This window comes from Paenibacillus sp. FSL R7-269, assembly GCF_000517865.1.
In the GTDB taxonomy this organism is placed as follows: domain Bacteria; phylum Bacillota; class Bacilli; order Paenibacillales; family Paenibacillaceae; genus Paenibacillus_AQ.
Genome location: NZ_ASPS01000021.1, coordinates 57672 through 253115, shown reverse-complemented (window position 1 = coordinate 253115; position 195444 = coordinate 57672). Strand labels below are relative to the sequence as shown.

The 195444-nt window shown below is 53.4% G+C and carries 178 protein-coding genes and 1 riboswitch (1 of these 179 cut by a window edge); of the genes, 124 read left to right on the top strand and 54 right to left on the bottom strand.

Features of this window, described 5'->3' with window-relative positions:
• Positions 1 to 352: 352 nt before the first annotated feature.
• Positions 353 to 2239, bottom strand: coding sequence for an Rqc2 family fibronectin-binding protein (locus C162_RS11740; protein ID WP_036694533.1), 1887 nt, complete (start codon positions 2237 to 2239; stop codon positions 353 to 355).
• A gap of 191 nt (positions 2240 to 2430) precedes the next feature.
• Between C162_RS11740 and C162_RS11735 the strand changes: the two genes are divergently transcribed.
• The 5 genes from C162_RS11735 to C162_RS11715 all read left to right on the top strand — a co-directional run bounded on the left by C162_RS11735 (position 2431) and on the right by C162_RS11715 (position 10354).
• Positions 2431 to 5241, top strand: a complete 2811-nt coding sequence (locus C162_RS11735; RefSeq protein WP_036694531.1) for a calcium-translocating P-type ATPase, SERCA-type — start codon at positions 2431 to 2433, stop codon at positions 5239 to 5241.
• Positions 5242 to 5356: 115 nt separating this feature from the next.
• The gene (gene dapF / locus C162_RS11730) at positions 5357 to 6193 is read left to right on the top strand and encodes a diaminopimelate epimerase (RefSeq protein ID WP_036694530.1); all 837 of its coding nucleotides are present in this window, start codon (positions 5357 to 5359) and stop codon (positions 6191 to 6193) included.
• Positions 6194 to 6350: 157 nt separating this feature from the next.
• Positions 6351 to 8018, top strand: a complete 1668-nt coding sequence (locus C162_RS11725) for a spore germination protein (RefSeq protein WP_051493406.1) — start codon at positions 6351 to 6353, stop codon at positions 8016 to 8018.
• Complete coding sequence (locus C162_RS11720) at positions 8008 to 9213, top strand: Ger(x)C family spore germination protein (RefSeq protein ID WP_036694528.1); 1206 nt, start codon at positions 8008 to 8010, stop codon at positions 9211 to 9213. Before C162_RS11725 ends, C162_RS11720 begins: the two co-directional genes overlap by 11 nt.
• A gap of 40 nt (positions 9214 to 9253) precedes the next feature.
• Positions 9254 to 10354 carry a GerAB/ArcD/ProY family transporter gene (locus C162_RS11715; protein WP_036694526.1) on the top strand — a complete coding sequence of 367 codons (1101 nt, stop codon included), beginning with the start codon at positions 9254 to 9256 and terminating at the stop codon, positions 10352 to 10354.
• Here the strand turns inward: C162_RS11715 and C162_RS11710 are convergent.
• Positions 10327 to 10584 (bottom strand): hypothetical protein, encoded by a 258-nt coding sequence (locus C162_RS11710; RefSeq protein WP_036694524.1) that lies wholly within the window; start codon positions 10582 to 10584, stop codon positions 10327 to 10329. The two genes, C162_RS11715 and C162_RS11710, sit on opposite strands and share 28 nt — an antisense overlap.
• Before the next feature lie 166 nt (positions 10585 to 10750).
• Between C162_RS11710 and C162_RS11705 the strand changes: the two genes are divergently transcribed.
• The 16 genes from C162_RS11705 to spoVM all read left to right on the top strand — a co-directional run bounded on the left by C162_RS11705 (position 10751) and on the right by spoVM (position 27949).
• Positions 10751 to 12625, top strand: coding sequence for a bifunctional homocysteine S-methyltransferase/methylenetetrahydrofolate reductase (locus tag C162_RS11705; RefSeq protein WP_036694522.1), 1875 nt, complete (start codon positions 10751 to 10753; stop codon positions 12623 to 12625).
• A 38-nt stretch (positions 12626 to 12663) separates the two neighbouring features.
• The gene (locus C162_RS11700) at positions 12664 to 13554 is read left to right on the top strand and encodes a YicC/YloC family endoribonuclease (RefSeq protein ID WP_036694521.1); all 891 of its coding nucleotides are present in this window, start codon (positions 12664 to 12666) and stop codon (positions 13552 to 13554) included.
• A 52-nt stretch (positions 13555 to 13606) separates the two neighbouring features.
• Positions 13607 to 13867 carry an extracellular matrix/biofilm regulator RemA gene (remA, locus tag C162_RS11695; RefSeq protein WP_006209218.1) on the top strand — a complete coding sequence of 87 codons (261 nt, stop codon included), beginning with the start codon at positions 13607 to 13609 and terminating at the stop codon, positions 13865 to 13867.
• Between the two features lie 18 nt (positions 13868 to 13885).
• A complete protein-coding gene (gmk, locus tag C162_RS11690) occupies positions 13886 to 14455 on the top strand; it encodes a guanylate kinase (RefSeq protein WP_036694520.1) in 570 nt (189 codons plus the stop codon).
• 55 nt (positions 14456 to 14510) lie between these two features.
• Positions 14511 to 14711, top strand: a complete 201-nt coding sequence (rpoZ, locus tag C162_RS11685) for a DNA-directed RNA polymerase subunit omega (RefSeq protein WP_036694519.1) — start codon at positions 14511 to 14513, stop codon at positions 14709 to 14711.
• A gap of 239 nt (positions 14712 to 14950) precedes the next feature.
• A complete protein-coding gene (gene coaBC, locus C162_RS11675; protein ID WP_036694511.1) occupies positions 14951 to 16183 on the top strand; it encodes a bifunctional phosphopantothenoylcysteine decarboxylase/phosphopantothenate--cysteine ligase CoaBC in 1233 nt (410 codons plus the stop codon).
• Positions 16183 to 18714 (top strand): primosomal protein N', encoded by a 2532-nt coding sequence (gene priA / locus C162_RS11670; RefSeq protein ID WP_036694510.1) that lies wholly within the window; start codon positions 16183 to 16185, stop codon positions 18712 to 18714. Before coaBC ends, priA begins: the two co-directional genes overlap by 1 nt.
• Positions 18715 to 18806: 92 nt before the next feature.
• Positions 18807 to 19292, top strand: a complete 486-nt coding sequence (gene def, locus C162_RS11665; RefSeq protein WP_036694508.1) for a peptide deformylase — start codon at positions 18807 to 18809, stop codon at positions 19290 to 19292.
• A 5-nt stretch (positions 19293 to 19297) separates the two neighbouring features.
• A complete protein-coding gene (fmt, locus tag C162_RS11660) occupies positions 19298 to 20239 on the top strand; it encodes a methionyl-tRNA formyltransferase (protein ID WP_036694505.1) in 942 nt (313 codons plus the stop codon).
• Between the two features lie 122 nt (positions 20240 to 20361).
• Entirely contained in the window at positions 20362 to 21714 is a 1353-nt protein-coding gene (gene rsmB, locus C162_RS11655) for a 16S rRNA (cytosine(967)-C(5))-methyltransferase RsmB (protein WP_268748798.1), read from the top strand.
• 152 nt (positions 21715 to 21866) lie between these two features.
• Positions 21867 to 22907 (top strand): 23S rRNA (adenine(2503)-C(2))-methyltransferase RlmN, encoded by a 1041-nt coding sequence (rlmN, locus tag C162_RS11650; protein ID WP_036694503.1) that lies wholly within the window; start codon positions 21867 to 21869, stop codon positions 22905 to 22907.
• Positions 22908 to 22913: 6 nt separating this feature from the next.
• The gene (locus C162_RS11645) at positions 22914 to 23690 is read left to right on the top strand and encodes a Stp1/IreP family PP2C-type Ser/Thr phosphatase (RefSeq protein WP_036694502.1); all 777 of its coding nucleotides are present in this window, start codon (positions 22914 to 22916) and stop codon (positions 23688 to 23690) included.
• A complete protein-coding gene (gene pknB / locus C162_RS11640) occupies positions 23687 to 25948 on the top strand; it encodes a Stk1 family PASTA domain-containing Ser/Thr kinase (protein WP_036694501.1) in 2262 nt (753 codons plus the stop codon). The genes C162_RS11645 and pknB overlap by 4 nt, the downstream gene beginning before the upstream one ends.
• Before the next feature lie 125 nt (positions 25949 to 26073).
• Positions 26074 to 26979, top strand: a complete 906-nt coding sequence (gene rsgA / locus C162_RS11635; protein ID WP_036694500.1) for a ribosome small subunit-dependent GTPase A — start codon at positions 26074 to 26076, stop codon at positions 26977 to 26979.
• 4 nt (positions 26980 to 26983) lie between these two features.
• Positions 26984 to 27655, top strand: coding sequence for a ribulose-phosphate 3-epimerase (rpe, locus tag C162_RS11630; RefSeq protein ID WP_036694495.1), 672 nt, complete (start codon positions 26984 to 26986; stop codon positions 27653 to 27655).
• Between the two features lie 213 nt (positions 27656 to 27868).
• Complete coding sequence (gene spoVM, locus C162_RS11625; RefSeq protein WP_020431362.1) at positions 27869 to 27949, top strand: stage V sporulation protein SpoVM; 81 nt, start codon at positions 27869 to 27871, stop codon at positions 27947 to 27949.
• Between the two features lie 173 nt (positions 27950 to 28122).
• On the opposite strand, the gene rpmB is transcribed toward spoVM, so the two are convergent.
• The gene (gene rpmB / locus C162_RS35350) at positions 28123 to 28311 is read right to left on the bottom strand and encodes a 50S ribosomal protein L28 (RefSeq protein ID WP_076074411.1); all 189 of its coding nucleotides are present in this window, start codon (positions 28309 to 28311) and stop codon (positions 28123 to 28125) included.
• Positions 28312 to 28502: 191 nt separating this feature from the next.
• Between rpmB and C162_RS11620 the strand changes: the two genes are divergently transcribed.
• The 4 genes from C162_RS11620 (at position 28503) to C162_RS11605 (ending at position 33633) form a co-directional block, all read left to right on the top strand.
• On the top strand, positions 28503 to 30287 hold the full coding sequence (locus C162_RS11620) for a DAK2 domain-containing protein (protein ID WP_036694490.1): 1785 nt from the start codon (positions 28503 to 28505) through the stop codon (positions 30285 to 30287).
• Positions 30288 to 30351: 64 nt separating this feature from the next.
• Positions 30352 to 31212 (top strand): DegV family protein, encoded by an 861-nt coding sequence (locus tag C162_RS11615; protein WP_036694488.1) that lies wholly within the window; start codon positions 30352 to 30354, stop codon positions 31210 to 31212.
• Positions 31213 to 31227: 15 nt separating this feature from the next.
• On the top strand, positions 31228 to 33279 hold the full coding sequence (gene recG, locus C162_RS11610) for an ATP-dependent DNA helicase RecG (protein WP_036694487.1): 2052 nt from the start codon (positions 31228 to 31230) through the stop codon (positions 33277 to 33279).
• 66 nt (positions 33280 to 33345) lie between these two features.
• Complete coding sequence (locus C162_RS11605) at positions 33346 to 33633, top strand: stage VI sporulation protein F (RefSeq protein WP_036694485.1); 288 nt, start codon at positions 33346 to 33348, stop codon at positions 33631 to 33633.
• A 114-nt stretch (positions 33634 to 33747) separates the two neighbouring features.
• On the opposite strand, the gene C162_RS11600 is transcribed toward C162_RS11605, so the two are convergent.
• On the bottom strand, positions 33748 to 34620 hold the full coding sequence (locus tag C162_RS11600; protein WP_051493405.1) for a YitT family protein: 873 nt from the start codon (positions 34618 to 34620) through the stop codon (positions 33748 to 33750).
• A gap of 65 nt (positions 34621 to 34685) precedes the next feature.
• Positions 34686 to 35060, bottom strand: coding sequence for a hypothetical protein (locus C162_RS11595; protein ID WP_036694483.1), 375 nt, complete (start codon positions 35058 to 35060; stop codon positions 34686 to 34688).
• A gap of 194 nt (positions 35061 to 35254) precedes the next feature.
• Here C162_RS11595 and C162_RS11590 point away from each other — a divergent pair, with 194 nt between their 5' ends.
• The gene (locus C162_RS11590; RefSeq protein ID WP_162174457.1) at positions 35255 to 35680 is read left to right on the top strand and encodes a DUF2500 domain-containing protein; all 426 of its coding nucleotides are present in this window, start codon (positions 35255 to 35257) and stop codon (positions 35678 to 35680) included.
• 142 nt (positions 35681 to 35822) lie between these two features.
• Here the strand turns inward: C162_RS11590 and C162_RS11585 are convergent, their stop codons facing one another.
• Complete coding sequence (locus tag C162_RS11585) at positions 35823 to 36758, bottom strand: C40 family peptidase (RefSeq protein ID WP_235218405.1); 936 nt, start codon at positions 36756 to 36758, stop codon at positions 35823 to 35825.
• A gap of 325 nt (positions 36759 to 37083) precedes the next feature.
• Here C162_RS11585 and C162_RS11580 point away from each other — a divergent pair, with 325 nt between their 5' ends.
• The 7 genes from C162_RS11580 to C162_RS11545 all read left to right on the top strand — a co-directional run bounded on the left by C162_RS11580 (position 37084) and on the right by C162_RS11545 (position 45540).
• The gene (locus C162_RS11580; protein WP_036694482.1) at positions 37084 to 38160 is read left to right on the top strand and encodes an ABC transporter substrate-binding protein; all 1077 of its coding nucleotides are present in this window, start codon (positions 37084 to 37086) and stop codon (positions 38158 to 38160) included.
• Positions 38161 to 38230: 70 nt separating this feature from the next.
• Entirely contained in the window at positions 38231 to 39160 is a 930-nt protein-coding gene (locus C162_RS11575) for an ABC transporter permease (protein WP_036694477.1), read from the top strand.
• Entirely contained in the window at positions 39147 to 39941 is a 795-nt protein-coding gene (locus C162_RS11570; protein ID WP_036694476.1) for an ABC transporter ATP-binding protein, read from the top strand. The genes C162_RS11575 and C162_RS11570 overlap by 14 nt, the downstream gene beginning before the upstream one ends.
• A 275-nt stretch (positions 39942 to 40216) precedes the next feature.
• Positions 40217 to 41008 carry an SDR family oxidoreductase gene (locus C162_RS11565; protein WP_036694475.1) on the top strand — a complete coding sequence of 264 codons (792 nt, stop codon included), beginning with the start codon at positions 40217 to 40219 and terminating at the stop codon, positions 41006 to 41008.
• A gap of 240 nt (positions 41009 to 41248) precedes the next feature.
• A complete protein-coding gene (locus C162_RS11560; RefSeq protein WP_036694574.1) occupies positions 41249 to 41971 on the top strand; it encodes an MgtC/SapB family protein in 723 nt (240 codons plus the stop codon).
• An 82-nt stretch (positions 41972 to 42053) separates the two neighbouring features.
• Positions 42054 to 43046 (top strand): aldose 1-epimerase, encoded by a 993-nt coding sequence (locus C162_RS11555; RefSeq protein WP_036694474.1) that lies wholly within the window; start codon positions 42054 to 42056, stop codon positions 43044 to 43046.
• Positions 43047 to 43728: 682 nt separating this feature from the next.
• On the top strand, positions 43729 to 45540 hold the full coding sequence (locus C162_RS11545) for an LTA synthase family protein (RefSeq protein ID WP_162174456.1): 1812 nt from the start codon (positions 43729 to 43731) through the stop codon (positions 45538 to 45540).
• A gap of 15 nt (positions 45541 to 45555) precedes the next feature.
• Here C162_RS11545 and C162_RS11540 read toward each other — a convergent pair whose 3' ends face one another.
• The 4 genes from C162_RS11540 to C162_RS35345 all read right to left on the bottom strand — a co-directional run bounded on the left by C162_RS11540 (position 45556) and on the right by C162_RS35345 (position 48806).
• Positions 45556 to 46557 carry a hypothetical protein gene (locus C162_RS11540; RefSeq protein WP_036694471.1) on the bottom strand — a complete coding sequence of 334 codons (1002 nt, stop codon included), beginning with the start codon at positions 46555 to 46557 and terminating at the stop codon, positions 45556 to 45558.
• Positions 46554 to 47561, bottom strand: a complete 1008-nt coding sequence (locus C162_RS11535) for a hypothetical protein (protein ID WP_235218404.1) — start codon at positions 47559 to 47561, stop codon at positions 46554 to 46556. Before C162_RS11535 ends, C162_RS11540 begins: the two co-directional genes overlap by 4 nt.
• A gap of 11 nt (positions 47562 to 47572) precedes the next feature.
• Positions 47573 to 48472 carry a helix-turn-helix transcriptional regulator gene (locus C162_RS11530; protein WP_036694470.1) on the bottom strand — a complete coding sequence of 300 codons (900 nt, stop codon included), beginning with the start codon at positions 48470 to 48472 and terminating at the stop codon, positions 47573 to 47575.
• 145 nt (positions 48473 to 48617) lie between these two features.
• Complete coding sequence (locus C162_RS35345; RefSeq protein ID WP_076154758.1) at positions 48618 to 48806, bottom strand: hypothetical protein; 189 nt, start codon at positions 48804 to 48806, stop codon at positions 48618 to 48620.
• Between the two features lie 217 nt (positions 48807 to 49023).
• Between C162_RS35345 and C162_RS11525 the strand changes: the two genes are divergently transcribed.
• From C162_RS11525 to C162_RS11465, 14 genes are all read left to right on the top strand, one after another.
• Positions 49024 to 50037, top strand: coding sequence for a substrate-binding domain-containing protein (locus C162_RS11525; RefSeq protein ID WP_036694467.1), 1014 nt, complete (start codon positions 49024 to 49026; stop codon positions 50035 to 50037).
• A gap of 21 nt (positions 50038 to 50058) precedes the next feature.
• Positions 50059 to 51924 (top strand): cache domain-containing sensor histidine kinase, encoded by a 1866-nt coding sequence (locus tag C162_RS11520; protein WP_036694466.1) that lies wholly within the window; start codon positions 50059 to 50061, stop codon positions 51922 to 51924.
• A 22-nt stretch (positions 51925 to 51946) separates the two neighbouring features.
• The gene (locus C162_RS11515; RefSeq protein ID WP_036694465.1) at positions 51947 to 53176 is read left to right on the top strand and encodes a response regulator transcription factor; all 1230 of its coding nucleotides are present in this window, start codon (positions 51947 to 51949) and stop codon (positions 53174 to 53176) included.
• A gap of 306 nt (positions 53177 to 53482) precedes the next feature.
• Positions 53483 to 54592 carry a multiple monosaccharide ABC transporter substrate-binding protein gene (gene chvE / locus C162_RS11510; protein WP_036694464.1) on the top strand — a complete coding sequence of 370 codons (1110 nt, stop codon included), beginning with the start codon at positions 53483 to 53485 and terminating at the stop codon, positions 54590 to 54592.
• Between the two features lie 104 nt (positions 54593 to 54696).
• A complete protein-coding gene (mmsA, locus tag C162_RS11505) occupies positions 54697 to 56226 on the top strand; it encodes a multiple monosaccharide ABC transporter ATP-binding protein (RefSeq protein WP_036694463.1) in 1530 nt (509 codons plus the stop codon).
• Positions 56227 to 56232: 6 nt separating this feature from the next.
• On the top strand, positions 56233 to 57396 hold the full coding sequence (gene mmsB, locus C162_RS11500) for a multiple monosaccharide ABC transporter permease (RefSeq protein ID WP_036694461.1): 1164 nt from the start codon (positions 56233 to 56235) through the stop codon (positions 57394 to 57396).
• A 155-nt stretch (positions 57397 to 57551) separates the two neighbouring features.
• A complete protein-coding gene (locus C162_RS11495; RefSeq protein WP_036694460.1) occupies positions 57552 to 58220 on the top strand; it encodes a TraX family protein in 669 nt (222 codons plus the stop codon).
• 92 nt (positions 58221 to 58312) lie between these two features.
• Complete coding sequence (locus tag C162_RS11490; RefSeq protein ID WP_051493404.1) at positions 58313 to 59821, top strand: copper amine oxidase N-terminal domain-containing protein; 1509 nt, start codon at positions 58313 to 58315, stop codon at positions 59819 to 59821.
• 247 nt (positions 59822 to 60068) lie between these two features.
• Positions 60069 to 60428 carry a BlaI/MecI/CopY family transcriptional regulator gene (locus tag C162_RS11485; RefSeq protein ID WP_036694457.1) on the top strand — a complete coding sequence of 120 codons (360 nt, stop codon included), beginning with the start codon at positions 60069 to 60071 and terminating at the stop codon, positions 60426 to 60428.
• The gene (locus tag C162_RS11480; protein WP_036694456.1) at positions 60425 to 61852 is read left to right on the top strand and encodes a M56 family metallopeptidase; all 1428 of its coding nucleotides are present in this window, start codon (positions 60425 to 60427) and stop codon (positions 61850 to 61852) included. Before C162_RS11485 ends, C162_RS11480 begins: the two co-directional genes overlap by 4 nt.
• Before the next feature lie 150 nt (positions 61853 to 62002).
• Positions 62003 to 63217, top strand: coding sequence for a chromate transporter (locus C162_RS11475; RefSeq protein WP_036694454.1), 1215 nt, complete (start codon positions 62003 to 62005; stop codon positions 63215 to 63217).
• A gap of 272 nt (positions 63218 to 63489) precedes the next feature.
• Complete coding sequence (locus C162_RS37330; protein WP_256706306.1) at positions 63490 to 63666, top strand: ribbon-helix-helix protein, CopG family; 177 nt, start codon at positions 63490 to 63492, stop codon at positions 63664 to 63666.
• 27 nt (positions 63667 to 63693) lie between these two features.
• Positions 63694 to 64842 (top strand): DNA polymerase III subunit beta, encoded by a 1149-nt coding sequence (gene dnaN, locus C162_RS11470; protein ID WP_036694452.1) that lies wholly within the window; start codon positions 63694 to 63696, stop codon positions 64840 to 64842.
• Between the two features lie 137 nt (positions 64843 to 64979).
• Positions 64980 to 65909 (top strand): phosphotransferase, encoded by a 930-nt coding sequence (locus C162_RS11465; RefSeq protein WP_036694570.1) that lies wholly within the window; start codon positions 64980 to 64982, stop codon positions 65907 to 65909.
• A gap of 50 nt (positions 65910 to 65959) precedes the next feature.
• Here the strand turns inward: C162_RS11465 and C162_RS34320 are convergent, their stop codons facing one another.
• Entirely contained in the window at positions 65960 to 67375 is a 1416-nt protein-coding gene (locus tag C162_RS34320; protein ID WP_051493403.1) for a metallophosphoesterase, read from the bottom strand.
• Positions 67376 to 67652: 277 nt separating this feature from the next.
• Here C162_RS34320 and C162_RS11455 point away from each other — a divergent pair, with 277 nt between their 5' ends.
• Complete coding sequence (locus C162_RS11455) at positions 67653 to 68252, top strand: nitroreductase family protein (protein WP_036694450.1); 600 nt, start codon at positions 67653 to 67655, stop codon at positions 68250 to 68252.
• 206 nt (positions 68253 to 68458) lie between these two features.
• Here C162_RS11455 and C162_RS11450 read toward each other — a convergent pair whose 3' ends face one another.
• Together C162_RS11450 and C162_RS11445 are read right to left on the bottom strand one after the other, a co-directional pair.
• On the bottom strand, positions 68459 to 69637 hold the full coding sequence (locus C162_RS11450; protein ID WP_036694447.1) for a peptidylprolyl isomerase: 1179 nt from the start codon (positions 69635 to 69637) through the stop codon (positions 68459 to 68461).
• 255 nt (positions 69638 to 69892) lie between these two features.
• Complete coding sequence (locus C162_RS11445; RefSeq protein WP_036694446.1) at positions 69893 to 70228, bottom strand: LytTR family transcriptional regulator DNA-binding domain-containing protein; 336 nt, start codon at positions 70226 to 70228, stop codon at positions 69893 to 69895.
• A 182-nt stretch (positions 70229 to 70410) separates the two neighbouring features.
• On the opposite strand from C162_RS11445, the gene C162_RS11440 reads away from it, so the two are divergent.
• On the top strand, positions 70411 to 71517 hold the full coding sequence (locus C162_RS11440; RefSeq protein WP_036694445.1) for a lactonase family protein: 1107 nt from the start codon (positions 70411 to 70413) through the stop codon (positions 71515 to 71517).
• A 127-nt stretch (positions 71518 to 71644) separates the two neighbouring features.
• Here C162_RS11440 and hfq read toward each other — a convergent pair whose 3' ends face one another.
• Entirely contained in the window at positions 71645 to 71866 is a 222-nt protein-coding gene (gene hfq, locus C162_RS11435) for an RNA chaperone Hfq (RefSeq protein ID WP_051478328.1), read from the bottom strand.
• A 112-nt stretch (positions 71867 to 71978) separates the two neighbouring features.
• Here hfq and C162_RS11430 point away from each other — a divergent pair, with 112 nt between their 5' ends.
• Entirely contained in the window at positions 71979 to 72647 is a 669-nt protein-coding gene (locus tag C162_RS11430; RefSeq protein WP_051493402.1) for a phosphatase PAP2 family protein, read from the top strand.
• Between the two features lie 99 nt (positions 72648 to 72746).
• Here the strand turns inward: C162_RS11430 and C162_RS11425 are convergent, their stop codons facing one another.
• Positions 72747 to 73247, bottom strand: a complete 501-nt coding sequence (locus C162_RS11425) for a hypothetical protein (protein WP_036694443.1) — start codon at positions 73245 to 73247, stop codon at positions 72747 to 72749.
• A gap of 193 nt (positions 73248 to 73440) precedes the next feature.
• On the opposite strand from C162_RS11425, the gene C162_RS11420 reads away from it, so the two are divergent.
• Both C162_RS11420 and helD read left to right on the top strand, forming a co-directional pair.
• The gene (locus C162_RS11420; protein WP_036694442.1) at positions 73441 to 74496 is read left to right on the top strand and encodes an FUSC family protein; all 1056 of its coding nucleotides are present in this window, start codon (positions 73441 to 73443) and stop codon (positions 74494 to 74496) included.
• Positions 74497 to 74583: 87 nt separating this feature from the next.
• On the top strand, positions 74584 to 76941 hold the full coding sequence (gene helD / locus C162_RS11415) for an RNA polymerase recycling motor HelD (RefSeq protein ID WP_036694441.1): 2358 nt from the start codon (positions 74584 to 74586) through the stop codon (positions 76939 to 76941).
• 70 nt (positions 76942 to 77011) lie between these two features.
• Here the strand turns inward: helD and C162_RS11410 are convergent, their stop codons facing one another.
• The 3 genes from C162_RS11410 to fsa form a co-directional block, all read right to left on the bottom strand.
• Positions 77012 to 78208: an MFS transporter gene (locus tag C162_RS11410; protein ID WP_036694440.1), complete on the bottom strand. Its 1197-nt coding sequence runs from the start codon at positions 78206 to 78208 to the stop codon at positions 77012 to 77014.
• Between the two features lie 12 nt (positions 78209 to 78220).
• Entirely contained in the window at positions 78221 to 78664 is a 444-nt protein-coding gene (locus C162_RS11405; protein ID WP_036694439.1) for a MarR family winged helix-turn-helix transcriptional regulator, read from the bottom strand.
• A 421-nt stretch (positions 78665 to 79085) separates the two neighbouring features.
• Complete coding sequence (fsa, locus tag C162_RS11400; RefSeq protein ID WP_036694437.1) at positions 79086 to 79733, bottom strand: fructose-6-phosphate aldolase; 648 nt, start codon at positions 79731 to 79733, stop codon at positions 79086 to 79088.
• Between the two features lie 230 nt (positions 79734 to 79963).
• Here fsa and C162_RS11395 point away from each other — a divergent pair, with 230 nt between their 5' ends.
• Together C162_RS11395 and C162_RS36885 are read left to right on the top strand one after the other, a co-directional pair.
• Entirely contained in the window at positions 79964 to 80431 is a 468-nt protein-coding gene (locus C162_RS11395) for a hypothetical protein (RefSeq protein ID WP_156949609.1), read from the top strand.
• Between the two features lie 134 nt (positions 80432 to 80565).
• Complete coding sequence (locus tag C162_RS36885) at positions 80566 to 80754, top strand: hypothetical protein (RefSeq protein ID WP_036694434.1); 189 nt, start codon at positions 80566 to 80568, stop codon at positions 80752 to 80754.
• A gap of 34 nt (positions 80755 to 80788) precedes the next feature.
• Here the strand turns inward: C162_RS36885 and C162_RS11385 are convergent, their stop codons facing one another.
• A complete protein-coding gene (locus tag C162_RS11385; protein ID WP_036694433.1) occupies positions 80789 to 80986 on the bottom strand; it encodes a hypothetical protein in 198 nt (65 codons plus the stop codon).
• Between the two features lie 124 nt (positions 80987 to 81110).
• On the opposite strand from C162_RS11385, the gene rpiA reads away from it, so the two are divergent.
• The 7 genes from rpiA (at position 81111) to C162_RS11350 (ending at position 88454) form a co-directional block, all read left to right on the top strand.
• The gene (gene rpiA, locus C162_RS11380) at positions 81111 to 81791 is read left to right on the top strand and encodes a ribose-5-phosphate isomerase RpiA (RefSeq protein ID WP_179090396.1); all 681 of its coding nucleotides are present in this window, start codon (positions 81111 to 81113) and stop codon (positions 81789 to 81791) included.
• Complete coding sequence (locus C162_RS11375) at positions 81760 to 82263, top strand: VanZ family protein (protein ID WP_162174455.1); 504 nt, start codon at positions 81760 to 81762, stop codon at positions 82261 to 82263. Before rpiA ends, C162_RS11375 begins: the two co-directional genes overlap by 32 nt.
• 42 nt (positions 82264 to 82305) lie before the next feature.
• Positions 82306 to 82746: a GNAT family N-acetyltransferase gene (locus C162_RS11370; protein WP_036694431.1), complete on the top strand. Its 441-nt coding sequence runs from the start codon at positions 82306 to 82308 to the stop codon at positions 82744 to 82746.
• A 226-nt stretch (positions 82747 to 82972) separates the two neighbouring features.
• On the top strand, positions 82973 to 83425 hold the full coding sequence (locus C162_RS11365) for a MarR family winged helix-turn-helix transcriptional regulator (protein ID WP_036694430.1): 453 nt from the start codon (positions 82973 to 82975) through the stop codon (positions 83423 to 83425).
• A complete protein-coding gene (locus C162_RS11360; RefSeq protein ID WP_036694429.1) occupies positions 83422 to 86580 on the top strand; it encodes an MMPL family transporter in 3159 nt (1052 codons plus the stop codon). Before C162_RS11365 ends, C162_RS11360 begins: the two co-directional genes overlap by 4 nt.
• Positions 86581 to 86781: 201 nt before the next feature.
• Positions 86782 to 87315 (top strand): sigma-70 family RNA polymerase sigma factor, encoded by a 534-nt coding sequence (locus C162_RS11355; RefSeq protein ID WP_036694427.1) that lies wholly within the window; start codon positions 86782 to 86784, stop codon positions 87313 to 87315.
• Positions 87312 to 88454, top strand: coding sequence for a DUF4179 domain-containing protein (locus C162_RS11350; RefSeq protein ID WP_036694426.1), 1143 nt, complete (start codon positions 87312 to 87314; stop codon positions 88452 to 88454). Before C162_RS11355 ends, C162_RS11350 begins: the two co-directional genes overlap by 4 nt.
• A gap of 72 nt (positions 88455 to 88526) precedes the next feature.
• On the opposite strand, the gene C162_RS11345 is transcribed toward C162_RS11350, so the two are convergent.
• A complete protein-coding gene (locus C162_RS11345; RefSeq protein ID WP_036694425.1) occupies positions 88527 to 89198 on the bottom strand; it encodes a tetratricopeptide repeat protein in 672 nt (223 codons plus the stop codon).
• 272 nt (positions 89199 to 89470) lie between these two features.
• Between C162_RS11345 and C162_RS11340 the strand changes: the two genes are divergently transcribed.
• The 3 genes from C162_RS11340 to C162_RS36610 all read left to right on the top strand — a co-directional run bounded on the left by C162_RS11340 (position 89471) and on the right by C162_RS36610 (position 91229).
• Entirely contained in the window at positions 89471 to 90472 is a 1002-nt protein-coding gene (locus tag C162_RS11340) for an aldo/keto reductase (RefSeq protein WP_036694424.1), read from the top strand.
• Between the two features lie 36 nt (positions 90473 to 90508).
• On the top strand, positions 90509 to 90871 hold the full coding sequence (locus tag C162_RS11335) for a hypothetical protein (RefSeq protein WP_036694423.1): 363 nt from the start codon (positions 90509 to 90511) through the stop codon (positions 90869 to 90871).
• A gap of 199 nt (positions 90872 to 91070) precedes the next feature.
• On the top strand, positions 91071 to 91229 hold the full coding sequence (locus C162_RS36610) for a hypothetical protein (protein WP_200869198.1): 159 nt from the start codon (positions 91071 to 91073) through the stop codon (positions 91227 to 91229).
• Between the two features lie 281 nt (positions 91230 to 91510).
• On the opposite strand, the gene C162_RS11330 is transcribed toward C162_RS36610, so the two are convergent.
• Both C162_RS11330 and C162_RS11325 read right to left on the bottom strand, forming a co-directional pair.
• Positions 91511 to 91816 carry an HNH endonuclease signature motif containing protein gene (locus C162_RS11330; RefSeq protein ID WP_036694422.1) on the bottom strand — a complete coding sequence of 102 codons (306 nt, stop codon included), beginning with the start codon at positions 91814 to 91816 and terminating at the stop codon, positions 91511 to 91513.
• A gap of 3 nt (positions 91817 to 91819) precedes the next feature.
• Positions 91820 to 92032: a hypothetical protein gene (locus C162_RS11325; protein ID WP_036694421.1), complete on the bottom strand. Its 213-nt coding sequence runs from the start codon at positions 92030 to 92032 to the stop codon at positions 91820 to 91822.
• A gap of 217 nt (positions 92033 to 92249) precedes the next feature.
• On the opposite strand from C162_RS11325, the gene C162_RS11320 reads away from it, so the two are divergent.
• Positions 92250 to 92462, top strand: a complete 213-nt coding sequence (locus C162_RS11320) for a hypothetical protein (RefSeq protein ID WP_036694420.1) — start codon at positions 92250 to 92252, stop codon at positions 92460 to 92462.
• Positions 92463 to 92504: 42 nt separating this feature from the next.
• Here the strand turns inward: C162_RS11320 and C162_RS34315 are convergent, their stop codons facing one another.
• Both C162_RS34315 and C162_RS35940 read right to left on the bottom strand, forming a co-directional pair.
• The gene (locus C162_RS34315) at positions 92505 to 93089 is read right to left on the bottom strand and encodes a thermonuclease family protein (RefSeq protein ID WP_051493400.1); all 585 of its coding nucleotides are present in this window, start codon (positions 93087 to 93089) and stop codon (positions 92505 to 92507) included.
• 17 nt (positions 93090 to 93106) lie between these two features.
• The gene (locus tag C162_RS35940) at positions 93107 to 93544 is read right to left on the bottom strand and encodes a hypothetical protein (RefSeq protein WP_051493399.1); all 438 of its coding nucleotides are present in this window, start codon (positions 93542 to 93544) and stop codon (positions 93107 to 93109) included.
• Positions 93545 to 93743: 199 nt separating this feature from the next.
• On the opposite strand from C162_RS35940, the gene C162_RS11310 reads away from it, so the two are divergent.
• From C162_RS11310 to C162_RS11215, 20 genes are all read left to right on the top strand, one after another.
• Positions 93744 to 95105 carry an ABC transporter substrate-binding protein gene (locus C162_RS11310; RefSeq protein ID WP_036694419.1) on the top strand — a complete coding sequence of 454 codons (1362 nt, stop codon included), beginning with the start codon at positions 93744 to 93746 and terminating at the stop codon, positions 95103 to 95105.
• A gap of 99 nt (positions 95106 to 95204) precedes the next feature.
• Positions 95205 to 96155, top strand: coding sequence for a carbohydrate ABC transporter permease (locus C162_RS11305; RefSeq protein ID WP_036694418.1), 951 nt, complete (start codon positions 95205 to 95207; stop codon positions 96153 to 96155).
• Positions 96152 to 97015 carry a carbohydrate ABC transporter permease gene (locus tag C162_RS11300; RefSeq protein WP_036694417.1) on the top strand — a complete coding sequence of 288 codons (864 nt, stop codon included), beginning with the start codon at positions 96152 to 96154 and terminating at the stop codon, positions 97013 to 97015. The genes C162_RS11305 and C162_RS11300 overlap by 4 nt, the downstream gene beginning before the upstream one ends.
• Before the next feature lie 185 nt (positions 97016 to 97200).
• Positions 97201 to 98928 carry a cache domain-containing sensor histidine kinase gene (locus C162_RS11295; protein WP_036694416.1) on the top strand — a complete coding sequence of 576 codons (1728 nt, stop codon included), beginning with the start codon at positions 97201 to 97203 and terminating at the stop codon, positions 98926 to 98928.
• A 14-nt stretch (positions 98929 to 98942) separates the two neighbouring features.
• Positions 98943 to 100310, top strand: a complete 1368-nt coding sequence (locus C162_RS11290) for an ABC transporter substrate-binding protein (protein WP_036694415.1) — start codon at positions 98943 to 98945, stop codon at positions 100308 to 100310.
• A gap of 18 nt (positions 100311 to 100328) precedes the next feature.
• Positions 100329 to 101924 carry a response regulator gene (locus C162_RS11285; RefSeq protein WP_036694414.1) on the top strand — a complete coding sequence of 532 codons (1596 nt, stop codon included), beginning with the start codon at positions 100329 to 100331 and terminating at the stop codon, positions 101922 to 101924.
• 457 nt (positions 101925 to 102381) lie between these two features.
• Positions 102382 to 103593, top strand: a complete 1212-nt coding sequence (locus tag C162_RS11280) for an MFS transporter (protein ID WP_156949608.1) — start codon at positions 102382 to 102384, stop codon at positions 103591 to 103593.
• Positions 103594 to 103709: 116 nt separating this feature from the next.
• Positions 103710 to 104777, top strand: coding sequence for a fatty acid desaturase (locus C162_RS11275; RefSeq protein ID WP_036694566.1), 1068 nt, complete (start codon positions 103710 to 103712; stop codon positions 104775 to 104777).
• 166 nt (positions 104778 to 104943) lie between these two features.
• Positions 104944 to 106083, top strand: a complete 1140-nt coding sequence (locus C162_RS11270) for a sensor histidine kinase (protein ID WP_036694412.1) — start codon at positions 104944 to 104946, stop codon at positions 106081 to 106083.
• Positions 106080 to 106682 carry a response regulator transcription factor gene (locus C162_RS11265; RefSeq protein WP_036694411.1) on the top strand — a complete coding sequence of 201 codons (603 nt, stop codon included), beginning with the start codon at positions 106080 to 106082 and terminating at the stop codon, positions 106680 to 106682. Before C162_RS11270 ends, C162_RS11265 begins: the two co-directional genes overlap by 4 nt.
• 430 nt (positions 106683 to 107112) lie before the next feature.
• Entirely contained in the window at positions 107113 to 108558 is a 1446-nt protein-coding gene (locus tag C162_RS11260; RefSeq protein ID WP_036694410.1) for an SWIM zinc finger family protein, read from the top strand.
• 14 nt (positions 108559 to 108572) lie between these two features.
• The gene (locus C162_RS11255) at positions 108573 to 110408 is read left to right on the top strand and encodes a hypothetical protein (RefSeq protein WP_036694409.1); all 1836 of its coding nucleotides are present in this window, start codon (positions 108573 to 108575) and stop codon (positions 110406 to 110408) included.
• Complete coding sequence (locus C162_RS11250; RefSeq protein ID WP_036694408.1) at positions 110405 to 112240, top strand: HEAT repeat domain-containing protein; 1836 nt, start codon at positions 110405 to 110407, stop codon at positions 112238 to 112240. Before C162_RS11255 ends, C162_RS11250 begins: the two co-directional genes overlap by 4 nt.
• A gap of 78 nt (positions 112241 to 112318) precedes the next feature.
• Complete coding sequence (locus tag C162_RS11245) at positions 112319 to 113422, top strand: AAA family ATPase (protein WP_036694406.1); 1104 nt, start codon at positions 112319 to 112321, stop codon at positions 113420 to 113422.
• Entirely contained in the window at positions 113419 to 115764 is a 2346-nt protein-coding gene (locus C162_RS11240; protein WP_036694405.1) for a DUF5682 family protein, read from the top strand. The genes C162_RS11245 and C162_RS11240 overlap by 4 nt, the downstream gene beginning before the upstream one ends.
• Positions 115765 to 116994, top strand: coding sequence for a VWA domain-containing protein (locus tag C162_RS11235; RefSeq protein WP_036694404.1), 1230 nt, complete (start codon positions 115765 to 115767; stop codon positions 116992 to 116994). It begins immediately after the preceding gene.
• Positions 116995 to 117117: 123 nt separating this feature from the next.
• Entirely contained in the window at positions 117118 to 118203 is a 1086-nt protein-coding gene (asd, locus tag C162_RS11230; RefSeq protein ID WP_036694403.1) for an aspartate-semialdehyde dehydrogenase, read from the top strand.
• Positions 118204 to 118351: 148 nt separating this feature from the next.
• On the top strand, positions 118352 to 118546 hold the full coding sequence (locus tag C162_RS11225; RefSeq protein ID WP_036694402.1) for a DUF3934 family protein: 195 nt from the start codon (positions 118352 to 118354) through the stop codon (positions 118544 to 118546).
• A 115-nt stretch (positions 118547 to 118661) separates the two neighbouring features.
• Positions 118662 to 119357 (top strand): pseudouridine synthase, encoded by a 696-nt coding sequence (locus C162_RS11220; RefSeq protein ID WP_036694400.1) that lies wholly within the window; start codon positions 118662 to 118664, stop codon positions 119355 to 119357.
• A 98-nt stretch (positions 119358 to 119455) separates the two neighbouring features.
• Positions 119456 to 120394, top strand: a complete 939-nt coding sequence (locus C162_RS11215) for a hypothetical protein (protein ID WP_036694398.1) — start codon at positions 119456 to 119458, stop codon at positions 120392 to 120394.
• A 98-nt stretch (positions 120395 to 120492) separates the two neighbouring features.
• On the opposite strand, the gene C162_RS11210 is transcribed toward C162_RS11215, so the two are convergent.
• Positions 120493 to 122394: an ABC transporter ATP-binding protein gene (locus tag C162_RS11210; RefSeq protein WP_084648892.1), complete on the bottom strand. Its 1902-nt coding sequence runs from the start codon at positions 122392 to 122394 to the stop codon at positions 120493 to 120495.
• Between the two features lie 105 nt (positions 122395 to 122499).
• On the opposite strand from C162_RS11210, the gene C162_RS11205 reads away from it, so the two are divergent.
• Entirely contained in the window at positions 122500 to 123060 is a 561-nt protein-coding gene (locus tag C162_RS11205) for a GNAT family N-acetyltransferase (protein ID WP_036694396.1), read from the top strand.
• A gap of 155 nt (positions 123061 to 123215) precedes the next feature.
• Here the strand turns inward: C162_RS11205 and thiE are convergent, their stop codons facing one another.
• The 7 genes from thiE to C162_RS34305 all read right to left on the bottom strand — a co-directional run bounded on the left by thiE (position 123216) and on the right by C162_RS34305 (position 129122).
• Positions 123216 to 123875 carry a thiamine phosphate synthase gene (gene thiE / locus C162_RS11200; protein WP_036694395.1) on the bottom strand — a complete coding sequence of 220 codons (660 nt, stop codon included), beginning with the start codon at positions 123873 to 123875 and terminating at the stop codon, positions 123216 to 123218.
• Entirely contained in the window at positions 123872 to 124699 is an 828-nt protein-coding gene (gene thiD, locus C162_RS11195) for a bifunctional hydroxymethylpyrimidine kinase/phosphomethylpyrimidine kinase (protein ID WP_036694393.1), read from the bottom strand. Before thiD ends, thiE begins: the two co-directional genes overlap by 4 nt.
• Positions 124700 to 124726: 27 nt before the next feature.
• Positions 124727 to 125524, bottom strand: a complete 798-nt coding sequence (gene thiM / locus C162_RS11190; RefSeq protein ID WP_036694392.1) for a hydroxyethylthiazole kinase — start codon at positions 125522 to 125524, stop codon at positions 124727 to 124729.
• A gap of 24 nt (positions 125525 to 125548) precedes the next feature.
• Positions 125549 to 126640 (bottom strand): ABC transporter substrate-binding protein, encoded by a 1092-nt coding sequence (locus tag C162_RS11185; protein WP_051493398.1) that lies wholly within the window; start codon positions 126638 to 126640, stop codon positions 125549 to 125551.
• Positions 126637 to 127413, bottom strand: coding sequence for an ABC transporter permease (locus C162_RS11180; protein ID WP_036694391.1), 777 nt, complete (start codon positions 127411 to 127413; stop codon positions 126637 to 126639). The genes C162_RS11185 and C162_RS11180 overlap by 4 nt, the downstream gene beginning before the upstream one ends.
• Complete coding sequence (locus tag C162_RS11175; protein WP_036694390.1) at positions 127394 to 128164, bottom strand: ABC transporter ATP-binding protein; 771 nt, start codon at positions 128162 to 128164, stop codon at positions 127394 to 127396. Before C162_RS11175 ends, C162_RS11180 begins: the two co-directional genes overlap by 20 nt.
• 132 nt (positions 128165 to 128296) lie before the next feature.
• Positions 128297 to 128399: riboswitch (TPP riboswitch) on the bottom strand.
• Between the two features lie 66 nt (positions 128400 to 128465).
• A complete protein-coding gene (locus tag C162_RS34305) occupies positions 128466 to 129122 on the bottom strand; it encodes a TetR/AcrR family transcriptional regulator (RefSeq protein WP_051493397.1) in 657 nt (218 codons plus the stop codon).
• A gap of 182 nt (positions 129123 to 129304) precedes the next feature.
• Between C162_RS34305 and C162_RS11165 the strand changes: the two genes are divergently transcribed.
• From C162_RS11165 to C162_RS11150, 4 genes are all read left to right on the top strand, one after another.
• Positions 129305 to 130825 (top strand): DHA2 family efflux MFS transporter permease subunit, encoded by a 1521-nt coding sequence (locus C162_RS11165; protein ID WP_051493396.1) that lies wholly within the window; start codon positions 129305 to 129307, stop codon positions 130823 to 130825.
• A 269-nt stretch (positions 130826 to 131094) separates the two neighbouring features.
• Positions 131095 to 131949, top strand: coding sequence for an amino acid ABC transporter substrate-binding protein (locus C162_RS11160; RefSeq protein ID WP_036694389.1), 855 nt, complete (start codon positions 131095 to 131097; stop codon positions 131947 to 131949).
• Positions 131949 to 132617 carry an amino acid ABC transporter permease gene (locus C162_RS11155; protein ID WP_036694388.1) on the top strand — a complete coding sequence of 223 codons (669 nt, stop codon included), beginning with the start codon at positions 131949 to 131951 and terminating at the stop codon, positions 132615 to 132617. The genes C162_RS11160 and C162_RS11155 overlap by 1 nt, the downstream gene beginning before the upstream one ends.
• 18 nt (positions 132618 to 132635) lie before the next feature.
• Positions 132636 to 133394 carry an amino acid ABC transporter ATP-binding protein gene (locus C162_RS11150; RefSeq protein ID WP_036694386.1) on the top strand — a complete coding sequence of 253 codons (759 nt, stop codon included), beginning with the start codon at positions 132636 to 132638 and terminating at the stop codon, positions 133392 to 133394.
• On the opposite strand, the gene C162_RS11145 is transcribed toward C162_RS11150, so the two are convergent.
• The 4 genes from C162_RS11145 to C162_RS11130 form a co-directional block, all read right to left on the bottom strand.
• Complete coding sequence (locus C162_RS11145) at positions 133387 to 134031, bottom strand: hypothetical protein (RefSeq protein WP_036694385.1); 645 nt, start codon at positions 134029 to 134031, stop codon at positions 133387 to 133389. The two genes, C162_RS11150 and C162_RS11145, sit on opposite strands and share 8 nt — an antisense overlap.
• A gap of 27 nt (positions 134032 to 134058) precedes the next feature.
• Positions 134059 to 134523: an RNA polymerase sigma factor gene (locus C162_RS11140; protein WP_051493395.1), complete on the bottom strand. Its 465-nt coding sequence runs from the start codon at positions 134521 to 134523 to the stop codon at positions 134059 to 134061.
• A gap of 173 nt (positions 134524 to 134696) precedes the next feature.
• Complete coding sequence (locus C162_RS11135) at positions 134697 to 135371, bottom strand: S-layer homology domain-containing protein (protein WP_036694383.1); 675 nt, start codon at positions 135369 to 135371, stop codon at positions 134697 to 134699.
• 85 nt (positions 135372 to 135456) lie between these two features.
• Positions 135457 to 136032 (bottom strand): hypothetical protein, encoded by a 576-nt coding sequence (locus tag C162_RS11130; RefSeq protein WP_036694381.1) that lies wholly within the window; start codon positions 136030 to 136032, stop codon positions 135457 to 135459.
• Positions 136033 to 136332: 300 nt separating this feature from the next.
• Here C162_RS11130 and fur point away from each other — a divergent pair, with 300 nt between their 5' ends.
• On the top strand, positions 136333 to 136806 hold the full coding sequence (gene fur / locus C162_RS11125; RefSeq protein ID WP_036694380.1) for a ferric iron uptake transcriptional regulator: 474 nt from the start codon (positions 136333 to 136335) through the stop codon (positions 136804 to 136806).
• Between the two features lie 180 nt (positions 136807 to 136986).
• On the opposite strand, the gene C162_RS11120 is transcribed toward fur, so the two are convergent.
• Positions 136987 to 137667: a TIGR00266 family protein gene (locus C162_RS11120; RefSeq protein ID WP_036694379.1), complete on the bottom strand. Its 681-nt coding sequence runs from the start codon at positions 137665 to 137667 to the stop codon at positions 136987 to 136989.
• 238 nt (positions 137668 to 137905) lie between these two features.
• Between C162_RS11120 and C162_RS11115 the strand changes: the two genes are divergently transcribed.
• Positions 137906 to 138121, top strand: coding sequence for a hypothetical protein (locus tag C162_RS11115; RefSeq protein WP_036694378.1), 216 nt, complete (start codon positions 137906 to 137908; stop codon positions 138119 to 138121).
• A 3-nt stretch (positions 138122 to 138124) separates the two neighbouring features.
• Here the strand turns inward: C162_RS11115 and C162_RS11110 are convergent, their stop codons facing one another.
• Positions 138125 to 138943: a helix-turn-helix domain-containing protein gene (locus tag C162_RS11110; protein ID WP_036694376.1), complete on the bottom strand. Its 819-nt coding sequence runs from the start codon at positions 138941 to 138943 to the stop codon at positions 138125 to 138127.
• Between the two features lie 313 nt (positions 138944 to 139256).
• On the opposite strand from C162_RS11110, the gene C162_RS11105 reads away from it, so the two are divergent.
• The 5 genes from C162_RS11105 to C162_RS11085 are packed head-to-tail and all read left to right on the top strand — an operon-like array spanning position 139257 to position 144217.
• Positions 139257 to 140024, top strand: a complete 768-nt coding sequence (locus C162_RS11105; RefSeq protein WP_036694374.1) for a sugar phosphate isomerase/epimerase family protein — start codon at positions 139257 to 139259, stop codon at positions 140022 to 140024.
• A complete protein-coding gene (locus tag C162_RS11100; RefSeq protein WP_036694372.1) occupies positions 140017 to 141114 on the top strand; it encodes a Gfo/Idh/MocA family protein in 1098 nt (365 codons plus the stop codon). The genes C162_RS11105 and C162_RS11100 overlap by 8 nt, the downstream gene beginning before the upstream one ends.
• Positions 141115 to 141162: 48 nt before the next feature.
• Entirely contained in the window at positions 141163 to 142233 is a 1071-nt protein-coding gene (locus tag C162_RS11095) for a Gfo/Idh/MocA family protein (RefSeq protein WP_036694370.1), read from the top strand.
• A gap of 40 nt (positions 142234 to 142273) precedes the next feature.
• The gene (locus C162_RS11090; protein ID WP_036694368.1) at positions 142274 to 143242 is read left to right on the top strand and encodes a sugar phosphate isomerase/epimerase family protein; all 969 of its coding nucleotides are present in this window, start codon (positions 142274 to 142276) and stop codon (positions 143240 to 143242) included.
• Positions 143243 to 143245: 3 nt separating this feature from the next.
• Positions 143246 to 144217 carry a phosphotransferase family protein gene (locus C162_RS11085; RefSeq protein ID WP_051493394.1) on the top strand — a complete coding sequence of 324 codons (972 nt, stop codon included), beginning with the start codon at positions 143246 to 143248 and terminating at the stop codon, positions 144215 to 144217.
• Positions 144218 to 144272: 55 nt separating this feature from the next.
• On the opposite strand, the gene fabV is transcribed toward C162_RS11085, so the two are convergent.
• The gene (gene fabV / locus C162_RS11080; RefSeq protein WP_036694367.1) at positions 144273 to 145463 is read right to left on the bottom strand and encodes an enoyl-ACP reductase FabV; all 1191 of its coding nucleotides are present in this window, start codon (positions 145461 to 145463) and stop codon (positions 144273 to 144275) included.
• A 102-nt stretch (positions 145464 to 145565) separates the two neighbouring features.
• Here fabV and C162_RS11075 point away from each other — a divergent pair, with 102 nt between their 5' ends.
• From C162_RS11075 to C162_RS11065, 3 genes are all read left to right on the top strand, one after another.
• A complete protein-coding gene (locus C162_RS11075) occupies positions 145566 to 146111 on the top strand; it encodes an HXXEE domain-containing protein (protein WP_036694366.1) in 546 nt (181 codons plus the stop codon).
• Between the two features lie 126 nt (positions 146112 to 146237).
• Positions 146238 to 147308: an ABC transporter ATP-binding protein gene (locus C162_RS11070; protein ID WP_036694365.1), complete on the top strand. Its 1071-nt coding sequence runs from the start codon at positions 146238 to 146240 to the stop codon at positions 147306 to 147308.
• Positions 147309 to 147482: 174 nt separating this feature from the next.
• Positions 147483 to 148916, top strand: coding sequence for a glycoside hydrolase family 43 protein (locus C162_RS11065; protein ID WP_036694364.1), 1434 nt, complete (start codon positions 147483 to 147485; stop codon positions 148914 to 148916).
• A 116-nt stretch (positions 148917 to 149032) separates the two neighbouring features.
• On the opposite strand, the gene fabF is transcribed toward C162_RS11065, so the two are convergent.
• Positions 149033 to 150271 (bottom strand): beta-ketoacyl-ACP synthase II, encoded by a 1239-nt coding sequence (gene fabF / locus C162_RS11060; protein ID WP_036694363.1) that lies wholly within the window; start codon positions 150269 to 150271, stop codon positions 149033 to 149035.
• 132 nt (positions 150272 to 150403) lie between these two features.
• Between fabF and C162_RS11055 the strand changes: the two genes are divergently transcribed.
• Together C162_RS11055 and C162_RS11050 are read left to right on the top strand one after the other, a co-directional pair.
• A complete protein-coding gene (locus C162_RS11055) occupies positions 150404 to 151246 on the top strand; it encodes a helix-turn-helix transcriptional regulator (RefSeq protein WP_036694362.1) in 843 nt (280 codons plus the stop codon).
• A 125-nt stretch (positions 151247 to 151371) separates the two neighbouring features.
• Positions 151372 to 152478 (top strand): citrate synthase/methylcitrate synthase, encoded by a 1107-nt coding sequence (locus C162_RS11050; protein ID WP_036694361.1) that lies wholly within the window; start codon positions 151372 to 151374, stop codon positions 152476 to 152478.
• A 114-nt stretch (positions 152479 to 152592) separates the two neighbouring features.
• Here C162_RS11050 and C162_RS11045 read toward each other — a convergent pair whose 3' ends face one another.
• A complete protein-coding gene (locus C162_RS11045) occupies positions 152593 to 152880 on the bottom strand; it encodes a hypothetical protein (RefSeq protein WP_036694360.1) in 288 nt (95 codons plus the stop codon).
• A gap of 175 nt (positions 152881 to 153055) precedes the next feature.
• Between C162_RS11045 and C162_RS11040 the strand changes: the two genes are divergently transcribed.
• The gene (locus C162_RS11040; RefSeq protein ID WP_036694359.1) at positions 153056 to 153823 is read left to right on the top strand and encodes an exodeoxyribonuclease III; all 768 of its coding nucleotides are present in this window, start codon (positions 153056 to 153058) and stop codon (positions 153821 to 153823) included.
• A gap of 197 nt (positions 153824 to 154020) precedes the next feature.
• Here C162_RS11040 and C162_RS11035 read toward each other — a convergent pair whose 3' ends face one another.
• Together C162_RS11035 and C162_RS11030 are read right to left on the bottom strand one after the other, a co-directional pair.
• Positions 154021 to 155526 (bottom strand): amidase family protein, encoded by a 1506-nt coding sequence (locus tag C162_RS11035; protein WP_036694357.1) that lies wholly within the window; start codon positions 155524 to 155526, stop codon positions 154021 to 154023.
• Positions 155527 to 155541: 15 nt separating this feature from the next.
• Positions 155542 to 156687 carry a VanZ family protein gene (locus tag C162_RS11030; RefSeq protein ID WP_036694355.1) on the bottom strand — a complete coding sequence of 382 codons (1146 nt, stop codon included), beginning with the start codon at positions 156685 to 156687 and terminating at the stop codon, positions 155542 to 155544.
• Positions 156688 to 156842: 155 nt separating this feature from the next.
• Here C162_RS11030 and C162_RS11025 point away from each other — a divergent pair, with 155 nt between their 5' ends.
• The 4 genes from C162_RS11025 (at position 156843) to C162_RS11010 (ending at position 160582) form a co-directional block, all read left to right on the top strand.
• Complete coding sequence (locus tag C162_RS11025; RefSeq protein ID WP_036694354.1) at positions 156843 to 157190, top strand: hypothetical protein; 348 nt, start codon at positions 156843 to 156845, stop codon at positions 157188 to 157190.
• Between the two features lie 137 nt (positions 157191 to 157327).
• Entirely contained in the window at positions 157328 to 158560 is a 1233-nt protein-coding gene (locus C162_RS11020; protein ID WP_036694352.1) for an aminopeptidase, read from the top strand.
• Between the two features lie 362 nt (positions 158561 to 158922).
• Entirely contained in the window at positions 158923 to 159459 is a 537-nt protein-coding gene (locus tag C162_RS11015) for a sigma-70 family RNA polymerase sigma factor (RefSeq protein ID WP_051493393.1), read from the top strand.
• Complete coding sequence (locus C162_RS11010; RefSeq protein ID WP_036694351.1) at positions 159449 to 160582, top strand: DUF4179 domain-containing protein; 1134 nt, start codon at positions 159449 to 159451, stop codon at positions 160580 to 160582. Before C162_RS11015 ends, C162_RS11010 begins: the two co-directional genes overlap by 11 nt.
• Before the next feature lie 76 nt (positions 160583 to 160658).
• Here C162_RS11010 and C162_RS11005 read toward each other — a convergent pair whose 3' ends face one another.
• The 3 genes from C162_RS11005 to C162_RS10995 form a co-directional block, all read right to left on the bottom strand.
• On the bottom strand, positions 160659 to 161207 hold the full coding sequence (locus tag C162_RS11005; protein ID WP_036694559.1) for a hypothetical protein: 549 nt from the start codon (positions 161205 to 161207) through the stop codon (positions 160659 to 160661).
• A gap of 166 nt (positions 161208 to 161373) precedes the next feature.
• Entirely contained in the window at positions 161374 to 162675 is a 1302-nt protein-coding gene (locus C162_RS11000) for a DUF5050 domain-containing protein (protein WP_036694350.1), read from the bottom strand.
• A gap of 160 nt (positions 162676 to 162835) precedes the next feature.
• Positions 162836 to 163684, bottom strand: coding sequence for an ornithine carbamoyltransferase (locus C162_RS10995; RefSeq protein ID WP_051493392.1), 849 nt, complete (start codon positions 163682 to 163684; stop codon positions 162836 to 162838).
• Between the two features lie 229 nt (positions 163685 to 163913).
• Here C162_RS10995 and C162_RS34300 point away from each other — a divergent pair, with 229 nt between their 5' ends.
• On the top strand, positions 163914 to 164837 hold the full coding sequence (locus tag C162_RS34300; protein ID WP_051493391.1) for a helix-turn-helix domain-containing protein: 924 nt from the start codon (positions 163914 to 163916) through the stop codon (positions 164835 to 164837).
• An 88-nt stretch (positions 164838 to 164925) separates the two neighbouring features.
• Here C162_RS34300 and C162_RS10985 read toward each other — a convergent pair whose 3' ends face one another.
• From C162_RS10985 to C162_RS10975, 3 genes are read right to left on the bottom strand one after another with little or no spacing between them, the layout of a single operon-like run.
• Positions 164926 to 166065, bottom strand: coding sequence for a toxic anion resistance protein (locus C162_RS10985; protein ID WP_036694349.1), 1140 nt, complete (start codon positions 166063 to 166065; stop codon positions 164926 to 164928).
• Positions 166066 to 166091: 26 nt separating this feature from the next.
• Complete coding sequence (locus C162_RS10980) at positions 166092 to 167777, bottom strand: vWA domain-containing protein (RefSeq protein ID WP_036694348.1); 1686 nt, start codon at positions 167775 to 167777, stop codon at positions 166092 to 166094.
• An 18-nt stretch (positions 167778 to 167795) separates the two neighbouring features.
• Positions 167796 to 168503: a hypothetical protein gene (locus C162_RS10975; RefSeq protein ID WP_156949607.1), complete on the bottom strand. Its 708-nt coding sequence runs from the start codon at positions 168501 to 168503 to the stop codon at positions 167796 to 167798.
• 351 nt (positions 168504 to 168854) lie between these two features.
• Here C162_RS10975 and C162_RS10970 point away from each other — a divergent pair, with 351 nt between their 5' ends.
• The 6 genes from C162_RS10970 (at position 168855) to C162_RS10945 (ending at position 176675) form a co-directional block, all read left to right on the top strand.
• Positions 168855 to 170321: a hypothetical protein gene (locus C162_RS10970; protein ID WP_051493390.1), complete on the top strand. Its 1467-nt coding sequence runs from the start codon at positions 168855 to 168857 to the stop codon at positions 170319 to 170321.
• Positions 170322 to 170645: 324 nt separating this feature from the next.
• The gene (locus C162_RS10965; protein ID WP_036694553.1) at positions 170646 to 171608 is read left to right on the top strand and encodes an EamA family transporter; all 963 of its coding nucleotides are present in this window, start codon (positions 170646 to 170648) and stop codon (positions 171606 to 171608) included.
• A gap of 291 nt (positions 171609 to 171899) precedes the next feature.
• Positions 171900 to 172736, top strand: coding sequence for a BglG family transcription antiterminator LicT (licT, locus tag C162_RS10960; RefSeq protein ID WP_036694343.1), 837 nt, complete (start codon positions 171900 to 171902; stop codon positions 172734 to 172736).
• A 109-nt stretch (positions 172737 to 172845) separates the two neighbouring features.
• Positions 172846 to 174744, top strand: a complete 1899-nt coding sequence (locus C162_RS10955; RefSeq protein WP_036694341.1) for a beta-glucoside-specific PTS transporter subunit IIABC — start codon at positions 172846 to 172848, stop codon at positions 174742 to 174744.
• A gap of 34 nt (positions 174745 to 174778) precedes the next feature.
• Entirely contained in the window at positions 174779 to 176248 is a 1470-nt protein-coding gene (locus C162_RS10950; protein WP_036694340.1) for a 6-phospho-beta-glucosidase, read from the top strand.
• A 103-nt stretch (positions 176249 to 176351) separates the two neighbouring features.
• Positions 176352 to 176675: a hypothetical protein gene (locus C162_RS10945; RefSeq protein WP_036694339.1), complete on the top strand. Its 324-nt coding sequence runs from the start codon at positions 176352 to 176354 to the stop codon at positions 176673 to 176675.
• A 68-nt stretch (positions 176676 to 176743) separates the two neighbouring features.
• On the opposite strand, the gene C162_RS10940 is transcribed toward C162_RS10945, so the two are convergent.
• The 3 genes from C162_RS10940 to C162_RS10930 are packed head-to-tail and all read right to left on the bottom strand — an operon-like array spanning position 176744 to position 178223.
• A complete protein-coding gene (locus C162_RS10940) occupies positions 176744 to 177502 on the bottom strand; it encodes a class I SAM-dependent methyltransferase (protein ID WP_200869199.1) in 759 nt (252 codons plus the stop codon).
• Positions 177480 to 177869, bottom strand: coding sequence for a cupin domain-containing protein (locus C162_RS10935; protein ID WP_051493388.1), 390 nt, complete (start codon positions 177867 to 177869; stop codon positions 177480 to 177482). Before C162_RS10935 ends, C162_RS10940 begins: the two co-directional genes overlap by 23 nt.
• 15 nt (positions 177870 to 177884) lie before the next feature.
• Complete coding sequence (locus tag C162_RS10930) at positions 177885 to 178223, bottom strand: cupin domain-containing protein (RefSeq protein ID WP_036694337.1); 339 nt, start codon at positions 178221 to 178223, stop codon at positions 177885 to 177887.
• 135 nt (positions 178224 to 178358) lie between these two features.
• On the opposite strand from C162_RS10930, the gene C162_RS10925 reads away from it, so the two are divergent.
• The 4 genes from C162_RS10925 (at position 178359) to C162_RS10910 (ending at position 183601) form a co-directional block, all read left to right on the top strand.
• Entirely contained in the window at positions 178359 to 179042 is a 684-nt protein-coding gene (locus C162_RS10925; RefSeq protein ID WP_036694335.1) for a Crp/Fnr family transcriptional regulator, read from the top strand.
• 109 nt (positions 179043 to 179151) lie between these two features.
• Entirely contained in the window at positions 179152 to 179451 is a 300-nt protein-coding gene (locus tag C162_RS10920; RefSeq protein WP_036694333.1) for a heme biosynthesis protein HemY, read from the top strand.
• A 234-nt stretch (positions 179452 to 179685) separates the two neighbouring features.
• Positions 179686 to 181275: an ABC transporter substrate-binding protein gene (locus tag C162_RS10915; protein ID WP_327196379.1), complete on the top strand. Its 1590-nt coding sequence runs from the start codon at positions 179686 to 179688 to the stop codon at positions 181273 to 181275.
• 205 nt (positions 181276 to 181480) lie between these two features.
• Positions 181481 to 183601 (top strand): serine hydrolase domain-containing protein, encoded by a 2121-nt coding sequence (locus C162_RS10910; protein WP_036694332.1) that lies wholly within the window; start codon positions 181481 to 181483, stop codon positions 183599 to 183601.
• A gap of 82 nt (positions 183602 to 183683) precedes the next feature.
• Here C162_RS10910 and C162_RS10905 read toward each other — a convergent pair whose 3' ends face one another.
• Entirely contained in the window at positions 183684 to 185036 is a 1353-nt protein-coding gene (locus tag C162_RS10905; RefSeq protein WP_036694331.1) for an FAD-binding oxidoreductase, read from the bottom strand.
• Between the two features lie 184 nt (positions 185037 to 185220).
• On the opposite strand from C162_RS10905, the gene C162_RS10900 reads away from it, so the two are divergent.
• Both C162_RS10900 and C162_RS10895 read left to right on the top strand, forming a co-directional pair.
• Positions 185221 to 187227 carry an AraC family transcriptional regulator gene (locus tag C162_RS10900; protein ID WP_036694330.1) on the top strand — a complete coding sequence of 669 codons (2007 nt, stop codon included), beginning with the start codon at positions 185221 to 185223 and terminating at the stop codon, positions 187225 to 187227.
• A gap of 113 nt (positions 187228 to 187340) precedes the next feature.
• Entirely contained in the window at positions 187341 to 188324 is a 984-nt protein-coding gene (locus C162_RS10895) for a diaminopimelate dehydrogenase (protein ID WP_036694329.1), read from the top strand.
• Between the two features lie 773 nt (positions 188325 to 189097).
• Here C162_RS10895 and gdhA read toward each other — a convergent pair.
• Positions 189098 to 190474, bottom strand: a complete 1377-nt coding sequence (gene gdhA, locus C162_RS10890) for an NADP-specific glutamate dehydrogenase (protein ID WP_036694548.1) — start codon at positions 190472 to 190474, stop codon at positions 189098 to 189100.
• 274 nt (positions 190475 to 190748) lie between these two features.
• On the opposite strand from gdhA, the gene C162_RS10885 reads away from it, so the two are divergent.
• The 4 genes from C162_RS10885 to C162_RS10870 form a co-directional block, all read left to right on the top strand.
• Positions 190749 to 191411, top strand: coding sequence for a DUF2625 family protein (locus C162_RS10885; protein ID WP_036694328.1), 663 nt, complete (start codon positions 190749 to 190751; stop codon positions 191409 to 191411).
• On the top strand, positions 191408 to 192256 hold the full coding sequence (locus tag C162_RS10880) for a metallophosphoesterase family protein (RefSeq protein WP_036694326.1): 849 nt from the start codon (positions 191408 to 191410) through the stop codon (positions 192254 to 192256). Before C162_RS10885 ends, C162_RS10880 begins: the two co-directional genes overlap by 4 nt.
• Before the next feature lie 162 nt (positions 192257 to 192418).
• The gene (locus C162_RS10875; RefSeq protein ID WP_235218403.1) at positions 192419 to 193027 is read left to right on the top strand and encodes a universal stress protein; all 609 of its coding nucleotides are present in this window, start codon (positions 192419 to 192421) and stop codon (positions 193025 to 193027) included.
• A gap of 67 nt (positions 193028 to 193094) precedes the next feature.
• Positions 193095 to 195444, top strand: the 5' portion of a protein-coding gene (locus C162_RS10870; RefSeq protein ID WP_036694324.1) for a Na+/H+ antiporter subunit A. 515 nt of this gene lie beyond the right edge of the window; only the first 2350 of its 2865 coding nucleotides appear in the window; the start codon lies at positions 193095 to 193097; its stop codon lies beyond the right edge, outside the window.

Genomic DNA, 195444 nt, shown 5'->3' with positions numbered 1-195444 from the left:
CGAAACTGAAACAGCGCGCGCCGATTGAGTATCGACACGCGCTGGCTGCTTAGTTTTTTCTTCTGTCTACTTGACAGGGGTATGACCAATGCGCTACAGGACGGAGGTTTTTTGGTAAGAGCAATCCTTACTGTTAGTAAAGCGCATGATCAGTAAGAGGAAACCGCCTGTTATTGTGTTCAGGTTTCCGCATACATTAGGCCCATGCGCCTTGAGAGAGCCGGTTGTATGCTGTTTTCCTCACACAATGGGCTCATGCGTCTTCACTCGAGCTCATTGTATGCTGTTTTCCGCATACATGGTGAAAGATTACCTTCGCGCGAGCTCAATTTGTTTGCACACTACTGGAGCCTTAACTCCGCAGCACATTCGGCAGCTGCTTGATCCGCTCTTCATCGGGCGTGACGAATAGTGTCCGCTGATGATCGTAGATAACGAATCCCGGCTTGGCTCCGCTCGGCTTGCGCACGTAACGGATGAGCGTGCAGTCCACTGGCACGCTGCTGGATTGCTTGGCCTGGCTGTAATAGGCGGCGAGCTGGGCCGCTTCCTCTAGGGTAGCATCACCGAATTCCTCGCTGCGGATCACCACATGTGAGCCGGGGATATCCTTGGTATGCAGCCAGGTATCGTTCGGTGAAGCGAGCCGGTTGGTGACATATTCGTTTTGCAGATTGTTTTTGCCGACATAGATGTCCACCCCTTCAGAGGAAGTGAAGACTTGCAGCGTGGGTCTGGCTGCCTTCTTTTTCTTCTTGCCTTTCTTGCTGCGGTCGCGTAAGTAGCCTTGGCTGACCAGCTCCTCACGGATCTCCTCAATGTCATTCAGTGAGGCATGGGCCAATTGCTGGAGCAGCAGCTCCATATAGGCGATCTCTTCGTGCGTCTTCTGGACCTGCTCGCCGATCACCCGCAGGCTGTTCTTGTATTTGTTATATTTCTTGAAATACCGCTGTGCATTGTCCGTAGGGCTTAGCAGCGGGTCAAGCGGAACGGTAATCTCCGCCTGATTCTCATCATAGTAGTTTACTAGTTTTGCTTGCTTGTCGCCTTTGTTCACGGTGTGCAGGGAAGCGAACAGCAGCTCGCCCCAGATGCGGAACTGGTCTGCATCCTCGGCTTCGTTCAGGTCCTTTTGCAGGTTGGCCAGCTTCTTGATGTTCTTGCTGCGCTCGTTGCTGAGGAAGCGGATCAGGTCGCTAACCCGCTGCTTGACGGTGTCCTTCTCAGCCTTGTCTCCGTAATAATCCTCCAGGCAGAGGCTAATGGAGCTGTAATGCTTCACATTTCCGCTCATGAGCTTCAGTGGAATGGCTGAGAAGACAGGCTTACCCTTGGGATTCCAGCCGGTGACCGGGGCGAAATCCTGCTTGCTTACTGGTTCCATGACAGAATGGAAGGCTTCCCATAGCTGTTCGGGTTTATCCATCCCGCTGCTGAAATCCTCAGCTTCTCCGCCTATCTCCTTGTACCGGTAGAGGATCTCTCCGGCGATCAGCGGACTCAGGCCGCTGAAGGCGTGAACCAGCCAGCCGGCCGGATCGGCTGAAGGGGCCGGGCCGCCGGAGCCGTCAGCCTGCGGAGCCTCAAGCGAGGCCAGTAATTCTGCGATCTCGCCCTCGATCATATCCTCCTCCGGCTCTTGCGGATGCTCGGCGGCGTAGCGGGCCGCTTCCTCAGCCGAGGCCAGCAGGGCAAGGAAGTCGGGCTGGCTGATCTGCAGGGGATTCAGCTTATGCTGCTGCGGCGGCTGGGTATAAGCTGCTCCCGGCATAACGACCCGATAGCTGCTGATCGACGGTGTGACATGATGAATGCCGTCGATAATCGTCCCTGTGGCCAGCTCCGTCAGAATGATGTTGCTGTGGCGTCCCATTAGCTCGATAATGATTTTTTTGGCGGAGACATCCCCCAGCTCATCCCGGGTTCTGATGGTGATATGAATAATCCGTTCAAGCCCCACCTGGGTAATGCTCTCGATGGTGCCGCCTTCACAATGCTTGCGCATCAGCATGCAGAACATCGGCGCTTCCGCCGGGTTGATGCTGCTTCTCTCGGTCAGGTGCAGCCGGGGGTAGGTCGGGTTCGCCGACAGCAGCAGCTTGCCGCCGCCGCCCGCACCGCGCAGGGTGAAGATGAGGTCATGTGTGCTGGGTTGATATATTTTGCCGACGCGTGCACCGATGAAGGGCTGAAGCTCATGCACGATCGCTTGGGTAACAATGCCGTCTAATGCCATAATAAGGTTCTCCTGTCGCCTGATAATAAAGTACTCCCTCTATGATGCCATACTTTTACCGGTTCGCGCAAAAGGAGAAACCTAGATGCGGTGATATTTTGGGACGACCATGAATACACTTGGACATGAACAGGTGGAAAAGCTGTGCGCCGCCGGAAGTCAAGAAACGACCGGGAGGGGAAAGATTAGTTATGGAACAAAAAAGCTGGCACCGGCTCGGTGCAGAGGAGCTGCAGGAGATGTTCGGCGTTCAGCCGGGAACGGGGTTAAGCGCCGAGGACGCCGCCGCAAGACGCAAAGAGAGCGGGTACAATGAGCTGTCTGAGGGTAAAAGGGTATCGCCTTTTACGCTGCTGCTCAATCAGTTCAAGGATTTCATGGTACTGGTGCTGATGGGGGCGACACTGGTATCCGGCCTGCTCGGCGAATACTTAGACGCCATTACGATTATCGCGATTATTCTGCTTAACGGGGCACTCGGCTTCGTGCAGGAGTTCCGCGCCGAGCGTTCGTTAAGAGCGCTGAAGCAGCTCTCCGCGCCTACGGCCAAAGTGATGCGCGGCGGGAAGCAGGAGGTGCTTCCGGCCAGAATGCTGGTTCCCGGAGATATCGTCCTGCTGGAGAGCGGGGACCGTATACCGGCAGATGTCCGCTGGCTGCAGTGCAGCAGCATCTATGCCGAAGAGTCGGCGCTGACAGGGGAGTCGCTGCCGGTCTCCAAGCATGCCTCGGCGATCTACGCTGAAGACATCCCGCTGGGCGATCAGAAGAATATCGGCTTTATGGGTACGATGGTGACCCGGGGAACCGGCCGGGCGGTGGTCATCCGCACCGGTATGGCTACCGAGATGGGCAAGATTGCCGATCTGATCCAGAACACCGAATCCCAGGAGACCCCGCTGCAGCACCGTCTGGAGCAGCTCGGCAAGATTCTGATCTATGTCTCATTGGGACTGACCATTGTTGTGGTCCTGGCAGGAATTATGCATGGTCAGCCGGCAACGGCGATGTTCCTGGCCGGGGTGAGTCTGGCAGTGGCAGCTATTCCCGAAGGACTTCCGGCCATTGTGACGATTGCGCTTGCGCTGGGTGTACAGCGGATGATCAAGCGCAAGGCGATTGTCCGCAAGCTGCCTTCGGTAGAGACCCTCGGCTGTGCCTCCGTCATCTGCTCGGATAAGACAGGAACCCTGACGCAGAACAAAATGACAGTCACCCAGCTCTGGAACGCCGGACGGACCCTTGAGGTATCAGGGGAAGGTTATGCTCCGGTAGGCAGTGTGCTGCGTAACGGCCGGCCCGTTGATTTGAAAAATGACCAGAGTCTCCGGCGCATGCTTCAGGTGGGAGCATTATGCAGCAATGCAGAGATTTATGAGAGCTTCCCCGATACGCGCAGCAAAAAGAAAGGCAAAGGTGCAGAGGCCGATAAAGGGGCTAACGCCCAGCCGGTCTGGGAACTGAAGGGCGATCCTACGGAAGGTGCGCTGGTCGCTTTGTCTGCCAAAATGGGACTAACTGCCCAGGCGCTTGCCGTAACCTATACCCGGGAGACGGAGTTTCCGTTCGATTCCGAACGTAAGCTGATGTCGGTGGTTGTGAATCACCCCGGCGGCCGGATGATCTGCACCAAAGGAGCACCTGACGTGCTCCTGAATTGCTGCACGTATATGCTGTGGGAGGGCGGAGTCGTGCCCTGCACGCCGACCTTGCGCCAGAAGGTGCTGGATGCCAATGAACAGATGGCTTCCGGCGCGCTGCGTGTGCTAGGGATGGCTTACCGGGAGTTGCGGAGCGGAGAAACGGCTGGCAGCGAGAAGGAAGCGGAAAGCCAGCTTGTCTTCGTGGGTCTGGCCGGGATGATCGATCCGCCGCGCAAGGAAGTGCGCGATGCGATCAGCGTGACCCGCCGGGCAGGTATCAAGACAGTGATGATTACCGGCGACCATGGGACGACGGCAGAGGCTATTGCCCATCAACTCGGCATTCTGCAGCGCGGCGGCACGGTCCTGACCGGCAGCCAGCTTACCCGGATGGACGATGACGCGCTGGATAAGGTCTCCGACAGCGTGTTCGTCTACGCCCGGGTATCGCCGGAGCATAAGCTGCGGATTGTCAAGTCGCTGCAGCGCCACGGCCATGTCGTCGCGATGACCGGCGATGGGGTGAACGATGCGCCTGCGATCAAGGCTGCCGATATCGGGATCTCGATGGGGATCACCGGCACGGATGTGACGAAGGAGGCTTCGGCCCTGGTCCTGGGGGACGATAACTTCTCGACCATCGTGGCCGCCATTGAAGAGGGACGGAATATCTATGAGAATATCCGCAAGTTCATCCGGTATCTGCTGGCTTCGAATGTCGGCGAGATTCTGACCATGTTCTTCGCCATGATGCTCGGGCTGCCGCTGCCGCTGGTTCCGATTCAGATTCTGTGGGTCAATCTGGTTACAGACGGCTTGCCCGCAATGGCACTGGGCGTAGACCAGCCGGAGAAGGATCTGATGGAGCACAAGCCGCGCGGGGCGAAGGAGAATATCTTTGCCCGCCGTCTGGGCTGGAAGATTGTCAGCCGCGGGCTGCTGATCGGACTCTGTACCCTGGCCGCCTTCTGGCTGACGCTGCGGATTGATCCAGGCAGCGCGCAGCAATTGATCCGCGCGCAGTCGGTTGCTTTTGCCACCCTTGTTATGGCACAGCTCATTCATGTGTTCGACTGCCGCAGCTCGCGCTCGGTCTTCTACCGGAATCCGTTCCAGAACAGATATCTGGTCCTGGCTGTCCTGTCCTCTGTCCTCTTAATGCTGGCTGTAATGTACCTCCCTGTGCTTCAGCCGGTGTTCAAGACCGTTCCGCTCAGTTTCCGTGAATGGTGCCTGGTGCTGGTGATGGCCGGAATCCCGACCTTCCTGATGGGAGCGGGCAGCGTCTGGGGCGGCAAGAAGAACCGCAGCCGCAGCGGCGGACGCCAGATGATAAAAAGTACAAAGTTTTCAGCATAAAATCAATAGCTTCACTCCACTCCTATAAGGTATGCTGGTTTCACTGAGAAGCTTGGTTTATGATGAACCAGGAATGTGGAAACAGCTGATCTTACTTATAGGAGTGGACCTGACAATGGAATTTACTAAAATGCACGGTTTGGGCAATGATTTTATTATCGTATTCGGCGAGGATGAGCTGCCGGGCAATGCCCCGGAGCTGGCAGTTACGCTGTGCAACCGGTTCTTCGGCATCGGCGCAGACGGACTGGTGTACATTCTTCCTTCGCAGCGCGGCGATTACATGATGCGTATCATGAATTCTGACGGCTCCGAGGCTGAGCAATGCGGCAATGCGATCCGCTGTGTATCCAAATATGTATATGAGCATGGCCTGGTGGAATCGGAGCAGATAGTCATTGAGACGATTGGCGCCGGAGAACAGAAGGTCTCCCTGAAGGTGAAGGACGGGATCGTGGAGAGCGTAACCGTGGATATGGGTGAGCCGGTCCTGTCCGGACCGCAGATTCCTGTAGCGATCGACGCGGAGCCTGTGCTGGACCAGCCGATTGATGCGGACGGCACAGCGTTCCGGTTCACCGCAGTCTCTATGGGGAACCCCCATGCGGTCATTTATGTGGACGATGCAGTGTCGTTTGATCTCACTACGTGGGGGCCGAAGCTTGAGGTTCACCCGCTCTTCCCTCGTAAGGTCAACGTGGAGTTCGCCACAGTAGTGAACCGCGGCCGCGTGGACATGCGCGTCTGGGAGCGTGGTGCCGGGCCTACCCTAGCCTGCGGAACAGGCGCCTGCGCGACGCTGGTCTCCTCCGTGCTGAATGGAGTGACGGACCGCTCGGCGGTCATCAGCCTGAAGGGCGGCGACTTGTTCATCGAATGGAACGAGGAGGATAATCATGTGTATATGACCGGCCCTGCGCAGGTGGTATACACCGGCTCAGTCGATATCTGATTCCCATATAACTATTCGCAATCCCCTGCATACCAGATGCAGGGGATTTGTTGTGTTGTTTAAGAGGAATGGGACGAGTGTGGAAGGGCAGCCGAATAATGGCAGGCATATCCGCGAATAATAGAACTCTGCATAGAATCAGGGAGGAGGAGCGGTGATGAAGTCAGGATCCAACCGAAAAGCACAGAATGCAGGAGCAGATAGTGCACCGGGACCGGGACAGCCTGAGGGTGGTGTTGCCCTGGGCCTCGCGGATACGGTCGCCCAGAGTCTGCTCCATATTCAGACGGAGCTTGGCGGCAGTCCGGATCTCCTTATCCGCAGAATCCAGATCGGGGGAGAACGCCGGCTGGAAGCGGCTGCTGTTCATCTGAGCGGGCTGGCGGACTCAGCCTCCGTGAATGAATTCGTGCTGGGCTCGCTGCTGAATCATACGGAGGAGCTGTTCCTCGATAGCGCGGCCGGCGGCGCTGACAGTCCTCGGGAACAAGCTTCGCTCCCGCAGCAGATCCTTAGCCGTGCTATGGAGATAGGTGATGCGGAGCTCCAGGAGAATTGGAAGGAAATCATGCTCGCTATTCTCTCCGGGGACACAGCGATTCTGCTGGAGGGCTGCCGGTCAGCGATTCTGTGCGGAACCAGGGGCGGGGAGCAGCGGGCAGTCAGTGAGCCTTCCTCCCAGCTCGTGGTCAGGGGGCCGAAGGACGGGTTCGTCGAGTCGGTGGCCACGAACATCTCGCTGATCCGCCGCAGAATCAAATCCGCCAAGCTGCGCCTGGAGGTCTTGAAGATCGGCTCGGAGACCCATACCCATGTGGCGCTGATGTACATGAAAGGGATTGCGGGGGAGGATCTGATCCGCGAAGCCAGAGACCGGCTGAACAAGATTGTTATTAATGAGATTCTGGAATCCGGGTATATTGAGGAATTAATTCAGGACAAGACCTTTACGCCGTTTCCAACGATCTACAACACGGAACGGCCGGATGTGGCTGCAGGTAATCTGCTGGAAGGCCGGGTGGTTATTATTGTGGACGGCACGCCGTTTGTGTTGATTCTTCCGGCGGTGTTTACGCAGTTTTTTCAATCTGCAGAGGACTATTCCCAGCGGTTCGACATTGCCATATTGATGCGGCTGGTACGTTATTTGAGCTTCATCGTTCTGATTCTGGGACCTTCGGTCTACCTCGCGCTGACCACCTATCATTATGAGATGATTCCGACGACGCTGCTGATTAATCTGCTCTCCCAGCGGGAGAATGTACCCTTCCCGGCCTTTGTGGAGCTGCTCTTGATGGAGATGGCCTTTGAAATTCTGCGTGAAGCCGGGGTGCGCATGCCGCGCGCCATCGGGCAGACGGTCTCAGTGGTCGGTGCGCTTATTCTGGGCACAGCGGTGGTAGAGGCCGGAATTATTACGCCCATCATGGTTATCGTAGTGGCGTTAACCGGGATCGCCAGCTTTGCCCTTCCTGCGTATAACATGGCGATTGCCGGGAGAATTATACGGTTTGCTTTTCTGGTCCTGGCCAGTATTTTCGGCTTCTATGGAATTACGCTGGGCATGATTCTGCTTGTAGCACATATGAACAGCTTGAGATCCTTCGGTGTTCCATATCTCTCCCCCTTCGTGCCGCTCTCGGTTAAAGGGCAGAAGGACACGTTGCTCAGACTTCCGCTCTGGCTGAACGGCGCGGACAAGCCGCCGGCGCAGATGCGCGGGGAAATGCCGGACTACATGCTGCTAACGACCGGTCATGAAGAGCAGCGCCCCCCGTTAATCCGCAAGAATAGCAGGGCTGAGGAGGAGAAACGTGAGGAATAGAATCTTGGGCGGCATAGGTGTACTGTTTGTCCTTCCACTGCTGCTGCTTACCGGCTGCTGGGACAGTGTTGAACTCAACCGGCGGGCGATTGTCTCGGGGGTAGCGATCGACAAGGGCGACTCTGAGGCTGAGCGGTACAAGCTGTCCTTTCAAGTGATTGTGGCGGAGGAAATCTCCGGAGAGAAGAGCAGAGGCATATCGCCGGTTGCGCTGTACACAGGAACAGGCCGCACGATGTTCGAGGCACTGGCAGACGCTTCCCGCCAGACGGCACGCTTCCTCTCCCTGGGCCATGTGCGGGTACTGGTGATCTCGGAGGCGTTCGCCCGCGAAGGCATCAAGGATCTTCTGGATGTGCTGGAGCGGGAGAGTGATACCCGGCTGAACAGTCTGATCTTCATCTCCAAGGGACAGCCTGCGCGTGAGATCATGTCCACAATGACCGTGTTCAGCAAAATCCCGGCCAATGATCTGGTAGAGAAGCTGGAGACGACCTCCAAGCAGTTCGGCTATAACTTCCGGATGGCCGTGGATGATGTGATCCGGGGGATTCAGATCAGAGGAGGCGGTCCTGTGATCAACGGGGTATACACCAGAGGAGAGTGGACTCCGTCATCGGGCAGCAATGACAGCCTGAAGAATATCGAACCCCGGTCGATCCTGAGAGTCTCCTCTCTTGCGGCGTTCAAGGATGACAAGCTGAAGGGCTGGCTTACGGGTGACGCTGCTCTCGGTACCGTTCTTTTGCATAATCGGATCAAAGAGTTCCCGGTTCTGCTCAAGCAGCAGGAGGGCGGCTATCTCTCCTTCAACATCTATCAGTCCCAGGTATCGCTTGCGGTCAATTCGTCTGACCCGGAGCATACTGTCTTTACGGTCAAGATCACGCAGCAGGCTGCGCTCAAGGAAGCTCCGAATCCGCTCGATCTTACCTCGCCTAAAGTGCTGGAAGAGCTGTCAGACCGGCTTATAAAAGAAAGCGTGAAGCATATACAAGCAGCTATAAGTACCGCCAAAGAATTGGGCAGCGATTATCTCGGCTTTGGACGGGCATTACAGCGGAAGGACCCGCGCGGCTGGAAGAAGGTCAGGGACCACTGGGAGGACGTATTCGCAGACTGTGAAATCCGGTTCGATGCGGATGTGGTCATCCGGCATACGGATATGCGCAGCAACTCTTTTCAAATTCATTAAGTCTGCCGGTAGGGTATCCGGGTGAGGAGGTTCACAGAATATGGGTAAGGTCAAAATCGGACTCGTCGAATTCTTCAGCCTGACGGTGCTGTTCGAGCTGGGCACGGCGCTGGTGGTTAATCTGGGAATGGGGGCAGGCCGGGATGCCTGGCTCTCGATCCTGCTCGGCTGCGCGGCGGGGCTGATGATGTTCACGGGATACGCCTATCTGTACCGCAAGCATCCGGACCAGCCTTTTACAGCCTATACACGGCAAATTCTCGGAAAATATATCGGGGCACCGGTAGGGCTGCTCTATATTATTCTCTACATAAACCTGGCCGCCCGGGATCTGCGCGATGGCAGCACCATGCTCGCAATGTCGACCATGCACAATACTCCGCTGTTCATCTTAAGTGCCCTGATGCTGCTGTCGGGAGCTTATGTGCTGCATAAGGGGGTGGAGGTGCTGAGCAGAACGTCCATGGTATTTGCGTTTGTCGTTCTGGGGATCGGCCTGTTCGGGACAGTGATGCTGATACTCTCCGGTACGATCAATCTGCACAGACTGTTGCCTGTACTGGAGAATGGCCTCCAGCCCGTGCTTAGCTCGGTGATTCATCAGAATTATATGTTTCCGTTCGGAGAGATGGTGTGCTTCACTATGCTGATGCCGTACCTGTCCAGTGTCAAAAAAGGACCGTGGATCATCGCCGCCGCCATGGTGTTCTCCGCGCTGCTGCTCAGCTTCACGATGGCGCTGAATGTTTCGGTTCTGGGTGCTGACATTGTTGAGCGTTCGCCGCTCCCGCTGATGCCGACAATCAGCAAGATCTCCATTTCGGATATCATCCAGCGGGTGGATATTTTCGTGGTTATGGTGCTGATCATCGGGGTGTTTTTCAAAATGGCCGTTTTCTTTGCTGCCGCGCTGATCGGAATCTCGGACCTGTTCAAGCTGCCGTACCGGAGAATGCTCTATCCCTGCGGACTGATCATCCTCTTCACCTCCATGCTGGATGCACGCAGCTTCATTGAACATCTCGATGAGGGCGGGACCCTGCTGTACAGGGTATACCCTTATTTAATGATAGTCATTCCGGTGCTGCTGGTCATCGTGACGGCGGTTCGTGATCATTTCTCCGCTCCCCGGCCAGGCTGACGGCCGCTCACCCAATAGATGGCATCCGGCACGATCAGCAGCAGCACCAGTACAGCCGCAGTCAGCTTCTCCGAGGTAGTATAGAGCAGATAATTCAGAATATAGCGGATATTCTCCGCGCCGTAGCCTAACATCAAGTCCAGCAGGTACAGGTAGAGCAGCGAGAGCGCCGACAGCAGGAGAATTATGGCATATTTGCGCAGCAGCAGTTTTCTTATTTTTTTCTTCATTCCTACAGTCTCCTTCCGGCAAGATTAAGCGTAGTATGAATCATTTGCCGGACTGGCATACAAGAATAACGGACGGGCGCCTCTTTTGCCCGCTAAAGCTTATCATCCATCCCGATTTATGTTACATTAGTATGAAACTAATGTCAGTAAAGGGGAGGTTCTTGCGGTGAAGCCGGATTTGCGCTCTGCATGGGAGAAGGGTGTGTTGGTCGGAGACGGAGCGATGGGAACTTTTTTGTATCAAAAGGGTTTCCCTGTCGGCATCTCCTACGAGGAATTGAATCTGACCTCACCGGAGGTCATTGAGGATGTGCACCGGAGCTATATCAATGCAGGTGCTGTACTGCTGGAGAGTAATACTTACTCCGCGAACTACGACAAGCTGTCGAAGTTCGGACTGGAGGCCAAGGTGGCGGACATCAACCGTGCGGGGGTCCGCATTGCCCGCCGGGCTGCCGGCGAGAACGGTTATGTAGTCGGAGCCATCGGCTCGATCCGCGCCGGCAAACGGGCGAATCTGTCCTCCTCCGAGCTGAAGAAATTCTTCTCTCAGCAGATTGCTGCGCTCCTGGAGGAAGCGCCGGACGGGATCATGCTGGAGACCTTCTATGATGTCGAGGAGCTTCATCTGGCGCTGAAGGCTGTGCGTAAGCTCAGTACGCTGCCGGTAATCTGCCAGCTGGCTGTGGACGATTCGGCGCGGACGCTAGACGGATTAACCCTGCCGGAAGCGTTCCATATTCTGCAGCAGGACGGAGCGGATGTGATCGGCTTCAACTGCAACACCGGACCGAACGGGATCAAGCGTGCGCTGGGTACGCTACAGGGCAAGCTGGCGTTGCCGGTGTCGATCTATCCGAATGCGGGCGTAGCCGATTATGTAGACGGCCAGTACCGCTATGGCGCCTCGCCGGAATATTTCGGACAGATGGCTCCGGTGTTCGCGGATATGGGCAGCCGGATTATCGGGGGCTGCTGCGGCACCACTCCTAAGCATATCGCTGAAATCTCCGCTGCCCTGAAGGACTATGCGGTGGAGCCGCTGCCTGAGCCTGCTGCCTTCAGTGCGCCTGAGAGCATTGCGGTGCAGGAGCATCTGGCGGATGACGGGGGACAGAGAGGCGGCGAACCGACGCTTGTCGATCTGGTCAAGGAACGCCACACCGTTATCGTAGAGCTTGACCCTCCGCGCGATCTGGACATCGCGAAGTTCATGAAGGGGGCAGAGGCGCTGCGCCGGGCCGGAGCCGATGCGCTGACGCTGGCCGATAATTCGCTTGCTGTCACCCGGATGAGCAATATGGCGCTGGGCCATCTGGTGCAGGCCCGCACAGGCCTGCGGCCACTGGTGCATATTGCCTGCCGTGACCGCAATCTGATTGGCACCCAGTCGCATCTGATGGGCTTCGACGCGCTGGGGATTGACCATGTGCTGGCCGTGACCGGAGATCCTGCCCGGTTCGGGGATCTGCCCGGCTCAAGCTCGATTTATGACCTGACTTCATTTGAAATTATACGTATGATTAAGCAGCTCAATGACGGCGTGGCCTTCTCCGGCAAGCCGCTCAAGCAGAACGCGAAGTTCGTCATCGGCGCAGCGTTCAATCCCAATGTCAAGCATCTGGACAAAGCGGTCGAGCGCCTGGAGAAGAAGATTGCCTCGGGTGCGGATTATATTATGACCCAGCCCGTGTATGATCCTGAATTGATTGCCCGGATTGCCAAGGCTACCGAGCACCTGGATATTCCGATCTTCATCGGCATTATGCCGCTGGCCAGCGGACGCAATGCAGAGTATCTGCATAATGAGGTTCCCGGCATTCAGCTCTCCGCCGAGGTCCGCAGCCGGATGGCCGGACTCGAAGGCGAGGCGGGCCGGGCCGAAGGGGTGCTGATCGCCAAGGAGCTGCTGGATGCGGCTATTGCACATTTTAACGGAATCTATCTGATTACGCCGTTTATGTTCTATGATATGAGCGTGCAGCTCCTGGAGTATATTTGGGAGAAGCAAGGACGGAAGTTATCCCCCTTGTTTCGCTAGTAATAATCAATTACAATAGTGTAATGGATGTGATTCCGTTGTCATATAGTATGACCGGATACGGTCAGTCAGCCCTGCAATACGGCGAACACAAGATAACGTTCGAGGTCAAATCGGTGAATAACCGGTACTGCGAAGTTGTGCTGCGGTTGCCCAGGGAATGGACGGGGTATGAGGATAGGCTGCGCAGAATGGTTCAGGCTCATATCAGACGGGGACGGGTAGATGTTATTATTAATAGAGAACTCACCGACGGGGCGGCTGACACGCATGTGCTGGACCGCCGCAGGGTGAGCTCCTATCTTGATGCAGCGGAGGTACTGGTCCGGGAGTATGGCTTCAAGGGAGAGTTGTCCCTGCGGGATATCCTTGCTATGCCCGGTGTAATGGAACCGAAGGAAGAGACGGCTGCTGCTGACTCCTCCGGAGAACTTGCAGATCTTCTGGAGCAGGGTCTCCAGCTTAGTCTGGAGGCCCTGCTGGAGATGCGCGGACGGGAAGGCTCCTATTTGGCGGCCGATCTGACGCGCAGACTTGACCGTCTGGAAGAGCTGCATGCCGGAATCAGCAGATATGCGCCTCTGGTTGTGGCGGAGCAGCGCGAGAAGCTGCGGCAACGGCTTAACCTGCTGAATGACGGGAGCTTGCCCTGGGATGAGCATAAATTCGGCATGGAGATGGCTATTTTCGCCGACCGCTGCAATATAGATGAGGAGCTGACCCGGCTTCACAGCCATTTCGGCCAGTGCCGGGCCTTGCTGCTGGGCAGCGAGCCTGCCGGACGCAAGCTTGATTTTCTCATCCAGGAGATGAACAGGGAGACCAACACAATAGGGTCGAAGTGCAGTCATCTGGCGGTTGTGAATCTGACGCTTGATATGAAGGCGGAGCTCGAGAAGATTCGGGAGCAGGCGGCGAACCTGGAATGACAGGAACCAGGGAGCAAGCTATGATGTTACTTATGGGGGGAACAACCGGAACATGGCAATCAAATTAATCAACATCGGCTTTGGGAATATCGTGTCAGCGAACCGCATTATTTCCATTGTCAGCCCGGAATCGGCACCGATTAAGAGAATTATCCAGGAGGCCAGAGACAGGCATATGCTGATCGATGCCACCTACGGGAGGCGGACGCGGGCTGTCATTATTACCGACAGCGACCATGTGATTCTCTCGGCTGTACAGCCTGAGACGGTAGCTCACCGCCTATCCAGCAAAGACGACGATAACGATGAATAACAACAAATGGAGTGTACTATGTCAAAAGGATTGCTGATTATACTATCCGGCCCTTCCGGTGTCGGCAAAGGCACGGTATGCACAGCGCTGCGGCCGAAGATGCCCGAACTCGTCTATTCCGTTTCTGCCACCACACGCTCTCCGCGTGCAGGTGAAGAGAACGGAGTCAATTATTTTTTCAAATCCAGAGAGCAGTTCGCCGATATGATTGAAGGCGACAAGCTGCTGGAATATGCGGAGTACGTAGGCAATTATTACGGTACTCCGCGTGACTTTGTAGAGAGAACCCTCGAGAGCGGAAGAGATATTATTCTGGAGATCGAGGTTCAGGGAGCACTCAAGGTCAAAGAGAAATTCCCCGAAGGGATCTTTGTATTCCTTCTTCCCCCGTCCATGGACGAGTTGAAGGACCGTATTCGCGGACGTGGAACAGAGCATCCTGATGTGATCAGCCACCGCATGTCTGTGGCTGAAGACGAGATCGGTTTGATCCGGCATTATGATTATGCCGTGGTGAATGATGAGATTGATCTGGCCTGCAAGCGAATAGAAAGCATTATTATCGCCGAACATTGTAAGGTGCGATGAACAAGTTCTACAGGATTGGTCCATATTTACAGTAAAAGATGAAGAGGTGCCTTACATGCTATATCCATCCATTGACGAACTGGTGACTAAGGTCGACAGCAAGTATTCCCTGGTAGTCGCTTCAGCCCGCCGGGCCAGAGCACTCCGTGAAGGCGGCAAGACCGATATCGTTGCGCCTAAATCGCATAAGTATGTCGGTGTTGCACTTGAAGAAATCTATGAAGACCGCATTATAGTAACGCGCGGCGAGGAATAGGACCAGTTCCGTAGCCTAAGCCTGAAGAGGCTTGGGTGCATGATCTATCCGCACTTGTCCCGCTTGAAATGGTGCCGCCACAGTAAGGGCGGCAGAACCATTTCTGCCGGGCAGGCTGCTCATAAACAAAATAGCCCGTACCGGGCTGTTCCTGACAACCGGAAGGTTGTTATTTTTTTCTCTATCTATATGGAAATATTGAAGCTTAATATAGATTCTGTAGCGGGGGGAGAACACAAATGAAGAGCCTACAAGGGAAGTCGATTATACTCGGAATCACCGGCGGTATTGCTGCGTATAAGGCGGCGGCGCTGACCAGCAAGCTTACCCAGAAGGGGGCCGAGGTACATGTTATTATGACGTCATCGGCCAAGCAGTTCATTACGGAGCTGACGCTCCAGTCGTTGTCGAAGCAGCGGGTGTACAGTGATACGTTCCAGGAGCGCGACCCGTCTTCGATTTCGCATATTGATCTGGCAGATGCTGCCGACCTGGTCCTGATTGCTCCGGCTACGGCCAATATTATCGCCAAAATGGCCCACGGGCTGGCAGACGATATGCTGTCCACCACGCTTCTTGCTACAACAGCGCCTATTATGGTAGCTCCGGCGATGAATGTCCATATGTATCAGCATCCGGCGGTCCTCAGCAATATGGATACCCTCTATAACAGAGGTATTCAGTTTATTGAGCCTGGAGAAGGGCTGCTGGCCTGCGGGTATGTGGGCAAGGGACGGCTGGAGGAGCCGGAGGAGATCGTGAAGGTGGTTGAGAACTTTTTTGTACTGCAGAAGGAGAAGACCTCCGGACCGCTTGCCGGCAAAAAAGTGGTGATTACCGCAGGAGGTACGGTGGAACGCATAGATCCCGTCCGTTATATCTCCAATGATTCCTCGGGTAAAATGGGCTTCGCCCTAGCGCGCGCCGCGCGCGCCATGGGTGCTGCGGTGACGCTGATTGCCGCGCGTACCGATGAGGCGCCGCCCCGTGATGCCGGTATCGATCTGGTCCGTGTCCAGTCAGCACAGGAGATGCACGATGCGGTCATGGACCGCTGGAGGGATTGCGATATTCTTGTAAAAGCAGCGGCGGTTGCGGATTACCGTCCACGCGAGAGCAGTGACTCGAAGATTAAGAAGAGCGGTAGCACCATGACGCTGGAGCTGGTGAAGACAACTGATATTCTGGAGAGCCTGGGCAGAATCAAGGATAAGCAGTTCCTGATCGGCTTTGCCGCTGAGACCGGAAATGCCGAAGCCTATGCCAAGGATAAGCTGGTCCGCAAGAACCTTGATCTGATCGTAGCCAATGATGTGGCCGTAGAAGGCGCGGGCTTTGGCACGGATACCAACATCGTCAAGGTGTATGATGCCGAAGGTCTGGTGCTTGATCTTCCGCTGGCCTCCAAGGATGAGGTGGCGCGCCGGATTCTGCGGCTGGCTGCAGATCGTGTAGCCGGAGCTTTACTATAATGGATATTGCCAAGGTCATTGTCGATGTTCCTGTACGCAGCACCGACCGGCCGTTTGACTATATTATCCCGGATGCTCTGAAGCTGTGGATTGAAGTGGGCAGCCGGGTGGCTGTTCCGTTCGGCCCCCGAACGGTCCAAGGTTTCGTAGTGTCCCTGGAATCAGGGGAGACCGGCAGTGTCTCCCGGATGAAGCCGATTGTAGAAGTACTGGATCTGTTGCCGCCCCTGTCGCCGGAGCTGGTGGAGCTGGCTGATTGGATGAGTCAAAGATACGCCTGCAGACGGATCTCCGCACTGCAGGCGATGCTTCCGACTGCCTTGAAGGGCAAAGCCGAGCGTCTGATCTCGCTTGGGAGTATAGAAGAGGCGTCCAGCGCCCCCGCAGATGAGCTGTTTCCGCTCTTCCTGGAGGCGGATAACGAAGAACAGCAGATCATTGATTTCGTTAAGCGACACAGTGAGGTATCCATGAAGCTGCTGACCCGCACCTTCCCTGAGGCTGCAGAGACGATTAAGTTCATGGTGCGGCGCGGCGTACTGGCAGAGAGCCAGTCGATTAAGGATAAAATGGGCAAAAAGAAGCTCAAGGCCGTTGATTTGGCTATTGGCCTGTCAGCAGCCCGGGAGTCGCTCTCCAGCTTCCCGGCGCGTTCGGCGCGCCAGAAGGAGGTGCTCTCCTACCTCATTGATATGGAAGCCCTGCTGCCGATGCCGCTCAAGGATATTCTGGCGATCCTTCAGGTTACTGCGGGCACGGTCAAAGCACTTGCAGACAAGGGTTATATTGAAATCAGTGAAATTGAAGTCTACCGTGACCCCTACCAGGGACGGGACTTTAAGCCAAGTACCCCGCTTCCGCTGACAGCGGAGCAGGAGATTGTATACAAGCGGATTGTGGGCACTGTAGAGCAGCAGACGCATGAAGTCTTCCTGCTGCACGGGGTGACCGGCAGCGGGAAGACGGAAATCTATCTCCAGACGATCCAGCGCTGTATCGAGCAGGGACGGCAGGCAGTGGTGCTGGTGCCTGAGATTGCACTGACTCCGCAGATGGTGGAACGGTTCAAGGGCCGGTTCGGCAGCGGGGTGGCGGTGATGCACAGCCGGCTGTCTGTAGGCGAACGTTATGACGAGTGGCGCAAGATCCGCGAAGGCAAGGCAATGGTTGCGGTCGGAGCACGCTCAGCCGTGTTCGCTCCGTTTGCCAATCTGGGCCTCATTATTATGGATGAAGAGCATGAAGGCTCCTATAAGCAGGAGGAGAATCCGAAATATCATGCCCGTGATGTGGCTGTCCGCAGGGCAGAGCAGGGCGGTGCCGTGGTGATTCTGGGCTCTGCAACACCTTCACTGGAGAGCTATCATGCCGCTAGATCGCAGAGTGATATCCACTTCTCGCCGATTCTGCTGGAAATGCCGAGCCGTGCACTCGGCAACGAGCTGCCGCAGGTGGCAGTGGTTGATATGCGTGAAGAGCTGAAGGAAGGCAACCGCTCCATGTTCAGCCGCAGCCTGCATGCCGCTCTGGTAAGCAGATTGGAGCGCGGTGAACAGACGGTGCTGCTGCTCAACCGCAGAGGCTTCTCGACCTTCGTCATGTGCCGGAGCTGCGGCTATGTTGCCGGCTGTCCGGAATGCGATATCTCGCTCACCTATCACAGCCGTAGCGACAATCTGCGCTGTCACTACTGTGGGCATGCTGAGCCCGCGCCCAAGCTGTGCCCGGAGTGCGGCAGTGAGCATATCCGCTTCTTCGGGACAGGGACACAACGGGTAGAGGAAGAGCTGGGCAAGCTGTTCCCCGGCATCCGGGTTATTCGTATGGATGTGGACACGACCACGGAGAAGGGCTCACATGAGAAGCTGCTGAACCAGTTCAGAGACAAGAAGGCCGATGTGCTGCTGGGCACACAGATGGTCGCCAAAGGACTCGACTTCCCCGATGTAACGCTGGTTGGGGTCATTACTGCGGATTCTGCGCTCAATCTTCCTGATTTCCGGGCGGCTGAGAAGACCTTTCAGCTCTTGACGCAGGTTGCCGGCCGTGCGGGGCGGCATCAGCTCCCCGGCGAGGTGGTGGTGCAGTCGTATACACCGGAGCATTACTCGATTATCCATGCCAGCGGGCATGATTACCGTTCATTCGTCCGGGACGAGCTGAAGCACCGCAAAGAGCTGCATTACCCGCCCTATTGCCGTCTGATTCTGGTTACTCTGTCGCATGAGCAGCTTCCGCTGCTGCTGAAGCTTGCGGAGAACTATGCGCTCAGCATTCAGGGCAAAGCCAGACAGCTGCGCTGGTACGGCAGTCTGGACAAGCTCTCTTCGGATGCGCTGGATCTGCTGGGACCGGTGGCCTCGCCGCTGCCCCGGCTGAAGGGCCGCTACCGGTTCCAGTGCATCATCAAATGGCGCGGTGCGATTGACGCCATTGCGCTGGCCCGCCAGGTGGCGGAGGAGCTGGAGGATTCCGTCCGCGATAAGGGGCTGCAGATCAGCATTGATGTTGATCCGCAGATGTTGATGTAATTCTCCGGCGTGTTACAATAGTAAGGCGGTTTTGCCCTAAGGAATCGATAAGTATTAATGATATGTATAGAACAAGGATGGTGTTAGTGTAAATGGCAATCAGGCTGATTGTGAAAGAACCGGATGAAGTATTGCACAAGAAAGCGAAGACGGTAACCACCGTCACCCCCAATGTACAAAAATTGCTCGATGATATGGCAGATACGATGTATGACGCAGAAGGTGTTGGTCTCGCAGCCCCGCAGGTAGGCATTCTGAAACGGCTGATTGTAATAGATGCCGATGAGGAACATGGATTGATCAAGCTGATCAATCCCGAGATTCTCAGCATGGACGGGGAGCAGTTCGGACCTGAAGGCTGCCTGAGTATTCCCGGCCTGAACGGGGATGTCCGCCGTGCGGAGACAGTGACTGTACGCGGCCTGAACCGCGAGGGCGAGGAAGTGACCATTACCGGAAGCGGCCTGCTGGCCCGGGCTTTTCAGCATGAGATTGACCACCTGAATGGCGTGCTGTTCACGGATATCGCTGAGAAGGTCTATGAATACACAGCAGAACGCAGTGAAACTGAGGAGTGAATGAAATGAGAATAGTGTTCATGGGAACACCGGCCTTTGCGGTCCCCTCCCTGCGGATGCTGCTGGAAGAGGGCTATGAGGTAGTGGCTGTGGTCACTCAGCCGGACCGGCCGCAAGGCCGCAAGAAGACGCTGGCGCCAACCCCGGTGAAGGTGGCTGCGCTAGAGCTGGGACTGCCTGTTCTTCAGCCTGAACGGCTGCGCCGCCCCGAATCAGTGGCAGAGCTGGCTGCCTATGAGCCGGATCTGATTGTTACCGCCGCATATGGGCAGATTCTTCCTAAGAGCGTTCTTGAGCTGCCGGCGAACGGATGTGTAAATGTTCATGGCTCACTTCTGCCCAAGTACCGGGGCGGTGCTCCGATACAGCGCTGTATCATGAACGGCGAGAAGGTGACCGGTGTGACGCTGATGTATATGGCGGAAGGATTGGACACCGGAGATATGATCTCACGGGTTGAGGTAGCGATAGAGGATGATGATACTTCAGGCACATTGTTTGAGAAGCTAAGTGTTGCCGGACGGGATCTCCTCAAGGCAGAGATGCCGCGACTAGCAGCCGGCCGTGTAGAAGCTGCCGTGCAGGATGACAGTGAAGCAACCTATGCGCCGAATCTAAGCCGGGAAGATGAACGGATCGACTGGAGCCGGGGCTCGCTGGATCTCTACAATCAGATTCGCGGTCTGGTACCGTTCTCGGGTGCGTTCACCCTGTGGAATGGCGAGACCTTCAAGACATGGGCTGCGGTGAAGCCGCAGGCGGAGGAACAGCCGGGGGGCAGCGCGGCTCCTGGCACCGTGCTGTCCGTGAGCGAACGCGGAGTTGAGGTGAAGACTGGCGACGGGACGCTCCTTCTTACAACCGTCCAGCCTGCCGGCAAAAAAGCCATGAGCGCAGCCGACTTCAGCCGTGGTGCAACCCTTGCACCCGGCACGGTGCTCGGTTGAGCGCGGGCGGCAAGGGAGGCGGCGGACAACGTCCGCGTACTTCTGGCAATCAGTCTTCGGCTTCGGGCACAAAGCCTACCGCAGGCGGAGCGGGCCGGAATAGGCAGGGCGGCAAGCCCACTGTGCAGGCTTCTGCGCGTGAGGTTGCTCTTGATATTCTGATGCGCGTAGAGCAGCAGGGCGCTTACAGCAATCTGCTGCTGGGAAGCAGCCTCCAGAAGGCGGGCCTCAGCCGGGAGGATACGGGACTTGTTACAGAGCTGGTGTACGGAACCCTCTCACGGATGATTACCCTTGATTATGTCCTCAGCAGCTTCGTCAGCAAAGGGATGGCCAAGCTGGAGCCTTGGGTACGGAGTCTGCTGCGGCTAAGCCTGTACCAGATCATGTATCTGGACCGGGTCCCTTCGCATGCAGCCGTTAACGAGGCTGTGAATATTTCCAAGAGACGCGGCCATCAGGGCATCTCAGGTATGGTCAACGGCGTGCTGCGCAGTGTGTTGCGGGCCGGAGACCTGCCGGTATTGCCTGAGGGGCTGAGCCGGGAAGAGCGGATATCCATCCTGCATTCCCACCCCTTGTGGATGGTGAAGCGCTGGTCGGCGGAATACGGCCCGGATACGGCAGAAGCCATGTGTACGGCGAATAATGAGCCGCCCGCAGTCAGTGTCCGTGTCAATACAACGATGATTAGCCGGGAGGCCATGTTGGCTGAGCTGCTGGAAGCCGGTCTGGATGCCGCCGAATCGAAGGTGAGCCCTGCCGGGCTGGTCATCAGAGGCGGCGGCAATCTGGCGCTGACCTCCTGGTACCGGGACGGCTATCTGTCCGTTCAGGATGAGAGCTCCATGCTGGTAGCCGAGGTTGTCGCTCCCGAAGCCGGGATGAAGGTGCTGGATTGCTGCGCTGCCCCCGGCGGCAAAAGTGCACATATGGGCGAGCTGATGAATGACGAGGGCTCCATACTGGCCAATGACCTGCATGAGCATAAGTCTAAGCTGATTGCCGAGCAGGCAGCACGCCTAGGCCTGGAATGTATCACTACTGCAAGTGGAGATGCCCTGGAGCTGGGCACAGCCCTTCAGCCGGAATCCTATGACCGGATTCTGCTGGACGCTCCTTGCTCGGGGCTTGGGGTCATCCGCCGCAAGCCTGATTTGAAATGGCGAAAGCAGCCGGAGGATATTGTAAGTGTGGCTGCGCTACAGCTTGAGCTGCTACAGTCGGTCTCCGGGCTGCTGAAGCCGGGAGGCGTGCTGGTCTACAGTACGTGTACTACCGAGCAGTCGGAGAACAGTCAGGTTGTTGCCGCTTTTCTGGAGCGCAATCCCGGCTTCGCACCGGTCAGCTTCAAGTCAGCCGTCTGGGAGCGGCTGGAAGGAACCGCGCTTGCTGCCGGTGACGGAATACAACTGCTTCCGCATCATTATGGCAGCGACGGCTTCTATATCGCCCGGCTGGAGCGACTCTTGTAATATAGCGATTGTGCTTCTTGACTTCAGCTTCCCGCCCGCAGATTCCTTCGCGCGGCGGGCTTTTCTTTTACCGGTTCTGAGTTTTGTGTTAAAATAGGAAGAATGAGAAACAATACGCATATAATTTATGAAAGCACAGGTGCAAAAATACAATGAAACCTTTAATATATGATTTTTCTTTAGAAGAGTTGCAGCAATGGGCCAAGGACAACGGAGAGCCGGCTTTTCGCGGCGGGCAGATCTTTGACTGGCTGTATGTGAAGCGGGTCAATGACTTCGAATCCATGAGCAACCTCTCTAAGGCCCTCAGAGCCAAGCTGGTAGATCAGTTCAGTATTTCGGCACTCACAGAGATTACGAAGCTGGAGTCCAAGGACGGTACAGTGAAATTCCTGTTCGGTCTGCATGATGATCATGCGATTGAGACAGTTATTATGAAGCATAATTACGGCAACAGCGTGTGTGTGACCACCCAGGTAGGCTGCCGGATTGGATGTACCTTCTGTGCATCTACCCTTGGGGGTCTCAAGCGGGATCTGACGGCAGGGGAGATCGTTGCCCAGGTCGTCCGTTCCCAGCAGATTCTCGATGCGCGCGGCGAACGTGTCAGCAGCATTGTCATTATGGGGACAGGCGAGCCCTTCGAGAACTATGATGCAACTATGAGATTCCTCCGTCTGATGATCCATGAGAAGGGCCTGAATATTGGCCAGCGCCATATTACTGTATCCACCAGCGGAATTGTGCCGAACATCTACAAATTCGCTGATGAAGATACACAGATTAATCTGGCGATTTCGATTCACGCTCCTAACGATACCCTCCGTTCCAAGCTGATGCCGGTGAACCGCCGCTATCCGTTCGATGATGTAATCGAGTCCTTGCGGTACTATCAGGCTAAGACAGGCCGCCGGATCAGCTTCGAGTATGCCTTGATCGGCGGCGTCAATGATCAGAAGGAGCATGCAGAGGAGTTGGCCGGGGTGCTCAAGACCATGCTATGCCATGTGAATCTGATCCCGGTCAATCATGTGCCTGAGCGCAAGTATGTTCGGACTTCCCGCAATGATATCTTTGAATTTCAGCGTATACTGGCCGATCAGGGCGTGAATGTTACCATCCGCCGTGAGCAGGGCCATGATATTGCGGCCGCATGCGGACAGCTGCGCGCCAAACATATGGAGTTGGGGTGAGGATATTTGATCAGAACAGTTCAAGCCAGCGACATTGGACGGGTACGTACCGTCAATGAGGATTCAGTCTGGATCGGCGCCACGCGCCACGGTTATACCCTCGGCATTATTGCCGACGGAATGGGGGGACATCTAGCTGGCGATACCGCGAGCAGGCTTGCACTTGAGACGGTCAGGGGAATTCTGGACCAGCTGGAGCCTGATCTCCCTGAGGCAGAGCTGAAGGAAGCGCTGACTGCCTCCATCATGGAAGCCAATAACACAGTTCACAGAGAAGCGCAGAGCGATGAGAAGCTCCATAATATGGGGACCACTATCGTTGCTGCACTGCTGAAAGGGTCGGCAGGCTATATCGGCCATATCGGAGACAGCAGGGCTTATCTGATCCGGGACGGTGAAGCCAGGCAGCTAACCGAGGACCATACGCTGGTGAATGAGCTGTTCAGGAACGGCCAGATCAGTCTGGAGGAGCTGGATAATCATCCGCGCCGCAATGTGCTTACCAGGGCGCTGGGGACGGATACAGTGGTGTCCGCAGATCTGGCATATATTACGCTTGCAATTGGTGAGCTCCTGCTGCTGTGCAGCGATGGACTTAGCAATTATGTCAGCCTGGAGCATCTGGGCAAGGTAGCCGGAATTAATGAAATATCTCTGGAAGAAAGAGCAGAGCGATTACTTCAACTGGCATTGCTTGCGGGCGGCAGCGATAATATAAGCGTTGCTATGCTGGAACACCAAGGAGAGGCCGCAGTGCCCGAGACAAAGGAGTGGGAAAGATGATCGGTCACGAATTGGGCGGCCGTTACCAAGTCATCGAACGGATCGGCGGAGGAGGCATGGCGCTTGTCTATAGAGCCCATGATATTCTGCTTAACCGGAATGTTGCTATCAAAGTACTGCGCAATCAATTTGTGCATGATGAGGAATTCATCCGCCGGTTCCGGCGGGAGGCGCAATCGGCTGCATCGTTATCTCATCCCAACGTAGTCAGCATATACGATGTAGGCCAGGAAGATGAAGTCCATTATATCGTTATGGAGTATATTGAAGGCAAGAACCTGAATGAAATTATCAAAGAGCGGGCACCGATGCAGGTGGATGAATCTGTGCGGATTGCCTCACAGATATGTGATGCGCTGGATCATGCGCATATGAATCAAATCATTCACCGCGATATTAAACCTCATAATATTCTGATTGGACGTAACGGGCGGGTTAAGGTTACCGACTTCGGGATTGCCCGGGCGGTTACGTCTACTACGATTACCCAGACGGGGTCTGTGGTCGGTTCCGTGCATTATTTCTCGCCAGAGCATGCCAAGGGCGTAACTACGGGCGAGAAGTCGGACCTGTACTCCCTGGGTATTGTACTGTATCAGATGCTTACGGGTGTATTGCCTTTCTTAGGGGAGAGCCCGATCAGCGTGGCGCTGAAGCATCTGCAGGAGGAATTCGAGGAGCCGCGTCTGCTGAATCCGTTGATTCCGCAGAGCGTGGAGAATGTAATTCTGAAGTCGATGCGCAAGAACCCGGAGGAGCGCTACCAGTCTGCCAAGCAAATGCTGCAGGATCTGGAGACCTGTCTGCTGCCTGAACGGCGCAGCGAAGCCAAGATGCTGTTCCAGGAGGATGATGATGAGGACAGAACACGCATCATTCCGGCAATCAAGCCGCTACAGCGCGGTCTAAGCAGCCGTGGCGGCGGAGAGGAGCGAGTCCGCAGTATGGAGGAAGCTCCGCCGCCTGCTGCTGTGAAGCGTAAGGGCCGCGCAGCGCTGTGGATCAGCCTTACGCTGGTCGTGCTGATCGCCATGACCGGAATTGTGTGGTATGTCAATTCCAAGCTGTCGGTCGATGAAGTCTCGGTGCCTGCGGTGACAGGGAAGACCTTCCAGGAGGCCAAGGCTGAGCTTGAGGCTGTGGGGCTGTTTGCCGAGGAGCCCGCGCTGGTTGAGTATAATCCTAATTTCGAAGAGAATATTGTCTGGAAGCAGAACAAGACCAATACGATGGTCAAAGAAGGAACTCATATTATACTGACGGTAAGTGCCGCCAAGGTTCTTCCTAAGCTTAAGGATGTCTCTAGCCTGAGTTATGACGATGCGGTCAAAGAGCTCATTGCTCTCGGTATTGCCCAGGATAGAATTGCAAAGCCGGATGAGCGCTATAGTGAGGAATTTGACAAGGGCAAGGTTATCAGCTCCGAACCTGCCGCAGGAACCGATTACGATCCTGATACGGTAACTATCAAGCTAATCGTGAGCAAAGGCAAAGAGAGCACCCAGATGCCGGATCTCCTCGGGAAGACGGAGAAGGAAGCCAAGGCTGCGCTGGAGAGTGTAGGTCTGGTGCTGGATGCTGTCAAGGAAGAGCCGAGCTTCACTTACGAGAAGGGTAAGGTTACGAAGCAGTGGGCCTACGAGGCAGGGGATCTGGTCCCTCCAGGCGAGAAGATTACGATCTACATCAGCACAGGGTATCCTCCGGAAGCTCTGGAATTTACGTTCAATGTTCCGGTAGCACCGGCTGCAGACGGCAAGAAGAGCAAGATCCGTATTGTGTTTGCCGATGCACGCAACGGAGGCGAGAACCAGGAGTGGGGTACCCGCACCATTGGCAAAAGCCAGACCTTGTCCGTAAATATGCTGCTTGCCCCTAACAAAGACGGCATGGTATCCGTATACCGGGACGGGGAGTTCCTGGAGACTTATCCGATCACTTATGTGGATGTCAAGAATAACACTGTGCAGCAGCCTGAACCGCCTCCGGTGGAGACGCAGACTCCTGCACCGACAGTTGCTCCTACCGTGCCTGCCCAGCCTACTGAGACTCCAACTCCTGACCCGACAGCAGAGCCTGAGATACTTCCTCCAGACACCGGGGAAGTTGACGGGACGGGCGGGACCAATCAGACGGGTTATGTTCCTGGTAACGGACAGACTAACAACGAGCTGGCTTCCGCCCTCAGCAATGGCAACAGTAATGGTAAGGGTAACGGCCCTAACAACAGGCCCGGCAAAGATAAAGGACATAAATAATAGAACAGAGATAAGCTTCAGTCAGGCTGCCGGGAATACGGGCAGGGCTGAAGCAGCGAAATGACCCGGGGTACTACACACTTGGGTCATTTGCGCAATATACAGGAGAGGAAGGCTCACCATGTATGCCTGAAGGAATCATAATTAAAGCGTTAAGCGGATATTACTATGTTAAGCCGCTCAGAAATCAACAGATCGTAACTGAGGAAGAGGCGGTACAGTGCAGGGGGCGCGGCATTCTGAAGAAGAAAGGAATTGCCCCGCTGGTCGGTGACCGGGTGATCTATGTGCTGACCGAGAACGGAGAGGGCATGGTAGATGAGCTGCTTCCCCGTGAATCGGAGCTGATCCGCCCGCAGGTGGCTAACGTTAAGCTGGCGGTGCTGTTGTTCTCCGTTCGGGAGCCGGATATGAATCTTAATCTGCTGGACAAGTTCCTGGTTCATATCGAGCATTCAGGCCTGGAGACGCTGATTGTGCTCACGAAGCAGGATCTGGCTGATGATGAAGGACAGGCTACGGAGGCCGTCAAAGCTCTATATGAGCAGATTGGTTACGAGGTCATGGTCACAAGCTCACTGAACGGATCAGGTGCGGATGAGCTGCGGCAGCGTCTGGGAGGTATCATCAGCGTCTTCTCAGGACAGTCGGGCGTAGGGAAGTCCACCCTGCTTAACCGGCTTGTGCCGGGACTGGCACTGGAGACAGGGGAGATCAGTCTCCGTCTCGGACGCGGGCGTCACACTACACGCCATGTAGAGCTGATGGATATAGGTAATAGCGGATTTGTGGCCGACACTCCGGGCTTCAGCCAGCTGGATTTTCTGGAGCTGGGTGTGGATGAGCTGTCTGTGTGCTTCCGGGAGTTCGCCTCTTATGCGGAGAACTGCAAATTCCGCGGCTGCAGCCATCTGCACGAACCGGGCTGTAAGGTGATAGGAGCCTGGAAGTCCGGGGATATTGCAGATAGCCGTTACGAGCATTACAAGCTGTTCTTTAATGAAATGAAAGATAAAAAGCGGAGGTACTAAACTCATGGTAAAAATTGCTCCTTCCATATTGTCAGCAGATTTCGCAGCGCTTGGCGCAGAGGTGGCCGAAGCGGAAGCCAGCGGTGCGGACTGGATTCATGTAGATGTGATGGACGGACATTTTGTGCCGAATATTACGCTGGGTCCCGCGATTGTGTCCGCGGTGAGAGCCCATACTTCTTTACCTCTGGATGTACATTTAATGATTGAGAACCCGGAACGCTATATCGCTGATTTTGCCGCTGCAGGCGCTTCTGTGATTACGGTTCACTTCGAAGCCTGCGTGCATCTGCACCGTGTAATCCATCAAATCAAGGAGCTCGGCCTGATGGCAGGGGTGGCCATTAATCCGGCTACACCGGCTGCGGCGGTGCGTGAGGTCCTGGAGGATGTGGATATGGTGCTTGTAATGACCGTCAATCCGGGCTTCGGCGGGCAGGCCTTCATTCCGCGCACACTGCATAAGATTACGCAGCTCCGGAAGTGGGCGGAAGAGATCCATCACAAGGGTCTGTATATCGAGGTAGACGGCGGAGTAGCCGAAGCTACGGCACCGCTTGTAGCTGAAGCGGGGGCGGATGTGCTTGTGGCAGGTAATGCAGTGTTCGGCCGCAGCGACCGCGCAGGAGCGATCAAGGCCATACGTGAGGCGGCGGACAGGGCAGTCCGGCAATAGGCAATGATGCCCATTAACTAATGAACGAATTAACCCTCAATCTGCTTGATTCACATACGGAAGGTATAGGCCAAGTTGTGGTCGCATAAATATGGTTACATGAGCAGAAATCTCATGTAGCCTTTTTTGCGGAGGTCTGCAATCGATGGTACATTTTTCATCTAGACAGGATCGTCTCCTACTGCATGGCATGAATTGATGGGAGGGTTAATTATGAAATTTTATACGTTCAAGCTGCCAAGATTTTTGGGAGGTTTTGTTAAAGCGATTTTGAACACGTTTCAGAAGAGTTAAGTTAAAGAAGACAAGTAAATATGAAAAAAAGCACCTTACGAATGTAAAGGGTGCTTTTTGCTACAAATATAATATCTCTTCTATTCTCGCTGAAACGGATACCGTCTATGAAAGAACGGCATGTCCGTTTCTACTTGGTATGAGATATCGCTAGGCCCGGGAATGATCGGAAACTAGACGCGTTCAACTTTACCGGATTTCAAAGCACGGGTGCTGACGTACACGCGTTTCGGTTTGCCGTTCACCAAGATACGAACCTTCTGAACGTTAACTCCCCAAGAGCGACGGTTGCGGTTGTTAGCGTGAGACACGTGGTTACCGCTGCCCGGTTTCTTGCCTGTTACTGTACATGTGCGGGACATAGATTACACCTCCTTGTTACTTACACCTGCGTAAAACAATACTTGAATATCATATCACAGCAAAAATTGCTTCGTCAACCGATTCAAAAACATTTATTTCTGTAGACTCTTATAGTACAATATAAATTAGTGCATTATGTCCAGTTGATCATCGAATTGATTAGGCATGAAGTTAGGAAGGGGAATTCTCATTGAGTAAGCGTTCTATAAACGGGACAGATTTTACCGCAATGGTACTAGCCGGTGCGGAAATGCTGCAGCAGCATGCCGAGCATGTCAATTCATTGAATGTGTTTCCGGTGCCGGATGGCGATACGGGCACGAACATGAATCTGACCATGACCGCAGGCGCGAACGAATTGAAGAGAAACAACACGGCCTCTGTCGGTCAATGTGCGGGAGTGCTGTCGAAGGGACTATTGATGGGCGCGCGGGGGAACTCCGGCGTTATTTTGTCACAGCTGTTCAGAGGTCTTGGACGTTATGCGGCCCAATATGATGAGCTTAACACACAGCAGTTCGCTGCAGCGCTGCAGACCGGGGTAGATACCGCCTATAAGGCAGTGGTGAAGCCGGTTGAAGGCACCATTCTGACGGTTGCCAAGGAAGCTGCAAGGCATGCAGTGTATTATGCACGCCGCACAACGGATATTACCGAGCTGATGACCGAAGTCCTGGCCAAAGCCAAGGAAGCCTTGGCGCATACGCCTGAGCTGTTGCCTGTGCTGAAGCAGGTGGGCGTGGTGGATTCGGGGGGCCAGGGCCTGGTCTACATCTATGAAGGCTTCCACCAGCATCTGACCAGCGGAGCAGTCTCAGCATCTGTACAGACTCCTGTGCAAGGACAAGCTGCGGCCCCTGTATCCGTGCCGGCACCGGTGTTGACCAAACCTGAGCATTTGTTGTCCTCCGTACAGTCTTCCGCGCAATCACAGCTCCATACGGAAGACATTGAATTTTTATATGATATGGAATTTTTCATTAACCGCCAGCTTGGCGCATCCGTGAAAGCGGATTTTGATGAGGAAGCTTTTCGGAAAGCGTTATCAGTTAACGGGGATTCGATCATCGTTATTTCGGATGATGAGACGATCAAGGTTCATGTGCATTCCAAGACTCCCGGAGAGGTGCTTAACCTGGCGCTCGTCCACGGGGAGATTACCCAGATTCACATCCTTAACATGCGTGAGCAGCACCGCGATCTGTTGACTGCCGGTATGGACATCGCACCGATGCCCGATGTCTTCGCTGATATCCCGGAAGAGAAGGCCAGCGTGCAGGCGCCGGCGGTTCCTCCTGCGGATGATCTGGCGCCGTACGGCTTCATTGCGGTCTCCTCAGGAGATGGAATCTCGGATATTTTCCGCAGCCTGGGTGTCGATGCGATCCTGGCCGGCGGCCAGACGATGAATCCGAGTACAGAGGATTTCGTGAATGCGATCTCTTCGATTTCTGCGAAGCATATCTACATTCTGCCGAATAACTCCAATATCGTCCTGGCTGCGCAGCAGGCCAAGGAGCTGCTGGAGGGCGAACGTGAGATTACGGTGATTCCGAGCAAGAGTATTCCCCAGGGAATCTCGGCAGCCTTTGCCTTCCAGGAAGAGGATGCGGTAGATACTAACACCAGCAATATGCTGGAGGCGATTGCCCAGGTCAAATCCGGACAGATCACCAATGCTGTACGTGATACTGTGATGGAGAATCTGGAGATCAAATCCGGTCAGTATATCGGCATCGAGAGCTCTAAGATTGTTGCTGCTGCCGATGATTTGCTCACGGTCAGCAAGGAGCTGCTGTCCAGCATGCTGGTCAATGGTGACGAGATCGTTACTGTACTCACTGGTGCAGACACTGAGGCAGACATTACGGATGCCCTCGGCAGCTGGCTGGAAGAGACGTATCCGCAGGTTGAGGTTGAGATTCATGAAGGCGGCCAGCCGCTGTATTATTATCTTTTCTCAGTCGAGTCATAGAATCGCTTAAGTTCTCAAGGCAAGCAGAGTGGAGCAGCCAAATTATAGTATGGGGAGGAACATTATGAGTCGGACCGTAATCGTTACCGACAGTACATCCGATATCCCGCCTGCTCTGGCGGAGCAATACGGCATTGAAGTGGTTCCGCTGACGCTGATGTTCGGCGAAGAGGCATTTCGGGATAATGTGGATATGACTCCGGAACAGTTCTACGAGCGTCTTCCCCGCTCGACACAGCTGCCGACCACTTCGCAGCCTTCTCCTGTAGAATATATGAATGTATACCGTAGTATACAGGAGAAGAATCCGGGCAGTTCAATCCTGTCCTTCCACATATCCTCCGGCTTAAGTGGAACCTACCAGTCTGCTGTCATGGCCAAATCCATGCTTGAAGAGGAAGGCGAAGCTATCACTGTGGTGGATAGCCTCTCCGCCTCCTACGGCTTCGGATTCATGGTTGTGGAAGCTGCCCGGCTGGCGGAGCAGGGACATGCTCCTGCGGAGATTCTGGCGAAGGTGGAGAGACTGCGCCAATCCCGGAAGCTGTATTTTCTCGTGGATACCCTTGAATATCTGCAAAAGGGCGGCAGAATCGGCAAAGCGTCCGCTATCCTGGGTACACTGCTCAACATCAAGCCGATCCTCTCCATTGATGCGGAAGGCATTATCTATGCGGTAGAGAAGGTCAGAGGGCGCAAGAAGGCAGTCGCCCGCATGATCGAACTGTTCAAGGCAGATCTGCCGGGTGTGAATACAATACATGTGGCCGTGGGTCATACGGCTGAACCGGCTTCCGGCGAAGAGTTCCTGCGGGAATTAGCCGGACATTTCACCTTGAAAGAGAAGGTTCTGACCAATGTGGGCCCGGTTGTGGGCAGCCATGTCGGGAACGGGACCTTAGCCGTATTCATCTGGCCCGCCTAAGTATAGGGGATGAACATGGTGCTTACTTTGGATTCAATTGAAGTGAAACAAATAACTGGCGTGAGCGCTCAAAAGCAAAGCGAGCTTCACGCCTTTGGCGTCTTTACAGTGAAGGATCTGCTGGAGTATTACCCTTTCCGGTATGAGGATTTCCGTCCGAAATCACTCAGTGAGGTCAAGCACGGAGATAAGGCGACCGTGGTGGCCAAGGTTATCGGCATTCCGGTGTTGCAGCGCTTCGGGGGCAAATCCCGTATGAGCTGCAAGATGGTGGCAGAGCCGTGGATGTTCACCGCGACATGGTTCAACCAGCATTATGCGCGTGAACAATTGACGGTCGGCCGTGAAGTGGTGCTGACGGGGAAGTGGGACCAGAAGCGCAATCAGATTACGGTGACCAACTATGAATTCCCGGACCGCGGAGAAGGCAAGACAGGTACTCTACAGCCGGTATACTCAATCGGAGGCAAGATTACGCAGTCCTGGATTCGCAGAATTATCGGCCAGGCTCTGCAGCAGTACGGAGACCTGATCCCGGAGATTCTGCCGCACAGCATTATGCGCAAATATGACTTCATGTCACGCAAGCGGGCCATTGCCACAATTCATCAGCCGGAAGATACGCGCGAGGGCCAGCAGGGAAGGCGCCGGATGGTGTATGAGGAGTTGTTCCTCTTCCAGCTTAAGGTACAAGCCTTCCGCGTGCTGAACCGTGGCCGGATGGATGGTGTGGTTCATACGGTGGACAACGCAACGGTAAGGCAATTCGTGCGCAGCCTGCCGTTTGAGCTGACCGATGCCCAGAAGCATGTGGAGCTGGAGATTCTGCAGGATATGCGTTCAGGGTATTGTATGAACCGGCTGCTTCAAGGCGATGTGGGCTCCGGCAAAACCGTACTCGCGGCCATAGCGCTCTACGCGACTGTAAGATCCGGATTTCAAGGTGCGCTAATGGTGCCGACTGAAATCCTGGCAGAGCAGCATATGCGCTCGCTCACGAGGATGTTCGAGCCGTTCGGCATTACTGTGGGCCTGCTGACCGGCAGCGTAACCGGCCGCAAACGGAAGGATCTGCTGGCCTCTCTACAGATGGGAGTGCTAGATGTGGTTGTCGGAACCCATGCGCTGATCCAGGAGGATGTCTTCTTCCGCAGCCTGGGGCTTGTGGTTACGGATGAGCAGCACCGCTTCGGGGTGAACCAGCGCAGTGTCCTGCGGCGCAAGGGCTACAACCCGGATGTGCTGACGATGACCGCCACTCCGATCCCGCGGACGCTGGCGATCACCGTCTTTGGCGATATGGATGTGTCTACGTTATCTGAACGGCCGAAGGGCCGTGTGCCGATTACCACCTACTGGGTGAAGCCGGATCTGCTGGAGCGGGTGATGAACCTGATCAGCCGCGAGATTGAGCAGGGGCGGCAAGCCTACCTGATCTGTCCGCTGATTGAGGAGTCAGAGAAGCTGGATGTGCAGAATGCGATTGATCTGCATGTGCAGATGTCGCAGGCTTTTCCGGATTATAAGGTGGGTTTGCTTCACGGGAGAATGACACCGTCCGAGAAAGACGAGGTAATGCGGAACTTTTACAGCAACGAATTGCAGCTTCTGGTGTCTACAACGGTCGTAGAGGTTGGTGTCGATGTCCCGAATGCCACGCTGATGATCATCATGGATGCTGACCGCTTCGGGCTGTCTCAGCTGCATCAGCTGCGCGGCCGGGTCGGCAGAGGGGAGCATGCTTCCTACTGTGTGCTGATGGCTGATCCGAAGTCGGAGATCGGGCGCGAGCGGATGACTGCAATGACAGATACGGATGACGGGTTCGAGGTATCACGGCGGGATCTGGAGCTGCGCGGACCGGGGGATTTCTTCGGGACGAAGCAGAGCGGCCTGCCTGAATTCCGGCTGGCGGATATGACCGCTGACTTCGAGACGCTGGAGCTGGCACGCGATGATGCTGCTGAGCTGCTGCGGGAGACTTCCTTCTGGACCTCGGCGGATGTTGCGCCGCTGCGCGGGTATTTGCAGCAGGAACAAATTTTCCAGGGGGATTTAATTGACTGAACAGGCACATCCGGGCACCTGCCTTCATATACTGTGAATGATTGGATATGACAGGAGGTGCTGTAATTGGGTTATCAGCAATATGGAATCAGTCCCCAGCTGGTGGAGCGCATCAAGTTGAAGATGAAGAATCCGGCGGTCAAGGAACGCGTCAAGAATATGATTACCGGCATCTCCAAACAGGAGCTGCAGGATACAGCAGTCGTGCGCAAGCTGGTACGCAATGCCTCGTCGGTGATGCATGAGAAGCTGACGTCTGCACAGGAAGAGCAAATTGTGAAATTCGTCATTGCCCAAAAGATCGACCCCGGCAATACGTTTCACTTAATCCGCTTATGGGGGATGTTCCGCTGACGAAGGCGGGATTCAGTAATCCTCTGATAGGCTTGCAATCCAAAAAGCGTTCCCGTAAGTAACACACGGGAACGCTTTTTACTTATTCTGTGCTGTCCTGGAAGGCCATACTGCTCAGCCCGGCGGCTTATTGCGGAAAAGCGCTGAGATCCGGTTGTTCCGCGCGGCATTGATTACAATCTTGCTGTCCTGATCACAGTCATGCACGATAGAGGCTAGCTGCTCTTCCTCCAGCCTGCTGGCCAGACAGAATACCGTACCTGGCTCACCTTCAGGCCCTGTGGATTTTACGAGCTTCACCTCGCGGTCCAGCGACTGCTGGAGCTTGCGCCGGATCTCCTCGCATTTGCTGCTGGTGATGAACACCGCCTGGGTGAGCGAGAGGTCTCTTAGGGAGAATCGCAGCGCTTCAAAGGCGAGCAGATACGCAATGATACTATACATCGCCTGATCCCAGCCGAATAATGATCCGCCGTAGAGCAGGATGAGCATGTTGAACAGCATAATCGGCATCTCAGCCGATTTGGGCGGTCCTCCGTTCAGCAGCCGTACGCTTTGCTTCTCGCTTCCTTCGGTCAGGCCACCGAAGCGCACAGAGATGCCCAGGCCGAACCCGAGGCATAGACCTCCGGCAATAGCCGCGGGCAGCGGCTCGCTGATTGCCGCCGGGAAATGGTGCAAGGCCAATGACCCTGCCGTCAGACAGATCAGGCCAAGCATCGTATACAAGGCAAAGCGGAGATTAATCTGCCTGCGCGACATTAGAATAAACGGAAGGTTGAACAGGAACAGGAATAATCCAAGCCGCATTTCTGTCATATGGGACAGCAGGGCGGATAATCCGGCAATGCCGCCCGGAAGCAGCTTATGCGGCATCAGGAACAGCTCAAGACCAACAGCTGCAAGTAATCCTCCGCCTACAACGGAGAGCAGACGCAGGGTTTTGGAATAAGGTAAGGGTGCAGCTTTTCTATATCTGACTTTCATAAGATTTCCTCCTTTCAGCAGGAAACCGGTATTTGTGTTGCGGATTAAGGCGATGGCAGCTTCGTTCAGCGTATAGCTAGCTGCTCTCCTACGAAATGTGAATTATATTTGAGGGGAATCATCAGCAGCCGTTTCAGCAGAATGTAAATGAAGGGCAGCAGAGATACACAGAGCAGCAGCCCGGGAGGTCCGGACTCCAGCGTCAGAGGGTTCTCATGGGGAGCAAGCCGGACGGCCTGGGCGTCATAAATCTGCATATGATGAACGCGCACCGGCTGGGCCAGCTTATGCTCATAGCGGTCCAGACGGACAGAATGCATCTCAGGCTCTTGTTCATGCAGCATCTGGAGGGCCATGATCAGAAAAGTCAGCAGCAGTACCGGAAGGAACACAGCCTTCAGCAAATCCAGCAGCGACAGACGCATCCAATCTTTCCTCATGAGAACCCCCCCTTTTTTTGAAATAGAAGAATGTATTTATTTAAAGCATATCATAGGATCTTAGCAGGACCAAATATAATACGCTATTATTTCAAGGCCTACGACTGCGAAATAACGAAACCGGAGCTGCTACACTGCGTATTCTCTAGTAAATTGAACTTTTTGTGAAAAAAATATCGGAAGGAGCAGATAATTTGCATAATGCAGGCGTATTTAACGGTTTGTACCCGGCAGCGGCCAGCAGTCAGAGCGGATTTTTCACGGAGGGGCCGTTCTTGTTAAAGCTCATTCTGCTGCTGATCGCAGGCTTTGTTGCATATACCATTTGGAGAGGGCTCAAGACCTGGATGACGAACCAGACCAGTCCTCTGCAATCAAGGGTCGTTACGGCAGTAGCCAAACGGACAGAGGTCTGGGGTGGAAGAGGTCATATGGGGACACATACGAGTTATTATGTGACCTTTGAATTCCATAATGGCAGCCGCAGAGAGCTTGAAGTGAAGCCAAAGGCGTACGCCATGATTGTGGAGGGGGACCGGGGAGAGCTGTCGTATCAGGGCAGCCGGTTCAAAGGGTTCGTGCGGGCGGGGATGCAGAGGGACAGTGGAGTCAGCAGGTGACTATTGACAGAGCATGCCTCCAAGAAGAGTAGGGAGTAACATTTGGAATAATAATGATTTGCAGCAAAAAAATGCAAGGAAGTGAACCGGCCGCTATGTGAGCGAGCCCGGGCAAGCTTCCTTGCATTTATTGTGTCCGGGTCTAGAGCACGCGCTGCATGTGCAGAATTACGTTGCTCCAATATCCGCTGTCCAGCTCACTGATCTGTACGCCAGGGTCACCCCAGGTGTGAATGAAATTCCCACCGCCGATGTAGATACCGACGTGACCAGGAACCGCGTCGCTCTCGAAACGTCCGGGTACGGTGAAGAAGATCAGATCGCCGGGCTCCAGCGCGCTGCGTGACACCCGTCTGCCGATGTTGTCCTGATCTTTGGCCAGCCGGGGCAGATCCACCCCGAACTTCTGAAAGACATGGCGTGTAAAGGACGAGCAGTCGAAGCGCTTGGTCTCTTCATAGGGTCCGGCGCCGAAATCGTAAGGTACCCCAAGAAACTTTTTGGCATAGGAGACCAACTCGCCTGTGTCCACATTCGATACACTCTGAATCCGCAGCGGCTTCGGAGCTTCTGCCTTGGCGGAATCCTCTGTGCTCTCCCTGTCGGAAGGAGTCGCGATATTAATCTCGCCAGTAACGGGATTCCAGCCGACCTCAGTCTGTAGCAGCTTGGACAAGGCGGTAGGGGTGATATAGATTTGACCTTCACGGCGGAGGGGGACATCGGGAAGGGTGATTTTCTGGCCCAATGAGAACACCTGGCTGGAATCCGGCCGCAGCATATACATTACATCACTATAGCCGAGCTTGGTATAGCCGCCGCTTGCCGTGTCATCCTTCATCCGGAAGCCGATGGAGGCGACAGCCGGTTTGAGCGGAATCCAGTACTTGCCTTCCTTGTCGGTAAAAGAATTCTTCTCATAGTAGCTGCCCGCAAAAGTTCCGGTTGGGGTCAGCGAGTTAACCTTGGGAGTGCTGTCCTTGCTGGTGTAGCTGCAGGCGGTTGTTCCCGTAATGGCGGTAACCAGGATAGCGGAGGACAATAACATTTTGCTTGTACGCAGATTGATTATTGGCATTGGGCACGCTCCATTTTCAACTTTAAGGTAAGTTTGTGCAGGACCGCTTTTTTTATGTGCTGCAGGCTTTAGCAAACAATGTCAAGATAAACTGCAGATTGTTGAAGCGGGTGGACATTCATTGTGCGTATTTTGTAAAATATGGCCCCCACTTAAATGATTGACGGGAAATCAACCTACATATAATATATGTTTAATAGATTCGGGGAGCGGATGGGGACAGGGTGCAGGCCTTCGCTTTAATGCTTTTAAAGATGAAAGCGATAATGCTGGACCGCTAGCCCAGGTTCTCGCGCTGAACCCGTACAAGAAGAGGGGTTATCTCATGAAGACAAAGAAGATTTGGATGGGGCTTAGTATGGCGTTGATGCTCGTTGCTGCCGGTTGCGGGAACAATAATGCTCCAGTGAAAAATAACGCGGGCACCGGAAATGCTCCGGCCGCAGCAACGGAAGCTCCAGCCTCGGGTGCAGGCTCAGGCGATGCCAAGTCCTACAAGATTGCTATCTCGCAATATGTTGAGCATCCGTCTCTGGACGCCACCCGCGAGGGATTCCTGGCTGCGCTGAAGGATGCAGGGATTGTCGAAGGGGAGAACCTGAAGGTGGATCTTCAGAACGCCCAGGCTGATCAGGCCAACAACCTGTCCATTGCCCAGAAGATTGCCGGCGACAAGAACGATCTGGTGCTGGGGATTGCGACACCTTCAGCTCAGGCAGTTGTTCAGAAAGTGAAGGACACTCCGATTCTATTCGCTGCGGTAACCGACCCTCTCGATGCCAAGATTGTCAGTGATCTGGAGCATCCCGGAGGCAATGTGTCCGGCGCATCGGATACCAATCCGGAGTCGATTACCCGCCTGATGAACTTCATTGCCACGCAATTTCCCAAGGTGAAGAAGCTGGGCCTGGTCATTAATGAAGGAGAGCCGAATGCTGTAGTTATGGCGGATATCGCCAAAGGTGAGCTGGACAAGCACGGGATTGAGCTGGTGAAGGCGGCGATTACCAATACTTCGGAAGTGAAGCAGGCTGCAGAATCGCTTGTAGGGCGTGTAGATGCGCTGTACATTACGCTTGATAACTCCGTTGTCAGCGGTGTAGACTCGATTATCCAGACGGCTAATGACAACAAGCTTCCGTTCTTCTCGGCAGACCGTGATACGGTGGAGAAGGGTGCTTTTGCTACAGTAGGTTTCAAATACTATGATCATGGCTATCAGGTCGGCCAAATGGCGGTAGAAGTGCTTAAGAACGGAAAGAGTCCCGGTGATATGAAGGTGACGATGCAGGAGAAGCTGGACTTGGTCCTTAACCTCAAGGCAGCGGCAGCACAGGGAATTGAAGTGACCGATGCCATGAAGGCTGAAGTGGCTGACCCGGGCAATAATATTATTCAATAACCTATAGAGTTCATAAACAGGGCGCGTCCGAGGGTGGGCGCCCTTTGCCGCTTGAGGGAGGAAGTCAGCAATGTATAATTCATTAATCGGGGCTCTGGAAATGGGCCTGCTCTACGCATTCATGGCACTTGGGGTGTATATTACCTTCCGTATTCTGGATTTTCCCGATCTGACGGTGGATGGAAGCTTTACAACCGGCGGCGCGATTGCTGCAGTGATGATCAGTAGCGGTTACTCTCCATTACTGGCGACTCTGTGTGCACTGCTCGGCGGAATGGCGGCAGGAATGTGTACTGGTCTGCTCCATACCAAAGGTAAAATCAACGGCCTGTTATCAGGGATTCTGATGATGATAGCCCTGTATTCGATCAATCTGCGGATTCTGGTGAAGCCGAATGTCTCCGTGATGGGGGAGGATACGTTATTCAGCTCCATTAATCCTCTGCTGGTTATGCCTTTTATCGTCGTGCTGGTCAAAATCCTGATGGATCTGTTCTTGCGCACTGATCTGGGGCTGGCCCTGCGGGCCACCGGCGATAACTCGCGGATGATCCGCAGCTTCGGAGTGAACACTGATACAACAACCATTATGGGAATCAGCCTGTCGAACGGGCTGGTGGCGCTCTCGGGCGCATTGATCGCCCAGTATTCTTCCTTCGCCGATGCTTCAATGGGGATAGGGATGATTGTCATCGGGCTTGCATCGGTGATTATCGGGGAAGCGCTCTTCGGTGCGAAGAACGTCTTCCGGGCGACACTGGCTGTATTGCTTGGCTCAATCGTGTACCGGATCGTCGTCGCTCTGGCACTCCGGGTATCTTGGCTTAAGGCTTCCGACCTCAAGCTGATCACCGCAATTATCGTTATTATTGCGCTCGTCTTCCCGTCGGTTCAGCGGTATGTGAAGCAGAAGAGCACGGCCCGCAGACGGACCGCAGAGCTTGCTGAGCTGGCTCAGCGCAGTAAGCAGAGAGGAGGGGCCGCTAATGTTGAAGCTTGATAATGTATGTAAGCTGTTCAACCCCGGCTCACCGGATGAGAAGGTCGCGCTGCTGGGAATTGATCTTGAACTGAACGCCGGGGATTTCGTAACGATTATCGGCAGTAACGGTGCCGGCAAATCTACGCTGATGAATATTATCTCAGGCGTGATGAAGCCCGATCTGGGGGAAGCGCGTATTGAGGGCAGCTCGATCAGCCATCTGGCGGAATACCAGCGCGCACGCTGGATCGGCCGGGTCTTCCAGGACCCGATGGCCGGGACTGCTCCGCATATGACGATTGAGGAGAACCTGGCTATGGCCTACAAGCGGGGCAAGCCCCGCGGGCTGTCCTTGGGTGTCAACGCGCAGAGACGTACGCTGTTCCGCGAACAGCTCAGCCGCCTGGGCATCGGCCTCGAGGACCGGCTCCGGGCCAAGGTGGGGCTGCTCTCGGGAGGCGAGCGTCAGGCGCTGAGCCTGCTGATGGCAACCTTCACCCAGCCGCAGATTCTGCTGCTGGATGAGCATACAGCCGCGCTTGACCCATCGCGCGCGGAGCTAATCACCACCCTTACGGAAACCATTGTCCGTGAGATGAAGCTGACTACGCTGATGGTTACCCATAACATGGATCAGGCGATCCGGCTGGGCAACCGGCTTATCATGATGGATAAAGGGTCGATCATCCTCGATTTCGATGAGACACGCAAGAAGGATCTGACGGTAGAGCGTCTGCTTGGCGAATTCGAAGCGATCAGCGGCCATAAGCTGGCTGACGACCGGATGATGCTGGGCTGATTTTGGATCATTATTCTTTAGCGTTAAGGCTTGATCTGACGCCGGTTCAACCGGCACGGGTCAAGCTTTTTTGAAATATAAAAATTTATATGTTTCACGCTATAACTTATCCTTCTATTTCTCACTGAAACGGTACCGTCCTTTAAAAGGAAGGCGCAGCCGTTTCCGTTTTCCATTTCAGGCGCTATGTTCCGATTCACTTCCGGGTATGAGAGGTAAAGTTAAGGGAAAGAACATAACTTGAACATCAAACACCAATGGAGGCGACTGCACATATGACTGCGAAGAAACTGGAAGGCAAGGTAGCGATTGTTACAGGAGGCGGCTCGGGTATCGGCCGGGCATCTGTGCTGGAGTTCGCCAGAAGCGGAGCCAAGGTGGCACTTCTGGACCGGACGGTGGAGAATGCGGAGAAGGTGGCCGCTCAGATCAAGCAGGAGGGCGGAGAAGCCGCAGTGTTTGAATGCGACATTGCTGATCCGCAGCAGGTGGAGCATGCCGTGAACCAGGTAGTGGAGAAGTGGGGACAGCTGGATGTGGTCTTCGCCAATGCCGGGATCAACGGCGCCATGACACCGATTGAGACAATGGACATCGAGTCCTGGGACCAGACGATTCAGATTAATCTGCGGGGCACCTTCGCCACCGTCAAATATGCGATTCCCCATCTCAAGGAGAAGGGCGGCAGCATTCTGATCAACAGCTCGATTAACGGCAACCGGGTATTCTCCAATGTCGGGTTCTCTGCATATAGTACAACCAAGGCGGGGCAGGTGGCTTTTATGAAGATGGCTGCGCTTGAGCTGGCCAAGTACAAGATTCGTGTAAACGCTATCTGTCCGGGAGCCATTACCACGAATATAGATGATAATACCTATCCTTCGGATGATCTTAAGGAAGTGCAGATTGAAGTGGAGTTCCCGGATGGCGGGCAGCCGCTGGAGAAAGGGCCGGGGCGACCAGATCAGGTGGCCAAGCTTGCGTTGTTCCTGGCTTCTGAGGATTCTGATCATATCACCGGTACGGAAATCTACTGTGACGGAGCAGAATCGCTTCTGCACGGCTAATCCTTCTATAAGTCACTCATCGCTCATATGATGGGATAAGTGAGGTCTTCTCTGAAGCGGACGATGTTCCTTGCCGGGGCCTCAGGCAGTACTGCCTGAAGCTCCCGGTTAGCAGGGATACGCGTCTGTTTCTTTTTTTGAACAGGGGGCAGAAAATTTCAGTAAAGATTGCAGCGTATTTCAGGTATACTGATTCTATGTGCCATGACGGGCGAGAAAGGAGGAAAATAAATTATGAATATGGACCTGCTGCATACAGAATCAATCATTAAGCTGCTTGTGGCCATGCTGTTCGGGCTGTTCATCGGCATTGACCGCCAATTGAAACAGAAACCGCTGGGAATCCGGACCAGTATGGTCATCAGTATCGCCAGCTGTCTGGTTACCCTGGTATCTATTCACGCGTATGACAAATTCGGTGGACCTGAGCATCCGAGCATGGACCCGATGCGTCTGGCGGCGCAGATCGTCAGCGGCATCGGTTTTTTGGGGGCGGGTGTCATTCTGCGCAGAGGCGGAGATGCCATCTCCGGGCTGACCTCGGCGGCGCTGATCTGGACGGCTTCCGGCATCGGGATTGCGGTCGGCGCGGGCTTTTTTGTAGAGGCGGGTTATGCGGTTATACTGCTTATGTTCGCGGTTAACGCTGTACCTCATCTGATCAAGGCCATCGGACCTGAGGTGCTGAACAAGCACGAGATCTCCATCAAAATCATTATGGAACCCAACTATATCCTGACGGATGTCATCCAGAAGATTGAGCAGCGGAATGTCATGACCGACCAGCGCAAAACGCGCAAAACCGGCCGGACCATCCGGCGGATGAAGATCAAGGATCTCGATGATGGCAGGCAAATGATCGATATGGTCGTCTCTGCGCCAGACAAGGATTATGCTACGGAAATCTATTATGATGTCAAAAAAATCGAGCATGTCATGAGTGTCGAAGTGGAGCAGCTATAAAAATGGCATGTTTCCATTCCGGCAGATGTGGTACTCTATCTATGAGAGAGTCATTTTGAACATATGGAAGGGGATTAATGTAATGACATCGATTACAGCATTTGAAGGACACTATGAGGGCGAAGCTGCTGTCTGGCTGAAGGCTGGCCGTTATGAAGCGGCTATTCTGCCGGGCATCGGCGGGAATCTGATCTGCTTCCGTGATACTGAGAGCGGTTACCGTTTCCTGCATGAGCCGGGCGCGGAGGAGATGGAAGCATTCAAGGCGAACCCGGGCATTCACGGCATTCCTGTGCTATTTCCGCCTAACCGCTATGAGGATGGAGAGTTCCCTTGGAACGGACAGACCTACCACCTGCCAGTCAATGAAGCTAAGACCGGCAATCATCTGCACGGCTTCCTACATACAGCTGCATGGGAGGTAGAGGAATTCGGCACCGGCAAAAGTGAAAGCTTTGTCACTGTAGCTATTAAGGTGGATGAGAATCATCCGTCCTATCAGTACCTGCCGTTCAAATACACGGTCAAGCTGCGCTACTCGCTCGGTGAAAGCGGCCTGTCCCAGCAGCTGCTGGTCCACAATGACGGCGATGTGCTGATGCCTTGCCTGCTGGCGTTCCATACGGCTATTAATGCTCCATTCGCACCAGGCAGCAGCGCGCAGGATTACCGTGTTAAGCTGACGATTGGCGAACGTTGGGAGCTTAATGAGCGGATGCTGCCAACCGGTAAATTCCAGGAGCTGACGGCCGATGAGGTGGCTCTGCGCGGCGAAGGATTGTATCCGTTCTACGCGTCGATGGACAACCACTATACTGCAGCCGCCCAGAATGGACGGAACCGGATGGAGCTTACCGACAGTAAGGCTGGAGTTACGCTGGTGTATGATGTGGGCACCTCGTATAAGCAATGGATGATCTGGAACAACGGCGCGACCGAAGGCTTCTTCTGCCCTGAACCGCAGATCAACCTGGTGAATGCGCCGAAGGTGGATCTGCCTGCTGATGACATCGGTTTGTTCGGGCTGGAGCCTGGGGAATATTGGGAGGAGAGCAGCCGGATATACGTGAAGTAGGCTTAGGCTCGGGCGTCATTCCGGTGAATATTTGGACTTCCGGCCGCTGTTGTCCCCAGATTTCTTGATTTGTACCGCTTACTGCGGTGGAAACCCGGGGACAAAGGCGGTCGCTGCCGCTCCTACAGTTCCAAAATTCCCCTCCAATCCTTTGGCCTAATTATTAATTATCCTTTCAGTCTATCCTGCTGGGATGAGAATAGAAAAGATAAGAGAGCAGCGTCTGAAATTTGGATGCTGCTCTCTTTTTGCTGGGAGTAACTGGCTGTAGGCTCATTGCCTTATTGAGTGCTTTCAGAAGCGGAGACAGTTGGAAAAAATCCACTTGCTGATGGGCGGAAGAAGGCTGGTCGAGAAGCAGTTGGAAAAATAGCATTTGTTGAACCAGATTTCCTTCAAAAGAGCCCTAATCCGCTTGTATAGATGTAGTTATTCCAATTGCTTCAGCAAAATCGGTAGAATCCGGAGTATTAAACTACGTTTTTCAACTTGTTATCCTTCGGCTACTTCGCCGATAGCTTTTTTTTGAAGAGGGGGGGTATCCAGCAAGCGCACGTTTCCTCCCCAAATCCTAGTGGAACAGGAGAAAAATAGAGGGTGTGCCCAATTGGATGCTGAATTTTAAGGCGGTTTTAAGCTAAAAGGCGTATACTACTCCTTTAACAGTTAGGAGTGAATGAACTTGTCAAGGTTATTGCCATCGAAGCGTTTGTCGTATTTATTGATTATTTTGCTGGCTATAGGGTTTGGGCTGAATTTGTTTTTGCAGGCTGCTTCTTTTCGGATGGATGTGCTTCATACGCTAAAGTGGGTTGGCGCTTATCCTTGGCTGTATTGTACTGGAAGTCTGTTTATTTTCTTCATCCTGCTCTTAAGCTCAGTGATTGTGCCGAACGCGTATGCGGGACCGGCAGTGGTCTCGGCGCTGTTCGTTCTGCTCGGGATTGCCAGTGATCAGAAGCTGGCTACGAGAGGCGAACCGCTGTTTCCGTGGGATCTGATGCTGCTGAAGAATGCCGGTGAGATGAGTAAAATCACCAGCGGGATGATCTCTCCGCTTGCTATAGGGGCCGCTGTTCTGCTGGTTGCCGGTCTGGTCCTTGTGATTATTAAGCTGCCGAAGAACCGGATCAGACTGTCCTTGCGCGTGACGCTGGCGGGGATCTCTGTAGGGCTCAGCGCATGGTTTCTTGTGCTGGTTACCGGTCAATCTCCTGTTGTTGCAGCGATGAGCTATCAGAACATCTTCTGGAATCAGAAGGTGAATTATACCCAGAACGGGTTCGTATATGCCTTCGCCGGGAATCTGCGGCAGAGCCTGATGGACAAGCCGGAGGGCTACAGCCGTGAAGCAGTTGAAGCGGTGGCTGCTAAGTATTCGGCATTGCCCGATGTGCAGGTGCAGGCCGCGCCGGAGGAGCAGCCGAACATTATGTTTATGATGAATGAGGCGTTCTTTGACCCTACGCGTCTGCCTGGGTATACATTAAGCGAAGATCCGCTGAAGTTCATCCATGGGGTGGCGGGCCAGACGCCGTCCGGTTATTTGCTGTCCCCGGAATTCGGCGGCAATACGGCCAATGTGGAGTTCGAGGCCCTGACCGGGCTGTCGATGTATTTTCTGGGGGATGGAACGATTCCTTATCAACAGCGCATCGTCAAAATGTCCTCCCTGCCGTCGATCGTCAGTATTCTGAAGGACAGAGGGTATGAGGCACTGGCGCTGCATCCGTTCGATGAGACCTTCTATAACCGGAACCGTGTGTATCCGGTGCTGGGCTTCAACCGCTTCACGAGTGAGAAGGATCTGCCGGAGGCTGACCGCCTGACTCCAGGGGGGTATGTCTCGGATAAAGCGGCTGTACAGGAGGCAGTCCGGCAGCTTCAAGCGGCTTCGGGCCCGGCATTCCTGCATCTGGTGACGATGCAGAATCATTTTCCCTTCACCAAAGGCCTGAACGGACCGAACACAATCACCGTCCAAGGAGGCCTGCCGGAGCAGAAGGATGAGCTGGAGACTTATATACAGGACACCAAGCTGACAGACGAGGCCATGGCTTATCTCCAGCAGGAGCTGCTGAAGATAAAGCGTCCGACCCTTGCGGTGTTCTGGGGAGATCATCTGCCTGCGCTCAGCGCCGGGATCTATACCGCAGCAGGCTGGGATCAGCAGCCAAGGCTGAAGCATGAGACGAAGCTGTTGGTGCTCGCTAACTTTGAGATCGGGAAGGAGCCGCTCGGGACGCTTAGCCCGGCCTTCCTCGGCCCTGCAGTCTTCCGGTTATCCGGGCAGACGTTGCCAGCCTTCTACAAGCTACTGGAGCAGGTGCGGGCGGAAATTCCCGGACTCAGCAAAAAGGTGCTGATCGGGCCGGGCGATAACGGAATCCTGAAGGAATTAACCCCGGAGCAGCAGGCGCTGCTGAATGACTACCGTCTAGTAGAATATGACCTGCTGGAAGGGGAGAAGTACGCGGAGTCTCTGATGTTCTGAGCACTCCGTCAGGGCTTAGCGCAGCCCCACATCATGGAAGCGGTTCTCGATCGGCTCCCGCAGCAGCAGACGGATGGACTGGATCGCTGCGGTCTCTATACGCTTGGCTTCCCGGAGGAGCGGCAGCAGGCTCTCAGCATCAATGGAACATGGTGCCTCTGGAGCTTGCACGGGCCTCTCGTTAAGAGCGTCTGTAATTTCATTATAGACAGCGGCTAGAGCCGTATAATGTTCGGCAATCCCTTCGAGTTCGGGCCAGTACAGGCTGGCTTCCCTGGCGTAGGCAGCCGTATCCTGTTTCATACCAGCATAGAAGACCAGCGTCTCATAGGCTCCGGCAGCATCATAGCTCTTATCCGCTAAGGCTACCAGCACAGCGTCATAGGCCTTGAGGCCGCAGGCATATTGCGATTCCGGCAGCATCAGATCATGGACCTCTGCCTTGTACACCGCTTGAATGAAGGACTCTCTGATTACCTGAAGAGTATCTTTTTGGACCTGACCTTCATAGATCTGGCCGTACCAATATGGTGACTCATTTCTTCCGAGTTGATCATAAGGCAGCTCCAGCTCAGCGGCAGCATCACTCTCCTTGTAATAGAAGAGCTGCCGCTCGTCATCATAGCGGGTAATCACTACGAAACGGTCTTTCCAGCAGACCACCCCGGTGCCCTGCTCAAGGGATTGGCGGATTGCCGCAATAGCCTGCTTCTGATAGAGAGGGAAGGTGGGGCTGAAGTTAAAGCCTGCACCCTGACTGGCGATAATGCCGATCAGATCAGCCGCTACGAAATGTTCAGCTGCCCAGTTATAAGCCGTAGCAGAATCCGGGTGAAGCTGCCTGTGCACCGACAGGCGGAAGCATAAGGCCGTCATTCCGGCCAGCATGGGCTTCGACAGCGTGAACCAGCCTTTAGCCGACAGGACCTGATGCATGGCATCCGCAAAAGAAGATGCGAGCGGCACACGCGGTTGATCCGCAGTGGCTGAAACGTGCTTGTTATAATGGTCATTCATCGTGCGGTATGCGCCCCCCATCTTGGCAGTGTGGACCGCTTACGGTCCGGGTACTGTCCGGAGATTATTTTGACCCGCCCCATGGCCTGCTCCTCAAGCTCCAATGCCCTCTCCAAAGCAGCACAGAGGGACCGAAGCTGTTCCTCATTCAGCACCTTGCCGCTGTTGTTCTCAGAGATTGCAGCCGTGAGCGGCCCCCTCAGTCCTTCCACCAGCTCAGCATACAAGTGCTGAACCTCCTCCAGCCCCGGCAATACAGACTGAACCTCCCGCAGATAAGCGGAGATTTCGATCCTTGATGTCAGGTAGGATTCCAGGATGTAGACAGCGCCGTAGCTGTCGAATCCGCCCTGCTGAAGCGCCCGGATCAGGAAGCTGTAGGCCAGGCGGCCTGAGCCGAGGCTTACGTCAGGAAGTGTTTTGTGAGGAGTCTCCCAATCCTCCAGCGCAAGGCGAAGCGATTCGAGCACAGTATCCTGCAGCGGAATCTTCACCCGCTCTCCAACATACGTACAGTCCCAGAAGGGTGTGAAGTTAAGGCCGAAGTTATCATATAACACATATTGTGTCTCGCCGGACCAGCCATCCTGTACATAGAACACGCGGTCATCCTCATCATAACCATGAATCACTCCGAATTCCGGTATCCAGTAGATGCAGGCCAGGCCGCGGTCGAGACTCAGCTTGACACCGTCAATAGCGATGCGCTGATACTCCCCGAACGAATCATGTCTGGTTCGCCCGCCGTCATCCAGCAAGAAGATCCCGAGGTTATCGACAGCCCGGCGATGCTCTGTGCCCCACTGTCCGTAAGCTGTAACAGACATGGGGAGGAGCTTCTCGTGCACGGTGAATTTGAAGGCCATGCCGCTTAGCCCGGAGAGCATGAATTTTGGACCCTCGAATAAACCGGCGGCAGTGGTTACGGCATAGAGCGCATCGGTAAAAGATTTCGATTCACGCTTCATCTGAACGTCAAGAATTACGCCTGATCGTTTGCTCACTGTTCATTCTCCTATTCATCCAGCCGTTTCAGCGTTGCCTTACATATACTGCGAAGCTTGTCCTTAAGCCATTTGGGGGACAGGAGGGCATTCCACTCCGCCTGGAGCAACTGAGTAATAAACGCGCTGGTATCATAAAAATCAACCTCATAGACCTCATCAGCGGCGGCACGGAGCTGATAACCATCCCATGAGCTATCCTGAGGTATTCCGTTCATACGGATTCTCGCCGTGAAAGGCTTCAAGGGTCTGGTCTGCTCTGCCGTTGCTGCCGGGCCGTCCTCCACGGGGATGAAGACCCTGCCGGTCAGCGTTAGCTGGCGGATGTCAGACAGGCTGAAGTACTCGTTTCGCCCGTCTCCCTCCACAGCGGCCACCAGATAATCTTCCTCTACCCGCCGGCTTAGCTGCTGGGGGCAGAGATATAGCTCCTGCGGAGTGTCCTGTCTGTTCCTGTAAAGAACATGGACCACCCTGCGGGCCAGGATCGCCTGCTCCAGCATCTCCATCATCTGTATGCGCTGGGCATTCACTTCAAAGACTGGCAGCTTAAGCTCTCTATCCGTAAGCGGCTGCTCGGTGAACCGCTCCAGCAGACTCCCGACCTTGCGGATACTCTGGGCATTCTCATAATCATAGTGACTATACCGGTAAGCCAGATATTTAAGCACCCGCTGCTCCTCGTCCGTAATGTACAGATGAGGCAGCACGAAGCTGTTGTTCTGATATATATATCCGCGCTGCTTCGCCACATACTGGAGCGGAGCCCGCAGGGATTCTGTCAGGTATTCAATATCCCGCTGCGCCTGGCGCCTCGAGATCTCGAACTGTTCCGCCAGCTTACTGCTGTTCGGATATGCAAGCTGGCGGATCTGCTGGTCAAACCACTGAATCCGGTGAATATGGCTCATACTAGGGCTCCGCTCCTTTCTGTAAGCCTCCAGTATAGCTGGTGATGACGCATTAGACCAGAGGTGAGCATTCCCCGTCAAGAAACAAGGATGCTGCCCGGCATCCATGCGCGAAGCATGAAGCAGGGGGCATCCTTGCGTCAGTTTACCGGTTTGCTGCGTCCACTCTAACCTGCGCGGCTTTGTCACAGCGCTTGCAGACCTTCAGGGCGGTGCCGTCGGATTTTATTTTGGTGTAGAGCAGCTTGATTCGGGTGGTTCCGCAGACCGGACAGGTGCCGCGTCCACGGGAAGGAAGGGTCCAGAGTACCCGTCCGCGTTTGGTTTTTGACATTCTTGTAATCCTCGTTTCATTGAATTGATGGTACCTGTACAGTATAAAATAGCTGGTACGACATAAAATGTCGCAGCAGATATTGAGTTTTTAACTATAGGCCCTGTAACGTAATTGACGGAACGGCTGCCAAGCCAGTAGACTAGATTGGACATAGATGGAAGAACCTGGGGCCCTTGTGCCTTCGGCATTCATTTTTATGAAAGGGGTTACATATGTGAAAAAGCTTTGGCTCGTCTACGTGCTGCTAATCGGCATCTTCGTGCTCTACGTGCTGAATTACAAGCAGCAGGGGAATACGGCAGATCCGTGGGAGACTACCGGACTGCGCGGCAATATTGAGGACAAATACGTAATGGTTACGTTCCAGATCGGTATTGATTACTGGAAAAGCGTGCTGAAGGGCTTCGAGGACGCCGCAGAGGAGCTTAATGTATCCGTCGAGTATCACGGCTCCACCCAGCACAACGCGAATGAACAGATGACGGTGCTGGAGCAGACCATCGCCAAGAAGCCGGCGGGAATTGCCATCTCGGCCGTGAATTCCAAGCTGCTTACTGCGACGATTAACAAGGCTGTGGAGAGCGGCATTCCAGTGGTGCTGTTTGATTCGGGCGCTGAGGGCAGCAAGGCGTATTCCTTCCTGGGAACGGACAATTATAATGCCGGAACGAAGGCGGCGGATAAGATGGCCGAACTGACCGGAGGCAAGGGCGAGGTCGCCATTATCACCACACCGGATCAGCATAATCATCAGGAGCGGACGGACGGCTTCACGGATACAATCCGCAGCAAGTACCCGCAGATGAAGCTGGTGGCGGTCAAGGATGGGCGGGGAGATCAGGTGGCGTCCAGGGAGGCTGCCGAGCAGCTGCTGGCGCGGTATCCGCAGCTGGCCGGGATTTTTGCCACGGAAAGTAATGGCGGTATCGGGGTTGCGGAAGCCGTGGAAGCTGCTCCAGGCAGCGGACCGGTCCCGCAGATTATCAGCTTCGATACGGATAAAGGCACACTTGATCTGGTGAAAGAAGGCAAGATTGCCGCAACCATGGCCCAGGGCACCTGGAATATGGGGTATTGGTCGCTGACCGAGCTGTTCCATCTGCACCGCGATTTGGAAGCCGATCCTGAAGCTTATGCCAATAACAAGCCCCTGCCTGTCCCCGATTCTGTAGATACCGGAATCGATGTGGTCACACGGCAGAATGTGGACAATTATTATGCCAAATAGGCGGCAGAGGGGGAGCCTGTGATGCGCAAGACCGGCGTGACGATGGAGAAGCTGAAGCTGAATAATATGCCGATCCGCTATAAGCTGATTATTCACTTCCTGCTGATTAGCATCCTGCCTTCCATTGGACTTGGGCTGTTGATTGGCTGGACGGTGGACCGGATCGTAGAGGAGCAGAGCACTGAGAACACGATGCAGCTCATCCGCAAGGTGAATACGGCCATTGAGAGTGACGTAGAGAATTTGCAGAAAATTACATACCTGATCTCATTCGATCCGGGCGTCCAGAAGTTCCTGAAGGGAGAGCCGCCGGTTCCGGCACAGCCAGACCCCGCAGCAGGTAACGGGGAATCGGCGGAATACAATATCCGCAAATTTCTGCAGGGCTTCACCACGCTCAGCTCCGAGATAGCCGGCATTATGCTGGTCAACCGTGAAGGCGGTTTCATCAGCAATGAGATGTATACCCGTTCCGGTACCCGGCTGACGGAGGAGAGCTGGTACAAGCAGGCGGTAGAGAATAAGGGGATCTTCCTGATTGTTGGGCATCCGTATGGCCGTGCGGTCAGGTCCCATGTGGACTATAAGGAGAGCGAGGTAGTCTCTGCTGTTCGGGCCATTGTGAATCCAGAGACGCAGGTGGTGCAGGGCGTGGTGCTGGTGGATCTGAAGCTGCGGGTGATCGCGGAGACGGCCAGAGATGTCACGCTCGGCAAAACCGGATATCTGACGGTGGTGGATAATCGCGGAGAGATGATTTATGCGCCGCAGCACCCTTTAATGCGTACCATCCCGGCAGGTTTGTTCACCGAGTCCTCGGGCATTACCTCGGAGACCGTAGACGGCCGCAAGCTTCAGCTGATCTACCGGACCTCGCCGTTTACCGGCTGGACCACGATGGGCGTGTTCCCGATGGATGAGTCGGCTTATGGAATCCGCGAGATTACGTTCAATGTTGTCACCTTTGTATTTGTGGTCTGTATGCTGGGCATGACCGCCTCATTCTATTTGGCTTATTCGATCTCCCGTCCTATCGGCCAACTGGCCTCCTTCATGAGCAAGGCACAGTCCGGCGATCTGACGATCCGCTACTGGGGCAGCCGTTCCGATGAGATCGGGCTGCTCGGCCGCAGCTTCAATACGATGCTGGCCCAGATTGGCCGGCTGTTATCTCTGACCGAGCTTCAGGCGCGGCAAAAGCGTGAGGCGGAGTTGCGCAGTCTTCAGGCGCATATCAAGCCGCATTTTCTGTACAATACGCTGGATACGATTCACTGGATGGCCCGCAGCAAGGGGGCGGAGGATATCGCCGAGGTGGTCCAGTCCCTCTCCAGGCTGTTCCGGCTGGGCTTAAGCAAAGGGAGCGATATCATACCGCTCTCCGATGAACTGGAGCATATCGTCAGCTATCTGAAAATTCAGCATGTCCGTTACAGCACCAAGCTGACCTATTCCATTGAAGTGGAGCCGCACTTACAGGAGCTGTATGTGCTTAAGCTGCTGCTGCAGCCGATGGTGGAGAACGCGATCTATCACGGCATTAAGGAGCGGCGCGGCCCCGGACTCCTCTCCATTGCAGTCGTGGAACGGGACAACGACCTGTATCTTACCGTACGCGATGACGGTGCAGGGATGTCTGCGGATAAGCTGAGGGAGCTCAGGCGGCGGCTCGAAGCGGTAGGTACAGAAGAATTGGAGCGCACGGAGACGGACATGGCTGGAACAGGCAGCGCAGGAAGCGGCTATGGCATATTGAATGTGCAGGCGCGGATCCGGCTGACCTACGGAGAGCCGTACGGTATCCAGATTGAGAGCGGACCGGGACAGGGGACGCTTGTAACCGTACGTCACCCGGTTGTTCGTGAGAGTTACCCTGAGAAGTACTAGGACAGAGGAGGAGAATACGCAGATGATAGAAAAATGGAAAGTAATCATTGCCGATGATGAACGCATTATCCGGGAGGGCATCCGGCAATGCGTGGACTGGGATAGCCTCGGTCTGGAGGTGGCCGCAGAGGCAGAAGACGGGGAGGAGGCGTTGGAGCTGGCCGTGGAGCATACAATACATATCGCCCTGGTCGATCTGAACATGCCGATTATGCACGGCATGGAGCTGATGAAGCGGCTGCGGGAAGCGCTGCCCGGCTGCAAGATTATTGTGATCACCGGCCACGATGAATTCGCGTATGCACAGGAGTCGATCCGGCTGCAGGTGAATGATTATATTCTCAAGCCTGCGGAGCCGAAGCAATTGATGCAGGTGCTGCGGGGCGTACGAGATGAGCTGGAGTCCGAGCGGCAGCAGAGCCAGCATCTGGAGCAGGCCTCCCGGCAGCTGATGAAGAACTTCCCGCTGCTGCGCGAGCGCTTCTGCCAGGAATGGCTGGACGGCAATCTGAGCCAGGCGGAGATCAGGGAGCAGCTGCAGTTCCTCAAGCTTCCTCCGCAGCGGCCGGAGCTGATCGGCATCATCCGCTGGAGGTGGGAGGGCCAGCATCCGGCGATGAAGGAGAAGGAGCGGCAGCTCTTCTTGTTCGCCATCGAGAATATCGCCGCCGAGCTGTTGGACCCGTATCCCAAGGTGATGTTCCGGGATGCCGCCGGACTGATCGTTATCCTGCTCTGGGATGCCGCCGGTGAGCGCATCCTGGCAGGAGTGGAGGCAGCTGTGCGCCGCCATCTCAAAATCGCCGTTGAAGTCGGCACCCGGCTGATCCAGGGAGAGATTACAGAGCTGGCCGCCGCCTACCGGAGCTGCCGGGTGGCGCTGGTCAAGGAGCAGCCGCTGTCCCCGCTCGTCCGCCGGGCCAAGCAGCATATCCAGGAGCACTACAGCGAATACGGGCTTACCCTGGAGGCAACAGCAGGCTTGCTTCAAGCATCCCCGGTCTATCTGAGCCGCTTGTTCAAGCAGGAGCTGGGCGAATCCTTCGGCACGTATTTGACCCAGACCCGTATCCGCCGGGCCGCCCAGCTTCTGCATTCAACCGAGCTCAGTATTAGCGAGGTGGCGGAGCAGTCGGGCTATGAGACCCAGCATTATTTCAGCACCGCCTTTAAGAAGCAGACCGGAGTGGCACCGCTGCAGTTCCGTAAAGGGGTGCAGGCTGAAGTACGCGGTGAGAGTAAGGGAGATTAGCAATCGGAATTATATTATAGCTACTATAACTACCTCCAAAGCTATAATAATTGTTTGTGAAGCGCCTGTGGTCAATCGGCTACAGGCGTTTTTTCGTCGTATGTGAAACTATGATCGCTTCGCTTCCTTAATTCGACTTTCCAGAGGCTAGTCAAAGGTTAATGGGGTTAGATACACATAAGTTATATTTTCACAAAAATAGTAGCCTCAGTGTAAATACGGCACCTGCTCCCGGTTGCTATACTCGATTTGTCACACGGGAACACCTGTGGAAGACATCAGAATAGTTCAGGGGGTAGTGCAGGAATGAAAAGATATTCAATGATCACGCTTCTGCTAACACTGGTACTCATCTTATCTGCATGCGGTAACAGCGGTAATTCATCCAGCAGTGCCGGCAGCTCTTCCGGCGGCGGGGATACATCCAAGGGCAAGGTGGGCATTGCGATGCCAACCAAATCTTCGGAGCGCTGGGTGAATGACGGCAACAACATGGTCAAGGAGTTCGAGAAGCTGGGCTACGGCACGGATCTGCAATATGCGGAGGATGTTGTCGAGAATCAGGTGTCGCAGATTGAGAACATGATCACCAAAGGCGTGAACGCAATTGTAATCGCTTCAATTGACGGCGAGGCGCTGACGGATGTGCTGCAGAAGGCGCATGACGCCAACGTTAAGGTCATCGCTTATGACCGTCTGATCAAAAAAAGTGAATTTGTAGACTACTATGCGACTTTCGATAATTTCAAGGTGGGCGTGCTGCAAGGCTCCTACATTGAGGAGAAGCTTGGCCTGAAGGACGGTAAGGGCCCTTTCAACATCGAGCTGTTCGGCGGATCGCCGGATGACAACAATGCCTACTTCTTCTTCGATGGCGCCATGTCGATTCTGAAGCCGTACATCGATTCCGGCAAGCTGGTGGTCCGCAGCAAGCAGCTTACGATGGATAAGGTAGCTACGCTGCGCTGGGACGGCGCTGCCGCCCAGTCACGGATGGATAACCTGCTGAGCGCGAACTATGCAAGCGATAATCTGGACGCCGTCTTGTCTCCATACGATGGTATCAGCATCGGTATCCTGTCTTCGCTCAAGGGTGTAGGCTACGGTTCCGGCGACAAGAAGCTTCCGGTAGTTACCGGACAGGACGCCGAGCTGGCCTCCGTGAAGTCCATTCTGGCTGGAGAGCAGACTCAGACGGTATTCAAGGATACCCGCGAGCTGGCTAAGAAGGCGGTGGAGATGACCGAGAGTGTGCTGAAGGGGACCGAAGCCGAAGTCAACGATACCACTACCTACGACAACGGAGTCAAAATTGTCCCGTCCTACCTGCTGGAGCCGGTCTCTGTGGATGCGGGCAACGTGGATAAAGTGCTGGTAGACGGCGGGTACTATACCAAGGAACAGCTGGGACAATAGCCGTCATATTACAGGTCTAGCGGGTACCGGCGGCAGCCGTGAAGTGCAAGGAGCGCCGCCGGAGAACCGCTGCACAGTCACAAGGAAAGCTGGGTGAGAGGCACTTGAGTGAAATTATTTTGGAGATGAAAGGCATTACCAAGACATTCCCCGGCGTCAAAGCGCTCTCGTCAGTCAATCTGCAGGTGAAGGCAGGCGAGATCCACGCCCTCTGCGGAGAGAACGGGGCAGGCAAGTCCACGCTGATGAAGGTGCTTAGCGGAGTGTATCCGCACGGGACGTATGAAGGGGATATTTTGTACCAGGGACAGGTATGCCAGTTCAAGGATATTAAGGACAGTGAGGGCCTGGGAATCGTCATTATCCATCAGGAGCTGGCGCTGATTCCGTATTTGTCGATTTCGGAGAACATCTTCCTCGGCAATGAACAGGCCAGACGCGGGGTGATCAACTGGAACGAAACGACGGTCAAGACCAAGGCGCTGCTAACCACCGTCGGCCTCAAGGAATCGCCGTTTACAGGAGTCTCTACGATAGGTGTCGGCAAGCAGCAGCTTGTAGAGATCGCGAAGGCGCTCTCCAAGGAAGTGAAGCTGCTCATTCTCGACGAACCGACAGCGGCGCTGAATGAGGATGATAGCGAGAACCTGCTGCTGCTCATTCTGGAGCTGAAGAAGCAGGGGATATCTTCGATTATCATTTCCCACAAATTGAACGAAATCGAGAAGATAGCGGATTCGGTCACGATTCTGCGGGATGGACAGACCATCAAGACTCTGGATATGAAGCAGGATGCCGTTACTGAGGATGTCATTATCAAAGGCATGGTCGGGCGCGATCTGACGAACCGTTATCCTGAGCGCACACCGAACCTGGGGGAGACGATCTTCGAGATCCGCGACTGGAACGTCTATCACGAGACGCAGGCGGACCGCAAAATGCTGGATCAGATCCATCTCCACATCCGGCGCGGCGAGGTAGTCGGTATTGCCGGGCTAATGGGCGCGGGGCGCACGGAGCTGGCGATGAGTGTGTTCGGCAAGTCTTATGGCAAGCGGATCAGCGGCCAGACTTTTATGCACGGCAAGGAAGTGCACCTGAATAACATCAGCCAGGCGATAGAGCATGGGTTAGCCTACGTGACCGAGGACCGCAAGCATTACGGCCTGATCCTGATCGACGATATCAAACGGAACATCTCGCTCAGCAGTCTGAAGAAGCTCTCCCGCCATGGCGTCATTAATGAGAACGAGGAAGTGCTGGTCGCAGAGGAGTACCGTAAGAAGCTGAACATCAAGACCCCCAGCATCCTGCAAAAAACCGTGAATCTCAGCGGCGGCAACCAGCAAAAGGTGGTGCTCAGTAAATGGATCTACGCCGGACCAGATGTTCTGATCCTCGATGAGCCTACCCGGGGCATCGATGTCGGGGCCAAATATGAAATTTACTCCATTATCAACAGCCTTGCCGCAGAGGGGAAGGGCGTGCTGGTCATCTCTTCCGAGCTGCCGGAAATTATCGGGATGTGCGACCGGATCTACACCATGTGCGAAGGGCGGATCAGCGGGGAAGTGGAGCGGAAGGACGCCACGCAGGAGCTTTTGATGAAATTTATGACACGAAGCAGGGGGTAACACCGCATGGGAGCTATTAGTGAACTGTTCAAAAAAAATATCCGCCAATACGGCATGATCATTGCCTTGATCTTTATTTCGGTGTTCTTTCAAATTATGACGGACGGCATTCTGCTGAAGCCGCTGAACGTGACCAATCTGATTCTGCAGAATAGCTACATACTGGTGCTGGCGATCGGGATGGTGCTAGTGATCATCACCGGTCATATCGACCTCTCCGTCGGCTCGGTAGCTGCCTTCATCGGCGCCCTGTCGGCCATTATGATGGTGGATATGGAGCTGAATCCCGTACTGGCTGTAGTGATTTCGCTGTTGATGGGTGCTCTGGTCGGGGCCTGGCAGGGCTTCTGGGTCGCTTATGTCAAAATCCCGGCGTTCATCGTTACCCTGGCAGGCATGCTGTTGTTCCGCGGCCTGACGATGATCGTGCTGAACGGGCAGTCAATTGCGCCGTTTCCGAAGACGTTTCAGAAGATCAGCTCCGGGTTCATTCCCGATGTCGCAAGCGTGGGTTCGCTGAATGTGCTGACTCTGATCATCGGCGTTCTGCTGTCGCTGCTGGTGATCTATCAGGAAATCCGCAGCCGCCGGATCACGGTGAAGTACGGCTTCGAGCAATCGCCAGCTTGGATGTCTGTTGCTAAGGCCGCTGCACTGGTGATCGTCATCAACCTGTTCACTTATGTTCTGGCGCAATATAACGGGATTCCTAACATTCTAGTGATTCTGATGGTGCTGATCGTGATTTACTCCTTCGTCATGAACCACATGACCATGGGGCGGCATATCTATGCCCTGGGCGGCAATGAGAAGGCGGCAAGCCTCTCCGGCGTCAAAACCAAACGGGTGACCTTCTGGGTATTCGTCAACATGGGCGTACTCGCTGCCCTGTCCGGTCTGGTCTTCGCGGCACGCCTGAACTCAGCCACCCCTAAGGCAGGTACGAACTTCGAGCTGGATGCTATCGCTGCCTGCTTCATCGGCGGAGCCTCTGCGTCCGGGGGAATCGGAACCGTGGTCGGCGCCATTATCGGCGGTCTGGTCATGGGCGTGATGAACAACGGCATGTCGCTTGTCGGCCTCGGCGTTGACTGGCAACAGGGAATCAAGGGATTGGTGTTGCTGCTTGCCGTAGGCTTCGATATCTATAACAAGTCGAAGACAGCCTGATCTAAGGATAAAAACGGGCCGGAACTGCTCCTGAGGGAGTGGGTCCGGCTTACCTGTCGTTCAAGTCTTCCCGCGCAGCTTGCAGCATCTGCCTCTGGCATGGATAATAGCACCTAAGGTGCTTTATATTTCATGCTAGTAACAGGAGGCTACAAATGCAGATTATTGCCATGCTTACCATGCTGATTGACCATGTTGGGCTGATCTTTTTCCCGGGTGAGCTTGCCTGGAGATATGTGGGGAGAATTGCCTTCCCGATCTACTGCTACGCGCTGGCGCAAGGCTATATCCATACCTCCTCCAGACCCCGCTATCTGCGGCGGCTGCTTGTCATCGCTGTGCTGGCGCAGATTCCGTACAATCTGGCGATTCATCCGGGAGGCTGGAACGTCGTATTCACCCTGCTGATCTCAGCGCTGGTCCTTGCCCTGCTTGATAAGCTGCCCAATCTGTGGGCGGGTATTCCGGTAGTGGTAGTCGCTGTGCTGCTGATGGATGCGCTGCCGCTCGACTACAACGCTTACGGCCTGCTGCTGGTGCTGATCTTCCGATACACCCGTTCTTATGTGCTCGTGCTGGCGCATTTGGCGCTGAATGTATTCTATCTGTTCTATTATAATTGGCTGGTGCAGATGGCCAGCATTATTCCGACCTTTCTGATTGCGCTGACCCCGGGTTTTTGGGTGCTGCTGGAGAAGAGACGTCTGCCGCGCTGGGTTTGGTGGAGCTTTTATCCGGCCCATTTAGTAATACTTGCCTTGGTAAAGTTTCTCTTTTTCAAAGAATGGGTATTTATAGAATGGCGGAGTTTATTTAGCGTATGAGGGTTCATCATTTCCAGGTGCTGTATTTACAAATTGATGCTCCTCTGAGATGATGGGTACGTTGCCAAATTATGAGCTAGAGGAGACATGCTATGAAGAAAATGAAAGCAAGAACCAAATGGCTGGTGCCGATTCTCGCCCTGCTGCTGATTCTGTCAGGCTGCCAAGCGGTTGGCGGCTTCGATGTCAATAAGGCACTGCTGGGGGATCTGGATGTTAAATCCTCTGAATCAAGCACTACGATGACCCTGAGCGCTGTTCCTGCCGCAGGCATCACCGCAGAGGACCGGGAAGTTGTTGATCTTATTAATTCCTTATCACTTACGCTCGGCCATGTGAAGGTTCAGGATAACGGCAATGTCTCGGCCACGGGAGTTGTGGGTTACAAGGAGTTCAAGATTCCTTTCTCCCTCTTCACCGACCAGAAGAACCTGGTCTTCACCGCAGAAGGCGCGAAGCAGCCGTTCTACATGCCGCTTCAGAGCAATGAAATGTTGCTTGGTCTGGAAGCAACCGATCCTGCCAAGACCTTGGAATTCACTAAGCTGGCCTCCCAGTTTGTGATCAAGAATCTTCCGAATCCGGGTGCGATCACAGTGACATCAGTAAATGAATCCGTATACGGCCAGCCAACCAGCTTGACGAAGCTACATACGGAAATTACAGGAGAAGAGCTTCCGGTATTGCTTAAGAGCTTCCTGAGATCTGTGTCTAAGGATACCGAAGGCTTCACTGCCCTGATCAGCGGTCTATATGATTATATGTATCCGCTGATCAAAGACAGAGCTGAAGATCTGAACAGCATTGGTCTGGGCGATATTCCGTTGGAGGATAAAGAAGGGGTAGTCACTGTAGTGCATGATGCAGCTAAGCTGGCTGTGGATGCTCTCCTGCTGGTCTATGACAAGCAATTGGAGAACCTCTATGAGACCACTCCTGAACTTAAGACTGTTCTAGGCAAGGATACCAAGCTGAGCGCGGATATCTTCGTGGACAGCGGCTTCCATGTCCGCAAACAGAACATCGACTTCAATGTTGCTCTTCCGGCCAGTGAAGATCTGCCGCTGCAGAGCATCAACATGAAGCTGGTATCCGAGACCTGGAATGTGAACGGTCCGGTAACGGCTGATGCGATCAGCACAACAGGTGCAATTGATTACTCCATGGGAGATCTTACTCCAGGGGAGACCCTGAGAAGCTTCGAACCTAATTCACAGGTATATAAGCTGCTCAAAGAAGAGATGGGAATCACCGCTAAGAGCGTGATGATCGCACCGGACGACGATTATTATTATCCGGTTGTGAAGAATGGCACTACCTATGTTCCGCTGCGCTATGTCGCAGAGGATCTGGATGCTAAGGTAGAGTGGGATGGACCTAACAAGTCGATCAAGGTTACCGACGATGTATACGGTGATCAGCTCGTCTTCAAAATCGGTTCCGCGCAGGCACAAATTGCCGGCAAGACCGTGAAGCTTCCGTTAGCGGTATTCGTAGATGAGTACGGAGATGCTAATGTGCCGCTGCGTGTATTGGCCGAAGGCCTGCATGCTACGGTTGAAGTAGATGATGACGGCTATATCTGGATCGAACGTCCGTAAGAAGTAAGGCAACAGTCAAGAAGCCGGGACCCCTGAGCAATCAGGCGGTTCCGGCTTCTTTTGATAGATAAGAATTTATGTGTTTTGGGGTCCCGCAAAGTACCTGAGTTATCATCGAAGCTAAATCCCCACTTTGTGGGGTTATTTTGTGCTGGAGGTAACGGGTGCATCCTTGACAATATAGGTTTACTGCAATAGACTTAACATCAGTAGGTCTACTGCAATAAACTTATAAGGAGTGAACAGGATGGAACCCTACAAATTATATGATGCCGAATATAAATTTGCTTGCCTGATCTGGGACCATGAACCGATTAATTCCACTGAACTGGTGAAGCTGAGTCTAGCGGTACTGGGCTGGAAGAAGTCCACGACCTATACCGTGTTAAGAAAGCTATGTGAGCGGGGAATTCTCAGGAACGAGGGGGCTATGGTCACCGCCATCATCCCGAAGTCGGAAGCACAGCGGCATGAGAGCCAGACGGTCGTGGACAAAGCCTTTGGCGGCTCGTTACCGCAGTTTTTGACTGCTTTTCTCGGGGATAAGAAATTATCGGCCAAGGAAGCGGCGGAGCTGAAGAGGATTATTGAGGAGGCCTCCCAATGACGGACCTGTGGATCAGTATTCTGAACATGAGCATTACCGCCAGTTATGTGGCCGTCGCCGTGATGCTGGCGAGAGTCCTGCTGCGGCGCGCTCCCAAAATCTTCTCCTATATGCTGTGGTCAGCAGTAATGATCAGGCTGATCCTTCCGGTTAGCTTCACTTCAAGCTTCAGTATCCTGAAGCTGGTAGGGCCTGCGGGCTCGTCCGGCACAGGGCAGCTGCAATTCGTTCCGAAGAACATCGGGATGCAAGCACAGCCTGCGGTGGATACCGGAACAGCTTCTCATGGAAGTCTGTTGAACAGCCTGCTTCCGCCGGCTGCACCTGCAGCAAGCGTGAATCCGGTGCAGATCATCCTGTGGGCCGGCAGTATGATCTGGCTGACAGGCGCTATAACACTGCTGCTGTACAGCGTGTTATCTTATGTAAGAATCATGCGCAGAGTCCGTACGGCAACCCTGGTGAATGGGCATGTTTTTGAGACCGACCAGATTATGACTCCTTTCGTCTTCGGCTTCTTGAAGCCAAGGATCTACATTCCGGCCGGAATGAGTGAACAGGAGCTGTCCCATATTCTGCTGCATGAGCAGACTCATATTGACCGACGGGATTATCTGGTCAAGCCGCTTATGTTCCTGCTGGTCATTCTCCATTGGTTCAATCCGCTGATGTGGCTGTCTTTTGTGCTCATGAGCAAGGATATGGAGATGTCCTGCGATGAAGTGGTGATCCGGAAGCTGGGTCCGCAGGTTAAAAGCAGCTACTCAGGCTCCCTGCTTGGCTTCTCAGCCCGCCGGAGCGGTCTTATGACCGGCAGCCCGCTGGCTTTTGGCGAGAGCAGTGTGAAGGCCCGGATCAAGCATATTCTGGCGTACCGAAAACCGACTTCAAGGAGCATGGCCGCTTGTACCCTGCTTATTGTGATCTTGCTTATTGGATGTACAGCCAATCCGAAGACGGTGGAGCCCCCGGCGCAGGTGTTAGATACCGGTTATGCGGTGGATCAGCTGCTGGAGAGCAAAACAAAGTATATTGGGGACGCCAGCAAAGTCACAGCGCTGCTTGGTGCAATGCCGCTGCCGGAAGGACTGGAGAGGGCAGGCATTGAGCTGACAACCGGCTCCCGCCCATATGCATTAACCGTCAATTATAAAGTAAACGATATTACCGGAATGTGGAACGATGAGCTTCAGGCAGTAAGCCGTGACCCTCTCCTGAAGAATTCGGTCCTGCTGTTCACCCTGATCGATAATGCAGATATCATTCATTATTCGCTTGCGGATGAAGGGATAAGTTACAGCTTCACATTTACCAGAGAAGAGGTGGATCAGCTGCTGGGCGAGGATGTCCGTCCGTCTGGAGCGGATGAAGCTGGCCTCCGTAAGCTGATCGACCGGCTGGATAGTGTCAAGCTTACACCATAGAATCATTCAGCCCTGCAACTAGCGTACAGTGAGGTAATACGCACATTTACAGAACATTTACAGAACACTGCTGTACCTTTTATCTAATGCTTGAACTCGGATGATAGTCTGGAATGAGGTATACATTCTAGAGTCAAGGGAGCAATAGGTATGCAAGCAGAGAAGCAGGCGGTGCCGGAAAAACAGCGGAAGGGCAGGGCCGGGGCGTTACTTGAGGTTCTGCTTGTATCCGCCAAACTGGGTCTTACCTCCTTCGGCGGACCGGTCGCCCATCTGGGTTATTTCCACAATGAATATATCCGCCGCCGGAAATGGATGGATGAACGAAGCTATGCGGATCTGGTAGCGCTCTGCCAGTTCCTTCCCGGTCCGGCGAGCAGTCAGGTGGGGATTGGCATCGGAATGGTGCGGGCAGGCTGGCTGGGCGGGTTGGCCGCTTGGCTGGGCTTCACTTTGCCCTCTGTCCTGGTGCTGGTCGCTTTTGCCTTCCTGCTTCAGGGCTATGATATTGCTGGTGTTGGCTGGATTCACGGACTGAAAATCGTAGCTGTTGCGATTGTTGCCCAGGCCATCCTTGGCATGGGGCAGAAGCTGACCCCGGACCGGGAAAGAGTGACCATCGCGGCTATAGCGGCAGCTGTTACATTATCATGGCAGACCGGCTACAGTCAGATTCTAACGATTGCTGCTGCGGGCATAGCCGGGTTATGGCTGTATCGCCACAGTCCTGCGGAGAGCTTGACGAATGTTCCGGTCCCTATTCGCCGGTCGTCCGGTGTCGTTTGTTTAGCATTGTTCGGCTTACTCCTGATAGTACTCCCACTCCTAAGAGGGACGGCTGAGACGGGAGGAATAGCGATATTTGACAGCTTTTATCGTTCCGGTGCTTTGGTATTCGGCGGCGGACATGTCGTGCTTCCGCTGCTGGAACAAGAAGTCGTTCCTGCCGGCTGGGTGAGCCAAGCCGATTTCTTGGCGGGATACGGGGCCACGCAGGCTGTACCGGGTCCGTTGTTCACTTTTGCAGCCTATCTTGGAGCAATGACCGCCGGTGTTCCCGGGGCCATAATGGCCACGCTCGCGATTTTCCTGCCAGCCTTTCTGCTGGTTGCAGGCGCACTGCCTTTTTGGAACAGCTTAAGAAGGAGCCCCCGGATTCAAGGAGCCTTAACCGGAATCAATGCCGCTGTGGTCGGCATCCTGCTTGCCGCCTGGTACGATCCCCTGTGGACGACAGCCATCCTCGCGCCGCTGGACTTTGCCTTGGCTATCATTCTGTTTGTAATGCTGGTCTTCTGGAAGCTGCCGCCTTGGTTGGTTGTGGTGGCTGGTGCGGCGGGTGGAATGGTGGTCGGGGGAATGTGATCGTAAGGCTGCCTAAATCTAAAGGATACTAAAATAGTTTGCTCTATATAGAACTGGCCGTTGCAACTTTGCAGGGTCAGTTTTTTGTTGTGGTTTTCTTTTTGCCACCAGAATCATCCATTCCTAACATTGTAAGCCCATTGATCGTATGATAAAATAATAATAAGAATATTGAAAAAGGTAACCAAAATCAAAAAAAGAGAGGACAAATCAATTTGACTCAAAATGATCTAAAAATAGGTCTTTCCAATAAAGAAGGTCAATTAGGGTTCATGTCTGCAAGAGGAGGTCCGCGGGAGGGAGCAGGCCGCAAGAACATAGGTGTAACGAAAAAAGTCTCGCTAACCTTAACTAGTGAGCTTTGGGAGAAGGTAGAACAGCATTGCGCAGAGCATAAATTGTCCCGGTCGGAGCTTATCCGATCTCTGATTGAGTCTACCGATTTGTAATGTAGCTTATGGAAGCGGGTGAAGTCAGTGCGGATCAACGTAAGCAAGGATATTCTTCTCAAAGCTCTTCAGCAAGTGCTTAAGGCTGTACCGGCAAACCAACGGATTCCCATACTGGCAGGGGTTCATATACAAGCTCTATCCAATGAACTAATAGTTACGGCAAGCAATAGCAGTATGACTATCCAGTATCGGATTCCCGGGGAAGATACCTCTTTGACGGTTCAGAGAATTGGAGAAGTGGTTGTACCGGCAAGGTATTTCTGCGAAATATTACGGAAGTCTGATTCTGGGATGATTACTTTGGAAGTCGACAGATCCTTACGGCTCACTATCTCCTCAGAACATACACAAATTCGGTTATGCGGAATGGATGCTGTAGATTATCCGGCTATACATCCTGCTGAGAATCATGCTGCACTTAAATTAGCAGTTAATAATCAACTATTGAAGGCTTCCATCCTACAGGTAGCAGGGGCGGCTTCTTCATCAGAACATCGGCCTGTGTTGACCGGGGTATCTTTTCAGTATCGAAATCATCGGCTACAGTTAACGGCTACTAACGGTATCCGTCTGGCTTCCCGGACTATTGATGTTGAACATAAAGCTGAGATGGATAAGCATATTATTATTCCTGGCAGAAATTTAGTTGAAGCGGTAAAAATCATGGACGGCGAGGACAGAACAACAGAAGTTGAAGTAACCAACCGGCATGTTAGATTCACTGCTAACCATATTATGGTTCAATCTGCTTTAATTGAGGGAGAGTACCCGTCCTTGCACCATGTGATTCCGCATACTTTTATATCAGAGATTACAATTGGAACAGCTCCTCTGTTAAAAGCGGTAGAACGGACGACGGTATTGGCGAGTGAAAGTATTATAAGGTTAGAAACCGCTGCCGACAGACTACGTTTGTTATCCCAAACCGCAGAAATCGGAGATATTGAGGACGAGGTAGCTATATTCGAGAAGAAGGGGGAGGATTTCACGATCTCGCTAAATGGAAAGTATGTTGCAGACATCCTTCATGGTACGAGTAGTGAGTTCATACGCTTGAGATTCACCGGTAAAATGAGCCCGATAGTCATACACCCGTTGAATGATCTTTCTTCAACTTTTTTTCTAATTACTCCAGTGCGAACCGCAAACTTAGCAAGACCTAATTCAACATAATAACAGAACGCAAAGAAACAGTCTATATTTTTTTCCGGGAATGGAATAGAGTGGAGTAGCCGGCAATACAAGAAGAAGTGGAGTGTGGTTCCTTGAAATTTCATTGTCATCTGGAGGCTGCTGCGTTGCAGGAGTATGTGGAGAAGGTCTTAGGCACGGGTTATACCGTCGTTAAGGTCAGCAAGATGGAGGGCGGTGCCCAGAAGGTGGTCTATAAGCTCGACTGCAGCAATGGGTTCTCCTGTATTCTGTACGTGTGGGACCTTACCATGAATTATTTTCAGGAAGAAATTGTTAATCATAACCTGCATGCTGAGTCCTACGGGAGTGAATTATTTGCGAGCAATAACAAGTTCCTGATGGAGCATGCGATCCGCACACCAATACTCTATGATCTGAACAGAGACAGAGACCGGTACGATTTCGATTATGCGCTGGTTGAATATGTAGCCGGACAAGATGCCGGGGGGTATTACAAGCATCCCGACCGCAAGGTTCAGGATAAGGTCTTCCAGCAGGTGGGAGAGATGATTGGCACCATGCATAGGATTCAGAGCAGAACCTACGGTAAACCGGATCAGACTGCGCCTAACAACAAACAATGTCATCTGTATCAATTATACAATGGGATAGAACAGCTAACTTACGCCGCAGCGCATGTGGAAGCAATCCGCAAGAACCAAGGGAAGCTACTCGACAGGCTATACAACCTGGAGTCTAAGATAGTACCCCGAAACAGCTACGGATTCATTCACGGGGAGCTTGGCCCCAACCATGTGATCGTAACGGATCAGCTGGAGCCTTGCCTGATTGATATTGAAGGAGCCGAATTTTATGATATTGAACACGAGCACAGCTTCCTCGAAATGCGTTTTGGGGAGTACTACCGCTATCTGAACGATGTTCCGCTCGATGAGAACCGGAAGCTATTCTATAAGTTCCATCATCATCTCTCATTAATCTCAGGCGGGTTGAAGTTAGTTCACAGAGGCTTCCCTGACCAGCAGCTCGCACAAGGAATTGCCGATCATCATACGGATTGTGCACTTCAGTTTATAGAAGCATAAGCTTGGAACAAGCCTCTCTTTCGTATACCGGAAGGGAGGCTTTACCTTTGCTATTGTGTAGTCAGAACCATCTCCAGCGAGGTATTGCTCTCTTCTGCGTGCTCCGCCATACTGCGGATATATCCGGACATGAAGCCGCCCTCCATACTCTCCCACAGCTTGAATCCCGGCATCGCCCGGATCTCCTCCAGCGAATCAGCAGCGTTCCCGGCAAAATACTTCACGTTCAACTTCGACATCACCTCAGCCATCGACTGTTTCTGCGCTTCTGTGAAGCTGCTCTCCTTCAGCCGGCTCATCGCTTTGTCATACGAATTCTCTGCGAAAATCTGCTCCGCATACGCTTTGAAGTTCAGCAGGTGCGGATCGGTCTTGTGGTTGGCTTTGGCCCAGCCTTCAACATCTACTTGAGCGGTGCGGTAGGTCACGGCCCGTGAAGCGGGATCGAAGGTCATTCTGCCAAACTGGTGCGGATTCACCGCCATGGCGCTTGTTGCAATATCATAGACAGGCAAGGCCGGATCGATCGAGGCTTCTGGAGGATCGCGGCGGATATCCTGCATATGAATATGCCCGGATAATACCAGATTTAGACCGTTCCGGCGAAAATCCTTCATCGTTTCCTGGCCGTTATTAAGTTTGAACCCGGATACGGCCATGGAGGTATGGCTCAGCAGATTATGATGCATCACGGTAATCACAGACGCATGCTCCTGAGCGGCCAGCTTCACATTGTCGTCAATCCAGGCAAGGGTGGAGGGCAGAAGGCGCCCGTCGGTCTGTGGAAAATTATATTCTTCATTATGCGTATACTGCGCACTGTCAAGCATCAGCAGCCAAAGGCCGGGTGCGGCCTTCACCGCATAGCTTAAGCTGTCTGCATCCCGCGAGACCGCCTCGTTATATCCGAAATCGTCATAGATGCGCAGGAAATCCTCTACATTAATATGCTTGGCAACGACCTGCTTGTCACCGTCGAACGATCTGGCCCAGGGGTTGTTGATATCATGATTGCCCGGAGTCACGTAGACGCGGGTTCCGGCAGCCTCCATCCGGTGCAGCTTCGCAGCCAGCTCCTTATGACTGCCTGCTTCCCCGTTATTGGTGAGGTCACCGCTCAGAATGAGGAAGGCGGGCTTGTTCTGTTCCACGTCCCGGACCAGAGCTTCGGTCAGCTCATCGCTGTAAGGAAGCATTTTGCCATCGCCGCCTGTGACATAGGTCTGGAAGGCCTGACCGCCGTCCTCCAGGGCTTTGTCCAGATAATGCGTATCGGTGGCGACCCAGAAGGATACAGGTTCTCCGGGTTCTGTAGCAGGGGTCACGGACCCGGCGGCCGCTGGAACAGCGTTCAAGGCAGAAGAAGCGGAGTCTTCACACCCGCTGAGGAAGAGAAGGGAAGAGAGGAGCATTATTAAGATGAGCTTCACCATATGAGTTGTGCGGTTATGAAGCGGGACGCGCATAGCTTAACCTTCTTTCTGTATTTTAGCTGAATTATTGTAGCTTATTTATGACCGGGTTGTATATATGATATGTTAGCCGTTGTTTCTAAACCTCCAGAATAGCTTATAGAAAATAGTGGAAGGTGCATAAATGAGAGCAATTCAGCGACACTAAGAGCGGATATACAAACAAAGAGCTAGTACAGGAAAAAGTTGTGAATGATGTGTTGTATTCAGACAGGAAAAGTGTTATGATTAAAAAAAGTAAGTTACTTAATTAAATGGAGGTAGTTATTTTATGTCTAAGACTTTTTTTGAAGCGGTAAAAGGCAGACGTTCCATATACGCCATCAGTAAAGAATCCCCAATCTCTGATGAACAAATTCAGAAGATTGTAGAAGAGGCTGTTCTACATAGCCCAACTTCCTTCAACTCGCAAAGCTCCAGAGCTGTAGTATTGCTGGGCGAACAACATGATAAGCTGTGGGATATTACAGCAGAAACCCTGCGTAAGATCGTTCCTACTGAACAATTCGAAGGCACAGCTCAGAAGCTGTCCTCCTTCAAAGCCGGCTACGGCACTGTGCTCTTCTATGAAGATCAGGCAGTGGTGAAGCACCTGCAGGAGAACTTTGCACTGTATGCTGAGAACTTCCCGATCTGGTCCAACCAGTCCTCCGGAATTCTGCAATTTGTAGTATGGACCGCCTTCGCAGAAGCAGGTCTGGGTGCATCCCTACAGCACTATAACCCGCTGATCGACGATGAAGTGAAGGAGACCTTCGGTATTGCTGCAGACTGGAAGCTGATTGCCCAGATGCCATTCGGTAACATCCTGACTCCTCCAGGCGAGAAGGAATTCCAGCCGATTGAAGAACGTGTGAAGGTCATTAAGTAAGAAAACCCTGCGATAAGCAGTTTAGAACCTCCCTGATCCGGCTAAGTATGAATATAGCCAGATCAAGGAGGTTTTTGTCATGCTCAATCTGCATGAACAATAATTGAGGCAGACATCTGAACACAAATAAAGAGGACTGGCGTTCCCGCTTGTCCTCTTTATTGTATCCTTCTATATTGTTATAGCTTGTACCATTATCGCAATCTTTATTTCGTAGCAGGAGCTTCCGTTGCAGCAGCCGGTGCTTCACTGGCTGCCGGAGGAACGGATGCATCCGGTTTATCGGTCAAAGTATTCGTGATTTTGGCACTCTTGTTCAGATCCGCCAACCAGGTAGCCGACATCTCAGACACTTTTTGTGCCGTTAGGGTCTTTTTGATCTCGTCTTTCTTCTCAGCTAGCGTATATTCCTTGGCTTCCTTGCGGTCGGTAACCTTGATAATGTGGTAACCGTATTCGGACTTCACTGCACCGCTGGTTTCGCCAACCTTCAACTTGAAGGCAGCATCGGAGAATTCTGCAACCATGTCTCCGCGTTTGAAGAAGTCAAGATCGCCGCCCTTGTCCTTGGAGCCGGTATCAGCGGATTTTTCCTTAGCCAGTGCGGCAAAGTCTCCGCCGTCTTTGAGCTGCTTAACAATGGCTTCGGCTTCTTCTTTGGTCTTCACGAGAATGTGGGAAGCGCGAACTTCCTCTTCTTGATTGTATTTAGCCTTATTCTCGTCAAAATATTTAGAAATATCAGTGTCGGTAATTGTGATCTTAGGTTCGATCAGCTTGCGGATCTCAACCTGGAGAGGCATTTGCTTCTTCAGATCCTCAATCGTCATCGAGCTCTGCTGCAAGGCGTTATTGAGCGCTTCCTCGCCGCCGAACTGGGTTTTGAGATCTTCGATTTCCTGATTAATGTCAGCATCGGTTACCTTAATGTTAGCCTTTTTGGCTTCCTGGCCTACCAGAGTGGTAGTAATGAGGTTTTGCAGGGTGGATTCCCCGCCGGCTTCAACCAATTTATCATACAGCTGCGCTTTGGTGATGTCTGTTCCGTTCACGGAAGCAACTGCAATTTTGCTGTCATCTTTCTTGAAAGGCTGTACAATCAGCACTACGATCAGCGCTGCGGCGAGTACGAGCGACGCAATCATCCAGCCTTTGCCGCCGCCGGATGGAGCAGGTGAGGAAGGAGGAGTACCTCCGCCGCCGACTTTGTTCATTACGGGAACGCTTTCTTCAACTCTTGGAGCTGTTCGTACAGGTTCCTGCGGCACTGGGGCTGTTCCAGCAGGCTCGATGCCTTCTTCCGGAGTAATCACAGAAGCGTCGTTCTCTTCCGGCGTAATGCCGTTTTCTAGCTTTTCATTTTCATTGAAATCTTTTTTGTCCATTATAATTAATGACTCCCTTCAATATAGGTGGTGCCTGTCTTTCTACAACTTTACCAGAAAACAGAATTCCAAACCTTAAGAAAGTATAAAAAAGCACAATTACTTTTTAAGATTCCATTAAGAAACAGGTGAAACACAGGAAAAACCGGAGCAGCACGGGTGTCCCCGTATGCGCTCCGGCCTGATGAGAGAGACTGTAATGATTCGAATAGAAGAGTACCAAGCTGCAAGATGTGTGCGGATAACGCCTCCGGCTTAGGAACTCAGTCCCTTAAGCAGATGGCGGATGTTCTCCTGCTTACGTCTTGGAACCCGTACAGACTTCGCATAGAGGCCCATCTCACCGAAGTAGATGCAGTCATCCTCGATGGAACTGATCTTGTTCAGGTTCACGTAGCAGCTCCCGTACACATGGTAATAGCTGTTGCTCGACAATAAGCGGTTCAATTGCTCGGCAGTCATTCTCTTTTTAATATTGTAGTTTCTGCCGTGAAAAATGACCAGGTCATGGTCCCCGACCTTAAAGAACAGAATGTCTGTCTCCACCTCGAAGTCCTCATATACATTTCTGGCTTCCAGCAGGCTGCTCATTCGTGTTCCCCCTTTATTCTTGATTGACAATAATGTTAGCGCTTTCATTATATCATACTCTTTTGTTCTTGAGAAGTCTTATTTTTGAAATGTTTTTTGTCATTTTTTCCGTTGCATTTGTCAACCCTCACGAAAAAATGTAAATTATATAGATGGCTGTTTAACTTGAGGAGGAATTCTAGATGAACGAGAAGACTAAGCTGCTGTTATTTACCGGTTCATATGCCACCGCAGAAGAGAGCGGTATCCAGGTGTTTGCCTTTGACGGTGAAACCGGGGGCACGCTGGAGCGGCTGGATACCGCAGAAGGCCTGACGAATCCTACGTTCGTCAATGTGGACCCTTCCGGGCGGAAGCTGTATGCCATTGGGGAGAAGCCGAACGGTACGGGCGGCAAGGAAGGGGAAATTATAACCTTCGCAATCGATCCTGAGACAGGCAAGCTGACCGAATTGCAGCGGATTCAGACTATGCCTTCTGAAGGCAAAGGCCAGAGCACGACCTGTAATATTAACCGGGACGCCAATAATGAACATCTTATAGTGTGCAGCTATCACGGGGGATCGGTTGGACTGCTCACGCTGGACAAGGGCGGACTGCCAGTAGCATTGACGGATACCGCCCAGCATACCGGACATGGGGCAACACCGGGCCAGGACCGTCCGCACCCGCATTCGGCAATTTTCAGCCCTGATGGACGCTACCTGTTCGTCTCGGATCTGGGACTGGACCTGATCCGCAGCTACCGGATAAATACAGAGGCGGGAACCTTTGATGCGATTGGAGATACTCCGCTGCATGCCGGAGCTGGACCGCGGCATTTCGTGTTCCATCCAGACGGGAAGTCTGCTTATGTGATTAATGAGCTGGACAGCACGGTGACATCATTCCTGTATGATGCAGAGGCAGGAACCCTGAAGACGGCTGCTACTGTATCCACACTGCCTGAAGGCTATGAAGCCGGCCAGAACAGCTGTGCAGAGATCACCTTCTCCAAGGATGGCCAATATCTGTACGGCTCGAACCGCGGACATGACAGCATCGTACAGTATGCTGTAAATCCGCAGACAGCCGGGCTGACCCTGGTAGAGCATGTATCCACCAGAGGCGGACATCCCCGTCACTTCACAGTTACACCGGACGGTGCCTATCTGATTGTTGCCAACCGGGACGGCAATAATCTGGTTGTCTTCTCCCTGGACGAAGGCAGCGGCCGCCTGAGCTTCACCGGCAACACAGCTGAACTGTCGAAGCCGGTGTGCGTAATGCCGGCGGTATTCCCCGCTTAGGACGAGCTGACTGACCTAGGGAGACAACGGCAAAAGGAACACCGGGATGCTGCTCCGGTGTTCCTTTTGAGTTCCTGGACAGTTCATTTGTAATAGCTTAGGTTAAAATGTGCGCCGTGCTGACAGCTTACTTGAGTGAGACGGGCTTCAGCGGCACCACGGTGGAGACTGCCGATTTGAAGAGTACGTTCTGTCTCCCGTCACCCTGACCCTGCAAGGTAATCGTATAAGCGTCATAAGAGGTTACCAGTCCCTGCATTTTGACTCCGTTAGTTGTAAAGATCGTCACAGGCATCTTTGTTGAGATGCACTGGTTCAACAAACGTTCCTGCAATTTTAGACTTTCCACTTGGCAGCACTCCATCTTTAATTAAAATAATTTCTCCAGGCCATTATAACACGGGACAGACCTTCCCAGGAAATGTGTTCATTGAGCCTGACAAATAGACAAGGGGGTAGTTATGCTATATTATCATTACTGGTCCCGCGGGTTCCGGCGGTTTATATGGTTTTTGCTGGCTTTTATCCTGATCGCATTGCTGGTTAAGCTGGGCGGAGCCCGGGGTTTCGACGATGCGGTGATCCGGTTCGTACAATCGATGGAATCTCCGCCGCTGACGGCGCTGGCCAAAGGCTTATCCCTGGTCGGCTCCTCGAAGCTGGCAATAGGTACCTCCGTGCTGACCATGCTCATTTTGTTCTTCGTGCTGAAGCACCGGATGGAACTTGCCCTGTTCCTGTGGGTGGGCCTCGGCTCCCAATTGCTGAACACGCTCCTCAAGCTGTGGTTCCACCGGGAGCGTCCCACCATTCACAGGCTGATTGAGCAGGCAGGCTACAGCTTCCCCAGCGGACATTCAATGGCGGCTTTCTCGTTATACGGAGTCATTGCCTACCTGCTCTGGAGGCATATGCGCAACCGGAGCGAGCGGTTTCTGCTGATTCTGTTCACTGTGCTGATGACCGGGGGAATCGGCTGGAGCCGGATTTATCTGGGGGTGCATTATCCGAGTGATGTGATCGGCGGCTATGCCGCGAGCGGAGCCTGGCTGATGCTGTCGGCGGCCTGCTTCGAGGCTTACAGGAACTACATGGCGAACCCGCGTAACACAAAGAATGCCCGGAAGTAGTAACTCCGGGCATTCGGTGCCTGTTCTTTTGCATACGGTATCCATCCGTAAGGAGGACGGTCTGGCTAGCTTGTCTCTCCCGGGACGGTGCCGTACAGTTCAGGGGGCCTTCGTTGCAGCAGGCGGCGGTGACGGCTTGCCCTGGTGAAGCTGGGCTACGCGGCTGAGGCTGCGCTTGATCAGCGTCGGTAAGCCCGGTTTCAGCTTCGCCGCGTCTTCCTGCGTCAGCTTCCCTTCCTTGACGAATCCATCCAGCTTTAGGCTGGCGGCATCGCTCAGCTTCTGGACATACTGGTCTTCGTTCCAGCCCTTCTTCTCCTGGGCCAGACCCGACAGGGTCTTACCTGATTTCAGGCTGGCGATCAGCTCCTCACGGCCCATTCCCAGGAGCTCAGCCGTTTCGCTGATAATGAAATGGCCTCCGGCCCTGAAGTTCCGGTCCCCGCTGCGGGGAGGGGTATGCTCTCTGCCGGTATGCGGTGAGGCCGGAGGAGGGGTGGCTGTGCCCTTGGGAAGCTGCTCGCCGAAGGCGGCTGCTGGAGACAGGGCAAGCATCATGGCTGCTGCCCATGCGGTTAGGGTTCGGGTCGTTTTTTTCATGAATACACCTCTTCTGATGGTTATAGTGACTACCCGGTATAACAGTATTCCCTGAAAGCTGAAAGAATCCTGAAGCCCGGCTTAAGACATACTAAAATTCGCCAGCGCAGTTCATGGGTAATAACAGGATATACATAAAGGATGAACATACGTAGTAATTATGATAAGCTTCAAGCTCTTGGGAGGGATGGATTTGGCTTTCGGTGCCCGCATACTCAAAACAGGAATGGCCGTAACGCTTGCCCTTTATCTGTCCGTTCTATTCAACTTCGCCTCTCCTGTCGGTGCGGCTATTGCGGCAATCTTTGCCATGCAGCCGTCCATATACAGATCATGGCGGTATTTCCTCGATCAGATCCAGACCAGTACGATGGGGGCCGTGATAGCGCTGCTTGGCGGAATGCTGCTCTCCAATGAACCGATTGCGGTTGGACTGGTATGCATCCTGGTGATTATGATCAGCATGAAAATGAACCGGGCCGATACGATCGGCCTGACGCTGGTCACGGTCATCTCTGTCATGGAGGCTTCCGGCCAGTGGCAGTTCGCATTAACCCGGTTCCTGCTGACCCTGACCGGGATCCTGTCGGCTTTTATTATCAATATCACTGTATTTCCGCCCCAGCCGCGCAAGCAGTACATCCAGCAGATCGAGAATGTGTTCACCAGCTTATCGCTGCTGCTGCGGACGGCGGTGTCGCATGAGATGAAGGAAAGTGTCTTCCGGGATGAGAAGAACGGCCTGGAGGGCGCGATTAAAGCGCTGGCTGACAAATACGCGTTGTTCGAGGAGGAGCAGAAGCAGCTCCGCAGGGCTAAATACAGTCAGACGAGACAGATGGTAGTCTATAAAAACCTGCTGGGTTCCCTGCAAAAGGGCTATCAGGTGCTTGAGGCGATTGACCGGCACTATTTCCAGGCCGACCGGACGGAGCAAACGGATGAGCTGTTCGACCGCCATCTGGAGCAGCTGATCAAGTATCATGAATACATTCTGCTGAAATTCGAGGAAAAACTGAAGCCGGGAGCCAATGATTCCGAGCCGCTGGCAGAGGACAATGACCGCTTCCTGAAATCAGCCATTAACGGGTATGATCCGCAGAAGTCCGGGCAACTCCGGCTGTCGGTGGTGGCTGCGGCCATTTATGACTACGGCTATCAGCTGGAGCGTCTGGATAAGGTGGCTGACCAGATCCACCGCATGAACGCAGAAGACAAGGAAAGTGCAGTGCTAAGTGAGAAAATATAGAGCGTAGGCTGAATATGGCAAAAACTTGTAAAACAACTACAGAGTTGGTAACATTGTTAGTCAACCTTCCGAAGGGGATGAAATGAATTGGATAAACATGATCACGAGTGGCAAAAGGAGCAGGAGCGGGTAAACGGCATCACCAAGCTGCTGTCTACCCATATCCGGCTGCTGTCAGAGGAGCTGGGACTCCACCGCACGGATGTCGTGGATATGCGCAAAGACTTCTGGGAAGAGGTCACAGTGAACTTCAGCAGCCCCGACGACCTGGGGGAGACTTCGACCAGTCTGCGGCAGCAGGCACAGATTCTGAACGAACGCGAACGCCATCATCTGCAATCCAGCAAGGCGCTCAAAAAATATAAAAAGCTGGTGGTATCGCCCTATTTTGGCCGGATTGATTTCTCGGAGGCGGGGGATGCTGCGGCTGATACCATCTATCTGGGCATCGGTTCGCTGATGGAGGATAACGGGACCTTCCTGATCTACGATTGGCGCGCGCCTATCTCCAGCCTGTATTATGACGGGGCACCGGGGCCTGCGTCCTATGAGACGCCGGGCGGGCAGATTACAGGCACCATGGAACTGAAGCGCCAATTCGTGATTGATAACGGTGAGATTGAAGTCATGTTCGACACGGGCGTCACCATCGGCGATGAACTGCTTCAGCAGGTGCTCAGCCACAGCGCCGATGACCGGATGAAATCGATCGTGGCCACCATCCAGAAGGAGCAGAACGCGGTCATCCGCAATGACCGAAGCCGGATGCTGGTTGTGCAGGGAGCTGCCGGGAGCGGCAAGACGTCAGCGGCGCTCCAGCGGGTAGCCTATCTGCTCTACAAGTACCGTGAGGTGCTTCAGGCGGATCAGATGCTGCTCTTCTCGCCGAACCCCTTGTTCAACAGCTATGTATCCACTGTACTGCCTGAGCTGGGGGAAGAGAATATGCAGCAGACCACCTTCCAGATGTACCTGGAGCATCGGCTGGGCCAGGAATTTCAGCTGGAGGATGTGTTCAGCCAGACGGAGAGTCTGCTGAATGCCCCGGACGGGGAGGAGGCATTCATACGCCGTGAAGGCATTGCTTATAAATCATCAGTAGCCTTCCTTAGCGCCATCCGGCAATATGTGAATCTGCTGGAGCATGAAGGCATGCTATTCAAGCCATTGATGTTCCAGGGGAAGGCGGTTGCTTCTAAGGAAGAGATGGAGCGCCAGTTCTACAGCTACGACCCGGGCATCAAGCTGGCGAACCGGATTGAGCTGATGACAGGCTGGCTGCTCAAAAAAATTGCGGCCTTCGGCGCAGAAGAGCGGAGTGCGGCGTGGGTAGACGAACAGATTGAGCTGATGGATAACAGCGATTATCAGCGGGCCTACAACCAGATGCGCCGCAAGGGCGGAGGGCATAATGACAGCTTCGATGATTATGATGCGGAGCGGATCCTGCTTGCCCGCTACGTAGTCAGCCAGCGCCTCAAGCCGCTGCGCGGCTGGACCAAGCGCGGACGCTTCGTGGATGTGAAGGCGCTGTACAGCCGCTTATTCGAGGGTCGTGGGCTGATAGAGCGCCTGGATACCCGCCAGCCGCTGCCTGAAGCGTGGGATGAGATCTGCGCGCAGACGCTTACTGCGATCAGGGGCAATGAGCTGGCCTATGAGGATGCTACGCCGTTCCTGTATTTGAAGGAGCTAAGCCAGGGCTTCCGGACGAACACGCTGATCCGTCATGTCATTGTCGATGAGGTGCAGGATTACTCGCCGTTCCAGCTGGAATTCATGCGCCGCCTGTTTCCGCGGGCCAAAATGACCGTGCTGGGCGACCTGAACCAGGCGATCTATGCCCAAGGCGAGGTGCTGGGAGATCTGGCGGGGCTGGTGAGCATCTACGGCGAAGAGAACACCGAGGTGATCTCCTTGACCCGCAGCTACCGGTCTACGTATGAGATTGTTGAATTCACGCGGGCGATGATTCCCGGTGGCGAGAAGATCGTACCCTTTCACCGCCGGGGGGAGGAGCCGCTCCTGACGCTGGTGGACAGTGAAGATGATCTGCTCTCCTCTGTGGAGCAGGATGTGCTGAAGCTTCATGCCCAGGGCTATCATTATGTGGCGGTAATCTGCAAGACAGCAGAAGAGAGCGCACAGGTGCATCGTGAACTGGAGAAGCGGCTGCCGGTGCGGCTGGTTACGAAGGAAACGCCTAATTTTCAAAAAGGGACGCTGGTGCTTCCGGCTTACCTCGCCAAGGGCGTCGAGTTCGATGCTGTAATCATCTATGACGGTTCCGCTGAGAAATACGGGCGTGAACATGAACGTAAGCTGTTCTATACCGCTTGTACCCGGGCGATGCATCTGCTTCACATCTACAGCCTGGGACAGCCTAGCCCGTTCATGCCTGCTGCAGTGCGTGAAACGGTTTCGGCTGGTGAGCTGGAGAAGTGAGTAAATATAAAACCGCCTGCGCGTGTGACGCGAGGCGGTTTTGTGTATTCCACGGAAGTGTGGCTTCCAGCTAACCCTGTAGGGCAGCTTTGTGCTTCCGGGATCGCTGAGTCACGAGTACCAGAAGATAGACAGCGAGCAGCAGGAGAGGTGCCAATATCGAATACCGGTACATTACGGCGTAGCTGGTGAACATGGCGACAGCGCCAAGCAGCATGGAGCCGATGGCGACACCGAGATCCAGGGAGTTCAGGAACATTCCGTTGGCTAACCCGCGCTGGCGTGGCTCGACAGACTGGATCATCCAGGTCTGAAGCGCAGGCTGCATGGAGCCGAAGCCGAAGCCGTAGCATAGGGCGGCCGGGAACAAGCCCGCCGTTGTAGAGGCAAAGGATAGCAGGAGCAGCCCCGCAACGATGAATAGGCTTCCCGGGATGAGCAGGGCGGGCGCACCATAGCGGTCGTAGATTCTGCCGGAGAGCGGCCGGATCACGACAATGGCTACGGCATTGAACAGGAAGAAGTAAGCGATATGCTGGAGGTGCTTCTCTTGCCCGTAGAGCGCCAGGAAGCCGAGCAGACCGCCGTAAGAGATGGATAAAAGAAAGTTAAGCAGGCAGGGAAGCAGCAGCCTGCGGTAAGGATTGCTTCCGGCAGCAGTAGCCGGAACTGCGGGCGGCTCCAGATGTCCGCCAGGCAGTGACTTCGCCAGGCGGAAGCCCATCGGCAGGATGAGAGCAATCGCGACAGCCGTCCCCAGCAGCAGGGACCCAAAGCCTGGTCCTTGCAGCAGGCTGAGTCCGATCAGCGGGCCAGCCGACATAGCGAGGCTGGTGGATAATCCAAAGTAGCCCATGCCCTCCCCCATCCGGCGGATGGGGATGACATCGGAGGCCATGGTCGGGAACGCTGTGCTGGCCATGCCGAAGCCTATGCCGAACAGGATGCGGAACAGCAGCAGGGTGAAGATGCTGCCTGCGAAATAATAGCCCGCCACCGCAGAGAGGGCAATGGCAAGGCCGAGGAAGATCAGCAGGTTGCGCCCGCCCTTCTCCATCGCCTTGGCCGAGAAGAGGCGGGAGGCAATGGCACTGAAGGCGAACAGGCTGGTAACAAGGCTAACCTGCACGGGGGTAGCATGCAAAGCACTTTCCGCATAAGCAGGAAGGGTAGATAAGGTCATCTGCAGTCCTATGAACAGCAGAAGATTGCAAAGGGTCAGTGTAATGAAGGATGTGGTCCATAGACGTTCAGAGGATTGATTCAAGTGGGTTGACTCCTATTCCTGATGTATATTTCCGGTGTTGTGATAGATCTGCTCCAGCATACTGCGGAGATCTTCAAGCTGCTGCGGCTCGAGCCCGGCTACAGCCATATCTATAGTCTGCTGCTCCAGAGCTATAGTGTTCTCAATTAACGCCCTTCCCTCTCCTGTGGCATAGAGCTGGAACGCCCTGCGGTCCTCCGGGTTGGCTGTTTTGGTAATGAAGCCTTTCTTAATCAGGAGCTCCACGATCCGGGCGGTGGTGGGCTGGTCTTTGGCGGAGGCAACGGCCACCTCCTTCTGGTTGACTCCGCTGCGGTCACAGATCATCAGCAGGGTGGACCATTGCTCAGGTGTGATGTCATACGGCTTCAACGCCCGGGCGAAGCTCACTGAGATTCTCCGGTGGGTTGAGCCCAGCAGGAAGCCGAGGAATTGCTGGGGAGAGGACAGGGTCATAAATGAATTGCTCCTTTATTAATTACTTGTTGTAACAAGTATAAGCATAACAAGTAAATGAGTCAAGGATGAATGGGGCACGCTCTGCCAAATTCAGCCCTTGAATGCTGTCCGTCATACCTACTGCAGCACCCGCCCTACCTAATGCATCATTAGTTGGAAAAACGCATCCTAATTTCGGTGTCTTGCAGCGGCTGGGGAGATTAATTGGAAAAACGTCATTTATTTTTAAGGAGTTCCTCAACTCTGGAGGATTTGCAAATATTAAGAGCGTTTTTTTCAACTATTACCTGAAAAGACTGTGCTCCTTCTTAAACTAGTGGAGGAAATCCACCTATATTGATCGGGGAGTTCAAGCTCCTTTGCAACACAAAAAAGCCCCGCTCCGCATGATGCAGAAGGGGGCTTGAACTATTTGTTTTTAAACCTGTGGAACCTTCTCCCAGTCCTTCAGGAAGCGTTCGATACCATTGTCGGTCAGCGGGTGCTTCCAGAGCGATGGCAGGAGTGATCCCGGGATGGTAGCGATGTGAGCTCCGGCAATGGCAGCCTGCTCCACATGGGCAATGTTGCGGATACTGGCGGCAATGATCTCGGATTTCAGGTCGTAGTTGGTCAGAATCGTCTTCAGATCCTTGATCAGCTTCATGCCGTCTACACCGATATCATCCAGACGTCCGACGAACGGACTGATATAAGTAGCTCCTGCCTTAGCGGCCATGAGGCCTTGAGCAGCGGAGAATACGAGAGTTACGTTCGTTTTGATGCCTTTTTTGGTCAGTTCATAACAAGCTTCCAGACCATCTTCGGTCATAGGCAGCTTGATGACCACGTTCGGAGCCCATTCAGCAATCTCGTAAGCTTCCTTAAGCATCTCTTCAGCCGTAAGACCGATAACCTCAGCGCTTACAGGACCAGGGACAATCGCTACGATCTCTTTGATTACATCCTTAAACAATCTGCCTTCCTTGGCGATCAGCGACGGGTTCGTCGTTACGCCATCCACTAATCCGAGGCGGGTAATACGTTTGATTTCCTCAATATTTCCGGTATCCAAGAAAAATTTCATTTCCGGGTATCCTCCCTTGATTTCGTATGGATTTGACAAAACAGCAGGCTCCACTTCATTATGAGACATGCTGCGTAAAGTTTCAACTGTTAATTTGAATCTTTCAAAATAACTTTATGGAATCCGCGCAAAAAATTGTTTTTACACGGGGAGGACCATTCACGGCTACTTCTGTCCATGATACTATAGAAGCGGTATTGTTCATTACAGGTGATGGGCTGGTGACAGGAATGTATACTTTAATTGCGGGAGTGGTGCTGTTTCTGCTGGTCACGGCCGGAATTATTGCTTACCAGAACAGCAGAATCCTTGCGGAGCAAGAGTCGGATGCTTCCAGAGCGCATACCGGCAATCTGATGTACTCGGTATATAATCAGAGATTCTTAGCGGGTGAGGAGCTGCCGGAGGCGGTGCCGCTGTTCCAATTCACGGTGATTGAGCCCGGGGAAGAAGACCTGCCGGAGTCAGAAGCGGGAACGACCCGTGCCCTGTGCAGAGTTGCCGCCGGAACGGGTGAGCTCGTGTTATCGGATGCGCAGAATTATATGCTGGGTATTCTCCGCCAGGCTGCAGTGAAAGGCGGCAGGCTTACGCATGTTTCTTTTTCAGGGAAGGCTGCCCGCAGGGGCGAGAAGGAATTGATTCAGGCGCTGGAGACTGCGGCTAAGGAGGAGACCCGCTATGCAGATCAACGTTAATGATGTCGTCCTGCCGGTTCATGAAGGCGACATCACCTCCTGGCAGGGCGGTACTGCCGGTGAAGCGGCTGTTTAGCGAGATGCTATAAGAGCAGTCTTGATCTGTCTTGCGCTCATGGGGTGAAGAGCCTGGCTTGTCCGAATATCAGCACGGGCATTTACAATTTCCCGAAGGAGCTGGCCTGCAAGACGCGCTGGAAGCTGTAGTTCATTATGTCCGCGCGAAGAGCCCGGCAGAGCTCCCGCTGCGGCAGATCGATTTCGTCTGCTTCGAGCATGAGAATGCCGGGTTATACGAGGCCATGCTCGGGAATTATAGCTGAACGGCATAAGCCTGTCCGGGCAGAAGCCCGGAAGTCAGGCGTGATATTTGCCCGCGGGTGCGTTCAGCACCCATTCCAGCATTAGAATCAGATCTTCCAGCCTGGTCAGCTGGGCGTCAAGTGCTGCCCGCTGAGGGTCGCCGGGAGGCAGGGGGGCCAGCCGTGATTCCAGGGATCTGCGCTGGAGCGTCATTTCGTTGATTTTGGATTGGATTTGGTTCTCGGTTCTCATGCGGATGCCTCCTGATGGATTATTAGTGTCAGGTTGATGGTAAGGATAGGAATTCCTTGTGGACAGGCACAGCCGATTCCACTTCGTTCATTATAACGGATAACATGGAGGGAATAAAATGAGTATCAATGTGAAGCAGCTGGCAGCGGAGAAGGCAGTCGAATATGTGCAGGATGGCATGAAGGTGGGACTGGGTACAGGCTCCACTGCTTACTGGGCCATCCGCAAGCTGGGGGAGCGGGTGAGCGAAGGCCTGCAGATTACGGCCGTAGCTACCTCACAGGCGTCTGAGGATCAGGCCCGCGAGCTGGGCATCCCGTTGGTAGCGTTCAGTGATGTGGACAGCCTCGACCTGACGATTGACGGGGCGGATGAACTCGACGGGGCGCTGCAGCTGATTAAGGGCGGGGGCGGTGCGCTTTTGCGGGAAAAGATTGTCGCCATGGGCAGCGCACGCATGATCGTTGTGGCCGATGAGAGCAAGGCCGTGACCACGCTCGGGAAGTTCCCGTTGCCGGTGGAGATTGTGCCATTCGCCTGGGAGTGGACGGTTGCCGCTCTGGCTAAGCTGGGCTGCAAGACGGAGCTGCGGCGCAGCGGAGAGGACCTGTACAAGACGGATAACGGCAATTATATCGCCGACTGCCGTTTTGAAGCCATTGAATCGGCCACAGTGCTGGCGCTTGCCCTTCAGCGAATTCCGGGAGTCGTCGAGCATGGACTCTTCATCGGGATCGCCGATCTGGCGATTATCGGCAAGAGTGACGGCACCATTGAGATTATTGAAGGTGGCCAGGATCACTAAGCCGCATGCAAGCCGCCGGAAAGGGAAGACTTCAGCCAAACAGGCGTTGCCGCCCGGACGCCGCTTCCTGGCCTGGCTGCTTCTGCTCGCGTATAGCGGAATGCTGCTGTACTGGATGTTCCTCGGGTTCGGACGGACGGTTCAGCTGGACGGGCCGCTCCGTTACAATCTTGAACCGCTGCGGACAGTGCGTTTATATTTTGATATGACCAATGGACTATCGTATGCCAGCAGGCTGGTGAATCTCCTGGGGAATGTGGCAGTATTCGCGCCATTTGGCATCCTGCTTCCGCTGGTGGTCACCGGTTACCGCTCGTTTATCCGGCTGACGCTTCTGTCTGCTCTGGGTATCATTGTATTGGAGCTGCTGCAGATGCTGCTGCATGTCGGGAGCCTGGATATTGACGATCTGCTGCTTAACCTGCTCGGGGTCTGGACGGGGTATGCGCTGCTGCGGCTGGTGCGGGGATAGCGGGAGGTCTGGGGTCAGTATACTTTTAGGAGGATGAGACATATGTTGATTGATTTGAAGCCGCTTGTCGGCACACCGCAGGTGAATGAGCTGCTGGCTTATGCGGTTATAGATGACCCGGATGCGCTGATACGCACTTCGGAGGAATATAGTAAGCTTGCGGCTATGCAGCTGTGCGGCTGGGAGGAGGACGGGCTGCTGGTCGGACTGGCCGGGTATGAAGAGACGGAAGACGGCTCGCTCGACATCCGCCATATTGCAGTGCTCCCGGAGAACCGGGGCAAAGGGTATGCGCGCGGCATGATTCTTGAGCTGGTCACCTCCCGTCAGCCGCGTTATCTGGTAGCGGAGACAGAGGACGAGATTGCCGCTGACTTTTACCGCAGTCTGGGCTTCATGGTGTACAGCCTGGGCGAGAACGCTGCCGGAATCGAAATGTTCCGCTGTGTCTATGAGGTGGAAGAGACGGAAGACGAGGAGTAAGCAGAACAAGCAGTATCAGGATATTCAATAAGTGAAATTCACAATATTAGCCACTCTGCACTTTACGTGCGGGGTGGTTTTTTGCGTCCATGAAGCTTGTCCAATCGCTCTGCTGAAGAACAATGTAAAATTCATGAAAACCAGTTGACTTTTTATGAAAAGGACAATATAGTTTTACTGTGAAACAGTTCTACACGTGAACTAATATGAAAGGGCGGAGGCATCATTGAAGAAAGACGCAGAAGAATGGATTAACCGCTACGTAGATGCTTATATGGTCGTTACCAGGCAGATCAACTCGCGGCTCCGGGATATTTTTGAGGAAGGACTGACAACGGATCAATTCCTCATTCTCAGGCTGATCAGCGGGCAGGAGAGGTGTACCTCCACTTATCTGGCTGAGGCCGTAGCGGTCGGTAAAAGCTCAATCACGGCCATCATCAACCGGCTGGATGAAGCCGGAATGATTCAGCGGACCCGGGATGAGAATGACCGCAGGCAGGTGTATCTGACCATGACGGAGTACGGACAGAGCGTCTACACGAGCTCTGAGAAGCAGATGCAGCAGGTGATCTCCCCATACTTTTCCCACTTCGAGGAAGACAACATAGAGCAGTTTATTACCATGTTTGAGAAGCTGGCATTTCTGATGCAGGATACAGGGGGTAGAAGCAATTGAGAACGATTTTGAAGGCAAGATGGGCGGTTATCGCAGTGTGGGTGGCTGTGGCAGTAGTCTTATTCCTCACGGCTCCCGGCATGTCAGATCTGGTTCGGGAGAAGGGTCAGATCGCTGTTCCGGCTGGCTACACCTCTTCGCGGGCTGCGGAGATTATGAAGGAGGTCGCTGCGGCCAAGGACGGGGAGACGGTGCATCAGGTAGCCCTGGTGTTCCATAAGCCGGAGGGGCTGACGGCCGCAGACACCGAGAGTATTAAGCAGGGTGTGGAGAAGCTGGCCGGGAACAAGGATTCCCTGAAGCTCGGCACGATTACAGATCCTTTCTCTCAACCGGAGCTGAAGGATACGCTTATTGCCAAGGATGGCAAGACGATTATGGTCGCATTGTCGGTGCAAGGCGGAGAAGCGGCGGTCAAGGAGCTGCCGGCCAAGTCTGCTGAGCTGCTAAGTAACGTCACTGCGGAGCATTATATGACCAGCGAAGGGCTGATTACGGAGGATACGATTGCCAGCTCGGAAGCCGGTCTGAAAAAGTCGGAATACATCACAGTCGTGTTTATTCTGCTGATACTGTTCGTGGTGTTCCGTTCGTTCGTGGCTCCGTTCGTGCCGCTGCTGACGGTGGGGCTGAGTTATATCGTGTCCCAGTCGATTGTCGCGTTCCTGGTGGACCGCTTCGACTTCCCGCTGTCGACCTTCACCCAGATCTTCATGGTGGCTGTCATGTTCGGGATCGGGACCGATTACTGTATCCTGCTGATCAGCCGGTTCAAGGAGGAGCTTGCCCAGTCGGAGGATACACAAAGCGCCATTATCGCCACTTACCGGAAGGCTGGTGGAACGGTGTTCTATTCAGGGCTGGCGGTCTTTGTCGGCTTCGTGGCCATAGGCTTGTCCAAGTTCATGCTCTACCGTTCGGCAGTGGCGGTGGCGGTCGGCATAGCAGTGATGCTGCTTGCACTGGTAACGGTCGTGCCGTTCTTCATGGCGGTCCTAGGTCCTAAGCTGTTCTGGCCATCCCGCGGCAAGCTGGAGCACAGTGAGAGCCGGATCTGGGGAGCAGCCGGTTCGTTCTCGCTGAAGAGACCCTGGGCTGCGCTGCTGATCGTTGCTGCGGTTGTGGCACCGTTCCTGCTTACCTACAGCGGGAAGCTGAGCTTCAATAGCATGGATGAGATTGGGCCTAACTATGCCTCGGTCAAAGGGTTCAATATTATATCCGAGAGTTTCGGTCCGGGTGAATCCATGCCGGGCAAGATTGTCATCAAGAATGACGACCGGATGGACACTGCTGAATATATGGGACTTGCCGAGAAAATCAGCCGCGAGCTGGAAAAGGTGGATGGCGTTAAGGCTGTGCGCAGCATGTCCCGGCCTACCGGGGAACAGATTAATGACTTCCTGATTCCTACTCAGGTTGCTACGCTGTCGGACGGTCTGGATCAGAGCAGTGAAGGGTTAACCAAGATCCAGAGCGGGCTGAGCGAAGCAAGCAAGCAGCTGAAGGACAATGAGCCTAAGCTTGCTGAAGCCGCCTCGGGCAGTGCGAAGCTTACAGCAGGAACGGCTGAGCTGAAAAAAGGCATTGATGCGCTGGGCGCAGGCTTAACACGAATCGAAGAAGGAATCCGCAGCGGCGGGGCCGGAGCGGGAGAGATTAAAGCGGGCCTTGCGCAGGCGGCAGGCAGTGCAAAGCAGCTGGCACAGGCCAATGCCGCGCTGCTCGAAGGCTACAAGAAGATCGGCAGCGGCCTGACCGCGCTGAACGGGGGCCTCACCGGTCTGCAGACACAGCTTCAAGGCGTGGCAGATGCGCTTAACGGTCTGGGAGCTTCATTCACCGGACTGGAAGCCGCCTATCCGGAGCTGCTACAGGATGTGAATTATCAGACGATCAAAGGTACAGTCACGCAGAGCGGTAAGGGAGCTGCGGGCCTTGCCGGAGGACTGGGCCAGATCTCGGCCCAGCTGAGCGGGGCGGCGGCCGGATTGACGGAGGCCAACGCCGGGTATTCCAAAGCGGCAGCAGGGCAGGCAGCGCTGGCGAAGGGGCTGGATCAGCTGGTAGCCGGTATCGGCAAGCTGCAATCCGGGCTGAAGCAGGCGGCTGACGGCCAGGGGCAGATTGTCGGCAAGCTTCCGGCGATTACCACCGGGCTTACACAGCTCCAGGGCGGGCAGAAGCAGCTTGCCGACGGGTTCGGCGAGCTTACAGGCCAGCTTAGCCAGCTGACGGACGGGCTGACGCAAAGTGCGGACGGTCTGGGACAAATCACCGGCGGCCTAAGCTCGGCGCAGGATTACCTCAAGCAGATTCAGAATGCTAAGGATGATGAGCTGAGTGGTTTCCTGGTTCCGGCAGAGGCGCTCAAGGCCAAGGAGATGCAGCAGGTATTCGATACCTATCTGTCCGGGGACCGCAAAGTCATGACCCTGGATGTGGTCTTCGCCGGAAATCCATACAGCGCGAAGGCTATTGACAGTGTCGGACAGATTCAGGCAGCGGTGGACCGTGCCGTAGCCGGCACCAAGCTGGAGAATGCGGAAACGGCCATGAGCGGCGTGACCAGCACCTACAATGATTTGCAGACCATCTCCAATGAAGATTACACGCGTACGGTCATTCTGATGCTAAGCGGTATTTTCATCATCCTGGTGGTGCTGTTCCGTTCGATGATTATGCCGCTGTACATCATTGCCTCATTGTTAATCACTTACTTTACGGCGCTGGGCATCACGGAAGCGATCTTCGTGCACCTGCTGAACTATTCGGGAATCACCTGGACGACGCCGTTCTTCAGCTTCGTTATGCTGATTGCCCTCGGGGTAGACTACAGCATCTTCCTGATGGACCGCTTCAATGAGAACAAAACCTGGGATGTGCGTGAAGCCATCCTGCACGCCATGCGCAATATGGGGACAGTGATTCTCTCGGCTGTAGTGATTCTGGGCGGTACCTTCGCCTCGATGTACCCGTCCGGGGTCCTGTCGATGATGCAGATTGCGACGGTTGTATTGTCAGGTCTGGCGCTGTATGCGCTGGTCTTCCTGCCGTTCTTCGTACCTGTTATGGTGCGGATGTTCGGGCGGGCTAACTGGTGGCCGTTCCGTCCGGCGGCCGGGGACGATCACTCGAAATCACTGGATATGTAACGTTCTTCACTACAAGAGATGAAACAATAAAGAGCAGGCTTCCCGGTTATTTGGGGCCTGCTCTTTGGCTGTTTACAAAGAAAAATAAAAAATCACCGTGCCGATGTAACCTTATCGGCTTGTACATCATCTAAAGAGTATATGAAAGAAAGCACTGAATGGGGATGCGGCAGCTTCCCGGAAGAAGGGGGGCAATCATATTTGAACACCGGACAAGAGGATCTGGTCAGGCGTGCCCAGGCAGGTGACAGCGAGGTCTTCATCCAATTGGTGAAGAGTCAGGAGCGGCGGATGTACAGTATGGCCAAGTCCATGGTCAGGAGTGACGAGGATTGTGCAGATGCGATGCAAGAGACTGTACTGAAGGCTTTTAAAGCCATCTCAGGACTGAAAGAAGCGGCTTATTTCAACACATGGCTATTTCGTATTCTGATCAACGAATGCAACTTGATTCTGCGCAGACGGGAAAGGGTAGTCATCATGCCCAATCCGCCGGAGAGCGTACAAGCCATATCTTCGTCCGCAGAAGAGATAGATCTGCGCCAGGCCATTGGCAGGCTCGAAGAGATATCAGGGACCATTGTTAAGCTGCATTATTATCAGGGGTTAACCGTGCCAGAGATTGCCGGGCTGCTTGAGCTGTCAGAGAGTGCGGTCAAGACCAGGCTGCACCGCGCCCGCAAGACGTTACAGCAATCCCTGGAGCAACCTGTAGAAAGGAAGGTGAACGGATGAGCCAGCAGCGGTTGGAGATTAGGCTGGCAGACCTTCAGGAAGAGACTCTTCCTGAACTGCCGGAGCTTGTGCATCTGCGTATGGAGGAGACGTACCGGATCATCAGTGAAAAGGATGAGGCTGGCTTGGAGGCGGCTTCAGAGCATCAGGAGACGCTCAGACGTAAAAGAATGCCCCGGTGGCTGTCCCGGGTGATGATCAGTGCAGCATCTGTGGCCGGAGGGCTGGTGCTCCTGATTAGCCTGGGATTCATCTCCCCGGCCATGGCAGAGACCTTGAAGCAGTTACCGTTCATGTCAAGCGTATTCCAGCTTGCAGGAGATTCCGGGCTGCGTAAAGCAAACGAAGCAGGGTTAACCACAAATGTCCAGCAGACCGTTACACAGGACGGGATGACGCTAACCGTATCAGAACAAATGTATGACGGAAGCCGTCTGTCGCTGGTGATGACCCGGTCGAAGGGCGTGTATGCGCACAAGTCTTTTTCAGATACATGGGCTATCCCTGATCCAGAGACAGGCCGCCTTAACCGCCCCATGGATTTTTATGTAAACGGAGAGCTTGTTAATACGGGAGTGAAGATTGCACCCGGCGGGCAGGAGGCCTCCGATTCTGTCATTATTACAACTCTAAATTCAGGGAATTTGAAGTTTCCGGGCACCTTTGATTTCAAAATGTCTGTCTATCTTCCCGGGTTTGCCGACCCGTTCATTTTTGAGTTCCCCGTAACCCGCCAAGTATTGGAGGGCGTCGTTCTTACACCGGATATCCTGAAAACTCATGATCACATTAATCTGATGATTAAACGGCTGGAGGTAAGTACTACTTCAACTCTGCTGGTGGCAGAATTACAAGGAGAAGCCGGGGCGGGCATTCAGGCTATAGAAGCAAACATTCCGGACAAATATAAGGTGAATGGCCACTTCCCGGTCTATTTTGAGCTTTCAGACGAGCAAGGGCGGGAAGTTAGGGGACTCGGCGGCGAAGGCGGGACGGGCGAAGGCAATATCTTATCCTACACTTTTAATTATGAACCGTTTGAGACGATCCCGGCCCGCATTATCATTAAGCCTACCATTTGGAAAGATGGACAGAAGCGGTACATTCCTGAGCTGGAGATCACTGTTCCGGTAAAATAGCATATAAAAGCCTCCGGTCAGCAAAGGTTAATTTGCACCGGAGGCTATTTGCTTAGGAAGACCGGGATGAATTTACTTCAGCTTCGCAAAATAACTGCGCAGCGCCCAGCCGCGTTCCTGACGTTTCTTATACTTGGGCAGAGAGCGGTAGACAGCCAGCGATTCGTTAAAAGCAAGCTTGGCGTCCTCAGTCCGTCCCAGCGTCTTGAACATCGAGCCAGCCAGATAATAGGCTTCGCTGGAGGAGGATTGAATCTCCTGGAATTGGCTTACATAATGCAGCGCTTTGTCCTGGTCCACATGCCGGAAAATCTCGGCCAGACGCAGGTAAGGCTGCCCGTATTGCGCCCGGCGGTTGATGTCCAGCCCCTTAAGCATCTGCGCTTCGCCTTCGGGAAGCTGTCCCAGCTTGAGGTTGGCGTATCCCAGCTCCACCCAGTATTCAGCGGACGTCTCATAACGGTCAGCGATGGCGGTCAGCAGCTCCTTGGCCTCGCTGAAGCGTTTGCGTTCAATCAGCAGCCGGGCCAGATCGAATCTGGCGGTTACATCGTTCGGGTTCTGGGCAATGGTCGTCCGCAGCTTCGACATCTGACGGCTGCGGCGGAATGGCTTGGAGAAGCTGGGCAGAATGCCGACATAACGGCGGTCCAGGAAATAGAGAACGACAAGCAGGATGATCAGGGCCAGAATCGGATTACCGAGCAGCCGGTAGAGCAGCAGGAAACCTAGAATTTTAATCATGGATATGAATTCCCTCCGTTACGTGTGTGGTTCGATTGCGCTTCCTGCAAGTTGGATATGAATAGACAGGGTAATTATACCATATCATCCTTTTTTGAAGCCACGCAAAAAAGAGTCACGGTGCGCTCGTTCGTTAGACCGGGACGATCGGTGGGACTCTTGCTTCTGCCCTGCACAGCTGTAATTGACAGCCTGCCTTAGAAGTCATAAGCTTTGTGTACAGTTAAATTGTTTCATGGCTATATTAGCTCTTACAGAAAGAAGGATGAAACATGGACACATTGGCAAGCAAGGTCCAGCTGCGTCCCCTGGGACGCTCTGAGCTGTCTGTATCACCGCTAGGTCTGGGCTGCTGGCAGTTCAGCCGGGGCAGCGGAATCGTAGGCCGCTACTGGAGCAACATTACAGATGAGGATATTCTGGATATTGTGCGGGTCAGCCTGGAAGGCGGCATGAACTGGGTGGATACGGCAGAAATCTATGGCGGCGGCAAATCTGAGCAGGCGCTGGCTCATGTGCTGGATCAGCTGCAGAAGGAGGGCAGTCCCCATGCGGCTCCGCTGATTGCGACCAAATGGTGGCCGATGCTGCGGACGGCAGGCTCAATTACCTCTACTATCGGCCAGCGCATCGCCTGTCTGGGCGGTAGAGGGATTGATCTCTATCAGATCCATCAGCCGTTCTCGTTATCCTCCATTGCCAGTGAGATGAAGGCGATGGCAGGACTGGTGAAGGCCGGCAAAATCCGTTATGTCGGAGTGAGCAATTATTCCGCCAAGCAGATGACAGAAGCGCACCGGCTGCTGAAGACCTACGGTCTGTCGCTCGTATCGAATCAGGTCAAATATAATCTGCTTCACCGGAATATCGACCAGAATGGTCTCATGGCGGCTGCTAAGGAGCTGGGAATCTCGATCATCGCGTATTCTCCGCTTGAGCAGGGCATCCTGACCGGCCGCTTCCATAATGATCCTTCACAGGTGGCTGCCGTCTCGCGTTCCCGGCGGATGATGTCCGGCCTGGACGACAAGAGCCTGGCCCGCAGTAAGCCGCTAATCACTTCGCTGACTGCGCTGGCTGACAAATACGGGGTTACTCCAGGGCAGATCGCGCTGAACTGGCTGATTCATTATCATGGCGACACTGTAGTTGCGATTCCCGGCGCGTCCAAGGCCCGCCATGCGCGGGAGAATGTCGGTGCCATGAGCTTCCGGTTGGAGCCGGGGGAGCTGGAGCTGCTGAACGAGGCTTCCTGGGCAGCCTTGAAGAAGTAACCTGTAAGGAACCCATAAGTCTGGTGGTGAACACAAATGAATGAGAAGCATTGGCTCGTGGTACAGTATCCCTTGAAGAGCGTCAAGGGAAGCAAGCGTGATGAATGGCTTAGAGACAAAGTAACCGATTACTTGAATCTGTTCCTGGCGGATGCCGAACTTGGTTATGTGGATGGCTTTGATATGGGCAAGAGTATGGCTGACCCGGCCAAATATGTGCTTAATCTATTCTGCGTAGTGACAGATGAAGCCCGCGGAATTGCTCTGGTTAAGAGAGTCTTAAAAGATCACAGGCTCGACTATACTCGCATCACCATCGCCACGATGCCTTTTGAGGGCGGAGGAACGTATATGCTGAAATATGCCTCTAAGAAAGGCGTGACTGATTTTTCGTTGTAGCCATTATTTAGTAGAGCTGATGAATGAATAGAATGATACTCAGCGGCGGACCCGGACTTTGATTTTCAAGTCCGGGTCCGCTATTTCCATTTTTCTGAGATGAAACTGTTTAGGACTGGAAAGAGCAGGTTATATAAGGGATAAGATACTTCGCACTCACGCAAATAAGGTGAAGATTATGGAAGGAGGTTGAACTTCAATGAGTATGAGCGTACATAACCTTATGGCTTTTAATCATCAGTTTTTTAGACCTCAGCCTGTTGTCCATCCCAAAGCGCAGAGACAGGAAGACAAAGTCCAGAGCTTTCAGGAAGTCCTTAACGAGAAGCTAAGCAACTATGGCGACATGAAGAAATAAGCAATGGTGCAGCAGAACTATTTTCCACAGAAGATCTTGCAGCAAATCATAGAGCCTTCAGCAAAAGCAGCAAAAAGGTGCCTCCCGGAACTCGGAAGGCACCTTTTTTGTTGTTTAGGAAAGTATAGTTTTCTCCTTTTGTGGACAAGGTGCGTGTGGATTAGTGGATAAGAGGTGCGGCATATGTCCCAAATGTATGCGGAAAACAGTATACATTCGGTGCTGGGCGAAGGTAATCCTATTCACCTCGAAGCACTTGCTTCATCCTGCTTCCCAGCAGATTAGCGTTTGCTTCGTACGCGCTTTGATTTGCGCAGCTTCGGTTCGGAGCCCGGTGCCTGCCGCATGATCCATCTCAGATAAGCGGCAATCTGCGGGTCGCTCCGCAGGCTGTCCAGTGTCGTAAGGCCAAGAACAACGAGATCGCTGTTGGTATACAGGGCATGAATCTGCCGGTGGCAAGCGTTGCACAGAAGGGCAGTCGGGAGCAGGCTGCCGCCTTTCTTGCGGGGGATCAGATGGTGAACGGTAGTTGCAAGAGGAGAACGGCCGCACAGCTCACACGTGTCCAAGGCCCGGGCAGTCATCTCTTAAGGCCGCACTTCAAAGAATTCACAGCGGCTGCGCGAATAATAGGTTAGATCACTGACCCGCGACTGGATCACAACATCCGAATCGGTGAACCGCACTATAGTAGCGCCGGAATTCACCAGATGGTCATCCTGGAAGACGCGGACGGGCAGCTTGTGGTCAATCGCTTCCTGCAGATCCTGATCAGTGAGTAGTGGTCGGTTGATGGGCATGGGATATAAATCTCCTTTAGATTGGGATAACTGCTGCTTCAGCAATTATATCATTTGATAAATTTTAGTTCGACCTATGAAGGAACTGAATGCTAGTAATATTGTGGTTTTATTCCAGATTAGTGTTGTTAAGTAAGGGAATTGAAAATATAATATTCGTAAGTTTGTTCGTTTCAATACATTAGTTTTGAAGAGTGAAAACGGGAGGGGGACATTCGTGAGTAAGGTCGTATTACTAATTTCAAGTGTCGTTGTAGGTGTGCTTATAATGATATCACCAGGATTTATCACTGGGCATACTTTCGGCTCAACACAATACCAAGGTAGCCTCTATATTGCTGAGTTTGTTGTAAGAAGTTTGGCTTTAATTATTGGATTGATGGTCATATACGATGGAATCAAATCCTTTTTTAAAAAGACAGGAAAATAGATCACAATAACAAAACCCCGGATCGTAATTCCGGGGTTAAATCTATTCACACGCCACTCCGTCACCCTCTCGATCAAGCTTTCTAGAGTATCCAGGCTCTCCAGCATAGATCGGCGCAGCACCGGCTGCTCTCACGGCTGAACAGTTCTTGTAGTAAACCTCTTGAACTGGTTGCGGGGTTGCTTTTGGTTTCGGTTTTTTAGTAGCGGTAGGCTTAGGTGTGGCTGTAGGCTTAGGTGAAGGTTTAACTCTGGCAGTGGGCTGGATAGTAGCTTTAGCCACAACGGTATCATCATATCCTTTATCAGTTGCGTAATCTTTTAAGCTCCATATCCCTAATTTTGCTGCTTGAGCTTTTTTCTGGATTGACCTGAAATGATCAACATTTTTCACATTCGGCTGAAAGACAGCGACTCGTGCAAGACCTTTCTCCAGCAGCAATTCATTTACCATTTTATCATCAACATAGGCGTAAGCAAGGATACGTCCGTACTGGTCACGTTCGGATACATCGAATTCAAGTCTGACTGTATGATCCTTAAGCAACTTTGTTGTAAACGCACTCGCCTCTGGCCCGAAGGGCTGTACAGGTTTTATTTCAGGAGTGTCGATTAGGATGAGCCGCACCTTTTCAGACTTTCCATCTAATTTGACTGTGAAGGTATCACCATCAGTAACTGCGGGACCTTTGCTTCAATGGTTTTTGCATTCATAGACAAGCTGGTAAGTTCAGCATTCTTCTTAGTGGTTTCAGATTTAAGTACATAAGTGTCAAGAACTTCCGTGTGGTCATCAGTCTTATTAGCAGCTTGTTCCAAGGGAGAGGCTTTTGGAATTGCAATCACGAACAAAATAAAAAATATAATAAACATAACAGCAGAATACTTGGTAATTGTTTTTCGATTTCCCCAGCGAACAATGGTCGGCTTAAACATGCCAACGAACCAAAAAATAATTACAGCAAGTGAGGTAAGAAGAAAGTTCATCCCTAAGGCTTCTCTCAAGGACATGCCTGTAAAAATAGCAATTTCTAATAAAGCGATGATTCCGATGGAAATTAGAAGCTTTTTTGATCTAAACATTAAAATCCCCCTTTGTACGTCTACCTTTTAAACTATCGGTAATTTACAAATATTTGTAAATAATGTAATGATAAAAACTCTCCAGTTTTAGAATCGTAAGTATTTCCACCATAAATCAGCAATATGCCTCCTCAAAAAAAACAGTGGCCTACGGTACACTAAATCTTGTAAAAGAAACCTTTGAGAGGGGTACAGAGGAATGAAAAAAACAAAGAGCCTGGCGCTGGCGCTGGTCTCCATCATGCTCATGAGCTCACTTGCAGCATGCGGAGGAAGTAACAACGGCGGGAACAAGGCTGCAGAAGGAAATTCGGGTAACAAGGGATCAAGCACAGCAGCACCGGCAGCTGAAGGAGACAAGGCAGAGTCCGCAGAGAAGGTGGAGCTGTCGTTCTGGACGCTGGGCAATGTGAACTACGAAGAGCTGGCTGCTGCCTACACCAAGGAACACCCTAACGTAACCATTAAAATTCAGAATACCGGTGACCAGACGGCCCACCACAACAATCTGACCACGGCACTCTCGGCGGGTTCAGGCGCACCTGACATTTTCCAGCTTGAGATCGGTTTCATGGAACGCTTTCTAGGAGCCCAGGACAAATTCTATAACCTGAATGACCTCGGAGCCAAAGACATCCAGGCCAACTATCTCGACTGGAAATGGAAGCAGGCTTCCTCCATCGACGGCAGCTTCCAGCTCGGACTTCCGACAGATATCGGCCCGACAGTAGTCTACTACCGCACTGACCTGGCTGAAGCAGCCGGACTGCCAAGCGATCCTGAAGGATTCGGTGCGGCCATTGATACATGGGACAAATTCGCCACTGTAGCAAAAGCATTCAAAGACAAGACGGGCAAGTATTTCTCCGACCTGACCGATCTGACGTACAATGCGCTTCGTGACCAGTCGGCGGACGAGATCTATTTCAGCAAAGCAGACGGCAGCTTCATCGGCGATACCAATCCGCAGGTGAAGAAGGCGTATGACTTTACCGTTAAAGGCATTCAAGAAGGCTGGATCAGCAATGTAATGCTCTGGTCGCCTGAATGGGGCCAAGGCATGAACGATGGATCGTTCGCCGTCGTGATGGGCCCGGCCTGGATGGCCGGCAATATCAAGAGCAACGCGCCGGACTCTTCCGGCAAATGGAGAATTGCCCAGCTTCCTGAGGGCGCAGGTAACTGGGGCGGTTCGTTCATCACGCTGCCGAAGGAAGGCAAGCACTCCAAGGAAGCATATGATTTCATCCAGTGGCTCGTGAACAAGGATAACCAGCTGGAATCCTTCAAGACCAAAGGCCTGATGCCTTCTATTCCTGCCCTGTACGAAGATCCTGCGTTCGTAGATTTCAAGGATGACTTCTTCGGCGGACAGCAGACGGCGGTGGAATTCGGCAAAGCGGCTAACCGCGTGAAGCCGGTATACTACGGACCGCTGCATGACCAGACCGATACCTTCTTCAAGAATGCGCTGAAAAACGTGCTGGAGAAGAAAGCCGATCCGGCCAAAGAGTGGGACGATGCTGTGAAGCAGGCGAAAACGCTTGCAGAACGCGGCTAAGCTGTAATTCGCGGGGAACAGGCTTCCCCAAATGTCCGGATTCACGGAGTATTCCCTCTGTGAATCCGGATTTAGATATGAATTCCCTGGAGGTGTGACATGGCAGAGCCCGTAATTACGAGTCCGCATGCCGAGAGCAAACGACCTTTCCTCACTGAACAAAGACGGAGCCGCTTCACTGCGTATACTTTCATTTCACCGTTCTTTATTCTGTTCTCGATATTCGGACTATATCCAATCTTCTTCACATTCTATTTATCGTTCTACAAGTGGGATGCCTTAGGTCCAATGAAATACGTCGGCTTCAAGAACTTCGAGCTGATCACCACGGACCCGACCTTCTGGATCTCCTTCAGTAACACGCTCATTATGGGGCTCATGGGTACTGTGCCGCAGGTTATGCTGGCGCTGCTTCTGGCGGTGCTGCTGCATTCGGGGATGACCCGGTTCAAGAAGACCTTCCGCATCCTTTATTTCATGCCGAATATCACTTCGATCGTGGCGGTTACACTGGTATTCAGTACGCTGTTCGGCAATAACGGAATGATCAACTGGCTGCTTAACGGAATCGGGGTAGAGAGCATGGCCTTCAACTCCGGCTGGTGGGGGGTCAAAATTGCCATCTCCACCATGGTCATGTGGCGCTGGACGGGCTACAATGCGATCCTGTTCCTCTCAGGCCTGCAGAGCATTCCGATGGACCTGTACGAATCCGCCAAAATTGACGGGGCCAACCGCAGACAGCAGCTGTTCTTCATTACACTGCCGCTGCTTAAGCCGTTCATTATCTTCGTTTCCCTGCAATCTACTATCGGTGCCCTGCAGCTCTTCACAGAGCCTTATGTCTTCCTCGGCCAATCCGGTACCGGATCTACCCGGCAGGAAGGGATTACGATGGTTACTTACTTGTACAGTGAGGCCTTCCGTAACGGCTTCTTCGGCACGGCGGCGGCTACAGCAGTTCTGCTGTTCCTCGTTACGATACTGTTCTCTGTACTCAATATGCTGATCTCAAGAGGCGGCAGAGAGACTGGAGGGAAAAAAGCGTGAGTACACTGCGTATGTTCAGAAAAAAACCGGATGATCCCGGCTTCTTCGGCAAGCTGGGCTTCTATCTTCTCCTGATTCTCGGAGCACTGGTCTCCATCTTCCCGTTCTATTGGATGTTTGTGGTCGGGACGAATGACAAGGGAGCCGTGTTCCACGTACCGCCGCTGCTCACCATCGGAGACCAGTTCTTCGAGAACTTCAAGCGGGTACTGGATAAATCGGACTTCTTTCAGGCGCTCGGCAACTCGCTGTTCGTCTCGTCCATGGTGACGGTCTCGGTCGTGTTCTTCTGTACACTGGCCGGGTATGCTTTTGCCAAATATGAATTCCCTGGTAAAAACGTGCTGTTCGTCTTCGTTATCGCCACCCTGATCGTTCCACAGCAGCTTGGCGTATTGCCAACCTATGTCATTATGGCCAAGCTTCACTGGATTGACAGCTTCAAGGCGCTGATTGTTCCGGCTATGGTCAATGCCTTCGGCATCTTCTGGATGCGGCAGTACATCTCCTCGGCCGTGCCTACTGAACTGATCGAAGCCGGGCGTATTGACGGGGGAGGACACTTCCGGATTTTCTGGAGAATTGCCGTTCCGGTCATTACACCGGCGATGGCTACCCTGGGCATTCTGAATTTCATGACGGTATGGAATGACTTCTTCTGGCCGCTGGTGGTCTTGAAGAACAAGGAGCATTTCACGATTCAGATTGCATTGCAGCAGTTGTTCACTACACGTGACGGTCTCGATTACGGGATGATTATGTCCGCTACCTTCACGGCCACACTGCCGCTGCTGGTTGTCTTCCTGCTGTTCAGCCGCTGGGTGATTGCCGGACTGACTTCAGGCGCCATCAAGAGTTAACCGTCTATCTATTCTATAAGTAAGAGGATTTACAGAATGCTGTGAAGAATAATAATCAAGTGGAAACGGCTTTGCCGTCCTTATAGAGGACGGTACCGTTTCAGCGAGAAATAGAAGGATAAGTTAAGGTGTGAAACCTATTATTCTTCTATTTGGACAGAGACCGCAGGAGGAAGGGAACCGTCATGAAGCTCCGCCGCAAAATCTTGTTCGCTATTATTCTTCTCGTATTCATTCCCGTGATTGTCATGGGGATTGTTACGTATGTGAATTATTCGAATGCCATGGAGAAAAAATCAAGCAATTTCTACTGGATCTCCCTGCTGGAGACGGACCGCAAGCTGAAGTTCGCCCTCAGTGAGATTTCATCGATCACCAATTCTGCCATCACACAGCCTGCGATTCAGCAGTCGCTGAAGCAGCAGAATTTCGTCCTCACCTATGACCGCAAGCAGGAAATCAACAACCTGCTGATTAACCATCCGATGATCACCTCATTCAGCCTGTACGGCAAAGACCGGCTGCTGTATCAATACAATGCGCCGATGTCTTTTGCAGATATGCATAAGCAGGTCTGGTTCGGAGCCATGGAGTCTGCCGAAGGGCGTCCTGTTTGGTCCGGTCCCGGAGAGAACGGCTCGGCAAGCGGCGATAAGCCGGTGCTGGTCCATGCCAGAGTGATTAAGGACTATTATTCGCTGGAGGATATCGGCTATCTGGTTGTATATGTGAAGCCGGATCTGCTCGATCAGATTTTCTGGGAGGCTGCCACCCTGAAGAAAGGGGATATTCTGCTGGTCAACAAGCAGGGTAATATCGTCTTTAACAAGTCCGGGGAGCATATCGGAGAACGGACGGATTTTCCTTTTTTGCAGGAGAATTATAACCAGGAGCAGGACTATTACATTGACAATTATCAAGGGGAGCGTTCTCTGATCACTTTCCTGCCTTCACATAACGCGGACTGGTATCTGGCGGCCATTACGCCGATGAACCTGATCTCCTCCGAATCGGTCTCCATCCGCAATATTGCGATTATTCTCGGCATGGTGTCGCTGCTGTCGGCCTTCCTGTTCGACCGTTATTTCATCCGCAGGCTCGTCCGCAGCATTAACAGTGCCGTGAACGGCATGAAGCGGGTCAAGCAGGGGATCTTCACCCCGATTCCGGTACCGCTGCGGGCCAATGATGAGAGCGATTCCCTGATTGACGGCTTCAACCGGATGAGCTCGCAGATCAATGAGCTGATCGATCAGGTCCAGACCGAACAGGGACGCAAAAAGGAAGCGGAGATGCAGGCGCTGATGGCCCAGATCAACCCGCATTTCATCTATAATTCGCTGGAATCGATCAACTCCATGGCGGTGCTGGCAGGCAACCGGGATATCAGCAAAATGGTCATCTCGCTCGGCCGGCTGCTGCGGATCAGCATCAGTCAGAATCAGGAGCTGATCCCGCTGCAGATGGAGTTCGAGCATGTCCGCCATTACCTGGATATCCAGAAGTTCCGGTTCGAGGACAAATTCTCCTATGAGCTGGAGCTGCCCGAGCCGCTGAAATATGTGATGACCCAGAAGCTCATTGTTCAGCCGATTGTGGAGAACGCCTTGTACCATGCCATTGAGCAGATGGAGGAGCACGGAAGGATTACGGTTACCGCTCAGGAGAACGGCAAGGATATTATCATTATTGTGAAGGATAACGGGCCCGGCTTCGATCTTGAGGTGCTGATGAGCCAGTGGGACAAGGAGCGGAGCAATCCCAAGAAATACAGCGACAGCGGGGTTGGACTGAAAAATGTGCATGAGCGCCTGAACATCCGGTTCGGTAATCCCTATGGTATTCTGGTCTGCTCCTCACCGGGCTTCGGATCAGCCATCTGCATCCGGATTCCGAGGATACAGCCGACATGAGGGGGAGAAGCCAAATGAAGGACCAGCGGCATGTGCTTAGATGGTTGACCAACTGGGGATGGATTCTCCTCTATATTGTGCTGATGTCCGGCGCCGTATGGTTCATTATGCAGGAGGACCGGGAGCAAATTGAAGATACCTCGCCCGAGAAGATCACACTAACCTTCCGGCACTTCTGGATCAAGGAGCATGACCGGCCGCTGCTGGCGATCTTCGAGGAGGTTGTGCGCAGCTACCAGGAGAGCCATCCGAATGTGAAGGTGAACTTCGAGGGACTGGATCAGAATATACACCGCGAGCAGAAGCTGAAGAGTGAGATGGTAACCGGTACACCGCCCGATATGTTCGTTCTGTTCGGCGGGGCGGAGATTGAGCCTTATGTGCGTTCAGACCGGCTGATGGATCTGACTGATTTCACTGTAGAGAACGGTCTCAGCAACCAGTTCAAGGATCTACATCTCTGGACGTTCAATAAGCATATCTACGGACTGCCGATTGAGGGTAATGCGGAACCGCTCTATTACAATAAAAAAATCTTCACCAAGCTAGGCATTAACACTCCGGCTACGTTGGCCGAGCTGGATACGGTGATGGCGAAGCTGAAGGCAGCGGGGTATATCCCGTTTGCGTTGGGGAACGAAGACCGCTGGCCTGCGGGGATATTCGCACATTATCTGATGGACCGCTACGCCGGACCGGACCTGATTCAGAAGCTGGTAACGGGCGAGGATAGGTCGAGCTTCCGCAGCAGCGGCTACCTGGAAGCGTTCCGGCACCTGAACAGATGGGTGGAGGCAGGCTATTTCAGTGAAGACTCTAACGATACCTCTACTGAGGGGGCGGTCCGTCTGTTCACTGAAGGCAGGGCAGCCATGTACCTGAACGGCAACTGGGATATCAATTTATTCTCGGGAGACAATGCACCGGACGATTTCCAGAGCCGGGTTGGAGTCATGCCCTTCCCTGCGCGGGAGGCCGGGTCAGAGCCGTCCATCGCCGGAGGGTATACAATCGGCATCGGGCTGTCTTCAAGCCTCACCGGAGCGAAGCGTACAGCGGCTCTGGAATTGATGAAGGGCTTCTATACGAAAGAGATTCAGACGCGAATTGTCTATGAGGGGCTCCGGATTCCGTCGATGCGGATTGCATTTGACCCGGAGAAGACCGGACCGGTCTTCGCCCAGGTGATGGATTTGATGGAGGAGAATCAGCAGAGCTTCGTCCCGTATGACAATCTGTTATCGCCTGAAGTGAAGAAGACCTTCCTCAGTGTCATTGAAGAGATGATTGACGGAGGGCTGAAGGCGGAGCAGGCCCTGCAGCAGCTGCAGGATGCATCCAAACAGTATTGGAATCTGATCCGGAGTTCTTCGGGTCAATAAGCCTGGGGGGTGTAGTAGATGAAGGAACAGCAGGAGAAATATAAGGTACTGCTCGTAGATGATGAGCCAATTATACTGCGTAGCCTGAAGGTTGCGATTCCATGGGATGAGCTGGGCCTGACCATTGTGGGAGAAGCGAAGAACGGCGAGGCCGCCTTGCAGCAGATTCAGCAGACCGCACCGCACATCATTATCAGTGACATCCGCATGCCGGTGATTGACGGGATCACGCTAATGAAGGAGGTGCTGCCGCGCAGCGCCAAGCTGATCTTCATCTTCATTAGCGGCTACGGGGAGTTCGAATATGCCAGGGAAGCTCTGCGGCTGGGGGCCTTTGATTATTTGCTGAAGCCAATCGACCATGACGAGCTGGTGGAGATGCTTAAGCGGGCCAGGGAGCGCCTGGACCGCCAGAAGGAGAACGAGCAGCTGATGCTCTCGGTGCAGACCCTGTCGCTGCTGGCCCGCGAGCGTATGCTGGCCGAATTCACGCTGGGCAACCCGCGCCCGCTTCAGCATCTCAAATGGCTGGAGAACAGCGAGCTGGAAGGCGAATACTTCATGGCCGTGGTCCGTCTGGACGACTACGCCGCGCTGACGGCGAAATGGAGCGCTGAAGAGAAGCATCTGTGGCTGTTTGCCGTGCGCAATATCCTGGAGGAGTGGTCGCTCGAGAACGGGGCATTGTCCATCTTCCCGTTCTATAACGGGGAATGGATTCTGCTCTTCCCGGCTAGCCTAAATAACAGCAAGCGGGCACTCGGGGAGCAGCTCATTGCCGGGATCAAGCGCTACTCCAAGCTGAACTGCTCTGTCGGCATCAGCAGAAGCACCAGCGGGATTGATCAGCTTAGCACGGTCTACCCGTTAGCCTCCCAGGCGCTGTACCAGCGCTTCTATTCCGGCCAGGCCGGAGTCTTCCTGGAAGAGGAGGCAGTGGCGGCTGGCAACCGTGAGGTGCAGTATCCGAAGGAGCTGGAGCTGTCCTTAATTGAGTGCATCCGCACGTTGAACCTGGAGCGGATGCTTACTCTTTTTGACGAGATGTCCCTCTTCATTGAAGCCCAAAGTCTGCCCCAGCCGCTGGCCGAGCGCCTGATGATTGAGATGAGTGTGGTGCTGTACCGGCAGTTCGCACATCTGAATACCCATAATGACTGGTCCATTGAAGGGCTGCTCAGCAAGCTGAACGGACTCGGCACACTGCCGGACATGATGAATGTCCTGAAGTCCACCTTCCGCGACTGGCTGGAGCAGAGTCATAAGACCGCTGCCCGGGAAGACGGCCGGAGCATCATTGATAAGGTTCAGCGGTACATTGAATCCAATTACCATAAGGATCTCAGCATCGAGGAGGTATCCGAGGTGGCCGATCTCAGCATCAGCCATTTCTGCACTCTGTTCAAGCAAATCTCCGGCTACACATTCCTCGAATTCGTTACCCACTGCCGGATGGAGAACGCCAAGTACATCCTGCGCAGCAGCAATGTGAAGGTCTATCAGGTCGCGCCGCTGGTCGGCTATCAGGACCCGAGATACTTCACTCAGGTATTCAAAAAAGCGACCGGCAAGACCCCCACAGAGTACCGCGAGGAGCATGTGAAGCAGGCTTAGCCAGGGGGGACCAACATCTACATAGACACAAGATACGCGTAAGCGCCTAAGGAGACTTAGGTGCTTCTTGTCGTTTGCTGAAAGGGATAAATCCTGTTGAATGCGCCGGAAGCGGGCGATACGGGGAAATGAAATGGTTTGTCCCAAACGCTCTTGTCCCCAGATTTTATTTGTTCTCTTTAGCGGTGAAAAGCCGGGCACAAAGGCAGCCTCTTTCGCTTTTACGCGGGTCGTTCCGTCCGCTCCGCTGTTTAAGCAGGATACGAAACAACACCCAAGCACAAGTAGAATGCCCTATAAATTCTATTTCGAAAATAGAAAGCAGTAATTCGGTAAAAAATAGACAGATAGAATAACATCTATAAATAACTAGACAAATACAATTAAAGTCTATATATTAGTAAGAATATTAGATACATATCTATTTAGTCTATTTTGAATAATGGAGGATGTTAACGTGTTAAGTAACAAGTATGTACGGACTATTATGCTGTCGAATGTACTATTGCAGCTCGGGGTGTGGGTGCGGAATTTTGCGATTCTGCTGTATGTGACGGAGATTACGCAGAATGATCCTTATTATGTCTCGCTCATTTCGGTGGCTGAATACGGCCCGCTCTTTCTGTTCGCGATCATCGGAGGAACCTTCGCAGACCGCTGGCGGCCCAAAAGGACCATGATTGTTAGCGATCTGTTGTCCGCTTGCTCAATCTTTGTTGTGCTGCTGGTGGTCATGTCAGGCTCATGGCGGGCCTTGTTGTTCGCAACGCTGGTGTCGGCTATCCTGTCCCAGTTCTCACAGCCCTCGGCGATGAAGCTGCTCAAGCAGCATGTGCCTGAAGAGAAGTTGCAGAGTGTAATGGCTATGTTTCAGTCGCTTACGGCGTTCTTCATGGTTATTGGTCCGGTTATCGGCACCTTCATCTATAGTCATTACGGCATTGAGGCCTCACTTGCTGTGATGGGCGGGATGTTCATCGGCTCGGCGCTCATTCTGGTCAAGCTGCCCGCTGACCGGATGGAGGAGACCGGACAGGCCCGCAGCGGGTTCCTGGCGGAGATGCTATCCGGACTGAATTATGTGCGTGCAAGCCGGGTGCTGAAGAACCTTGGAGTAACCTTTGCCTTCGCCGGGCTTGCCGCCGGACTGGTTCAGCCGCTGGGCGTCTTCATCATTATGGAGAATCTGGGCAGAGACAAAGGCTTCCTGCAGTGGGTAATGATGGCGAATGGAGCGGCGATGCTGCTGGGCGGAATGTTTATTATGAGTAAAGGCAAAACTATGAAGCCGCAGACAATGTTATCCCTAGGCCTGCTGATCAGTGCGGCCGCAACGGTAGGAGTAGGCTGGTCGCATCATACAGCGCTGACGCTGGCGCTCCAGACGGTTAGCGGCTTCTTTTACCCTTGTATTCATATCGGTATCAATACTCTGTTGCTCCGTCATACGGACACTGCTTATATGGGCAGGGTGGGCGGCATTATGGGGCCGATGTTCATGGGCTTCATGGTGATCGGAATGTCTGTAGCCGGCTATGCAAAAGGTATGCTCTCCTTATCCACAGTCTTCACCGGGAGCGGTGTACTGTTCTTGATTGCGGTGATGATTATGCTGCCGCTGCTCAGAACGAAGGAGGCGGGCAGAGAAGTACTTCAGAGCCGAGTATGACATTTGTCATATGTCAGAGTTGATATTTATGACTTACGGGGATGACACTTCTTTCTTTATACTGTAAATATAAGAAGTATCCTTGAATGGATGCATCCGAGGAGGAACCGATCCCGATGACCAACAACCAGATACCCCAGCTCTCTACATTGAAGAAAAGCGTAGCCCCTTACGAGAAAACAGACCGCAACACGAGCATAAAACAGCTCATTAATACGCTTGGGCCGCTGGTGCTGCTATGGACTGCAGCCTATTTCAGCTTATCCGTGTCCTACTGGCTGACGCTGCTGTTCGCTATTCCGGCTGCAGGCTTTGTCATCCGTACCTTTATTATTTTTCATGACTGCTGCCACGGGTCGTTCTTCAAGAACCGTAAGGCCAATGATATTCTCGGCACCATCACAGGCGTGCTTACCTTGGTCCCTTACCGTCAGTGGAAGCACAGTCATTCGATTCATCATGCCGGAAGCAGCAATCTCGACAAAAGAGGCATCGGGGATATCTGGATCATGACAGTGGATGAATATGTGGCTGCCAAGCCGCTCACGCGGCTCTATTATCGTATCTACCGTAACCCGCTGGTAATGTTCGTCATCGGACCGATTGCTGTTTTCCTTATCCAGTACCGGTTCAATGCCAAAGGCGCAAGACGCAAGGAACGGATGAATACGTATCTGACCAATGTGTCCATAGTCGGTTTGTACGCCGGGATTATTATGCTCATAGGCTGGCAGGCGTTCCTGCTGGTGCAGCTGCCAATCGTATTCGTATCCGGCTTCCTCGGCATCTGGCTCTTCTATGTACAGCACCAGTTTGAACATACCTATTTCGAGCATGATGAAGAGTGGAGCTATGTGAACGCCGCTGTAGAAGGAAGCTCTTACTATAAGCTGCCGAAGGTACTGCAATGGATTACCGGCAATATCGGATTTCACCATGTGCATCACTTGAGCCCGAAGGTGCCGAATTACAATCTGGAATTGGCCCACAATGCCAGCCCGCCCTTGCAAAAGGCAACCACCATTACACTCAGCACCAGTCTTGAAGCGCTGAAATACCGCCTTTGGGATGAGGAGCATAAGGTATTCCTCAGCTTCAAGCAGTTGAAGCAGCGGCTGCGCCAGAACGAGCCTGCCGTCACAGATGTCCTTAAGGTAATCAAGCCGGGATTCCAGAGCGAATAGAAGCGATAACATGATAACATGCAGAAAGACAGATCCGGGGAGCAGGATGCCGGGTCTGGTCTTTCTTTTTAGAATATACACAGGTTACTGTGAAGGAAGTTGCCGGTCGTAGGCTGGTTTATGTTAAAATGGGGGTATAAACTTGCTGGCAAAAAGGATGGCTAACATGCAGAAGTGGCATCATATTTTTCATAAAAGCACGGGACTGAGCCCTTATGTATGGGTTGTTTTTTACATTCTCCCATTTTATTTCATCTTCCGTTCCTCCACGGCGGACCGCTGGGTGTATGGCATCCTGATGATTATGGTCTTCTTCGGCTGCTACGTGCTGTCGTTTAAGTCGAGGGGTTGGGTGGTCTATTTCTGGACCAGTGTGCAGATGGTGGTCTCGATTACGATGACGCTGCTGTTCGGGTATATGTACTTTGCGTTATTTCTGGCTTTTTTTATCGGGAATATTCAGAAAAGAGCAGCCTTCTTCACCCTATATCCGATCCATCTGCTGACGACTATTGTAGCGATTAACTATGAGCTGATTATGCGCAATCCTGTATTCCTCTCGCAGCTTCCCTTCGTGCTGGTCAGTATCATTGCGGTGGTACTGCTTCCGGTCACAACGTATAACCGCAACAGGCAGGATAAGCTGCAGGGGCAGCTGGAGGATGCCAACAAACGGATCTCTGAGCTGGGCATTATGGAGGAGCGTCAGCGGATCTCCCGTGATTTACATGATACGCTGGGGCAGCGACTGTCGCTGATTGGACTGAAGAGTGACCTCGCGGGCAAGCTGATTACCAAGAATCCGGCGCAGGCTATCATCGAAATTAACGATGTCCGTATGACGGCCCGCAGTGCGCTGAAGGAAGTCCGCGAGATGATTACGCAGATGCGGGGCATCCGGCTGGAGGATGAACTGGTGCGGGTCCGCCAGCTCCTTCAGGCTGCCGGGATTGATTATGAGCTGGAAGGTAACACCGATTTAACCCAGACCTCGCTGATTACCGAGAACGTGCTGAGCATGTGTATGAAGGAGGCGGTAACGAATGTGGTCAAGCATAGCGGGGCCTCACTCTGCCGGATTCAGATTGAATCCTCGCGGACCGATCTGCTCATCAAGGTGAAGGACAATGGCGGAGGAATTGAGGGGACCAAGCTATATCATAAAGGGCATGGCCTGCAGGGTATGAGGGAGAGGCTGGAGTTCGTCAACGGTTCGATGGAAGTGATCCAGGATGAAGGAACTACACTGGTGATTAAGGTGCCGAATGCGTCGCAGCAGCCGGACATGGAGGTGAATGCGCAATGATATCAATCGTGATAGCCGAAGACCAGCGGATGCTGCTGGGAGCACTATCGGCTCTGCTGGACCTGGAGGAAGATATGCGGGTGGTCGGTAAGGCGGGCAACGGGGAAGAAGCCGTGAAGCTGGTGAAGCAACTGCATCCGGATATCTGTATTATGGACATTGAAATGCCCGCCATGACGGGTCTGGAAGCGGCAGAAGCGCTGAAGGGGGAAAGCTGCAAAATCATGATTTTGACCACCTTTGCCCGGGCAGGGTATTTCGAGCGTGCGGTCAAGGCCGGAGTCGACGCCTATCTGCTTAAGGACAGTCCGAGCGAAGAGCTGGCGCTGTCGATCCGCAGTGTCATGGACGGCAAGCGCATGTACGCGCCAGAGCTGATGGATGAGGCTTACAGCAAGGAAGCAAATCCGCTGACCGAGCGGGAGAAGGAAGTGCTGGGGCTGATCGCAGACGGCAAGAATACGAAAGAGATCGCCAGCCAGCTCTATATCACCACCGGAACGGTCCGCAACTATATCTCGGTCATTCTGGACAAGCTGGATGTAGGCAACCGGATCGAGGCGATTACACGCTTTAAGGAGAAAGGGTGGTTCAAATAAAATATCCCTGCGGGGAAGCAGGAACGGCGGCTGTCTTATGAGGGCTGGCCGTTTTTTTGTTCAAATATAAGAATTTATATGTTGCACACAATAAATTATCCTTCTATTTCTCGCTGAAACGGTACCGTCCTTTAAAAGGACGGCAATGCTGTTTCCACTTGGAATATAGAGTGTACATATATCGCTTAGAACAGAGCTTGACTAGAAGTGAATCTAGGACCTATCACCCATTTTCTATCTGAAAGCGGTTACTCTATTGGATCGGACGCCAAGATTTGTTAATATAAATGCAAACATGTGATCTTATTTGTAGTCGTTTTGTGATGTTATTTGTAGTCGTTTTATGTGAAGTTGGGTAATAAATACTTGTGCCCCGTATGCACGTTTATTCATTCTGCTTACATCCTAATTCAGCCGGGAGGAATCTAATTTGCCAGAGCTAACATCCACGTACGTCGATTCACTTGCACCTAATGCTGCTGCGATCAAGAACGGCCAGGGGCTGGTCCGCAAGAAGAGCTTTGTGGAGCTCCATCAGTCGGAGAACGGAGAACTATTGTTCGGAAAATGTGCCGGAAGCGGCAAAACGCCCTATGAGTGCTCAGTGGACTTCATCGCACCAGACAGCCCGGTCTTCCGCTGCAGCTGCCCCAGCCGCCAATTCCCCTGCAAGCACGCATTAGGTCTGCTCTATGCCTACACCGAAGGCCAGACGTTCACGCCTGCCCCGGTTCCTGAAGACATTGCATCGAAGCGCGAGAAGGCGGAGAAGCGGGAAGAGAACAAGGTGAAGCAGGCGGCAGAAGGGGCAGACCCCAAGCCGAAGAAGGTTAACAAATCCGCCCTGAAGAAAAAAATCAACGCACAGCTCGAAGGGCTTGATCTGCTGGAGAAGCTGGTGCTCTCCTTCGTACGCAGTGGCCTGTCCACGATTGACAAGTCTGCGGCCAAGACGCTTCAGGGGCATGTGAAGGAGCTCGGGAACTATTATCTGTCCGGGGCCCAGATCGAGCTGCGCCGCTTCGCGAATCTGATGTCCAGCGGCAAGGATCAGGAGCAGAACTATACATATGCGGTGGAGCAGCTGACACGGCTACACGCATTTATCAAGAAGGGCCGGGCGTATCTCCAGGCCCGGAGCGAGGACCCGGAGCTTGCGCTCGATCACGAATCCACTATTGATGAATGGCTGGGCCATGCTTGGCAGCTTAGCGAGCTGAAGGAATATGGTCTGGTGAAGGAGGGGGCGGAGCTGCTGCAGTTATCCTTCTACAGCTACAACGATGCTGCCCGCCAGGAGTTCGTAGACCTTGGCTTTTGGCTGGATCTCTCTGCGGAAGGCGGTGAGATCCGCCGGACCTTTAACTACCGCCCATACAAGGCGGCGAAGCTGATGCGCGAGGAAGACAGCTTCTTCGATATTGCCGTGGTTCCTCAGCTGTACACCTATCCAGGGGACATGAATGCCCGTATCCGGTACGAGTCCATGTCTTCAAGACCGGTGCAGGGTACTGATCTTGAGCAGGCGGCCGCCATGGCTCACCGTTCTTATTCAGAAGTCTTCAAGAAGGTGAAGAACCAGATCAAGAACCCGCTGAGCGACAAGCAGCCGGTCATGCTGCTGCATGCATCATCTCTGGGCGTTACCGAGAACGGCCAGTATGTCCTGACCGACGGGGAAGGAACACGGCTGCTCCTGGAGGATATCCCATCGGTCCCGCAGGGCACAGTAGGGCTGCTGCCATTCCTTCCGGCGGGAGCCCGCGAGGACTGCACGGTTCTGGTCATGTTCGAGCATGACCTGGACCAGGGACGTCTGCGTGCCCAGCCGCTGAGTGTTCTTAAGGACGAAGAGATCATTCGACTGCTGTACTGACAGGAGGCATGTCTATGAGCACAGCGTTACTACAGGAGCTTCATCAGGAGTATAGAAGATTGTACATTGCCGGAAGCGAGCTGGCAGCGGGAGATTTCCGCCTGAACCGGCTGCTTCCGCAGGTTCAGCAGTTCGGTGAGCGGTCACCGGTCTTCAAGAGACTCGGTGAAGGCATTGCAGCGTTGCTTGAACCCGGCAGTCCTGACGGGCCTGCCCCCAGCGTTCTATTGCAGGAGCAGACTCTGCTGCTGGAGTCCGTGCTGTACACCCAAGGGACAACAGCTGTGGAAGGAACCCCAGGCCCTCTGCCCGTGTGGGGCTTCGCGCTTCAGACTGCTCAGCCTTACCGGAAGCTGGCGCCTGTGCTGGAGGCACTCAGCACGACGGGCAGCGGCAGATATGAGATCGTGGTCGATGCCTTCCAGAAAGGCGTCTTCGGGGATCTGCGTCTGCTGCTGCTGGCGGTCTCAGCGCTGAATGATCCGTATTCGGAACTGGCGGACTATGTGAAGGAGCATATTCTTCCTTCGTATGGGCCGGAGATTAGCGGCTACCTGCTGGAGAGCTTCAATCCGGCAGGCGGGCGGAGCGAGGCGCGCAAGCTGGAGGTCATCGCCAAGGCAGGTGCCGCCAGGCATCTGGATACGGTCTTCCAGGCTGCAGAGAGCGGCAGCGATGAGGTCAGGGTTGCTGCTATCGCTTGCTTGGCAGGGGATGAGCAATATACAGCCGCTTTGCTGGAATGGTCGGCTGACAAGAAGAAGGCGATTCGTGAAGCAGCGTACACGGCGCTGGCGGCCGGCGCGAGTGAACTGGGAGCGGAGCGGCTCTACGAAGCCTTCTGTGCGGGGAAGGACCGTGAGATGGTTGCCGAGGTGCTTGCGAACCTGCCTGCTGCGCTGGCCGCGGAGAAGCTGGCCGACCTGTTCATGGTGAAGCTCCGCCAGGCCCCGCAGAATAATGGAGACCCGCAGCAGACGGAAGCTGTCTGGGCGGAGATCCAGCAGTACATGAGGGCGCTGTTTAGTGCCCGGAGCAGCAAGCTTGATGAAATCTACAGTTATGTAATCAGCGAATATGACCGCTTCCAGTCGCTGGGATGGAAGCAGCTTATCATTCAGGCAGTGCGGTACAAAGAGTGGACAGTAACAGATTCCAGCCTCAGGGAGCTGCAGTTATTGGCGGAGCGTGACTACAACTATCTGCTGTATTATTTCCGGGCGGCCCGTAAAATGATGATTCCGCAGGAGCTGTATAACCAGTTCGCCGGGGGATTGAAGCAAAGGCTGCTCTCCTTCATGAAGAAGGATACCGCGCAGCGGGAACAGTTTCTGATCGACATCCTGGACCGGGTGATTATTAACCCTAAGCCACGGTACTACTACAAGGCTGAGGATACCTTCGATCGAATGAGCGCTGAGGAGATTGAAGCCGCCTGGGACCCGCGCTGGCTCGACTGGTTTATCCAGCGGGATGCACTTAATCTGGTCTGCACTTTCGCCCGGCCGGGACATAAGGGAGTGCGGGAATATCTGCTGAAGAAGCTGAAGGTGCCTCCGCAGCCCAGAGATGACGAGGTTCTTCCTAACATCTTCATTGGACTTGAACGTGCAGGAGTTCCTGAGCCGGGACGCCTGGAGCTGCTTATGTCTGCACTGGAGAGCGGCAGATTCGATCAGACGAACCAGTTCAGCAATTCGCTGACCCGCCTGATGGAGCGGTTGCCGGCTGGATACCGTTCCCGGCTGGAAGCTGCGGCGCCAAGGTACACGTTCGTGGCCAAGCGGCAACTGGAGCACCTGATCAGTATCATGAACGAATTAAATTCACTTAGGGAGGACAATCCATGAGCACAGCGTTATTGCAGGAGCTGCATCAGGAATACAGAAGACTGTATATTGCCGGAAGTGAGCTGGCGGCCGGAGATTTCCGTCTGAAGCGGCTGCTTCCGCAATTTCAGCAGCTAGGCGAGCGGTCACCGGTCTTTAAGAAGCTAGGCGAGGGAATCACTGCACTGCTTGAACCGGGTAGTCCGGACGGTCCTGCCCCGGGTATTCAGTTGCAGGAGAATACCCTGCTGCTGGAGTCCGTGCTGTACACCCAGGGAACGACAACCGTGGATGGGACGCCCGGACTCTTGCCGGTCCGGAAGTTCACTCTTCAGACGAATCAGACTTACCGGAAGCTTGCGCCTGTGCTTGAAGCGCTCACCACTACCGGAAGCGGCAGATATGAGATTGTATTGGATGCCTATAAGGAAGGAGTCTTTCAGGATCTGCGTCTGCTGCCGCTGGCTGTCTCAGCGCTGAACGACCCGTATTCGGAGCTGGCAGAATATGCGAAGAATCATATTCTGCCTTCTTATGGGCCGGAGATCGCCGGATACCTTCTGGAGAGCTTCAACCCGGCAGGGGGGCGGAGCGAGGTCCGCAAGCTGGAGGTCATTGCCCAAGCAGGCGCTTCCAGTCACCTGGACGTTATTGTTCAAGCAGCCGAGAACGGTAGTGATGAGATCCGGGCAGCGGCCATGAAGTGTCTGGGAGAGTATGGGGAATATACAGCACTCCTGCTGGAGTGGTCTGCCGACAAAAAGAAAATCATCCGTGAAGCCGCCTACACAGCGCTGGCGGCGGGTGGAACGGCACAGGGAGCAGAGCGGCTCATTGAGGTGTTCCTCCAGAAGAAGGACCGTGAGATGTTAGCCGCAGTGCTGGCGTATGGGGCTCCTGCAGAGGTCTATGCGAGGCTTACGGCATTATTCATGGATGAGCTTACGGCCGCACCGGAGACGAGTGCCGATAAGAAAATCACCGAGAAGGCCTGGGATGAGCTGGCTCCCTTCATGGCGGCTCTCCGCCAGGCAAAGAGTGCGGAACTGGATGCCATTTATAGCTATGTTCTTAAGGAGTATAACCGTTATACTTCCCTCGGCTGGATTCATCTGATTGACCAGGCGGCCTGGTACAAGCAGGAATCAGCGGATAACGCCGCGCTGGAAGAGCTCGCAGAGCTGGCGCAGCGCAGCGTGCGGTATCTGCCGAATTATTTCCATGCGGCCAAGCGGAGAGTCAGCCCGCAGGAGATGTTCGACCGGTTCGCTGGAACCCTCACGGAGACCAAGCTGATCGGGCAGGCGGCCAAGCAGGCGGCTCAGCGCTCGCAATTGCTGATCCATACGATCGAGGAGCAGGCAGTGGACCTGTACTGGGACTATGAGGTGCGTTGGGATGCCTCGGGCGTCAGACAATATAACAGGCGGATCATGTCGGCTGAAGAGGTTGCTGCGGAATGGGACCCGCGCTGGCTGGAATGGTCCATCAAGCAGGATGCCATGAATCTGGCCTGTGTCTTCGCCCGGCCCGGACATCAGGGAGTGCAGAATTACCTGCGGGGCAAGCTGGAAGGTACGCTCAAACGGTACACGTATGACCGTCTCGCGAATATTTTTAAAGGACTGGAGAGGGCAGAACTGCCTGAGACGGAGCGGCTGGAGCTGCTGATCTCTGCGCTCGAAGAGAACAACGTACGCAATTTGTATACCTTTGACCACTACTTGTTCGAGATGATGGAGCGCTTCCCTGCCAGCTATGTGGACCGGGTGAAGGAGATCGCCCCCCGGTTCAAATATGAATCCAAGCGCCAGCTGGAATATATACTGGACCAGCTAGTAAGTAAGCAGTAAAGTCTGCAATATACTTAGTGTCACCGGCACGGAAGAGATTGTCCCGGATGGACGGGGATATATAAAGGAGAGGTGTACATGTCAACAGAACAAGGTCAGCTTCAGGATTACATGCGTCTGCCGGCTGAAATCCTGTATCGTGAGGAGCTGGAAGCTCTACGCAAGGAGGATAGCGGACGTATTCCTGCCGGCTGGCAGATGTCCCCGCGCTCAGTCCTCACCTTCATTACTGGCGGCAAGGCGGGCAAGACCGTGATTACCCCGAAATATATCGGCAACACCCGGCTGATCGAGATGGCCGTTGCCACACTGGTCACTGACCGGGCGCTGCTGCTGATCGGGGAGCCGGGCACCGCGAAATCCTGGCTGTCCGAGAATCTGGCAGCGGCGATCTACGGCAACTCAGGCATGGTAGTGCAGGGGACTGCGGGAACAAGCGAAGAGCATGTGCGCTATTCCTGGAACTACGCCATGCTCCTGGCGAATGGTCCGACGCCGGAGGCGCTGGTCAAGAGCCCGATTATGCGGGCGATGGAGGACGGTGGTATTGCCCGGTTTGAAGAAATCTCCCGCTGTGCCTCCGAGGTACAGGACGCGCTGATCTCGATTCTGTCGGAGAAGACGATCTCCGTGCCGGAGCTGGGCAAGGAGACCAGTGCCCGCAAGGGCTTTTCGATTATAGCCACTGCTAATACGCGGGACCGCGGAGTCAATGAGATGTCCGCTGCCCTGAAGCGGCGCTTCAATATCATTGTGCTGCCTGCGCCATCGGACCTTGAGACGGAGCTGTCGATTGTGAAGAAGCGTGTGGGTGAGATCGCCTCCTCCTATGAGCTGCAGGCTGCTGTTCCGGCAGATGAAGCGCTGCTGAAGGTGGTCACCATCTTCCGCGAGCTGCGCAGCGGCATGACCCTCGACAAGAAGGAGAAGGTGAAGACTCCAGCCGGTGTAATCTCCACGGCAGAAGCGATCTCCCTGCTGACGAACAGCATGGCACTGGCGGCAAGCTTCGGGAGCGGAGAACTGACCGACGAGGATCTGGCAGCGGGACTCCAAGGGGCGATCGTCAAGGATGACGACAAGGATAAGCTGGTGTGGAAGGAATATCTGGATAATGTAATGAAGAAAAAAGGAGCGGACTGGCGCGGACTCTATCAAGCCTGCAAGGAGATGAACGAGTGAGCAGGGCAGCGGTTGCCGGTGTTCATGTCTTCGGAGTCCGGCATCTGTCTCCGGGCGGTGCCAGACATGTCCTGGAATATTTGAACGAGCTGCAGCCGACCGCCGTGCTGATTGAGGGGCCGAGAGATGCAAGCGGAGAGATCCGTCATTTAACCCATGCGGTAACAAAGCCGCCGGTAGCTATTCTGGCCTTCACCGAGGATCTCCCCGTGCGGACGGTGCTCTGGCCGTTCGCTGTGTATTCCCCGGAATATCAGGGGATGAAATGGGCGCAGGAGCATGGAGCACAGGCAGAGTTCATCGACCTGCCTTCTTCTGTAACATTGGGGCTGCAGGATGCGTTACGGCAGGATGCCGGCGGACGCCCGGAGCTGAAGCCTGTGGCTGAGGAACAGGGGGAACCGGCGGAAGAGGAAGTCCGTGAGCCGGAGTCCGTATACAGCCGGATTGCCCGGCTCGCCGGTGAGCATGACTATGATATGTACTGGGAGCGTAATTACGAGCATAACGCCAGCAGCGGTGCCTACCGCGCCGCGATACTGGCCTTCTCAGGACAGATGCGGGAGCTGTCGGAGTCCACGGAGCGCGCAGAGCAGCCGCGGGAATATGCATATAACGCATTGCGAGAATCTTATATGCGGCGGCAGATTCAGCTCAAGATTGACGAAGGGCATCTGCCGGAGAAGATTGTTGTGATCTGCGGTGCATACCACGCCGCCGCACTGGCCGATCTCTCGGAGGGGATGAGCGATGCGGAGCTGGCGTCATTGCCTGCACGCTCTACCAAGCTGACGCTGATGCCTTATTCCTACTATAAGCTCTCTACCATGTCTGGCTACGGTGCGGGTAATGCGGCTCCGCACTACTTCCAGATGATGTGGGAGCTGATGGCCTCCGGCCGCTCTGAGGAGCTGCCCCATCTCTATCTCTCCTCTGTGGCCCGGATGGTGCGCAGAGCAGGGACGCACCGCTCCACGGCTGAAGTCATTGAAGCGGTGCGGCTGGCGGAGTCGCTGGCTGCGCTGCACGGCGGAAGCGCGCCTACGCTGCGTGATCTGCGGGATGCCGCGCAGACCTTGCTCGGGCATGGGGATCTGGCTGTTATCGCTGATTCGCTGGCCCGGGTCGATGTTGGCACGAACATCGGAAGGCTGGCCGACGGCGTCAGCCAGACGCCGATTCAGGATGACCTGAACCGGCTGCTGAAGCGCTACAAGCTGGAGAAGTACAGATCGACCGTAGCCAGCGACCTGACGCTGGATCTGCGTGAGAACCGCCGGGTGTCAAGCAGTGAAGCGGCTTATCTCGATCTGCACCGCTCCGTGCTGTTCCACCGGCTGGAGCTGCTCGGTATCCACTTCGCCCGGAATGTGCCGAGCGGCCAGTCCGGGGCGACCTGGGCGGAGCACTGGATACTCCAGTGGGCGCCGGAGGTAGAGATTGAGATTGTGGAGTCTACCCTGCTGGGGGAGACCATTGAAGTGGCGGCAGCCTATGTGCTGCGAGAGAAGCTGCTGGAATGCAGCTCCATCTCTGAGGCATCTGCGCTGATTGTCACCGCCTGCGAATGTGCCATGACCACGCAGATGGAGGAGAGCAGCCGCGTACTGCAGCGCCTAGCGGTAGACAGCCGGGATGTTGTCTCGATTGCCACGGCAGCCAGGGAGCTGGCCAAGATCATCGGCTATGGCGACATCCGCAAGGTGGATACGGCCCCGTTCATACCGCTGCTGGAGGAGCTGTTCCGCCGGGGCTGCCTGTTCCTGCTGGATGCCAGCGGCTGCAATGATGAAGCAGCGGCGCTGATGATCGGCGCAATGAATGATCTGAACAACATCTCGCAGGAGCATAGCGAGATTGCAGATACGGCCCTGTGGCTGCAGGAGCTGCTGCAGCTGGCGCAGCGGGATGACCGCAACCCGCGGCTGTCGGGCTTCGCCTGCGCGATCCTGATGGAGCGTGGAGCCATTCCTGCCGGGGAGGTTGCGGCGGAGGTGTCGCGCCGCTTGTCTCCAGGAATACCGGCGGACCTCGGGGCAGGCTGGTTCGAAGGGCTGTCCATGCGTAACCGCTATGGGCTGCTGTCGCGGATGAGCCTGTGGGAACAGCTGAATGACTATATCAACGCCTTGGAAAATGAGGAATTCAAGCGTGCGCTGGTCTTCCTGCGCCGGGCGTTCAGCACCTTCTCCCCGCGTGAGAAGACGATGATCGCCGAGCTGCTGGGTGAGCTGTGGGGCGTGAACACAGAGCAGGCCGCCGAGATTCTGACAGGAGAACTGAAGGAGGAGGAAGCCAAAATGCTGGATGATCTGAATGATTTTGACTTCGGGGATCTGTAGATGGGTGATGAAGAGCTGAAGGAGGAGAACCAGAACAGCGCCCTTACACGCTGGCGGCTGATTCTGGGGCAGGACGCGGAAGAGGCCTTGCCCGGCTTCGGCCCGGGCAGCGGCCGGATCTTGAGCGAGGAAGAGTTGATTATGGATGCCGCGCTGGCGGCTATCTACAATGAGACAGGTGCAGGCAAGGCAGAAGGGAGTGCCGCTGCCGCATCGAAGGGCAGAGGCGCAGGCTCGGGACATGCCGCAATTAACCTGTCCAAGTGGCTCGGGGATGTGCGGAATTTCTTCCCGGAGGATGTGGTCTCGGTTATTCAGACCGATGCGATGGAGCGTAAGGGCTGGAAGCAGCTGCTCTTCGAACCGGAGCTGCTGGCGGCAGTGAAGCCGGATATCCAGCTGGTCGGTACGCTGCTGGCACTCAAGGGCAAAATCCCGGAGAAAACCAAAGATACCGCCAGAATGCTCGTTCAGGCGCTCGTGGATGAGCTGGTCAAGCTGCTGGAGACCGATATCCGCCGTGCGGTTACCGGAGCCCTCAACAAGCGGCAGCATTCCCCGCTGCCTTCGCTCAGCGGGCTGGACTGGAAACGGACGATTGAACGCAATCTGAAGCACTACGATGCGGAGCGGCGGATGATTATCCCCGAACGCTTCTTCTATTTCGACCGGGCCCGCCGCAGCAAGGAATGGACGGTCATTGTGGATATTGACCAGAGCGGCTCGATGGCCAGCTCGGTGATCTGGGCGTCGGTGATCGGCTCGATCTTCGCCAGTATCCCTGCGCTGAACACGCGTGTCGTTGCTTTTGACACCGAGGTGGTAGACTTGACAGAGCAGTGTGCGAATGATCCTGTTGACATGCTCTTCGGCATCCAGCTCGGGGGCGGCACGGATATTCATAAGTCGGTGAAGTATTGCGAGCAGTTCATCGAGGAGCCGAAGAAGACATTGTTCATTATCGTATCGGACCTGTATGAGAACGGCAATCAGGCCGGACTGGTCCGGCGGATGCGTGAGCTGCGGGAATCCGGGGTGCGGACGATGACGCTCTTGGCTCTCTCCGATGAAGGCAAGCCTTCCTATGATGAACGGCTGGCCGCCCAGCTCACCCGTGATGGAACGCCTTGCTTCGCCTGTACTCCGGCACTGCTGCCTGTCCTGGTGGAGGGGGCGCTGAAGGGTCAGGAGCTGGGTGAGCTGGCGAAGCGGCTCGGGATGACGCGATAATTTCATTAGAAGAGGAAACACTTACTTTATAATCACATATTGTGTAACATGCCGCTATCCTTTATAATCGGTTATTAAAAAGCGCTTTTCGCTAGGCGCTGCTTGAAAGGAAATGAATTTCTTATGTCGAGTAAGCTCAGAGCGGGTATTGTTGGCGGTACCGGTATGGTCGGCCAGCGTTTCATTGCACTTTTGGAGAATCATCCATGGTTTCAGGTAACAGCGATTGCGGCGAGCGCGAATTCAGCCGGCAAGTCCTATGAGGAGTCTGTTCAAGGCAGATGGAAGCTATCCACTCCTATGCCCGAAGCCGTCAAAGGCATTATGGTTCAAGACGCCTCCAAGGTGGAGGAAGTGGCTGCGGATGTGGATCTGATCTTCTGCGCCGTAGATATGAAGAAGGAAGAGATCAAGGCGCTGGAAGAAGCTTATGCGCGTACCGGAACTCCGGTGATCTCCAACAACTCGGCACACCGCTGGACACCGGATGTTCCGATGGTGATTCCCGAGATCAACCCGGAGCATCTGGAGGTCATCGCCCAGCAGCGCAAGCGTCTGGGGACGGAGACCGGCTTCATCGCCGTGAAACCGAACTGTTCCATTCAGAGCTATATGCCTACCCTGAATGCACTTCATGAGTTCAAGCCTTCTAAGGTAGTTGTAACTACTTATCAGGCAATTTCAGGTGCCGGCAAGACCTTCGCGGATTGGCCAGATATGCTGGATAACGTGATTCCATACATCGGCGGAGAAGAAGAGAAGAGCGAGCAGGAGCCGCTGCGGATCTGGGGTAAGGTAACTAGTGAGGGGATTGTCCCAAGCACGCAGCCGGTAATCACCACACAGTGTATTCGTGTGCCTGTTGCTGACGGCCATATGGCGGCAGTCTTCGCCTCCTTTGAGCAGAAGCCTTCCCGCGAAGAGATTCTGGAACGCTGGAACAGCTTCCAGGGGCGTCCGCAGCAGCTCGGTCTGCCGAGCGCGCCTAAGCAGTTCATCACGTATTTTGAGGAAGAGAACCGCCCGCAGACTCGTCTGGACCGTGACATTGAGAATGGCATGGGTATCTCCGCAGGTCGTCTGCGCGAGGATTCACTGTACGATTACAAATTCGTCAGCTTGTCCCACAATACGGTAAGAGGCGCTGCCGGAGGTGCGGTACTGATCGCTGAATTACTGAAGGCCGAAGGATATATTCAGCCTAAATAAGCCAATCTATGCTCTTGGATGGATACCCGTTACGCAGCCTGCCGGAGGCTCCTTCGCGCAGGCTGTTTGCAGTTGGACCTGACAATCCGCCCGAAATAATGGTAAGATAGAGTAATGTACGGCGAAAACTGAATTTTGACGGAGTGATATTGTGGCAAAAAGTAAAGGCGGCGGTACAGGCAGAGGAACAGGCAGCAAGGGCTGGACCCGCTGGAATAAGACAGCAAAACCCGTGAAGCCGGCCAAAAGCGGCCCTCCCGGAAGCCCAGGCGCTAAAGGGGCCAAACCAGTCAAGCCAGCTAAGAGTGGCAGCGGCAGCAGCAAAACCGGAGGCGCTAAATAAGCGGACATCTGCCCATTGATAATTAACAAATATAAGGGTTATAGGTTGGAGCAACATCTGATTTGTATGTAAATCAGGTGTTCTTTCATATGTAGGACCTGAAAGCGGGCACTTCATGAGAATTAATAAATATATCAGTGAGACTGGCGTCTATCCGCGCAGAGAGACGAACCGGCTGATTGCCGCCGGAAGGATCACGATTAACGGGAAGATATGTGCGCCTGGAGCAATGGTGGAGCCTGGAGATACGGTGGCTGTAGACGGAATTACTGTGACTCCAGACCGGGAGGAGCGGGTCTATCTGGCGCTGAACAAGCCGATAGGCATTACATGTACAGCCGCCCGGCACGTGGAAGGGAATATAGTAGATTATATCAACTATCCATCCCGGATTTTTGCCGTCGGCAGACTGGATAAGCACTCGGAAGGGCTGATTCTCCTGACCAATGACGGGTCGATTGTCAACCGGATGATGCGGTCTGAGCATAGTCATGAGAAGGAGTACCGGGTGAGCGTGGACAAGCCGGTCACGGAAGAGTTTTTGGCGGAGATGTCAGCGGGTGTAGATATTCTGGAGACCCGGACCAAGCCATGCCTCACCCGGCGGATCGCGGATAAGGAGTTCATGATTATTCTGACCCAAGGGCTGAACCTGCAGATCCGCCGGATGTGCAAGGCGCTGGGCTACCGTGTGCTCCGCCTGGAGCGGATACGGATTATGCATATCACGCTCAGCGGTCTGCCGCAAGGGCAGTGGAGACGGCTGACGGAGGAAGAACTGGTGGAGCTCCATGCACAACTGGATGGTTAACCGCAACTCACATACTAAGGTACAGGCTTCCGAAGCTTGCTCTGCGATGGGCATATTAGGAAGCCATGCTACCACGACACGACATTTAGGAGGATCACATGCGGATTATAAGCTTATTGATAGCCTTAGCAATTATAGCGGGTTGCTCAAGAACAGGGGGTGGCGGATCAGTAGAACCGTCCGCAGCGCCAGCCGCTTCCCCGGCAGCGGATCTCTCGGCAGTACCTGGAGGGCATCAGGAGGAAGACACGGCTGACGCAGCGCTGGCGGAAGTGTCACCTGAGATAGCGGATGAGTATTCGGGCTTCGTACATATGGATGCGGTTCAGTTGAACGGGCAAATTTTTCAGGTATATTACTGGAACAAGGGAGAGTTCAACTATACACAGTTCGCCATCGTCAAGGAGGGCAAAATGGTCTTTGACAGCAAGAAGGCCGGGCTTACCCTGGAAGGCGGCGACATTTGGAATGAGGAGGAGCAGCTCTGGGCCGAAGCGGTTGTGCAGAACAACCGGAATACCTTCTTGTTCAGTCTGATGGATAACCGTCCTGCTTACGCGTCTATTGTGGTCGAAGAGATCGACGGAACAATGCAGGTAACGGTTAACGATCTGTTCAGCGTGAATTATGAGGATGTGGATCAGGATGGAAGTGAGGATCTGCTGGCCAGCCCTTATCCGGGGCAATCTCCTCTGGGTCCGGCGCTGATGGGCATCTATCAGCTGGAAGGGACGAATTATGTGCCAGATAAGCTGCTTACCAAGCAATACGCGGTCGATCAGCTTCAGCTCAGTGAGCAGGAGTATAAAAACAATCCGTCCGAGCAGACATTAGAGCAGCTGCTGAACGCCTACCTGATTCTCGGGCGGCGCAGTGTCGCGCTGACGCGGTTCGAAGAGTTCCATGAGTGGGCCGGACAGCTTCCCGGTTACGGCGGCTATGTGGATGAATACCAACGGCTGCTGCAGAGCACGGAGACCGCTGAACAAATCAGCGGCTGGATGGACAAGCTGAAGCCGCTGCGTACTACGCGATAGGCCACACTGATCGCGGGCAAGAAGAGAAGGGATTCCGGGGGGCAGGTGATGCTGCTCCAGGAATCCCTTTTTCATGAGCTACGACCGCGCCTGCTGGCTTATGAATCTTCCCGCTGAAACTGCTTGTTGTACAAATCCCGGTATACCCCATTCTCTGCCAGCAGGGAAGCGTGCTGCCCCGACTCCATAATCCTGCCGTCCTGAACAACCAGAATATTGTCGGCTGCCATGATGGTGGAGAGACGGTGGGCGATGACCATGCTGGTCTTGCCGCGCAGCAGTTCATGCATCGCTTGCTGGATGTAATATTCCGATACCGTGTCCAGCGACGAGGTGGCTTCGTCCATGATGATAATGGGCGGATTCTTGAGCAGTACGCGCGCGATGGACATCCGCTGTTTCTCACCGCCCGACAGCTTAATACCCCGATTGCCGACGACCGTGTTGTAGCCCTCAGGCAGCTTCAGAATGAAATCATGAATATAAGCGGCTTCGCAGGCGGCCGTCAGCTCGGCTTCCGTGGCTTCAGCGTTAGCATAGAGCAGATTCTCACGGATCGTTCCATTGAACAGATATGTGTCCTGGGTGACGAGGCCTATCTGCGAGCGAAGCGAATGCAGCGTGAACTCGCGGATGTCCTTGCCGCCGATACGGATCATACCCGAATCCAGCTCATAGAGCCGGGGAATCAGGTTGGTAATGGTAGTTTTGCCTGCTCCGCTGGGTCCGACCAGGGCAGTCAGTGATCCGGCGGCTGCCGTGAAGGAGATCCCGCTCAGTGCGGGCTTATCCGGGGCGTAAGCGAAATTCACCTGCTCGAAGACGATGTCTTGTCCCTCTACGCGGCTTGGAAGAGCCAGCTTAGCATCCACAATCAGCGGGTCCATATCGAAATAGTCAAAAATCCGTTCAAACAGCGCCACCGAACGGTTCACATCCACATAGAGATTGGTCATCTGCATAACCGGAATATACAATCTGCTCAGCAGTGCCACAAAGGTGATAATTGCTCCGACACTCAGCTCTCCCTGGATGAATAAATATCCACCGTACAGATAAATCATCATTGGCCCGATACTGGTGAAGGTGGTAAGGACCAGCATGAACCAGCGGCCGGCCATGGATTCGCGGATTTGCAGCCGTGTTGCCTGGGCATTTACTGTCCGGAAGCTTGCCAGTGCGGTGTCCTCTCTGGTGAACAGCTTCATAAGCATGTACCCGCTGAGGCTGAGTGTCTCCTCAATGATCTGATTCTGCTCCGAGATCTTCTCCTGCGTCTCTTTGGCCAGCTTCCAGCGCACATTGCCCATTTTGCGGGTGGGTATGATGAATAAGGGAATGACCAGGATACCTAGCAGCGCAAGCTTCCAGTTCATGATGAACAAGGTTGCCGCCGTGGAGATCAGAATGAACAGATTGCTGGCACAATTGACGATGGTGCTGTTGAACACGCCTTGAATCCCAGCAATGTCACTGGTCATCCGGGTGATGACCTCGCCTTGCTTAACACCTGAGTAGAACTGCAGCGGCATGCTCTGCAGATGGCGGTACATCTGGTTTTTCATATCATGGACAATATTCTGGGAGATAAAAGAGTTCAAATAATTCTGCAGCACACCCAGCAATCCTGACACTACCGTTGTAGCCAGCGAGGCGGCAACGAGCAGAAAGAGCAGCTGCAGATTCTTGTCCGGTAGCGCCCGGTCAATGATCTGCTGAATCAGGATAGGAGGGAGCAGCCCCAGCACTGCGGATATGCACAATACAGTCATCACCAGCAGAGTCTGCTTCCAGTACGGGGCGAAATACTTGACGATGCGTAATAGCAGCGCTTTGGATATATCCGGCTTTGCCTCCTCCTCATCGAACTTTAATTTGCCATGCCCGAAGCCTCCTCCGGGTCCTATGGCTCTGAAGCCTCTCGACAATAGGGTCACCAGCTTTGCTTGAATTTTAGGGATACTATATATGTAAAAATAATCCTGTAATATGTCTGTCATGGGCATTATACGCCTGGATTTTCCGGATGTAAATGCTAAACTGGATAGGTTGGAATGAACTGGAGAACTAAAAGGCAGCCCTAAGATTGAGAGGAGAGGGACAGAATGATTATAGATGCACAGGAATATGAAAACAAAGGACTCCGCTACACGGTGAGATCAGCCGTGCTGCAGGATGCCCCGCAGTTGTCCGCGCTGAGACTGACGGTCGACGGGGAGACGGAGAATTTAGACCGGGTTCAGGGGGAAGCATTCATCGACCCGGAGGGCTTCCGGTCGCTTATAGCGGCGGATACGGCCAGCGGCACGAACCTGTTTCTGGTTGCCGGGGTTCAGGACAGGCTGGCGGGCTTCGCCAGATGTGAAGGAAGTCCGCTGCGCAGGCTGGCCCATCAGGCCGAGTTCGGAGTCGGAGTGCTCCAGGAGTTCTGGGGATACGGCATCGGCCGGAGCCTGCTGGAGCAGTCTATCAACTGGGCGGATTCTATGAGACTGGAGAAGCTGAGCTTGAAGGTTCTGGAGAGGAATGACAAGGCGATCCGGCTCTATGAGAGCCTGGGCTTCGAGGTCGAAGGTGTCCTGCGCAGAGACAAGCGGCTGGCCGATGGACAATTCTATTCTACAATTGTTATGGGCAGATTACGCGGGGATAGAGGGGGAGCGTAAGCCAAATGTAATCGGAAAACCGATCATAATTGGACTGGGCGCGCCACATAAGCCAGATGTAATCGGAAAACCGATCATAATTGGACTGGGCGTGCCACGTAAGCCAGATGTAATCGGAAAACCGATCATAATTGGACTGGGCGCCTGGTTTAAAATTAAGGAGCAGCGACGAGCTGCGCGAATCTCCGCGTGGTCTCGTGTATATCCTCAGCTCCGGCAATGGCCGAGATGATGGAGATTCCATCCGCACCAGCCCGGATGACCGGCGGAGCATTCTCCAGGGTGATGCCGCTGATGCCCACCACGGGAATGGTCAGGCCGCTTCGTCTTAGCTCTTCAATGACAGTAGTTCCCCGGACGGCCTGGGCATCATCCTTGGAAGTAGTAGGATAGACAGGTCCGACTCCGAGATAATCGGCTCCGTCCGCGATGGCCTGCCGGGCTTCCGTTAGATTATGCGCGGAGACTCCGATGATCTTATGCTCACCGAGCTGCTCACGGATCAGCCGGGCAGGCAGGTCATCCTGGCCGACATGAATACCATCGGCATTAAGCGCTGCGGCAAGCTCCAGATCATCATTCACGATGAACGGGATGTTATAGGCCCGGCATATCTGCCGGAGTTGTTGGCCTAGACGGAGCAGAGCGGCACCTTTAAGCGCAGAGGGACCCTTTTCCCGAAACTGGAACAGAGTAATGCCCCCATCGGCAGCAGCTGTTAAAGTGTCCTCCGGCGAGCGGCGGCAGTTCACACTGCCCATAATGAAGTACAGCTTCAGCAGTCTGCGCATATCCTCGCTGTCAATCCGTGTCATAACGTTATCCCCCTTGATCTCATCCTGTTCCCGTAAGCAAAATGATTCGTCGGCCCCTGCCCGGCCCCGATGTTCAGGCTATCCTCAATCGCCGCTTGAATAAAGGCCTTGGCGGTCTGGACAGCTTCTGGCATGGAGTGGCCCAGCGCAAGACCTGCCGTCACCGCAGCTGAGAAGGTGCAGCCGGTTCCATGAGTATGCCTCGTCGCAATCCGCGGGCTGGACATATACTGGAATTCCCGTCCGTCATAGAGCAGATCCACCGCCTCATCTCCTGACGGGTCATGTCCGCCTTTCAAGATAATATACTCAGGTCCCATCTGATGCAGCAGTCTTGCTGCTTTCTCCCGGTCTTCCCGGCCGTGAATCTTCATTCCCGTCAGCATCTCTGCTTCAGGAAGATTGGGGGTGATGGCAAGCGAGAGAGGAAGCAGGCTTGTAATTAGCGCCTTCACTGCCTCCTGGAGCAGCAGCTGTGAGCCGCCCTTGGCAATCATGACCGGATCGATCACCAGCTTCTGCTGCCAGCCGTACTGCTGCACTTTACTGGCAACGACGCGGATAATGTCACTGCTGAACAGCATCCCTGTCTTAATCGCATCCGGCGGCAGATCACTGCCGATCGAATCCAGCTGGGCTGCAACGGTCTCCGGCTCCATCGGATAGACTCCCTGGACACCTAGTGTATTCTGGGCGGTGAGTGCAGTAAGTGCAGACATGCCGTACACTCCCAGCTCCTGAAAAGTCTTCAAATCCGCCTGAATCCCGGCCCCGCCGCCGCTGTCGGAGCCGGCAATGGTCAACGCTTTGCGTATGCTAGTCATCTTGTTCTCTCCTTTGCGGTGTGCGTTTTAGGCTTCGAGCAGCTTCAGCCGTGAGCGGCTGCTGTATTGCTCCGGGGTCACCAGTGACAATTGATTCAGGAACAAGGTCTGGAAGCTGCCGGGACCTTGGGCTTCAGCCTCCTCAGCAGCAAGCTCTGCTGCCACGCCGTAGAAGGAGAGGGCCTCGGCAGCCGCCTTAAGTACCTCCCCGCCGCTTACGGCAAGGAATGCACCCACCACAGCACTTAGCAGACAGCCGGTTCCGGTTACCCGGGTCAGGATGGAGTGCCCGTTGCTGGCAATGTAAGTGCGCTTTCCGTCCGTAATGATGTCTTCCTTGCCGGTGATAATCACGACGCAGTTCAGCTTCTGCGCCGCTTTAACGGCTAGAGCGACTACATCGCCTTCGCCTGCTCCGGCATCCACGCCTTTGCTTGCCCAGCTCTCCCCGGCCACATTGGCAACCTCGGCCACATTGCCGCGCAGCGCAGTAAGCTGAAGCTCACTCAGCAGCTTAGCCGTAACGTCCGTGCGGTAGGCGGTAGCCCCGGCTCCAACGGGATCAAGCACTAGCGGCACATGGTGACTGTTCGCAGCCTTTCCAGCCTCGATCATGGAAGCAATGGCGGCTTCATTCAGTGTGCCGATGTTCAGTACAACCGCCCCGGACATGGCGGCTACATCCGCTACTTCTTCAATGGCATCGGCCATGAACGGCGAGGCTCCCAGAGCCAGCAGCCCGTTCGCTGTGAAGTTAGCGACTACGATATTCGTGATATTATGCACCAGCGGGTTCGACTGGCGTACTTTGGACAGATAAGACATATGAATTCCTCCTGAAGGTATAATTTAGAAATTAATAAAAGCATTCTTAACATCCACTTCCTGCGCCAGCAGTCCGTTCTCGCTCAGCCATTGGTTAACTTTCTCCCATGTAGCCTCATCCTGATAGCCGAAGGGCTGGGAGTCAGCATCCATCAGTGGCAGCAGGATCTCCAGACTGCGCTGTTCAATCGCTTCATCCAGCGTCGCGGTGTCCTCCTGATGGGCAAGCAGCAGCTTCAGTGCTTCATCCGGGTGATCGGCTACATACTGCTGGCCTTTTCTGATGGCATCCACGAATTTCTGATAAAAGCCCTGCGAATCCTGCAGTCCCTGCTCACTGGCGGCCAGTACCAGCTCATAATAATCCGGGACCCCGTAATCTACGGGATTGAAGGAGCGGACCGGATGGCCTTGCTGCTCCAGAATCAGCTGCTCATGATTGATGAACCCGCCCATAATTCCATCCACCCGTCCGGTGGAGAGAGCAGGAATCAGATCAAAGCCGACATCCACCAGCTTGAGGGATGAAGGGTCCCCGCCGTCGCTTTTCACCATCGTCTTCAGCATCGCTTCATATAACGGAACGGAGGAATATCCGGCTTGCTTGCCTGACAGCTCTCCCGGGCGGGTAATGCCGCTGTCTGCGGATACCATGAGATGATTCAGCGGGTGGCGCACCAGCGCAGCGATCGACTTGACTGGAATCTGCTCGCCCCGTGCCATCAGCACCTGCGGCTGATAACTGAGTGCCAGATCTACCTTCCCCGCAGCAACAAGCTTCAGCGCATCATTGGTATCGGCCGGCATCTGAATCTCAACCTCAAGGCCCTCCTCCGCGAAATAACCTTCAGCCTCTGCCGCATACAAAAAGGAGTGGACAGCATTGGGATACCAGTCGAGCATAATCGTCAGCTTATGGGCTGCGCCTTCAGCTCCAGTCCCGGCCCCAGCCTCAGAAGTGGCAGTAGTACCAGTTGAAGAGCCGGAGGCCGCGGGACTATTCGTATTGGCGCAGCCTGCCAGTACAGGCAGCATACAGAGGAGCAATGCGGACAGCAGCATGGCTGGCCTTGAAATTGCATTGTGCAGATAACGGGTATAGCGGATAGTAGTCATGAATAACGTCCTCTTTTCTTCAAAATAATCTTCTCCAGCGCGGCGACTGCCAGAAACAGCAGGATACCGAGTACGGATAATAAGACAACAGCAGCGAACATCTTGGCGCTCTGCAGATTCCCTGCCATTCTGCGGCTGAAATAGCCCAGCCCTTGGCTGCCCCCAAGCCATTCCCCAATCGTTGCACCGATCACACAGTACACAGCCGACAGCTTCAGTCCGGAGAAAAAAGAAGGCAAGGCCAGCGGAACGCCCACCTTCCCGAGAATCTGCCAACGGTTCGCGCCGTACGTAAGCAGCAGCTCCCGGTAGGCGTCCGTGTTCTTAGACAAGCCGTCATAGGTGCCGATGACCACCGGGAAGAAAGCGGTCAGGAAGACAACGGCGACCTTGCTCCACAAGGTGTAGCCGAACCACATGATGAACAGAGGCGAGAGGGCGATCAGCGGAACCGTCTGGCTGATAATCAGCAGCGGGTACAGCGCCTTGGCCAGCGGACTGAACAGGTGCATGGCGATGCCCAGCAGGCTGCCGCAGACCACAGAAATTGCGAAGCCTGTGAGCACCTCAAGCAGTGTAGCAGGCAGATGTACCGCGAATAACAAGCGGCGTTCCTCCAGCACAGCCATGCAGATCGCAGACGGAGCCGGAAGGATGAAGGGAGGAACCAGGCCCAGCCGGGCTACTGACTCCCAGACCGCAAACGCCAGCAGGGCGAGCAGGGCCGCCGGACCGTAATGCTGGAGCAATCTTCTAAGAGCGGCGGTTCTCATATAACTTCAGCTCCAATTCCTGGCGCAGGGCGGCGAACTGCGGTTCATAGTGCAGACTGTGATGACGCGGACGAGGGAGACCGGCTGAGAATTCCTGTATCCCGCCGTCCTCTCGGCCAGTCATTAGATAGATTCTGTCACTGAGCAAGAGCGCCTCCTCCAAGTCATGGGTGATGAATAGCACCGTCTTGTCTAGCTCCGCCCATAACTCCAGCAGCCAACGCTGCAGCGAACGCTTCGTAATGGCATCGAGCGCCCCGAACGGCTCATCGAGCAGCAGCAGGTCATTCCCGGCCGCCACAGTGCGGAGGACCGCCACACGTTGGCGCATCCCGCCGGACAGCTCCTGCGGATAAGCCCCTTCGGTCTCGTCAAGGCCGAAACGGTGTAGCAGGGTACGGATCTCGGCAATAGCGGCTGCTTTGGGACGGCTGCGCTTAAGCTCCCAGGGCAACAGACAATTGTCCAATACGGTGCGCCAAGGCAGGAGGAGATCCTGCTGCGGCATGTAGGCCACGCTACCCAGTCTTTTCGCTGCTGTTGCTGAATCAGCTCCGTTAAGCGTGATCCTGCCGCTGCCCGGCTCCAGCAGACCGGCGATGATTTTGAACAAAGTGCTTTTGCCGCATCCGCTTCCGCCTACGATAGAAATGAATTCGCCGCGCTTCACATCCATGGATAGCCCTGAGAATACGGGTGTCCGGGACGAACCGGTCCCGAAGACATAGGACAGATTGCTAATATTGATCATAAGACTATGTACGAAGCCTCCTTGGAATTGGTATAGATACTGTACGGAGCACAAAAAAGCCCCATTCATTCCCGGAGGCAATGAATGGGGCGGAAGGTACAGTCAGCTGAGGCCCTGTGACGGGAACCACTGATACATTCTGCTCCACTTCCCTCCGCTGGTATGATCCAGATCAGGTTCAAAGGGTCCGGAGCTTAAGCTCCGTCTCAGTCGGCCGACTCCCCTAGTGAATAATGTTGCTATTGAATTCGTAATTGCTACTTAATATACCACAAATTCCCCTCTTGTAAAGGGCAGGCGGTCAGCGCTTCGCCAGACCGGTCACGAACAAAGTGACGATGCCTCGGGAGATGTCCAGCTTGGAGGCGTGGTGCCGCTTCTGCTCATACAGGTACAGATCGGGACTGAGGACAGAGATTAGGGCTGTGGCTGCAAAGGCCGGATCAATGTCAATAATCTCACCACCTGCCGCAGCGCGCTCTAGCAGCTCTGTCATCATCACCCCCAGCCGCTGAAAAAAAGGATGCTCAAACTGGGTCAGCTGCTTCTTGCCGGTGAACTCGGCTTTGATCATATTCAACAGCTCGGCATATTGTTCAATGAAATCGGCAATCTGCTCAATGCTGCTCTGCAGCTGAGCGAGCGCCGGGGCTTCACCGGCACTGGCAGCGACCTGCTGCTCCAGCCCGGACAGGAATTGATCTGCGCTGCCCTTCAGCAGGGCAGAACAGATCTCACCCTTGTCCGTAAAACGGCGGTACAGGGAGCCTTGCCCTATGCCTGCCCGCTTGGCAATGCTGTACATGCTGACCGCCTCGAGTCCGCTCTCGGTGAACAACTGGCGGGCAGCTTCAAGAATCCGCTGGACATAAGGATCGGCGGACACGGGCGGAGCGGATTCTATGGCTTGCGGAGCTGACGGATGGAGCTGCGCAGCATCGGTGTCTGGCTTGTTCATGAGAACCCCTTTCAGAAATAAATCAGTGATTTACAGAAAAATAAATAAAAGAATTGACACCACGGACAATTGTCCGTAGACTATGAATTGCACTAACGGACAGTTGTCCGTTCACTCATTATATAGAACAATCTGCCCGCAGGTCAATGTAGAACGCGGACAGCTTTAGGAGGAGAAGAGACATGGATCAGACCTTGAAGCAGGAAGCCGATTTCCGGCTGTCCAGTATTCTGGTTCCGCTGCTGGCTATTATTGCAGGAGTATTTATGGTTGTGCTGGACAGTACGGCGATGAATGTAACTTTGTCCAGGCTGGTGGTGGATTTCAAGACGGATCTGCATACGCTGCAGTGGGTAGTTACCGGATATATGCTGGCTCAAGCTTCAGTTATTCCGCTGTCAGGCTGGCTGTCTGACCGGTTCGGAGCCAAGACAGTCTTCCTGACGGCGGTTATTGTGTTCACGATAGGCTCGATTCTGTGCGCTACACCAAGCAGCGCCGAATGGCTGATTGTTTTCCGGGTCATTCAGGGACTGGGCGGCGGCTGTGTGCTCCCTGTCGGGATGGCCTATGTGTACAGACTGGCTCCCAAAAGCAAGGTTGGCGTAGTCATGGGCATTATGGGCATTCCCGTCCTGTTCGCACCGGCTATTGGTCCGGTATTGTCGGGCTGGCTGGTTGAATATCATTCCTGGCGCTGGATCTTCCTCATTAATATTCCGATTGGCATCATTGCTGTGCTGATTGGCCTGCGCAAGCTGCCGAATGCTGCGAAGAACAGCGTGCCCGGCATGGATAAGCTAGGTATGGTTCTTGGCCCGCTGGCCTTTGCTTCGTTAACCTACGGGGTTAGCCAGGGCGCGCAGAGCTGGACCTCTGAGAAAACGCTGATCGGATTGCTGCTGGGCGCTGTGGCGCTAATCGCTTTTATCATCGCAGAGCTGCGCTCCAAGACACCGCTGCTGGAGCTGCGGATTCTGAAATCCGTAGATTTCACGACAGGAATCATCGTGCAGTGGATTGCCCAATTCGGCTTATATGGCGCGTTATTCCTGCTCCCGCAATTTCTGCAGCAGGCCCGCGGCTTCGGCGCATTTGATACCGGTCTGACGCTGCTGCCGCAAGCGATCGCTTCCGGGCTGATGATGCCGATTGCCGGGATACTGTTCGACCGGATCGGTGTGCGCTGGCTTGTGGTCTGCGGTCTCAGTCTGGTCTCCGGCGCGTTATTCCAGTATTCGCATGTAGATCTTACCACACAGAGCCGGGACCTGATCCTTCCGCTGATCATGTGCGGGGCAGGAATGGGCATGATGATGATGCCAATGAACACGCATCTGCTCAATAAGGCACCCAGCCATCTGGTGAACCGGGTAACCTCGCTGACGAACTCGATGCAGCAGGTAATTACTTCGCTGGCCGTCTCGACGCTGGTTACGATTCTGACCGCAAGAACAACTGCGCGCGGCATAGAGATGCAGGAAGCGGCGGCAGCTGCCGGGAAAAGTACCGCAGGCGCTTCACAGCAAGCGTTGCTGCTGGCTAAGCAAACCGTATTATCGCAGGGCTTCGCAGATACGTTCCACATTATGATGTTTGTCGCGCTTGGCGGTGCGGTCCTTGGACTGCTGCTGCGCCGGGGCCGCCATTCCGGAACTGAACGTTCTAAGGAACAGGCAGCACCAGAAATCATGCACGTATAGTAATGCCCATATAGAAGCAGAGCTTATGTAGTCCATAGAGCAGCGATTCTCCTTTTCTCGGAGAGTCGCTTTTTGTATTGATTTCTCTTCTGGATATCCTGATGCAGGAACAGAAATTGGGGCAAGCTAAGCTATTGAAAATCAATACAATACAAATCCGATGAATATAATCGGAAAAAGTTGTTGACGCAGGTAACACCCCGGTGTTACGATTCTTTTTGCCGGTAAACACGGTGCTTGCAGAGAAGATACGAGAGGGGATTCATCGAATGAAAAAACTAAGTCTAACTATTATGCTGCTCCTGACCATGGTCACGGCTGCGGCTTGCGGAAGCAACAATACGGACAAGACAGCAACGGGCGGCAATACCGGGGCTGAACCCACATCTGCTGCTACAGAGGGTGCAGCTTCCGGGGAGCAGAACAGCCTTGAGGCCGTCAAAGCCAGCGGCAAGCTGCGCATCGGAACCGAAGGAACCTATGCACCGTTCACCTTCCATGATGCAGACGGCAAGCTGACGGGCTTCGATGTCGAGATCGCCGAAGAAGTGACCAAGCGCCTGGGTGTGAAGCCGGAGTTCATCGAGACACAGTGGGACGGGATTTTTGCCGGGATGGATGCGAAGCGCTTCGATGTGATCTTCAATGAAGTCTCCATTACCGATGAGCGTAAAGTGAAATATGATTTCTCCGATCCGTATATTGTCTCCAAGGCTGTGCTGATCGTCCCCGAGGATAATCAGGATATTAAGACCTTCGCTGATCTCAAGGGTAAAAAAGCCGGCCAGTCGCTCACCAGCAACCTCGGCAAAATCGCCACAGACAACGGTGCTGAGATCGTATCCACCGAGGGCTTCAATCAGGCGATTGATCTGCTGACCTCCGGCCGGATCGATGCTACCGTCAATGACGGCTTGTCCTACCTCGACCTGAAGAAGCAGAAGCCGGATATCAAGATCAAGAAGGTGGATGAGATTGCCGAAGGCTCGCATAGTGCCGCAGTCTTCCTGAAAGGGAATGACGAGCTGGTGCAGGCGGTGAACGAAGCGCTGACCGCTATGAAGAGCGACGGAACCTACCTTAAGATCTCCGAGAAGTATTTTGGCGCTGACGTATCGAAATGATGGATGACCGCCAAATACAAATATTTCTCGATTCACTGCTGCCTCTGTTCAAAGCGGGGGTGGCTTTTACCCTTCCGCTTGCGGTAGTATCCTTTATTCTTGGGCTGCTGCTGGCGGTGGTTACTGCACTTGCCCGGCTGTCCTCCTTGAGGCTTCCGAGACTGATTGCCCGTTTCTATGTCTGGGTGATCCGGGGAACGCCGCTGCTGGTGCAGCTGTTCATTATTTTCTATGGACTGCCCGCCGCCGGGATTGTGCTTGATCCGTTCATCGCCGCTGTCATCGGGTTCACGCTAAGTGTCGGGGCCTATTCCTCGGAGATTGTACGGGCTGCTATTCTGTCTATCCACAAGGGCCAGTGGGAGGCCGCGTTCTCTGTGGGAATGAGCCGGAAGCAGGCTCTGCGACGGGTGATCTTGCCTCAAGCTGCCCGTGTATCGGTTCCTCCGTTATCGAATTCTTTTATTAGCCTGGTTAAGGATACCTCGCTTGCGGCCAGTATTACTTATGTCGAGATTTTTAGAAAAGCCCAGCAGATTGTGGCGACATCCTATGAACCCCTGCTGCTATATTGCGAAGCGGCATTGTTCTATCTGCTGTTCTGCTCCGTATTGTCGGCGCTGCAGAATTATTTGGAGAAGCGGCTGGACCGGTATTCGGCCAGTTAAGGTTAAGGAGGCACAGGCATGATTGAAATACGCGATTTACATAAGTCTTTCGGGCCGCTGGAAGTGCTAAAAGGTGTGGATATCACCGTTGAACACGGCCAGGTAATGGTCATCATCGGACCTTCCGGCTCCGGTAAAACCACACTGCTGCGCTGCTTCAACCTGCTGGAGACCCCCGACAAGGGCAGTCTTATGCTGAACACGATTAAGCTGGATTTCACCCCGGGCGCCAAAATTCCACAGCGTACCGTACTGTCCCTGCGCCAGCAGACAGGAATGGTATTCCAGTCTTATAATCTGTTCCCGCATATGACGGCGATCGGCAATGTGATGGAGGGACAGGTCACGGTGCAAAAGCGTTCTAAGGAAGAAGCGCGCAGCAAAGCGCTGGCCCTGCTGGACAAGGTGGGTCTGGCAGACAAGGCAGATGCGTATCCGCATCAGCTGTCCGGCGGCCAACAGCAGCGTGTAGCGATAGCCCGCGCCATGGCGGCCTCGCCGGAGGTGCTGCTATTCGATGAGCCGACCTCGGCGCTTGACCCTGAGCTGGTCGGCGAGGTGCTGAAGGTTATCAAGCAGCTGGCCCGGGAAGGAATGACAATGGTCATCGTCACCCATGAGATGAAATTCGCGGCCGATGTGGCCGACCGGATCATCCTGATGGACAACGGAGTTATTCTGGAGCAGGGAACCCCCCAGGAAGTATTGGAGCAGACGAAGAACCCGCGCGCCCTGCAATTCCTTAACCGGTTGAGCGGGTCAAATTCCCTCATTTAGAAACTAATTTGCCTGTGTATGTGATGTGATCTTGTGAATGGACCTGGATCGAGCTGCTGCCCAGCTTGGTGCTACCCTTGAAGGCTGTAATCTCCAGACTGCTGTCAGAGACAGTGTATTGAATGGATTTATCAGTTGGAGGAGACCAGTAGACCGTATCCCCGGGCTTAACAATGGCTTTGGTGTTCGAAAGGATCACCTTTCCGTCGGCCGGATTCCACAACAGCAGCTGGCCCTCAGTGGCCCGTACCTCAATGGTATCTGCACCTTCAGCAGCAAGCTTGATCGGGAAGCCGGGCACACTGCTCATATATAACGAGTACTGGCCGAGCGGAAGTTCGACACCCGGCTGAACCACTACCGGGACGCCGTCTGCTGCATAAGCTGTCACCATGAACCCGCTGTAAGGGGGAGAAGGGGTGGCAGGATCACCGCTGTTCACAAGGAGCGGTCCTAGGGTGGCGATTAAAAGGATGATCACACAGGAGAGCACAGTGGTCGTTATTTTTCTGCGAAATGTCCAAGCTGAGGTCTTTGACGTACCGGAATGAATTGTAGCGCTGCGGATAATGGATTGTTTAAAAGCTTCGTCAGCCTTGATACCGTCCATCCCGTTCACATACTTATCCTTCATCATGGTCGAAATCCTCCATTATCTTAGTCTTCAGCAGCTCCTTAGCCCGCTTAAGCTGAGTGCGGACCGTATTCTCATTATGCCCAGGAGCTGCGCAATTTCTGCTGTTTTGTAGCCCTCATAATAATAGAGATGTATGACGATCCGATATTTTCGGGGAAGCATCAGCACATAGGATAGGATTTCCAGATCTTCTGCCGGTTCAATAGGAAGAGGCACTTCTTCATAGGAGCGGAACCATTTCCGCCACGGGCTGCGGATGACATCCCTGCACGTATTAATTGTTACTCTTATGAACCATGCCTTCTCATGCTCCAGGCTGTTAAAGATACGCTGGTGCTTGAAAAACTTGATGTATACCTCCTGGCACACATCCTGAGCATCCGCCAGATTACCGAAATGAGCAAGGGCTAAGCGCAGGATCATATCGGTATATTGGTTGACTGTAGTTGTTAAGCTGTCAGGTTCATTCATAAGGTTGTCGTTATTCCCCATCATCCGCCTCCATTCACTACTAACACGTATGGTAAAGGGAGAATGTTTCATCTCACAATAAGCCTACGTATTTCCTGGCAAAAAAACAAGGCTGCCCCTAGCCGTAACGGCTTCCGGGACGGCCTTTTATCTATCATACGCGGGGGAACGGTATGAACAACTCCAACTTTCCTTTAATTCTGTGTGCCGCCATCGCTAACGGACTTCAGATAGTCCAGCGTGTTGTACAGCATAACTGCTGCTTCAGCGCGGGTAATCGTGCTCTTCGGATTGAACTTGCCGCTGGCATCGAGGGCAGTGATCTTGTATTTCAGCGCCCGCTGAATGCTGCCCTGGTAGGAAGGGTCCAGCGCGTCTGCGTCTGCAAGCGTAGCAGGGACGAGATTGATCATCGGCAGGTTACCGGCCTTCTCCACAGCTTGAACCAGCATACTGGTATACAACTCTTTAGAAATCGGCTTTGCCGGATCGATATTGGCCGGGATATTCACACCATTATAGTGCGCATTGATGAAGGCTTCCGCGTACCAGGCATTGTCCTTTACTTTGGAGAAAATAGCACTGGCCTGGGGAGCCTTATTGAAATCAATTGCGGCCAGGCTAAGCTGCAGACCACCGGAGATGAACTGTACACCTTGTGCAGTCGATACTATGGCTCCGGGAAGAAACTGTGTGTCTGATATTCCTTTGATTCGCCCTTGCTCCTTTAGTGTATCTATTTTATTCTTGCCGCTTATACTGCCGATATCCTTGAAGCTGCTGCCTGCTGCAAACATCTGCCCGGCCAGCGATAAGGAGAGAAGGGTGGCTGCGGTTATAGCTGCGATAGTGTATTTTCTCATAAACATCTGAATTCCACCTCTATTATAGGTTGGGCCGCTTGGCCTGTATCAACTCCCTTGACGGCATAAGGTTAGAAAAGGTTGCAGCGCTCTACATCATTTCCTGAAACAGCAGATTGCGGTAGGGGTACCGGCTGAATCTGGTCTTGAACAGCAGCGCGATTCCGCTTTCTTCAATCGTTACAGATTTCAGTGACGTTGTTCTCACCAGACTGCGGACCATCGCCCTTACCGCCCGGTTATCCTTACGCCGGATGGCGGCAGCCATAGCTTCAGCGAAGCTCCGGTTAACCGCAAGCTCGCGGTACAGCGGGAGGATGGAACGCGCTATGCAGCGGTGAGCGTCTGTATTGAAGGTGAACTGAACGGTTCCAGGCGGAATCGTCGTTCCATTGGTATAGAAGGCAACCGGCAGCGGAAAAGGGAAAGAGATAAAATATCCGATCCCGTTCGTTCCGTAATTCTCCGCGTCAGCAAGTGTGGGGATACTGTGGAGCAAGCTGCCCATCAAGTCCAGGTCGGCAGTGACAACCGCGGTTGTCCATTGCCTGGCATAACTGCGGTTTCCGGCAATTTTCCGGTAGAACGGCAGCATGGCCGCAGCTACGCTGCGCAGTACACGGGCTGTTACAAGCCGCTGCGTCTGCTTAGGTTGTACTTTCGCCATCCGGATCATCCTCACTTTTAAAATATAATAATTTATATGTTGCACACGATTAATTATCCTATAAGTTTCATGTGATCTTGATATAGAGTATGGGGATAGCGCGCACTTCGGAATGGGCGGACCCGGTTTCGGCAGAAATATTATCTATGCGTGGAGCGGCAGAAGGGGACTATTGCGGTCAAGTGATGTTATACTGGTGTCAGGACTTTTCTTTGACGGGCAAGTTTGTTATGCTTATATCGTAACGATTACTAATTATTCTGCGGGAATTGTTCTGCTTCCGGAAAGGTGGGAACCCGGGTGAACCGAGTGGCAAATATCAGCCAGCAGTTTGCGGCTCATAATTATAAGCTTACACCACAGCGTGAGGCGATAGTGAGAGTGCTGCTGGATAATGAGAAGGATCATCTAAGCGTGGAAGAGGTATACATGCTGGTCAAGCGCAGTTACCCGCATTTGGGGCTGGCGACGGTCTACCGTACCTTGGAGCTGCTGTGTGAACTTCATATTGTGCAAAAAATGAATTTCGGCGACGGCGTCGCCCGTTATGATCTGCGCGACGACGACCATATGCATATGCATCATCACCTGATCTGCAATGTATGCGGTAAGCTGGAAGAGATCAAGGATGATTGGCTGGTGGAGCTGGAGGCGCGGGTAGCCCGCGAATATGGCTTCAGTGTGACCGATCACCGTCTCGATTTCAAAGGCACCTATAATAGTTGTCAAAAGAACGGCTGCAAGGGCGACAAGGACTGCCGTGCCGTCTCATAAGCACATCTGCAGCACGCAGAAGGCGCAGGGCTGAAGTTCAGCCTGCGCCTTCTTGCAAATATAAGAAGTTATATGTTTCACACGATAACTTATCCTTCTATTTCTCGCTGAACGGTGCCGTCCCTAAAAGGACGGCATAGCGTTTCCACTTGTGTATGCGTAATCTGCGAAATGCCGCTGCTAGGAGCGGTTCGGCACGAAGGATTTGATCCAGGTTCCGAAGCTGCCGGGATTGCGGGTCTGAACCAGGATCACCCCTTCGCCGCGGAACCGGCAGACCAGGGCCTCGCCGCTGGTTAAGCTGTTCAGCCAGCCGGAGGCTGCTTTTTCCACCTTGTAATTCATATAGTCCGGCCAAGCTACAAGGTGTCCGTTATCGATGATCATCTCTTCGCCCGGTCCGAGGTTAATAGCGTGAATCGCTCCGAAGGAGGAGAGGAAGACGGTGCCCCTGCCGCTGATTTCGAGAATGAAGAAGCCTTCGCCGGAGAACAGGCCACGGGTCAGATTCTGCATCTTGGTATTGACCTGAATGCCTTGGGTTCCCGCCAGGAAGCCATCTTTCTGAACAATCAGCTTGTACGACCCGTCCAGCTCAATGGCCTGCACATCCCCGATGGAACCGGGTGAGAGCAGCACCTCACTCTGTCCGCGCGTGGCGGTCAGCTCCTGGAAGAAGAATTTCTCCCCGCTCAGCATACGGCCCAGGCCGCGCATAATTCCGCCGTCCACGGTGCCCCGCAGCTCCACGTTCGGTGACATGGCGACCATCGCCCCCATCTCCGCCTTGACGCTCTCGCCCGGCTCCAGCAGGACCTTCAGCATGGCGAAGGCGCCGTCATACAGCACATCATATTTCATATAGTACTCCTCCTCATTCTTGCGGTTATTTGTTATGATCACAGGTATGTATCTTGCTCTTCAAGGATACTGTACCAAGCCGTGCGACTGCAAGCCGGACCTAAGGAAGCGAGGGGCTGGTATGCAGTAACAAATGAATATAGTGAACAGTACCGGGCAGCAGTCAGGATATTGTGTTAAAATGAAGCGGACAGTGCAGCCGCATTGAATCTACGAACGACAAGGAGTGTTACCGCTTATGGCACGAACAAGAACGCAGAAGGCGCTGCTTAAGGCAGAGCGCTCAGGCACATGGGTTGCAGAAAGAAACCGCAGACTCAACCAGGATTACGGGGCTATCTCTCAGCATGTCAGAGTTACACCTGGCAAACGCGAGCAACTCCATAAGGTCAAACACAAGGAGCGGATCTTCCATGATGGCGCTCCTTTTGCATGCCTGGGCATAACTGCTTAATGCTTAAACCTGTGCCCTGCTATGAATACGGTACTCCTTGGGCGACATGCCGAACCGGCTGCGGAAAATCCGGTGGAAATAGGTATAGTTCGCAAATCCGCAGGTCTCGGAGACATGCTCCAGCGGCATGGGGCTGAACGTAATCTTTTCCCGGGCCATATCCAGCCGTACATCATTTACATATTTGACAATCGTGGTGCCGAAAGCTTCCTTGAATAGATGAACTGCCCGGGAGACCGAGATATCTACATGTGCAGCCACATCCTCCAGCCGGAAGGCGTAAGAGGCATGCTCTTCAACGTACTGCTTCATCCGGTAAGCCAGATAAGCCTTCGGTGAGATCGCGGGCTGATCAATCATCAGCCGGTCAATTTCCATACATAGAATCTGCAGATAACAAGAGGAGATGTCCGGTGAGGAGTCCGACAAGCGGCGCTGCTCCAGCACAAGCTGGCGGAAGAGGCCGAGAATATGATCGCTCATCGGCAGACGGAGCACCGCCGGACGCTGCTTGCGTCCCCACCATTCTTCAATCCATGGGCCGCTGCAAAAGATATGATAGTCGCCGCTCTCGATCCTTGGCTTGCCGACGGGATAGACTTCCTTGTCGATACTCAGATAGTAGGGGTCATCCGGTGCGAACAGCATGAGATCGCCGCTCTCAACGGTCGTAATGGCTCCGTTCTCCCTGGTGCGGCTGCGGCCTTCGGTCTGGAGCCGCAGCAGATAATACTGTACGCCCTCGCTGCGTGACATATGAAACGGTTTGCGGTGGAAGGAGAATCCGGCGGATAGAATGTGGCAAGCGGCAGATGTGGTCATGAGTCCCTCCTAAGTCTAATAAATGATAAGCAGATTGTTCATGTTTTAATCATATTATTCATTTTATTATATACGCTTTCATATTACCATGTACCTAAGTGAAAAACATAAAAATGATGTGGAGAAGGCCGTATTGCGGCGCTAATTGCTATATTTACAAACTCTGGAAGCAGTGGATGAAACCAATAGAACGTGACGTTCTCCAATGTTTACAGCCCGTTTGTTCAGGTGATGCATTTCAGGGAAGGCAACCGGAAGTGTGGCGGCAGCAAGAACAGGATATCTCCGGATCACATAAGGAGTGGGAATAATAATGCTTAAGGTTGGACTACAGCTGTACACACTAAGAGAAGAACTGGAACAGGATTTCGAGGGGACTATACGTAAGGTAGCCGAGCTGGGCTACAGCGGTGTGGAGTTCTTCCACTATTTCGGCCGTACGGCCGGGCAGGTGAAGGCGCTGCTTGAAGAGACAGGGCTTGTTGCTGTCGGAGCGCACCGCCCGTACGAAGCGATGCTGAATGATACAGAGCAGGAGATCACTTTCAATCTGGAGATCGGCAACCGTAATCTGATCGTGCCTTATCTGTCAGAAGAACAACGGAACTGGCCGGAGGTAGCGGCAGGTCTGCGGACCATCGGCGAGAAGTGCCAGGCTGCCGGTGCTGTTCTGTCTTATCATAATCATGATTTTGAATTCACGGAGAAGGTTGACGGCCAGCCAGCCTTTGATTATCTGTTCGAAGCGGTGCCTGCTGAGCAGCTTCAAGTGGAGATGGATACATGCTGGGTGTATTACGGCGGATATGATCCGGCAGAATATATCCGTAAGTACGCAGGACGCCTGCCGATCATCCACCTCAAGGATCTGAAGAAGAAAGAAGACGGCTCACCGGAGACCGTAGTACTCGGCGAAGGTGAAGTGGATCTGGCTGCGATCATTGAAGCAGCAGCTGCGGCTGGTGTGGAATGGGCAGTGGTAGAGCAGGACTTCTGCAGCCGCTCGCCGCTTGGTAGTGTGGCTGACAGCTTGAACTGGATCAAAACATATGAGAATCAAGGAGGAAGTATTCATGTCTAACAAACTCAAAATTGCTATTATCGGTTGCGGTGGTATCGCAAACGGCAAACATATGCCAAGCCTTGCCCGTCAGGAGGATGCCGAAATGGTGGCATTCTGTGATATCGTGGAAGAACGTGCCCAGGAGGCTGCCAAGACCTACGGCTGCGAAGGCGCTGCTGTATTTACCGATTTCCGGGAGCTGCTGGCAACGGGCGGATTCGATATCGTGCATGTCTGCACGCCGAATGACAGCCACTCCGAGATTACGGTTGCTGCACTGGAAGCCGGCAATCACGTGCTGTGTGAGAAGCCGATGGCCAAGACTACTGCACAGGCCAAGGAAATGCTGGATGCCGCCAAGCGTACAGGCAAGAAATTGTCCATCGCCTATCAGAACCGTTTCCGCGCAGACAGTGAATATCTGAAGGGGCTGTGTGAAGAAGGGGAGCTTGGCGATATCTATTACGGTAAGGCTATTGCGCTTCGCCGCCGCGCGGTTCCAACCTGGGGTGTGTTCCTGGATGAAGAGAAGCAGGGCGGAGGACCGCTGATCGATATCGGTACCCATGCGCTGGATCTGACACTCTGGCTGATGAATAACTACAAACCGCGTATGGTCGTAGGCTCTACTTTCCATAAGCTGGGCCAGAAGAAGAATGCCGCGAATGCCTTCGGTCCTTGGGACCCTGAGCAATTCAAGGTTGAAGATTCCGCCTTCGGCTTCATTACAATGGAGAACGGTGCTACAATTGTACTTGAATCCAGCTGGGCGCTGAACGTATCTGAATTCGGTGAAGCGAAGACCATGCTTGCCGGAACGGAAGGCGGAGCAGATATGAAGGACGGGCTGCGTCTGAACGGCGAACGTGCCGGCCGCCTGTATGAGACCAAGGTGGACCTGTCCTCCGGCGGTGTCGCCTTCTACAGCGGAGCTGCGGAGAATGAAGCAGACCGTGAAGCCCGTCTGTGGCTGGAAGCCGTAAGAGAAGATAAGGACCCGGTGGTTCTGCCGGAGCAGGCCTTCGTAGTTACCCAGATTCTTGAAGCAGTGTATGAATCAGCACGTACCGGACGCGCCGTATATTTCGACGGAAGTTCTGACAACTAAGAGCATCTCCGGGTCACGCGACTATTTAGAGAAACAGGAGTGGAATCCATGAGTTCAATCAAACATACTGTAGCCATCATTGGTTACGGCGGAATGGGGAGCTACCATACCCAATTAATCAAAGAGAGTGACCGGGTGGTAGTAACCGGTGCCTTCGATCTGCTGGAGAACCGGCGCACCTTGGCTGAGGAAGCAGGCTACACCGCGTATTCCAGCTATGAAGAAGTGCTGGCAGATCCGGCTGTGGACATCGTTCTGATCGCTACACCGAATGATGTCCACAAGGACATCGCCCTTCAGGCTTTTCAGGCAGGCAAGCATGTAGTCTGTGAGAAGCCGGTGGCCATGTCCTCGGCTGAATTCATCGAGATGCAGGCTGCTGCGGAGGCGGCCGGACGGGTGCTGATGGTGCACCAGAACAGACGCTGGGATGAGGACTTCCGCGTGATCAGGGAGATGTATGAGCAGGGGACGATTGGATCACTCTTTCAGATTGAATCCCGGGTGCACGGTGCCAACGGAATTCCCGGCGACTGGCGCCATGTGAAGGAGCAAGGCGGCGGGATGCTGCTGGACTGGGGCGTGCATCTGCTGGATCAGCTGTTGTTCATGATTGACAGCAAGGTGAGCAGTGTCAGCAGCAGTCTGAGCTTTGTCCTCGGCAATAACGTGGATGACGGCTTCGATGCAGTGCTGCAGTTCGAGAATGGCATCAGAGCCATCGTGGAGGTAGGGACAACCAACTTCATCACGATGCCAAGATGGTATGTGAAGGGCACCGGGGGAACCGCTATTATTGAAGACTGGTCACTGAGAGGCAGAATTGTAGCCCCCAACCACGAATCGGAAAAGATTGAACCGACACCGATCCGCGCAGGTGTAGGCTTGACCAAGACAATGGCCCCGCCTTCAGAAGGTTCAACAGTCCTTGAAGATCTGCCTGCGGCATTAGAGATGCCCTCCAGCTTCTATGATAATCTGGCCGCTGTCATCGAAGGCACGGCGGAGCCGGTTGTCAAGAATGCCGAGGTGCTTCGTGTGCTGAGACTAATTGAGGCGATCTTCGAAGCTGCAGAGCGTAATGAGACTGTTAAGAATTTCGATATCTACGGAGCTTAAGCAGGCTCCAATACGACCCTAGGAGAGGTGGAATCTGCAAATGAAACTTGGAGTATTTATGGTGTTGTTCGGCGGCCGTAAGCTGGAGGATGCACTGGATTATGTGGTCTCCAAAGGACTTAAGGCTGTTGAGATCGGTACCGGAGGGTATCCCGGGAACAGCCATTGCAATCCCAAGGAGCTGCTGGAGAATGAAGCGGCCCTTCAGGAATTCAAGCAGCAAATTGAATCCCGCGGCTTGATCATCAGCGCGCTAAGCTGCCACGGCAACCCGCTGCACCCGCAGAAGGAGCTGGCAGACAAGGATCATGAGGTGTTTGTAGACACCGTGAAGCTTGCACAGAAGCTGGGCGTCAAGGTTGTGAATACCTTCTCCGGCTGTCCGGGCGATCATGAAGGCGCGAAATATCCGAACTGGCCGGTTGCCCCATGGCCGAATGATTACCAGGAGATTCTGGCCTGGCAGTGGGAGAACAAGGTCATTCCTTATTGGACAGAGCAGGCGGCCTTCGCTACTGCACATGATGTGAAGATTGGTCTTGAGCTGCACGGAGGCTTCTCGGTACACACTCCGGCCACTCTGCTGAGATTAAGAAAAGCTGCCGGGGATGCCATTGGGGCGAACCTTGACCCGAGTCATATGTGGTGGCAGGGAATTGATCCGGTACAGGCCATTCATATTCTCGGCCGTGAAGGCGCTATCCATCACTTCCATGCGAAGGATACCGTTATTGATCCGGTGAACGTCAACAAGTATGGCCTGACGGACATGCAGTCTTATGCGAACATGCTGGACCGCGCCTGGCAGTTCCGATCCGTAGGTTACGGACACGATGTCAAGGTCTGGGCAGATATGATGAGCGCACTGCGTCTGGTAGGCTACGACTTTGTAGTCAGTATCGAGCATGAAGACGGCTTGATGTCGATTGAAGAGGGCTTCTCCAAAGCGGTTGACAATCTCAAGCAGGTGCTGATCGAAGAGCCGCTGTCTGAGATGTGGTGGGTCTAACCGGTGGAGAGCTTCACTAAAGTCCAATTGAACGACTGGCAGCTGAGTCTATTGACTGCTGCAGCCTTTGGCACAGATGTACAGATCGTTAGCAGCAGGGAGCTGACCGGTGGATTCTTTAATACGGCCTATGATCTGGAGTTAAGCGATGGCCGCTCGGTCATTCTTAAGGTAGCTCCGGACCCGGAGACAGAGACTCTTAGCTACGAGAAGGATATCATGCGTGCTGAGGTGGAGGCTCTCCGGCTGGTACGTGCTGCTGGCGGTGTGCCTGTGCCGGAAGTGTACAGCTATGACGACAGTCTGCAGCTGGTTCCGTGTCCTTATTTTTTCATGGAGAAGATTGAAGGACAGCCGTATAACGAGGTGAAGGAGAGTCTCACCGAGGAACAACGGTATTCCATTGAATTCGAGCTGGGCCGGTACCAGCGGAGAATCAATGCGATTGAAGGGCCAGCCTTCGGGCTGTTCGGCAAAGAGCCTGACGGGAGCGGACTCACCTGGAGGGAGACCTTCAAGTCTATGCTGCTGAATGTGCTTCAGGATGCGGTCAGACTGGAGGCACGGCTACCGGCTGGTCAGCAGGAAATAGAGCAGGTGGTGGAGCTGTATCTGCCAGCCCTGGATGAAGTGACGCAGCCGCGGCTGGTACACTGGGATCTGTGGGGCGGCAACCTTTTTGTACAGGATGGGGTAATCGTATCGATTATTGACTGGGAGCGGGCGATGTGGGGCGATGTGCTGCTGGAGTATTATTTCCGGCATTTCGAGAGCTCGGCAGCGTTCTATGAAGGGTATGGGTCGGCTTTTGCCAGCCGGAATGAAATTCTGCGCAAGCAGCTATATGACCTGTATCTGGATCTGATCCTAGTGATCGAATGTTACTCACGCCAGTATAAGGATGAGAATCATATTAACTGGGTGCACGATAATCTTGCGGAATCCTGGACACGGTTCACAGCTTTGGTACTATAGCATACTCATAAGGCCGGTTCTCTTTCTGAGATCCGGCCTTAAGGCCTGTTCATCCTCAGTAACTGTTGCGGATGGTAACTACCGGATTGATATCAGCTTCATAGTCAACGCCGCCGGATTCGAAGCCGAACAACTGGAAGAACTCGCGTCTGTAACCGGCCAGATCGGAATATTCGTAGACATTCTCCGTGCGTAGCATGGGCCATATCCGGTCCACTTCTGTCTGCACGGCATGGCTCATCTCATGGTCATCTATCCGGATACGCCCTTGTGTATCTAACGGAGTCCCTTCCGGGTTGTACAGGAAACCGGTATACAGCCGGTAGGCTTGCTCAATGCAGCCTTCGTGCACTCCCTGTTCTTTCATGACCTTGTAGAGGACTGAGATGTATAGCGGAACTACAGGAAGCGCCGAGCTGGACTGGGTCACCAGACCCTTGCTGACTGCTACATAAGCGCGGCCGCCCGTTCGTGATAATTCTGCATTCAGCTGCAAGGCTGTGGCTTCCAGATGATCTTTAGCCCGGCCAATCGTGCCGTCGCGGTAGATAGCCTGTGTTATCTCTGGACCTACATAGGAGAAGGCGAGGGTAACCGCATCTGCTGCCAGAACGCCGGACTCCCGGAGCGCTTCAATCCATAGCTGCCAGTCCTCCCCGCCCATCACATGAACTGTATCATCGATTTCAGCTTCGATAGCTGGTTCAATCTGTACGGTACTTAGTTCTCCGGTATGGAAATTGACCGTTGTATTGGTATAAGGGTTGACGATGGGCTTCAGCACAGATTGATGAACTTCTCCGGTCTGCGGGTCTGTTCTGCGCGCCGAGGCTACACTGTAGATGACCAGGTCAACCTGTCCAAGCTCGCTGTGGATCAACTCGATGGTCCGTTCTTTCGTCTCAGCGGTAAAAGCGTCCCCGCACACGCTATAAGAGCGCAGGCCCGCTGTGTGGGCCATTTCCTCAAACGCTGCGGAATTATACCAGCCTGCGGAAGCAGTCCGGGTCTCGCTGGCTGTACTCGGCCTATAGACACCTACAGTGGCTGCTCCTGCACCGAAGGCTGCTGCAATTCGTGCGGCAAGCCCATAACCGGTTGAAGCGCCGATAACGAGCACATTGCGGGGACCGGCAAACCTTCCTTGGTTCTTTACATAGGTCACTTGCTCCTGTACCTGCTGTGCACAGCCTGCCGGGTGGGCAGTCGTGCAGATGAACCCGCGGGTTCTCGGTTTTATGATCATTTGAGTAGTTACCTCGCTTTCATCGGTGTTTGGTGGTTGCAGGGATTGCTGAAATAAACATACCAGATGACGACTTTCTTTGGCAAAGGGAGGGATGTAAGGATGATGAGCTTTCTTCAATTACATATTGACCTAACAAGCTTGCTATGGCTGCTGCCTGTCTGCTTTATGTTTCATGATTTTGAAGAAATTCTTACAGTTGAGGCATGGGGAAAGAAGCGCGGACAGTCTGTTACCTCATCAGTTTCCCCCGCTTTGCGAAAGCGTATTGCGCCAATGATGGGCGTAACCACCAGGAATTTTGCTATGGATGTGCTCTTCGTGTATATTCTCATAGTAGGGGTAACCTTCGTTGCGGTATTTTTAGAGTTCTACTGGCCCTACTTAGCAGTCCTCGCTGTGTTTCTGCTGCATGTCTTCACACATTTGGCACAAACTATTGTTCTGAAGCTGTACACCCCGGGTGTAGTGACAGCGGTGCTTATAGCATTTCCGTATTCTTTGTATGCTTTTTACCGCCTGCTGCATGATGGTGTTGTTAGTGAAGCTGACATGGGGTGGTCACTGCTGCTCATGTTGATTCTAACACCGCCGCTTGTATGGGGGTTGATGAAGAAGAGGACAAGGCATAAGCAGAGCCAGGAATGATGATTGTTGACGGTGACGTTTTCAGAAAAATCTTGACGTAAGCCCCTAAAGATAGATAAAATAATAGTATTGCGTGTTTTTTGGAATCACTATCATAACTTGAAAAGAAACAGAGAGGGTGACAGGATGGAGCGCCTTTTAGAGGTAAAAGACCTGGCTATATCATTCAGAACACGCGGAGGAGAAGTTCAAGCAATCCGTGGTGTCAGCTTTCATGTAAATAAAGGGGAGACACTGGCGATTGTTGGCGAATCCGGTTCCGGTAAGAGCGTAACCTCGCAAGCCGTCATGAAGCTGGTTCCTCAGCCTGCGGGCGAATATAAGCGTGGACAGATTCTGTTCGATGGACAAGATCTGATCGGCAAGAATGAGAAGCAGATGCAAAAAATCCGCGGCAAAGAAATCGGAATGATCTTCCAGGATCCGATGACTTCACTCAACCCGATGATGAAGGTTGGCCGGCAGATTACGGAAGTGCTGTTCAAGCACGAGAAGATCACGAAGGATGCTGCCTACAAACGTGGTGTTGAATTGCTTAATCTGGTAGGGATTCCGTCACCGGAACGCCGTTTCCAGCAGTATCCGCATGAATTCAGCGGCGGGATGCGCCAACGTGTTGTAATTGCTATGGCACTGGCTGCTAACCCTAAGCTCCTGATTGCCGATGAACCGACAACCGCGCTTGACGTAACTATTCAGGCACAGATCCTTGATCTGATGAAGGACCTGCAGAAGAAGATTGATACAGCGATCATTTTCATCACCCATGACCTTGGGGTTGTGGCGAGAATGGCTGATCGTGTAGCTGTTATGTATGCCGGTCAGATCGTTGAAATGGGTACCGCAGAAGAGATCTTCTACGATCCAAGACATCCGTACACATGGGGCCTGCTGGCTTCCATGCCAAGTCTGGAGAGCAAAGGCTCGATGCTTACAGCTATCCCGGGCACACCTCCCGACCTGATTAAGCCTCCTAAGGGAGATGCCTTTGCCCTGCGCAGCACGTATGCAATGGCAATCGACATGGAGAAGGAACCGCCAATGTACAAGGTATCGGACTCCCACCTTGTGAAGTCCTGGCTGATGCATCCGATGGCACCAGCGGTAGAGCCGCCGGATGTCGTGAAGAAGCAGCGTCGAGTGTTGAGCAATGCTTATCCAGAGCCAGTACTTGTCGGCAATAGCAGCGATTACTAAGTTTAAATGATTAGATTAGCGTCAGGCCTTCATGGGCCTGGCGTTTTTTTGTGGTTATGGGAGATTATATTTCATATAAACCTAAAACAAAACTAACTAATATAAATAAAAGTATTGACTAAATCTTATTTGGGCAGCAAAATGTAAGGGTATACATAGGGAGGTAATGATGAGATGAGAAAAAGATCCTTAACGGCATTGATATCCTTATCTCTGCTGTCGGCATGCAGTGGAGGGAATCCGGAAGGGCCGCCGGAGTTCGGGAATGTATCTGTACACGATCCCTCTGTGATTAAGGTGGAGGATACGTATTACGTGTTCGGTTCGCATCTGGCCTCGGCCAAATCCAAGGACCTGATGTCGTGGACGCAGATTTCTTCCGGCGTGACGGATGATAACGTACTGATACCGAATGTAACGGAGGAGCTTAGCGAGACGCTTAGCTGGGCCCAGTCGGATACGCTGTGGGCACCGGATGTCATTCAATTGGCCGACGGCAAGTTCTACATGTATTACGATGCCTGTAAGGGGGATTCTCCGCTGTCCGCGCTTGGCATTGCTGTAGCCGATGAGATAGAAGGTCCTTACAAGAATAAAGGCATTATTCTGAAGTCGGGAATGTCCGGCATCGGGGATGATGGAGAGGTCTACGATTCCACGGAGAAGCCGAATGTGGTGGACCCTGATGTGTTTTGGGATAAGGAAGGCAAGCTGTGGATGGTCTACGGCTCCTACTCCGGTGGTATCTTCATCTTGGAGCTTAACCCGGCTACGGGCTTCCCGCTGGAGGGCCAGGGCTACGGCAAGAAGCTGCTAGGAGGGAATCATGCGCGGATTGAAGGGCCGTATATGCTATACAGCCCGGAGACCGGCTATTACTACCTGTTCCTCTCCTACGGCGGGCTTGATGCGAATGGCGGTTATAATATCCGTGTCGCCCGTTCCAAGCATCCGGCTGGCCCGTTCGAGGACTCGGAAGGCAAGGCTATGCTGGACGCGCAAGGGACGCCTGGGGTATTGTTCGATGATCCGGCCTACGCACCTTACGGCGTGAAGCTGATGGGGAATCATGAATTTGTGAATACAGCTGAAGAAGCCGCCGGATCAGGTACAGGCTATGTCTCCCCGGGACATAATTCGGCGTACTATGATGAGAAGAGCGGGCAGTATTATCTGATCTTCCACACGCGGTTCCCGGGTCTCGGGGAGCAGCATGAGGTTCGGGTTCACCAGATGTTCATGAATGAAGCAGGCTGGCCAGTTGTCGCACCCCACCGTTACGGCGGCGAGAAGATAGGCAATTACACGGCCAAGGAGGTAACGGGTGCCTACAAGCTGGTGAACCACGGCAAGGAGATTACGGCTGAGCTGGCGGAGTCGCAGTTGGTGGAGCTGAACACAGACGGCACGATAAGCGGGGCAGTAACAGGTACATGGGCCTTGAGCAATGATCATATGGCGAAGCTGACCATAGAGGGTGTAGAGTATAGCGGGGTGTTCCTGCGGGAATGGAATGAAGCGGCCTCAAGCGAGGTAATGACCTTCACGGTACTTTCAGCGGAAGGCGTTGCAGTCTGGGGAAGCCATGTGTCACCGGAGAAAAAGTAACCTGATCCTGCGGGCATTCAAGTCATAGCCGACATCATACACTTAACCATTACAAACAGCGGGTCTCCCTTAGAATGGGTGATCCGCTGTTTGCTGTTCATAGGCATTAGCTGCGATTACGCTTCATACTTGCGCAGAACGATTACAGCATTGTGGCCGCCGAAGCCAAAGGAATTGGAAATCCCTATCTTCAGGTCCGCTTGACGGGCTACGTTAGGGACATAATCCAGATCGCAGGATTCGTCCGGCTGCTCCAGATTAATTGTTGGCGGGATCAGCCCTTCCTGCAGGCTAAGCAGCAGGGCAATGGCTTCCAGACCACCGGCTGCGCCAAGGGCATGACCGGTCATCGATTTGTTCGCCGTGACCGGAATCCGGTAGGCCTGCTCGCCGAATAGCTTCTTAATCGCCAGGGTCTCCGAAAGGTCTCCGACCATCGTGCTGGTCGCGTGTGCGCTAATGACATCTACCTCCCCGGGACTGATGCCAGCCTCGCTGAGTGCCAGCTTCATTGCCTGGTAGGCTCCTATCCCCTCAGGATGAGTGGCTACCATATGATAAGCATCCGAGCTGGCGCCATATCCGGTGACCTCGCCATAGATGACGGCATCTCTGCGCAGGGCATGGGAGAGGGACTCCAGGATGACAATAGCTCCGCCCTCCGCGATGACAAACCCGTCCCTGTTCCGGTCAAAAGGCCGGCTGGCCCCCTGCGGGTCCCCGTTCCGGGTAGACAAGGCGGTCGCATTGCCGAAGCTGGCCAGGGCAATCTCGGTCACCGCCGCTTCCGCACCTCCGGCGATGATCACATCGGCCCCGCCGTAACGGATCAGGCGGAAGGCTTCGCCAATAGCCGTATTCCCGATGGAACAGGCGGTCACCGGCGAGAGTGTCGGCCCCTGTGCCCCGAGCTTGATGCTGATCATCGCTGCCGCCATGTTGGAGATCAGCATCGGGATCAGGGTAGGGCTTACGCGCTCCGGTCCCCGGGACCGCAGCAGCTCACCCTGGTCCATTAACGTCTGGATACCGCCTACGCCGGAGCCTACATAGACGCCCAGCCGCTCCCTGTCCAGCTGCTCAAGCCGGAGACCGGAGTGCGCCCAGGCCTCCTCTGCAGCGGCAAGCGCGAACTGGCTGAACCGGTCCATCCGCCGGGCTTCCTTGCGGCCGAATCTGGCATCCGGGTCGAAGGCCTGCACCGAGCCGGCAATCTTGGTTTTGAAATGGGTGGTATCAAAAGAATCAATCAGCCTAATCCCCGATTCTCCTGCCGTAAGGCGGCTCCAAAACTGCTCCACAGTATTGCCAAGCGGGGAGATGACACCCATTCCTGTAATTACGACACGTTCCATCTGCTATTCCTCCTGTTATTCTGAATAAGCTTATTTTTTCATGTTGCTTATCCTATTACAAGTTGTAGTTTATACTAGTATAATTACTACTACACTAACAGGCAGACGAACTGTATGACAGGAGGAAGCATGATGTCCAATCAGAACAGGCTTCAAGCATTATCGGAATTCCTGAAAGCAAGACGCGCGGCCATTACCCCGGCATCAGCGGGGCTCCCGGAGGGCACCAGGAGGCGGACGCCCGGGCTCCGGCGCGAGGAAGTGGCGCAGCTCTCCGGAGTAAGCAGCACCTGGTATACCTGGCTGGAGCAGGGGCGTGATATTAAGGTATCTCCATCCGTTCTTGATTGTATTGCCGCAGCACTTCAGCTGACGAAGGATGAGCGGAGTTACTTGTTCGCTCTGGCGCTGGAGAACGGACCGGGAGTAGCAGACTATACCCAAGAAGAGCCTTCGGTGATTCATCCGTCCCTGCAGAAGATATTGCAGGAGCTGAAGACCTGCCCGACAATCATCTCGGACCGGCACTGCGGCATTGTCGGCTGGAATGAGGCAGCGGCGCATGTGTTTCTTGATTTCGCCAAGCTGGCTCCGCAGCAGCGCAATATGATCTCACTGCTGTTCGAGCGCAAGGAGTTCAGGCGGCTGGCGGTGAATTGGGAGCAGTTCGTCCGGGGTTACTTATCGATTTTCCGAGCCTATTACGGGCAATACCTGGAGGACCGCTGGTACGATGAATTCATCGCGGAGATGAAGGAACGGCATCCGGAATTCTATCATTTATGGGAAGAGAGCCGGGTCAGCTCCGCACCGGATGTTGTACTCGAATTCCGGCATGCCAAAGCCGGAAAAATGCTGTTCCATCTTACCTCCCTCCAAGTGCAAGGTGCAGCGGATCTGCGCTGCAGCATCTACACGCCAGCGGGTGAATCGGGTACAGAAGCCAAACTGAAGCAGCTCATGGAGCTTAAGTGAGGTAGGTGATAGATTTTTCTTATGGATTCATAAAAAACTATAAATATGCAATATAGATTTTGCAGTTTATACTCCTAATATGATGAATTTCTTCCTGCGGGGATCGGAAAAGGGGTAAAGATATAATGGCTAAAGTAACGGGATTAGAAGGCGTAGTTGCCGGAGAGACAGCAATTGGATTAGTAGATGGAGAGAAAGGGTATCTGGTATACCGCGGATATTGGGCCAAAGAGCTTGCGGTGAGCAAGAGCTATGAGGAAGCCGCTTATTTGCTCTGGAATGGACACCTGCCTGATGCGGAGGAGCTGGCGCAGCTCAAGGCGCAAATGGCAGTGGAGAGGGCGATTCCTGAATATCTCTGCAAGATGCTTGATCTGTATCCGGCTTCTGTCCCGCTGATGCTGGTATTACAAAGTGCAGTGGCTGCGCTTGGGGATGAGGAGAACGCTACCTGGCCGCCCACACTGAAGCAGGCCGTGCGGCTGACGGCAATGCTTCCGGCGATCATAGCTTACAGGTACCGCAGCCTTCAGGGCTTGCCGCCGCTGAAATCGCTTCCTGAGCTTGGCCATGCCGCGAATTATCTGTATCTGCTCACAGGCAAGCTGCCGGAGGAGGCTCATGTGCGGGCGATCAACGCCTATATGATCCTTTGCATGGAGCATGGCATGAATGCCTCGACCTTCGCCGGGCGGGTGGTGCTGTCCACGGAATCGGATCTATGTGCGGCTGTAGCCGGATCAATCGGGGCCATGAAGGGTCCACTGCATGGCGGTGCGCCGTTTGAAGTGATATCGATGCTGGAGGAGATTGGGACGAAGGAACGCGCAGAGCCTTGGCTGAGAGGGAAGCTTGAGGCAGGGGAGAAGCTGATGGGCTTCGGGCACCGGATCTACAAGACTAAGGACCCGCGGGCTGAAGCGCTGCAGATTGCGACGCTTACGATGATTGGCAAGGACGCCTACTTTGATCTTGCGCTTCATGTGGAGGCTACAGCGGTTGCGCTGCTGGAGGAATACAAGCCGGGCCGCCGCCTGTTCACCAATGTTGAGTTCTATGCTGCGGCTATTTTGAAGGCGCTGAAGCTGGCGCCGGAGATCTTCACGCCTACATTCACGGCGGGAAGAATTGTCGGCTGGACGGCCCATTTACTGGAGCAGTCAGCCCATAACCGGATTTTCCGGCCACAATCTACTTATATCGGACCTATGCCAGAATCAGAGACAGTATGATAGCAACTGCTTCTCTATTGAACATGCAAAAGCACCCCCGGCCGTCTACCAGCCGGAGATGCTTAACAAGGGAATGTTAATGAGAGAGTATGAGGGGGATACTCTTACATTAGATTAGAAATCAGAGGTTGCCACTTCGATTGTGCCGAAGACTGCACCGGCAGCTGTGCTCAGAAGTCCTGCGACCAGCAGGGCATGAACGGATAAAGTGAGACTGTTAAATGCAGGGATCAAATAAGTGACCACTGGAGCGTTGACGCGGTAAATAACGAGATCCACAGGAAACCCGGAATTGTTGTTTACCGTCACAGCCGCGTTGATGCCACCTGCCAGATTTTCATAGTAAGATTTACCTACAGAAGCGGGCAGATTGAAGAATTGTTGCGGTAATAAGATAGCCATTGTAATGTCCTCCTTTTCCTTGTGATAGGATAGTATATTCGGCAAAACTATGATTGCTGTAACGTATGCCATGGGAGATTCACACATTTCAATAGGATACCTTCAGGTTCATAGAGACCCCGAATCTATGGTACACTGGATGTAATCTAGTGACTGGTAAGGGGAAATGACAACGATGAAGCTGGTGTCCTGGAATGTGAACGGTCTGAGAGCTTGTGTGAATAAAGGGTTTAACGAGTATTTCCGGGAGGTTGACGCAGATATCTTCTGTGTACAGGAGACGAAGCTCCAGGAGGGGCAGATTGTTCTGGATCATGGGGAGGAATATGCCGGGTACTGGAACTATGCACTCAAAAAAGGATATTCGGGTACGGCTGTATTTACCAGAATCAAGCCGCTATCCGTACGATATGGACTGGAGCAGGAGACGGAGGATGAGGGGCGGATTATCACCCTGGAATTCATGGATTTCTATCTAGTGAATGTGTATACGCCGAATGCCAAGCGCGATCTGTCGAGGCTGGACTACCGGATGGAGTGGGAGGACCGGTTCCGTGCCTATTTGCTGAAGCTGGATGAGCATAAACCGGTTGTCGTGTGCGGGGATCTGAATGTGGCGCATCAGGAGATTGACCTGAAGAATGCGAGATCGAACCGGGGGAATTCAGGCTTCACCGACGAAGAACGCGGCAAAATGACCACGCTGCTCGCAGCCGGCTTCGTGGATACCTTCAGATGGTTCTATCCTGAGCTGGAGGGTGCCTACAGCTGGTGGTCCTACATGCCTAAGGTTAGAGAGAAGAACGTGGGCTGGCGGATCGATTATTTTCTCGCTTCAGAGCGCTTAACCCCGCGTCTGCTGGACGCCGGAATTGAATGTAATGTTCTTGGCAGCGATCATTGCCCGGTGGTCCTCCATCTGGCGGATGCGGCGGAAGCATAGACAGAGTGTATATCTGTGATACAAGTGGAAACGGCTTTGCCGTCCTTTTTAAAGGACGGTATCGTTTCAGCGAGAAATATAAGGATAAGTTATTGCGTGAAACATATAAATTCTTATATTTTAAAAAGAGGCTGTATCCCGGAGTTCGGGATACGGCCTCTTTCAGTTGTAACGCGGTTGAGGGGCGGTTTGCCCGGTTATTCTGACGAGGTGCCTGGCTCCAGCACCGGCGGCCGCCGGTGCTTCGTGGCTTGTTCGTAACTATAAGCAATCCCTAGCAGCATAGTTTCACTATGGGCTGAAGCACAGAAGGTGATACCCTGCGGTCCCTTGGTAAGATAGCCGCCTGGTGCAACAATACCCGAGTAGGTGTACCCGGCAGGAACTGTAATCAGCGGATAACCCGCTCTCGCCGCTACTTCACATCCGTGATCTCCAGGGAACAGGAGCGCATCCAGACCGTAATGCTCCAGGGCATAATCGATTCCCTGACTACCGGCTAGTGAACGGGAAGAATGCAGCTGCTCCAGATATTCCTGCTCTGTAATATCATCCCCGGAGGTGTTCAGCCATTCCAGTGTTCCCTGGCCGTATTTCAGTGCCTGTTCGCTATGCTGCTGATTGAAATCTATCAGCTCCTGCAGGGAATGCACAGGAGCGGATTCCGGCAGGCTTCCCAGATAGCGGTTCAATCCAGGCTTGAATTCATATTGCAGAATCGTAGCCTTCCATTCCGCATCCTGACAGGGGAGCTCTACGGGGTCAATAATTTCTGCCCCCAGCTCTCTCAGGACCAATATGGCAGATTCCATAATCTTAAGAGCTTCACTATCCAGATCTTTATAATAGAATCGCGGAATTCCGATTCGCGTGTTTCTTACCGCATCCGGCTCCAGACCTGTCGAATAATCCAGTATAACAGAGGAAGAAGAGTCAGCATTCCCGGCCAATACATTAAGCAGGAGTGCAGCGTCTTTGACCGTTCTGGCCATTGGACCGGCGCTGTCCTGGCTGCCGATTCCCGGTATAATGCCCTGGTTGCTGACCAGTCCCCAGGTAGGCTTAAGGCCGACCAGGGAGTTATGGGCCGCCGGACTGATGATGGAGCCGGAGGTCTCCGTACCTACGGCGACGGTGACAAGGTTAGCGGCAACTGCCGCCGCACTTCCCGAACTTGATCCGCCAATGAACAGCTCCCCCGGGCCGTAAGGGCCCAGTACAAGACCACCGCGCGAGCTGTATCCGGCCCACATCGCCGGCGACATGAAGTTGGCCCATTCGGTCATATTGGCTTTGCCCAGTATCACTGCCCCGGCTGTCCTTAGCCGAGTGATAAGCTCAGCATCTTCTGCTGCTATGCACTCTGCAAGCGCCAAGGCTCCTGCACTGGTGTGCAGCTGATCTGCTGTACTGATGTTATCTTTGACCAGGACTGGAATGCCGTGCATCGGTCCCCTGCTACCCTGATCCCTTCGTTCCTGATCGAGCCTTGCAGCAATCGCAAGAGCCTCTGGATTCACCTCCAATACGGAGCGGAGGAGACCATCTAACCGGTTGATTCTTTCCAAATACCAGCCTGCCAGCATCTCGGAGGTTAGGCTTCCTTGTGCCATTTGCTCCTGAATGCTGGTGATGTCTGCTTCTATTAACCAATCATGCTCATCTGGCGCAGATGAGATAAGGGTGGAATCGTTCTTATACATTAGAGTGTTGCACCTCTATTCATTGTTTACTGTCTTATTTAGGGTCTCGCTTGCCGCTGCCTGATGCCGTTTCGGCCATGTGATTACATTGTGGGTTCTGCTAATCTCTTCATAGATGAGCGGACGCTCACGCTTAATCAACCGCAGCACCAGATGGATGAAGAAGGCCAAATCAGCCAATAGGATGACTATTTTCACTACAGTAGCCAGCGCTGTGCCGATAGAGATGAAGAAGGAGGAGTCAGGCATAAGGGAATTCATTCCGCCTAAGACGCCATAGAGTAATCCATATCGTGCCCATACCCTCCAGGGTCTGGCTAGGCCGCCGTCTTCACTCCTTAGCCGGATACGTACAACCCATTTGCCGAAGGTGCGTCCGCCTGTGAACAGAGGAATGCTCAGGAAATACACCATACTAACTGCCCACCACGAAATACTCAGAGAGAGCAAATTAAGAAGGATGGTTACCGCGAGCAGCAGGATAGAATCCAGCAGGAAAGCAAGGGCGCGGCGGGTGTAGGTCACTTTTTTGGCGGAAAGGTCCTCTTGGCTGTCAAGCTTCTCAATCCTCGGCAGCAGGCCGGAGATCCATAGGGATATCTTGAAGCCCACAATGCCGCCCAGCGTATTCGTGATCATGTCATCGACATCGAAGATCCGGTAAGGATGATCGAAGAAGCCGTAAATGCCGGTAATCTGTGTAATCTCGAACAACAGCGACAGCGCAAAGGACAGGATAATGCACACCACCCAGCGCGTGCGGAAGTAGTAGCCCAGGAACATACCGAAGGGTACGGTCAGTAGAACATTGAAGGCTGCCAGCAGAAAATCCGCTCCGGTCAGCACATTAAGGTAGCTGGAAGGGTCGCTGCGCGTAATTGGCGTATTGTGCAGAATATCCTGGATGAACTGTAGCGGTACAAGCTGGATCATACTCCCGGAGGGGGCTGCATTGTGCCTGGAATCAGGCAAGGGCAGAAGGACCAGGAAGAACGCATTAAGCAGGTACAGCAGCAGCAGATACAGCATCAAGGCCCGGATTTTATTGATATAGCCGTGCCGGCGGTATTGCACAATCAGGAACGGTAAGGTGAAGAATAGCGCCGCAACCGGAAAGGCCATGAATGCGTAGGAAATCGGGAATAGATAAGTCTGGAACATGGGTTCACCTGCTGTCTGGTTTTTGAAAATACAAGAAGTTATAACTTGTCACATCGACTCCATTATAGAATTAAACATAAACCGTCTCAACAGAATTAATCATTCTAACCGTTCTTTCCTGCATAGACATGTTAGGAGAGGAGCGTGAGCACTGTATGGAAAAGAAGGTTCAACAGTATTATAAGCTCAAGGTGAAGCAGAAGGAGCTGGAAAAGGAGCTGGCCGGACTCCGGCAGGAGATCCTTGCCCACGTTAATGAAGCGGGGCAGACCGAAGCGGTGTTCGGCAGCTACAAGGTCAAGCTGGTCACGCAGAACCGCAAGGAATATGATGACGACAAGCTCTATCAGACCCTGTCCGACCCCGAGCTGTGGAGGCTCCTCTCCCGGGCTGATCCGGCCAAGGTGGCCAGCCTGACGAAGCTGAAAGTGATTGCGGAAGAGAAAATCGCCCATACGTTTGATGTGAAGACCATTCAGTTGCTGCAGGTGGATAAGCAGTAGAGGAAGCGCTGCCGGAAGCGGGAGAAGTTACGCCATGCTCAGCTTCCGGTTGTACATAGATCATAGAGTACGTGCCATCTTCCCGGTCTTCCGCTATACTTATACAGAGACAGAGAAGATATGGAGGAAGAGATGAAATGAAGGATTTTGAGCAGATGCTGGAGAAATACGCAGAGCTGGTAGTCAAGGTCGGTGTGAATGTGCAGCCGGGACAAGTGCTGATGGTTCACGCCCCGCTGGAGACAGCGGAGCTTACCCGGCTGATTGTAGGCAAGGCTTATGACGCTGGAGCGAAATACGTGCTTGTGGACTGGGACGATGAAGCGGTCACACGCATCCGTTACGAGAAGGCTCCTGAGGAATCGTTCGGGTATTATCCGCAGTGGCATGCCGATATGCTGGAGGGATTCGCTGAAGAAGGCGGAGCTATATTACATATAAAAGTGCCGGATCCGGAATTATTCCGCGGGATCGATTCGGCCAAGGTCTCCACTGCCGTTAAAGCGGCTGCGGTTGCGCGCAAGAAGTACCAGGCCTACACCCGGAACAGCAGAATCAGCTGGTCGCTGATTAAGGCGCCGACACGTGCCTGGGCGGACAAGGTGTTCGCCGATCTGCAGGAGGAAGAGCGGATCGATGCGATGTGGGAAGCAGTCTTCCAGATGAACCGTGTGAACAGCGAAGACCCAGTGGCTGCCTGGCGTACTCATATCGGCGAGTTGAAGCAGAGCCAGGACCGTATGAACGAGAGGCGCTACAAAAGCCTGCACTACCGTGCCCCTGGAACGGATCTGCGTGTCGAGCTGCCGGAAGGCCATCTGTGGCGCGGCGGCGGCGGGGAGAATGCGAGTGGCGTTTATTTTGTAGCCAATATGCCTACAGAAGAGATCTACACGATGCCCCACCGCACCGGTGTGAATGGCACCGTCAAGAGTACGCTTCCGCTGAACCTGAACGGGCGGCTCGTCGACGGAATCACACTTACCTTCACAGACGGCAAGGTTACCGCCTATGACGCTGAATCCGGCCGTGAGCATCTGACCTCCCTGCTGGATACGGATGAAGGCGCCTCCTATCTCGGAGAAGTGGCCTTGGTGCCGTATGATTCACCGATCTCCCGGCTGAACAGAGTTTTCTACAACACTGGAATTGACGAGAATGCTTCCTGTCATTTCGCGCTGGGCAGCGCCTATCCGGTGAATATTGAAGGGGGCACCTCCATGACCAGCGAGGAACTGCTATCCAGAGGGGCCAACGTCAGCCTCACACATGTTGATTTCATGGTAGGCTCCGATGCGCTAGATATTGACGGAGAACTGGCTGACGGCACGATTGAGCCGGTGTTCCGTAAGGGGAATTGGGTACTCTAGGTGTAACCTATCTAGAAGTGAAATAATCTCCAGAACAAAATCGTCCTAACCGGATGAATAAGAATACCTTTACACGAGCACAACGTATGCTGTTTTTCACATATTGAGGCCGTGTGCCTGTTTGTGAACACAACATATGCTGTTTTTCACATACAATGAAGCCTGTGCTCGCCAGCACACCTTCTCCTCAGCAGCAAGAAGCTATAGCTTCCGATATTAAGAAAGGCCGCATCATTCCCGGCAGCGGGGATTGCGGCTTTTCTGTTGTTCGTGGAAGATATAAAATAATTGCCGCAGACTAAAACTGTTTGCATAACCTCTCCGTCTAATTCATGTAAAAGGGATGGAGAGGAGAGGGAGAGATGACGATGTCCGGGGCAGAGATGAAGCGGGTAACTGCCGCCGTGCCGCTTGAGGAGACGGATTGGGTCAAAGCGGTGATGGAGCATAGCGACCAGCTATACCATATTGCTTACAGTTATCTGGGCAACCGCAATGACGCACTGGAAGCGCTCCAGGAGACCACCTGCCGGGCCTGGATGAAACGGCGAACCCTGAAGGACCCCAGCGCGTTCAAAACCTGGCTGATCCGTATATTAATCTATGTCTGCATAGACGAGCAGCGCAGAAGAAAAAGGGCAGTCCCTACAGCGGCAGAGAATATGCAGGAGCCGGTTATGCGGACCAGTACGGATGCCATGGAAATGCAGTGGGCGCTCTCGCAGGTGAAGGTGAAATACCGCCATGTGCTGCTGCTCAAATATTATAATGATCTGACCCTGGCCGAGATCGCAGTCCTGCTGGGCAAGCCGGAAGGAACCGTCAAAACCTGGCAGCACAAAGGCCTGAAGCAGCTTAGGGAAATTATGAAGAACCGGGGTGAATGGAATGAACATTAGCAGAGTAGAGCAGGCGATGTTGTCCGATGCGACACGTATCCGTGAGGAGGTAAGGGGGGACTGTGGGGGGAATGAGGTCAGAGCGGCGGTTCAGGCAGGGATCGAGCGCGGACGCCGGAAAAGCTGGCAGGGCAGACTCCGCCAAGTCTCCTTCCTCGGAATAGCCGCAGCCGCAATTGCTGCAGTGATTCTGTTCTTCATCCCGGTCATTCATAATGCAGTACCCCGTGCTGCCGGACCTGCCGGAGAAGTGAATTGGGGCGGGCTGGAGATGTTCAAGCGGCTCTATTCCTTTGATTCAGAAGCGCCTACGCTGGATACGGCTATCCGGCACGGCTACATTCAGGAGATTGATAAAAGTGCAGCCAGCGGGAATTTCCGGATTACTTTGAATGCTGTAACGGCGGATGAGAACACAATCATCTTTTTGTATACAGCCAATGTCGCGGAAGGCCAGGAGATCTATAGTGTTAACAGTGCGATAATTAAGAATCTGTCAACCGGATATGATCTGGAGAACGGGGGCGGGGTTGGTGCCCATGCTAAAAACAATGGCTATGATGATAAGCGTATCTACTACGGAAGAGGTACCATCTACCTGGACCGGAGCAAGCCGTTCCCGGAGAAACTGGAAGCTAATTTCCAGATCTCCTCTATGGACAAGGGGAAAATGAAAGATCTGACGAAAGGTGTAAATGTAGCCGATGTGTATTATTCCCCGAGACTTAAGATCAGCTTCAAGCTGGACCCGAAATTCAAACAGCAACAGACAGTCATTGTCCAGCCGCAGGAAGACTTCATACTGGAGGGCGTTCAAGTGACGCTGGAGCAGGTTGAGCTCTCCCCGTTGATGATCCGTACTGTATTCAAAATCAAGAAGGAGACTGAGATTACGTGGCAGGACCGTCAAAAGGTATTTGGCGCTATACACGGGAATGAAATTCAGTCGAAAACCGGGTACGGAACGACCAAGATATGGTCACCCACAGGCACTGCAACCGATGAAGGCTATGAACGGATCTTCGGAAGCAATCTGCTCGATAAGCCAGAATCGATGAATATGATTATGAAGACAGGGACCGGCAAGAATACCAGAGACATTAACTTGCGCATTCTGCCGTGAACCCTTGTACGCGAAAAAGGCTGACTGTTGGTATATCCGGCGGGTCAGCCTTTTTGCGCTGCGGTCAGAGTGGTTCTCATCCCCCATTATGGAACCTGAAGGCAAGCTTATGGCCGTCAAAAGTCTCCCCGCTGCGCTCCGAATATTGGCCCTGCGTGTAGCGGGAGACCGTCTTGCGCCAAAAGCTCTGGCCGGTGATATTCTTCGCAGCCGGGTTGGTGAACAGCTCCCATTCGCCCCGGAATTGTTCAAACACCAGCACCGCCGCCTGTTCCGCGATTCCCGTCCCTCTGAAGGGCTGCAGCAGAAAGTAGTCGCTCACGAAATAATCGACGCCCTGCGCACAATATGGAGGGGTAGCAATCCGTGCGAAGCCTGCCGGCATCGAATGAGCTTGAATCAGAAAAGAGTACAGAATGCCCGGCTTGTCCCACCAAATATTCTGCACCTCATACTGATCTGCCAGCGTGCGGTATTCGTCCGTGTCCTCAAAGATGCCATGCCGGTTAGGCAGATGCCCCTCCACAAGTCCGTAATGACCTGAAAGATCATGCAGATAGAGCGGTAACATATTTTTGATAATATAGGCTTCATCCGGCCCGGTTAGCTTGATTGATATATTCATTGCCAGCCTGCTTTCTGTAATCATCTATAACGCTTACTCCCACTGTATACCGGAAATGAAGTCTCTTCATAGGCAAGTCTCTGTTATAAACTGAACTTTATCTATTCACATCTTAAAAAAGCCGGAACTTCCGATATCGGAAATTCCGGCTTATTCTCTCTGTATATTACTTCGCGGAGACCAGTGCTAAGTAGCTAACCGGACCAGTGGACAGCTTGATTTTGGTTTTGCCGTCATTGCTGTACCGGTATAGACAGTCGTTATCCAGACCGTTGATATAATACAAGCCGGGAATATTGTCTGTAATTACAGAGTAATCGGATTCTACACCGCTCAATTTAGTCAAGGATAAATCGGCATTCAGCAAGTAAGCATCGGCTGCGGTGAACAATACGGTGGTAAGCGCCGATCCGTTTCTAACCGTTCGGATATCTTGAATATTCGACAACGGCAGCGGCTTGGAGGAGATAATTTTGCCGTTAGCCAGCGTGCTGATGTAGGCTTTGCCTTTGGAATCTGCATAGACCAGCTTATTCGTGGCAATCTCGCTGATGCTGATCACACTGTTCTGGCTTAGCTGCAGGATCTTCCCGTTCTTATCCATCAGGAAGCCTTTGCCGGTATTATAGTCCAGCTCATCGCCGGTGGCGTCTACTTTAATGCCTTTGTTGAACAGAAAATAATGGTCGGACCAGGTACCGGCAATAGCGGCGTTGGATTCCAACGGATTATTGGGATTGGCTGCTTTGGGAGCTCCACCGCTTAGGGGGAGGGTATAGAGCAACATGGAGTTCAAAGAATACTCGGTTTCGGTGGGCTTGTTGTCAATCATAAGGTTAATAGTTGTAGCGTATGGATGATAAAATTTGCTCTTCTGTATAGCTCCACTGGCAATCCACTGAATGACCCCGCTCCCGTCGCGGGACCTCGAAGCAACCCAGGTAGTGTTGTTCTTCAGTGCATTATAGTAGATCCGCCCGCTTAAGACGTCGAAGGTCCGGAAATTCACATCGGCATTGTCTGCTATCAGGGTAAGCTGTGAATCATCGTCAGCGTCGGCCAAGGTACGGTAGATGTGGCCTGTATCATCAAGGAAGTACAGATAGGGACCGTCGAACAGGTAAAAGAGGATGTTCCGGTCCCCGAGGAAGTTAGTAATTAAAGCATCAGGATCGCTGAGGGACAGACGCTGTATCCCCATAGCGCCATCATAGTAAAAATACAGATATTTGCCGGTCGAGTCTAATCCGTTGCCGTCATAGTTCTCTGCGATCTTCTGTGTCTCACTTCCATCTGTCGTTACACGATATAGAACATCGTTAGAGACATAGTACACATATGATTTCGTAGAAGCAGCCGCTGCTGCCGTGTGTGACTGTCTGCCTCCCCCAACTGTACCGAGTGACGCCAGTAGCAGTACAAGCAGAAGGACGCCTGTTTTTCTGGATAGTAAGTGTAAAGCCTTCATAGTAATTCTCTCCTTCAGCCAATGTGATAAACATACGAACAAATACTGTTCTAATAAGATATCGGAGGAATCGGCAGTTTCAAATATACAGCTTAAGCCCTAAAAGGCTTGCACGAAAGAGAAAATGAACCGTTGCACTGGGACTCATGGTCCGGGTGCATCAATGCGATAAGCAATAGATCAGGATGGCTTGCTGAACATAGATCAGACTTTTCTTGAACCCGAATCCGGCAAAATAAGGCGAAGCAATCACCTCTTCACTGACCTCCTCATTGCGGAAGAAGGGAGGACAGGGGTTCAGGAGCGCCCCGGGTCTTGTCTGCTTCATCCGGTCCAGTGTAATCTGATAAGTGCTGATATACTCCGGGGTCAGGAAATCCTTAGGCAATGAATCGGTAAGAATCACATCGCTCTCCGGTAACACGCTGTCCAGGCTCGTATGAAAGGTATAGCCCGGGTGATTGCCGCTGGCCATCTCATGACCTGGCGTGCATACATGATGGAACGAGAGATTCAGGGCTTGCGCCGCCTCCAGCCAAGTTCTTGATATATTGCCGGGCGGTCCAACGAAGGTGTAGGACAACTCCTGGTAGTTGTCCCGGAGGCTGCGCAGAGCATACAGGTCAGCCAGAATCTCACAGGGGTGATTACGTGCAGTCATCGCATTAATAACGGGAACAGAGGCGTAGGCTGACAACTCCTCCAGTTTGCAAAGGTCAGGTGTTCTGGCAATGATGCCATCCCCCCAGTTCTCCAGGTAGCGGACGATATCGCCCGGCCCTTCTTTCTTGTCGAGCGTCTCCGGCGGAAAGGTAATGCAGGCCCCGCCCAGGTCACGGATGCCTTTCTCGAAGCTGACCCGTGTCCGCAGACTGGTCTCCGGGAAGAAGAGAATCATCGTTTTACCTTCGAGCAGCGGTTCTGATTTTCGGAGACGAAGCCGGTCGGTTAATTCAAAGATATCCAGAATCTGCTCTGAAGTAAGCTGGTTGATATTCAAAAAATGCATCGGTGTATCCCCCGGTAGATGAGAAATCAGCAATAAATGCCGGTTGAATAAATATACAATAATCAGGAATAGTATACAACCCATTTAATGTTAAAAAGTATATTCTACCGGCAGTTGAATCAGAGGGTATGCAGCTATTCAACCAGCAATTGATAGGATTGTATATGCTGAAATGATATGCTGTTTCTGGCAGTGTGCACTGTACATTTTATAATCTCGGAGGGATATCATGCTCGACTTACGTAGAATTGGGGCTTATATATCGCGGCTTCGCAAAGACCAGGACTGGACCCAATTGGAGCTTGCCGATCAACTGAATGTAAGTCATCAGGCGGTATCGAAATGGGAGCGGGGCGACTCGCTGCCGGATATTGGAACACTTCCGCAGGTTGCGGGGTTATTCGGCCTAACCGTAGACGACATTTTGAATGCAGGAGACCACGCAGAGCATAGAGAGCACCCGCATCTGGGACGGATCGTAGAGGAGATTGCAGAGAACAGGCCGGGCCAGATTGCAGAGCTGGTCAATGCCGGTAAGCTGGAGATGGAAGAGCTTGTAGAGGTAGCGCCTTTTGTAAAAGCAAGTGCCCTGAATAAGGTTACAGAGAGCATTGACAGCAGCGTCCTTACGTTAGATGTAATTATGCGGCTGGCCCCGTTCCTGGGTACAGATCTATTGGATGAACTGGTTCATCAGGCTGAAAAGAAAGAAACGGCTTGGAATGTCATTTCCGGACTTGCCCCGTTCGTCAGCAGTGGCACCTTAAGCCTGCTTGTCGATCAAGCAGCAGACGGTTCTAAAGAGGTGAACAATCTTGTGGGCATCGCCCCGTTTCTGGAACGGGAACAGCTGGATCTGTTGGTGCAACAAGCCAGAGGGGGCAGCCCCAGCTGGCATTCCATTCAAGGCCTGGCTCCTTTTATTAGCAGGGAAACGTTGGGCCTTCTAGTTGACCGTTTGGCAGACGGTACTGTCGATGCAAATCAGCTCACAGGCCTCGCTCCTTTCCTGGACAGGGGGAAGCTTGGGAAGCTTCTTGGTGAAGTCGAAGCGGAACAGCTTAGCCCTGATCTGCTGGCAAGCCTCGCCCCGTTCATCGATCAAGGGACGTTGAGCAGAATGGTGACAGGCTTACTGAATAAAGAAAAGTAGAGTGCAAAAGGAAAATAGACAGACAAAAAACAGAGCACCGGCGTATTCTCCGCCGTGCTCTGTTTTGCCTTGTATATGGGCAGTGATGCTACAGCCCGAGCGTATTGCCCTTTTCCAGCCGCTGAATCTGCTGTTCGCCGTTATCTGCCAGCTCCCGGAACTGGATAATGGTCTCACGCATCTTAGGGAGCGCCTCCTGCTTGTAGGTGCTGATCGAATCCAGGGCGGAGAGGACGTCGGTGAAGGCCTGCTTCAGCGTATCAACCGAAATGCTGGTTTCGAGCGATTGCTTGTGAATGGCTGCACCCTGCTCCTTAAGCATTCTGGAGGTGCCGCTGATCAGATTGTCGGTGGTCTGGTTCAGCAGCTCGATTTTTTGGAGGACGATCTTCTGGTTGTATAAGGCGCTGGCGACTGTAACCGAAATTTTAAGCGCAGATACCGTAACATTCCTGGCTCTGTCCACTCCACGGATCAGTTCCTTGTTGTTGCGGATGACAACCTCAATAGCCATAATGCCCTGCTGATTGACTACGAGCATCTGCTGCAGATCCATCACCCGCTGGCGCAGCGGGAACAGCACCTCCTCTGTAATGAACCGCACCTTATCCTCGTCTTCACCGCGCTGCTTGGCAGCTTCAATCTGCTTCTCAATCTCCTCGTCCATCAGGATGCCGAGCTGAATCTCCTTCTTAAGCCGCTTGGTCAGCTCCCGCAGGGTCTGCTGTTCAATCTCCAGTGTCGTATTGTCATTCTTCAGCACGGCTTTGCCTTTATCCAGGGATAGAATAATATCTGAGATGACGGCATCAGCCTTTTGATATTTGGCGAAATAATTACGCAGGGGGTGGAAAAACTTGCCGAGAAAGCCGCTTTTGGCGAAATCGACCGCGCTGGGGTCCAGATCCTTGAGCTGCTGGTGCAGCTCGGTTAATCCCTTGGCGACCTGGCCGCCTTCATCCCCGGTCTTGGACAGATTGCCCACCGATACCTGAAGCAGGGAGTTCTTCTCCGACGAGGAGCGCATGGTGCCCATCCCGAAGCTGTCAATCGACTGCAGCACAGCCTTGCGTTTCTCCAGAGACTCGAAGTCCAGCTCCAGGATACTGGAGACATTATTAATCGCCTGCTCCTTAAGCTGGGTGACTTCCTCCGGCTCCGGCTGAACCTGCTCCTCGATGACCGATTTCAGCTTCTCGGGGCTGGGAATTTCCATGGTGAATGACATATGAACCCTCCTTCAGAATATAAAGTCTACATTTGCACGTTGAGCAGGTTTCCGATTTTGTATACTACATCCTCTGTGTCGGCGTTGATATTGGCCGCCTCGTTGATGCTCGAGATGCTCTCCAGTGCCTTGATATTGGCGTTATACCCGATGGTATATACCGGAATCTTGTAAGTCTCGATCAGGCCCCGGATATCATCCAGGGAATGGCCTTCGTTGGTCTCCCCGTCGCTAAGCACGAAGATTAGAGGCTTCATGTCCGGGTTCAGCGCCAGCTGATCCTTCAGCATCTTCATCGCAACCACCACGCCGTCGAAGGTAGCCGTGCCGCCCACAGGCTGAAGGCTGTTAATCGCCCCTACGAACATGGACTGCTGATTGGTATCATATTTGCCGATGGGCAGATTGATAGTCACATCACTGGAATAGGACACAAAGCCGATACTGTTGTCCTTGCCGAGGAATTTCTGGCCCTTCAGCAGGGACTCCTTGAGACGGTTCAGCGGCTCACCGGCCATGCTGCCTGAGACATCGGCTACGAACACTGCCGCAATCGGCTTGCTGCCGTTCTTTTTCTCCTTCCAGAGCTTCTGGGCCGAAGAGAGAATGGAGCCGTCAACCGGTGCCAGCTCTGAGACATAGTCGGTCAGGCCGTTGAAGCCCTTGTCCGCAGCCGTCTTCTGGTACTTCTCCTGCTGGACGAATTCGCCGAACTTCTTAATGATCGCCAGCTTCTCCGGCGGCAGCTGCCCGAGTGCATACAGCGGGCTGTCATGTCTTACCCCGAATGGGGTGAACACATAGCCGCTGTTCAAATCCTTCGCTTTGACGAAGGTCTGATACTCAAGGACGAAGGCATCCAGCATGCCGGATTTAGCGGCTTCCCGCATTTGCAGGGTGGTGGAGGCGATGAAGGGCACGTTGGCCTGGAACTTCTCGAAGCCTTGAACCGCCTTGTCTCCCAGCAGATCCGTACTGTCGAAGGTGCTCAGTGCGGTGACCAGGAAATTCAGCCCCGTTGAACTGGCAAAAGGATCGGTGTACCCCATCGCCAGCTCATTAGCCGCAATAGCGTCGGTAATTGTCTTGACGTTGATCGAGCCGTATTTGTCGACCAGTTGATCGTATTTCTGCTTGCTCATTACTACTCCGGCTACGTTGCCGGTCAGACGCTTCGTAACCAATTCGGCCTGCACGTCACTGGCCTTGACCATCTCGCCCCATAGCTCATTAGAGGGAGTGTAGGCGTCAGGCACATATTTGCCGGACCGGATATAATCAGCGGCTGTGCCGGAAGCAATGTTGCGGATTTTGACTGAGGCCGGCTTGCCGTCTATTGTAATACCGGCAGCGTTGAAATCTGCGGCGACCTCATTCAGCCAGCCGTCATTGCCTGTTCCGGACTTCTCTGTAGAGGAGAAAATCTCGACGAAGCTGTCCGTGGTGCTCTCTACGGAGATGGGGAACTTGGAGATATCGGGCAACGAATCGCCGATGGACGACGGATCAAGATCGATCTGTCCTTTTACAGGCTCAGCACTGGTCACGTTGATATCCTTATAGATGCGGTTCAGTCTTTTGTCGGCGTCTTCGGCAGAGATTTCTGTCTTGGATTTGCCCAGATTGGACGTTAAGGTAATTCCGAAGTAGACGAGTGCGAAGACGGATGCGGCGATAATGCCGAGTATGAACAGTGTTTTGCCTTTCCTCATAGGTTCATCTCCCTTTCCTTACTGATAGAGTTTCGTCTGCCCGATCAGGGCGGTCAATTCCTGCATGCATGGCATTTCTTCCACATTGGTATAATCTGCGCTGCCCAGCTCGGTAATCTCCAGCAGCAGCTGATCCAGCTTCAGCAGAATTTCCTCATTGGCCCCGAGGCAGCCTTTGACATAGGAGAGATATTCGTTATATAGCGCGGTTTTCTTCTGAATCAGGGAGCTGGAGAACCGGGTGGAAGCGTTACCGGCACTGAATCTGGCGAACTCCGAGGGATCGAACACACTGAGCTTGCCCAGCAGCCCCCGGATATTCAAATAAAAGAGCTTCTCGACCTCCATAATGACAGAATGAAACTTGCGGAAGCTGAGCTCAGCCGGATCGAATCTGCGGCCCAGCACCTGGAGCAGTGCGGTCTTCTTCTTCTCAATCCGCTCGATCTGGTCCAAGGCGAGGGAGATATCCTCCTTCAGCACCTTCACATTCCGGTGACGGCCGAGGCCGGCAATGTAATCCTCCCGCGTCTCTAATTGCACGCTGGCAGGCTTGGCAGCCGGGGGTTTGAAGAGCAAGGTGTAACTGCCATATAGGACGACCAGCAGACTGATGATTAACAGGGTTACTGCCGATGCCGTTTCCAGCGGACTTCCGCCGATCTCGACACCGAGCAGGCCGGGAGAGAGAACGATGACATTTAAGATTACAACTCCGGCAATCATGCCGAGGAGCTTAACGGGCCCGGATCTGTTCAGGATCTACACCTCCTCCATAGTAGTATATTTGGGGATAGCAGCTTGAATCACATGAAATAGGTTGGAATGAAGGCTATTACAGACTGGTACGTAGCGAAACTTGTCTATGTTTCAAATTTTTACGATCCCGCCGGATTGAGGACGGGTCTTGACCATATGTAAGGCTCCTTTCGAATGATCTGCTGAATTGAGTTATATTTTATCATAATTTGGGAGAGTAGGGTCTGTGTTTGTTATTGTTCATTGCTAATAAATGGAACATAATAGGAGGGGGAAAGAATCTATGCGAATAGAGTATTTTACAAGGGGGACAAGCCGTTGTTTTTTCGTAAATCAGTTCTGCTCCTTATATCACTGCTGATAGTATCCTTAGGTCTGCCTGCTGGCAGTGAGGCTGCTGCCGGGGGGATAAGAGCGGTAAGTGTGTCCGGCGGCTCTGCGCATGGAATAGCGGCCTGGAGTGACGGGACCGTAACCGGCTGGGGAGACAATAAGTTCGGTCAAGTCGGGGACGGTACAAGTATTAATCAGTACATTCCGAGGCATGTGGAAGGTCTAAGCGGGATCGTTCAGGTGGCAGCAGCGGGAAGCGTATCCTTTGCGCTCAGTAAGGATGGAGAGGTGTGGGGGTGGGGCCGGGACTACAGCAGCTATATACAGAATGACCCCCAACTGCGGGATCAAAAACGGGGAGGTCCTGTGAAGCTGGAAGGTCTGCAGGAGGTAGCCTCTATCACTACAAATGGTAATCTTGGCATCGCTGTGAAAAAAGACGGAACGGCTACACTGTGGTACCCGTCCTACGATCAGCCTGGCGTGCTGCCGGTGCAGATTCGCTATTTAGCACTCAAGGCAGTCACGGGGGTCAGATCCGCGCTAATTAACGGTAACGATGCGTTGTTTCTTACTAAAGAGGGCAGTGTGAAGCAGATGAGTATCGTTAACACAGTGTATAACCGTATCCGCTTGGAGAGTGATCCGGTCAGTGTAGCTACGATTGCTTCAGCCTCAATAACCGGTATGGCTGCTACACAAGGTGAGCTGTTCCTGCTGCGCAGTGACGGCCAAGTCTTGCGCTGGAACAAGGGGCTTAAAGCACCGTCTGCCGTTACTGGCCTTAATAATGTCTACAAGCTGGATACCGGCTTCTACCGGCTGTTTGCCTTGAAGAGAAACGGTACACTTTGGCAATGGAACTATAATTCTGGAGCACTGGCTAAGCCGTATCAGATAAAAAAGGGAAATCAAATCAGCAATATTTGGGGAAGCAGTGGAACCTTTGGTTTTGCTCAGCACAAGGATGGGACGCTTCTAGGCTGGGGCGATGGCTTCGACGCGGGACTTGCGACCGGGAAGGGGGCAGCAGTCAAGGATGAAGATGGATATATCCTGGCACCGGTCCAGCCGCCGCTAATGTTCTTCGTCAACGGTGAGCCGTTCTCATTCTACGGCACGGCCTCCATCAAGGATGGCAAGCTGTATGTACCGCAGAACAGTGTATTCAAGGCTCTTGGCGTGAAGGTAAGCATGAGCACATCCAACCCTGATCCGAAATTATATTATTATCACTTCACGGTTTGGTCTTTCGTATACGGTAAGAATACCGTTCAGGTAAAGTTCAGCGATCCACTCGAATTATTTATCAATGGCAAGAAATCAGACCGCGAATTTATAATGAACAGTCTGCCGGATTCAGCACAATTCCCGCTGGCGACAATATGTGATCTTCTCGGAATTGGCTTAGAGTGGAATAAAAGTACGGGTGAAGTCAGGTTGGAGAATTGATTAATAGCGGGCTGCATTCCCTGAGTTTCAAATTTAAAAGAATTAAGGCTTGACGTCAGCTCACTTGGCGTGTAACATATGAACAGTCGTCAACCAGGCAATTATTCATAACTCAATATTGTTCTCGTATAACCTCGCAGCCATTCAGATGTCACAGGGCGAGGGTTTCTACAGGAAGCCTACTCTTCCTAACTACGATGATAAGGACCATGAACCAGCGGTCCCTGTCCCGGAGTTAGGATTTTTTGCGTCTCTGCGGTCCTTGACCTTGACGCAGCATGATTCAGATCAGAAGATTCAGGAGGCATAATCAGAATGAAAGATATGAAATATTTAATCTCCGTACTTGTAGGCGCTATGAGCTACGGCATTTTATCAACGATTGTTGTATTGGCTTACGGGCAGGGTTACAAGCTGGGAGAGGTGGTCGGCACCCAGCTCTTAACCGGCTGTATTCTAGCTTGGCTGCTTGCGTTATATACCAAGCTCAGAGCGAACCGCAAAGAGCGCAGCACAGCGGACGTTGCGGCGCCCGCCAAGGCCGTTCCCACCCGGCTGACCTGGAAGCATAGAATGCTCTTGATGATGGCTGGTGCGCCAACCGTGGTTACAGGTCTGCTGTACTACCAGTCGCTCCGGTATATTCCGGCTTCGCTGGCGATTATCCTGCTGTTCCAGTTCACCTGGATCAGTGTGCTGATTCAGGCGGTAAGCAAACGTCAACGCCCTGACAAAATCACGGTGCTGACGCTGATCCTGCTGTTCGGCGGCACCCTGCTGGCCGCAGGTATTCTGAATCAGGGAGCTGCCGAGTTTAACCTGCTTGGGTTGGTGCTCGGGTTGCTATCGGCAGTAAGCTATTCGATGTTCATTATCTTCAGCGGCAAAGCCGTTCCTTCGGCTCATCCGGCCTACCGGAGTGCCTGGATGGTCACTGGCGGTCTGCTGCTGCTGTGCATTCTGTTCCCGCCGTACTTCCTGTTTAACGGGTTACTGTGGGGTCAACTGCTGCTGTTCGGCTTCCTGCTGGGCTTGTTCGGCGCCTTCATCCCGCCGCTGCTGTTCGCCATCGGGGTTCCGCATATCGGCGGCGGCATGGCCGGTATTCTGGGCGCCGTAGAACTGCCCGTTGCCGTCTTAATGTCTTCGTTCGTATTGGAAGAGCATGTAAGTCTTCTGCAATGGACCGGAGTGGTGCTGGTGCTGCTGGGTGTGGTATTGCCGGAGCTGTATAAGCTGCGGTGGGGAAATGGAAATGCCCAGGCCGTGAGTTCCTCATCGGTCTGAGTTCAGGCAGAATAGAAGAAGAGGAGTGTTCCCTGTGAATAGGGGACACTCTTTTTCTTACAGGTTCAGTTATTTGTAAGCGCAAACATTTATGTTGCCAAAAGTGAAATTCAGTGCTATTCTGAATTTGGGATTGTTACTGCAAAGGCAAAACCCAAAACATGGTCACGTGTTTTGGGTTTTGCCTTTCTTTATGTTAAGGCCCTGCGGGACGCCGTAAGGAAGCCTTGACCCGTCTAACATCCTGTAAGCAGTGCCAAATGAAATTCGGGGTAAAGGAGGGCAGCTTGGTTGATTATCGAGAAGATTTTCAATAACAATGCCATTATTGCCAAGGATTCAGGTAAGGATGAATTGGTTGTTATGGGACGCGGCATCGGCTTCAAGAAGAGCCCGGGTGATCCAGTGGATGTCTCTCTGATCGAGAAGACATTTGTGCTGAAGCGAAATGACGCGTCCGAGAAATTCAAGGCCTTAATGGCGGACGCTCCCGCCGAATATGTGGCCTTAAGCTATGACATTATCGAGTATGCCAAGCAGACGCTGAAGGCCCGGCTGAGCGATTATATCTATGTGACCTTGACGGATCATTTGACTCATGCCCTAAGGCTTCATGAGCAGGGTATCCGCAATGACAATCCGCTTCTCTGGGAGATTCAGCGCTGTTATCCGAGGGAGTACGCGATCGGGCATCATGCCATGGGGATGATTGAGCAGTATACCCGTATCCGATTGCCGGAGGATGAGGCAGGCAATATTGCACTCCACCTGATTAATGCGCAAATGAACAGCTCGGGCAACAAGATTGCGGATCTTACCAGGCAGACCCAGCAGATTGATGACATCCTCAATATTGTTAAGTATTCCTATAACAACGAAATTGATGAGCGTACCGTCAGCTACGAACGGTTCATCACCCATCTGCGGTATTTCTTCCAGCGCTCACGCAACCAGGAGTCTGAGGAGTCCGTGGACGATTTTCTGCTCAAGCAGGTGAAGATGAAATACAGGAAGGCCCATCACTGTGTGCTCAAAATTGAGAAGTATCTGGACCTGAAGCTCCTGGATGAAGAAATCCTGTATCTAACGATTCACATTCAGCGGGTAACGCAAAGACAAACTGAATAAAACCACTTGGATTGTTACTGGTCATGCAGGCGAAACCAAATCAGGCAGGAAGCTGCCGGGATGGTTTCGCCTTTTGCTTATCATTCATCAGGAAACGGGAGGATTTACTATGAAATATGAGGCACTAGCCAAGGATATTATCAAGCATGTCGGCGGCAAGGAGAATATCAACGGACTCAGTCACTGCGTGACCCGTCTGCGCTTCAAGCTGAAGAATGAGGCGGCGGCGAATACAGATGTGCTGAAGAACATGGATGGAATTGTAACGGTCATTCAGAGCGGCGGCCAGTATCAGGTCGTGATCGGTAATCACGTATCTGAGGTCTATGCCCAGGTGATGACCGCGGGCGGATTACAGGAAGGCGGATCAGAGACAGCCTCCGGTGAGAAAATGGGTCTGTTCAACAGCTTCATCGACATGATCTCCGGCGTATTCTCGCCGACCCTTGGCGTACTGGCTGCAACCGGGATGATCAAGGGCTTCACCGCCCTGTTCCTGACCGTGGGACTCCTTACCAAGGAGTCGGGGACTTACCAGATTCTGAATGCGCTCGGGGATTGCCTGTTCTACTTCTTCCCGATCTTCCTTGGATATACCTCGGCCAAGAAATTCGGGGCCAATATCTTTATCGGGATGGCGATAGGCGCTACGCTGGTGTACCCGTCCTTCGGCAGCATCACGGCGGCGGGCGAACCGCTGTACACGCTTTTTAGCGGAACGATCTTTGAATCGCCTGTGTACATTACCTTCCTGGGGATTCCGGTCATTCTGATGTCCTATACCTCCAGTGTCATTCCGATCATCATCTCGACTTATATTGGCTCCAAGCTGGAAGCCTTCTTCCGAAAAGTAACGCCGAGTGTGGTACGCACCTTCCTCGTCCCGTTTTTCACCCTGCTGGTCACCGTTCCGCTGGCGCTGATTGCCATCGGTCCGGTCTCCACTTGGGCCGGACAGCTGCTGGGGCAGGGAACCTTGTTCCTCTACAACCTCAGTCCGGTTATTGAGGGGCTGCTGGTAGGCGCATTCTGGCAGGTCTTCGTTATCTTCGGGCTGCACTGGGGTCTGGTGCCGATTGCCCTCAATAACATGGCTGTACTGAAATCCGATCCAATTCTGGCAGCTTCATTCGGCGCTTCGTTTGCTCAGACCGGTGCAGTGCTGGCGATTATGCTGCGGACCAAGAACGCCAAGCTGAAGTCATTGTCGATTCCGGCTATTATCTCAGGGATCTTCGGAGTTACGGAGCCTGCCATTTACGGCATTACGCTGCCGCGCAAGAAGCCGTTCATCTTAAGCTGCGTCGCGGCGGCGGTCGGCGGCGGTATCGTCGGTCTGATGGGCACCAAGGGCTATATTCTCGGCGGTCTGGGGATCTTCGGTATCCCAAGCTACATCAGCCCGGACGGGATGGATAAAGGCTTCTATGGCGCGATTGCTGCCATTGTGATCAGCTTCATTCTCGGGTTCATTCTCGTCTTCTTCTCCGGGTTCAAGGATGAGGAAACGGCTGACAGTAAGAGCGGCGGGACTGCCCGGAGCAATCTGGTGAAGCAGGAGACGGTGGGAAGTCCGCTGAAGGGCCAGGTCAGAGCCTTGTCGGAGCTGACGGACGAAGCCTTCTCTACAGGCGCAATGGGTAAAGGCATAGCGATTGAACCGCTGGAAGGCAAGGTGTACTCTCCGGTTGACGGGGTACTGACCACCTTGTTCGCCTCTGGCCATGCAATCGGCATTACTAGTGATAACGGGGTCGATATTCTGATTCATGTCGGCAAGGACACGGTCAAATTGAAAGGCAAACACTTCACCCCCCGGGCCAAGCAAGGCGATACCGTCACCAAAGGCCAGCTGCTCATGGAGTTCGATGTTGCTGCGATCAGAGAGGCTGGCTATACGCTGACCACGCCGGTGATCATCTCCAATTCCGGTGAGTATCTAGATGTCATTGAGACGGACAAGAAGAGTGTCGATTACCGGGAGAATCTGCTGACCGTCATGATTTAACTGATATTCTAATCTAATCTGAGGAGGAATTATTATGAATAAGAACGTAGATGTGAGCAACAGAAGTTTTCCGGATAATTTCCTGTGGGGCGGCGCAACGGCTGCGAATCAGCTCGAAGGCGGGTTCGATGCGGGTGGCAAGGGGTTAAGCACTGCGGATGTCATGACCGCCGGAACGCATACGGTCTCCCGGAGAATTACTCCAGTACTGGAAGCCGGAGCTAATTATCCGAGCCATGAAGCGGTTGATTTCTATCACCGGTACGAGGAGGATATCGCGCTGTTCGCCGAAATGGGCTTCAAGGTGTTCCGCATGTCTATCGCCTGGTCGCGGATCTTTCCGAATGGGGATGATGCCGCGCCAAGCGAAGAAGGGCTGCAGTTCTATGACCGGGTATTTGACGAGCTGGCCAAGCACGGGATTGAACCGCTGGTGACGATCTCCCATTATGAAGCGCCTTACCATCTGGCTGAAGCCTATAACGGATGGGCGGACCGCAGAACAATTGATTTCTACGTCCGTTACTGCGAGGTGATCTTTAACCGGTATAAGCACAAAGTGAAGTACTGGCTGACCTTCAATGAGATCAACATCCTTACGATGCCGTTCGGGACCTTCATGGCCGGGGCGATGAAGCCGGAGGGAAGTGCCGAGCTGACGGCATCCGCGCAAACCGACAATGAGCAGCTAAGATACCAGGCGCTCCATCACCAGTTCATCGCCAGTGCCAGAGCCGTGAAGCTGGGACATGAGATCCATAAGGATTTTCAGATCGGTTGTATGATTGCCTACATGTGCTCTTACCCGCTGACCTGTAATCCCGAGGATGTGCTTCTGGCCCAGCAAAAGGATAATCTGAGTAATTTCCTCTGCTCCGATGTCCAGGTAAGAGGGGCTTATCCGGGCTTCGCGCTGCGATACTTCCGGGAAAAGCAGATTGAGCTGCAGATGGAGGAAGGTGACGAGCAGATTCTTAAGGAAGGCTGCGTGGACTTCTACACCTTCAGCTACTATTCATCCACCTGCGTGAGCGCAGCTCCGGATCAGGAGTCGATTGGCGGCAATATGTCGCTGGGTCTGAAGAACCCGTATCTGCAGGCAAGTGCGTGGGAATGGCAGATTGACCCGCAAGGCCTGCGGTGGGCTCTGAATAATATCTACAACCGTTACGGACTGCCAATGATGGTTGTGGAGAACGGCCTTGGTGCAGTGGATACTGTAGAAGCAGATGGTTCAATCAAGGACGATTACCGGATCGAATATCTGAGGGAACATGTCGGGGCGATGGGGGAGGCGGTGGCTGACGGCGTGGATTTAATCGGATATACCTCCTGGGGCTGCATCGATCTGGTCAGTGCAGGCACCGGAGAGATGAAGAAGCGCTACGGCTTCATTTATGTGGATAAGGATAACGAAGGCAAGGGGACGCTGGACCGGTCCCGCAAAGACAGCTTTTTCTGGTATCAAAGGGTAATCGCCAGTAACGGAGCTGAGCTGGAGTAATCCGCGACTGCCGGAAGCTCACTTTTTACAAATAGTTGTCTGCTGTTTCAGTCTGCGGTCCCTATGGTATATGATAATTAATAAACATTAAAGGGGATTTCCTATGATCATAAAAGGGATCGAGAACATGGACGGCGGCAATATAATGAGCCAGATTCAGCAAGGCGGCAAATTCGTGATCTACACGTATTGCTTCTCTGTTGTCCTGATGACATTCAGACGCAGCTCTAACATCTATTTCATCAGGGCGGGCGAGGGCTCCGTCAAAAAAGGATTGAAGTACAGCCTGCTGACCTTCTTTGTAGGCTGGTGGGGGATTCCCTGGGGGCCGATCTATTCCATCGGTGCGTTCATTACCAACTTCAAGGGCGGCAAGGATGTCACCAATGAAGTGTTAGCCGCTCTTTCAAATCAGAACGCTTCATAATAGATGTACACATACGAGAAGCTGTCCCGCATGCCGTGCAATAGGGCTGATTGGGACAGCTTCTTGTGTTAATCATTTTTGCTGCTGCATACTGCGATATAATTCAGATCCTTGCCTGCGGTGTTGAAGAAGGTATACATTTTCTTGAACTGCGCGCGGTTTTCCTTTTTGAGAGCATTCTTGAAAATACGCAGCGTACCGGCCACCCCTTCATCCCGGATCATCCCCTTAATGCTCATCAGCGACATCGTTCCGGTTGCATGCTCAACCTGCTTGAAGCCGGTCGTGTTGAACAGCCCCTCCCAGTCTGCTACAGGCAGCGGTTCTACGTTCACATGAATAGTCTTCCGCAGCTCTGCCAGCTCCTCCGCCATATTCTCCTTTGCAAAAGTGATGTCATGCGTAAGCAGCACGCCGCCCGGCTTCAGGACACGGAAGTATTCAGCTACCGCTTTTTGCTTCGCCGTCTGGTTCAACATCGTCAGCATGGCTTCATTAATGACAACATCGAAGCTGTTATCTTCAAAAGGGAGCTTCATCGCATTCGCTTGTCTGACGCTAATATACCCCTCCAGCTTCGCGTCTCTGATGTTCTGCTCCGCCTTCGCAAGCGCCCTGGGGTCCATATCAATTCCGGTAATCTGGCACTGGTACTCCCGCGCAAGCTGGATAGAGGTAGTGCACATGTTACAGGCTACTTCCAGTACCCGGCTGTCCTTACTTAGCTTCGCGTGCCGGATTAACCAGTTCGTAGCAGCGACACCGCCGGGACGAAGCCGCTTTTTACCGAGCTTGGCGAGGAAATTATGACCGACTTCCTTTTTCAACATGCCTCAATCCCTTCTTCTCAGGCTTCACGACGATCAACAGCATTTGGAATGCTTCTGTTGCATATAATGCATGGGGAATATTGGCGGGTAAAATAAGGGTCTCCCCAGCGCGCACTGAATAGGGCTTGCCGTCAATCGTGATCCGTGCTTCGCCTGACAGAATGTTGACCATGGCATCGCCGGGAGAGGAATGTCCGCCGATCGATGAACCTGTATCTACAGAGATCAGTGTCATGGCAAGGTTTTGGCGCTGGACCAGGGTCAGGCTGGATACCTGCTCCTGCTCGACAGTGATGATTTTGCGCAGATCCATGACTTCCGCTTGCGGGAGTCTTTTAATAAATTGCTCTTGTTCTTGTTCCATACGGTTACCTCCAGGTTAAATGCTAATTTGCAGGAATTTGCAGCTGCTCTGTGCATTGAACTCATGCCAGGTGCCAGCCAGCACGACGACTGCTGCTCCGGCGGTTAATACACAGGAGTGGTCAGCGATAAGCATATGCAGCTCCCCCTCCAGAACGTGAATGATCTTGGATTTGGGCGAGGTCTCCGAGCTGATGGATTCGCCGGTGTCCATGCCGTACAGCACCCAATCCGGGGCTTCCGCAGAGGTGGCAGCTCCTTCAGGGAAGTGAAGTGTTCTGCTGGAAATCTGATAGGGCCGGATGCTGATCATGTGATTGAAATGAACTACCATTCCTTCCTTGATTTCACTCATAATGTCCTCCTGTATATTGCTTGATGCGTAACTTTTGCTATAATGAGAGAAAAGATGAGAATCGTTCTCATTTATTGAATTGTAGCAGAGTTTCTAAGATGACTCTGTTGCCATGGCAACAGGAGGCGGATAAATTTGCAGCAATATATGAACAAAATTCAAAATACAGTCCTGTTCAAAGGATTCCGGGGCAGCGAAGTGCAGCAGGCCCTCGGTTGTCTGCAGGGGACGATTAAGGATTTCGCCAGGAAGGATTTCATCTTCAAGCAAGAGGAATACCTGGAGGCGGCGGGCATCATTCTGGAGGGAAATGTCCTGCTCTGCAAGGAGAACAGCTCCGGCGCGCGCTTCATCTTCTCAGAGCTTGCGGACGGGGAGATTATCGGGGAGACAGCGCTTCGTCAGGAGCAGGAGCCCAGCGGCTATGAAGCGATAGCCGGGTCGGAATGCCGGATTCTGTTCATCCGGATGAACAATATTATCCGTCCGGGGCAAACGACCTGCATTCTTCGCGGCCGGATTATTGAGAATATGCTGGCACTACTGCTGGAGAATAACCGCTCGATGTATCAGAAGCTTGATCTGGTCTCGCACAAATCGCTGCGGGAGCGGATCATTCACTATCTGAGTATTCAGGCCCGCAAAAACAATTCGCCCGCCTTCGAGATCCCCTTCAGCAGAAGTGACCTGGCGGATTATCTGACGGTGGATAGAAGCGCCTTATCCCGGGAGCTGCAGCGGATGGCGCGGGACGGGCTGATCCGGTTCACGCGGAATCAATTTGAGCTGCTTGCGGTAGACTATGAGCTGAGGTGGTGATGTGTAGTATCCTTACTTGAATAACCACTTAATTATCTATAGCACCTTATAATATGTTATAATGAATTTCTGATTTCATACTACTAAGCAGAATAGAGGTCGCCAAAGGATGAAAGTAAAAATTAACCGCAATGCAGCTAAAGTTCTAAAAGATATGCTGAACAGCCCGGAAGCGGAAGGCAAGAAAATCCGTGTGGTCATTACTCAGAATCACGGAGATCACGGACACTATGATGTAGCACTTGATACACCTACTGAGCACGATGAAGTGGTGGCTACAGATAAGGATATCGAGATTCTGCTGGATACCCGCGAACCGCTGCTCGACGGTGTCTGGATTCAGTATTTCTATGTACCGCAGGAAGGCTTCTTCATCACCAATCCATCCACCGGATTCATGGAGAAATAAGCAGAAGATTACTATCATCTGTGTTGCCTTAGGGGCGCCACTGTCTGAATCAGCCTCACCCGGCTGGTCAGACGGTGCCGTCTTTTTTTCAGGGTTAGCATATTATGTTATCCCGCCCTAAAAGTCGTTGCAAAAGTATGTATAATCGTTGAACGCCTATATTAGCGGGGCGCGGATTTTTTATTATACTGTTCTTGTAAGCGATTACACACATATAGCTGGGGGGAAATTCTAGTGAATAAGAAAAAAGCAATGACACTGATGTCCAGTATCCTGATGATCTCTCTGCTTAGCGCGTGCGGAGGCGGTAACGGCAATGCCGGTGGAAACGCAGCGGAGCCGAAGGCCTCAGCCGCAGCAACGGAAGCTGCAGGAACAAACGCACAGCCAGCCAAGGATGCGGGTGCAGTGGATACATCCCAGCCTGTTACCCTGAAGATGATCTTCGTAGGTCCGAAGCCGGTTGATTATGATCAGGTATTCGGAGAGATCAATAAGAAGCTGAAGGAGAAAATCAACGCCACACTGGAAGCCGAGTTCCTGGACTGGTCCGACTGGGCGCAGAAATATCCGCTTAAGCTGGCGGCTAACGAGGACTTCGATCTGATCTATGCTGCCAATTGGGCAGGCTATAACGACCAGGCACTCAAAGGCGGGTTCCTGGAGCTGACAAACGAGATGCTGGAGAAATATGCACCGATGACCTGGAAGGCGATGCCTGAAGTAGCCTGGGGTCAGGCGAAGGTGAACGGCAAGCTGTATATGGTGCCTCAGAACCGCGGCGAAACCGTAGAGAAGCTGATTCTGTACCGCGAAGACCTGCGCAAAAAATATAACCTGCCGGAGATCAACAGCCCGGAGGCGTACGCCAACTATCTCAAGACTATATCCGGTAAAGAGAAGGGGATGACCCCATTCGTACCGGAGACCGGAGACTGGAAGCTGCATAATCTGGACCGGATCCTGCTGAAGCAACAGAATGAATGGAATCTGTTCGACCTCGATCTGCCGATGGGCTTCAAGCTGGATGATCCGGCTGGCAAAGTGTTCAACTTATATGAGACTCCTGAATTCAAGGAGCTTGTCTACTATTATAAAGATCTGGCCGAGAATAACGCCTGGTCAAAGAGCGCACTGAACAGCAAGCTGGATCATCAGCAGGAATTCAAGGCAGGTAAGGCAGCCTCCATCACCCACAATCTGGGTACGCTTGGCGCCTTGATGACCGATATGCGGGAGAAGAACTCCCCGTATGAGCTGGCTCTGGCCGATATTAACCCGGATAAGAAAAAATCCGTTGCTGTTTCTACGCAGAACGGCGTAGCGATTCACTCCACCTCCAAGCAGCCGGAACGTGCACTGATGATGATCGATTTGCTCCAGAACGACAAGGAGCTGCATGATCTTATGATGAACGGCATCACGGCGGTGCATTATAATCCGGTCGGCGAAGATAAATTCACGAACGCCGAGAAGAATGCCAACTACACCGGCTTCTCGAACTGGGGCTTCAACTCGCCGCTGAACCGGGATAATGCTTCCTTCCCGGATGAAGCGAACGCCCTGACTGACAAATGGGAGAAGGAAGTCTATCACTATCCGCTGGAGACCTTCGTCTTCGATAACAGCAAGGTGAAGACAGAAGTAGCCAACGTCGGTAATGTGATGCTGCAATACGGCATTCCGCTGGAATACGGAACGGTGAAGGATGTAGATGCGGGTCTGGCTAAGCTCCAGCAGCAGGTTAAGTCTGCCGGTATCGATACCATCATCGCAGAGGTGCAGCGTCAGATTGATGAATTCCTGGCGAACTCAGCCCAATAAGCCTGACAACTCCGTTACACCCGATACGCACAATATGGCAGCGGTTCTCCCTTCACGGGCGAACCGCTGTTTCATGTTTTTTTTGGCCTGTTCATCTTCTGTTCATCTTGCCGTCACTCTGAGGACATTATGGCAAGCTAAGCTGTCTGTAGCGCCGAATCAGGCGGCTTGTACCATTAAGATCAAGATAGGAGTAGATGCAGCAATGAAGCTAAGAGAGAGAAGAACCACGAAGACAAGCATACGCACAGCAAGCGCAAAATTTTCTTTGGCAGCAGCGTTCGTAGTGACTATGCTTGCTCCCATGTCTGCTATGGCTGCACCGGCTGCCGGGGCGCTCCAGCCTGCCCTATACACTGCCGCCCAGAAGCTGGCGGAGGACAAGGCCGCACTGCTGACAGAGACATATGGTGTTCCAAGTGTACAGTATGCGTTAATCGACCATGGCAAGATTGTAGTCTCAGGCCAGGCAGGCAAAAACGATCTGAACGGCAAGCGTCCCCTTACGTCCAATACTATATATGGGATAGGCTCAACGAGTAAAATGATGCTGACCGCCGCTGTGATGAAGCTTGTAGATGAAGGAAAAGTAGATCTGGATGCTCCCGTAGTGAACTACATTCCTGAATTCAAGATGAAGGACAGCCGGTACACGCAGATCACCCCGCGTATGCTGCTCAATCATTCCTCCGGCCTGCTCGGCAAACCGGGTCCGAATGTGGCGCTCTATAACGATAATGATTCGTACGCACACGATCATTTGCTGGAACAACTGGCCACTCAGAACCTGAAGGCAGATCCGGGAGCCTTCTCCGTCTACTGCAACGACGGCTTCACCTTGGCTGAGATCCTGGTCGAACGGGTCAGCGGCATGAGCTTCACAACATTTTTGCACAAGTACATCACTAAGCCTCTGGAGATGAACCATACCAGAACCCCGCGTGACCCTATGGATCTGAAGGCAATGGCCGGTATCTATTCTTCCACGTATGAGGGGCAGCTTCCCCAGGAGAATTACGCGGTTATCGGTTCGGGCGGAATCTTCTCTACAGCGGAAGATCTGGTGCGATTCTCGCAGATTTTCACGGCTCAGAACAAGGGCATTCTCTCGAAGAATTCCTTAACCGCCATGGCCCAGCCAGAGTATAAAAAAGGCATGTGGCCTCCGTCAAGCGACGGCTCCTTAGCTTATGGATTAGGCTGGGACAGCGTAGAACTGTTTCCCTTCAACCAATACGGAATCCAGGCGCTGGTCAAAGGCGGAGACACCATGTCCTATCACTCCTCGTTAGTGGTACTCCCGGAATTGAACCTGGCTGCGGCTGTGATCTCTTCAGACGGTTCAAGCTTGATCGATCAAATGATGGCAAGTGAACTGCTGCTCCGTGTGCTTCAGGACAAACAAATCATTAAGCAGTTGAAGCCGGAACAATCCTTCGGGACTCCAGTACCCGCCGTTATGCCCAAGGAAGTCTCTCAATATGCCGGTCTCTATGGCAACTCTGCGTTGTTAAAGGCAGAGATCACTCCGGCAGGGGAACTGTCTGTAGCAGCGAGCGGCGTGCCGGACAGTGCTGTGCAGAAGTATACGTACACAGCCGACGGCTCTTTTGTAAATAAAGAAGGAACGGAAAAAATAAAATTCGTGGTTGAGAAAAATGGGCGTACCTATATGTGGTCCCGTTCTTATATAAGTGTACCGGAGCTTGGACAGGCGGCGACCTCTGAATACACTGCTGAGAAGCTTGATCCCAATCCCTTATCTGCAGAGGTTGCAGACGCATGGGAGAAGCGGGACAATACCCGATATTATTCGATATCCGAGAAGTATTCATCGATGCTCTATCAATACGGGCTGCCGGTTGTACCAGTCAACTTGGACAAAAATACACCGGGATATATTAACGGCCATAAGATTCTGAGCGCAAATCAGGTATTAAATGAACAGCAGATTCCCGGGATGGCAGGCCGTGACAATATGCAGATCGATTTCTATACAGACAATGGAATAGAGTATATGGCGGTAGCAGGCAGCCTGTACGTTAGTGAACAAGCGGTCACAGACCTCTATGCAGGCGCGAAGTCATCCGCAACGGTCTCAGCAAGCGGCTATGCCAAGTGGTACAGTGTGCCGAAGTCAGCCCAAGGGAAGCTTATGACCGTAAAGTTACCTGCGAACAGCTCTTTTGCGGTATATGATCAAGCCGGAATCTGTGTGAACCACACCGTGGTCAGCGGGAAGAATCAGGTCCTGCTGCCAGAGCAGGGTAAGATTGTATTTGCAGGCGGGGCGGGTGCGAAGTTCCAGATTACACTTAAGAAGTAAATGGCAATACCAGGGTAGCGGTATATTTAGAATCAACGGGCAGGCGGGGGCGGCAACCCCCTCCTGCTTTTTTGTGCGGAAATCAGCTTGTGGTGCGGGATGGCGGGATGCTCTGCGGATTGTTGAACACATTGCCGGGGTCATACTTTGCTTTGACCCTGCGCAACCGGGGATAGTTCGTTCCATAATAGACCGGGCCGGAATGCTTGATGCCCTGGTCGGGCACATTGATATAACTTCCCACGATGAACGGCTGCAGCTTGCGGCGGGTGTTGCGGACGTAGAATATGTTTTTGGCGGCATCTGCTTTCTTGATCCAGGAGCTGTTCCACTCCACATAGAATTTGGCCTTGCGCCAGTAGAAGGCGGTAGCTTTAGGAGATTTACGGCTTACAGCCCCACCCCAGTTGAGGAAAAAGAACCCGGCGTCTTTCCCCTCCACCTTCTCCAGGAACTCACGCATCGGCTTGAATGCCTGCTGCGGGAACGGTTTCCGTCCGAAGCCGCTGGAGAACTGGTTGCTGAACCGCTGGGTCTGTACCGGATCGGGAGCAAGCAAGAAGCTGACTACCTGCGGATAAGGCAGAGAACGGATCGTTTGGATCGTAGGCGTTCCTACGCTTGTAATGGGCTTCAAGAGGCGGACCGCCTCGGCCTTAGATCCAAGGAAGAGCCCCAGCATGCTGACATTTCCGCCTTTTTTGGGACCGATGGATAATTCGCTGCCCAGTCTCGTATTCACTGCGGGCGCCCAGCGCTGCCAGGTCTTCAGTACCTTCTCGAACTGGCTCCAGGGCCAGGTGATACGGAATACCGTTGCTGTGGCCGGAGCCGGGCGTACTTTGAATTTGTAACGGGTGCATACGCCGAAATTCCCTCCGCCGCCCCCGCGGGAAGCCCAGAGCAGATCGGCATTACTTTTCTTATTCGCAATAATAATTCTACCCTTGGCATCGACCATTTCAAGCTCCACCAGATTATCGCTGACCAGCCCCAGGGTACGCTGGAGCGGGCCGATGCCGCCGCCCAGTGTAATGCCGCCGATTCCAACGGTTGGACTATCCCCGAAGGGCGACATATACCCTTTCCGGGCCAGCGTATGGGCGATTCTCCCGACTGTATTTCCGGCTCCAACGACGGCTGTCCCGGTTTTTCGGCTTAGTTTAATGCTGTTCATTTCACTGACATCAATGACGATGCCGCCGTTCACTTGGGACAGATTGACCTCCAGCGCATGTCTGCCGCCTCTGGGCCGGATGGGAATCCGGTGCTCGTTGGCCCATTTAATGGCATTGGCTACATCCTGTGTCTTCTGGGCGAACACGAATACTTTGGGGAATCTGTCGGTATGCGGGTCCCAATTTTTACGCGCTGCTTCATAACCCGGATCACCTTTGTAGACGACGCGTCCGGTAAGCTTTGTTGCTGAGTTCACTGGTTTCCAGCTCCTTTTGAGCTAATATTGGCATGCAAGAATATGACTTTGACTAGGTTATGGTATGCAGGGCGTTAGTCTATGGCGTGGGCTATAGTACGGGGTATTAATGAGAATGGTTATCAATTATAATGTGATTAACCGGCAAAGGATATAGCGGAATAAAGATAAGCGGGGAATAGAGATGAAGCTGAACGAACATATACAGTGGTGGAACCAAGCATCGGTCAGGATTATGGATATCCGCAGAGGAAGACTTCCGGCAGGCTCGGCACTTCCGTATTACCAATTGCCTGCGAGTGGATTCTTGTATGCAGTGCAGGGACAGGCGCAAGTACAGCTGGATGAGCTACAGACTACCTTGAGACGTAATCAGCTCGTGCATGGCGGGCGGGGAGCGGTTCTTGCGGTGCATGCGGATGAGGCCTTCGAATACTTCCTGGTGCTGTACAAGGCAGTGCTGATGCTGCCTCAAGCGGGCAGAGGGATAAAGCTGCTGGAGCAGGAGAATCCTGCCAGGCATCAATACAGCTTCAGTCCAACTTACGCGCATCCCCTGCTGGACCGGCTAGGACAGATGCACATAGAGTGGTTAACCGCAGATCCGCTGCAGCATCTCTATGTGAGATCGCTGTTTCTTCAGTTTGTGCATGAGGTGCTGGCTCAGATGAAGCAGCAGGGTCTTGTTCCGGTTCAGCCGGACCTGCTGGCCCAGGCTCTGCGGTTCATGCGGGAGCATTACAGGGAGCAGATCACACTGGATACTCTGGCTGATCAATTTGATTGCAGCGTCAGCTACCTGAGCAAGCTGTTCAAGAGCCGGATGCAGGCAGGGCCTATCCGTGTACTTACACAGATCCGCATGGAGAGGGCAGCGCATGATCTGCTGCATAGCGGATATAGCGTGCAGGAGATCGCGGAACGGACAGGCTATCCCGATGCCCATACCTTCAGCCGGAATTTCAAGAAGTATTATGGTAGCCCGCCGGTACAATTCAGAATGAGAATGGATGCCAAGCTGCTTGTGCAAGAATCGCCTGTTGTTGATCCGATAACTGCCCTTGTAGCTCATAATTCCAGGTGCTATAGTATCCAAAGCAGTGAGAACTATTATCATTTACATCGAAAAGGGGGATTACCAGTGATGCGGGGAACGAAGACGGCATCTATGGCTACAGCGGTTTTATTATTGTGCGTAACCCTGCTGCTAAGCGCATGTTCGGGGGCTGGTGCAGGGACATCGGCGAATAATGGTGCGGCAGGAAATAAGGCTGCTCAATCCGTGAGTACGTCCAATCCGGGGAGCGAAGCGGCGGCTCCGGGCTCTACTACAGGCAATACGGCTGCAGCAACGAAGGTATATACTGACGGCAAGGGAGAGGTCAGCATTCCAGTAAACCCGCAGCGGATTATTGATCTGACAGGCAGCGCAATCGGCAATCTGCTGGTGCTCGGTGTGAAGCCGGTCGCAGCTTCGGATGACTCCTTGAAGAATCCGTTCCATGCGGGTCAGCTGGATGATATCGTGAATATCGGGGCGGAGCCGAATGCTGAGGCTATTCTCAAGCTGGACCCGGATCTGATTCTGACTTTTGACTATATCGAAGAATCCCAGTATGAGCAGCTTGTCCAGATCGCTCCGGTGGTCCGGCTGAAATACGGCGGGGGTACTCCGCAGGACCTGTTGCTCGAATTCGGCAAGATTACCGGCAAGGAAGCGGAGGCGCAGCAGTGGATTGACGGGTGGAACGATAGAATCGCTGAAGTGAAGCCGAAGATTACTGAAGTTGTCGGGGACAAGACGGTATCGATTCTCCAGCCCTATGCGAAGGGCATTTATGCCTGGGGCAACAAGGGAGGAAGAGGCGGTGAGATTCTGTATGGGGACCTCGGCCTGAAGGCGCCGGAGATTATCCGGACCACGCTGATTGACGGGGAAGGTTTCGGAGGTGATCTGTCGCTGGAGCTGCTGCCGGAGTATGCGGGAGACTATATATTCACCAGCAACTGGGGCTGGGATGACGGGGATGCCAATGTTGTGTACGGCAGCAAGGTATGGAAGTCACTCCCGGCTGTGAAGAATAATCGTGTCTATTTCATTGATGAGAAAGGCTCATACTACAATGACCCGATCTCTCTGGAAGCACAGCTGAAATTCATTGTGGATAGCTTTCTGGGAACGGGGCAATAATCTGGTCGGTGCGGCTGTACAACTTGATGTTTACATTTCGTGTAATGTATATATACTTAACTTTTGAAGGATTCATATCTCCGGGTTAACCGGCAAGGGAGGATATTACAGACATGACATCAACCATTAGAGTAGGGATCGTCGGATACGGAAATTTGGGCAAAGGGGTACAGCAGGCCATTGCGCAGAATGTTGATATGGAGCTGGTAGCCATATTTACCCGTAGAGACCCCCAGCAGTTGGCAGACATCACAGGAACACTCACCGAGCACATCTCAGCCGCCGAGCAGTACATAGGCAAAATTGATGTAATGATTCTGTGCGGCGGTTCCGCGACAGATCTGCCGGAGCAGACTCCGCAGCTGGCCCGGTTGTTCAATACGGTGGACAGCTTTGACACGCATGCCAAAATCCCCGACTTCTTCGCTGCGGTGGACAAGTCCGCCCGCGAAGGCGGCAGCGTAAGTGTGATCTCCACCGGCTGGGACCCGGGCATGTTCTCCATGAACCGGCTGCTGATGCAGTCCATCCTGCCGGTAGGCGAGGATTATACGTTCTGGGGTACGGGAGTCAGCCAAGGGCATTCGGATGCGATCCGCCGGGTTCCCGGTGTCAAGGCAGGCGTGCAATATACCGTGCCTGTCCAAGAGGTTATTGACAGCATTCGCGGAGGAGAAACCCCGCAGCTGTCCACCCGCGAGAAGCACCGCCGGGAATGCTACGTAGTGGCTGAAGCAGGAGCTGACCGCGATGCTATTACCCGCACCATTGTAGAGATGCCGAACTATTTCGCCGATTATGATACAACGGTAAACTTTGTGTCGGCTGAAGAGCTTGCCGAGAAGCATTCAGGGATGCCGCATGGCGGCTTCGTCATCCGCAGCGGAGTGACCGGTGGCGGAAGTAAGCAGATTGCTGAATTCGGGCTGAAGCTGGACAGTAACCCGGAATTCACCGCCAGCGTCCTGGCCGCCTATGCCCGCGCTGCTGTGCGCCTGAAGCAGGAAGGCCAGACAGGAGCCAAGACGGTATTCGACATTCCGCTCGGCCACCTCTCCCCAAGATCTGCTGAGGAACTGCGGCGCGAGCTGCTGTAGGCAACAATGAATGGAGCTGTCCCAAAGCCATGAAATGGCTAGGGGCAGCTCTTTATTTTGGAGTAGAATCAATGTGAGCGCTTGGGTGGACGCTCCGCATTTCCGCGGGTCGTTCTGCCCGCTCTGCTGTTTAAGCGGGAAACGACCCGTCCATCCTTAAAAAAAGAAACAAAAAATCGCTCATTCCGGTTAAATGGAGGCACCACTTGGGGGAGGGCGTTCGGCAGATGCGTAAAGCTGTGTTGCCTTAAAAGGCTACGCTTTAGCTATACGCTGAATGACAGAACCAGAAAGCGTGTTGACAACTGAACTGCTGGAAGTTGGCTGGAGAGCTGATTGAGAGGGATAAATCCCTTTGGTGAGGCTGGAAGTTGGCTGGAGGGCAGCATGAGAGGGATAAATCCCCTTGGTGAGGTTGGAAGTTGGCTAGAGGGCAGCATGAGAGGGATAAATCCCTTTGGTGAGGCCGCGTGTGACTGAAGGAGAGTAATGAGGAGTATTAGTGCACCTGAATTCGCAAGAAGTCAGCTATATGAGCAAATGAGGAGCATTAGTGCTCCTGAATCCACCGGAAGTCACCTATTTGAGCGAATTAGGAGCACAAATGCACCTGAGTCGCCAATCGTACGCATTCGTCCAACCGCATGAGCTCAGACTAACGACTAGCAAGCACACAGTATAACCAACCATCTATTCCCTCAACCTAAAAAAGAGGTGTCCCCAGCCAAATGGCTCAGGGACACCTCTTCTAGTATCAATTAAGTCTATAACAGTTACACGATACCCTGCGCCAGCATGGTATCGGCAACCTTCAGGAACCCGGCGATGTTGGCACCGGCAACCAGGTTACCAGCGACGCCATAATCCTCAGCCGCCTGAACGGTGCTGCTGTAGATATTTTTCATAATGAGTTGCAGCTTCTCGTCCACCTCTTCGAAGGTCCAGGACAGACGCATGCTGTTCTGGCTCATCTCTAGGCCTGAGACGGCTACGCCGCCGGCATTGGCTGCCTTGGCTGGAGCAAACAGCACCTGGTTCTCCAGGAACAGCTCCACCGCTTGGAGGGTGGTCGGCATATTGGCGCCTTCGCCAATGGCCTGAACACCGTTCAGAATCAGCGTCCGGGCGGATTCCAAATCCAGCTCGTTCTGCGTAGCACACGGCAGGGCGATATCGCAAGGCAGTGACCAGATTCCGCTACAGCCCTCAACATACTCGGCATGCGGGTGCTCCTTCACATATTCGCTGATGCGCAGGCGTTCTGTTTCCTTCAGTCTTTTGACGGTAGCCAGATTGATGCCCTGAGGATCATGAATGTAACCGTTCGAGTCACTGCAGGCAATTACGTGGGCGCCAAGCTGCTGAGCCTTCTCGATCGCATAGATGGAGACATTCCCGGAACCGGAGATGACCACCTTGCTGTCCTTAAAGCTTGCTCCGCGCGATGACAGCATCTCCTGCACGAAGTATACACAGCCATAGCCGGTAGCTTCCTTGCGCGCCAGACTGCCGCCGTAGAGCAGCCCTTTTCCGGTAAGAACCCCGGCAGCATGCCCGCCGTGAATCCGTTTGTATTGGCCGAACATATAACCGATCTCGCGCGCGCCTACACCGATATCTCCTGCAGGAACATCTGTATCCTGCCCAATGTGGCGGTACAATTCCGTCATGAAGCTCTGGGTGAAGCGCATAACCTCTTGATCCGATTTATCCTTGGGATCGAAGTCGCTGCCGCCCTTGCCGCCGCCCATGGGCAGGCCGGTCAGCGAGTTTTTGAAGATCTGCTCGAAGCCCAGGAACTTGATAATCCCGAGGTAGACAGAAGGATGGAAGCGCAGGCCTCCTTTGTAGGGACCGATGGCACTGTTGAATTGAATGCGGAAGCCGCGGTTAACCTGCGTATTACCGGCATCGTCCACCCAAGGGACACGGAAGGAGATGCTGCGCTCAGGCTCAACCAGCCGCTCGAGAATCCCGTGCTTCATATACTGCGGGTGGCGGGTCAGAACGGGGGTGATGCTCTCCAGGAATTCCTGGACAGCCTGGTGAAATTCCGGCTCATGCGGATCGCGCTTCTGGACCTCTGCATAGATCCGCTGCACGTACTGCACAGCCTCATTTGATACTTCTGACGTTAGTGTAGGAACGATGGACACTTTGGCAAGCACTCCCTGTCTGATTGTAATTCGGGCTATCCCGTATTAATTAGAATTTAAAAGAATTCTATAAAACCTGACATCAATTTGCCAATCAATTATTTTTGGCAGAGTCATTAAGAAATTCTATGAACCTTACATACTATGCAAGCTAAATGCGGCAGAGTGTTAATAAACCTCTGGTCAATTCAGGATTGCAGTTCCCCTTAAATAGGGTATATATAAATATTGGAAACAGCATAAAGCATTGAGAGAGAGGCGGAAGCATATGCACTTATTATCTGTAGCAGAATTAGTAGATGTGGAGAATCATGCCTGGGAAGAGATCAGGGAGCTGCTGAGCCAAGGGCCGCGAACCTACCGGCTGGAGGCCGCAGAGCCGGAGGCAGCCGCGCTGACGCTCGTCCGTCTGCAGGTAAGTACGAGGTCTTATCTGGGAGCCATTGCCTATGAAGCCGGAGGTATTATCTTCGAGCATGGCTGGATTACCTTGCTTGGCGCTGGAGCAGAAGGGGTCTGCGGCAGTCTTGCTTCCTGGAACGGTCTGGGTGATGCAGATGACACAGTCCCGCTGCCGGGTGTGCTAATTGTAGCATATGATGCGGCCGGAGGCTTCTTCGGCCTGGATACCGGGCGGTTCGGACAGAGCGGGCATATCTATTATTATGCCCCCGATGCGCTAGAATGGGAGACGACGGAATTAACCTATTCGGGCTTCATCGGCTGGCTGGCGGAAGGTGACCTGGATCTGTTCTATGAAACGTTCCGCTGGGAAGGATGGGAAGAGGAGACGCAGAAGCTTGCGCCGGATCAGGTCTTCGGGTATTACCCGCCGCTCTGGACGGATAAGGGTAGCGGCTCGGCCAGCAGCAAAGCACCGGTCTCTATTCTAGAGGCATGGCGGGCAGCAAGAAGTGCAGGTGCTGAATGAAGCGGCGTAAGGCTGAACGCGGGCAGCTTAGAGTCTTACGGGTAGCGGAAGAACCGCTGGAGGTGGTCCCCTTTGTCAGTGCGGCGCCCGGCAGCCAGGGAATAATATATGGTGGGCTTCCGATATATCCGGGAGAAATGCAGGGACTGCCGGAAGAGGTGAAGGTGCTGATCGTCGCATCCGATCTTCAGGGAGTTGCCTTGTCTGACAATGGAGATTACAGCGATCTATTGGTGGGTGAGAAGCTTGCCGCCACATTGGAAGGTCTGCTTCTCCGCCATATGCCGGATGTCCGCCCGGATCAGGTGCTGGTCTGTTTATGCGGCGATCTATATGGAGACACTGCAGTAAGAGGTTCTAGCGGTGATCCGCTGCCGGTATGGCGGGCCTTCCGCCGCAGATTCGGTACGGTATTCGGCGTGAACGGCAACCACGATCTTCTGACTTCAGAAGGCGAAGCTGAGCTTGCCTCCACACCGGGAATGCATCTGTTCACCGAACCGGCGGTCCTGCACCATGAGAATATGCTTATCGCTGGACTTGGAGGCGTCACGGGAAGAGCAGGCCGGCCGAACCGCACGCCGGAGAAGGAGTATCTGGAGAGACTGGAGTGGCTGCTGCAACGCGGACCCGCTCTGCTGCTGCTGCACCAGAGCCCTGACCTTCCTGGAGCAGAGCTACCGGGACATGCAGGCATTCGCGAGCGGCTGGAAGCCGGGCCGGAGGTACTGGTCTGCAGCGGGCATGTTCACTGGGACCAGCCGCTGGCAGAGCTGGACAACGGTGTCCAGCTTCTGAATACAGACGGAAGGGTGCTGGTATTCACAGCCGCAAGCCTGAGCTAAACGTGCGCTTGTCCGTAAACTTTACAAACAGAATCGGAATAGGTATAATTTAAGTATATTTCAGGGTTGGAAACAACAAAGAGGGGCCTAACGCCATTAGGCTCCTTTTGTATTTTCACCCATGTTAACAGGAGGGCGAAAGTCATTCACAAGGAAAAGATTTTGGTATGTGTTCATTATGGGCCGCATGGGGAGCGTCTAATCCGGCGTGGTGTCGAGCTGTCTGAGATGCTTGGGGCACCGCTCTATGTGCTTAATGTGGAGAGTTCGGACAGCGATGAATATAATCATAGCAAAGAAATGTATATGGCTGTCTGGAAGCGCCTGGCAGAGGAAGCCGGGGCAGAATTTATGGTCCGCAAACGCCGGGGCCGCAAGACAACGGATGTTATTGTTGAAGCTGCAGAAGAGAAAGAGGTCACTCAGATCATTATTGGCCAATCCGCCCAGACCTTGTGGCAGGAGCTGACCAAACGCAACTTTGTCAATGAGCTGATCAGCAAGATGAATATGATGGATCTGCATGTCGTTGCAGTTCAGCGTATGCGCGCCGGTCTCGAAGAGACCCATGAAGAAGGCGTAATCTCTTATCTGGTGAAGAATGAGGGAGCATACCAGCTCAGCGATGAGCCGGAAGGCGACGATTACATCAAAGGCAAATTTTTTCATGAATTGCACACAGAATTTGAGAATGGCTTGTTCAAAATTGAGCAAGATGGTAAAGCGAGATATTTGCATATCTGTGAAGGAACGCTGACCGAGCCATTATAACCGGCTCTTGTCTTCAGGAAGTAAGTACCAGCGTTCACAACCCAAATTGTAGAATGAAAAAGGAGGCTTGCCTTTGCTGCATATAACCGTTCTTGTTCCGTTTCTCCTGGCCCTGATGATAGCGCTTCTGCGCGGGAGGATGCGAAAGCTCCATAGAGGATGGCTTGTATTAGCCGCACCGCTGGCGTTATTCATATATTTCTTGACCCGGATTCCAGTCATCAAGGGAGGGGAGCTCGGATACGAGACCCTGTCCTGGATTCCTTCCCTTGGGATTGATCTGGTCTTCCATCTCGATGGATTAAGCTTGCTGTTCGCCTTGTTAATTACGGGCATGGGTACTCTGGTCTTTATCTATTCCATATTTTATCTCGATAAACGCAAGGAAGAGCTGACGCCGTTCTATGTATATCTGCTGTTATTCATGGGGGCGATGCTTGGAGTCGTGCTGTCCGATAATCTTATGGTGTTATACGGATTCTGGGAGCTAACGAGTGTCTCCTCGTTCCTTCTGATCGCCTACTGGCACCGGAGACAGAAATCACGCTATGGCGCACAAAAGTCCATGCTGATTACCGTCTTCGGCGGTCTGGCGATGTTCGCAGGCTTCCTGATGCTGTATGTGATGACGGGTACGTTCAGTATCCGCGAGATCTGGAGCCAGGTGGGCGATATCAGCGGAGAGACGCTGTTCATTCCTGCGATGCTGCTTATTCTGCTGGGTGCCTTCACCAAATCGGCCCAGTTCCCCTTCCATATCTGGCTGCCTGATGCGATGGAAGCGCCGACTCCGGTCAGTGCGTATCTGCACTCGGCAACCATGGTCAAAGCCGGTTTATATCTGGTAGCACGTTTCAGCCCGGTGTTCGCGGGGCAACATGAGTGGTTTTGGATTGTGTCGGGTGTCGGCCTGATCACCTTGATCTATGGATCGATCCAGGCGATGAAGCAGACGGACCTGAAGGCTCTGTTAGCCTATTCTACAATCAGTCAGCTTGGACTGATTATGGGATTACTTGGTATGGGTTCAGCCGCGTCCTTCTACACAGGGGAAGAGGCTGTATTCTATACCGCCGCAACAACGGCAGCCCTATTTCATTTAATTAATCATGCCATATTCAAAGGTTCGCTCTTCATGGTGGTCGGAATTGTCGACCATGAGACGAATACCCGTGATCTGCGCAAGCTCGGCGGTCTGGTGTCTCTGATGCCGGTCACCTTCACGCTGGCGTTGATCGGCAGCTTCTCGATGGCGGGTCTTCCGCCGTTTGCCGGATTCCTGAGCAAGGAAATGTTCTTCACGGCTGTGCTGAATATCAGACAGCTGGATATCTTCAGCCCGGGGGCCTTCTTCACCCTTTTCCCGGTGCTGGCGTGGATTGCAAGCATATTTACCTTTGCATACAGCATGATTATGGTCTTCCAAACCTTCTTCGGCAAATATCAGCCGGAGAAGCTGGACAAAAAACCGCATGAAGCGCCCTTCGGCCTTCTGCTTCCGCCAGTGATTCTGGCATTACTGGCCGTAGTCACCGGCTTCTTCCCCAATATACTGTCGAAGTCACTGATCGTGCCGGGGATGAATGCGATTCATCCGCAGATTGCCGCCAGCTCGCCTTTTTATGTGAATATCTATTTCTGGCACGGGTTCACCGCCGAGGTCTGGATGACGCTGGGTGTGATCCTTCTGGGGATTATCGTATACCGCGTATACGGCCGGTTCAGTCTGGTCGAGAAGGAATGGCGCACCGGACTTACGCTGACCCATGTGTATGACGGCAGTATCCGTCTCGTGGAGAGCGTATCCCGTGCAGTGACAGGCCTGTACATGACAGGTTCAATGCGTCATTATCTGATGTACATTTTCACCCTGATTATCGCTGTTGTCGGCGGCACGATGCTGTACTCGGAAGGCATTACGTTCGGCCAGGGGCAATATGCTCCGGTCACATTCTTTGAAGTTGTTGCCGTACTGGTCCTGCTGACAGGGGCGCTTGCCATTCCGTTTGCCAAGTCCAGAGTCTCGGCGATTCTGATGACGGGAATGGTCGGTTACATGGTGACGCTGCTGTTCATCCTGTTCCGTGCACCCGATCTGGCCCTCACCCAGATGATTGTGGAGGTGGTCTCCGTTACGCTGTTCCTGCTCTGCTTCCGGCATCTGCCGAAGCTGAAGCGGGAGAAGGTCAAGATGCGGGTCAAGGTACCCAAGCTGATCATCGCCTTAGGCTTCGGGATCACGATGACGCTGGTGGCGCTGGCGGCGCTCGGCAGCAGTCCGTTCGAGTCTATCTCAACCTACTATGTGGAGAATAGTTACAAGCTTGGCGGCGGCAAGAACATCGTCAATGTCCTGCTGGTGGACTTCCGCGGCTTCGATACCATGTTCGAAATTACGGTGCTGGGGCTGGCATCGC

Excerpts from the sequence above, each read along its gene's own strand:
- C162_RS11740 (WP_036694533.1), bottom strand. The coding sequence starts at position 2,239 with ATGGCATTAGACGGCATTGTTACCCAAGCGATCGTGCATGAGCTTCAG.
- C162_RS11735 (WP_036694531.1), top strand. The coding sequence starts at position 2,431 with ATGGAACAAAAAAGCTGGCACCGGCTCGGTGCAGAGGAGCTGCAGGAG.
- dapF (WP_036694530.1), top strand. The coding sequence starts at position 5,357 with ATGGAATTTACTAAAATGCACGGTTTGGGCAATGATTTTATTATCGTA.
- C162_RS11725 (WP_051493406.1), top strand. The coding sequence starts at position 6,351 with ATGAAGTCAGGATCCAACCGAAAAGCACAGAATGCAGGAGCAGATAGT.
- C162_RS11715 (WP_036694526.1), top strand. The coding sequence starts at position 9,254 with ATGGGTAAGGTCAAAATCGGACTCGTCGAATTCTTCAGCCTGACGGTG.
- C162_RS11710 (WP_036694524.1), bottom strand. The coding sequence starts at position 10,584 with ATGAAGAAAAAAATAAGAAAACTGCTGCTGCGCAAATATGCCATAATT.
- remA (WP_006209218.1), top strand. The coding sequence starts at position 13,607 with ATGGCAATCAAATTAATCAACATCGGCTTTGGGAATATCGTGTCAGCG.
- gmk (WP_036694520.1), top strand. The coding sequence starts at position 13,886 with ATGTCAAAAGGATTGCTGATTATACTATCCGGCCCTTCCGGTGTCGGC.
- rpoZ (WP_036694519.1), top strand. The coding sequence starts at position 14,511 with ATGCTATATCCATCCATTGACGAACTGGTGACTAAGGTCGACAGCAAG.
- coaBC (WP_036694511.1), top strand. The coding sequence starts at position 14,951 with ATGAAGAGCCTACAAGGGAAGTCGATTATACTCGGAATCACCGGCGGT.
- priA (WP_036694510.1), top strand. The coding sequence starts at position 16,183 with ATGGATATTGCCAAGGTCATTGTCGATGTTCCTGTACGCAGCACCGAC.
- def (WP_036694508.1), top strand. The coding sequence starts at position 18,807 with ATGGCAATCAGGCTGATTGTGAAAGAACCGGATGAAGTATTGCACAAG.
- fmt (WP_036694505.1), top strand. The coding sequence starts at position 19,298 with ATGAGAATAGTGTTCATGGGAACACCGGCCTTTGCGGTCCCCTCCCTG.
- rlmN (WP_036694503.1), top strand. The coding sequence starts at position 21,867 with ATGAAACCTTTAATATATGATTTTTCTTTAGAAGAGTTGCAGCAATGG.
- pknB (WP_036694501.1), top strand. The coding sequence starts at position 23,687 with ATGATCGGTCACGAATTGGGCGGCCGTTACCAAGTCATCGAACGGATC.
- rsgA (WP_036694500.1), top strand. The coding sequence starts at position 26,074 with ATGCCTGAAGGAATCATAATTAAAGCGTTAAGCGGATATTACTATGTT.
- rpe (WP_036694495.1), top strand. The coding sequence starts at position 26,984 with ATGGTAAAAATTGCTCCTTCCATATTGTCAGCAGATTTCGCAGCGCTT.
- spoVM (WP_020431362.1), top strand. The coding sequence starts at position 27,869 with ATGAAATTTTATACGTTCAAGCTGCCAAGATTTTTGGGAGGTTTTGTT.
- rpmB (WP_076074411.1), bottom strand. The coding sequence starts at position 28,311 with ATGTCCCGCACATGTACAGTAACAGGCAAGAAACCGGGCAGCGGTAAC.
- C162_RS11615 (WP_036694488.1), top strand. The coding sequence starts at position 30,352 with ATGAGTCGGACCGTAATCGTTACCGACAGTACATCCGATATCCCGCCT.
- recG (WP_036694487.1), top strand. The coding sequence starts at position 31,228 with ATGGTGCTTACTTTGGATTCAATTGAAGTGAAACAAATAACTGGCGTG.
- C162_RS11600 (WP_051493405.1), bottom strand. The coding sequence starts at position 34,620 with ATGAAAGTCAGATATAGAAAAGCTGCACCCTTACCTTATTCCAAAACC.
- C162_RS11595 (WP_036694483.1), bottom strand. The coding sequence starts at position 35,060 with ATGAGGAAAGATTGGATGCGTCTGTCGCTGCTGGATTTGCTGAAGGCT.
- C162_RS11585 (WP_235218405.1), bottom strand. The coding sequence starts at position 36,758 with ATGCCAATAATCAATCTGCGTACAAGCAAAATGTTATTGTCCTCCGCT.
- C162_RS11580 (WP_036694482.1), top strand. The coding sequence starts at position 37,084 with ATGAAGACAAAGAAGATTTGGATGGGGCTTAGTATGGCGTTGATGCTC.
- C162_RS11575 (WP_036694477.1), top strand. The coding sequence starts at position 38,231 with ATGTATAATTCATTAATCGGGGCTCTGGAAATGGGCCTGCTCTACGCA.
- C162_RS11570 (WP_036694476.1), top strand. The coding sequence starts at position 39,147 with ATGTTGAAGCTTGATAATGTATGTAAGCTGTTCAACCCCGGCTCACCG.
- C162_RS11565 (WP_036694475.1), top strand. The coding sequence starts at position 40,217 with ATGACTGCGAAGAAACTGGAAGGCAAGGTAGCGATTGTTACAGGAGGC.
- C162_RS11560 (WP_036694574.1), top strand. The coding sequence starts at position 41,249 with ATGGACCTGCTGCATACAGAATCAATCATTAAGCTGCTTGTGGCCATG.
- C162_RS11555 (WP_036694474.1), top strand. The coding sequence starts at position 42,054 with ATGACATCGATTACAGCATTTGAAGGACACTATGAGGGCGAAGCTGCT.
- C162_RS11540 (WP_036694471.1), bottom strand. The coding sequence starts at position 46,557 with ATGAATGACCATTATAACAAGCACGTTTCAGCCACTGCGGATCAACCG.
- C162_RS11530 (WP_036694470.1), bottom strand. The coding sequence starts at position 48,472 with ATGAGCCATATTCACCGGATTCAGTGGTTTGACCAGCAGATCCGCCAG.
- C162_RS35345 (WP_076154758.1), bottom strand. The coding sequence starts at position 48,806 with ATGTCAAAAACCAAACGCGGACGGGTACTCTGGACCCTTCCTTCCCGT.
- C162_RS11520 (WP_036694466.1), top strand. The coding sequence starts at position 50,059 with ATGCGCAAGACCGGCGTGACGATGGAGAAGCTGAAGCTGAATAATATG.
- C162_RS11515 (WP_036694465.1), top strand. The coding sequence starts at position 51,947 with ATGATAGAAAAATGGAAAGTAATCATTGCCGATGATGAACGCATTATC.
- chvE (WP_036694464.1), top strand. The coding sequence starts at position 53,483 with ATGAAAAGATATTCAATGATCACGCTTCTGCTAACACTGGTACTCATC.
- mmsB (WP_036694461.1), top strand. The coding sequence starts at position 56,233 with ATGGGAGCTATTAGTGAACTGTTCAAAAAAAATATCCGCCAATACGGC.
- C162_RS11495 (WP_036694460.1), top strand. The coding sequence starts at position 57,552 with ATGCAGATTATTGCCATGCTTACCATGCTGATTGACCATGTTGGGCTG.
- C162_RS11490 (WP_051493404.1), top strand. The coding sequence starts at position 58,313 with ATGAAGAAAATGAAAGCAAGAACCAAATGGCTGGTGCCGATTCTCGCC.
- C162_RS11485 (WP_036694457.1), top strand. The coding sequence starts at position 60,069 with ATGGAACCCTACAAATTATATGATGCCGAATATAAATTTGCTTGCCTG.
- C162_RS11480 (WP_036694456.1), top strand. The coding sequence starts at position 60,425 with ATGACGGACCTGTGGATCAGTATTCTGAACATGAGCATTACCGCCAGT.
- C162_RS11475 (WP_036694454.1), top strand. The coding sequence starts at position 62,003 with ATGCAAGCAGAGAAGCAGGCGGTGCCGGAAAAACAGCGGAAGGGCAGG.
- C162_RS37330 (WP_256706306.1), top strand. The coding sequence starts at position 63,490 with ATGTCTGCAAGAGGAGGTCCGCGGGAGGGAGCAGGCCGCAAGAACATA.
- C162_RS34320 (WP_051493403.1), bottom strand. The coding sequence starts at position 67,375 with ATGCGCGTCCCGCTTCATAACCGCACAACTCATATGGTGAAGCTCATC.
- C162_RS11455 (WP_036694450.1), top strand. The coding sequence starts at position 67,653 with ATGTCTAAGACTTTTTTTGAAGCGGTAAAAGGCAGACGTTCCATATAC.
- C162_RS11450 (WP_036694447.1), bottom strand. The coding sequence starts at position 69,637 with ATGGACAAAAAAGATTTCAATGAAAATGAAAAGCTAGAAAACGGCATT.
- C162_RS11445 (WP_036694446.1), bottom strand. The coding sequence starts at position 70,228 with ATGAGCAGCCTGCTGGAAGCCAGAAATGTATATGAGGACTTCGAGGTG.
- C162_RS11440 (WP_036694445.1), top strand. The coding sequence starts at position 70,411 with ATGAACGAGAAGACTAAGCTGCTGTTATTTACCGGTTCATATGCCACC.
- C162_RS11430 (WP_051493402.1), top strand. The coding sequence starts at position 71,979 with ATGCTATATTATCATTACTGGTCCCGCGGGTTCCGGCGGTTTATATGG.
- C162_RS11425 (WP_036694443.1), bottom strand. The coding sequence starts at position 73,247 with ATGAAAAAAACGACCCGAACCCTAACCGCATGGGCAGCAGCCATGATG.
- C162_RS11405 (WP_036694439.1), bottom strand. The coding sequence starts at position 78,664 with ATGACCCTGTCCTCTCCCCAGCAATTCCTCGGCTTCCTGCTGGGCTCA.
- fsa (WP_036694437.1), bottom strand. The coding sequence starts at position 79,733 with ATGAAATTTTTCTTGGATACCGGAAATATTGAGGAAATCAAACGTATT.
- C162_RS11395 (WP_156949609.1), top strand. The coding sequence starts at position 79,964 with ATGTATACTTTAATTGCGGGAGTGGTGCTGTTTCTGCTGGTCACGGCC.
- C162_RS11385 (WP_036694433.1), bottom strand. The coding sequence starts at position 80,986 with ATGAGAACCGAGAACCAAATCCAATCCAAAATCAACGAAATGACGCTC.
- C162_RS11370 (WP_036694431.1), top strand. The coding sequence starts at position 82,306 with ATGTTGATTGATTTGAAGCCGCTTGTCGGCACACCGCAGGTGAATGAG.
- C162_RS11350 (WP_036694426.1), top strand. The coding sequence starts at position 87,312 with ATGAGCCAGCAGCGGTTGGAGATTAGGCTGGCAGACCTTCAGGAAGAG.
- C162_RS11345 (WP_036694425.1), bottom strand. The coding sequence starts at position 89,198 with ATGATTAAAATTCTAGGTTTCCTGCTGCTCTACCGGCTGCTCGGTAAT.
- C162_RS11340 (WP_036694424.1), top strand. The coding sequence starts at position 89,471 with ATGGACACATTGGCAAGCAAGGTCCAGCTGCGTCCCCTGGGACGCTCT.
- C162_RS11335 (WP_036694423.1), top strand. The coding sequence starts at position 90,509 with ATGAATGAGAAGCATTGGCTCGTGGTACAGTATCCCTTGAAGAGCGTC.
- C162_RS36610 (WP_200869198.1), top strand. The coding sequence starts at position 91,071 with ATGAGTATGAGCGTACATAACCTTATGGCTTTTAATCATCAGTTTTTT.
- C162_RS11330 (WP_036694422.1), bottom strand. The coding sequence starts at position 91,816 with ATGACTGCCCGGGCCTTGGACACGTGTGAGCTGTGCGGCCGTTCTCCT.
- C162_RS11325 (WP_036694421.1), bottom strand. The coding sequence starts at position 92,032 with ATGCCCATCAACCGACCACTACTCACTGATCAGGATCTGCAGGAAGCG.
- C162_RS35940 (WP_051493399.1), bottom strand. The coding sequence starts at position 93,544 with ATGTTTAGATCAAAAAAGCTTCTAATTTCCATCGGAATCATCGCTTTA.
- C162_RS11310 (WP_036694419.1), top strand. The coding sequence starts at position 93,744 with ATGAAAAAAACAAAGAGCCTGGCGCTGGCGCTGGTCTCCATCATGCTC.
- C162_RS11305 (WP_036694418.1), top strand. The coding sequence starts at position 95,205 with ATGGCAGAGCCCGTAATTACGAGTCCGCATGCCGAGAGCAAACGACCT.
- C162_RS11295 (WP_036694416.1), top strand. The coding sequence starts at position 97,201 with ATGAAGCTCCGCCGCAAAATCTTGTTCGCTATTATTCTTCTCGTATTC.
- C162_RS11290 (WP_036694415.1), top strand. The coding sequence starts at position 98,943 with ATGAAGGACCAGCGGCATGTGCTTAGATGGTTGACCAACTGGGGATGG.
- C162_RS11285 (WP_036694414.1), top strand. The coding sequence starts at position 100,329 with ATGAAGGAACAGCAGGAGAAATATAAGGTACTGCTCGTAGATGATGAG.
- C162_RS11275 (WP_036694566.1), top strand. The coding sequence starts at position 103,710 with ATGACCAACAACCAGATACCCCAGCTCTCTACATTGAAGAAAAGCGTA.
- C162_RS11270 (WP_036694412.1), top strand. The coding sequence starts at position 104,944 with ATGCAGAAGTGGCATCATATTTTTCATAAAAGCACGGGACTGAGCCCT.
- C162_RS11265 (WP_036694411.1), top strand. The coding sequence starts at position 106,080 with ATGATATCAATCGTGATAGCCGAAGACCAGCGGATGCTGCTGGGAGCA.
- C162_RS11255 (WP_036694409.1), top strand. The coding sequence starts at position 108,573 with ATGAGCACAGCGTTACTACAGGAGCTTCATCAGGAGTATAGAAGATTG.
- C162_RS11250 (WP_036694408.1), top strand. The coding sequence starts at position 110,405 with ATGAGCACAGCGTTATTGCAGGAGCTGCATCAGGAATACAGAAGACTG.
- C162_RS11245 (WP_036694406.1), top strand. The coding sequence starts at position 112,319 with ATGTCAACAGAACAAGGTCAGCTTCAGGATTACATGCGTCTGCCGGCT.
- C162_RS11235 (WP_036694404.1), top strand. The coding sequence starts at position 115,765 with ATGGGTGATGAAGAGCTGAAGGAGGAGAACCAGAACAGCGCCCTTACA.
- asd (WP_036694403.1), top strand. The coding sequence starts at position 117,118 with ATGTCGAGTAAGCTCAGAGCGGGTATTGTTGGCGGTACCGGTATGGTC.
- C162_RS11220 (WP_036694400.1), top strand. The coding sequence starts at position 118,662 with ATGAGAATTAATAAATATATCAGTGAGACTGGCGTCTATCCGCGCAGA.
- C162_RS11215 (WP_036694398.1), top strand. The coding sequence starts at position 119,456 with ATGCGGATTATAAGCTTATTGATAGCCTTAGCAATTATAGCGGGTTGC.
- C162_RS11210 (WP_084648892.1), bottom strand. The coding sequence starts at position 122,394 with ATGACAGACATATTACAGGATTATTTTTACATATATAGTATCCCTAAA.
- C162_RS11205 (WP_036694396.1), top strand. The coding sequence starts at position 122,500 with ATGATTATAGATGCACAGGAATATGAAAACAAAGGACTCCGCTACACG.
- thiE (WP_036694395.1), bottom strand. The coding sequence starts at position 123,875 with ATGACACGGATTGACAGCGAGGATATGCGCAGACTGCTGAAGCTGTAC.
- thiD (WP_036694393.1), bottom strand. The coding sequence starts at position 124,699 with ATGACTAGCATACGCAAAGCGTTGACCATTGCCGGCTCCGACAGCGGC.
- thiM (WP_036694392.1), bottom strand. The coding sequence starts at position 125,524 with ATGTCTTATCTGTCCAAAGTACGCCAGTCGAACCCGCTGGTGCATAAT.
- C162_RS11185 (WP_051493398.1), bottom strand. The coding sequence starts at position 126,640 with ATGACTACTATCCGCTATACCCGTTATCTGCACAATGCAATTTCAAGG.
- C162_RS11180 (WP_036694391.1), bottom strand. The coding sequence starts at position 127,413 with ATGAGAACCGCCGCTCTTAGAAGATTGCTCCAGCATTACGGTCCGGCG.
- C162_RS11175 (WP_036694390.1), bottom strand. The coding sequence starts at position 128,164 with ATGATCAATATTAGCAATCTGTCCTATGTCTTCGGGACCGGTTCGTCC.
- C162_RS34305 (WP_051493397.1), bottom strand. The coding sequence starts at position 129,122 with ATGAACAAGCCAGACACCGATGCTGCGCAGCTCCATCCGTCAGCTCCG.
- C162_RS11165 (WP_051493396.1), top strand. The coding sequence starts at position 129,305 with ATGGATCAGACCTTGAAGCAGGAAGCCGATTTCCGGCTGTCCAGTATT.
- C162_RS11160 (WP_036694389.1), top strand. The coding sequence starts at position 131,095 with ATGAAAAAACTAAGTCTAACTATTATGCTGCTCCTGACCATGGTCACG.
- C162_RS11155 (WP_036694388.1), top strand. The coding sequence starts at position 131,949 with ATGGATGACCGCCAAATACAAATATTTCTCGATTCACTGCTGCCTCTG.
- C162_RS11150 (WP_036694386.1), top strand. The coding sequence starts at position 132,636 with ATGATTGAAATACGCGATTTACATAAGTCTTTCGGGCCGCTGGAAGTG.
- C162_RS11145 (WP_036694385.1), bottom strand. The coding sequence starts at position 134,031 with ATGATGAAGGATAAGTATGTGAACGGGATGGACGGTATCAAGGCTGAC.
- C162_RS11140 (WP_051493395.1), bottom strand. The coding sequence starts at position 134,523 with ATGGGGAATAACGACAACCTTATGAATGAACCTGACAGCTTAACAACT.
- C162_RS11135 (WP_036694383.1), bottom strand. The coding sequence starts at position 135,371 with ATGTTTATGAGAAAATACACTATCGCAGCTATAACCGCAGCCACCCTT.
- C162_RS11130 (WP_036694381.1), bottom strand. The coding sequence starts at position 136,032 with ATGGCGAAAGTACAACCTAAGCAGACGCAGCGGCTTGTAACAGCCCGT.
- C162_RS11120 (WP_036694379.1), bottom strand. The coding sequence starts at position 137,667 with ATGAAATATGATGTGCTGTATGACGGCGCCTTCGCCATGCTGAAGGTC.
- C162_RS11115 (WP_036694378.1), top strand. The coding sequence starts at position 137,906 with ATGGCACGAACAAGAACGCAGAAGGCGCTGCTTAAGGCAGAGCGCTCA.
- C162_RS11110 (WP_036694376.1), bottom strand. The coding sequence starts at position 138,943 with ATGACCACATCTGCCGCTTGCCACATTCTATCCGCCGGATTCTCCTTC.
- C162_RS11105 (WP_036694374.1), top strand. The coding sequence starts at position 139,257 with ATGCTTAAGGTTGGACTACAGCTGTACACACTAAGAGAAGAACTGGAA.
- C162_RS11100 (WP_036694372.1), top strand. The coding sequence starts at position 140,017 with ATGTCTAACAAACTCAAAATTGCTATTATCGGTTGCGGTGGTATCGCA.
- C162_RS11095 (WP_036694370.1), top strand. The coding sequence starts at position 141,163 with ATGAGTTCAATCAAACATACTGTAGCCATCATTGGTTACGGCGGAATG.
- C162_RS11090 (WP_036694368.1), top strand. The coding sequence starts at position 142,274 with ATGAAACTTGGAGTATTTATGGTGTTGTTCGGCGGCCGTAAGCTGGAG.
- fabV (WP_036694367.1), bottom strand. The coding sequence starts at position 145,463 with ATGATCATAAAACCGAGAACCCGCGGGTTCATCTGCACGACTGCCCAC.
- C162_RS11075 (WP_036694366.1), top strand. The coding sequence starts at position 145,566 with ATGATGAGCTTTCTTCAATTACATATTGACCTAACAAGCTTGCTATGG.
- C162_RS11070 (WP_036694365.1), top strand. The coding sequence starts at position 146,238 with ATGGAGCGCCTTTTAGAGGTAAAAGACCTGGCTATATCATTCAGAACA.
- C162_RS11065 (WP_036694364.1), top strand. The coding sequence starts at position 147,483 with ATGAGAAAAAGATCCTTAACGGCATTGATATCCTTATCTCTGCTGTCG.
- fabF (WP_036694363.1), bottom strand. The coding sequence starts at position 150,271 with ATGGAACGTGTCGTAATTACAGGAATGGGTGTCATCTCCCCGCTTGGC.
- C162_RS11055 (WP_036694362.1), top strand. The coding sequence starts at position 150,404 with ATGTCCAATCAGAACAGGCTTCAAGCATTATCGGAATTCCTGAAAGCA.
- C162_RS11050 (WP_036694361.1), top strand. The coding sequence starts at position 151,372 with ATGGCTAAAGTAACGGGATTAGAAGGCGTAGTTGCCGGAGAGACAGCA.
- C162_RS11045 (WP_036694360.1), bottom strand. The coding sequence starts at position 152,880 with ATGGCTATCTTATTACCGCAACAATTCTTCAATCTGCCCGCTTCTGTA.
- C162_RS11040 (WP_036694359.1), top strand. The coding sequence starts at position 153,056 with ATGAAGCTGGTGTCCTGGAATGTGAACGGTCTGAGAGCTTGTGTGAAT.
- C162_RS11035 (WP_036694357.1), bottom strand. The coding sequence starts at position 155,526 with ATGTATAAGAACGATTCCACCCTTATCTCATCTGCGCCAGATGAGCAT.
- C162_RS11030 (WP_036694355.1), bottom strand. The coding sequence starts at position 156,687 with ATGTTCCAGACTTATCTATTCCCGATTTCCTACGCATTCATGGCCTTT.
- C162_RS11025 (WP_036694354.1), top strand. The coding sequence starts at position 156,843 with ATGGAAAAGAAGGTTCAACAGTATTATAAGCTCAAGGTGAAGCAGAAG.
- C162_RS11020 (WP_036694352.1), top strand. The coding sequence starts at position 157,328 with ATGAAGGATTTTGAGCAGATGCTGGAGAAATACGCAGAGCTGGTAGTC.
- C162_RS11015 (WP_051493393.1), top strand. The coding sequence starts at position 158,923 with ATGACGATGTCCGGGGCAGAGATGAAGCGGGTAACTGCCGCCGTGCCG.
- C162_RS11010 (WP_036694351.1), top strand. The coding sequence starts at position 159,449 with ATGAACATTAGCAGAGTAGAGCAGGCGATGTTGTCCGATGCGACACGT.
- C162_RS11005 (WP_036694559.1), bottom strand. The coding sequence starts at position 161,207 with ATGAATATATCAATCAAGCTAACCGGGCCGGATGAAGCCTATATTATC.
- C162_RS11000 (WP_036694350.1), bottom strand. The coding sequence starts at position 162,675 with ATGAAGGCTTTACACTTACTATCCAGAAAAACAGGCGTCCTTCTGCTT.
- C162_RS10995 (WP_051493392.1), bottom strand. The coding sequence starts at position 163,684 with ATGCATTTTTTGAATATCAACCAGCTTACTTCAGAGCAGATTCTGGAT.
- C162_RS34300 (WP_051493391.1), top strand. The coding sequence starts at position 163,914 with ATGCTCGACTTACGTAGAATTGGGGCTTATATATCGCGGCTTCGCAAA.
- C162_RS10985 (WP_036694349.1), bottom strand. The coding sequence starts at position 166,065 with ATGTCATTCACCATGGAAATTCCCAGCCCCGAGAAGCTGAAATCGGTC.
- C162_RS10980 (WP_036694348.1), bottom strand. The coding sequence starts at position 167,777 with ATGAGGAAAGGCAAAACACTGTTCATACTCGGCATTATCGCCGCATCC.
- C162_RS10975 (WP_156949607.1), bottom strand. The coding sequence starts at position 168,503 with ATGATTGCCGGAGTTGTAATCTTAAATGTCATCGTTCTCTCTCCCGGC.
- C162_RS10965 (WP_036694553.1), top strand. The coding sequence starts at position 170,646 with ATGAAATATTTAATCTCCGTACTTGTAGGCGCTATGAGCTACGGCATT.
- C162_RS10955 (WP_036694341.1), top strand. The coding sequence starts at position 172,846 with ATGAAATATGAGGCACTAGCCAAGGATATTATCAAGCATGTCGGCGGC.
- C162_RS10950 (WP_036694340.1), top strand. The coding sequence starts at position 174,779 with ATGAATAAGAACGTAGATGTGAGCAACAGAAGTTTTCCGGATAATTTC.
- C162_RS10945 (WP_036694339.1), top strand. The coding sequence starts at position 176,352 with ATGATCATAAAAGGGATCGAGAACATGGACGGCGGCAATATAATGAGC.
- C162_RS10935 (WP_051493388.1), bottom strand. The coding sequence starts at position 177,869 with ATGGAACAAGAACAAGAGCAATTTATTAAAAGACTCCCGCAAGCGGAA.
- C162_RS10930 (WP_036694337.1), bottom strand. The coding sequence starts at position 178,223 with ATGAGTGAAATCAAGGAAGGAATGGTAGTTCATTTCAATCACATGATC.
- C162_RS10920 (WP_036694333.1), top strand. The coding sequence starts at position 179,152 with ATGAAAGTAAAAATTAACCGCAATGCAGCTAAAGTTCTAAAAGATATG.
- C162_RS10910 (WP_036694332.1), top strand. The coding sequence starts at position 181,481 with ATGAAGCTAAGAGAGAGAAGAACCACGAAGACAAGCATACGCACAGCA.
- C162_RS10900 (WP_036694330.1), top strand. The coding sequence starts at position 185,221 with ATGAAGCTGAACGAACATATACAGTGGTGGAACCAAGCATCGGTCAGG.
- C162_RS10895 (WP_036694329.1), top strand. The coding sequence starts at position 187,341 with ATGACATCAACCATTAGAGTAGGGATCGTCGGATACGGAAATTTGGGC.
- C162_RS10885 (WP_036694328.1), top strand. The coding sequence starts at position 190,749 with ATGCACTTATTATCTGTAGCAGAATTAGTAGATGTGGAGAATCATGCC.
- C162_RS10880 (WP_036694326.1), top strand. The coding sequence starts at position 191,408 with ATGAAGCGGCGTAAGGCTGAACGCGGGCAGCTTAGAGTCTTACGGGTA.